Annotated in this window: 202 protein-coding genes and 1 pseudogene (2 of these 203 running past the window's edge); 76 read left to right on the forward strand and 127 right to left on the reverse strand. The window is 43.9% G+C overall.

Annotated features, from left to right (window positions below; all coding sequences use genetic code 11):
- On the forward strand, positions 1-849 hold the 3' portion of the coding sequence (locus OW495_RS05270; RefSeq protein ID WP_289885398.1) for a DMT family transporter. Its footprint begins 39 nt before the window's first position; the window shows 849 of its 888 coding nt (coding positions 40-888); its start codon lies beyond the left edge, outside the window; the stop codon is at positions 847-849.
- Positions 850-937: 88 nt separating this feature from the next.
- On the opposite strand, the gene OW495_RS05275 is transcribed toward OW495_RS05270, so the two are convergent.
- Positions 938-1852: a LysR family transcriptional regulator gene (locus tag OW495_RS05275; RefSeq protein ID WP_076671067.1), complete on the reverse strand. Its 915-nt coding sequence runs from the start codon at positions 1850-1852 to the stop codon at positions 938-940.
- 188 nt (positions 1853-2040) lie between these two features.
- On the opposite strand from OW495_RS05275, the gene OW495_RS05280 reads away from it, so the two are divergent.
- Both OW495_RS05280 and OW495_RS05285 read left to right on the forward strand, forming a co-directional pair.
- Positions 2041-4113 carry an alkyl sulfatase dimerization domain-containing protein gene (locus OW495_RS05280; protein WP_289885399.1) on the forward strand — a complete coding sequence of 691 codons (2073 nt, stop codon included), beginning with the start codon at positions 2041-2043 and terminating at the stop codon, positions 4111-4113.
- A 327-nt stretch (positions 4114-4440) separates the two neighbouring features.
- Positions 4441-5280, forward strand: a complete 840-nt coding sequence (locus OW495_RS05285; RefSeq protein ID WP_289885402.1) for an SDR family NAD(P)-dependent oxidoreductase — start codon at positions 4441-4443, stop codon at positions 5278-5280.
- A gap of 62 nt (positions 5281-5342) precedes the next feature.
- On the opposite strand, the gene OW495_RS05290 is transcribed toward OW495_RS05285, so the two are convergent.
- Positions 5343-5933, reverse strand: a complete 591-nt coding sequence (locus OW495_RS05290) for a TetR/AcrR family transcriptional regulator (protein WP_289885404.1) — start codon at positions 5931-5933, stop codon at positions 5343-5345.
- 119 nt (positions 5934-6052) lie between these two features.
- Here OW495_RS05290 and OW495_RS05295 point away from each other — a divergent pair, with 119 nt between their 5' ends.
- Together OW495_RS05295 and OW495_RS05300 are read left to right on the forward strand one after the other, a co-directional pair.
- Positions 6053-6940, forward strand: coding sequence for a DMT family transporter (locus OW495_RS05295; protein ID WP_289885407.1), 888 nt, complete (start codon positions 6053-6055; stop codon positions 6938-6940).
- A 24-nt stretch (positions 6941-6964) separates the two neighbouring features.
- Positions 6965-7366, forward strand: a complete 402-nt coding sequence (locus OW495_RS05300; RefSeq protein ID WP_289885408.1) for an SAM-dependent methyltransferase — start codon at positions 6965-6967, stop codon at positions 7364-7366.
- A gap of 57 nt (positions 7367-7423) precedes the next feature.
- On the opposite strand, the gene OW495_RS05305 is transcribed toward OW495_RS05300, so the two are convergent.
- The 4 genes from OW495_RS05305 to OW495_RS05320 form a co-directional block, all read right to left on the reverse strand.
- Complete coding sequence (locus tag OW495_RS05305) at positions 7424-8125, reverse strand: lipoate--protein ligase (RefSeq protein WP_289885410.1); 702 nt, start codon at positions 8123-8125, stop codon at positions 7424-7426.
- A gap of 142 nt (positions 8126-8267) precedes the next feature.
- Positions 8268-8657, reverse strand: coding sequence for a hypothetical protein (locus tag OW495_RS05310; RefSeq protein ID WP_289885412.1), 390 nt, complete (start codon positions 8655-8657; stop codon positions 8268-8270).
- Complete coding sequence (gene yidD, locus OW495_RS05315) at positions 8657-8881, reverse strand: membrane protein insertion efficiency factor YidD (protein ID WP_354669431.1); 225 nt, start codon at positions 8879-8881, stop codon at positions 8657-8659. Before yidD ends, OW495_RS05310 begins: the two co-directional genes overlap by 1 nt.
- A gap of 2 nt (positions 8882-8883) precedes the next feature.
- On the reverse strand, positions 8884-9099 hold the full coding sequence (locus OW495_RS05320) for a DUF4177 domain-containing protein (protein ID WP_005447484.1): 216 nt from the start codon (positions 9097-9099) through the stop codon (positions 8884-8886).
- A 157-nt stretch (positions 9100-9256) separates the two neighbouring features.
- Here OW495_RS05320 and OW495_RS05325 point away from each other — a divergent pair, with 157 nt between their 5' ends.
- Positions 9257-10282, forward strand: a complete 1026-nt coding sequence (locus OW495_RS05325) for an IS110 family transposase (protein WP_289885416.1) — start codon at positions 9257-9259, stop codon at positions 10280-10282.
- A gap of 384 nt (positions 10283-10666) precedes the next feature.
- Here the strand turns inward: OW495_RS05325 and OW495_RS05335 are convergent, their stop codons facing one another.
- The 5 genes from OW495_RS05335 to OW495_RS05355 all read right to left on the reverse strand — a co-directional run bounded on the left by OW495_RS05335 (position 10667) and on the right by OW495_RS05355 (position 13491).
- Positions 10667-11092 carry a hypothetical protein gene (locus OW495_RS05335; protein WP_289885418.1) on the reverse strand — a complete coding sequence of 142 codons (426 nt, stop codon included), beginning with the start codon at positions 11090-11092 and terminating at the stop codon, positions 10667-10669.
- A 50-nt stretch (positions 11093-11142) separates the two neighbouring features.
- Positions 11143-11589 (reverse strand): hypothetical protein, encoded by a 447-nt coding sequence (locus OW495_RS05340; RefSeq protein ID WP_289885419.1) that lies wholly within the window; start codon positions 11587-11589, stop codon positions 11143-11145.
- A 136-nt stretch (positions 11590-11725) separates the two neighbouring features.
- Entirely contained in the window at positions 11726-12316 is a 591-nt protein-coding gene (locus OW495_RS05345; protein WP_289885421.1) for a hypothetical protein, read from the reverse strand.
- Positions 12317-12466: 150 nt separating this feature from the next.
- Complete coding sequence (locus OW495_RS05350) at positions 12467-12850, reverse strand: hypothetical protein (protein WP_289885424.1); 384 nt, start codon at positions 12848-12850, stop codon at positions 12467-12469.
- Positions 12851-13002: 152 nt separating this feature from the next.
- The gene (locus tag OW495_RS05355) at positions 13003-13491 is read right to left on the reverse strand and encodes a hypothetical protein (RefSeq protein WP_289885427.1); all 489 of its coding nucleotides are present in this window, start codon (positions 13489-13491) and stop codon (positions 13003-13005) included.
- Positions 13492-13587: 96 nt separating this feature from the next.
- On the opposite strand from OW495_RS05355, the gene OW495_RS05360 reads away from it, so the two are divergent.
- Positions 13588-14613, forward strand: coding sequence for an IS110 family transposase (locus tag OW495_RS05360; protein ID WP_289885431.1), 1026 nt, complete (start codon positions 13588-13590; stop codon positions 14611-14613).
- Between the two features lie 378 nt (positions 14614-14991).
- Here the strand turns inward: OW495_RS05360 and OW495_RS05370 are convergent, their stop codons facing one another.
- From OW495_RS05370 to OW495_RS05380, 3 genes are all read right to left on the reverse strand, one after another.
- Positions 14992-15564 (reverse strand): hypothetical protein, encoded by a 573-nt coding sequence (locus tag OW495_RS05370; RefSeq protein ID WP_289885436.1) that lies wholly within the window; start codon positions 15562-15564, stop codon positions 14992-14994.
- A 119-nt stretch (positions 15565-15683) separates the two neighbouring features.
- On the reverse strand, positions 15684-16310 hold the full coding sequence (locus tag OW495_RS05375; protein ID WP_289885438.1) for a hypothetical protein: 627 nt from the start codon (positions 16308-16310) through the stop codon (positions 15684-15686).
- Between the two features lie 117 nt (positions 16311-16427).
- Entirely contained in the window at positions 16428-17171 is a 744-nt protein-coding gene (locus OW495_RS05380; protein WP_289885439.1) for a hypothetical protein, read from the reverse strand.
- A gap of 366 nt (positions 17172-17537) precedes the next feature.
- Between OW495_RS05380 and OW495_RS23875 the strand changes: the two are divergent.
- From OW495_RS23875 to OW495_RS05400, 3 genes and pseudogenes are all read left to right on the forward strand, one after another.
- Positions 17538-17941, forward strand: a pseudogene (locus OW495_RS23875) (phage integrase N-terminal SAM-like domain-containing protein).
- An 84-nt stretch (positions 17942-18025) separates the two neighbouring features.
- Entirely contained in the window at positions 18026-18931 is a 906-nt protein-coding gene (locus OW495_RS05395) for a homocysteine S-methyltransferase family protein (protein ID WP_289885441.1), read from the forward strand.
- Between the two features lie 63 nt (positions 18932-18994).
- Positions 18995-19393 (forward strand): DUF1090 domain-containing protein, encoded by a 399-nt coding sequence (locus OW495_RS05400; RefSeq protein WP_289885442.1) that lies wholly within the window; start codon positions 18995-18997, stop codon positions 19391-19393.
- Positions 19394-19538: 145 nt separating this feature from the next.
- Here OW495_RS05400 and OW495_RS05405 read toward each other — a convergent pair whose 3' ends face one another.
- From OW495_RS05405 to OW495_RS05420, 4 genes are all read right to left on the reverse strand, one after another.
- Positions 19539-20633, reverse strand: a complete 1095-nt coding sequence (locus OW495_RS05405; RefSeq protein ID WP_289885445.1) for an HDOD domain-containing protein — start codon at positions 20631-20633, stop codon at positions 19539-19541.
- Positions 20634-20881: 248 nt separating this feature from the next.
- A complete protein-coding gene (locus OW495_RS05410) occupies positions 20882-21937 on the reverse strand; it encodes an alcohol dehydrogenase family protein (protein ID WP_289885641.1) in 1056 nt (351 codons plus the stop codon).
- On the reverse strand, positions 21937-22452 hold the full coding sequence (locus OW495_RS05415; RefSeq protein ID WP_289885446.1) for a TetR/AcrR family transcriptional regulator: 516 nt from the start codon (positions 22450-22452) through the stop codon (positions 21937-21939). Before OW495_RS05415 ends, OW495_RS05410 begins: the two co-directional genes overlap by 1 nt.
- A gap of 168 nt (positions 22453-22620) precedes the next feature.
- Entirely contained in the window at positions 22621-23742 is a 1122-nt protein-coding gene (locus OW495_RS05420; protein WP_289885643.1) for a multidrug effflux MFS transporter, read from the reverse strand.
- 97 nt (positions 23743-23839) lie between these two features.
- Here OW495_RS05420 and OW495_RS05425 point away from each other — a divergent pair, with 97 nt between their 5' ends.
- Positions 23840-24613: a helix-turn-helix transcriptional regulator gene (locus OW495_RS05425; protein ID WP_289885447.1), complete on the forward strand. Its 774-nt coding sequence runs from the start codon at positions 23840-23842 to the stop codon at positions 24611-24613.
- Positions 24614-24714: 101 nt separating this feature from the next.
- Here the strand turns inward: OW495_RS05425 and uxuA are convergent, their stop codons facing one another.
- From uxuA to OW495_RS05440, 3 genes are all read right to left on the reverse strand, one after another.
- Positions 24715-25902 carry a mannonate dehydratase gene (gene uxuA / locus OW495_RS05430; protein WP_289885449.1) on the reverse strand — a complete coding sequence of 396 codons (1188 nt, stop codon included), beginning with the start codon at positions 25900-25902 and terminating at the stop codon, positions 24715-24717.
- Between the two features lie 208 nt (positions 25903-26110).
- Entirely contained in the window at positions 26111-26893 is a 783-nt protein-coding gene (locus OW495_RS05435; RefSeq protein WP_050643471.1) for an FCD domain-containing protein, read from the reverse strand.
- 107 nt (positions 26894-27000) lie between these two features.
- The gene (locus OW495_RS05440) at positions 27001-27984 is read right to left on the reverse strand and encodes a TRAP transporter substrate-binding protein (RefSeq protein ID WP_054546316.1); all 984 of its coding nucleotides are present in this window, start codon (positions 27982-27984) and stop codon (positions 27001-27003) included.
- Positions 27985-28283: 299 nt separating this feature from the next.
- Between OW495_RS05440 and OW495_RS05445 the strand changes: the two genes are divergently transcribed.
- The 7 genes from OW495_RS05445 to OW495_RS05475 all read left to right on the forward strand — a co-directional run bounded on the left by OW495_RS05445 (position 28284) and on the right by OW495_RS05475 (position 35359).
- Positions 28284-28796: a TRAP transporter small permease gene (locus OW495_RS05445; protein ID WP_048609952.1), complete on the forward strand. Its 513-nt coding sequence runs from the start codon at positions 28284-28286 to the stop codon at positions 28794-28796.
- A gap of 15 nt (positions 28797-28811) precedes the next feature.
- Complete coding sequence (locus OW495_RS05450; RefSeq protein WP_054542885.1) at positions 28812-30119, forward strand: TRAP transporter large permease subunit; 1308 nt, start codon at positions 28812-28814, stop codon at positions 30117-30119.
- A gap of 96 nt (positions 30120-30215) precedes the next feature.
- On the forward strand, positions 30216-31679 hold the full coding sequence (locus OW495_RS05455; RefSeq protein WP_289885460.1) for a fructuronate reductase: 1464 nt from the start codon (positions 30216-30218) through the stop codon (positions 31677-31679).
- 12 nt (positions 31680-31691) lie between these two features.
- Complete coding sequence (uxaC, locus tag OW495_RS05460) at positions 31692-33104, forward strand: glucuronate isomerase (protein WP_289885461.1); 1413 nt, start codon at positions 31692-31694, stop codon at positions 33102-33104.
- Positions 33105-33107: 3 nt separating this feature from the next.
- Entirely contained in the window at positions 33108-34100 is a 993-nt protein-coding gene (locus OW495_RS05465; protein ID WP_102300119.1) for a sugar kinase, read from the forward strand.
- Positions 34101-34109: 9 nt separating this feature from the next.
- Positions 34110-34736: a bifunctional 4-hydroxy-2-oxoglutarate aldolase/2-dehydro-3-deoxy-phosphogluconate aldolase gene (locus OW495_RS05470; RefSeq protein WP_102300120.1), complete on the forward strand. Its 627-nt coding sequence runs from the start codon at positions 34110-34112 to the stop codon at positions 34734-34736.
- A gap of 113 nt (positions 34737-34849) precedes the next feature.
- Positions 34850-35359, forward strand: coding sequence for a YgjV family protein (locus OW495_RS05475; protein ID WP_099166061.1), 510 nt, complete (start codon positions 34850-34852; stop codon positions 35357-35359).
- A 122-nt stretch (positions 35360-35481) separates the two neighbouring features.
- Here the strand turns inward: OW495_RS05475 and OW495_RS05480 are convergent, their stop codons facing one another.
- Both OW495_RS05480 and OW495_RS05485 read right to left on the reverse strand, forming a co-directional pair.
- Positions 35482-36933: a glutathione synthase gene (locus OW495_RS05480; protein WP_289885465.1), complete on the reverse strand. Its 1452-nt coding sequence runs from the start codon at positions 36931-36933 to the stop codon at positions 35482-35484.
- Between the two features lie 136 nt (positions 36934-37069).
- A complete protein-coding gene (locus OW495_RS05485) occupies positions 37070-38005 on the reverse strand; it encodes a LysR substrate-binding domain-containing protein (protein WP_289885466.1) in 936 nt (311 codons plus the stop codon).
- 120 nt (positions 38006-38125) lie between these two features.
- Here OW495_RS05485 and add point away from each other — a divergent pair, with 120 nt between their 5' ends.
- Complete coding sequence (add, locus tag OW495_RS05490; RefSeq protein WP_289885467.1) at positions 38126-39124, forward strand: adenosine deaminase; 999 nt, start codon at positions 38126-38128, stop codon at positions 39122-39124.
- A gap of 296 nt (positions 39125-39420) precedes the next feature.
- Positions 39421-39996: a sugar O-acetyltransferase gene (locus tag OW495_RS05495; RefSeq protein ID WP_102512892.1), complete on the forward strand. Its 576-nt coding sequence runs from the start codon at positions 39421-39423 to the stop codon at positions 39994-39996.
- Between the two features lie 64 nt (positions 39997-40060).
- Here the strand turns inward: OW495_RS05495 and OW495_RS05500 are convergent, their stop codons facing one another.
- Together OW495_RS05500 and OW495_RS05505 are read right to left on the reverse strand one after the other, a co-directional pair.
- A complete protein-coding gene (locus tag OW495_RS05500; protein WP_289885469.1) occupies positions 40061-40900 on the reverse strand; it encodes a hypothetical protein in 840 nt (279 codons plus the stop codon).
- Positions 40901-41113: 213 nt separating this feature from the next.
- On the reverse strand, positions 41114-42049 hold the full coding sequence (locus OW495_RS05505) for an AraC family transcriptional regulator (RefSeq protein ID WP_102512894.1): 936 nt from the start codon (positions 42047-42049) through the stop codon (positions 41114-41116).
- 257 nt (positions 42050-42306) lie between these two features.
- Here OW495_RS05505 and OW495_RS05510 point away from each other — a divergent pair, with 257 nt between their 5' ends.
- On the forward strand, positions 42307-43554 hold the full coding sequence (locus OW495_RS05510; RefSeq protein WP_102512895.1) for a membrane dipeptidase: 1248 nt from the start codon (positions 42307-42309) through the stop codon (positions 43552-43554).
- Between the two features lie 231 nt (positions 43555-43785).
- On the forward strand, positions 43786-44499 hold the full coding sequence (locus OW495_RS05515; protein WP_102512896.1) for a GntR family transcriptional regulator: 714 nt from the start codon (positions 43786-43788) through the stop codon (positions 44497-44499).
- 49 nt (positions 44500-44548) lie between these two features.
- Here OW495_RS05515 and OW495_RS05520 read toward each other — a convergent pair whose 3' ends face one another.
- On the reverse strand, positions 44549-45748 hold the full coding sequence (locus OW495_RS05520; protein ID WP_289885472.1) for an enolase C-terminal domain-like protein: 1200 nt from the start codon (positions 45746-45748) through the stop codon (positions 44549-44551).
- Between the two features lie 260 nt (positions 45749-46008).
- On the opposite strand from OW495_RS05520, the gene OW495_RS05525 reads away from it, so the two are divergent.
- From OW495_RS05525 to OW495_RS05535, 3 genes are all read left to right on the forward strand, one after another.
- Complete coding sequence (locus tag OW495_RS05525; RefSeq protein ID WP_289885473.1) at positions 46009-47442, forward strand: PTS transporter subunit EIIC; 1434 nt, start codon at positions 46009-46011, stop codon at positions 47440-47442.
- A 106-nt stretch (positions 47443-47548) separates the two neighbouring features.
- The gene (locus OW495_RS05530) at positions 47549-48517 is read left to right on the forward strand and encodes a sugar kinase (RefSeq protein WP_289885475.1); all 969 of its coding nucleotides are present in this window, start codon (positions 47549-47551) and stop codon (positions 48515-48517) included.
- 3 nt (positions 48518-48520) lie between these two features.
- On the forward strand, positions 48521-49150 hold the full coding sequence (locus tag OW495_RS05535) for a bifunctional 4-hydroxy-2-oxoglutarate aldolase/2-dehydro-3-deoxy-phosphogluconate aldolase (protein ID WP_289885476.1): 630 nt from the start codon (positions 48521-48523) through the stop codon (positions 49148-49150).
- A gap of 96 nt (positions 49151-49246) precedes the next feature.
- Here OW495_RS05535 and OW495_RS05540 read toward each other — a convergent pair whose 3' ends face one another.
- The 6 genes from OW495_RS05540 to OW495_RS05565 all read right to left on the reverse strand — a co-directional run bounded on the left by OW495_RS05540 (position 49247) and on the right by OW495_RS05565 (position 55483).
- A complete protein-coding gene (locus OW495_RS05540; RefSeq protein WP_102297830.1) occupies positions 49247-50398 on the reverse strand; it encodes a M20 aminoacylase family protein in 1152 nt (383 codons plus the stop codon).
- 24 nt (positions 50399-50422) lie between these two features.
- Complete coding sequence (locus OW495_RS05545; protein WP_289885482.1) at positions 50423-51385, reverse strand: EamA family transporter; 963 nt, start codon at positions 51383-51385, stop codon at positions 50423-50425.
- A gap of 3 nt (positions 51386-51388) precedes the next feature.
- Positions 51389-52384, reverse strand: a complete 996-nt coding sequence (locus tag OW495_RS05550; RefSeq protein WP_048662517.1) for a DMT family transporter — start codon at positions 52382-52384, stop codon at positions 51389-51391.
- Positions 52385-52464: 80 nt separating this feature from the next.
- Positions 52465-53427 (reverse strand): DMT family transporter, encoded by a 963-nt coding sequence (locus OW495_RS05555; RefSeq protein WP_052879296.1) that lies wholly within the window; start codon positions 53425-53427, stop codon positions 52465-52467.
- A gap of 26 nt (positions 53428-53453) precedes the next feature.
- A complete protein-coding gene (locus OW495_RS05560; protein ID WP_289885492.1) occupies positions 53454-54224 on the reverse strand; it encodes an aspartate/glutamate racemase family protein in 771 nt (256 codons plus the stop codon).
- Positions 54225-54319: 95 nt separating this feature from the next.
- Entirely contained in the window at positions 54320-55483 is a 1164-nt protein-coding gene (locus OW495_RS05565; protein WP_048662519.1) for a Xaa-Pro peptidase family protein, read from the reverse strand.
- Positions 55484-55825: 342 nt separating this feature from the next.
- Between OW495_RS05565 and OW495_RS05570 the strand changes: the two genes are divergently transcribed.
- The 3 genes from OW495_RS05570 to dpaL all read left to right on the forward strand — a co-directional run bounded on the left by OW495_RS05570 (position 55826) and on the right by dpaL (position 58212).
- Positions 55826-56503 carry a PAS domain-containing protein gene (locus OW495_RS05570; protein WP_017095787.1) on the forward strand — a complete coding sequence of 226 codons (678 nt, stop codon included), beginning with the start codon at positions 55826-55828 and terminating at the stop codon, positions 56501-56503.
- A gap of 22 nt (positions 56504-56525) precedes the next feature.
- Positions 56526-56909, forward strand: coding sequence for a RidA family protein (locus OW495_RS05575; protein ID WP_004732389.1), 384 nt, complete (start codon positions 56526-56528; stop codon positions 56907-56909).
- Positions 56910-57033: 124 nt separating this feature from the next.
- Positions 57034-58212, forward strand: a complete 1179-nt coding sequence (dpaL, locus tag OW495_RS05580) for a diaminopropionate ammonia-lyase (RefSeq protein WP_102280004.1) — start codon at positions 57034-57036, stop codon at positions 58210-58212.
- Between the two features lie 111 nt (positions 58213-58323).
- Here dpaL and OW495_RS05585 read toward each other — a convergent pair whose 3' ends face one another.
- Positions 58324-58863, reverse strand: coding sequence for a disulfide bond formation protein B (locus OW495_RS05585; RefSeq protein WP_280620432.1), 540 nt, complete (start codon positions 58861-58863; stop codon positions 58324-58326).
- A gap of 9 nt (positions 58864-58872) precedes the next feature.
- A complete protein-coding gene (locus OW495_RS05590; protein WP_029223582.1) occupies positions 58873-59028 on the reverse strand; it encodes a DUF5993 family protein in 156 nt (51 codons plus the stop codon).
- A gap of 291 nt (positions 59029-59319) precedes the next feature.
- Between OW495_RS05590 and OW495_RS05595 the strand changes: the two genes are divergently transcribed.
- The gene (locus OW495_RS05595; protein ID WP_289885514.1) at positions 59320-61569 is read left to right on the forward strand and encodes a hypothetical protein; all 2250 of its coding nucleotides are present in this window, start codon (positions 59320-59322) and stop codon (positions 61567-61569) included.
- 70 nt (positions 61570-61639) lie between these two features.
- Here OW495_RS05595 and melR read toward each other — a convergent pair whose 3' ends face one another.
- Positions 61640-62659, reverse strand: coding sequence for a transcriptional regulator MelR (melR, locus tag OW495_RS05600; protein WP_289885515.1), 1020 nt, complete (start codon positions 62657-62659; stop codon positions 61640-61642).
- A 327-nt stretch (positions 62660-62986) separates the two neighbouring features.
- On the opposite strand from melR, the gene OW495_RS05605 reads away from it, so the two are divergent.
- A complete protein-coding gene (locus tag OW495_RS05605; RefSeq protein WP_017084900.1) occupies positions 62987-64339 on the forward strand; it encodes an alpha-glucosidase/alpha-galactosidase in 1353 nt (450 codons plus the stop codon).
- Between the two features lie 71 nt (positions 64340-64410).
- The gene (melB, locus tag OW495_RS05610; RefSeq protein WP_102486916.1) at positions 64411-65838 is read left to right on the forward strand and encodes a melibiose:sodium transporter MelB; all 1428 of its coding nucleotides are present in this window, start codon (positions 64411-64413) and stop codon (positions 65836-65838) included.
- 133 nt (positions 65839-65971) lie between these two features.
- Here melB and OW495_RS05615 read toward each other — a convergent pair whose 3' ends face one another.
- Entirely contained in the window at positions 65972-66232 is a 261-nt protein-coding gene (locus OW495_RS05615) for a DUF5062 family protein (protein WP_004732406.1), read from the reverse strand.
- A 450-nt stretch (positions 66233-66682) separates the two neighbouring features.
- On the opposite strand from OW495_RS05615, the gene OW495_RS05620 reads away from it, so the two are divergent.
- Entirely contained in the window at positions 66683-66898 is a 216-nt protein-coding gene (locus OW495_RS05620; protein ID WP_102512904.1) for a hypothetical protein, read from the forward strand.
- A 160-nt stretch (positions 66899-67058) separates the two neighbouring features.
- On the opposite strand, the gene OW495_RS05625 is transcribed toward OW495_RS05620, so the two are convergent.
- A complete protein-coding gene (locus tag OW495_RS05625) occupies positions 67059-67715 on the reverse strand; it encodes a Qnr family pentapeptide repeat protein (RefSeq protein WP_054542578.1) in 657 nt (218 codons plus the stop codon).
- A 320-nt stretch (positions 67716-68035) separates the two neighbouring features.
- On the opposite strand from OW495_RS05625, the gene OW495_RS05630 reads away from it, so the two are divergent.
- Positions 68036-68614 carry a TetR/AcrR family transcriptional regulator gene (locus OW495_RS05630; RefSeq protein WP_102339140.1) on the forward strand — a complete coding sequence of 193 codons (579 nt, stop codon included), beginning with the start codon at positions 68036-68038 and terminating at the stop codon, positions 68612-68614.
- 106 nt (positions 68615-68720) lie between these two features.
- Here the strand turns inward: OW495_RS05630 and OW495_RS05635 are convergent, their stop codons facing one another.
- From OW495_RS05635 to OW495_RS05725, 19 genes are all read right to left on the reverse strand, one after another.
- Positions 68721-69968, reverse strand: a complete 1248-nt coding sequence (locus OW495_RS05635; protein WP_102512905.1) for an anaerobic sulfatase maturase — start codon at positions 69966-69968, stop codon at positions 68721-68723.
- 118 nt (positions 69969-70086) lie between these two features.
- Positions 70087-71832, reverse strand: coding sequence for an arylsulfatase (locus OW495_RS05640; protein ID WP_102512906.1), 1746 nt, complete (start codon positions 71830-71832; stop codon positions 70087-70089).
- A 61-nt stretch (positions 71833-71893) separates the two neighbouring features.
- Positions 71894-72310: a tetratricopeptide repeat protein gene (locus OW495_RS05645; RefSeq protein WP_102512907.1), complete on the reverse strand. Its 417-nt coding sequence runs from the start codon at positions 72308-72310 to the stop codon at positions 71894-71896.
- A 160-nt stretch (positions 72311-72470) separates the two neighbouring features.
- A complete protein-coding gene (locus tag OW495_RS05650; RefSeq protein WP_102512908.1) occupies positions 72471-73676 on the reverse strand; it encodes an iron-containing alcohol dehydrogenase in 1206 nt (401 codons plus the stop codon).
- Between the two features lie 176 nt (positions 73677-73852).
- Positions 73853-74296: a hypothetical protein gene (locus OW495_RS05655; protein WP_048660463.1), complete on the reverse strand. Its 444-nt coding sequence runs from the start codon at positions 74294-74296 to the stop codon at positions 73853-73855.
- 56 nt (positions 74297-74352) lie between these two features.
- Complete coding sequence (locus tag OW495_RS05660; RefSeq protein WP_102512909.1) at positions 74353-75768, reverse strand: coniferyl aldehyde dehydrogenase; 1416 nt, start codon at positions 75766-75768, stop codon at positions 74353-74355.
- A 287-nt stretch (positions 75769-76055) separates the two neighbouring features.
- The gene (locus OW495_RS05665) at positions 76056-76538 is read right to left on the reverse strand and encodes a MarR family transcriptional regulator (RefSeq protein WP_065105893.1); all 483 of its coding nucleotides are present in this window, start codon (positions 76536-76538) and stop codon (positions 76056-76058) included.
- 362 nt (positions 76539-76900) lie between these two features.
- Positions 76901-78115 carry a choline ABC transporter ATP-binding protein gene (choV, locus tag OW495_RS05670; protein WP_009845975.1) on the reverse strand — a complete coding sequence of 405 codons (1215 nt, stop codon included), beginning with the start codon at positions 78113-78115 and terminating at the stop codon, positions 76901-76903.
- Between the two features lie 2 nt (positions 78116-78117).
- Complete coding sequence (gene choW / locus OW495_RS05675) at positions 78118-78960, reverse strand: choline ABC transporter permease subunit (protein ID WP_009845976.1); 843 nt, start codon at positions 78958-78960, stop codon at positions 78118-78120.
- Positions 78961-79068: 108 nt separating this feature from the next.
- Entirely contained in the window at positions 79069-80040 is a 972-nt protein-coding gene (locus OW495_RS05680; RefSeq protein ID WP_102512910.1) for a choline ABC transporter substrate-binding protein, read from the reverse strand.
- Positions 80041-80151: 111 nt separating this feature from the next.
- Positions 80152-81864 carry a choline dehydrogenase gene (gene betA / locus OW495_RS05685; RefSeq protein WP_289885526.1) on the reverse strand — a complete coding sequence of 571 codons (1713 nt, stop codon included), beginning with the start codon at positions 81862-81864 and terminating at the stop codon, positions 80152-80154.
- A 72-nt stretch (positions 81865-81936) separates the two neighbouring features.
- The gene (betB, locus tag OW495_RS05690) at positions 81937-83397 is read right to left on the reverse strand and encodes a betaine-aldehyde dehydrogenase (protein ID WP_102512912.1); all 1461 of its coding nucleotides are present in this window, start codon (positions 83395-83397) and stop codon (positions 81937-81939) included.
- Positions 83398-83513: 116 nt separating this feature from the next.
- Positions 83514-84116 carry a transcriptional regulator BetI gene (gene betI / locus OW495_RS05695; protein WP_012600068.1) on the reverse strand — a complete coding sequence of 201 codons (603 nt, stop codon included), beginning with the start codon at positions 84114-84116 and terminating at the stop codon, positions 83514-83516.
- Between the two features lie 435 nt (positions 84117-84551).
- Entirely contained in the window at positions 84552-85733 is a 1182-nt protein-coding gene (locus tag OW495_RS05700; RefSeq protein ID WP_289885528.1) for a Xaa-Pro peptidase family protein, read from the reverse strand.
- Between the two features lie 37 nt (positions 85734-85770).
- On the reverse strand, positions 85771-87114 hold the full coding sequence (locus OW495_RS05705) for a TRAP transporter large permease (protein ID WP_289885529.1): 1344 nt from the start codon (positions 87112-87114) through the stop codon (positions 85771-85773).
- A complete protein-coding gene (locus OW495_RS05710) occupies positions 87111-87653 on the reverse strand; it encodes a TRAP transporter small permease (RefSeq protein ID WP_017111213.1) in 543 nt (180 codons plus the stop codon). The genes OW495_RS05705 and OW495_RS05710 overlap by 4 nt, the downstream gene beginning before the upstream one ends.
- A 120-nt stretch (positions 87654-87773) precedes the next feature.
- Positions 87774-88817, reverse strand: a complete 1044-nt coding sequence (gene dctP, locus OW495_RS05715) for a TRAP transporter substrate-binding protein DctP (RefSeq protein WP_017105430.1) — start codon at positions 88815-88817, stop codon at positions 87774-87776.
- Positions 88818-89035: 218 nt separating this feature from the next.
- Positions 89036-90247 (reverse strand): M20 aminoacylase family protein, encoded by a 1212-nt coding sequence (locus tag OW495_RS05720; RefSeq protein ID WP_289885530.1) that lies wholly within the window; start codon positions 90245-90247, stop codon positions 89036-89038.
- Positions 90248-90348: 101 nt separating this feature from the next.
- Positions 90349-91143: an Asp/Glu racemase gene (locus OW495_RS05725; RefSeq protein ID WP_289885531.1), complete on the reverse strand. Its 795-nt coding sequence runs from the start codon at positions 91141-91143 to the stop codon at positions 90349-90351.
- Positions 91144-91453: 310 nt separating this feature from the next.
- On the opposite strand from OW495_RS05725, the gene OW495_RS05730 reads away from it, so the two are divergent.
- Positions 91454-91945, forward strand: a complete 492-nt coding sequence (locus tag OW495_RS05730) for an Lrp/AsnC family transcriptional regulator (protein WP_004732456.1) — start codon at positions 91454-91456, stop codon at positions 91943-91945.
- 184 nt (positions 91946-92129) lie between these two features.
- Here the strand turns inward: OW495_RS05730 and OW495_RS05735 are convergent, their stop codons facing one another.
- Together OW495_RS05735 and OW495_RS05740 are read right to left on the reverse strand one after the other, a co-directional pair.
- Positions 92130-93329, reverse strand: a complete 1200-nt coding sequence (locus OW495_RS05735; protein WP_289885532.1) for a diaminopropionate ammonia-lyase — start codon at positions 93327-93329, stop codon at positions 92130-92132.
- 358 nt (positions 93330-93687) lie between these two features.
- Positions 93688-94788: an alpha/beta hydrolase gene (locus OW495_RS05740; RefSeq protein ID WP_289885533.1), complete on the reverse strand. Its 1101-nt coding sequence runs from the start codon at positions 94786-94788 to the stop codon at positions 93688-93690.
- A 279-nt stretch (positions 94789-95067) separates the two neighbouring features.
- Between OW495_RS05740 and OW495_RS05745 the strand changes: the two genes are divergently transcribed.
- From OW495_RS05745 to OW495_RS05785, 9 genes are all read left to right on the forward strand, one after another.
- Positions 95068-95772 carry a response regulator gene (locus tag OW495_RS05745; protein WP_017105425.1) on the forward strand — a complete coding sequence of 235 codons (705 nt, stop codon included), beginning with the start codon at positions 95068-95070 and terminating at the stop codon, positions 95770-95772.
- Between the two features lie 36 nt (positions 95773-95808).
- Positions 95809-97128, forward strand: a complete 1320-nt coding sequence (locus tag OW495_RS05750; protein ID WP_289885534.1) for an ATP-binding protein — start codon at positions 95809-95811, stop codon at positions 97126-97128.
- Between the two features lie 135 nt (positions 97129-97263).
- Complete coding sequence (locus OW495_RS05755; protein ID WP_017065177.1) at positions 97264-97539, forward strand: hypothetical protein; 276 nt, start codon at positions 97264-97266, stop codon at positions 97537-97539.
- A gap of 575 nt (positions 97540-98114) precedes the next feature.
- Positions 98115-100469, forward strand: coding sequence for a M4 family metallopeptidase (locus OW495_RS05760; protein WP_102512920.1), 2355 nt, complete (start codon positions 98115-98117; stop codon positions 100467-100469).
- 143 nt (positions 100470-100612) lie between these two features.
- Entirely contained in the window at positions 100613-102169 is a 1557-nt protein-coding gene (locus OW495_RS05765; protein ID WP_102512921.1) for a M28 family metallopeptidase, read from the forward strand.
- Between the two features lie 755 nt (positions 102170-102924).
- Positions 102925-103377 carry a methyl-accepting chemotaxis protein gene (locus OW495_RS05770; RefSeq protein ID WP_102512922.1) on the forward strand — a complete coding sequence of 151 codons (453 nt, stop codon included), beginning with the start codon at positions 102925-102927 and terminating at the stop codon, positions 103375-103377.
- A 200-nt stretch (positions 103378-103577) separates the two neighbouring features.
- Positions 103578-106175: a hypothetical protein gene (locus OW495_RS05775; protein ID WP_289885535.1), complete on the forward strand. Its 2598-nt coding sequence runs from the start codon at positions 103578-103580 to the stop codon at positions 106173-106175.
- A 12-nt stretch (positions 106176-106187) separates the two neighbouring features.
- Positions 106188-106937 carry an ADP-ribosyltransferase gene (locus OW495_RS05780; RefSeq protein WP_102518275.1) on the forward strand — a complete coding sequence of 250 codons (750 nt, stop codon included), beginning with the start codon at positions 106188-106190 and terminating at the stop codon, positions 106935-106937.
- Between the two features lie 15 nt (positions 106938-106952).
- Positions 106953-107726, forward strand: coding sequence for an ADP-ribosyltransferase (locus OW495_RS05785; protein WP_102327994.1), 774 nt, complete (start codon positions 106953-106955; stop codon positions 107724-107726).
- Between the two features lie 127 nt (positions 107727-107853).
- Here OW495_RS05785 and lhgO read toward each other — a convergent pair whose 3' ends face one another.
- The 4 genes from lhgO to OW495_RS05805 form a co-directional block, all read right to left on the reverse strand.
- Positions 107854-109071: an L-2-hydroxyglutarate oxidase gene (gene lhgO / locus OW495_RS05790; protein WP_102512924.1), complete on the reverse strand. Its 1218-nt coding sequence runs from the start codon at positions 109069-109071 to the stop codon at positions 107854-107856.
- Positions 109072-109097: 26 nt separating this feature from the next.
- Entirely contained in the window at positions 109098-111275 is a 2178-nt protein-coding gene (locus tag OW495_RS05795) for a TRAP transporter permease (protein WP_102512925.1), read from the reverse strand.
- A gap of 152 nt (positions 111276-111427) precedes the next feature.
- The gene (locus OW495_RS05800) at positions 111428-112441 is read right to left on the reverse strand and encodes a TAXI family TRAP transporter solute-binding subunit (protein ID WP_048610053.1); all 1014 of its coding nucleotides are present in this window, start codon (positions 112439-112441) and stop codon (positions 111428-111430) included.
- Between the two features lie 320 nt (positions 112442-112761).
- Entirely contained in the window at positions 112762-114102 is a 1341-nt protein-coding gene (locus OW495_RS05805) for a sigma-54 dependent transcriptional regulator (protein WP_102512926.1), read from the reverse strand.
- 208 nt (positions 114103-114310) lie between these two features.
- Between OW495_RS05805 and OW495_RS05810 the strand changes: the two genes are divergently transcribed.
- Positions 114311-116374, forward strand: coding sequence for an ATP-binding protein (locus OW495_RS05810; RefSeq protein WP_289885546.1), 2064 nt, complete (start codon positions 114311-114313; stop codon positions 116372-116374).
- Between the two features lie 120 nt (positions 116375-116494).
- On the opposite strand, the gene OW495_RS05815 is transcribed toward OW495_RS05810, so the two are convergent.
- From OW495_RS05815 to OW495_RS05840, 6 genes are all read right to left on the reverse strand, one after another.
- Complete coding sequence (locus OW495_RS05815; RefSeq protein ID WP_289885547.1) at positions 116495-118945, reverse strand: family 20 glycosylhydrolase; 2451 nt, start codon at positions 118943-118945, stop codon at positions 116495-116497.
- Between the two features lie 166 nt (positions 118946-119111).
- Positions 119112-119747: a bifunctional 4-hydroxy-2-oxoglutarate aldolase/2-dehydro-3-deoxy-phosphogluconate aldolase gene (locus tag OW495_RS05820; RefSeq protein WP_017084927.1), complete on the reverse strand. Its 636-nt coding sequence runs from the start codon at positions 119745-119747 to the stop codon at positions 119112-119114.
- 14 nt (positions 119748-119761) lie between these two features.
- Entirely contained in the window at positions 119762-120709 is a 948-nt protein-coding gene (locus OW495_RS05825) for a sugar kinase (protein ID WP_102364540.1), read from the reverse strand.
- Between the two features lie 130 nt (positions 120710-120839).
- Entirely contained in the window at positions 120840-122354 is a 1515-nt protein-coding gene (locus tag OW495_RS05830) for a sodium:solute symporter family protein (RefSeq protein WP_065111643.1), read from the reverse strand.
- A gap of 205 nt (positions 122355-122559) precedes the next feature.
- Positions 122560-122952, reverse strand: a complete 393-nt coding sequence (locus OW495_RS05835) for a RidA family protein (protein WP_004732497.1) — start codon at positions 122950-122952, stop codon at positions 122560-122562.
- Positions 122953-123092: 140 nt separating this feature from the next.
- Entirely contained in the window at positions 123093-124526 is a 1434-nt protein-coding gene (locus OW495_RS05840; RefSeq protein WP_102299920.1) for a D-aminoacylase, read from the reverse strand.
- Positions 124527-124702: 176 nt separating this feature from the next.
- On the opposite strand from OW495_RS05840, the gene OW495_RS05845 reads away from it, so the two are divergent.
- Together OW495_RS05845 and OW495_RS05850 are read left to right on the forward strand one after the other, a co-directional pair.
- On the forward strand, positions 124703-125977 hold the full coding sequence (locus tag OW495_RS05845; RefSeq protein ID WP_102299921.1) for an amino acid deaminase: 1275 nt from the start codon (positions 124703-124705) through the stop codon (positions 125975-125977).
- A gap of 117 nt (positions 125978-126094) precedes the next feature.
- Entirely contained in the window at positions 126095-126958 is an 864-nt protein-coding gene (locus OW495_RS05850) for a MurR/RpiR family transcriptional regulator (protein WP_012600047.1), read from the forward strand.
- A gap of 125 nt (positions 126959-127083) precedes the next feature.
- On the opposite strand, the gene OW495_RS05855 is transcribed toward OW495_RS05850, so the two are convergent.
- Positions 127084-127626 (reverse strand): AAA family ATPase, encoded by a 543-nt coding sequence (locus OW495_RS05855; RefSeq protein WP_289885548.1) that lies wholly within the window; start codon positions 127624-127626, stop codon positions 127084-127086.
- A 53-nt stretch (positions 127627-127679) separates the two neighbouring features.
- Positions 127680-128219 carry a hydrolase gene (locus OW495_RS05860; RefSeq protein ID WP_289885549.1) on the reverse strand — a complete coding sequence of 180 codons (540 nt, stop codon included), beginning with the start codon at positions 128217-128219 and terminating at the stop codon, positions 127680-127682.
- Positions 128220-128549: 330 nt separating this feature from the next.
- On the opposite strand from OW495_RS05860, the gene OW495_RS05865 reads away from it, so the two are divergent.
- The 5 genes from OW495_RS05865 to OW495_RS05885 all read left to right on the forward strand — a co-directional run bounded on the left by OW495_RS05865 (position 128550) and on the right by OW495_RS05885 (position 133498).
- The gene (locus tag OW495_RS05865; protein WP_289885550.1) at positions 128550-129146 is read left to right on the forward strand and encodes a porin family protein; all 597 of its coding nucleotides are present in this window, start codon (positions 128550-128552) and stop codon (positions 129144-129146) included.
- 228 nt (positions 129147-129374) lie between these two features.
- The gene (locus OW495_RS05870; protein WP_280533972.1) at positions 129375-129944 is read left to right on the forward strand and encodes a porin family protein; all 570 of its coding nucleotides are present in this window, start codon (positions 129375-129377) and stop codon (positions 129942-129944) included.
- Positions 129945-130178: 234 nt separating this feature from the next.
- A complete protein-coding gene (locus tag OW495_RS05875) occupies positions 130179-131801 on the forward strand; it encodes a phosphoethanolamine--lipid A transferase (protein ID WP_289885553.1) in 1623 nt (540 codons plus the stop codon).
- 403 nt (positions 131802-132204) lie between these two features.
- Positions 132205-133035 carry a winged helix-turn-helix domain-containing protein gene (locus OW495_RS05880; protein WP_102513582.1) on the forward strand — a complete coding sequence of 277 codons (831 nt, stop codon included), beginning with the start codon at positions 132205-132207 and terminating at the stop codon, positions 133033-133035.
- Positions 133022-133498 (forward strand): hypothetical protein, encoded by a 477-nt coding sequence (locus tag OW495_RS05885; protein ID WP_019824557.1) that lies wholly within the window; start codon positions 133022-133024, stop codon positions 133496-133498. The genes OW495_RS05880 and OW495_RS05885 overlap by 14 nt, the downstream gene beginning before the upstream one ends.
- 68 nt (positions 133499-133566) lie before the next feature.
- On the opposite strand, the gene OW495_RS05890 is transcribed toward OW495_RS05885, so the two are convergent.
- From OW495_RS05890 to OW495_RS06055, 34 genes are all read right to left on the reverse strand, one after another.
- Positions 133567-133944 carry a hypothetical protein gene (locus OW495_RS05890; protein WP_017107700.1) on the reverse strand — a complete coding sequence of 126 codons (378 nt, stop codon included), beginning with the start codon at positions 133942-133944 and terminating at the stop codon, positions 133567-133569.
- 45 nt (positions 133945-133989) lie between these two features.
- The gene (locus OW495_RS05895; protein ID WP_017107701.1) at positions 133990-134223 is read right to left on the reverse strand and encodes a flagellar biosynthetic protein FliQ; all 234 of its coding nucleotides are present in this window, start codon (positions 134221-134223) and stop codon (positions 133990-133992) included.
- Positions 134210-135532 (reverse strand): hypothetical protein, encoded by a 1323-nt coding sequence (locus OW495_RS05900; protein WP_289885558.1) that lies wholly within the window; start codon positions 135530-135532, stop codon positions 134210-134212. Before OW495_RS05900 ends, OW495_RS05895 begins: the two co-directional genes overlap by 14 nt.
- Before the next feature lie 16 nt (positions 135533-135548).
- Positions 135549-135953, reverse strand: coding sequence for a hypothetical protein (locus tag OW495_RS05905; protein ID WP_065105930.1), 405 nt, complete (start codon positions 135951-135953; stop codon positions 135549-135551).
- On the reverse strand, positions 135907-137169 hold the full coding sequence (gene vscN2, locus OW495_RS05910) for a type III secretion system ATPase VscN2 (RefSeq protein ID WP_102513580.1): 1263 nt from the start codon (positions 137167-137169) through the stop codon (positions 135907-135909). Before vscN2 ends, OW495_RS05905 begins: the two co-directional genes overlap by 47 nt.
- Complete coding sequence (locus OW495_RS05915; RefSeq protein WP_019824561.1) at positions 137169-138635, reverse strand: secretin N-terminal domain-containing protein; 1467 nt, start codon at positions 138633-138635, stop codon at positions 137169-137171. The genes vscN2 and OW495_RS05915 overlap by 1 nt, the downstream gene beginning before the upstream one ends.
- Positions 138625-138876: a hypothetical protein gene (locus tag OW495_RS05920; protein WP_017107706.1), complete on the reverse strand. Its 252-nt coding sequence runs from the start codon at positions 138874-138876 to the stop codon at positions 138625-138627. The genes OW495_RS05915 and OW495_RS05920 overlap by 11 nt, the downstream gene beginning before the upstream one ends.
- Positions 138869-139552 carry a type III secretion system apparatus protein VscT2 gene (locus OW495_RS05925; protein ID WP_076670915.1) on the reverse strand — a complete coding sequence of 228 codons (684 nt, stop codon included), beginning with the start codon at positions 139550-139552 and terminating at the stop codon, positions 138869-138871. The genes OW495_RS05920 and OW495_RS05925 overlap by 8 nt, the downstream gene beginning before the upstream one ends.
- Before the next feature lies 1 nt (position 139553).
- The gene (locus OW495_RS05930) at positions 139554-140240 is read right to left on the reverse strand and encodes a flagellar type III secretion system pore protein FliP (protein WP_017107708.1); all 687 of its coding nucleotides are present in this window, start codon (positions 140238-140240) and stop codon (positions 139554-139556) included.
- 52 nt (positions 140241-140292) lie between these two features.
- Entirely contained in the window at positions 140293-140568 is a 276-nt protein-coding gene (locus OW495_RS05935; RefSeq protein ID WP_019824564.1) for a hypothetical protein, read from the reverse strand.
- A 139-nt stretch (positions 140569-140707) separates the two neighbouring features.
- A complete protein-coding gene (locus tag OW495_RS05940) occupies positions 140708-144169 on the reverse strand; it encodes a hypothetical protein (RefSeq protein WP_102513579.1) in 3462 nt (1153 codons plus the stop codon).
- A 222-nt stretch (positions 144170-144391) separates the two neighbouring features.
- Positions 144392-144916, reverse strand: a complete 525-nt coding sequence (locus OW495_RS05945; protein WP_019824566.1) for a winged helix-turn-helix domain-containing protein — start codon at positions 144914-144916, stop codon at positions 144392-144394.
- Positions 144917-145243: 327 nt separating this feature from the next.
- A complete protein-coding gene (locus OW495_RS05950; RefSeq protein WP_019824567.1) occupies positions 145244-145456 on the reverse strand; it encodes a FliM/FliN family flagellar motor C-terminal domain-containing protein in 213 nt (70 codons plus the stop codon).
- Positions 145457-145459: 3 nt separating this feature from the next.
- Complete coding sequence (locus tag OW495_RS05955) at positions 145460-146125, reverse strand: hypothetical protein (protein ID WP_102513578.1); 666 nt, start codon at positions 146123-146125, stop codon at positions 145460-145462.
- A gap of 12 nt (positions 146126-146137) precedes the next feature.
- Positions 146138-147142 carry a hypothetical protein gene (locus tag OW495_RS05960; protein WP_076670909.1) on the reverse strand — a complete coding sequence of 335 codons (1005 nt, stop codon included), beginning with the start codon at positions 147140-147142 and terminating at the stop codon, positions 146138-146140.
- A complete protein-coding gene (locus tag OW495_RS05965) occupies positions 147129-147524 on the reverse strand; it encodes a hypothetical protein (RefSeq protein ID WP_017107715.1) in 396 nt (131 codons plus the stop codon). Before OW495_RS05965 ends, OW495_RS05960 begins: the two co-directional genes overlap by 14 nt.
- Positions 147514-148272 (reverse strand): OmpA family protein, encoded by a 759-nt coding sequence (locus OW495_RS05970; RefSeq protein ID WP_019824571.1) that lies wholly within the window; start codon positions 148270-148272, stop codon positions 147514-147516. The genes OW495_RS05965 and OW495_RS05970 overlap by 11 nt, the downstream gene beginning before the upstream one ends.
- The gene (locus tag OW495_RS05975; RefSeq protein WP_019824572.1) at positions 148256-149299 is read right to left on the reverse strand and encodes an EscU/YscU/HrcU family type III secretion system export apparatus switch protein; all 1044 of its coding nucleotides are present in this window, start codon (positions 149297-149299) and stop codon (positions 148256-148258) included. The genes OW495_RS05970 and OW495_RS05975 overlap by 17 nt, the downstream gene beginning before the upstream one ends.
- Before the next feature lie 10 nt (positions 149300-149309).
- Positions 149310-151199 carry an FHIPEP family type III secretion protein gene (locus OW495_RS05980; RefSeq protein ID WP_102328013.1) on the reverse strand — a complete coding sequence of 630 codons (1890 nt, stop codon included), beginning with the start codon at positions 151197-151199 and terminating at the stop codon, positions 149310-149312.
- Positions 151196-151792, reverse strand: a complete 597-nt coding sequence (locus OW495_RS05985; RefSeq protein WP_017107719.1) for a hypothetical protein — start codon at positions 151790-151792, stop codon at positions 151196-151198. Before OW495_RS05985 ends, OW495_RS05980 begins: the two co-directional genes overlap by 4 nt.
- 128 nt (positions 151793-151920) lie before the next feature.
- Positions 151921-154500 carry a hypothetical protein gene (locus tag OW495_RS05990; protein ID WP_289885575.1) on the reverse strand — a complete coding sequence of 860 codons (2580 nt, stop codon included), beginning with the start codon at positions 154498-154500 and terminating at the stop codon, positions 151921-151923.
- Between the two features lie 160 nt (positions 154501-154660).
- Positions 154661-154810 (reverse strand): hypothetical protein, encoded by a 150-nt coding sequence (locus OW495_RS05995; protein WP_237323387.1) that lies wholly within the window; start codon positions 154808-154810, stop codon positions 154661-154663.
- Between the two features lie 147 nt (positions 154811-154957).
- Positions 154958-155530, reverse strand: a complete 573-nt coding sequence (locus tag OW495_RS06000; protein ID WP_065105938.1) for a hypothetical protein — start codon at positions 155528-155530, stop codon at positions 154958-154960.
- 5 nt (positions 155531-155535) lie between these two features.
- Positions 155536-155946: a hypothetical protein gene (locus OW495_RS06005; RefSeq protein WP_019820957.1), complete on the reverse strand. Its 411-nt coding sequence runs from the start codon at positions 155944-155946 to the stop codon at positions 155536-155538.
- Entirely contained in the window at positions 155930-156502 is a 573-nt protein-coding gene (locus OW495_RS06010; protein ID WP_076667568.1) for a hypothetical protein, read from the reverse strand. Before OW495_RS06010 ends, OW495_RS06005 begins: the two co-directional genes overlap by 17 nt.
- A gap of 35 nt (positions 156503-156537) precedes the next feature.
- A complete protein-coding gene (locus OW495_RS06015) occupies positions 156538-157266 on the reverse strand; it encodes a hypothetical protein (RefSeq protein WP_019820959.1) in 729 nt (242 codons plus the stop codon).
- 14 nt (positions 157267-157280) lie between these two features.
- On the reverse strand, positions 157281-158759 hold the full coding sequence (locus OW495_RS06020) for a hypothetical protein (RefSeq protein WP_017107236.1): 1479 nt from the start codon (positions 158757-158759) through the stop codon (positions 157281-157283).
- A 131-nt stretch (positions 158760-158890) separates the two neighbouring features.
- A complete protein-coding gene (locus OW495_RS06025; protein WP_102339100.1) occupies positions 158891-160063 on the reverse strand; it encodes a hypothetical protein in 1173 nt (390 codons plus the stop codon).
- Between the two features lie 8 nt (positions 160064-160071).
- Positions 160072-161238, reverse strand: coding sequence for a hypothetical protein (locus tag OW495_RS06030; RefSeq protein ID WP_102384373.1), 1167 nt, complete (start codon positions 161236-161238; stop codon positions 160072-160074).
- A gap of 26 nt (positions 161239-161264) precedes the next feature.
- The gene (locus OW495_RS06035) at positions 161265-161753 is read right to left on the reverse strand and encodes a regulator (RefSeq protein WP_102513396.1); all 489 of its coding nucleotides are present in this window, start codon (positions 161751-161753) and stop codon (positions 161265-161267) included.
- Positions 161754-161778: 25 nt separating this feature from the next.
- On the reverse strand, positions 161779-162261 hold the full coding sequence (locus OW495_RS06040; RefSeq protein ID WP_017107241.1) for a hypothetical protein: 483 nt from the start codon (positions 162259-162261) through the stop codon (positions 161779-161781).
- The gene (locus tag OW495_RS06045) at positions 162248-162793 is read right to left on the reverse strand and encodes a hypothetical protein (RefSeq protein ID WP_019820964.1); all 546 of its coding nucleotides are present in this window, start codon (positions 162791-162793) and stop codon (positions 162248-162250) included. The genes OW495_RS06040 and OW495_RS06045 overlap by 14 nt, the downstream gene beginning before the upstream one ends.
- Positions 162793-163041 (reverse strand): hypothetical protein, encoded by a 249-nt coding sequence (locus OW495_RS06050; protein ID WP_019820965.1) that lies wholly within the window; start codon positions 163039-163041, stop codon positions 162793-162795. The genes OW495_RS06045 and OW495_RS06050 overlap by 1 nt, the downstream gene beginning before the upstream one ends.
- A 421-nt stretch (positions 163042-163462) precedes the next feature.
- Positions 163463-164434, reverse strand: coding sequence for an EAL domain-containing protein (locus OW495_RS06055; protein WP_065111669.1), 972 nt, complete (start codon positions 164432-164434; stop codon positions 163463-163465).
- A 390-nt stretch (positions 164435-164824) separates the two neighbouring features.
- Here OW495_RS06055 and OW495_RS06060 point away from each other — a divergent pair, with 390 nt between their 5' ends.
- On the forward strand, positions 164825-166420 hold the full coding sequence (locus OW495_RS06060; RefSeq protein WP_289885593.1) for a hypothetical protein: 1596 nt from the start codon (positions 164825-164827) through the stop codon (positions 166418-166420).
- A 640-nt stretch (positions 166421-167060) separates the two neighbouring features.
- Here OW495_RS06060 and OW495_RS06065 read toward each other — a convergent pair.
- Together OW495_RS06065 and OW495_RS06070 are read right to left on the reverse strand one after the other, a co-directional pair.
- Positions 167061-167780 (reverse strand): hypothetical protein, encoded by a 720-nt coding sequence (locus OW495_RS06065; protein WP_133153974.1) that lies wholly within the window; start codon positions 167778-167780, stop codon positions 167061-167063.
- Positions 167781-167953: 173 nt separating this feature from the next.
- Positions 167954-169387, reverse strand: a complete 1434-nt coding sequence (locus OW495_RS06070) for a hypothetical protein (protein ID WP_019820970.1) — start codon at positions 169385-169387, stop codon at positions 167954-167956.
- Between the two features lie 404 nt (positions 169388-169791).
- On the opposite strand from OW495_RS06070, the gene OW495_RS06075 reads away from it, so the two are divergent.
- Together OW495_RS06075 and OW495_RS06080 are read left to right on the forward strand one after the other, a co-directional pair.
- Positions 169792-171237 carry a hypothetical protein gene (locus tag OW495_RS06075; RefSeq protein WP_019820972.1) on the forward strand — a complete coding sequence of 482 codons (1446 nt, stop codon included), beginning with the start codon at positions 169792-169794 and terminating at the stop codon, positions 171235-171237.
- A 410-nt stretch (positions 171238-171647) separates the two neighbouring features.
- On the forward strand, positions 171648-173174 hold the full coding sequence (locus OW495_RS06080) for a YopT-type cysteine protease domain-containing protein (protein WP_289885598.1): 1527 nt from the start codon (positions 171648-171650) through the stop codon (positions 173172-173174).
- Positions 173175-173337: 163 nt separating this feature from the next.
- On the opposite strand, the gene OW495_RS06085 is transcribed toward OW495_RS06080, so the two are convergent.
- Together OW495_RS06085 and OW495_RS06090 are read right to left on the reverse strand one after the other, a co-directional pair.
- Positions 173338-174540, reverse strand: a complete 1203-nt coding sequence (locus OW495_RS06085) for an SGNH/GDSL hydrolase family protein (RefSeq protein WP_102513399.1) — start codon at positions 174538-174540, stop codon at positions 173338-173340.
- A 209-nt stretch (positions 174541-174749) separates the two neighbouring features.
- The gene (locus OW495_RS06090; protein ID WP_102513400.1) at positions 174750-175958 is read right to left on the reverse strand and encodes a hypothetical protein; all 1209 of its coding nucleotides are present in this window, start codon (positions 175956-175958) and stop codon (positions 174750-174752) included.
- 416 nt (positions 175959-176374) lie between these two features.
- On the opposite strand from OW495_RS06090, the gene OW495_RS06095 reads away from it, so the two are divergent.
- The 3 genes from OW495_RS06095 to OW495_RS06105 all read left to right on the forward strand — a co-directional run bounded on the left by OW495_RS06095 (position 176375) and on the right by OW495_RS06105 (position 179013).
- Positions 176375-177190 (forward strand): GNAT family N-acetyltransferase, encoded by an 816-nt coding sequence (locus OW495_RS06095; RefSeq protein ID WP_289885600.1) that lies wholly within the window; start codon positions 176375-176377, stop codon positions 177188-177190.
- Between the two features lie 198 nt (positions 177191-177388).
- Positions 177389-178228, forward strand: a complete 840-nt coding sequence (locus tag OW495_RS06100; RefSeq protein WP_289885601.1) for an AraC family transcriptional regulator — start codon at positions 177389-177391, stop codon at positions 178226-178228.
- Between the two features lie 152 nt (positions 178229-178380).
- Positions 178381-179013 carry an acetyltransferase gene (locus OW495_RS06105; protein ID WP_065105947.1) on the forward strand — a complete coding sequence of 211 codons (633 nt, stop codon included), beginning with the start codon at positions 178381-178383 and terminating at the stop codon, positions 179011-179013.
- Positions 179014-179208: 195 nt separating this feature from the next.
- On the opposite strand, the gene OW495_RS06110 is transcribed toward OW495_RS06105, so the two are convergent.
- The gene (locus tag OW495_RS06110; RefSeq protein WP_102328029.1) at positions 179209-180183 is read right to left on the reverse strand and encodes an arginine deiminase-related protein; all 975 of its coding nucleotides are present in this window, start codon (positions 180181-180183) and stop codon (positions 179209-179211) included.
- 611 nt (positions 180184-180794) lie between these two features.
- On the opposite strand from OW495_RS06110, the gene OW495_RS06115 reads away from it, so the two are divergent.
- Together OW495_RS06115 and OW495_RS06120 are read left to right on the forward strand one after the other, a co-directional pair.
- The gene (locus tag OW495_RS06115; RefSeq protein ID WP_102513401.1) at positions 180795-182645 is read left to right on the forward strand and encodes an ABC transporter ATP-binding protein; all 1851 of its coding nucleotides are present in this window, start codon (positions 180795-180797) and stop codon (positions 182643-182645) included.
- 298 nt (positions 182646-182943) lie between these two features.
- Complete coding sequence (locus tag OW495_RS06120; protein ID WP_017100472.1) at positions 182944-183648, forward strand: DUF445 family protein; 705 nt, start codon at positions 182944-182946, stop codon at positions 183646-183648.
- A 110-nt stretch (positions 183649-183758) separates the two neighbouring features.
- Here the strand turns inward: OW495_RS06120 and OW495_RS06125 are convergent, their stop codons facing one another.
- Complete coding sequence (locus OW495_RS06125) at positions 183759-184247, reverse strand: Lrp/AsnC family transcriptional regulator (RefSeq protein ID WP_017106073.1); 489 nt, start codon at positions 184245-184247, stop codon at positions 183759-183761.
- A gap of 279 nt (positions 184248-184526) precedes the next feature.
- Between OW495_RS06125 and OW495_RS06130 the strand changes: the two genes are divergently transcribed.
- The gene (locus OW495_RS06130) at positions 184527-184697 is read left to right on the forward strand and encodes a hypothetical protein (protein WP_017106072.1); all 171 of its coding nucleotides are present in this window, start codon (positions 184527-184529) and stop codon (positions 184695-184697) included.
- A gap of 62 nt (positions 184698-184759) precedes the next feature.
- On the opposite strand, the gene OW495_RS06135 is transcribed toward OW495_RS06130, so the two are convergent.
- The 3 genes from OW495_RS06135 to OW495_RS06145 form a co-directional block, all read right to left on the reverse strand.
- Positions 184760-184984, reverse strand: coding sequence for a hypothetical protein (locus OW495_RS06135; RefSeq protein WP_029225820.1), 225 nt, complete (start codon positions 184982-184984; stop codon positions 184760-184762).
- A gap of 326 nt (positions 184985-185310) precedes the next feature.
- A complete protein-coding gene (locus OW495_RS06140) occupies positions 185311-186165 on the reverse strand; it encodes a nuclear transport factor 2 family protein (RefSeq protein WP_102513402.1) in 855 nt (284 codons plus the stop codon).
- Between the two features lie 166 nt (positions 186166-186331).
- Positions 186332-187219 (reverse strand): helix-turn-helix transcriptional regulator, encoded by an 888-nt coding sequence (locus tag OW495_RS06145; protein WP_102513449.1) that lies wholly within the window; start codon positions 187217-187219, stop codon positions 186332-186334.
- Positions 187220-187435: 216 nt separating this feature from the next.
- Between OW495_RS06145 and OW495_RS06150 the strand changes: the two genes are divergently transcribed.
- Entirely contained in the window at positions 187436-187957 is a 522-nt protein-coding gene (locus OW495_RS06150) for a MerR family transcriptional regulator (RefSeq protein WP_102513403.1), read from the forward strand.
- Between the two features lie 70 nt (positions 187958-188027).
- Here the strand turns inward: OW495_RS06150 and putP are convergent, their stop codons facing one another.
- The 4 genes from putP to OW495_RS06170 all read right to left on the reverse strand — a co-directional run bounded on the left by putP (position 188028) and on the right by OW495_RS06170 (position 194580).
- On the reverse strand, positions 188028-189554 hold the full coding sequence (gene putP / locus OW495_RS06155) for a sodium/proline symporter PutP (RefSeq protein WP_017111250.1): 1527 nt from the start codon (positions 189552-189554) through the stop codon (positions 188028-188030).
- A gap of 166 nt (positions 189555-189720) precedes the next feature.
- Entirely contained in the window at positions 189721-190425 is a 705-nt protein-coding gene (locus tag OW495_RS06160) for a 1-pyrroline-5-carboxylate dehydrogenase (RefSeq protein WP_019823311.1), read from the reverse strand.
- A gap of 11 nt (positions 190426-190436) precedes the next feature.
- Positions 190437-193574, reverse strand: a complete 3138-nt coding sequence (putA, locus tag OW495_RS06165; RefSeq protein ID WP_102513404.1) for a bifunctional proline dehydrogenase/L-glutamate gamma-semialdehyde dehydrogenase PutA — start codon at positions 193572-193574, stop codon at positions 190437-190439.
- Between the two features lie 181 nt (positions 193575-193755).
- Complete coding sequence (locus tag OW495_RS06170) at positions 193756-194580, reverse strand: AraC family transcriptional regulator (protein WP_017106066.1); 825 nt, start codon at positions 194578-194580, stop codon at positions 193756-193758.
- 494 nt (positions 194581-195074) lie between these two features.
- Here OW495_RS06170 and OW495_RS06175 point away from each other — a divergent pair, with 494 nt between their 5' ends.
- From OW495_RS06175 to OW495_RS06185, 3 genes are all read left to right on the forward strand, one after another.
- On the forward strand, positions 195075-196178 hold the full coding sequence (locus tag OW495_RS06175) for a PEGA domain-containing protein (RefSeq protein ID WP_065105994.1): 1104 nt from the start codon (positions 195075-195077) through the stop codon (positions 196176-196178).
- Positions 196179-196395: 217 nt separating this feature from the next.
- A complete protein-coding gene (locus OW495_RS06180; protein WP_102513405.1) occupies positions 196396-198225 on the forward strand; it encodes a formylglycine-generating enzyme family protein in 1830 nt (609 codons plus the stop codon).
- A 439-nt stretch (positions 198226-198664) separates the two neighbouring features.
- Positions 198665-199384, forward strand: coding sequence for a helix-turn-helix transcriptional regulator (locus OW495_RS06185; protein ID WP_102513406.1), 720 nt, complete (start codon positions 198665-198667; stop codon positions 199382-199384).
- A 121-nt stretch (positions 199385-199505) separates the two neighbouring features.
- Here OW495_RS06185 and pdxH read toward each other — a convergent pair whose 3' ends face one another.
- The gene (gene pdxH, locus OW495_RS06190; RefSeq protein ID WP_004732548.1) at positions 199506-200141 is read right to left on the reverse strand and encodes a pyridoxamine 5'-phosphate oxidase; all 636 of its coding nucleotides are present in this window, start codon (positions 200139-200141) and stop codon (positions 199506-199508) included.
- 166 nt (positions 200142-200307) lie between these two features.
- Between pdxH and OW495_RS06195 the strand changes: the two genes are divergently transcribed.
- The 7 genes from OW495_RS06195 to OW495_RS06225 all read left to right on the forward strand — a co-directional run bounded on the left by OW495_RS06195 (position 200308) and on the right by OW495_RS06225 (position 211816).
- Positions 200308-202239, forward strand: a complete 1932-nt coding sequence (locus OW495_RS06195; protein ID WP_102513407.1) for an ATP-binding protein — start codon at positions 200308-200310, stop codon at positions 202237-202239.
- Between the two features lie 66 nt (positions 202240-202305).
- Positions 202306-203601, forward strand: a complete 1296-nt coding sequence (locus OW495_RS06200) for a response regulator (protein ID WP_102513408.1) — start codon at positions 202306-202308, stop codon at positions 203599-203601.
- A gap of 112 nt (positions 203602-203713) precedes the next feature.
- Positions 203714-205105, forward strand: a complete 1392-nt coding sequence (locus OW495_RS06205) for an HlyD family type I secretion periplasmic adaptor subunit (protein ID WP_017106060.1) — start codon at positions 203714-203716, stop codon at positions 205103-205105.
- A 59-nt stretch (positions 205106-205164) separates the two neighbouring features.
- Positions 205165-205833: a transglutaminase-like cysteine peptidase gene (locus tag OW495_RS06210; protein ID WP_102513450.1), complete on the forward strand. Its 669-nt coding sequence runs from the start codon at positions 205165-205167 to the stop codon at positions 205831-205833.
- Between the two features lie 5 nt (positions 205834-205838).
- A complete protein-coding gene (locus OW495_RS06215; RefSeq protein ID WP_065106000.1) occupies positions 205839-207749 on the forward strand; it encodes a LapD/MoxY N-terminal periplasmic domain-containing protein in 1911 nt (636 codons plus the stop codon).
- 17 nt (positions 207750-207766) lie between these two features.
- Complete coding sequence (locus tag OW495_RS06220; protein WP_065106001.1) at positions 207767-209881, forward strand: type I secretion system permease/ATPase; 2115 nt, start codon at positions 207767-207769, stop codon at positions 209879-209881.
- 186 nt (positions 209882-210067) lie between these two features.
- Positions 210068-211816 (forward strand): SgrR family transcriptional regulator, encoded by a 1749-nt coding sequence (locus OW495_RS06225; RefSeq protein WP_102513409.1) that lies wholly within the window; start codon positions 210068-210070, stop codon positions 211814-211816.
- Positions 211817-211966: 150 nt separating this feature from the next.
- Here the strand turns inward: OW495_RS06225 and OW495_RS06230 are convergent, their stop codons facing one another.
- The 4 genes from OW495_RS06230 to OW495_RS06245 all read right to left on the reverse strand — a co-directional run bounded on the left by OW495_RS06230 (position 211967) and on the right by OW495_RS06245 (position 218702).
- Positions 211967-213637 carry a FapA family protein gene (locus OW495_RS06230; RefSeq protein ID WP_289885622.1) on the reverse strand — a complete coding sequence of 557 codons (1671 nt, stop codon included), beginning with the start codon at positions 213635-213637 and terminating at the stop codon, positions 211967-211969.
- Between the two features lie 603 nt (positions 213638-214240).
- A complete protein-coding gene (locus OW495_RS06235) occupies positions 214241-216412 on the reverse strand; it encodes a GNAT family N-acetyltransferase (protein WP_289885623.1) in 2172 nt (723 codons plus the stop codon).
- 92 nt (positions 216413-216504) lie between these two features.
- Positions 216505-217479: a ParB/RepB/Spo0J family partition protein gene (locus OW495_RS06240; protein ID WP_102513412.1), complete on the reverse strand. Its 975-nt coding sequence runs from the start codon at positions 217477-217479 to the stop codon at positions 216505-216507.
- A 5-nt stretch (positions 217480-217484) separates the two neighbouring features.
- Positions 217485-218702 carry a ParA family protein gene (locus OW495_RS06245; RefSeq protein WP_004732566.1) on the reverse strand — a complete coding sequence of 406 codons (1218 nt, stop codon included), beginning with the start codon at positions 218700-218702 and terminating at the stop codon, positions 217485-217487.
- Positions 218703-219951: 1249 nt separating this feature from the next.
- On the opposite strand from OW495_RS06245, the gene OW495_RS06250 reads away from it, so the two are divergent.
- Positions 219952-221931: a replication initiator protein RctB domain-containing protein gene (locus OW495_RS06250; protein WP_017111265.1), complete on the forward strand. Its 1980-nt coding sequence runs from the start codon at positions 219952-219954 to the stop codon at positions 221929-221931.
- A gap of 407 nt (positions 221932-222338) precedes the next feature.
- Here the strand turns inward: OW495_RS06250 and OW495_RS06255 are convergent, their stop codons facing one another.
- The 3 genes from OW495_RS06255 to OW495_RS06265 are packed head-to-tail and all read right to left on the reverse strand — an operon-like array spanning position 222339 to position 224583.
- A complete protein-coding gene (locus OW495_RS06255; protein ID WP_289885624.1) occupies positions 222339-222821 on the reverse strand; it encodes a transcriptional regulator in 483 nt (160 codons plus the stop codon).
- On the reverse strand, positions 222818-223750 hold the full coding sequence (locus tag OW495_RS06260; protein WP_102351955.1) for an ATP-binding cassette domain-containing protein: 933 nt from the start codon (positions 223748-223750) through the stop codon (positions 222818-222820). The genes OW495_RS06255 and OW495_RS06260 overlap by 4 nt, the downstream gene beginning before the upstream one ends.
- Before the next feature lie 8 nt (positions 223751-223758).
- Positions 223759-224583 carry an ABC transporter ATP-binding protein gene (locus OW495_RS06265; RefSeq protein ID WP_017111269.1) on the reverse strand — a complete coding sequence of 275 codons (825 nt, stop codon included), beginning with the start codon at positions 224581-224583 and terminating at the stop codon, positions 223759-223761.
- A 362-nt stretch (positions 224584-224945) separates the two neighbouring features.
- On the opposite strand from OW495_RS06265, the gene OW495_RS06270 reads away from it, so the two are divergent.
- Together OW495_RS06270 and OW495_RS06275 are read left to right on the forward strand one after the other, a co-directional pair.
- On the forward strand, positions 224946-225140 hold the full coding sequence (locus OW495_RS06270; RefSeq protein ID WP_017111270.1) for a hypothetical protein: 195 nt from the start codon (positions 224946-224948) through the stop codon (positions 225138-225140).
- Between the two features lie 179 nt (positions 225141-225319).
- Positions 225320-225880 (forward strand): NADAR family protein, encoded by a 561-nt coding sequence (locus OW495_RS06275; protein ID WP_076667500.1) that lies wholly within the window; start codon positions 225320-225322, stop codon positions 225878-225880.
- Between the two features lie 171 nt (positions 225881-226051).
- Here the strand turns inward: OW495_RS06275 and OW495_RS06280 are convergent, their stop codons facing one another.
- Complete coding sequence (locus OW495_RS06280; RefSeq protein ID WP_065111694.1) at positions 226052-226810, reverse strand: transporter substrate-binding domain-containing protein; 759 nt, start codon at positions 226808-226810, stop codon at positions 226052-226054.
- Positions 226811-226898: 88 nt separating this feature from the next.
- On the opposite strand from OW495_RS06280, the gene OW495_RS06285 reads away from it, so the two are divergent.
- On the forward strand, positions 226899-229307 hold the full coding sequence (locus OW495_RS06285) for a response regulator (protein WP_102513415.1): 2409 nt from the start codon (positions 226899-226901) through the stop codon (positions 229305-229307).
- 103 nt (positions 229308-229410) lie between these two features.
- On the opposite strand, the gene OW495_RS06290 is transcribed toward OW495_RS06285, so the two are convergent.
- Entirely contained in the window at positions 229411-230139 is a 729-nt protein-coding gene (locus tag OW495_RS06290) for a UTRA domain-containing protein (RefSeq protein ID WP_076667494.1), read from the reverse strand.
- Between the two features lie 211 nt (positions 230140-230350).
- Here OW495_RS06290 and OW495_RS06295 point away from each other — a divergent pair, with 211 nt between their 5' ends.
- On the forward strand, positions 230351-230686 hold the start of the coding sequence (locus OW495_RS06295) for an ABC transporter substrate-binding protein (protein WP_102513416.1). 747 nt of this gene lie beyond the right edge of the window; only the first 336 of its 1083 coding nucleotides appear in the window; its start codon is at positions 230351-230353; the stop codon falls past the right edge of the window.

Genomic DNA, 230686 nt, shown 5'->3' on the forward strand with positions numbered 1-230686 from the left:
GGAGGCTCGTTCCTTTTCATGAGAATTGCAGCCAATCCTTTAGGCCCAGCAGTCCTAATTGAAGCGCGAGTTCTATGCGCGGCAATCACCCTACTTTTGGTTTCTTTTTATCTGAAAAGGAAGCTCTCTTTTAATTCTCATGCGAAACACTTTTTCATTCTTGGCTTATTTAACACTGCGCTTCCTTTTTTGTTTTTCGCTTATGCGGCTCAAACACTCAATGCGTCGACCCTTGCCATCTTGAACTCTACCGCGCCAATTTGGGCAGCGATCATCGGGGCGATATGGACAAAAACCGCACTTGAGAAGAAGGTGTTACTCGGGTTAGGTATTGGTGTCACGGGCGTATGTGTGTTGGTCGGTTGGGACGCGATGAACATCGGCCAAGAAGCGATTGTGCCAATTTTCGCTGCAGTGATGGCTGCGTTCAGCTACGGTATCGCCTCTAACTACACCAAAACAGCACCAAAAGTTGAGGCGTTCAATAACGCACACGGCAGTATGTGGGCGGCAGTATTGATCGTATTGCCATTTGTGTTCTTTATTCCGATGAGAGAAGCACCCGATCTCACGATCACCACGTCGGTCATCTTGCTCGGCGCGGTGTGTACTGGTTTAGCGTACTTACTTTATTTCAATCTCATCTCTGAATTGGGTGCACCTTCAGCATTGTCGGTGACCTTCCTGATTCCAGTATTTGGTATTCTTTGGGGCAACTTGTTCTTAGATGAAACCATCGGTATCAACACGATCATTGGTTCGATTCTTGTTATCACAGGCACCATGTTAGTGACAGGAATGTCGCCAATGAAAATGCTCAAAGCCGCTCGTCAAAAGCGCGCGCAATAAGCAGGTTGAACCCAAAAATCTTAATTAAAATTCTGATGTAACAGAGACAAAAACGGCTTCCAAATGGAGGCCGTTTTTCATTGAATCGTTAACAGCTTTGAGAACTCGTCATGTATTGCTGAATTTTGGTTCTTAACCATTGATGTGCCGGGTTTAAGTCTGTTCGTTTATGCCAAATCATATACTGCTTCATGGGCAAGACCTCAAACGGCTGGTCGAGCACTTGCAATTGGAATCGCTCCGCAAACTGATTAGCAAAATCACGAGACGTGCTACCAACACAGTCGGAGCCAGAGACCAACACACACATCGTCATTAATGAATCACATTCGGAGCTGACTTTTCGCTGTTGTATCGGACTTTTCGTAAAGTAATCTGCGGTATAAAGGCGAGAACGACGCATTCTGAAGGTGATGTGTTTCTCATGATAATACTGCGCTTCCGTCACCGATCCATCAATCCTTGGGTGCCCTTTCTTGGCGATCAATACGAGCTCATCTTCGATCACTTTCTGGTTCATATAACCATTCACTTGTGGATAGTGAATATCGATCGCTAAATCGGCTTGCTGCATGCTCAAACTCTGCAGCAGATCTTCTTCATTGCTTGGCACCATATTGAATTCAATTGAGATGTTACCAAGCGTATCGTCCTTTTCCACAAGGGGCTGAAGCTTGGTTAAACCGATCTCGTTGACCAAAATTCGAAACACATGATGCTGCTGATTATCGAACTGCTTTAGCGTGCTGACCGCGCTGGTTATCCCGTCCAATGCGGGTTCTACACGTAACGCCAACTGCATCGCTGCATTGGTCGGCGTTATACCTCTACCTTCTCGAATAAAAAGGTCTGTACCCAATTGTGCTTGCAGCCGTTTCAAAGCGCCACTAACTCCAGGTTGAGTCATACCAAGCGATTCTGATGCAAGCGTGATCGACTTTAATCGATACACTTCTAAGAACACGCTCAATAGATTTAAATCCAACTTTTCCACGTCGCTCACCGTTACTCTCCCTGTCAATGTGGTCTTAATCAATCATAGGTCAGGTTTTATCTTCGTTCCCTAACCATTGCACGACTCAATACATAGCCAATCGTGATGTATTAACTAAAGCTTACTTTATTTTTTGCTATATGTCTTAGGCATATAATTTCCTCAACGAAACGAAATCCCGAATTGAAGAGGCACCTATGACTCCATCACGCACTTTTAAAAATGCATCACTGTTCCTAGCAATCTCTCTTGCGTTTCCTGCTGTTGCAGCTAACCATGACCACGCACACTTTAGCGATATCGGTGATCAGGGTGGCAAAAACGCGACCGAAATGACAACGAAAGCAAACCAAGAATTCGCGAAAACGCTGAACTTCAAAGACACTCGCGCGTTCGACAATAACAACAAAGGGTTGATTGCGAGCTTCGATCAAGAAACTGGCGATATTATTCGTAACAGCTTCAACTTCATCGACCCTAGCGTGAACAATGCCGATCAAGCGCCTGATTCAGTGAACCCTTCACTTTGGCGTCAAGCCGTGCTGAACCAAGCTGCTGAAGGTTTGTACGAAGTTGTCCCAGGCAAGGTGTATCAAGTTCGTGGTGCTGATCTGGCGTCTATTTCTTTCATCCGCAGTGACAATGGTTGGATTGCTTACGACGTTCTTCTCACAAAAGAATCCGCGGCAAAGTCATTAAAGTTCTTTAAGAACAACGTGCCTGATGGTGGCGACTTACCTGTCGTAGCGATGATTTACTCACACTCACATGCCGATCACTTTGGCGGTGCACGAGCAATCAAAGAAGCTTACCCAGACGTAAAAGTGTACGGTTCAAAAAACATCACCAAAGAAATCGTCGACGAAAACGTACTAGCGGGTAATGCGATGTCTCGTCGTACCGCTTATCAATATGGCGCAACACTGAATCGTCATGAGCACGGCATTGTGGATGCGGCACTCGCGAAAGGCTTGTCGACAGGTACCATCACTTACGTATTGCCGGATTACGAACTTAACCATAGCGAAGAAATTGAAACGCTGGTTATCGATGGCCTAGAAATGCAATTCATGGATGCATCCGGCACTGAAGCGGCATCAGAAATGGTGACCTACATTCCGAGCATGAAGGCACTTTGGACTGGTGAGCTAACGTACCAAGGCATGCACAACCTCTACACATTGCGCGGTGCAAAAGTACGTGATGGCTTGAAGTGGTCTAAGAAAATCAACGAGATGTTGGTCACTTGGGGTGAAGATACCGAGGTGCTATTTGCCTCTCACTCATCGCCAATTTGGGGCGAACAAGAAATCTCTGACTACCTAAAAATGCAGCGTGATGCTTACGGTTTTACTCATAACCAAACACTTCGCCTAGCGAACAATGGTGTCGTTCTGCAAGACATTGGCGACGAGATCTACAAAGTCATGCCAGACAGCATTCAACAGTCTTGGCACACTAATGGTTACCACGGTACTTACTCGCATAACGCTCGTGCGGTGTACAACATGTACCTTGGTTACTTCGACATGAACCCAGCGAATCTGAACCCGCTACAGATTCACCCAGAGTCGGTTAAGTTTGTTGAATACATGGGTGGCAGCGACGCGGTGATTGAGAAAGCTCAGCAAGATTTCCAAGAAGGCGAATATCGCTTCGTTGCAACAGCACTGAACAAGGTTGTCCAAGCGGAACCAGAGAACAAAAAAGCGCGTGGTTTACTGGCCGATACTTATGAACAGCTAGGCTACCAATCAGAAGGTGCAGGGTGGAGAAACATCTACCTAACGGGTGCTCAAGAACTGCGTATCGGCACACAGCCGGGCGCACCAAAAACGGCTTCTCCGGATGTATTGGCGAACATGACCATCGAAAACTTGCTGGATTACTTAGCCGTAAAAGTGGATTCGCTGAAAGCGCAAGAAACCCCATTTACGTTGAATATTCAGCTGCCTGATGTGAAAGAGTTCTACTACGTAGAGATGTCGAACGGTAACCTGAACAACATTCAAGTAGCAGAACTTCAAGATGCCGATACCACACTGATCATCAACAAATCAGATGTATCAGACATCGTACTGAAGAAAACGACACTCAACCAATTATTGGAAGATGGCCAAGCGGGCGTGAAAGGAGACAAAACATCGTTGAACAAACTGCTGTCTTCATTGACTGAAGCTAATACCTCTTTTGAGATTGTTCCTCGTCCAAACAAAGGCGAAGAAGTTGATGCAGAGTTGTACCAAGATTCACACGAGCACGCTCACTAAGCCGCTCTAAGGTAAAATAATTACAACGTCAAACTGGCCTAAATAGGCTGAAACAAGGCTAATACGACCAAGCCTCAACCATTAAACTGGTTGAGGCTTTTTTGATTTGAGCTTTATTCGATATCAAGAAAATAAAATAAGAACCCCCACTCACAGCACTCAAATAGCATTGAGTAAAACTTCTTATCAAGCCCAGAAAAACAGTACTGTGTTTGTTAAACCACACCCTTGTTTCACGGTTTCTCAATCGCAATACACATCCGTACTTTCTATATCTCAGCATGTGAAGTAGTAGAAACTTTGTGCAATCAAACTTTGTTATAAAAGTTGTCCGGACTCTTTATTCAAGGAAGGAAGATGCGAAAAAAGATCATGATTACAGGTGCGACAGATGGTATCGGTTTAGAGACCGCGAAAATGTTAGCCCAACAAGGGCATCACATCCTTATCCATGGACGTAACCCAACAAAAATCAGCAAAGTAGAAACTGGCCTTTCTCGATTATCCAAGGATGCGATTATCGAAAGTTATGTTGCTGATCTCTCCTCTCTTTCTGAAGTTGAAGCCCTCGCCAACCAAATAAAGTCGAAGCATGAACAGCTCGATGTACTCATTAACAACGCTGGCGTCTACAAGGTTTCCGAGATCACCACCAAAGACAATCTCGATGTCCGATTTAGCGTCAACACCATTGCCCCTTATTTGCTGACTCAAAAGCTGCTACCACTTTTTGATGCCAACGGTCGCATCGTCAATCTATCTTCAGCCGCTCAGTCATCGGTCGATCTCGAGGCACTTGTCAGCCCAAATCCTGACGCTTTAGATGGCCCCATCTACGCACAAAGTAAGTTGGCGTTAACGATGTGGTCAATCCATCTTGCGCACCAATTAGGAGATCAAGGGCCTCTAATCATTCCCGTTAATCCGGCCTCATTTCTTGGCAGTAAATTGGTTAAAGATGCGTATGGTTTGGAAGGTAATGACTTAGGGATTGGCGCTGATATCTTATGCCGAGCGGCACTATCGGAAGAGTTTTCTAACGCTTCAGGGAAGTATTTTGATAATGACTCAGGGCTATTTAAAGACCCTCATGCTGATGCATTAAATTCGGATAAAAATCAGAAGCTGGTGACGACTCTCGACCAGTTACTTGCAGAACAGCTCTAGCTAATGCCACGCTCACGAGCCAGATACAATGAGTGCTCCGTATTTAGGAGCACTCCATAACATCAATCTGTATTCAGCGCAGCCAACAAAAACTCCGTACTTACGCGAGCATGTTGCTCAATATCTTGTAGGTTTGGTTTTGGCATTCCCATCAACGCGCCGCTTCTCAAGCTTAATAACATCCCCGTCCAAAGAGTAACCTTAGTGGCGACATCTTCGGTATCAAACCTATCCTTGAAAAACTGAGCGAGTGCAATATCGGTTTCGTTTTCACCTACCGACATAAAGCTTTCCAAGATAGTGGGAGACTTACCGTTTTCTGCAATCAATAGCTTCAACGTAGCGATATGTTCGTCCGACAGATGAAACGCCAAAAAGGCCGTCGCGAATCCATACAATGCCTGATAATTATCAGAGATTTTTAACTGCTCGACGGAATGCTCATCAAACTGAGCCCCCATTTGCTGCAATGTCGCTTTGAACAACACATCTTTTGATGAGAAATATCGATAGAGCGTTTGTTTAGTCATCTGGGCTTCACTTGCGATCACATCCATGCTCGCGAGCGTAAAACCTTCAGCCAAAAAAACAGCTTTAGCGGCTTTTAAAATAGCCTGTCGTTTCTTCTCTTTATTCTGCTCAATCTTGCTCATTACTTAATCCACCCCAAAACAGAGATCATACTTTAAAGTATGATTTGTGTTGACTCAACCAATTTTTAAAATCATACTCACAAGTATGATTTGCAGATAGCAGATAATTGGATAGAGAAATGACAGCAATGAACCTCCCTAAAACTGAAGTAAAAAACACTCGAACCCTCGGTTTTATCCTCGCGATCGCAGGTGCCGTATTAATGAGTATTGACCCAATCTTTATTCGTTATGCGGGTGTCAGCGGATTTGATACGGCCTTCTTGTTCGGCTTATTCAGCGCAATTTCGATGCCGATTTTGCTTAAATTCAACGACAAACGTGGAATACGAAAGGCAGTAGCACAAAGCGGTTGGCCATTATTGGCAGCCGGTATTCTTATGCTCGGCAGTGCATCGGGCTTGGTGTTCAGCATCAAGATGACTTCAATCGCTAATACCTTTGTGATCCTCAGTGCAGCCCCTGCGGTGGCCGCTATTTTCAGCTGGCTAATCTTGAAAGAGGCCACCAGCCGCTCGACTTTAGTTGCCATTATTGCGGTGATGATTGGTATTACGATTGTCGTTTCAGGCTCATTTTCTTCAGGTAATTGGATGGGTGATGCATTGGCCGTGTTCGCGGTGATCTGCCTATCAATGATGTTTACCTTGCTGCGTAAATATCAAGACGTCAGCCGATTGGCGAGCGTTGGCTTAGGTGGCTTGTTGCTCGCGGTTGTGATGTTTTTCTTCGCAACGCCATCAAGCTACAGCGTTGAAACGTGGTTAATCATGGGAATGATGGGCTTGTTTACCGCACCGGTTGGCCGAGTGTTATCTATGGTCGCAACACGCCACATTACCGCGCCAGAGGTATCAATGACTCTGATGTTAGAAACGGTGTTAGCGCCAGTTTGGGCGTTTATCTTCTTCACCGAGATCCCACCAACGACCAGTATTATCGGTGGTGTGGTGATCTTGATTACGATCTTCATCTACACCTTAGTGACGATGAAAAATGACGACTAATAAAGAATTAAATAGGAGCTGAATATGTCTGAAGAACTAAAATTGATTGGTCGAATTACTACGCCGTACCACTCAATTTCAGAGTGTCCGAATAACATCCAACCGAACAACGGCCCAATCTGTGAAATAATCTTAGATGACGTTTACCAACAAGGCTTACTCGGCTTAAACACCGGCGACCACATCTTGATCTTGTATTGGTTAGAAGGCGCCAAACGAGACGAAATGATCCAAAGCTGGAACGAAGAAATGCCAACCAAAGGCACCTTCGCACTGCGCTCACCGCACAGACCAAACCCAATAGGTACTGCCGTGCTACCGATTGAAAAAATAGAGAATGGCACAGTGACCGTGCGAGGCTTGGACTGCTTGAACAACACACCGCTGTTGGATATCAAGCCTGCAATCTATAAAGAAAAGGGATAGGGACGAAATTGGTCTTCCTAAACCAAGAGCGAGCTGTGCGTTAGCGAAAAGAAGACATTACGCATACTTGATGAAAGCTTGGCTTAACCGCTGAAAGAGTGAATCTACGTTGGGAAGGCTCGTCAAGTGCGCGGACAACAGTGTATGAACCTGCGCATCCACCACGGTCGGGTTATCGCAAATTTGATTATAAAAATTCACAGGCGCAACGATGTTCTCTAAGTCGGCATCTAACAAGATACAAGCTTGCGAAAGTACAATTTGGCCGCCCCCTTGTTTAAGCAATACACGCTGTGCAGTACCCACTATTTTTTGTTTATTGATATTGAGGTTGTAGTCACCATCACAATAAGAACCGGGGGTTGCGTGTACATCCACATCAATGCCCAGTTCTTTAAAAAACAGGGTTAATACATCGCATAAATGTCGATACGCTTTTTGGATGTTGTAGGCTTCATCACGAGGCCAATGATAAATGTGCGATAGGTTAATGATCCCCGGTAGTTGAGGAACGGGAGCGCCACCTGTTTTTCGTGAGGTGAGTTGCCAGCCTTGTGCCGCAAGTTGCTTTCTAGACTCTAACGTCACTGGCCACTTTTTACCCGCAGGCAATACGAGTGTCGGCGTTTTTGCTTGCCAAAGCATTAAGGCTTGCGCAATCTCACCGGCCTGTATTTGCTGCAATATCTCAGCTTCTTTTTCAAACGCACGATCAACATCAATGTGCGGGTAACGTACGAGTTTATTCGTTAACTTCAATGCACTTTTCCTCTACAGATTGTGGTGACCGACCATTTAACGCTCTGAAATGGTTGATGACATATGGGACTATGTGGGATGAAACACAGCACCAAAATTTAGTTATTGGCGCCATAGTCGTTTGTTATACAGCAGGTCCCATCTAAGTTCTTCGTACGTCATTAAAGATTTCACAAGACAGTTGATAGTTGTGCTGTCTAGCGATCTTCTGTGAAAAAAACAGCTGAGGAAGCTCATAGATCACGAGTAAAGAGATGATAACAAGTGCGCTTGGATGCCCTAAAACTAGGCCAACGATGCTAACCGATAGCAATATCAACTCCAGTGCAAACAACGCGTATTTACCTAGATAACAGTGGTGAAACCCACCTAGAAAAAACCAGTTCAACGTCGCATAGGTATCAGGATCCTTGAGCTTTTGAGACTGCAGTTCATAGAACTCTTTTTTTTGGCTTTCAGGTAAAGAGCTTACCTGCTTTCTTAGGATTTCTTCATTTTTTTCTAACTGTTCAATTGGCTCAAATAAGCGCATCACGACACCTCATCATGTATTTTTTCAACGAGGTCAGGTTGGTTACAACGTTTTATTCTTGCTAAACCTAGCTTCCAGCCTTTTATAGCCCCATACTTTGCAATGCATTGTTTTGTGTATTCAGAGCAAGTCGGCTCAAAATTACATTCAATATTCAGCAGTTGCTTTGAACCACCGCTAGCTTGATAGCGATGGATCAATTTCAAAGAAATATACTTGAGCAAACTTAACGCCCAAGAGTGATAATCACAGCTTCACGCTTCCAAAAGAGCATAAAGCGCTTTTGCTCAACTACTTGAAATACAACTTGCCAACCGTCTTGTGCATATTTGTTTAGCTCTGCTTCCATTTTTTGCACAGGCAGGCCACTTGCGCCTAACAAGATTGTTCCACAGCCACCTTCTACGATGTGAACTACTTTATATTCTGTGAATTTTGTCATTTTATAACCAACTATTTTAATAAAAACAAAATGTTACAACACACAAGAAGGTGCATCAAGGTGTATATTGTTAGATTTGCTGTATAACGAATGACATGGATTCCCCCTACCGAGGATCTGCCACACTTATGTGGTACTTAAATGCATCGGAGGCACCATGTCTGATTATTCTTATTTCTGCGGTATCGACCTAGCTAAAAACCACTTTAGTCTTCATGCCGTAGACCAAAATGGTAAGGTCATACTTCATAAGTCAGTAACCCGCTCTAAACTACTGACTACAATAGCAAATATGCCACTCATGCGTATAGGCGTTGAAGCGTGTGGTGGTGCACATTATTGGGCAAGAACACTCAATAAACTGTGTCAAGATGCCCGTATTATGGCCGTTAAATACGTGGTTCCTTATCGAACTAAAGGGAAGAACGACCTTAATGATGGAGTAGCTATCTGCGAAGCTGTTCAGCGTCCATCTACTCGCTTTGTGCCCATAAAATCCCCCGATCAACAAGCCATCCTATCGGTACATAGAATGAGAGAGCATTGGGTTCGTGAACGTACCGCGCTTATGAATCGCATGCGTGCCCTGCTTTCTGAATTCGGATTAATCATCCCTGTTGGTCGCTCTTCATTACAGAAACACGTTCCCTTAATGCTCGAAGATGCAGAAAATGAACTGCCACACCTCGCAAGAACAGTCATTGCCGATGCTTATCACCACCTTGGTGAATTGAATCAACGTATCGCCGATACAGAGCAAGTCTTTGACTCTTTTGCTAAGGTCAGCGCTAATGTTCAACGAGTGATGAAAGTTCGAGGTATTGGGCCGCAAACCGCTACTGCGATACTTGCTTCGATAGGCAATTGTTCTCAATTTGATAAAAGCCGTGATTTCTCTGCTTGGCTAGGACTCGTACCAAAGCAATATTCCACAGGAGGAAAACCTCGGTTAGGTCGGATAACCAAACACGGCGACAAATACTTACGAACATTATTAGTTCACGGCGCAAGGACCGTGATTGCCAACCTTGGCGACAAGCAAGATAAGTTAAGTCAGTGGTGCAGAGGCGTTTTAGAACGGAGAGGAATGAACCGAGCAATAGTGGCACTTGCCGCGAAGAACGCACGAATTATATGGTCGCTTTTACACAATCAAACAGAATATGAAAACTATGCTGCTTAAGTAAAACCTTGAGCAGCATAAAGAGTTAAACCCACCGGGTCATTGCAGACGCTAATGATGGAGATAGGTTAAGACCACTTGCGGAGAGCCTGTTAATGCGGCGGACACACTAGATGTCATCTAACGAATAAGGCACCGCAGTCGCGCAAGTCATCAGGGCCACGACGTATGCGAATCGTCGATAAGTAGGCCGAATGTAGAGCGGCAGTCCAAAACCCATCAACATAAGTTTAGCGGATGTTTGACAACCGGGGGAATCCATGTAGCCCTGTTAAGGTGTGAGCAACGCAATACCGAAGCTCCCGCATACCACCTTAAACACAAAACGCAACGCACAGCAAAAATGCCAAGCGTTGCGAATCACTCTTAAACAGATTGTTAGCACTATTTTATCGACGTTACGGCCTTCTGCCACAATTCATTTGCGTTTTGGACTCGAAAGAAAATATCCTCTAAACCACCACCTGAACCATGAGCTATTTCCCACTTGGATATTGAAGGACTTAACCCAAGCAATGCTCCCCCATCAGCTACTATTTTTTGCTGCTCATCACGTACTTCAAAGGAATGAGAAAGACTTGGGTGTTTAGACATCGAATTAATATCATCGGTAGCTACTACCGAAACCATCAAGGTGTGACTACCACCACACTCAGAATGACCACATGGGAAAGTAACTTTAAAATCAGGCTGCCAATTATCTATTGACACTGGATTGTACCACCATTGCCAACCAGCCAAATCGAAGAAAGATGCCCAAATAGCCTCAAGCTCTGTGTCGAATTTCAATCCGTTGTATATCGTAACCATTGTTGCCTCCAAATTTCACTATAGTGCTAAACAGTTTGTTAGGCCTGTACTCAACCCACACTCTTCTCAAGCATTGTGATAAATGCAAAAAAAGCTTTGTCCATGATTTTATCGGCTAACTTTCCTGAACCATCTTTGGCAATATCTTTAAGCGTATCCTTTAGCGTTCTTTGAGAATCAGAGGATAACGGGTCTGGAACTTGGTTTATGGCTGTCATCGCCGCCATAGTTATCTCCGTTGCACCAAAATTGAAAATACTGCCTCGAGGCCCCTCAGTTCTGATAAGCCCCTCTTTTTCAAGCCATGTAATCAAATCACTACAAACTTTCCACTCATGAGGAAATGTCTCTGAAGAAAAGGAATCAAATAACAAGTCTTCGTCGAACTCTATCCCTGTTATTTCAGAGCAATGTAGATAAGTTTTACTTGGCCAGTTAGTCAGTAAAGTACCCAGAACTTTAGTTGTATAAATTGCGCCTAAATCAGGATTGCGCATCTCGTTTTCCATAGTTATCCATTTTTATCGCAAAGGCCTAACGCCGCCATAACACGTGCTGACGACTCACTTTCCAAACCAATTATACTCTAAACCAAAAACGCCGAATGTTATAAGCATCGTGTTGATAGCTTTGTTATGTATTTGGTGACCAATTAGATGCTTTAATCAGTTGAAGTAATCGCCCAACTTCTGATGATGCCATAGTTGTATCTAAACCAGGATAAAGTTCATCTAAAATATTAGAAAACGTAAGAATCTCAACTTTAGAACCCATAGATTTAATAAATAGAGGATGCTCTTCCCAAACAGCTTTATCACCTTTTAATCTAGTTACCGCTGTAACATACGTAAACTCTGTTGACCCTGTCATATCAAAAACAGCTTTCTTAAATGCTTCATTCCATTTAGGAACAATTAATTCTCTAAACCCTTTCCATGCTTCACGGCCACTAACCGTTTTATTTTCTGTAATTTGTATGATTTTTTCTTGTGGATTAAAACCTTTCTGCCAACTTTTACAACTAACCGCTAAAATTCTGTTTGGCCCATTCAAAAGAGGATTTATTGCCAAAACATCAATATCACTATCACTATGATTAGAATCTTGATTAGTTATAAAATCAGGATGATCTTTGCGCGGTCTAAATTTGATATTATGTTGCGTAAAGTAACCTTTATGCTGCAAATACTCATCTACCAGTTGTTCCAATATATCTTCTTTCAAGTGACCATATCCTTATAAATACATAACGCCCAATTAAGGGGTGAGCCACGCGACCACGACACTCAATTTGGACGCCGTAAACACTGAACTAAACCCGAACCAAAAATGCCAAGCGTGGGGAATCCCTCTTAAATTGTTTGTTATAATTTATTACGACAACGCTGTGAAGATTAAGTCCCCATACCCCCAAATGACGGTGCCAGATATAGCCAATACTGCAGCTAAATACTTTATGATTTGAATCTTCTTTGAATTGTGAGTTTGGAGGTAATCGCTCTTACGCATATCATCATAAGTTTTACCATTTTCACTGATAGGATTAGTGAGCCCTGCTAACTTGAACAACTTAAATTCAACCCATACGGCAAAAAGAACAGTAACTGAGCCACTACGCTGAAACCAAATTGCTGAGTTATCTTCAAGTTGGAAAACACCAAACCACGCTAAAATTGGAAAAATAAAAGCAAGCAGAAGGATAGGAGCTGAGGTCAACAGCTCTCGTTTAACTTTCTTTTTTATTTCAGATAGTTCCACAGTTTCTCCCTAAAATTATAACGCCCAATTAAGTTGCAGACCAACGCAAACCTGAACTCAAAGCAACGCACCGATTACACCAAAACCATTTGGAGCTGAAAATGCCGCGCGTTGGCTGTCAGCTTAAATTGCTTGTTAGGTTTGTACTAATTTTATACATTTGTTTTATTAAGTAACGCCTTAGCTACGACAGAAACAGCTTGCACACGCGCAATCATTTGCTCACTTTGCTTCTCGTTGCGCCCCTCAATTTGTAAGAACTTTATAAGCTCGTTTGAATGCAATTTGAGCTGACCTATTGTGGAATAAAACGATAAGTAACCTTCTATTTCATTTGAATTAAGCTTGGAAAGTTCCGCAATATAAGCATCGAAGACTGTACTCGTCATAGCTTCTGAAATACGAGCTACTACCTTTGCGAAGTTAAAAAGATATAATTCCTCGGATAGATCTTTCGGAATTTTAGACACACCAATAGCCAGAATTTCAACGTTTCGGCTGACTTCATGATCTAATATTTTCCGGATTTTGTTTAAGTTACTTCGTTTTTTGACCGCTTCAATTACCCCATTTAACACGTAACCAAGAATAAACGTCGCTATTGGGAGTAACTCTTTATATTCTGAAAATGTACTACTCAATATATTTTACCTTCTGAAAACCTAACGAATGACATGGATTCCCCCCTACCGAGGATCTGCCACACTTATGTAGTACTCAATTGCACCGGAGGCACCATGTCTGATTATTCTTATTTCTGCGGTATCGACCTAGCTAAAAACCACTTTAGTCTTCATGCCGTAGACCAAAATGGTAAGGTCATACTTCATAAGTCGGTAACTCGCTCTAAACTACTGACTACAATAGCAAATATGCCACTCATGCGTATAGGCGTTGAAGCGTGTGGTGGTGCACATTATTGGGCAAGAACACTCAATAAACTCGGTCACGACGCCCGTATTATGGCCGTTAAATACGTAGTTCCTTATCGAACTAAAGGGAAGAACGACCTTAATGATGCTGTTGCTATCTGCGAAGCTGTTCAGCGTCCATCTACTCGCTTTGTGCCCATAAAATCCCCCGATCAACAAGCCATCCTATCGGTACATAGAATGAGAGAGCATTGGGTTCGTGAACGTACCGCGCTTATGAATCGCATGCGTGCCCTGCTTTCTGAATTCGGATTAATCATCCCTGTTGGTCGCTCTTCATTACAGAAACACGTTCCCTTAATGCTCGAAGATGCAGAAAATGAACTGCCACACCTCGCAAGAACAGTCATTGCCGATGCTTATCACCACCTTGGTGAATTGAATCAACGTATCGCCGATACAGAGCAAGTCTTTGACTCTTTTGCTAAGGTCAGCGCTAATGTTCAACGAGTGATGAAAGTTCGAGGTATTGGGCCGCAAACCGCTACTGCGATACTTGCTTCGATAGGCAATTGTTCTCAATTTGATAAAAGCCGTGATTTCTCTGCTTGGCTAGGACTCGTACCAAAGCAATATTCCACAGGAGGAAAACCTCGGTTAGGTCGGATAACCAAACACGGCGACAAATACTTACGAACATTATTAGTTCACGGCGCAAGGACCGTGATTGCCAACCTTGGCGACAAGCAAGATAAGTTAAGTCAGTGGTGCAGAGGCGTTTTAGAACGGAGAGGAATGAACCGAGCAATAGTGGCACTTGCCGCGAAGAACGCACGAATTATATGGTCGCTTTTACACAATCAAACAGAATATGAAAACTATGCTGCTTAAGTAAAAACTTAAGCAGCATAAAGAGTTAAACCCACCGGGTCATTGCAGACGCTAATGATGGAGATAGGTTAAGACCACTTGCGGAGAGCCTGTTAATGCGGCGGACACACTAGATGTCATCTAACGAATAAGGCACCGCAGTCGCGCAAGTCATCAGGGCCACGACGTATGCGAATCGTCGATAAGTAGGCCGAATGTAGAGCGGCAGTCCAAAACCCATCAACATAAGTTTAGCGGATGTTTGACAACCGGGGGAATCCATGTAGCCCTGTTAAGGTGTGAGCAACGCAATACCGAGGCTCCCGCATACCACCTTAAACACTAAACGCAATGCATAGTGAAAATGCCACACGTTGCGAATCACTCTTAAACAGTTTGTTAGCTCTTCAAAGCTATAAGTTGCAGAAAAAAACTCAAAAACAGTATTAAGAGCCCTAAAAACCGAGGAGACTGATCTTGGCCAATAACCGAATTCTCAAGACGAACTATTGGCCACAGAATGAGCCTCAATACAGCTCCCAAGAAACCAAATACAATAAAGAACATATAAATGAATGGCAACATCAACAACGTTGAACCGATAATTAGAATTCTGGCTAAGATTTGGCTAAAGCTTAGAGCAACATAACCGTTTAAAGCCAATAGAAAAGGAATACCAATAACCCATGCGTAACTATTTAAAATAGATTCTAATTCTGGCAATGTGACCCACATAACTCCGAAAGCTACGAATAGGCTAAAAAAACCGATAACGCTAATGCGGCTTAGGTTTTCTCTATCCTCATCTGTTAGTTCATGGTCGCGCCGAAATAGAAATCTTGGGAATATATTCTGATCTGTAAAGTTTCGGAAACTATTGCTCAAGTTGAGCAAAATACTTGGGTTTGCCACATCCAGCGCTAGCATTCCCGTACCTAACATACCAAGAAGTAGCGCAACTTCATTAATCATCGTATTTAATTGACAGCTACCAAGAGAGCTAACGCCGCCTTAAGCGGACAAAAATAGTTGGTTAAACTTGTTGAGGTACGAAACATAACCAACTGTTTTTGTTCCGTTTAAAGGCCTTGTTATAACGTTCCAATTTGACTTAAATAGCTTACAGCAGCTCTCTTCAAACTATATACCCTTTTAATATGATGATGCCCTTTTTCTTCAATTAGAAAGCCTAATTTGCATAAATGATTTAAATCATCTTCAATAAATCGAGGCTCTTTAAATGATATAGAGTTACCCCAATCATCAGATACGTACTTGGCGTCACATAATTTCGAATAATTAAGATTATTTAATAGCAAATAGATTGGATCGCCTAATCTTAGAACTTCATATAATTTAACATTTCCAGCTTCATTAAACTGTTTCAGTACATCTACTGCTTGTATTGATAATTCAGATGAAGGAGAAATAGCTTTGGCAATTTCACTGATACCGTCAATCCGAGAAGCTAGCTGAATTAAAGAACCATCAAGAGCAGATAACTTTTGAACAACTACTTCATGGTTCTGATTTAGTAACGACTTAATACTAAGACCTAGTAAATGATTAGAGTTTAGTTCTTCAATTAATGATTTATGACGCTTAGTATCAAGCCAATCAATAAATTGCTTATACTCATCATCAGATGTGGATCTTCGTTCTGATTTGAAGTTACACATTAAGCCAACAATCGTGGCTAAAGAACCAAATACTTCCATATTTACACCTGAGTTATAACGCCCACATAAGCGGACAAAAATTGTGTGTCAAACATGTTGAGGAACGAAACATGGCACACTGTTTTTGTTCCGACTTAATGTGCTTGTTAGGCCTTGCTACCAGCGGAGTTTATAATCAGCATCAGATGAAATCACTTTTAGAATAATTATAATACCACTACGTAACTTCAATAGTTCTTCGGAAAATTTAACCCAAACTGGGTCTCTACCATCACAGCGCAAAGCTCTAAGATCTGTTTCCGGGCCTATTGCTCGTAAAAATTCGTCTATAGCTAGTTGAATTTTATTTAATGCATCAAACAAACTTGTATCTGGGTTTATCTTAGCTTTTGTTTGACTTACGCGTTCTCTAATATTATTTAATGACTCAAGCACTCGAGGAGGGAATTCCATATCCAACCCTTCATGAAGAACTCTACGACTTTCGATATAAGAAACAAGCTCTCTGGCTTCATCATGATATTGCTTATGGTTCCTTAAGCTCAGCAAAGCTGCTTCTAAGTCTTTGCCTACGATACGTCGCAAAACATCTTCATGATTAGTTTTCCAGTCCCTCAGCATTCCTTCATCATAATAGCTTTCATCATTATCTACTTTCGTATGACATATACTACATAACCAAATTCCATTTTCTGCTTTCTTAAGCTCTTTTTCATCTTTTGCAACAGATCTCGGCCCTTTGCCACTAGCTGCATTTATATGAGCAGCTTCCGCTATGCTTCTTGCATTTTCCTCAGTTGTTGAGTAAATGGTAAACTTTAAACAATCTGGGTTTGAACAAAGATGCATAGCTCTTCTGGCAATTTCTTTCTTAACTGCCGGGGTAAAATTTATTCTCATATAATCCCTATATGTTGTTTATGCTGACTAATTTAAAACAGGGGCCTAACATTTTAATATCGTGCAAGCACGAATCCATCCGCTTAACATATCAAAAAGGTCGCTCATAACCAACTGAATGCTATGCATTTAATATAAAAGTGGGTCTCAACATGAAGTGTGAAAACGTGCAAGCACACCTTGTCGCCTATATAATGCTCGTTATCATCCTTAGCCACCCATAAATACCATTATCAATCAAAAATTTAGAATCAACTTCTCGTTAAATTCGTGCTCAATCAGAGTTAAAAACCACTCTTTTTTAAGTCCTTAATTATTCAACAAGCAATAAACTGTCTGTATGTACAGATTTTGTGAGAGGGATATATGGCGAGTCAATTCATGCAAGCAATTTGCGAACATATGACGATGCGGGGCTATAGTCGAAGAACAATCAAAGCCTACTGTTATTGGATCAAATACTTCATTCATTTTCATAGGCTAAAACACCCTGAACAGATGCATGCAACTGAGGTTGTCTCCTTTCTTTCCCATTTAGCTAATCAACAAAAAGTCGCCATCAATACTCAAAAGGTTGCCCTCAATGCTCTAGCCTATCTGTACAATCAATTTATAAACAACTTCTAAAGTCAGGCTCCGATATCAGAACGGTTCAAGAGCTATTGGGGCACAGTGATGTTAAGACAACTCAGATATACACTCACGTTATTGGGCAACACTTTAGTGGCACGACTAGCCCGCTAGACGGCCTCTCCCTCATCGATAGTTGAACCTTGTCTTGATGGCTTCTGTCTAGCAAAATTGTCTGATATGGTGGCGGCAGAACTTCAGCAATTGTTTAGATAGTATTGAATATGAAAACACTAACCATACTTGATGGCGGCATGGGCCGAGAACTCAAAGAAATTGGCGCGCCATTTTCTCAACCGCTTTGGAGTGCTCAAGCGCTGATTGAAGCACCCGAATTTGTTAGCCAAGCGCATCAAAACTTTGTCGATGCAGGTGCTGAAATCCTGATCACTAATAGCTACGCGTGTGTGCCTTTTCATTTGGGTGAAGAGCTCTTTGAACAACGAGGCTTTGAACTCGCAGCACTATCTGGCGAACTGGCTAAAGCAGTTGCTGACAATGCTACCCACACAGTGAAAGTGGCGGGCGCGATTCCACCACCATTTGGCAGCTACCGACCAGACTTGTTTAAGGTAGAAGAGGCCGCACCAATCATTCAAACCCTTTATGATGCGCAAGACCCAAACATCGACCTTTGGATCGCGGAAACGATATGCAGCCTGCAAGAATTCGAATCCATTCATGCGGTACTCAAGCAATCAAACAAACCGTGTTATTACGCCTTTAGCTTGGAAGACACCAAGGGCGATTGTGCCAATATTCGTTCTGGCGAAAGCGTAACAGACGCCATCAAACTAGCCTGCCAATCCAACGCGACAGGCATTATGTTTAACTGCTCGGTGCCTGAAGTGATGGATCAAGCCATCATCGATACTAAAAAAGTAATTGAAGAACTAGGCTGTGATTTGGAAATCGGTGTCTATGCGAACAACTTTGCGCCGATCAGCAACGAACATGAAGCCAATGACATGCTTCAAGAGATGCGTGAGCTGGATGGCCAAGGTTACCTAGTTTACGCAAAACGCTGGCACGCACTTGGCGCGAATATTATCGGTGGCTGTTGTGGCATCGGGCCGAAACACATTAGAGCTTTGGCGGACTGGAAATTAAGTGACGTTGAGCCAAACTAATTATTCGTGTTGTTGATAACATCGCACCACTTAAACTCAATTTATAAATCAAACGGTTAAAGCATGAAACTACTTCTAAAGAGCTCAATACTGTCTCTATGCGTTCTATCATTCCATAGCTTTGCGAGTTCGCAGTGTGAAGACTTATCTGGCTGTGAGAGAAAGAGCTGTGAAATCGAATATCAAATAGACAAAGCAAAGGAATACGGCAATCAACACAAGGTTGATGGCTTGAACAAAGCACTGAAAGAAGTGAAAGCTAACTGCACCAATGACGGCTTGAAAGACAAAATCGCTGAAAAAATAGAATCGAGTGAAGAAGATCTCGCAGAATACCGAGAAGATCTCGAAGAAGCTAAACAGTCTGGTAAGACTCAAAAAATGAAAAAGTACCAACGTAAAATCGAAGACGAAATTGAAGAACGTGACCGTTTAGTGGAAGAGCTGGCCGAGATCCAATAAACATCGCGACGCTGCATTGATACGTCTACTTTATACTTGTCGGCCTGACTTCACGCACCTGCTTCGCTTGTCTGCCTAAGTAAACTTCAAATCCATCGCCTCTCAATTCGAGAGGCGATTTTCTTTATCTCTTAGTCAGATTCACCTAACCAACAAGTGCTAGCTCGGACTCTTTCAGTAAACGATTAGCCACGAGGTTGGCGGCAGGCGTAGCTATCGTTTGTTGGCATCTGGTTTCAAAATTTTCAGCCGTAATCATTTTGACTTCCAGCAAATATTGCAGCTCACTTAAGTAGTTCGCCTCAAACACAGCTTGCCCAAGTGGTGTACATTCGTATCGGCTCGATTCTTGGTAACCAATCGCGGTTAGTACAGATTCTGGCAGCTCCCAGAACTTAGCAATGGTGTATGTCAGGCGAATAGAATAGCTGTTCATCAATCGTTTCAATGCCAATGAGTTAGGCGGCACTGAAGGGTCAACATGCTTAAATGCTTCCACCATCATCTGGAAAATGATCATCTTGCCCAAGTTACGAATCAACCCAACAAAGTATGCCGCGGCTTGATCTTCTTGGGATGAAGAGTCTTTCATCAACTCCTTAGTAAAAGAGGCCGTTTGGACACTGTGATTCCAAATTTTCTCACCGAAATGACGCCAGTAAATATTGTTGCCCGGCGTGAAGTTCTTCATGTAGCTATTCACTACCCCTTCTACAAGCCCTTGAGAACCCATATTTAGAAATGCTGTTTTTAGGTCAGTAACCTGTTTTTCACCACGCTTATAGAAAGCACTGTTAGCCAGTTTTATCACATCGGCAGCCATGCTTGGCTCGCGTTCAATCACTTTTAGCAATGCATCGACATCAAATTCGTCACTCTGTAATTCGGCCATTAACGTGGTCACAGAGGCTGGCATCACTGGCAGTTCGTTAAGCAACGCTTTTGGAGAGCGAATCAAGCGCTCGATTTGGCAGGCGACAAAATCGCTAAACGGGTCTGACTCTGTTCTCAGACGGGACTCGCCAAACAGATAATCAAGAAACTCACCATCGTGAAGGCTAAGTGTCTTATCTACAATTAATGATGATGGCTGGGCGAACGAAGGCGGAACAAAGATTGAAGACTGAACAGAATCAGTAGCAACGGTTTGTTGTTGCTCTTTTGGGACAGGCTCTGCAGAGAGTTTGTTTTTTGAATCAACAAAAGGCGAAAATAGTGCCTGCAATACCCTTTTAAACATCAATACGGCTCCTAGATGAATACAACATAGATCGGGATATAGAACGGGATATAGAACGGCGGCGATTATCGCACACACAATCCATAAACCATACAATGATAAATGAATCACTTATTTCTTCGCTGTATAGGATCTGTTACTCGGCAGACGACAAGACTAGGCTCGCCTGTATTGGCCAGAAACAAAAAGAGTGAGCAAATAACGCTTGCTCACTCTTTCGCAGATTTGAATCGTGAAGCTGACTAAAACTAGCGCTTAGCAACTTCCAGTACGATCTTACCGACGTGCTTTTTCTTCAAGAATTCATCTTGTGCTGTATGAATATCTGCCAATGGGAACGACTCCGCGACAATCGCGACAATCTGCTGTTTCTCAATTCGGTTAACCAAGTTTTGGAACACTTGAGGCTCCAACACTGTACAACCGAAGAAGCTCAAATCTTTCAAATATAAAGTACGCACATCAAGCTCAACCATCGCACCGCCAATCGCACCAGACACGGCATAACGACCGTGTGGTTTCAGCACTTCAAGGAATTCAGGCCATTTGTCACCGGCGACTAGGTCGATAACTACATTCACACTGCTTACACCAAATGCTTCCACCAAATCAGCATCACGAGCAATCACCTCATCAGCACCCAGTTCCAATAACTGCTGGTTTTTGCTTGGGCTAGTAATCGCAATTACGTAAGCACCGCGAGCTTTCGCCAGTTGAATCGCCGCCGAACCCACACCACCCGAAGCGCCAGAGATAAGCACGCGATCACCTTCAGCCACATTCGCGCGAGTCAGCATATTTTCAGCCGTCGAGTAAGAACATGGGAAAGACGCTAGCTCAACATCCGACATTGTGCTGTTCACCGCATAAGCATGTTTCGCAGCCACTTTGGTGTATTCAGCAAAACCACCATCGCACTCAGAACCGAAATACCATGGTTGTGGTAAATCTCGTCCGTACACTTCAGTCAAACAAGGTTCAATCAGAACACGTTCACCAATACGATCAGCCGAGACTTCATTACCGACTGCCACGATGAAACCGCACACGTCAGCACCTTGGATACGAGGGAACTTCAACGCTTCACCCGACCAACTTGCATCATCTGAGTCATCACTTTTAGAGTACCAACCGATTCGTGTGTTGATGTCGGTGTTGTTCACGCCTGCGGCCATCACCTTGATCAGCACTTCATTAGGTTCAATTTGAGGAACAGCGATATCTTCACGGTAGCCAAGCATGTCTGCTCCGCCGTGCCCTAGCATCTCTACGCCTTTCATTGTTTTTGGTAGTTCGAATTTCATCATGTTTCCTTGAGTAATTTTGTCACCATATTCTGTGCTGATACCACCGCTTCTTCGCCTAATACTGGCCACGCGCTTGATACACCTTCATGAAGTAGAAACAGCTCTGAAGCCAGATCATCTCGTTGACTCTGCTTACCCAGAAGTGCTTTTACTTCTCGTTTATGTTCAGTAACAGCTTGATTAATTATCTCGTTGTCAGGAAAAGCCGCCATCGCATTCATCGACATGCAACCGTGCGGTGCATACTCTTCCATCCACAGTTGTAACTTGTCGAAAATATCCAGCATGGATGCCAGGCCATCAACAGGCGCACTTTCTAACAGGAAATTTAGGTAACGGTGATGACGGTGCTCTAAAGCGCCCACTATCATCGCTTCTTTCGATGGATAATGTTTGTAGAGCGTACGTAGGCTGACATTACATGCCGTCTTTAGTTGAGCCACACTCGGCTCTGCAAAACCATGTTGGCTAAACGCAACCTCAAGGCTCTCAGCAATTTGTTCTCTTAACATGCGGATCTCTTATTACCTGACCAAAGGTAGAATGATTGTTCTACATACATGGTAGAGCGATCATTCTACCCATGTCAATATCCAAATTTACGAAAGGATAAAATGATAAATCCCGCATCAAATAGGACGCGGAATTTATCAATATGAATTAGAGACTTACCGTTAAATCTAGAGTCGGCTGCGTATCGTCACCAGCACAGATAACGCACCACAAAATACCAACACCACACCTAAGTCTTGAATCATTCCCGCTAAAGCGAGCCCTGAACCAATCAAGGTGTAATACATCAAACCAAACAGTGCACCTGCACTTCCTGCTTGAGATTGGTAACGCACCAATGCTCGGCTCAAGACACTAGGAATCGCAATGCCAAACGCCATAACCACCAGCATCATCGGAAGCAAGAACCAGATCGAATGTTGTGAAAAGTACACACCCACTGCTCCTACCGTTTGAAGCCCTGCCGCCAAGCTAATCAAAGAGATAGATGAAACTTGTCTTTTCAATAGCGTCTTATTAACCAGGCTTCCCAACAAGGTTCCGAACCCAAGTACGACACCGCTATAGCCAAACTGCTCGATACTGAATCCAAGCTGTAAGAAGGTGAATGAACCCAGTTGGTAATACGAAAATAGCGCAATATTGAACGACGCAACAAGCAGTGCTGATACCCAAATATCGCCGTCTTTGATCACGTGGATACTGAGCGATTTTAATTGCAACGGCTGCTTAGATTGTTGCGTTTCCGGCAAAGACCATAAACTGTGTACTAGCAGCGCCAACACCATGATTAACAAGGCAGTAAACACATATTGATGCCCACCCGCCGCGCTCAATTGGCCACCCAGTAACAACCCGATGATTGGGCTAATCGACAGCCCCATGCCCATGTAACCAAACACCTTGGCTAGCTCTGTTCCGCTAAAAGCATCTCGAAGCATGGTTTGAGTGACGACAGAGCCAACTGCAAGTCCGAAAGCACCCATCGCTCTTGCTATCATTAACCACGTAAAACTGTCGGTTTGCATGGCAATAAGTGCAGAACATGCGAATAACCCCATCCCCAATAACATAGTGGGACGACGTCCCCATTTATCCGCTAACACGCCCCATACCACCACACCCAACGCAAATGCAGAGAAGTAGATAGAGAGGGTTTGTGCCGCTTGTGTGTAACTCACATCAAAGGATTTCGATATAGAATCCAGAGTCGGGCTATAGATGGTTTCTGCGATTTGAGGGAACATCAACAGCAGCACCATTTGCCATAAAGAAGGTTTTGTTTTCATCATTTTTCCAAGACCAGTGAACTTGACGGGAAGTCTAGAGGAAACTAACCTTGGCTCGTTAACAACATTAAAACCAAAAACAACAAGATTGGGACAAATGGCATTTATCGATGACAGCTGTGCTTTTGATGCCGATAGCATTGAAGCAAGCGTAGTGGGAATAGCGGCAGAGCTAGGACAGCATGATTCAGGTATTCATCAGCATCGCAAAGGGCAATTACTTTACGCGCCGCAAGGGTGCATTACCTTAACACTGGATAATGCTTTGTGTATTCTGCCTCCGACTAAGGCTGTGTGGATCCCGCCACATGTTCCACACCGAGCACAAATGACCAACGTGGTCGCGTATCGTTCTCTGTATTTTGATACCGATGTATTTGAGTGCCCAGAAGAGATCACAACGATTAAAGTTAACGATTTACTGAAAGCGCTGATCAATAAGATCGCATTATGGGAATGGGATATCACGGAACACAAGACACTCAATACGTCTGCGCTTTTTTGGGAAGAGTTCCATTCCTTAACGCACCAAACCTTAATGCTTCCACTCCCAACGGACCGACGATTGGCGCGTTTCTGCACACAAGTCAACAAAGCCGATTTTATCGTTCCTCCGTTGAATGTTTTGGCGTCATCCGTTGGAGCCAGTAGCAAAACCATCACTCGTCTATTTAAAGCCGAAGCCGGCATGACCTATCAAGATTGGCGTCAACAATGGCGTTTGATTAAGGCGATCGAACGGCTTGCTCAAAACCGAACTGTTACCGACACAGCGCACTATTTAGAGTTCTCTTCGAACAGCGCTTTCATTGCCTTTTTCAAACAACAAACCGGACAAACACCACTGGCTTTTACCAAGTTAGGAACGTGATTGTTGTGCTATCAATTCATGGCTTTGCTAAGATCAGATACAAAAAAACCAGAACACGAGTTCTGGTTTTTTAAACGGTATTTTAAACCGAAGTTTAAGAGTTACTTCGTGTAAAAAGCGCGCTTGAGTGCGACTTCCAATCCGCGAACTTCAGCCAAGCCTTTCAATCGACCAATCGCCGAATAACCTGGGTTAGTGGTTTTCTTCAGGTCATCCAGCATTTGATGACCGTGATCCGGACGCATTGGAATTAAACGGTGATCGCCCACTTCCGCACGACGATTTTCTTCATCCAAAATTGCCATTACAACGTTGTACATGTCCACATCACCATCTAGGTGAGCCGCTTCGTGGAATGTCATTGGGTTGCTCTCTTCGCGCTTAGTAGAACGCAGGTGCGTAAAGTAAATTCGGTCACCGTGCTTTTTGATCATATTGACCAAATCATTGTCGCCACGTACACCGTATGAGCCCGTGCACATCGTCAAGCCATTCATTTTGCTTGGCACATGCTCGGTCAACCAATCAATGTCTTCGATCGTTGAAACGATGCGAGGCAAGCCTAAAATTGGACGCGGTGGATCGTCTGGATGAACCGCCATCTTCAAACCATTCGCATCACAGATAGGCATCAGCTCAGTAAGGAAGTGAGACATGTGCTCACGTAGTTTATCTTTGTCGATACCCGCATAGCGGTCTAGCTGCGCTTGAAACGCTTCAAGTGTGTAGCCTTCTTCAGCGCCCGGCAAACCCGCGATAATGTTGTTGGTCAGTTGCTGAATTTGCTCTGGCGTCATGTTGTTGAAGTAATCTAACGCTTGCGCTTGCTCTGACTCTGAATAGTCTGACTCAGCACCCGGACGCTTCAAAATATGCAGCTCAAATGCCGCAAACGCAATTTGATCAAAGCGAAGTGCGCGCGAGCCATCAGGCATTTCAAATTCTAAATCGGTACGTGTCCAGTCCAACACAGGCATGAAGTTATAACAAACCGTGTCAATGCCACACTCAGCAAGGTTAGACAGAGTTTGCTTATAGTTATCAATCCACTGCTGGTAGTTGCCAGTTTGAGTTTTGATCTCTTCGTGCACCGGCACGCTTTCTACGACCGACCACGTTAAACCTTTCTCTTCGATAATGGCTTTACGCTTAAGGATTTCTTCTTTTGTCCAAACTTCACCATTTGGAATATGATGCAGTGCATTCACAATACCAGTTGCGCCCGCTTGACGAATATCGTCTAGCGAAACTTGATCATTAGGGCCGTACCAACGCCACGTTTGTTCCATGAGACTTACCTTTCTTTAAGACGCACTTAGCCGGCTCGAATTAATCAAGCTAAATGCAATAACGACTTCTTAATGGCAGCAATGACAATTGCTGCCCGAGATAGCACCGGTCTACGCCGGTCTAAAGACGATTACCTATCTACAACCTAGTGAATGAATCAGCTTTCAAGAGGAGCCTTGTCGCTGAATTCAACGTTAGCTTTCAAAACTAACTTTCTGTGCTAAGCAGCACCACTGGGTTGGAACTAAATAAGTAGCCATCAAAGTTTGGGTCATCAATGTCTGACAGCGCTAACAAACGCTGTTTAACATTCTCAAGGTGTTGCCACATTGCGTTCTTAGCAGCGACAGGATCTTTGCGCTGTAAGGCGGCGAGGATACGAGCGTGATCATCTAACCATTCTTCACGGTAATCTTGACCACTGATGTGAGAGTGGAGTTTATTCCACATTGGACTCTTTTCGCGTCGATCCCAGGATTGTTTCAGCATATCTACCAGAACAGAGTTTTGAGTGGCCTCTGCAATACACATGTGAAATCTTTCATCTCCGCTGCAATCGGTGGTGCCGCTTGCAAGCTCTTCGCGCTCGAGTTCGAGTGCAGAGCGCATCTTAATGATGTCGCCCGGAGTGACCTGAGTTGCCGCAAACTCCGCGATATTACTTTCCAGTAATTGGCGGGCCTGCAGCATCTCGAATGGACCAGCATCATCGCTGACCACATTCTCGCGAGAATGAGTTGGAATGTTCAGGACATAAACACCCGACCCTTTTTTCACCTCAACTAAGTTTTCAAGCTCCAGCATGATGATCGCTTCACGCACCACTGTGCGGCTTACATCTAGACGATCAGCAATATCGCGTTCTGGAGGTAATCTATCTCCAACCTTATACAGGCCTTCAATCAGTTCTCTTCTTAGTACTAACCCTATCTCCTGATAAGGTCTTTTCGGCTCGAAAGGCATCATGATGATATTGTCACTTCTTTCCATTGTATTTCTCTCGCCATCATAATGACCAAATATAATTGGTCAACCTCTATATCCTAAAATGCAGTAACACCTTGTTTTTGTATTACTATTTTTTCTATATTTTCTCGTTATTCAACAGACTGAATACGATCAATTAATGCGCTCAATTCTGGATCCGTTTTATCTAGCGCGTCATACATAGGTTGAACTGCGAGTGCGAACGCAGCCTTGTCTGGTTCCACAAAAGTAACGCCCATTTCCTCGGCTTTAGCACGCTCTTTTGCTTCCGATTCAGCCCACAATTTTTTCATCAATTCAGATGAATCACTTGCCGCTTTCATTAGCGCATCTTGTTGTTCTGTAGTCAGTTTATCGTATGCTCTGGTTGAGATAACCAACACATCCGGAACCATCGTGTGCTCATCTAAGCTAAAGTATTTAGACACTTCACTGTGACGGCTCAAGCTGAAAGAAGGAATGTTATTTTCAGCCGCATCCACTACACCTTGCTGCAGTGCTGTGTACAACTCACCGTAAGCTAGTGGCGTTGGGTTACCGCCTAACGCTTTCACCATCGCAATTGCTGATGGGCTTGGTTGAACACGAACTTTCAAACCTTTCAGATCTTCTGGCGTGTTAATTGGCTTATTGGTATAGAAGCTACGCGCACCAGCGTCGTAGTAAGTCACACCAATAAAGCCGCTATCACGAGAAGAGTTAAGAATGTCACGGCCCACTTCACCATCAGTCACACTGTAGTAGTGCGCTTGATCGCGGAATAAGTAAGGCATGTTGAATGATGAATAAGCAGGAGAAAAAGCTTCTAGCTCAGCAGCATTACTTTTCACCATATCTAAAGCGCCGTTCTGCATCAGCTCCATAGATTCACGCTGTGTACCCAATTGAGCGTCAGGGTAAATACGAATACGCACCTCACCATCAGTCAATTCACGTACTTCTTTCGCCATAAACGTCATCGCTTCATGTACTGCATGGTCACGAGGGTGGTTATGGCTCAGTTTCAATGTTGTCGCTGCATAAGCAGAAGCTGTTGCTCCAAAAGTGAAAGCAGCACCGACAACCGCACTAATCAAAGTTTTACGCGTCATCATCATTCTTATTCTCCGTGGATTGGTTATCCAAAATGTAGGGTGTTTTTTGTTATGGGCTCATATTGGGGCTCAAAAAAGGAACCGTCAAAGCTGAAATTAAAATTGATTGACCAATATCACAATAAAAACCCATAAATTGGTCAACCAAAATCATTTGTGAAGTTGCTCACGCCAACCAAAAAATGAATAGCTTATGATTCAGCCAGATTTTTGAACATACCATCCCTACATAGAAACAGTTTCTTACATTGGTAAACCAATTGTTATGAGATACGCAATTTTGTTGAAAGGAAATAAACATGAATAAATTGGTCAGTTACATAAATAGAGGGTTGGCCGCCTTTACAGTGTCTCTATCGTCTTTCTTAGTGCTTTGTGTGATATGGCAGGTTTTATCCCGCTATGTTATTGGCAAACCAAGTACTGTTACCGACGAGCTCGCGCGTTATCTCTTTATGTGGGTAGCCTTAATTGGTGCCGCCTATACAACGGGTCTGAAACGCCATCTTGCCATCGACCTGCTTACGATGAAGCTGACTGGCAAACGTAAATTAATCAACGAAATCGTTATCCAAATAGCCATCGCTTCTTTCTCTTATATCGTTCTGGTGCACGGTGGAAGCCAACTTGCTGCTAAAACGCTTGCGATGGGACAGCTGACTCCCGCTCTAGGTTTAGAAATGGGCTACATCTACTTCTGCTTGCCTATCAGTGGCGCTTTAATGATTTTTTACTCCGTCGTGTTTACTTACGAACGCGTTAAACAATTAATGTCAGGTGACGATTTGATCACCGACTCACAACTTGATTGATAGAAGGATTTCACAATGGAATGGCAAGTAATACTGACCTTATTCGGTAGTTTCGCTGTACTGCTTACAATCGGTGTACCGGTCTCTTTTGCGATTGGTTTATCGTCACTAGCAACCATCTTAATGAGCTTACCGCTTGAGCCGGCTATCGCGGTAGTTGCTCAACGCATGGCCGCTGGCCTTGATAACTTTGCATTACTGGCGATCCCGTTCTTCATTTTGGCGGGCAACATCATGAACCAAGGCGGCATTGCGCTGCGTTTGATTAACTTCGCCAAAGTGTTGGGTGGTCGTCTGCCGGGTTCATTGGCACACGTAAACGTGATGGCAAACATGATGTTTGGCTCTATCTCAGGATCGGCGGTAGCATCGGCAGCTGCAGTTGGTGGCACCATGTCTCCTCTGCAAAAGAAAGACGGCTACGACGAAAACTTCTCTGCGGCGGTTAACATTACTTCGTGTCCTACTGGTCTATTGATTCCACCAAGTAACACGCTGATCGTTTTCTCTTTGGTTTCTGGTGGTACTTCAATCGCGGCATTGTTCTTAGCAGGTTACATCCCAGGTCTCATCATGGGGCTAAGTATCATGATTGTGGCGGGTATTATTGCAAAACGTCGTGGTTACCCTGTTGCTGCTCGTCCTTCACTATCAATGGTTTGGGATACCTTCCTAAAAGCAGCGCCTTCTTTAGCACTGATCGGCATCATCATGGGTGGCATCATTGGCGGTATCTTTACTGCAACTGAAGCTTCTGCGATTGCCGTGGTATACACGTTTGTTTTAGCCGTGCTTATCTACCGTGAAGTTAAGTGGCGTGATATTCCAAAGATCATCCTTGAGTCTGCAGTAACAACTTCTATCGTTCTATTACTTGTTGGCGCATCAATGGGGATGTCTTGGGCAATGGCGAACGCCGATGTGCCTTACATGATTGCTGATGCATTACTGGCGGTTTCTGATAACCCGCTAATGATCCTACTGATTATCAACGTGATTCTGCTGATTGTGGGTATCTTCATGGATATGACACCAGCGGTACTGATCTTCACACCAATCTTCCTACCAATCGCGCTAGACCTAGGCATCGACCCTGTGCACTTCGGCATCATGATGACCTTCAACCTTGCTATCGGTATCTGTACGCCGCCAGTAGGTAGTGCTCTATTCATCGGTTGTTCGGTTGCCAACATTGCCATAGACAAAGTCATCAAACCTTTGCTGCCATTCTATGCTGCACTGATTGCAGCCCTAATGGCCGTTACTTTTATCCCTGAGCTGAGCTTGTTCTTACCTGAATTAGTACTGGGCTACGGTTCGTAATTTGGTCACAGATACATTCTAAGACTGCTAAACACTCAAACGCTTTATCAAATAATAAAATCCCGCTGGTTCGCTGGCGGGAAAAGGAACTGAATAATGAAGACTGTTGCTAACTCTACGCTGCCAAACACTGTATTACGACCTGACTACGACCGTTCAACACTCCAAAGCCGTATTGTGCACCTTGGTTTCGGTGCATTTCACCGAGCGCACCAAGCGCTATTCACCAATGAAATGCTAAGCAAAACCAACACTGATTGGGGTATTTGCGAAATTAACCTATTCGGCGGCGAAGATTTGATTGAATCACTTCGCGCGCAAGACCACCTTTACACCGTTGCTGAAAAAGGCGCTGAATCCACAGACGTTAAAGTAATCGGCTCAGTGACTGAATCACTGCATCCAAACCTAGACGGTATCGAAGCTGTTTTAGAAAAAATGGCTGAGCCTCAAGTGGCGATCGTGTCGATGACGATCACAGAGAAAGGCTACTGCGCTGACCCTGCAACTGGCAAGCTTGATAGAAATAATGCCCTAGTCATCGCTGATTTAGCGAACCCAACGCAGCCAAAATCGGCACTTGGATATATTGTACGAGCGCTCAAAATACGCCGCGACCGTAACCTTCCTCCATTCACGGTAATGTCTTGCGATAACGTGCAAGAGAACGGTCATGTAGCAAAAGCAGCGATCATTGAGTTCGCTCAACTGCTTGACCCAGAATTACGTGATTGGATTGAAACTAATGTCACCTTCCCATGCACTATGGTTGACCGCATCGTACCAGCAGCAACCGAAGAGACACTGACAGAAATTGCAGAACTGCTTGGTTGTGAAGACCCGTGTGGCATCGCCTGTGAACCATTCCGCCAATGGGTGATTGAAGATAACTTTGTGGCAGGCCGCCCAGACTGGAATATTGCTGGCGCAGAGTTCGTAGAAGATGTGGTGCCTTACGAAGAGATGAAACTGCGTATGCTCAATGGCAGTCACTCTTTCCTTGCTTACCTTGGATACCTTGGTGGTTACGACCATATTTCCGACACCATGACAAATGCAGGCTACCGCAAAGCCGCTTTTGACATGATGATGAAATCCCAAGCACCTTCACTAACTATGCCTGAAGGGACTGATTTGGAAGGTTACGCAACCTTGCTGATCAACCGCTTCACCAACCCAAGTTTGAAACATAAGACATGGCAGATTGCGATGGATGGTAGCCAGAAGATCCCTCAGCGTATGGGTGGCAGCTTGCGATTCCATTTAGAGCAAGGCTCAGACTTCTCATGGCTTGCGACGGCCATCGCTGGCTGGATGCGCTATGTTTCGGGTGTTGATGAGCAAGGCAATGAGATCGATGTTCGCGATCCAATGGCAGACACACTTCGTCAGATCTGCGACGAGCATGGACTCAATACTTCTGTGGTTCCGACGTTACTTGCGGTTGGAGCGATTTTCCCTGCCGAGCTAGGTCAAAACCCACAGGTGATTGATGCAGTAAGTTCAGCGTACCAATCATTAATTGAACATGGTGCTGTTGCTACCGTGGCTGCATTATAAGGAGTATAAGCAATGAAGAATTTCTTATGTGAAGACTTTTTACTGTCGAATGAGACAGCGCGCCGCTTGTACCACGAACACGCAAGCCACCAACCGATTTATGACTATCACTGCCACCTAAACCCGGCAGAAGTGGCTCAAGATCGTCAGTTCGAAAACATGTCTAAGATTTGGCTTGAGGGTGACCACTACAAATGGCGTGGCATGCGTTCAGCAGGGATCGACGAACGTCTGATTACTGGAGGCGCAAGCGATTATGATAAGTTCATGGCATGGGCTAGAACCGTCCCTCAAACCTTGGGTAACCCACTTTACCACTGGACTCATTTAGAGCTGCGCCGCCCATTTGGTATTACTGGCACTCTATTTGGCCCAGAAAGCGCTGACCAAATTTGGCACCAATGCAACGAGCTATTAGCGACACCGGAATTTAGTGCTCGCGGCATCATGAAGCAAATGAATGTTGTAATGGCGGGGACGACTGATGACCCTATCGACTCTCTTGAGCACCATAAAGCGATCAATCAAGACAGTACCTTCGATGTGAAGGTTCTGCCAAGCTGGCGCCCAGATAAAGCATTCAAAATTGAACTTGATGGCTTTGCGGATTACCTGCAAAAGTTAAGCATGGTTGCTGATATCGAGATCACACACTTCCATCATCTATTGAGTGCTTTAGACAGCCGCCTAGCGCATTTCAACGATCATGGTTGCCGTGCAGCAGACCATGGTATCGAAGTGGTTCGCTACGCGCCGATTCCATCAGAATCCGATTTGGATGCTCTGTTCACTCGACGCCTCAACGGCGAAACGCTCACCGATTTAGAATGTGCACAGTTCTCAACAGCCGTTCAAGTGTGGTTAGGCAAGCGCTACGCCGCAATGGGTTGGGTAATGCAGCTTCACATTGGTGCTCAGCGCAATAACAACACGCGTATGTTCCAACTGTTAGGCGCAGATGCAGGGTTTGATTCGATCAGCGACAAGACGTTTGCCTTCGAATTGGCTCACCTATTAGACGAGATGGATCAAAGCAACGAGCTGCCTCGCACCATCCTTTACTGCTTAAACCCTCGCGATAACGAGATGATGGCCACCATGATTGGTAATTTCCAAGGTGGCGGCATCGCGGGCAAAGTTCAGTTTGGTTCTGGTTGGTGGTTCAACGATCAGAAAGACGGCATGCAACGCCAAATGGAGCAGTTATCTCAGCTTGGTCTGCTTAGCCAGTTTGTCGGAATGCTGACTGACTCTCGTAGCTTCTTGTCATACACACGCCACGAATACTTCCGCAGAATTCTGTGTGACATGATTGGTCGTTGGGCTGAAAACGGCGAGGTGCCAAACGACATGTCACTGCTTGGCCCTATGGTCGAAGACATCTGCTTTGGTAACGCAAAACGCTACTTCGAAGAGAGGGCGTAACCCATGAAACATATCGCCATTATTGGTGAGTGCATGATCGAGCTTAACGGAAAACCGTTTGGCTCAATGCATCAAACGTTTGGCGGAGACACACTCAATGCTGCGGTCTATCTAAGCCGCGGCTGTGAGGTCAACCTAAATCCAAATGACATCAAAGTGTCCTACGTCACGGCTTTAGGCGCAGACCCGATTAGCAAGGGAATGTTAGAGCGCTGGCAACATGAAGGAGTGTCGACTGACCTCGTTCTACAAGACAGCCAACGAACTCCAGGCCTATACCTGATTCAGCTTGATGACGCAGGTGAGCGTACCTTCTTATACTGGCGTAATCAGTCAGCAGCACGGTACCTGTTGCAACATCCAGATTTTAGCCAGATAAAACAAGCTTTACGCAACGTCGATATGGTCTTTCTTAGCGGTATCACATTAGCGATTCTACCCGAGCAAGATCGTATCGAGCTATTGAACATCTTGGTTGAATTGAAGACACAAGGCGTTGAAATCGCCTTCGACAGTAACTTCCGCCCTACCCTTTGGCCACAGGACGAAAACCAAACCGTCAAAAACAGCTACCAAGCCATGTATACATTGACGGATTTAGCATTGGTGACATTCGATGATGAACAGTTAATTTGGGGAGATAGCTCTCCAGAACAAACTATCGAACGTCTAACTGCGCTGGGTGTTAAGCGATGCATCGTCAAACTGGGTGCAGATGGCTGCCTCATTCAAGATGCCACAATTCAAAGTGACATAAATCTAAATTCTGGTACCGCTTCGGCTCCACGGGCGGTGCCTACCCAACCTGTTGAACATGTCGTTGATACGACCTCGGCAGGAGACTCATTCAATGGCGGATTTTTATCTGCTTACCTTGCTGGCGAAGACTTAACAACGTCGTGCCAGCGTGGCAATACCATGGCAGGCGTCGTTATCCAACATCGCGGTGCCATTATTGCAAAAGAACTTACTCAAGCGGCCATCACAGCCATTTAAGGAATACCAATGAACATCAAACAACAACTAAAAACACTGAAAGTTATCCCTGTGATCGCTATCGACAACGCTGAAGACATCATCCCTTTGGGTAAAGTGTTAGCTGAAAATGGTTTACCTGCAGCAGAAATTACGTTCCGTTCTGAGGCTGCTGTCGAAGCTATTCGTCTACTTCGTGAATCACAACCAGATATGTTGATCGGCGCTGGCACTGTACTCAATCGTGAGCAGGCGATCGCAGCCAAAGAAGCGGGCGCAACGTTTGTGGTCTCTCCTGGCTTTAATCCAAATACTGTCCGAGCTTGTCAGGAGATTGGTATTGACATCATTCCTGGGGTCAACAACCCAAGTACAGTAGAAGCCGCTCTAGAAATGGGCTTAACCACATTGAAGTTCTTCCCAGCTGAAGCATCGGGTGGCATCAACATGGTTAAGTCACTTCTTGCGCCTTACACCGATATTGAGATCATGCCGACAGGTGGCATTAACCCTAACAACATTAAAGACTATCTAGCGATACCTAGAGTACTCGCATGTGGCGGTACTTGGATGGTGGATAAGAAGCTGATTGAAGAAGGCAGTTGGGAAGAGCTGGCTCATTTAACTCGTGAAGCCGTTGCTTTAGTGAATCAATAATCACATTCATCGAACAATAATAAGCTTTACGTAGTCAATTAAAGCATTAACCAGCCCTCTAATTAGAGGGCTGAATTTTTGTTCATAAACTTAAATTGACTGATGGAACGAGTATGGAAAACGCAATAGCACAAGGTATTGGCGGAATTGCATTCCTAGTTGGCGTGATGGCCTTTTGGCAAAAAGACGACATGCGATTTCGTTATCAGATGATGATGTTCTGTCTGATCATGGGAATTCACTTCACCTTAATGGGAGCTACAGTTGCTGCCATTGGCGTGATGATTAACGCACTTCGTAGTTATGCTTCCATCAAAACTCAATCACGCAAAGTGATGTGGTTTTTCATTGGTTTAATGTGGGTAATGACATTACCTAATATCACACACTTCTTTGAATTCATAACCGTTTTAGGTTCTTCAGTTGCCACTTGGGCATTATTTACCAAACAAGGTGTAACACTGAGATCCTTTATTCTGTTCAACTCACTTTGTTGGATTAGCCACAATATTTGGCTTGGTTCTATCGGCGGTTCTTTGGTCGAAGGAGCATTTATTGCCACCAATCTATTCACAATCTACCGTTTACACCAGCGCAGCTTGTTAATTGAAAATAGGACATAATCACTGGAATAAAATCTATGATTTAAACCTAGAACTAATTAATTCATTGCACTTTAAAGACCATAAAGGCCAACGTTCACGCGCTGGCCTTTCTTTTATCTGCTATTTGTCGAAATCAAGAGTTAATCAATCAACACCAACGAATCCAAAATCCCTTTGCCGCTGTGGATCCCGCCTTCATTCTCACTCGCAGGTTTGCTACGAATAAGATATCCCGCATAACCGTCTATTTCGGTAACTGATTCACCTTGATAATACGCGGTGAACAAACCCACTTCGCTGACTAAATCTGTTACAAGTGTTTGCTGGGTATCACGGACCGCAATGGTTGGCACGTCACGTTCATGTGGATACAAGCGTTGCATCAATGCCCATGCGTCGTACTCTTCTGGCTTAAGTTGGCTCAGTTGTTCGCTAATGTCGTCACCAAATACACAATGGCCACCGCCCTCGCCTTGGTTTTTCAACACCCACTCTTGCTTATCAGCTTGTGTGTTAAACCATTCAATCGATTCACTGGTGGTTGGCTCCATATCGGCTAAAACACTCTTCACCAGTTCTGCTTCTTCTAGCGTTAAACCCCAACGTGCGTATTCAGATGCTGGCATCATGGTCAGCAGCATTTGCATGGTTTTACTGGTCGCTAATTGCTGGCTGATGGTCGCGTTCATTGCAACATGGTGTTGTTCCATAAACACGCGCGTTTGGCTTAGTGTATGGCAACAAACCGATTCGTTGAGTTCTGGTGCCCAGTAATCTGAATACTGATAGCCAGCTCTTAGGTACACCACATCGACAGCACCGACACCTTTCAATAACAAGCGTTGATTTTCGCCCGATGAAAGCTGACAGCTCAGTTGTTCAAAGGTACGACGAACCGTACGTACACCCTGCTTTTGCAGTTCAATTTCGAGTAGGTGTTGATCGTAAACATTGTCTTCATTCTTTTGCACTACCATCAAGAATGTTGGCTTATCTGAATCATTAAAGTCAGCTCGCACTTTTCTTGCTGAAGTCGCAATACCATAAGCCAACTGCGTTAAGCCTTGGTTTTCAGCAGGTGTGGCAGATTTATCTTCAAGCCAGCTCCGATAAGTCTCAGGCCATTGATTGTGCATGTAATCATGGAAATCTGTGGCCTTTTGCCCGAATGGAGCCATTCCTGCCGCAATGCCATTGAACTCGATCACTTTCGCGCCATGTTGGCGATCGTCCATGAAGTCAGTACGCATTAATAATAACGGTTGGCGAGCCGGATAATGACGATGAGACACCTCGCCATGCGCTTGTTGATGCAGTTCCATCAAGCGGCCAAAAAACGGATCTGCTTTGGCCATATCACTCAATGATGACTGCAAGAAATCATGATCTTCGGAAACATTGCTGATTAACTTGGTGATAAGCGGTGTTACCTTCAACAGGTGTTCATACACCTCACGCTCCATAGTCATAGGAGCAATGCTGAAAGGACAATGCCTAGCGGTATTATCTGACTGGCGAAACGCAACACCGTGCATGATCGCCCACTCACACGCGTCTTCAATAATTTGTTGTGGTAACCGTGGAATTGTCATCTCTCATCTTCCAAATAAAAATAGCACCCAGAATAAGACGAAGCTTAATTCCAAAAGACGAAATAAAACTGGATTATTTATCAAATAACTACGTTTATCTTATCTTTCAATAGCTTGAATAAATTATACATCTCAACTATCGAGTCTGCTCGATAATCAGATCGCGCAACCATTTGTGGCTCGGTTCTGAATCGAAGTATTTGTGCCATAGAAGGAACAAGCCTCCCGGCACCAAATCAACCGGAACGGGCTTCATCACCAACTCTCCGCTATCAATGTAATCGCGTACCGAGTTGTATGGGTAACACATAAGTAAATCGCTCTGCTTACACAGCTTAATGGCACTGGTGATGTCTGAAACATTCGCGGCTTTGTTGATTTCCAATTGCTTGGAATTTAGCACTTCCATTAGAAGCCAATCACCCGCCCCACCCGTCACCAACTGTATGTGTCGATACTTCAAGAAAGTGTCGAGGTTCCACTCTTCTTGCAAGGCAGGGTGGTCATTGCGCATCAAACATACAGAATAATCCAAGCACAGTTCCACGTAATCCAACTCGTCAGGGATACACTGGACATGGGTAGAAGCGCGCTCATCTAGCTCAAATATACCGATACCAAAATCCACCTCACGTTTGAGTAAACGCTTGAAGCTGTCGCTGCTCCACGTCGAACTGTTGATGGTAATGTGCGGCGCATCGGCAAGTGCTGTCGGCATAAAGTGCGGATAGATCGCTGTGTAGGCGGTTTCAACAAGGTCTATAGTGAAAGTACGCTCACTGTCTTTAGGATCGAAAACTTCGGGAACGGTCAGCTTTTCGATCTGCAGTAGAATTTGGTGAATCTTAGGCGCTAACGCGAGTGCTTTGGGTGTGGGAAATAGCCCTTTGGACTCTCGCTCAAACAGCGGATCATCAAACAAAGCTCTGAGTTTGGTGAACTGTTTACTTACAGCAGATTGACTCAAAAAGAGTCGCTCTGCGGTTTTGCTCACGCTTCGCTCTTCAATGAGAACGTGTAGGCAAAGCAGCAAATTCATATCGCATTTAAGTAAGCTTTTAACATCTACCATGATATTCCCTAAATTCAGGTTAATGATGATTAATTGTCACTTTAAATCATATCATTGTCTTGGTAAATTTAGCGCATGTGAGTTAACACGCTCAAATAATAATAGAATTAAGGAATACTCATGGATTTTCTAGCACTACCAAAGATTGATTTACACTGCCACCTAGACGGAAGTGTTCGCCCAGATACGATTATTGACTTAGCAAAACAGTACAATATCGAACTACCTGAAGATCGCGACGCGGTTGTTCAATCTCTAACGGTGCCAGAAGATTGCAAAAACCTAGATGAGTATCTGGCTTGTTTCAGCTTGCCACTACAAGTAATGCAGACTGAAGAAGCGATTGAACGTATCTCTTTCGAGCTATACGAAGACGCTGCACTAGAAAACGTTAAGTACCTAGAAGTTCGCTTTGCGCCAATCCTGCACGTAAACAAAGGTCTGTCTCTTGATACGATCATTGCAAGCGCAGTAAAAGGCATGAAGCGTGCTGAAGAGAAATACGACATCAAAGGCAACTACATCATGTCTGTGCTTCGTATGTTCCCTAAAGATTCTATCAAAGACGTAATCGACGCAGGCCAACCCTACCTAGGTAAAGGTGTTGTTGCGTTTGATATCGCAGGTGGCGAAAAGCCAGGCTTCTGTGCTGAATTCCCTGAATACACGCAATACGCTCTTGAAAAAGGCTACCGCATTACCGTGCACGCTGGCGAGCAATGGCACGGTCAAAACGTTTACGATGCAGTGACAATGCTTGACGCTGAACGTATCGGCCACGGTGTTCACATCCAAGGTAACGAGGACGCATACAACATCGTTAAAGAGAAGCAGGTTGCGCTTGAAACTTGCCCAACAAGTAACGTTCAAACTAAATGTATTCACAAATTCAGCGACCACCCAATTGCTGAATTCAAGAAAGACGGTATCGTTGTTACGATCAACACAGACAACCGTACTGTGTCGAACACAACCATGACCAACGAAGTGAAGCGTGTGTGTGAAACATTCGGCCTAACAAAAGAAGACTACGTAGAGATCTACAAATACTCGGTAGAGAGCGCTTTTGCTTCAGACGAAGTGAAACAGCACCTAATGAGTTTCGTTGAGCAAATCTAATTTAAGCAATCTTGATTGCTAAGTAGAAAAACAGGAAGAGAAAGGCTGAGGCTTTTCTCTTTTTTTATGCCCGAAAGTCGCTAATCTTGCAGTATTCGTCATATATATCAATCACAGTAAGTAAGTGATCATAAATAGCGCAGGAAAAAGGCTTAAGAACAAGGCAGAAATTTTCGATAAGTAGTTATTCTACAATCAAAATTTCTAACGCAGTTATTGAGCGTTTTAACCAGCTAGGATGACCAGTTATTTACTACGATTGGTATTAAACCGAGACTCTCGGAAAGTGGGCAAGCATGAGTAATACAAACGTTAAAACTGAACTAGAGAAGATGCTATCTGGGCAAGTGTATGATGGTGCAGACCAAGAAATTGATACCATGCGTTCCAATGCCAGAAAGGCGCTAATGGCTTTCAACAACCACCAAGACCCGGACCAGCAACACACATTGCAAGAGCAGCTATTTGGTAAGGTTGGTAGTAGCAGCTTAATCCAGCCCCCTTTTCATTGTGAGTTTGGCAAAACCATCGAGATTGGCGACGACACCTTCATTAATATGAACGCAGTCATGCTAGATGGTGCGAACATCAAGATTGGTAACAATGTTTTAATTGGACCAAGTGCCCAATTCTATACGCCATCACACTCCCTTGATTATCGTAGCCGCCGTAAATGGGAAACCTTCTGTTTACCAATTACAATCGAAGATGATGTGTGGGTTGGCGGTAACTCAGTGATCAACCAAGGCGTAACAATTGGGGCTCGTTCAGTGATTGCAGCGAACTCTGTAGTCAACAGCGATGTACCGCCAGACTGCTTATACGGTGGTACACCAGCGAAGTTGATTCGACATCTGAATACCGAACAATAAAGCTAATTAAAAGAACAAATAGAAAAGAGGCGATGTACATATCAAACATCACCTCTTTTTTTGATCAATTAGACGTGCCTCTTCTATCGAATGGATTTCGTTCCATGGCCTTTTCATACTCACTTTTCGGGCCACTCAAGTACATGGTTTTGACGAACTTTTCCCAATCAGAAAACAGCGATTCTAGTGGCTGGTCGGTAAACTGTGATGGATCCCCATTGCTTTTAATGAGATCAACAAACGCCGCTTCTCCCCATGAACGTTCAATAAACTCACCGACCGTATACCCAAGCTCATAAACAGCCGAGCTATTGTTCGGCTTATTGTATAAGTCCTGAGCCAGACCATCGAAACGACGACTGATGGCATGTCTGTTACTCAGGTGAAACCAATAATCTTCAGACTTATAGATAGCGATAGCTTCCCATAACCAACGCGGGTTATTCGCGAAGTTAGGGTTCACTTGCAGAGTCAGCAAGTGTACGAACTCATGCAATGCGGTTTTATGGATCTCACCACCAAAATAGAGCAGCCTAATTTCATTGCTTTTAGGGGCAATATACCCCGTAGAGAAAGCATATCGATACCCTATGCTCCGCTCCTGCTCATCCAAATAGGCTTTTTGGTTTCGCCACACCCTAACAGTCACTTTCGGGATAGAATCAAGCTCAAACGTTTTCATCAAAGGCACTTGATTGAGTAACAACGTATTATGGATGCTAGGAATGACAGAGGGTGACGTCCCATCATAGAGAACATATTTGAACTGCCCTTTATCTGATTCGTAGCAATCAACACACGTTGGTTCTCCGCGAATTTGAAATGCTGCCGCAACCAATAAAACCATTGCCGATATTGCTAAAATCGAGAACGTAACGATTGACTTAGATGAGTATCTTTTCATTTTCTATATCCTCAAACGAAGACATGATTCGAATGAGCGTCACTGTTTCAGATTGACACAAAATGCCGCACATCAAGATTCATAATTAATACTGATAAAATAATGACCTCTCGTATGAGATACAATCAATTGAGCACAAAAAAGGCCATCATTACGATGGCCTTCTCAATATTCACAAGTGGAACAATAAGTTGAAAATTAAGTGATGCCGTTTCACGAGTTCCGCTTTTTCCATTGGTACGGCGTGATGCCATTGGCTCGTTTGAAAGCTCGAATAAATTGCGACGCATCGGCATACCCTAAGTGCTGAGCAACATCCGCTATCGAGTACGCTTGATCGGCAAGTACACGTTTTGCAAAATCAAAGGCCAATGACTCTTTAACCTCTCTAAAGGTAGTATTTTCTTGTGAAAGCGCTCTTTGAATGGTGCGTTTCCCGAGCGAATTTAAGTCGCAAAATGTATCCAAGTCGAGATCCATTCGCCCAATGTATGGCGACAGCGCTTCAGCGACTTTACTGGTATCTGTCATCGACTGGGCTTGCACTTCCAAGGCACACTCCTTCGCCAGTGGAGGGTACTGAATACATGTACTCGCCTGACCTAAATACTGTGGTGTGTCCGTTTGGATTTTTAGCTCACTCAGTTGTTCTGAACTTCGCGTAACTAGGTCATAACGGATCGGTTTTCCTAAATCGGCATAATGCGATTTAAAGTAAGCGTGGGTATAAACGATAAGAAACAACTCAGACTCAACATGGCTTGCCACGCTCGTTGTCATTTTGAATGAAATCGACAAGCCTCCTGAACCCTGCTTTACAAGCAAGTTACCAACTGGAAATTGAAGTAAAAAATCTTGTATGGAAAGTTCCGAGAATTGCAGTTCTTGAGCAGCGCGGTCTGCACTCTCTAACAGCAAAGAAGTGAACGCAGAGGGGCTCAGGTGATCTTTTAAACTCCTCAAGAAAAGCGCAAATACATTAAATGGCACATACCTCGCTGATGAGGTATCCATGCTGAATGGCAAGCTAACATCTGAAGCCAATTTTGCTGGCGATGAGTTACTCAGAGCAAGCCATTTTTTTTCTTGCAAGCCTTGTTGAAAGTGAGACACCACGCGCTTATCTATCAACGGAATATCAAGACCCATTTACCCTTCCTCTTTCAATTTACCCATGTCGCCAAATGCACATTTACCATTTTGAGCTTAGCTACAACAGCCTCAAGTTAACAAGCCTTAACTAGAGTTTTCATCAATAAAGTGAAATACATATCTAACAACAACAGATTTGATTTCTAAATATGACAGGGTTATCAATTTTAAATAACTCGACGATACCGTCAGGGTCTACTATTAAATTCAGGCATAAATATAAATGGACTTAAGCCAGTAATTGAGAGGTTTTCATGTTTAAAAAGATAACGTTAGTCGCGGCGAGCATTGCAATGAGTTGTGGTGTTGCCCACGCGAGTATCGAAAGCAAAACTTGGCCAGCATCAGACAAAGCCAAAACATTCGTTCAAGATACTATCGTGATTGGTATGCTCGCGAGCCCATACGGCGCAGGTTGGGAGGATGACCAACAGCTATTGGACTACTTTCAAGGCGCACGTGACGCGGGTATTACAGGGCATGAGTACACGGTAACAGCGGCTGACCATAACTTTGATGATTTCCTATTCCACCATCACAAGCATCGTTCAGCCATGGCTAAACAGCCTGAGAATTTCATCGTAGCGCATTCAAACCACGATATTGAGAAAGCTCACACAGAAGGAAAAACCGCGGTTCTTTGGAATAGCCAAACCGCGACTATCTTGGACGAAGATGTCACCAAGATGGCGATCTTGAAGGACATGGGTCTAAAAAGCATGATCTTGGCTTATAACGACATTTTCAGAACCGGTTCAGGACAATTAGCGGCCTACAATGGTCGAGATATAGGTCTCACCCCATGGGGAAAATCCGTTATCGACTCAATGGTTCAATACGATGTGATCCTCGATCTCAGCCATACGGGTTCTAAGACAGCCAATGATGCGATGGATTACATGGAAACAAATTATCCTGGAACGCCATTTGTTTACACGCACTCAGTGCCTGCTGGCCTTTATAAGAGTGAGCCAAATGCAACGCCAAAAGGTTGTTACCGTGCAATTCCTGACGATGAAGCGATACGCGCAGCGAAATCAGGAGGCTACATTGCACCTACATTTACCGAGTGGATGATGGACGGTGTTTGGCCGGAAGATATTTCTCCCGTCCAAGCTGCAGATATGGTTGATTACTATGTGAAACTGGTAGGCGTAGACCATGTCGGTATCGCAACGGATGATATGTTCTCAACGGACATGGTGATCGATTTCGCAACCAAAAATGCAAAAATGTACGACGATGGCGGCTACATGATTGAAGCCTTTAACAAAGGGGCGACGGGCAATGGCGAATTAGCGAAGATCCTTGCCGCGATCACAGATGAGCTTTGGAAGCGTGGCTACAGCAACGACGACCTTGCCAAGATCTACGGCGGTAACAAGATGCGAGTTTTCGCTCAAGTGTCTGAAAATGTTGACCCTGACGAATTCCAAAAAGAATATGCAAAACGCCTGAAAGAGTTAACCAAGCTAAGAAATGAAAACTTAGCGAAGCAGTAGCTGTAACTCGTTAGCTTACTGAGAGTGAGCAAACACAACTTACTAAAAGCACGCCAATGATGGCGTGCTTTTTTGTTTGAACGAACTCGATAACGCGCCTAACGAACCGTTATTACCATCACCCACATAGCCTTCTATGTTACAATTTCAAGCCGTTAAGAGCGTGCTGAATCCCTGATTTAGTTCACTATTCTTTAATCACTGTGAATACACTTTAAAAGTTATTGGCCTATGAAAAAGTACGAATTAGTTGTTCAAGATATTGTGAGCAAGATCTGCCAAAACAGTATTAATCACAAACTGCCAGCTGAAAGAGAACTCTCTGAAATATATGGATTATCTCGTTTCACGATTCGTAAAGCACTAGCCAAGCTAGAGGCTATTGGCATGGTGAAATCTAAGGTGGGTTCGGGGTACTTCGTTAATACCTCTTTAATTGGTACTCCCTTAGTCTATAACTCAATCACTGAAAACAGCTTTGAAGAAATATCTTATAAAAAGATTCAATTAAATAAAACGCTACCAAACCAACATGAACAACAAATATTTTCGTTATCTGATGATGAGTATATTTGGAAGATTAGACGACTGAGGTTAATAAATAATAAAGTCGTTCAGATTGAAGAGGCAAAAATACCTGTCAGTATCTTCCCTGAAATGAATACAGAGATCATTGAAAACTCTATTCAAAAACACGCGTTAGCACATGATTTAGAGATCGATAGTTACCTCACTACCTATCAAGCGATCAACGTATCCAAAGATGACGCTGACCTTCTGGGTTGCAAAAAGAATGCGGCAGCAATGAACATCACCAACCGAGGGTTCTTAACCTCTGGCGAACTATTCATTGTCAGCGATATCATCGACATCAACTATCAATGCACCTACCACACACCTTTTAACAGTGAGAGCATGAACTTCAGAGATAAAAATAGCCGCTAGTGCGGCTATTTTATTGCGTTACTCAGTGACCGAATAGGTACTGTTTGAGTTATGGAGTGTGAATCGCGCCATCAGGAAGGCGACTTTGAGTCCACTCGTGGGGGCGATACATTACAGGGAACTCAGCGGCAACCTCTTGGTCGATTTCAACACCAATACCTGCGATTTCAGAAGCGTATAAGTAGCCATTAATTGGCTCTGCCGCATTTGGGAATACCTTGTGCGTATTCTCGTTGTATTCGACATGTTCTTGAATCGCTGCATTGTGTAAATGCACATTCAAATGCGTGTTTACCGCAGCACCAATTGGCGTCATATCTGGTGGGCAATGCCATGCAATACGAACACCGAAATTCTGACATAGATGACCTAGTTTCAGAGCCGGAGTAATGCCACCAATTTGTGAAACATGACAACGAATGAAATCAATACGGCGGTTAGCAATCAAAGACTTCCACTCTTCAGGGTTATTAAATAACTCCCCTAAACCCAATGAAACCGAACTTTGGCTACGAATATTATCCAGCCATTCCGTTTGATTTGGCGGCAGAATATCTTCAATGAAGTAAGGCTTATATTGCTCAACTTCTTTGGCAAATTGTATTGCTTGGTTCGGGAAAAGGCGCTCATGAACATCATGAAGAATATGGAATTTATTACCGTATTTCTCTCTCAACGACTTAAACATCGTTAGTGTATTGTCCATGTACTGATCTTGGTCGTAATACGAACCTTCAGTTGGGTTTTGAGTGGTATGCAAATTGGTTGGAACACCGCCATAGAAACCAAGCTGGCAACGAATATGCTTGTAACCTTTGTCTAGGAAAGATTCCACCAACTCATAAATACCTTCCATTGTGTCGCTAGTCGCATGTGTGTATACAGGAATAGCATCACGAGACTTACCACCAAATAATTGATGTAACGGCATGCCCGCTAATTTGGCTTTAATATCCCACAGTGCCATATCAACACCGGAAATTGCATTATTGATAACAGGGCCATTTCGCCAATAAGCGTTGACCATCATCATTTGCCATAAGTCTTCAATATTATTAGCGTTTTTACCAATAAGAATAGGTTTTAAATATTCATCGACCATTGTTTTTACAGCAAGCGGTCGTTGTTGGAATGTCGCACAACCAAACCCAGTTACGCCTTCATTCGTTTCAACTACTACGGTAATGAGGTTGTGTCTGTCTGGTTTAGTAATAATACAATGGATATCAGATATAATAGTTTCTTTCACAATTAAATAACCTAAACTTAAGTCAACTCCTATTATCTAACCGCTTTAAAAACCACATTTCAAGCGCTAATTTTCGGTAAAAATAATTGGTACGTTAAGTGTTTTTTTTTGATTAACAAAACATACCAATTGGCCAAAAATGGTGAAAAAATAATTTTTCGAATTTCAAGTGTGATTGAGATCTCTTTTTACTGCGTTGGAATTAAATTGGTTGTCGTTATGATTACTCGAGTTAAATATATTCCAATAACAGGTGTAGTATGCAAGTGGTAGAAAAGAGTGATGCCGTTATTAATAACTCGAAGTCATCATCGAAAAATAAAAATTTCAAAGAAAATATACAGTTATTAGTCACTGCACTTGGTGGTGAAGACAATATCGTGAGTATCACACACTGTATGACAAGGCTGCGATTCAAATTGGCAGACGAGTCTCTGGTAGACGAAGATACGATCAAGCAGATCGCTGATGTGAAAGGTGTGGTACTTCAACAAGGTCAAACTCAAGTCATCATCGGTGTTGAAGTAGAGAAGTGGTTTAACGCGCTATCAAACACTCAACAAGCTGACGCTAATCCGGCTGATGAGCTAGAGAAAGGCAAACTGTTCCAAGGCGTGATGCGCATTGTCGCGGGTATCTTCGGCCCTGTAGTTCCTGCGATTGCCGGTGCAGGTATGTTGATGGGCTTACTTTCTGGCCTTATCGCAACCAATGTTATCTCTGAAACCTCAGACACGGTTTATTTCTTCCGCTCTATCTCTGTTGCTGTGTTCTTCTTCTTACCTATGTTGGTCTCTTTCTCTGCAGCCAAAGTATTTAAGGTGAACGAATACATTGCGCTTGCTGTTTCCTCTGCAATGTTAGCACCCAAGCTAGTAGATAAAGCGGTGATGCTAAAAGATGCTGGCGCTGCACCTGAGCTGACGGTGCTAGGCGTGGTTCCTATTGAACTGCTTAACTACGGCGGCGCGATTGTTCCTGCGATTCTAGCAATCTGGTTATTGTCTAAAGTTACTCCGTTAGTTGACCGTCTAGTTCCTTCTTCTGCGAAGCCTGTATTTACACCACTGCTTGCCTTTACGGTGACTTCAACCATCACACTATCATTTGTTGGCCCTGCGGGTATCTGGCTAAGTAATGGCGCGGGTTGGGTGATGAGTTCACTACTGGAAATCTCTCCGACGTTAACAGGCTTTGTTTTCGGTCTGACTCGCCCGATTACCATCGTATTTGGTATCCACCACAGCATGACGCCGATTAGCCTGAACAACTTTGCACTGTATGGTAAGGATTTACTTATGCCAATCATGTGTTTAGGTAACATGGCAATTGCTGGTGCGACAATGGCAATCTGGCACAAGCAGCGCAAAACAGTTTCTAAAGAGCAATCTTCAATTACTATGGGCTCAAGCGTTACCGCTATCTTAGGCATCACGGAGCCAGCTCTATTTGGTGTCCTAACGAAATACACCAAAGCGATGATGACCGCGAGTTTGGCTGCAGGTGTGTTCGGTGCTATCTCGGTAACAATCGATACCCATTTAACCAGCTACATTCTTTCTTCTGTATTCAGCTTACCGGCTTACCTTGCAGGCGGTACGCAAAACTTCATTCAAGCACTAATGGGCGTGGTTGGTGTGTTCGCACTGTCTTATGTTCTAACGCTGTTGTTCGTGAAACTAGACAACAAGTAAGACCTCCTCTCAAGCTATTGGGAAAAGAATCGACGTGGCTACTTTCCTTGTAGCCACGTTCCATCATTTATACCTAGCAATACCAATTTTTCTGTAAGGGCACACTATGAGCCACATTGCGATTATCGGCGAGTGCATGATAGAACTGAACGGCGCTCCATTCGGTACCATGCAACAGACCTATGGTGGGGATACGCTCAACGCCGCTGTTTATTTGAACCGAAGTGCCACCAGCTATTCCTGTTCGTCAGATACACCTATGATTCGTACCAGTTATGTAACAGCGCTAGGCTCAGACGCTATCAGTCAGCAGATGCTTAACCGATGGCAAGATGAAGGGCTATCAACTGATTTCGTACTGATTGACGAACAGCGCTCGCCAGGCCTGTACCTGATTCAATTAGACGACGTTGGTGAACGCACATTTCTGTATTGGCGTAATGACTCGGCTGCTCGCTACATGGTACAGCACCCAGATTTCGACAAAATAACCGCCCAACTTGAAGATGTCGATATGGTGTTTTTGAGTGGAATCTCTCTGGCGATCTTGCCTCATGGCGATCAGCTAAAGTTACTCACTATCATCCAAGGTCTACGTGAACGCGGCGTGGCCATCGCCTTTGATAGTAACTACCGACCAAAGTTGTGGGGATCACAAGACGCAACCAAAGAGTGCTATCTATTGGGCTATAAAACGACGGATATCGCCTTGGTTACCTTTGATGACGAACAGCTGCTATGGGGCGATCAAACGCCACAAGACACCATAAAAAGACTGCATACACTCGGCGTCAAAACCGTTGTTGTAAAGCTTGGTGCTGAAGGCTGCTTGATCAGTGAAAACCTCGAAGATATGCCAGTAAAAGTCACAACGACACCGGTCGAAACTGTGGTTGATAGCACCTCTGCAGGCGACTCTTTTAACGGTGGTTTCTTATCTTGCTATCTCGCTGGAGGTTCTGTTTCAGAAGCCTGCCAACAAGGTAATGCACTCGCGAGACTAGTGATTCAACACCACGGTGCAATTATTCCAAAAGCCATCACCGATACTCTTTCAAACCCTATTAAGAAGTAAACCATGCCTACAATTAATGACCAATTAAAAGCACTTAAAGTTATCCCTGTTATCGCGATTGATAACGCTGAAGATATTATTCCACTAGGTAAAGTTTTAGCGGAAAACGGTCTGCCTGCAGCAGAAATTACTTTTCGTTCTGACGCCGCTGTTGAAGCTATTCGACTGCTACGAGAAGCTCAGCCAGACATGCTGATTGGTGCCGGAACAATTTTGAATGGTGAACAAGCACTGGCCGCGAAAGAAGCGGGGGCAACCTTTGTGGTATCTCCGGGATTCAATCCAAACACGGTTAAAGCATGCCAAGAGATCGGCATCGACATCATTCCAGGTGTGAACAATCCAAGCACCGTTGAAGCGGCATTAGAAATGGGATTAACGACACTCAAATTCTTCCCAGCTGAAGCCTCTGGTGGACTCAGCATGGTGAAATCACTCGTTGGCCCATACGGCGATATTCGGCTAATGCCTACAGGCGGCATTACGTCATCAAACATCGACAATTACTTGGCTGTACCTCAAGTATTAGCCTGCGGTGGCACTTGGATGGTGGATAAGAAGCTCGTTGAAAACGGAGAGTGGGATGAGATTGCCCGCCTAACGCGAGAGATTGTTGAGCAGGTAAATAGCTAAGCACATAAGTAGCTAATCTAAACTGTTCGCAGATTTGGAAATGCGTTACATACAAAAAGAGCGAGAGGCTGGCCTCTCGCTCTTTTTTTGTTCAATTTACTGTGACAATTGTTGTTCTACCAAAGTCTTCCAGAACCCAACACCGTGCTCTAGAATATTGTCGTTGAAATCGTAGTGTGGATTATGAAGCGCAGTGCCTCCACATTCACCAACACCATTCCCAACTAGCACATAGCACCCTTTTACTTCGCGTAACATGAACGAGAAATCCTCACTGATGGTGAAGCGTTCACAAGCTCCATTCACATTATCTTCACCAACAACCGCTTGTGCTGCTTTCACTGCGTGAGCCGTCTCTTCCGGCGTGTTAATCGTTGATAAGAAGCTGTTGTTGAAGTGGTATTGATAATCAACACCTGCCGACATACACTGTCCAGCGACAACACGCTCAATCGCTTTCTCAATTTTATGCAATGCTTGATCGGTAAAGCTGCGAGTGTCACCAGAAATAGTCACTTGCGAAGGAATCACATTCACGGTGCCATTGGTAACAAAATTAGTCACCGAGATAACCGCCGTCTCATCAATGGCGCTCAAATTACGCGAAACGATGGTTTGCAGTGCTGTGACCACCTGAGCTCCAACAACAATCGGATCGGTTCCCATGTGTGGCATCGCCGCGTGGCCGCCCGTCGCTTTGATCACAATCTCAAAACTGCTTTCACTTGCCATAAGCGAGCTTGGACGGGTCACAAATTTACCTTCTGGGATACCCGGTAAGTTATGCATAGCGTAAATCGCATCCATATTCCAACGAGTGAACAGGCCATCAGCGATCATCGCTTTCGCTCCTGTGCCTCGCTCTTCATCTGGTTGGAAAATGAAGTATACAGTGCCATCAAATTGCTTACTGGTTGCTAACTCTTGCGCCGCACCCAGTAGCATCGCGGTATGGCCATCATGTCCACAAGCGTGCATCGCTCCTTCATGTTTTGAAGCGTGACAAAAAGTGTTCTGTTCATGAATGCGCAGCGCATCCATATCCGCACGTAGACCAATCGAGCGATCGCTTGTGCCATTTTTCAGAATTCCAAGCACACCTGTTCCGCCAATACCGCGGTGAACTTCAATGCCGAACTCTTCGAGCTTGTTCGCTACGAATTCAGATGTTATGAACTCTTCAGTGCCGAACTCTGGGTACTGATGTAAATGGCGGCGCCATTCTGTAACGTTGGCAATGTTAGTCATGGAAACTCCAATAAATACTTAAAATTAATTTGTTAAAACTGTTTTAGATGTCATCTCGCGGGACTTGTTGGATGCAGCAAACAGCATCATTGCCACAATAATCAAGCCAACAGCCAGCGCCCTAAAAGGTGTGATGGGTTCTCCAAACACCAAAACAGCGATGAAAAATGCAGACATAGGGATGAGGTTTAAAGCCATACTGCTGCCTTCAACACCAACACGCTCTATGCCGTATATGTATGCGATGTAGCCCAGCCCTGATACAAAGCCACCTAGCACGATAATGCAGAGTAACGACCAAGAAGGGCGAATCACCAGTAACAGGCTTGGTACATCAAGGCCTGAAACCAGTAAGTAAATGAAAAATCCAACCGCCGCAAAACCAAATTGATAATGCATGGTGCAAGTTGCACCGTATTTTTCTGCAAGCTGAGCGCGTAAATGAGTCACCGACGCAAAGCTCAGCACACTCAATAGACAAATCAGGTGCCCGATGTTTACTCCTCTATCTTGAGACGTAAACGGAGGAGCTAGCACTAACATGGTGACGCCAACCAAAGCGATTCCGCTAGAGACGATTTGCATACGAGTAAATCGAGCGCCGTAAAAAAGCTGACCTATCGCCAAGATAGCAATGGGAACAAGTCCCTGAATAACGCCATTTTCTGACAGTGAAATATAGTCCAATGAGAGAAACGAAAGAAAGCTAAACAAACCTTGGCCAACGACACCGCATACCAACAACTTGAATAGATCGCTCCGATTATCCCAACTAAACGCCAACTTCGGTTTGCTTTGAGTTTTCTTGTGGATCATTGCTGAGAAAATCAGGACTAAAGATAAAACAAAGAATGCCATCATGTAGCGTAACCACACCAACAATCGCGCATCAATGGTTTGTAATGGCAAGGTAGCTAATGCGCCCTCAGAGCCCCATAACAACCCTACGCCAATCGCCGCCATCCAACCTTTAGTCACTGATTTCATCACTTAGCTCGCTTCTGGTGTTGCTTTTTTATCGCAAGCTAAATTTTCTGAAGATTGTTCTTCCTGCTTTGTCTCAAACTTCGTGAACACGTAAAGTGCGACCACAATTAATGAAACAACGATGGTTTTGCCCATTGCCATCTGTTCGCCAAGTGTTAAAACCGCCACTAAGTAGCCAACCAAAGGCATGAGATTTAATGCCATCGTTGCCTTTTCGACACCGATACGCTTGAAAGAATACAATTGAATCAAGTAGCTACCGCCAGAGATACCCGTACCTAAGAAAATAAGCAAAGCAATTAACAGCGGGCTAGAGAAGATAATGTAAATCTGAGATAGGTCTAAGCCCATGGTCAATACAACAATGATGCCCATTACTGCAACTGAGATGTATTGGTAAAGCATCGAAACAACTGAACCGTATTTGTCCGCTAAACTAGCTCGCAAGTGGGCTGTCCACGCTAACGCCAGCATTGAACACGTCACGTAAACGTAACCTAGTAGTGGCGTACCACCTTCAATGGAGTTTGTCGGACCAACACTCATTGCGTAAATACAAACCGCCGAAGCAATGAAAGCACCCCACTGAATCTTGTTCATGCGGAAGTTCATAAACATCATGCCAAAGAAAACCGTCGCGAACGGCTGCATGCCTTGAATAACACCGTTTTCAGTCGCACCAATGTGAGAAAGAGAAAGGAAGTTGAACAGTGAAAACACACCTTGTCCAACGATGCCACAAAGCGCAATGCGACCAATATCTTTGGTATCGATCTTTAATGAAGAACCCAAGTCAGCGCTTAAGCTTTTGCTACGTGATGTAAAAAAGAAAATGATGGAAAGGCCAATTACCGCAGTAACGTAGCGGAAAAATACCAATGTCATCGGGTCAACAGCCATAGAGAGCGGCTTAGATACCACCCCAGTTACGCCCCAGATACAGGCAACAGCAATGGCAGCAGTCCATCCTAAAAATGTGTCTCTGTTTGTTGTGTTCATCTGTCTATCTTCCATAATCTTTAGGTAACGGCGGTGCGCACACCGCCTTGTTACTCATAATTTTATTGAGTGTTTTTTCGCTAGTTAACGTCTGTCGCCGTTTTCAGCTGAGGCGCTTTTTTCTTCGCCTTACCAAACTTCATGAACAACATCATTGAGCCAATAACGACTGCAATCGCTAGTAGTCGCATTGGCGTTACCGCTTCACCGAGAGCAAACACAGCCAGGACAAAAGAAGACAGAGGCATCAAGTTAAGTGCCATACCCGTTCCGTCTACGCCAACTCGTTCCATTGCATAGATGTAGATTAGGTAGCTGATACCTGAAATACCCACCCCCAGAATTGCAATACAAGCCATACGAAGTGGAGAACTGAAAATACCGAGAGCTGAAGAGAAATCGGCGCCGACAACCAGTAGGTAAAGACCGAAGCCAATTGCCGCAAAAACAAACTGGTGATACATCGTCGCCACTGAACCATATTTCTCAGCAAGCTTGGCACGAGCGTAAGCCATCGTAGAGAAGCTCGCGGCACTACCCAGACAGATCAAGTGACCAATGTTAAATCCGCTGCCTTCAACAGAAGGGTCCATGACCAAAATAGCGACACCAACGAAGGCGCCAACAGCTGCCAAGATTTGTAGTGGTGTAAAACGCTCGCCGTGGCGAAGGAAACCAACACACAAAATGATGATTGGGATAAGGCCTTGGATCACGCCGTTTTCTGAAGCGGTAATGTAATCAAGAGATAGGAACGATAGAAAACTGAAAGCACCTTGACCAATAATGCCGCAACATGCCGCCCAGAAGATGTCGTGTCGGTTTGCCCAATTAAGTTTAAAATCGACTTTTTTCTGTGGTTTACCCATCGCATTGCTGACTTGGATAATCACAAACAGCGTAATGAAAGCGACGGTATAGCGAACCCATACCAAGACTTGTGCATCCATTACTTCTAAAATAGGTGTCCCTACGATCCACGGAATACCCCAAAGCATGCCAATGAAAATGGCAGCTAACCAACCTTTAGTTGTATTACTCATCTTAAAATTCCTTTATTCATTGGTTGCTATTGATTTAGCAATTGTCCGTAACCTGGACATTGAGCTTTGTTGCCGACTAAGTGCATGCAGTGCCAGAACATCGCAGAGTTGCTGCACACGACTGGGATACCAAATCGATCTTCAATCTCTTGAATGTGGTCAAGAACACGAAGGTTGGTGCAAGACATAAACACCACTTCGGCACCAGAGCCCGGCAACATTTTGCTCAACGCTTCCATCATCGATTCCTTTGAAACCGTCGTGATGTCAGTGTCTTTCTCAATGCCAAGTGAACCTAAAACAGGAACTTCAAAGCCAGCGGCAGTCAGTTGTTGATAAAGAGGGAAATTCACTTCTGTTGGGTAGGGGGAAAACACGGCAACTTTTTTTGCACCCAAGTGCTTAAATGCGGCTTGAGCAGCTGTCCATGGGTTGGTTGCGGGAATATCACCGCGATTTTGTGTAAGAAGGCTAGCGACTTTTTCTTCACCGATAATGATAGAAGCTGAAGTGCAACCAAACGCCATGACATCCATGGGTAAACCCGTCGCTATTAGATCGGATGCTTCGCTGATACCAACCGCAATTTGGTCGAGCGCTTCTGGAGTCATTTCGCTACTGTAATAAACACGGGAGCTAAACACTCCTGCTTGTGTGCCCAGTAATTTTGCCCAGTCCATCTCTAAAGAGTGGTCAGTACTTAGTTGCACTAAACCGATATGAACTCGACCAATCCTTGGAGCCTGAACGTGCTGTAATGGGATTTCAAATTGTCGAAACTGTTCTATTGTTTGCATGAGAAACTCGTATTTTTATAGTTTTTATGTGCTGACTCCAGAATCCAGAGTCAGCTTTTGTAGGGTGTTTAATTTGTACGGTGTTAAATTTTGAGCTAAATAATGATCAGTTCTGGTTCAGCTCGTTCGCTCAACCATTCAGCGCCGTCTTCAGTGATCACGATGTTCTCTTCGTGAACCATCGACTTACCCGGTGCGTAAACCATGCCCGGTTCTAGTGTCATCACCATGCCTGGCTTAAGTACTGTGTTGTCGGTAGCGGTGTTAGACGGGCGCTCTGTCAGCTCCATACCTAAACCATGACCTAGACGACCAACGTCGTTACCCAATGCACCATTGGCTTCTAATACTCCCCACATCGCGTTGTAGATGTCCGTCGTGGTTGCGCCCGGTTTCGCTGCCTCGAAGCCTTTCGTGGTCGCTTCGTAAGTAGCGCGGTATGCCGCTTTGGTTTGCTCACTTGCATGACCAAATGCCCAGTTGCGGTCGAAATCAGAGAAATAACCATCACGTACAGCACCCGTATCGATGATCAACACATCTCCCGGTTCAATGATGCGATCTGTTGGGCCCATGATGATGCTGTCATAACCATCAGGCCCTGAGCCTGCGATGATGTAAGGACATTCATCTGCACCTTCTAACAACATATCGATACGGAACTGTTTACAGATTTCACGCTCGGTCATGCCGGCTTTTGCGTAACCCGGAATCTTGCTAAACCCAACGTTAGTAATGCGGCAGATTTCACGTGTTTTCTCGATTTCAGCTTGTGATTTGATCTGACGAAGTTCATGCATTGCTAAAGACACATCAACAAAGTCTTTCTTAACCATGGTGGTTAATTTCAAGTAGTTGTTCACCGGCATACGTAGGTGAGATTCAATGCCCAGCGTTGCGCCTACTCGGCCATGACGACAAGGCAGAGAGTTCAATGCGCTAGCTACTAAGCTAATGCCATCATCTTCAGGGCGAGGAGAAGGCCAAGTAATAATGTTGTCGACCCATGTTCCCGCCATACCACTTGCTCCTATTTCAGGAACAATCGCAATCGGCTTTCCTTCTGCAGGAACGATGACAAACCATGGACGAGTTGGGCTATGCCAAAACTGAGTGTGGAAGCCAGTGAAGTAGCGAACGTTTGGCTCGGTTGTGAAAATCATCGCATCCAGATTCATCTCATGCATGACTTTTTGAGCGCGTGATGTTCTGTGTTCAAACTCAGCTTGTTCAAAGCCGCGGTTTAGGTAGTTAGTCATTGGAACCTCTAATTATTGTATTTAGGTAGGCACTTCTGCTGCTCTTCACAACCAGTAACCAACCCTATAGTTCAATTTTGTTTACGTTACGCTGAGCATCTTACTGACATTTCAGTTAAATAATGTGACCAAGATCTTAGGGTTAACTATAGTGACCAGAAACCATCTAAAACTGGAAATATTGTTGATTACGATCAATTTTGGGTACTTATTTGTAACTTTAGGCTTGTGTAGGGAGCGGATATATAGTCTTATAGTTACATAAAGTTAATTGGCAACTTGAAATGCATCGATTAACCAAAGATAATGAAAGGCAATTAAAGTTAACAACAGTGGTCTAAAATGAACGCATCAGCATATAAATCGTTTAACGTTGAATTCACCGACAATGATAGAGAGCATCTCGCACTGAACTTTCGCTTAGCCGAAACCATTGCCGACTTTATTGGTCCGCACTGTGAGGTTGTGATTCATTCATTTGAGAGCTTTGAAAAGTCGGTAGTGAAGATAGTGAACGGCCACCACACGGGTCGAGAAGTAGGGTCACCTATCACCGATCTAGGGCTGAAAATGCTGAGTGTGTTTGAGAGCACTGGTGAGGTCACGCCAAAGAGTTACTTCACCACCAGCAAAGATGGGTCACTGCTTAAATCTACGACCTGTGTGCTAGCTGGAGAAAATGGCAAACCGATTGGGCTGTTCTGTATCAATATGAACTTGTCTCACCCGTTTCCTGAGATCATAAAAACTTTAATGCCAGACATGGCTCATGCCCCTGTGGGTGTGCATGAGAACTTTGGAGCTTCAACAACAGAAGTGATTGAGCAAGCGCTTGAGCACGCTATTTTTGAAGTCGACAACGATGAGTCAGTCAACTTAAAAGGTCGAAACAAAGCCATTACCAAGCTATTGCTTGAGAACGGTATTTTCGAATTAAAAGAGGCGACAGCATTCGTATCTGAGCGTCTTGGTATTACTCGCCACGCTATTTACAAATACATCCGCGAGTTTAGAGCATAGAAATCCTATAAAGAGAAACGAAATGAAAACAAAAATCCATACAGATCTAGCACCAGCAGCAATCGGCCCTTACTCTCAAGGTATGGCATTCAAAGACCTAATCTTCACTTCAGGTCAATTACCGCTTGATGCAAAAACAATGGCGTTTGTTGAAGGTGGCATCAAAGAGCAAGCTCGTATGTCACTAGAAAATCTAAAAGCAGTTTTGGAACAAAGTGGTGGTTCACTGGATACCGTTATTAAAACCACATGTTTCTTATCTGATATGGAAAACTTCGTTGCATTTAACGAGGTGTACACGGAAGTATTTGGTACAGAGAACGCACCTGCACGCTCTTGTGTAGAAGCGGCTCGTCTACCAAAAGACGCATTAGTTGAAGTTGAAGCGATCGCTTACATCAAGTAATCACGAACCGCTTTAATTAAAGACGTATAGCTTAATCCAATAACGTGAAGCTATAACGAAAAAACAAGGTCATTAAGCATCGTTGATGGCCTTTAATTCCTCTGCCTGTATCTAAGTGTGCCCTATGTTAAAACTATCAAAAAATTCATTCTACACTGGTCAAGTCTGCGAACTGTTTACCGCTTCTCAAGCGCAACAAGCGCGTGAGTTTCACCGCCAGATCGAAGGCTACCAACCTACTCCTCTCGTGTCTCTTCCACATCTTGCTAAACAGCTTGGTGTTAAGGCGATCCTCGTTAAAGACGAATCAAAACGCTTCGGTTTGAATGCATTCAAGGTACTCGGCGGTTCTTACGCTCTGGGTCGCCAATTGGCAAAACACCTTGGCATTGATATCTCTGAGATCAACCTTAAAACGGTCGCTTCAAAACTAGAAAAACCACTTGTTTTTACTACAGCAACCGCAGGCAACCATGGTACAGGTGTCGCTTGGGCAGCTCGTGAGATGGGCCAAAAAGCCGTGGTTTACATGCCAAAAGGTTCATCTCAAGCAAGCGTTAACCGTATTCAAGGCCTAGGCGCTGAATGTATCGTGACAGAAGTGAACTACGACGACACGGTACGCATGGCGAACCAAACCGCTCAAGACAACGGTTGGATGCTAGTTCAAGACACGGCATGGGATGGTTATGAAGAGATCCCAACGTGGATTTCTCAAGGCTACATGACAATGGCAGATGAAGCGATTGAGCAAGCTCAAGCATTGGAGTTCGGCGCTCCAACTCACGTTCTTCTGCAAGCCGGTGTAGGCGCAATGGCAGGTGGTGTGTTGGGTTACCTTGCAGATAAACTGGGAGCTGACACCTTTGAAACCATCATTGCTGAACCAGCAGCGGCAGATTGTATTTTCCGCTCTGGCGAGAAAGGCGAAATGGTTAATGTAACGGGCGAGATGAACTCCATCATGGCAGGCCTTGCTTGCGGTGAACCAAACCCAGTAACGTGGCCTGTACTGCGTGATTGCAGCAATCATTTTGTTTCGGTTGACGACAATGTTTCAGCAACGGGTATGCGTATCCTTGGCAACCCACTTAGTGGTGATGAGCAAGTGATCAGTGGCGAATCTGGTGCTATCACACTTGGTTTACTTTACACGTTATGTCGTGAAGGTGCAGACCAAGCAGTACGTGATGAGCTAGGTTTAAACCAAGACGCAACCATCATGTTATTTAGCACTGAAGGTGATACCAACCAACCGCGATACCGCGACATTGTTTGGAACGGCTTACACCACTCTAGCTAACTAAAAGACTCCACAACTCTAATCACAAAGCCACAGCGTATGCTGTGGCTTTTCTTTTGGGGCATCAGATTTAATACTTTCCCCACCTCCTCTTAGCGAGCCACCAGCCCCTTAATTAAGTAACCAATAGCTCACCGGATTATCAGGGCACTGATATGGCCCACATTCGACAAATGTAGCAATAGCATTCAATGCCACCACCACGATTGCTAGTAAACACACAATCCGTCCAAAGTTACTCATTTTGTAGGGTTCGTGAGACTCAGCCTTATTGGTTAGTATCAAGATCACAGCAACACCCAAAATGGTTGCAGCGAACAACACGAAGGCCCAAGTGTAATAATGCATCCCAAAAATAGGGCTACCGTAACCAGGAGTGCCCGGAATCACGTGTAGGGAAACTTGTCTTAACGAGGTGGCCACTCCATACAAAGCGCCAATTAACACAACCCCATAGTGACGCTGTTGGGGCCCATAAACCACATTCAGCATGAAGCCGAACGCGACCATCACAAAGCCAATTCGTTGCAGTAAACACAATGGGCAAGGAAGCTCATTGAGGACAAACTGAAGAATAAAGCCGATCAACAAAACGGCTGTCATACCCAGTAAGCCAAGCGTATTCAGAAGAGTTAATTGATTTCGATTCATGCTAGCTCCTTACAATAAGATCGACAGAGGGTCAGTCGCATGGTGATTAAACCAATACAAACCAAGGATCACTGAGCCAGCGAAAAAGCCATACGCGGCGGTCTTATTGCCGAAAAACCCGCACACCATCGCCACAAGTAACAACAAAAATAATAAAGACATCATAAGAGGCATCCTCTCCTTATTTATCGAGTTCACTCAAGGTGAACGTCATAAAAATATCCACACCTACGCCCTTAATCATGCAACTTCGGTAAATCTATGGATTACGGATTTAAAATCATCAACTTAATAGTTGTTAGTAACCTCTAAGCTGTCAAGTTAGAGACGATAAGTTCATTGACAGGGTTTGCTACGCTTATATTGCTCAGAGAACATTTTGTTATTTTTGCTTTAGCGAGTCTCCGGTATTTATTGACCACTACAAGGTGACTCCCATCGTAGCTAGGAAGCTTCATGAAAAAACACTGTACCTCGTTATTGTCACTCCTCTCTTTTATCAGCCTCGCACTTCCAAATGCCAGTTTAGCCAACTACGCCATTGTGCTGCCCGGCCAGCATGAGCAGGGGAACAACCTGCAAGGCTCTGTTGTATCAGCAGACAACGTGATTGATTGGGAGATAAATAATAGTGATTTAGTATTTGGGCCTTACGGCAATAAAAGTGACAACGAAAAAGCCAATAGCATCGGTTATATGTACAACCAAAAGTTAGAACCAAATTCGGGAGCGTTGGAAGACGAAATTAGAAACACGGCAGAGAAAAACAACATTGATTACGAAGACTTCTTCTTACACTTTTCAGAAGATACTATTCTTGCGGAGCTGGATACAACGCACGGTGAAAATACGCTTTTAAGTCGTAAGCCTATGATCGTTGGCTATACCGCAGACGAAAAACATGCGGGCTATGCACTTTATCAGCAGCCGCCGTGGGATGCCGATGTGTTTAAACATTTCGAACGTGGCGGAGCACTTTACGTTTACCATTCGGAGAAGTTCGATAGCTTAACATTCGAATTTTCACGCTTTGCACAAGGCGGAGAATTCCATATGGAATATCCAACATCGACGAATGATCTGGGCCAAGCCACGACATGGGATCGCTTAGACATAATTAACGATCACACACAGAATATGACTCAAAGCCAAGCGTTAAGCTGGCGAGTGCCCTCAAATTGGGTCAGAGCAACGACTCACGATGGCAGCGGCGAGAGCTACGGTGGCGGGCAGTATTTTGGTTCTACATTTGTGCGAGATGGCGGCCGTTTATACGTTGTCAGGATCCGTTGGCAAGGCAGTTCAAGCGATATTCGACCTCGCTTAAATCAAGTTCAATTAAAAGACAGTTTCCCTAAGTTCGATATCAAGAACCTACCCTTTCCCATTCCAAGTACAGATTCGAAATCATCCGGCAAAGCCAAACATTGGCGGAAAATTCACGGCTTTAACCAAGCCGCGGATCTAAATAGAGATAACTACTTATCACCTTCTGAGTATCAGAATCGAACCAACAAATCGGCCACGGCGCGCTTTCGTTGGGAATCTCGCGTCATCCCTTTTGGACGAATGTGGAATCAAAATTCATCATGGGCGCTGACCAATCTAACTAATCCACAGTTATTAAGTGCAGTGCAAGCTTACTATTCCAAACATTGGGCTCAGCAAGGCCTACGCGGGGCGTATAACGACGACACCAATAAGCTCATGGGCAACAATCAGTTTGAGGTGTATATGGGTGGAAAAATCAGTGAAATGGAACTTATTGTAGGCTCAGATGACGCCGACCAAGTTTACCAAACTCAATTCACCTCCTTCCTACAGAACCTAACAGCGCACGACAGCAATCCGATAGTTGGGCTCAATATTGGAACGGCCAATCTTTATGGTCGGCATGGCCAATCACACCTAATCAAAGCGGGAAATGTCTATCTGAGAGAGCATTATTTATTCCCGTCGACAGGATTCAGTGGTTATGCGGGGCTGTCTAAATTTTGGGATAATTCTGCGTTGGCACACGGCAAACAAAATGTGATATTTCAAGCAACCACGCGCTTTGGCCGAGTTGAATATTTTGGAAACAACGAAGAAAACTGGAAACAAGACCAGTACTCAACACTCGCTATTTTTTACCTCAACTACCACCCCAAACACAGTTACTTCAACCAGTGGAACAGCGGCTACGTATATGGGAGCAACAATACAACCAAAGACAACTTCTGGAAAAGTGGTATACCAAAGAACATAGCTTATAGACCAACCGCATTACTCGCCGTTGATTTAGGCTCCCCCACTCATTCGATACCTCAAGGTTTTGAAGCCATCCCTTTGATGCTTTCAACGAGTAGCCCACAACCTGCGGATTACACGATTGTGGGAAACGCTTCCCAAGACCACATTGAGCATGCTGATCTGCCGAACGGTAAGGTTCAATTACTGCCAACTCATAGTTACTTTGTTTATCAATCGGATCACTACGCAGTAGAAGGTGGCCCACAAGACATGGTGCTTGCCAGGGAATTTGAGCATGGCCGAGTCCTTTATCGAACAGACTTTCATGGACAGAACTCAGACTTTTACTCGGCACCGAAACTCAGTATTCCGTTAAAAAAACCAATGAGGCCAGTCGATGCAAATGGCGATATTGGCGACTATGTAAACGAAGTTAAGCTTGGGGGATATCAAGGGCTATTTCTGCTTTATTAGCTCCTTAACTCCTTAGCCCCTTAGCCCCTAGTTCAGGGTATTAGCCATCTTTACGTAACGGAATAAACACTTACCGCTTGTCCTTTAAATTATCGGTGACCGTTAGTGGCCTTTTACCATCACACGCGCCTTTCTCAAGGTCGTAGACGGGGCTGGCTCCATGGCTGCTCCACCGATGATCTTCCCTCGCTATTTTTCGATATTGCGTCGGCGTGACGCCAATGTACGTTTGGAAGGTTTCATAGAATCGGCTACTCGAATTGAAGCCCACGGTCAGTGAGATATCGAGAATGGTTCTGTCGGTATCACTCAGTAAAGCACGAGCATGATTAATGCGCATCGCAGTAATGTACTGCTTGATGGTCATCTGCATCGTTCGTTGAAATACGTTCATTGCATAGTTGGCATGTAATCCAATATGTCCTGCGATATCTTTCACGGTTAATGGCTGGTTGTGATGCGTGGCGATGTATTCCAACATTTGGCTTACATAGAATTGAGAGTGTTTCGACACCCCTTTTGAGGTCGATTTGTCCTGTCGGTTTACGAGCAGTTGTTGCCAACCATCAAGGCAGATTCGCTTAAGCATCAAGCCAATTTCATCAATGGCCAACTGCTGGCGACTTTCTGACGAATGCTTGATCTCTTGTACCCATCGGGCTATTTCAAATTCACTCACTAACGAACAAGAATTCGATTGCAACACACTGCCGTGAGTTATCTGATTGATTAAATCTCGACTGAGAGTCCACGACATAAAATGATGAATCGGTATGTTGATGATCCCCATATTATGGCTTTGGCCGGGATTGGTGAGTCGATGAGGCACCGATGCCCAAAACAAGCCAATCGATCCGCTCTTAACCGCGATTGGGCTGCCATTAATGATGTATTCCACATCATCCCCAAAAGGAATATTCACCTCAATTTGACCATGCCAATGATAGCCGGGCATGGAGTGAGGAGCTCTAAGTTCGATATCGATTTGCTCATAGGAAGAATAAAGAGAAAGCGGGCTTACCGACACGGTCTCGGACGAGTACTTATCTAAAGTGATAATTCTCAGCGTATCTGGGGTTGATTGCGGCATATCTCGTTCCTTAGGAAATCGTATAAATGACTTTTAGCAGTTCCTCGATAATAAAACTCTGAAGGCGATCATAGTGCCGAAATACCCCATTTCATAAGATCAATACAATGTAATTAGAGTCAGTCTCTTAAGTGCAAAACTCGCTTCATTGCACCACCACTCTCCTCAAAAGCCAGCAAGTTATCCCATTTCCTAAGATTTCCATTCAATGATTTTAAAATATTAGAAAACGGGAGAGCTATTTGATTATCTGAGACGAATCGACGTGGGTTCTAGGTGTAATTTGTCTGTATCAACAAAGAACTCAAAGAGATAAAGGATTCCACTATGCAAAGCCCTAAGATCACATTCATCGGTGCAGGATCAACCATTTTTGTTAAGAACATTCTTGGTGACGTTTTCCATCGTTCTGCACTACAAAACGCTCATGTCGCCCTGATGGATATTGATGAGACCCGATTAGAAGAGTCTCACCTTGTCGTCAGTAAGTTGATGGAATCATCAGGCGCTACTGGCTCTATTTCATGTCACTTAAATCAAAAAGAGGCACTACAAGATGCAGATTTCGTTGTCATCGCTTTTCAAATCGGCGGTTATGAACCTTGTACGGTCACGGATTTCGAGGTGTGTAAACGCCATGGCCTAGAACAAACCATCGCAGACACACTAGGCCCAGGCGGTATTATGCGTTCGCTACGCACGGTCCCGCACCTTTGGAGCGTGTGTGAAGATATGACCGAGGTTTGTCCGAACGCCACTATGCTCAACTACGTCAACCCTATGGCGATGAACACGTGGGCGATGTACGAGAAATACCCGCACATCAAACAAGTCGGTTTATGCCACTCAGTACAAGGCACAGCAGAAGAATTAGCGCGTGACTTGGACTTAGATTATTCAGACCTTCGCTATACGTGCGCTGGCATCAACCACATGGCTTACTACCTTACTCTTGAGAAGAAAACAGAAAGTGGTGAGTACATCGATATTTATCCAGATCTACTTGAAGCTTTTGAGAGTGGCCAAGCGCCTAAACCGGGTATTTATCACAATGGTCGCTGCACAAATTTGGTTCGCTACGAGATGTTCAAAAAATTGGGCTACTTTGTGACTGAGTCTTCTGAACATTTTTCGGAATACACCCCCTACTTTATCAAGCCGAATCGCCCAGATTTAATTGAACGCTATAAAGTACCACTTGATGAGTACCCAAAGCGCTGTGTCGAGCAAATTGCCGATTGGAAACGCGACCTTCAAGAATTTAAAACAGCTGACAAAATTACCGTTGATGAGTCTCATGAATACGCCAGCACCATCATGAATTCTATTTGGACAGGCACTCCGAGCGTTATTTACGGCAATGTAAAAAATGAAGCCTTGATCGACAACTTACCGCAAGGCTGCTGTGTTGAGGTCGCTTGTTTAGTTGATGCGAATGGTGTGCAACCGATCAAAGCTGGTCGCCTACCTAACCACTTAGCCGCATTAATGCAGACCAACATCAATGTTCAAACTCTATTAACGGAAGCCATTCTCACTGAAAACCGCGACCGTATTTATCATGCTGCGATGCTTGACCCTCATACTGCCGCTGTACTTGGAATAGAAGAGATATACGCGCTGGTTGACGACTTGATTGAGGCTCATGAGGGTTGGTTACCAGAGTGGGTTAACAAGTAATTTCATACTAATAAAAAATACAATAACGTGAATATTAGCGTCTTCTCACTGAGGAGGCGTAAGGAGTGGCAATGAGTATCTCTATGAATACCAAGCTAAGTTATGGCTTTGGGGCGTTTGGTAAAGACTTCGCAATCACCATCGTCTATATGTACCTAATGTTTTACTACACGGATGTAGTCGGTATTTCTGCCGCTACCGTCGGTACCATCTTTCTCGTCGCCCGTATTTGGGATGCGGTCAACGACCCAATCATGGGCTGGTTGGTCAACAATACGCGCACCCGTTGGGGCAAATTCAAACCTTGGATTTTAATTGGCACGCTCGCCAACTCTGTCGTGCTACTCATGGTGTTTAGTGCACACTACATCGAAGGTCCTTGGCTCATCGCCTACGCCGCTGTCACTTATATTTTGTGGGGCATGACTTACACACTAATGGATATTCCTTTTTGGTCGTTAGTCCCAACACTCACCTTAGATAAACGCGAACGCGAAGAGTTAGTCCCATATCCTCGCTTCTTTGCCAGCCTCGCGTGGATAGTAACCGCTGCCATTGCAATGCCGTTCGTCAACTATGTAGGTGGTGACGACAAAGGGTTTGGGTTTCAAATATTTACGCTACTGTTGATTGCCTGTTTCTTAGTCTCGACGTTTATCACACTGCGTAATGTCAAAGAACGCTATTCAACCGCGAACCTCGACACCACACAGCCGGAAGAAAAAGTATCACTGAAAAAGCTACTGTCACTTATCTACAAAAATGACCAATTGACCAGCGTTCTGTGCATGGCACTGTCTTACAACTTAGCGACCAATATCATCACAGCCTTCGCGGTTTACTATTTCACCTATGTTGTAGGCAACGAAGAGTTGTTCCCTTACTACATGGCTTATGCGGGCATCGCAAACCTCATCACACTGGTGCTGTTCCCTAAACTCGCAAAAATGTTCTCACGCCGCACTCTATGGGCTTGTGCTTCCACTTTCCCTATTTTAGGCAGTGCTGTTCTGATCTATGTTGGCATGTACGACAAACAAAGCATTCTGTTGATTTCAACGGCGGGTGTATTCCTACAAATCGGTACTGCCCTGTTTTGGGTACTCAACGTGATCATGGTTGCCGACACGGTCGATTACGGTGAATTTAAACTGGGTGCTCGTTGTGAAAGCATTGCTTACTCTGTGCAAACTTTGGTCGTAAAAGCAGGCTCTGCATTTGCCGCTTTCTTCATCGGCATCTCGCTCACTGCCGTCGACTATGTACCTAATGTAGTGCAAAGCCCTGAAACCGTATTTGGCATGCAATGCATCATGGTCGGCCTACCTGCTTTCTTCTTTGCCATTGCGTTGATCATCTACTTCCGCTTCTACAAGCTGAACGGTGCTTATCACCAAAAAATTCAAGATCACCTCACTGAAAAGTATGACCACATCACCAACGACGGCTCAAATAAGAACGACAATCACAAGCCAGCAGAACCGGTACAAGCTGTGTAAACGAGAAGAAACAGCAATTTATCATTGATAAAAAAGAATACAAAAACAACAAAGCCTAGCGAGGGATCGCTAGGCTTTTTCAATTAGAAACACATAGGAATTTTTATTGAAGACGATAAAGGCGAAGGCGCCCTTACTTCAATGGGTCATTGTCAGGCAGTGCTTTGTGAATCCATAGCGCCAAACGTTTTTTAATGTTGGCACCATCAAGCTTATCATCAGGTAACGGTGTGATCTGATTTACCTCTACAAGGAACAAATACACCGCTTTAACCTTTATCGGTTGGGATGAATGTGGCAAATCAAAACCTTGTAGTTTTGCCATCTTAAAACCGACCTCAACTGCTTTTTTTACCAGCTTATCTTCATTAATGATCTTCGCGGTTTTCGACATATCATCTCCGTCATCTTTTTCGAACGAATGATGAGTATATCAAACAGAATTGCGAACGAGATTGCCGCGATCTCAAATCAAAAAATCTCTTTGATAAATAACATAAAGCGCATCACAGACTAAAAACTGATTCTAATCATGTAGACATTGACGAGACAAATAATGATAAGCAAACGGTCTCTTAATAGAACACTCAATAAATGAGACCTTCAGTCAAGAAACCAAAAATCGAACAATTTTTGACTTATCATTACAAAGAATACGGAATATTATGATTTATTATATAGATGATAATCATTCTATCAATAGGCAATAACTTTATGTTATTTAACTGGTTTTATAACACAGAGGCCTAGATCATGTTTACAGTCACCTGTAGTGAAAAAGATATTTACAAAACACTCACTAGGGAAATAGAATAAACCCACTAATATTATACTGGTGTTAAAAATGCGTTACCTATGGGCTTCATTCTGTCATAAAAATCCAATCCCCGGTCGGATCGTTCATATCTTTGTTATGTTGGTCGCGTTGGCTTCTATCGTCGTTCCACTGATTTCCAAAGATGCCACAACCATCATAGCCTCGCTGTGTGTCGCGCTAGTATGCTTTATCCTATTCGTGTTCTTTGCACTCTGTGACAAAATGCGTTCAGGCATGCATTAATTAGCCCTATATTCGCCAAGCATTCTCTTTTCTAAACTTCATTATAAAATGCTGGCTACCAGATACGGAAAAGCCCAAAGTTATTAGCTTTGGGCTTTTCTTCTATAACGAAAGCTTACATATTCCAATCCAAATAGCCTGCAGTTAGAAATTACAGCTATCAATCAGGCATCACCACAATACCCATAGTTTCAAGCAGTTGCTCTTGTTGCCAAGCCACAATTTTGATTCCTGTTGTATCTACTTTACGAGGGTCTAACCCTTCAAGTTCTGCATGACACAAATTCGCCCCTTGCATACTGAATTGCCCCCATACATCTTCCGAGAACACGCCTCGGCTAAGATCGGACTCTTTTAGTGACGCTCCGCCAAGATAAGTACCTATCCAGCGGTTTTCAAATAACTCACACTTCTCTAAGCAAGCTTGTTCAAAATTAGCGTAAGACAGGTTGCAACCTGTGATGTATGCCGAGCAAAAATACATGCGATTACTCACCTGATTGGCAAAATTCGCACGAGTAAAGTTCGCCCCTTTCAAGTCACATTCACGTAGCTCAATCCCATAGCAATTGGCGTTACTAAAATTGGCCATCGCCAACTGGCAGTTCTGGAAACTTGCGTCTCGTAAATCTGCAATATCAAAGTGGCAGCCCTCAATATCGCCTTGTTCGATGAACTTACAATTAATAAACGTCGCATCACGCAAGTTCGAACGCCTGAAGTCACATCGGATAAACGTACAGGCTGTAAATGTAAGCTCTGATAAATCTTGCTGAGCAAAACTGTGCTGATGATAAGTGCTGTTATTGGTGTCCATTTAGCCCCCTAAAGAAATCAAGCTAAGACTACCATTGTGATCTTAAGAATACATCAAATTAAAAACCAACAAAAACAACCACTTAAAACACCCCAGTTTGGCCATTTTAAGGCGCCAAATAAGCCCTTTAAGGTTGTTATTTTCGTTTTATGGCATGCGCTTATCGTGAAAAAAGTTTTGTTGCTTACAAGCGCAAACAGAAGATAAAGCCACTTTAACGAAACAAGTTAATTATCGACAACATCCTAACGCTCTAGACTGGACGGTTGGTATGCATATCGCTACACTAATCATCATTCTCGGCATAAAGAGTAAGATCAATGAAAGACATGCGACAAGCTATGCTCGATGCAGGGTTTAGCCTTATTAATGAACACGGATTTGCTGGTGTTGGCCTGATGAAAATCATCAACCAAGCCGAAGGAACTAAAGGTTCTTTTTACCATTACTTCAAATCCAAAGAGCACTTTGGCGAGATCCTTCTAGCCGACTATTTTGATGAGCACCTAGTTAAGCTTGATGACTTTCTAAGTGATGAGACTCTATCTCGCCGAGACCGCGTGAAAGCGTACTTCGAGTTTTGGTGTGCGTCGAAACTGACTGAAGACTTCAATATTCAGTGCCTTGTGGTCAAGCTAGCAGGTGAAGTGTCTGGCTCTGCGAACCCGTTGCAATCAACCATGGCAGAAGGCGCAGAAAAGATCATACTGCGTATGTCGAAGCTCTTTGAAGAAGGAAATGAAGCGGGTGATTTCAATATCGAAGATCCTGAATCACTATCTCGCACGCTTTATGGCTTATGGCTAGGCTCTACGCTAATGGCAGCGATGCAGCGCAACCGTTCGATTCTGAACAATGCCATGGAAGAGACATTGCTTGCGGTGAGCTCAAAAGATTAACCAGTTCCTACACACTAAGAGGCTCGCTTTATATAGCGAGCTTTTTTTGTTTTTCAGGCGTGTTCGTTTTCTACCTAGGCTTTTACTTATCAAGTGATCGATTCGATTACCCCATCCGTGGCGCTAGGTTATTGGCTTTTAGCAAAGCATTGAGCACCGGATCGATATGTTGAAAGAATTTTAGCCACCCTTCACACAGGTAATTTAGTCCGGCTTCACCATCACGACTTTTGATAATTCGGTTTTTGGGGCACTCACCATGACAAGCAAATTTGAACTCACAAGTTTGGCACTGCTTTGGCAATGACTTTTGCTTTGCGAACCCAAAAGTTTGCTGAGCGGGTGAAAATGCCAGCGTCGATAACGGCTTCTCATGAATATTGCCTAACTGAAACTCAGGAAAGACGTAGTGATCGCACGAATACACATCACCATTGGGTTCAACCGCTAGCCCTTTTCCACAGATTTCACTCAAGGTGCACATGGTACTGTCTCTTCCCATCCATACACCGACGAAATTTTCAAAGTAAGGCACAAGCACTCGACCAAAATCGTGTTCAAACCATTCATCAAAAACGGTAGTGAGGAATTGTCCCCATTGCGCAGAGCCGACACTCCAAGCCTCAACCTCGCCAGACATAGGAATGATCGCTTGTTGATGGGTGAGCCATTGATTGTTGGTATGAGCCTCACGCTTATCCACCACAGGGATGAACTGCAGCTGCTTTGAACCCACTTCGTCGCGTAGAAAACGATAAACTTCTAACGGATATTTTCCTGTCACATCGTTCACACAGGTTAAGGTTGCAAACTCAACGTTATGTTGCTTCAAGTAGCGAATACCACGCATTGTTTGAGAAAAAGTACCTTTGCCTGCACGGTTGGTTCGGTAGTGATTATGTAAGTGCTCTGGGCCATCAATACTCACGCCAATGATAAAGTCATTGTTCTTGAAGAACTCACACCAACCATCATTCAACAAGGTGCCATTGGTTTGAAGGTCGTTGCTGATCTTGCTGTAGCTAGGGCAATATTTTTTCTGCAGTGCAACCACCTTTCGAAAATATTCAATCCCCAACAAAGTAGGTTCTCCACCATGCCAAGAAAAGATAATCTCCGGCGTATTCTGCCCCTCAATGTACTGCTTGATATAGAGCTCTAATAACGCTTCATCCATCACATATTGAGACCCTTTTGGGTATTCAAGCAACTGCTGTTTCTCTAAGTAATAACAGTAAGTACAACTGATGTTACAGACCGCCCCAATCGGCTTTGCCAATGCTTGAAGCTTGCTGTGCGCCTTGCCGTTAAACTGCGGAACCGAACTCAGGTTTGATAGTGATAATGTCGTCATGAAGAATTCCTCGATGTAAACGTTATTGTATTAGCCAAAACAATTCGTAATTCCTTTACACGGTGTTCATCGGCCAACCAAGCTTGTGTCATTAGGTTGGCCGAGTGGTTCATTTCCTCTATTTCACGTTCTCAAACGGGTTCCATGCTTCATCCACTGGGACGATGTTTTGCGCTTTTTCGTACTCTTGATACTCAGCAACCATCTCTAGGAACAAGTCTGGCATTTGGTTTCTTAAGTCATGCTGCTCAGCCGGATCCTGTTTAGTGTTATACAAGTGCCACTCACTGTCACCGCCCATGCCCGTAGATATTCGGATGATCTTGTAATCCCCTTTGAGCAAAATTCCGCTGCCAAACAATTCAAATGGAATCGCATTATCTGCACTATGCACCTCTGCCGTTTCCCCTTTGAAGTAAGGCAACAAGCTCACACCACTCATTGGTGCGACTTCTCGACCTTGATACTCTGTTCCTGGGTGCTCAACATCGGCGATTTCAAGAATGGTGGCTGCGATGTCTTTTACTTGTGATAAGTCATCAGTTTGAGTGCCGGGTTGCAGCGCTTGATCGCCCTCCAAAAGCGCTTTCGCAGGCTTAACAATGAAGGGGACTCGAATACCACCTTCTGCCGTGTACGCTTTATACCAAGACAAGCCACCTGTTGATGCGCTTGCCCATTCTGGGCCTAATGAAACGCTGGAGTTAGCTTTCCCTAGGTTTTCCGTCGAGTTGTCAAAGTGATGCGCCGTCCATGTGCGAATCAAATCACTGATATTTTCACCGGTAATATCTGCGGCTTCAGGACCGTTGTCTGCCAGATACATAATGTAGGTATTGTCGTACTCACCGATCTCTTTTAGGTAATCGACAACCTGACCGACTTGTTGATCTTGCATCTCCATCATGCCCATCGCCACCGCCATCTTCTTGCCATACCACTCTTGTTGTTTCTCAGACAAAGAGTCCCAAGGGCGACTTAATGCATTACGACTTGAGATGTCGGCGTCTTTAGGAATGACGCCCATCTCCTTCATTCGTTCAAATCGGTCTTTACGAATCGAATCCCAACCATGCTCGACGTAATAATCGACTTTATCTTGATACGCTGATTCTGGTGCTTGTAGCGGAAGGTGTATGGCAGTGAATGGAAGATAAGCGAAGAAAGGCTTACCGTCGTCTTTCTTGCCATCGATCATCTTGATGAGTTCGTTGGTGTAAACTTGGTCGGAGTACTCGCCTTTGTATTTATCCTCAACCACTTCACCGTTTCTGTATGTAGGCTCAACTTCAACGCCGGGAATGTCGCCTTTTTGAAGCGCTTCAGCGGTAGCCGCGTTTTTGGCAGGGAACATCATGTCGCGGTTAAAGTGATTCGAACCGCCCGCTAAAATGCCGTAACTTTCCGAAAAACCTCGGTCATCGGGCAGGAACCCATCATCATGCCCTAAATGCCATTTACCCGATAAATACGTGTTATAGCCATTTTCTTTGAGCAGCGTAGCCACTGTTACGCCCTTCTTGGTCAGGTAGCCTTCATAGCCCGGTTTGCCAATCGCACCCGGATAGACAGCATAATCGAAAGTGCCTAGCCCAACTTCGTGGCTGTTCGCTCCAGTTAACATCATTGAGCGAGTCACTGATGAGGTTGGTGAGGCATGGAAGTTAGTGAATTTAACCCCCTCTTCAGCCAACGCCATCAAGTTGGGGGTTTCGGCTTCTGAGCCATAAGGCTGGGTATCAGCAAAGCCAACATCATCACCGACAATAACAACGATGTTCGGCTTGTCTGATTCGGCGGCGAAGGCGGCGCTACTTGCAGCGGCCATAGCTGTGAATAGTAGGGATTTCTTGAATGTCTGCATAAGACGTTCTCCAATTTCTGTGATTAACTTTTTCTGTGATTAACCTGGGTTAGAATCTAAATTAGTGCGCGGCTTGGGACATCCAATGTAATAAGTCGAGCGCAGGGTCATACTCTTGAGCTGCTGCCAGACCGATCCAGGTGACAGCGTCCGCTTGGCTAACCTGAACGCCACTTCCAGAGAAGTACATTAGGCCAAGCTGTGTTTGAGCTTCAGGGCTACCGGCACTGGCTGCGGTTTCAAACCATTCCGCCGCTTTCTCGTCATTCTGCTCAACACCATCACCGCTCAAATACCGATGAGCGAGAGCAAGTTGTGCTTCAGACTGTCCTTCATAAGCTTCATCCAACAGCTGAACAGCATCTTGATGCTGTTCAGATAAAGCCGTGGAGCTTTCGCTTCCCACACTTGCCTTAGCAAAAAGCAGAACAGCCAAAGCACCAGTCAGAATCACGGTAGTTAAACGTTTATTGAACATTTATTTCCTCCTCGGGAATAAAGGTCACAACGTCCCTGTCGAGTGAATTAAGCGAAAAGTAGGAATGGCGCGATGATGCACAAGCTCGATAGCAATACGTTTTCAATCTTCATAATTTGTCCTCGATTTACAGTGAGTTTTTGAATGCTTAATGAGACGACTAAATCGCTTTTTCTATAATCTGTTCAATCGTTTGCTTTGAGATAGGATAGAACTGGAAGCAGATGTCTTTCTCAATCGCTTCTGCAATGTTGCTCTTCTCTTGCTCATCAAAGTCCCAGCGGCTGAAACGTTTCATCGCACCGACACTGGTTTGGAAGTTGTTTAAGAAATCCAACACTCTCAGGTAAACCATCTCATCGGTTCCGGTAGTATCGACCGAGAAAGCTTGAGCTAACTTCGCCGCGTTCGGCATATAGAACTCGGGCAACGCTTCAATCACAACCGGCATCAGTACCGTGTTGGCATCGCCATGTGGAATGTGGCTAATCGCACCAAAAGCGTGAGCACAGTTATGAATCGGAATGCCGCCCAAAGACGAATAGAAAGCAGAGATCGCCATCGTGCTTGCCTGAAGAAGATTGCCACGTGCCGTCAGGTTTTCTGGTTCTCTAAGTGCCACGGGTAAGTTTTCAACAATCAGTTTTGCAGCCTGAATGCCATAAGCATCGGTGAACCCATTACTCATTGGAGAAACAATCGCTTCAACGGCGTGCGTGAGTGCATCCATCGCGGTAGAACGAGTCAGGTGAGCAGGTAGCTTCGTCGTAACCGTTGGATCAAGGATCGCGATATCGGCTTCCAATCCAGACGCCACTAAACTTGCCTTGATGTTTTCATGCTCGTTATAAAAAACCGCGATCGGAGAAGCTTCAGCACCCGTGCCAGCCGTTGTTGGTACGGCGATATGGGGCACTCGAATGTCTTCATTATTTGGCCACACTTCCATAAAGCCACCGCCTGCAATCACGGTACGGATATCATCAATCTGCTTATGAAGTGCGTATTTCACGCCCTTAGAAGCATCAATCACACTGCCTCCACCGACAGACAAAATAGCGTCGGCATTTAGGCTATTAGCAAACTCAATCGCTGCGTTGATGTTGTTGCAAGTCGCGTCTGGCGCAATATCGGTGTACACACCAACCAGCTGAGTCGTTTGTTGGTTTGCTTCTTGATTCGCCGTCTGATTTACAAACAACGCAGAGAATTGCTCAACAAAGCCCAAAGACTCCAAACCTTTGTCAGAAAAAAGCACAACTCGTTTTGCACCTAGGCGAGCAAACAAAGAAGGGATGTTTTTGATGCCGTTCTCTTGAGCATGAACAATGGTTTTCAGTTGAAAGTTAAAGTTATTGGTAGTCATGGTGTTTACCTCGTTTATGTTTGATGACTAAACAATAACCAATACAAACCGGTCGGTCTATAGTGTTAATGTCAAAGATATGTCAATTAAGATCGTTGAGGATCATTTGCCTAAAACGAAAAAAGCCCGCAAATGGGGCTTAGGAATATTAGATTTAACGAGCTGAACGACAGAGGTTAACGCAAGTGAGCGGGTACCTTTGTTTTGTCTCGATTGAGGTAGTAATACAGATAAACCAAAGAGTAGACGGTCACAAACCCATCGAGCGCAAACACGCCACTCCAACCATAAAACCACTCATAATCGTTGATACAGACGTTGTATAAGAAGATGCCAACAAACATCGACTTCTCAAATGCACTGTAAATCATGGTCGAAGTACGCAGCGATTTGTACTTGGCTGAGAACATCAGCAACACACCAATACAGCCAACCATCACACCCCAGTGCTGATAAGTACCCAACAGATACTCTTTATTTTCCATCATCGTATCGTTGTAAGAAAACAGGGTCTGCATACTCCAATCCGGTGCCAAGAAGGTGGAAAAAGCAGTGGCGGTTAAGAATCCAGTAATCATCAAATACGATTTCATGGTTCGTTCAAAAAAGCGTTCCAACATAAAATAACCTCTAAAAATAACTTCTTAATAATGAATAGCGTAATGACAGAAATGATTTACTTACCAAGCATGCTCATCACTGCTGTTTTTAATTCGTTGTCTTCTTTTGAAAACAGATGCTTAACTCGATGATCTAAGCCCGTTTCCAAAACTGTTTTAGCATGGGAGAAAGTGAGAAAACCTTCTTTACCGTGATAATTGCCCTGCCCTGATTCACCAATGCCACCAAACGGCGCATCATCAACCGCTAAATGGAAAACACAGTCATTGATACATATTCCACCGGAATGAACTTGGTGCTTAACCTGAGACTGTAAACTCAAATCAAAGCTCATCAGATACAGCGCTAAAGGCCTTGGTTTGCTATTGATGACTTGGAACGCCTCTTCGATATTACGATACGTAATCAAGGGTAACAGTGGGCCGAAAATCTCTTCATTCATCACCTTGGATGACAAGTTTGGTTCTACAATCAGATGCGTCACCAGTCGTTGGCAATCTAAGTCCATCGCGTCGTCATGGCAGGCCACGGTTCGAGTCCCCGCTTGTTGTTCTTCATTCAACAAACCCACTATGCGGTCGCATTGGCGAGGGTTGATTAGGGACGTCAAATTCTCGGAATAGACCCCTTCGTCAAACAGCAGTTGGTATTGTTTTTTATATTCCTCAATAAATGCTTCGAGTTTATCTTCGGGCAACAATACGTAATCAGGCGCGACACACACTTGGCCGTTATTGAGGCTCTTGCCGTAAATGATTCGCTCGACAGCAATATCAATCGGCATGTCTTCTGCCACGATAACTGGAGACTTGCCACCAAGTTCAAGAGTGACGGGAGTTAGCGTGTCAGCCGCTGACTTCATCACTTGACGACCCACTTGGGTTGACCCTGTAAACAGAAGATGATCAAACGGCAATGCAGAAAACGCAGCGGCGATTTCGACCTCGCCCTCAACAAGACATACCTCGTTGGCATTGAAGACTTCATCCAATAGTTGTCTTAAAACGTCATTGGTTGCTGGCGTAAATTCACTCATCTTGATCATTGCGCGATTGCCTGCGGCCAAGGCTGAAATGAGCGGGCCAACTGACAACATGATAGGGAAGTTCCACGGGGCAATGATCCCCACTACGCCTTTAGGCTGATAAACCACTTCAACACGCGAAGTTGAAAGCAAAGGCCCTGAGTGGCGAATTGAAGATGTCGACCAGTGCGGCAAACACTCGATTGTGTGATCGATGTTTCCTAAACAAGGAAGTATGTCGGCCATCAAAGTATCTTGTCGGCTGCGGTGACCATAGTCCTCACTTACCGCGGCACACAAACGGTCTGTGTAATCGATTAGAGCAGATTTCAGCGCAAGCAACTGTTCTATTCTCACCGGCACAGTGGGCATCGGATCATCTGCAAAAGCTTCCTGCATGGTCTTCAACGTCGCTGTCATTTGTGTCGCCGTCAATTCATGTTTCATACATCACCTCATGGTTAGGAGAGGCACACAATAATACAAAACAAACCGGTCGGTCTAGTGTTATTTTGTCAGAGAATCGTCAACGCTTTTGTGAAACAAGTGAATAAACGTTAAACAAATTAAAAATCAGAAAGCTTGGGAATTTAAAATCGAAAGGGATAATTGGAAGACAGTTTGGACTGAAATAGTCAAAGGGATAGAGGCTACAAGATCAAAAATGGCCGCTCAAAGCGACCATTAAATAATATTCTAATACATTGTTTTTAAACAATTAATCAGCTAGCTAATTAGCTCTTGGCAACGTTGGCAATGCCTTCAAGCTGTAGCACTGGGGCAGCGTCGATGTCTTCTGCGTTCATCATTGAAGACACACGTTGCATCGAAGAAAGCAGTAGGCTTTGCTCCCACGCTTCTAGGTTTTGGAATTTTTTAACGAAGTTATCTTGTAGCGGTGGTGGCGCATTGTTCAGTAGCTCTTGGCCTTTCTCCGTCAAATTCGCATGAACTTTACGTCGATCAGCAACACTACGGATACGCTGCACATAACCATTAAGCTCTAGACGATCGATGATCGTCGTTGTCGTCGCTTGACTCACATTAGTTTGATTAGACAATTCTTTGATCGTCACATTACCCATCTCTTGGATTGCGCGCATTAAAATCAATTGAGGGCCCGTCAAACCATACTCTTTACTCAGCTTTTTCGAGTGTAAATCGATAGCGCGAATAATTTGGCGAATAGCGACCAAGATTTCGTCATGTTTATCCAAGATGCAGACCTTTGTACTAATATACTGTGAGTGACTTTACAGTGCCGTGGCGATGAGATTTCCAAACTGAACAGCTTAGGATCGCTCGAATTACACTGTAAATTGATAATTTACTTCATTGATTTTTCCGCATTGTACTGATGTTAATACTATTCTCAATCTTTTCTATACCACTAAACTTGCGTGGTACGGCACTTTTGCTTAATGAAGGGGGAATCAAAGCTTCAATGAAGGCAAAAATAATGAGTCAGAGAATACAAACTCAAAGAATAATATATTTTAATAATCATAGAGGTAGAGAGATTTAACCCTCTCCACCCAATAAAAAACCAGCCTAAATTGCTAAGCTTAAAAACGAAATTTTACGCAGCGGTATTCATCTGAAAGTTACCAGTAAGCGCATTATAAAATTCACTGTTATCCAAAATGCCGACCAGTTTATTGTCTTCCACCAGCAAAATCGGGTGATTACTTAGCTGTTTCAGTTTAATCGCATCGCGCATGCCAATCTCTGGGCTTGCCACTACAACACTCGACGCACTGATTGCCGTTAAATCGTCAGATTCGTTCCACTCAACAAGCGCTAAAGTCGACTCACCTTTTACAGATAAAGTACCTTCACTCTGTTCAATCCATAAGTCTTTAGAGTCACAGATCTTCCAACTTTCATCTTCTTGTTTCAAAGAATCCAAAGGCTGCATCAACGAACGACCTTTCAATACGTTCAACGGGTTAGTATGTGCGACAAAATCTTTCACATATTCCGTTTTTGGCGTGAGTACGATCTCTTCAGGCTTACCATGTTGAATCAACTTGCCTGACTCCATGATCGCAATGTTATTACCAATCTTCAGCGCTTCGTCTAAATCATGACTCACGAACAGAATCGTTTTGTTAAGCTTGTTTTGTAATAGGATTAACTCATCTTGCAACTGCGCTCGAATCAGCGGATCAAGCGCTGAAAACGGTTCATCCATAAGAAGAATGTCGGTATCCATCGCAAAGGCACGCGCTAGGCCAACACGTTGCTGCATACCGCCAGAAAGCTCATGCGGATACTTGGTTTCCCACTCTGCCAAACCCACCATTTCAAGCTGTTCACGCGCTTTAGCACGACGAACATCTTTGGCTACGCCTTGCATTTCTAGACCAAACGCCACGTTATCTAACACGTTTAACCAAGGCATTAGGGCAAACTTTTGGAACACCATAGAAACGCGGTGAGTACGAAGGTGACGCAAGGTCGCTTCGTCGCACTGTTCACCTAAATCAACCAGCTTGTCTCCATCTTTGATCGCCAATGAGCCACGGCTGATCTCATTCAAGCCGTTAACTGCGCGAAGCAAAGATGATTTACCAGAACCAGACAAACCCATCAGCACACAAATCTCGCCTTCTTCAACGGTCAGCGACACATTATCTACACCAACAACTTGGCCAGTCTCATCAATGATCTCTTGGCGAGTTTTACCTTGATCAAGCAGCTCAAGCGCTTGCTTCGGCTTATCACCAAACACAACATCGAGGTTCTTAATAGTAATCGCGTCCATTGTCTTTTTTTCCTGAGAGTTAGACATGATTAAGCTTCCTTCTGGTTTGGTGTTTTGCACAAGCGATCAAGAATGATAGCGACTAATACAATCGCCAACCCGGCTTCAAAACCTTGTGAGATGTTCACTGTGTTCAATGCGCGAACAACAGGTTTACCAAGCCCGTCAGCACCGACAAGAGCGGCGATAACCACCATCGAAAGCGACAACATAATACATTGAGTTACACCCGCCATAATGCTTGGTAAAGCAGCCGGTAATTCGACCTTCATCAGCAATTTCATGCGGCTTGCACCAAACGCTTTACCCGCTTCAATCAACTCTTCAGGTACTTTGGTGACGCCTAAGTAAGTCAAACGAATTGGTGCGGCAATGGCGAAGATGATGGTCGAGATTAAGCCAGGAACGATGCCCAAGCCGAATAAAACCAAAGTCGGAATCAGATACACAAACGTTGGAACCGTCTGCATTAAATCAAGAATGGGTCTAAGCACCGTATATAACCAAGGGCGATGCGCGGCCATAATGCCAACTGGAACGCCAATTAATACGGAAATCGTTGTCGCTGCAAACACGAGGACAAAGGTTTCCAGCATTTCTTGCCAGTAGCCAAGGTTTAAAATAGTCAGCAAAGCTGCAACCACGAAAATCACAAGCGAGGGTTTACGGTGTAAATACCATGCAATCGCTGCGGTCATCACGATTGGTAAAGCCGGTGGCATCCACTTAAATACATCGACTAAAAACATAATGACGGTTTCTAGAAAAATCGAAATAGCGTCAAAGAATCCTGCTGCATTGATTGTTAGCCAATCAACACCCGCTTCCATCCATTGACCAACAGGGATTTTGTTTTCCGTAATAAAATTCACAATATTGCCTTTTATTATGGGTGGGCTACTTCAAACCAATCGAACAATTGGTCAGCCCACCTTTTTTATTTATAGAGCTTTGATAAATAGATCGATAGGTAGGTAAAACTAAGCTTTAACTTGTTTTAGGTATTCAGTAACCGCTTGAGTCGCTGATTCACCTTTATGCGTTTTTACGTTGTCTAACCAAGCTTCAACTTGTTGAGGGTTATTGTTCAACCATTGTTGAGCCGCTTTCTCTGGCTTCACTTTTTGGTTAAGAATCTCTTCCATCAACTGGTTTTCCATCTCTAGAGTGAACTCTAGGTTTTGCAGAAGTTGACCGACGTTTGCACACTCAGACACGTAGTTTGAACGAACATTGGTGTAAACATTTGCTCCGCCGTAGTTCGGGCCGAAGAAGTCGTCACCACCTGATAGATATTCCATTTCAACATTGCTGTTCATTGGGTGCGGTGCCCAACCTAGATAAACGATCCACTGGCTACGACGAGCAGCGCGAGATACTTGCGATACCATGCCCGCTTCACTTGATTCCACTAGGCTGAAATCTTTCAAGCCAAACGCGTCAGAATCAATCATTGATTGGATTAAGCGGTTGCCATCGTTACCCGGCTCAATACCGTAGATGCGGTCTTTAAATTTGTCGGCATGTTTTGCTAGGTCGGAGAAGCTTTTCACGCCAGAGTCGTAAACGTATTTTGGTACGGCTAGTGTGTATTTTGCACCTTCAAGGTTGGCACGTACTGTCTCAACCGTTCCCGCTTCGCGGTACTTAGCGATGTCGCCTTCCATAGTTGGCATCCAGTTACCTAGGAATACGTCAATATCGCCGTTCGCCATTGAAGAGTAAGTAACCGGTACTGAAAGTAGGTCAGTTTTGGTTTTGTAGCCTAGGCCTTTCAGTAGCTCAGAAGTGACAGCCGTTGTTGCGGTAATGTCTGTCCAACCCACATCAGCGAAGCGTACGTTTTCACATTGTTGTGGTTCAACTGAAGCGTTAGCACCAAATGCAAATGAGCTGATCGCTAATGCTGTTAACGTTTTTGTTGTCACGTTCTGAATATTTAGAGTCGTCATAATGGTTCCTTTTTATCTTTCCTTTTGCTGCTCGATATCAACACCGATAGAGAGCTGTTCTTCTGACTTTTGACTAATTAGTTTTGTTATTTTTTAACCAATAACAGAGGCTTACGCTTCTCGTATTGGCTTATTGATTCTTTGTGTTTCTTCCCACTCCGGAGCTATCCATACTGGAACGTTTTGCTCTTTTAGAACGGGCTTGCCCAAAATCAGGTCCGAGGCACGCTCAGCAACCATGATGGTCGGTGCGTTCAAGTTACCGTTTGGAATAACAGGGAAAACAGACGAGTCGACAACGCGCAAATTATCAATGCCGCGAACACGACACTCTTCATCAAGTACCGCCATTGGGTCATCATCAGCGCCCATTTTGCAGCCACAAGAAGGGTGATAAGCACTTTCAACGTTCTGCTTAACCCATTCGTCGATCGCTTCATCAGAAGTTACGCTCAGACCTGGCTGAATCTCTTCGCCACGGTAAACATCCATCGCAGGTTGCGACAAAATTTCACGGGTTAAGCGAATACAATCACGCCAATCTTGGCGGTCTTGCTCAGTCGAGATGTAATTGAAAATGATCTCTGGCTTGGCATGCGGGTCAGCCGAAGTGATCGCTACCGTACCGCGACTTTCTGGTTTGTTAGGCCCAACGTGAACTTGGAAGCCGTGACCATCAAAGGCCGCTTGTCCGTCGTAACGCATCGCTGCTGGCAGGAAGTGGTATTGAATATTTGGCCACTTCAATCCTTTGCGAGAACGAATGAATGCGCACGATTCAAAGTGGTTAGTGGCACCCAAACCTTTGCGAGTCAGAATCCACTCTGCGCCAATCATGCCTTTGCTGACTAAGCCAAGCTTGCTGTTAAGCGTGATGGGTTCGTTACAGTGGTATTGGAAGTACACTTCTAAGTGGTCTTGTAGGTTTTCACCGACACCACTGAGTTCGTGTTTAAGCTCAACACCCGCCTTTTCAAGCACCGCTTTCGGGCCGATACCAGAAAGTTGCAGCAGTTGAACAGAACCAATAGAACCCGCAGAAGAGATCACTTCCTTGTTCGCCACGGCAACTTGAGTATTGCCTGACTTATCAAACTCAACACCAACCGCTTTCAAGCCTGATTGACCTTCTGAGTCTTGTGCTTCAAGTAAGAAACGACGCGCCACTATGCCTTTTTTCAAGGTAAGGTTTGAACGCTTCAATGCACGACGTAGATAAGCGTTAGAGGTTGAGGCTCTAACACCCTTATCTACCGTCATATGCATGGTGCCGAAGCCTTCTTGCTGGTAGCCGTTGTAATCTTGTGTTTCTGGGTAACCGGCGTCTTTACCTGCATCGATGAATGCTTGGTAAAGGGGGTTGAGCTCCATATCGTTACCGTTACAAGTGCCGACTGGGCCGTTGTCGCCACGATATTCGTCACCACCTTTATTCCATGATTCAGCACGGCGAAAGTACGGCAAGCAAGCTTGGTAATTCCAACCCGCAGCACCCTCTTCTTCCCATTGGTCAAAGTCACAAGCGTGGCCACGAACGTAAACCATGCCGTTGATCGATGAGCTGCCACCCAACACCTTGCCGCGTGGACAATGCAGTTCACGTCCATCAAGGCCCGGTTCTTGTTGGGTCTCAAATTGCCAAGCGTACTTTTCAGTATTCATCGGGTAAGAAAGCGCAGTCGGCATTTGGATAAAAATACTCTTATCCGTACCACCCGCTTCCAATAGTAAAACGCTATGTTCACCGCTTTCCGTTAGCCTATCCGCTAACACACAGCCGGCCGAACCCGCGCCGACGATAATATAATCGTAGCGTTGTTCCATGTTTTGATTTCCCTGAGATAAGTCAGTAGGGCTAGCTCTGTTAAGCTAACCCATAAAATTGAGTGTTACGCGTTAGGCATAAGGGCTGGCGTAGTCGCCAAGTTCAATAAGAATGCTCTTAGTCTGCGTATAGTGGAGTAGAGTCTCTGGCCCGTTTTCGCGGCCAACCCCTGAAAGTTTGTAGCCACCAACAGGCATTTCTGCAGGTGAGTCACCCCATGTATTAACCCAACAAATACCCGCCTGCATTTGATGAATAACACGGTGAGCGCGAGAAAGGTTTTGCGTGAACACACCAGCAGCAAGGCCGTATTTGGTATCGTTAGCACGACGAATCACATCGTCTTCATCAGTGAACTTCAACACTGACATAACAGGGCCGAAAATTTCTTGCTGAACGTGAGGCATGTCGTCATGGCAATCTGTGAATACCGTAGGAATGACAAAGTTGCCGTTTGCTAAGCCGTTGTCCGTCACTTGATAACCGCCAGTCAGCAATGTAGCGCCAGACTGTTTAGCCAGCTCAATTGCTTCAAGGACTTTTGAAAGGTGTTCTTTAGAAATCAACGCGCCGATCTGAGTCTCCATGTCCATTGGGTTACCAATGATCAGCTTCTCAGTGCGTGTTTTAAGTTGGTCGATAAATGCGTCATAGATGTTTTCGTGTACATAAACACGAGTACCGTTAGTACACACTTCGCCTTGGGTGTAGAAATTAGCGACCATTGAAGCCGACACCGCATCGTCCAATTTCGCATCATCAAAGATGATCATGGGTGATTTACCACCGAGCTCCATCGTTACAGACTTGAGTGTTTTAGCACTGTCTGACATTACCGCTTTGCCCGTACCGGTTTCGCCTGTGAACGACACTTTAGCGATGTCTGGGTGCGCCGTTAGCATTTGGCCGACACGGTAATCGCCCTGAACTACGTTAAACACGCCATCAGGAAGGCCAGCTTCTGTGAAGATTTCAGCAAGCTTAAGTGCCGTTAACGGCGTTTCTTCTGAAGGCTTGAAAATCATCGCGTTACCCGCAGCGAGTGCTGGAGCCGATTTCCACATTGCGATTTGGATAGGGTAATTCCACGCGCCAATGCCCGCACAGATACCTAGCGGTTCACGGCGTGTGTAGAAAAATTGAGATTCACTAAGAGGTTGTTGATCGCCTTGCAGCGTAGGTGCTAGCCCTGCGAAATACTCAATAACGTCGGCGCCAGAAGCCACATCGACTTCGATCGCTTCTTGTAACGGCTTGCCCGTATCGACAACCTCAAGGTTAGCAAGGTCATTATTTCGAGCTCTAAGTATCTCTACCGCCTTTAAAAGAATACGACTGCGTTCTACGGCTGTCATTGCTGACCATACCGCAAATCCGCGCTTCGCCGATTCAATCGCATTTTCAACGTCAGCTGAAGAAGCTTGGCCAAGCGTTGCGATAGGTTCGCCGTTTGCAGGGTTAATGCTGACGAAAGTTTCGCCTGAGGTAGCGTCAACCGCTTTACCATCGATGTATAACGAGTTCATTTCCATTTGATCTTCTGACTTAAATATTGTTGTTAGACTCTATCGGTCTATGTATTTGTGAATGCATATCGTTGTTGAGAGCGAGCCTTTTGAGCTCACTCACTAGAATTTTTGATGAATCATTAATCGCGCTGACACGAGTAAAACGTAAGCTGCTTGTCTAAGTAGTCATTGATGATTGCACGAGCTTTATCAGCGTTAATGCCTTCAGGATTGAGCGTCCCTCTCAGCCAGATCCCATCAATTAATGATGCGATGCCGTGTGCGATCAATTCTGCTTGATCAGGTTGAAAAATCGATTTTAATTCAATAAGTAAGTGAGAAATCAAACGCTTTTCATTCACGCGCTGAAGACGCTTGAGTTGAGCGTCATGCATCGAATAAGACCAGAATGCGAGCCATGTTTTCGACACTTTATTTTCCGCTTGATAACCTTCGAAATTACCGTTGATGATAGCGTTGATCCTTTGCTGGTGAGCATCAGCAGGGAGCGCTTTTAATTCTGTTGTTACGGTATTCGAAAGTTGACGCAGTATTTCTCGCATAGTCTCTTCGAGCAGCCCATGCTTTCCACCAAAATAGTGATTAATAATGCCAGTGGAGACTCCCGCTTCTTTGCTGATCAACGCAATACTCGCGGCATGCAAACCGACTCGATCAATCACCGTCATGGTCGCTTGAACAAGCTGTGGTTTACGTATGTCAGGCATCCCAACCTTGGGCATTTCTTAGTCCTTCTATTTTATATTGAACGTTCAATTAATTATAAAATGCCAGAAAAGTAGTTAGGGTTCAAATGATTATTTAAAACAAACTCGTAACAATACAGCATTCAAAGCACAATAAGTTATTTTAAAACAATCAGTTAAATATCATTTAGGGTACTAATGAAATCAATTAAAGATTTGAGGTGTGATAGTTATTGGTCAAATGTTTTTGCTCAATAAGCACAAGATTTAAACAAAGGAAGAGAATCGCATAAGAAGAGTTAAACGTCGTTTGAGACAACTTAAACGTAATAATCGGAGTAGCAGAATGGGGAACATAGAATGAAAAGCAGAGCACCATGTAACGAATGGATGCTCTACTTGATGACGGCTCAATTTCAGAGCCAGATAATGAAGCTAAGACTAGATCTAGAAACTAGGTTCAATGATTGACTAGCCAATAATCGGCATCGATTGCCATGCTCTTTGGTGCAGCATCTCGCAGCCAGACTCTGTGATAACGATATTTTCCTCGTGCACCATCATGCGGTTCTTCGCAAATGCCATACCCGGCTCAAGCGTTAACACCATACCGGGTTTTAAGATCACATCACCGTTAGGGACATGTGATGGCCACTCGGTTAGCTGCATACCCAGACCATGCCCCATGCGACCCACATCGTTGCCGAGTGCACCGTTCTTTTCGAGCACCGACCACATGGCTTGCCACACGTCTCCGGTTGTTCGTCCCGGCTCTGCAATCGCGAGTCCCGCTTCTGTCGACTGATATACCGCGTCATAAGCCGCTATTGTATCTGGCTGCGCATGCCCAAACGCATAGTTACGGTCAAAATCACTGAAATAGCCATCAAAGTTAGCCCCCGAGTCTATGATCAAAACATCCCCTTCAGAGAGCACACGATCGGTTGGCCCCATGATGATGTTGTCATAGCCACCTTGGCCGGATGCCGAAATCAGATAAGGGCAAGCATCGGCACCTAAACGCAGCATCTCCAAATGCATGGCTTTACACGCCTGTCGTTCTGTCATCCCTATCGCGAGATGATGACGAAGATACTCAAAGCCCGCAGCCGTGACTTGGCAAGCGAAGCGTACTTTATCGATCTCCGCTTGAGATTTAACACTGCGAAGATCGCGAACCATCAGCGATACATCAACCACACTGTGTTGACTCAGCTTCTGCTGTAACAACGCATAGTTAGTGGCAGGCATACGCAGATGTGTTTCCGGGCCAATCATCGAACCGATTCTGCGAAAACCCTTGGAGACTTCAGATAACGTAGAAGCTAATAAAGAGATACCGTCATCTTCTGGCCTTGGTGACGGCCAACTGCGCACATCTTCAATCCATGTATCGTCAAAGCCAGCCACACCGATCTCTGGTACAACAGCGATTGGCTTACCAACCGCTGGCACCACCAAAAACCAAGGTCGAGTTGGGCTTTCCCAAAACTGCGATTTAAAACCACTGAAATAACGGAATTCAGGCTCGGTCGTGAAAAACGCAGCATCGATGTTTTGTGCGCGAAGACGTTGTTGCAACTCGACAGTACGTTGCTCTAGTTCTGCTGATTCAAACCCTCTCTTCGGAGGTGTTAACGGCAATATACTCATATCTCTATCCTTGATTGAATAAGGGTAACTCGACGGATTAATTGAATAAAATGTCTCTTGGTAACAGAGCGATACTTGGGAAGAAAATCAGCAACGCAGACATCAATATCAAGATAAGGAAAAACGGTAATGTTCCGCGGATCACTTCCATATAAGGACGCTCGAAAATCGCTATCGCGGTAAAGATGTCACAACCAAATGGCGGCGTGGCCGACCCAATCGCCATTTGTAGCGTCACCATCACGCCGACCAAGATTGGGTCGATGCCCGCTGCATCCACAATCGGCATGAAAATCGGCGTCAAGATAAGCAGAACCACCAATGAATCCACAAACATACAACCGACAAAGAAAGTCAGTGCGATAACAAACAGAATGAATTCAGGCGAAGCATCTTCTAGATTGAGGGGAGCCAACAACTCTTGAGGAATTTGTTCAAACGAGATGTACCAAGAGAACGCCTGACCAACACCCACCAGCACAAAGACAACCGCGGTAATCAAGCCGGTATTTAACGCCGCATCACAGATGTCTTTCACGCCAAGTTTTCGATAAAAAATGCACTCAACGATGATCGCATACAGCACAGCGAATGAAGCCGCCTCGGTTGGCGTGACAATGCCCGAATAAATTCCACCGATAATCAAAGCAGGGAAACCAAGAGGAAGAATCGCTTTCTTGATCGCTTCAATGCGTTCTGCGGTGTTGGCTTTTTCAACCAAAGTGATGGTGTCGCTGTGTTTTACGCTATAGGCATAGCTGTATAACGAGAACAGGCTCGCGAGCACTAAACCTGGGCCAATACCGGCAATGAATAATTCACCCACACTGGCGTTAGCTAAGGTGCCGTAAAGAATCAGACCAATACTCGGTGGAATGAGGAACGCGATGTCACTGGCATTGATGATCAGCGCCATCACAAAGCTGTCTTTGTAGCCGGATTGCAGCAACTTCGGACGCATGATTTGGCCAACCGACACCACGGTCGCTTGGGTCGAACCGGAAACAGAACCAAATAAAGTACAGCTGATACACGTCGTAATCGGCAAGCCACCACGCAGATGTCCGACAAACGCTTGAATCAGGCCAAGTAAGTTATAGGCTGTGTGGCCGCGCGTCATGATATCGGCTGCTAAGATAAACATGGGTACCGCAATCAATGCGTTCGGCGAAATGCCCGTGACCATCTGCTGAATCAGCACTCCCGGCTCAACCTGAGAGAAATGAATCAAGCCAATTAAGGCCCCAACCGCTAACGGTACAATCATCGGGAAGCTTAAAAACAGCAAAATCACCATCACAGAAACAAGAGTAAATGTGATGACATAAATATCTAATTCGCCGGCAATAATGTCCGAGAAAAACTGTGCAACATCGCTCATTCGAACTCACCTACTTTTGTGTTTCTGTTTTCAATCACGTCAAATGACACGTAGATCTCTTTGTGCAGTAAGTTCATCAAGAAACTCATGCTGTATTGCAATCCTGCGATGAAAAATCCAATCGGAATGATCGCGTATACCCAATAAACCGGGAACTGTAGAGCTGGACTTAATCGATTGATATCTTTGAGCTCTTTGACGTAGAAGAACGCATGGTAGGTGAGGTAAAACATCAACATGGCGGTGAGTAGCGCAATGATGGTTGTGAGAACTTTCTGAGCTTTAGTGCTCAATGAATCGTAGACCGCGGTCATACGAATATTTCGACCTTGGCGCACCGCGTAAGCAAAGCCAATAAAGGTGACAGAGACAATCAAAAACTGATTGAGTTCTTCTGAGAAAAACAGGCTTTTGTTAAAGGCATAGCGACCAATCGCATTGGCCGTGGAATTGATCATCATCGCGAGAATGGCGGTCATGATTAAAAAGCGTTCTAGCTTTTCTGTCGCGACGCTTATTTTATGTAGCAGTTCTTTCATAACAGGCAGTGCTCCATACTTCGTTCAGTGACAGGGGTCCATTGCCACAATTTGGAGAAGGTGGGGATAAGCTACCCGCTGCAAATACACAGCGGATAGCATTCATCCTAACAACGCTTTCTATTGCGTCGCTGAAGCAGCCTTCACTTCATCTAGGATTTCTTCGAGAATGGTTTTCGCACCCTCACGCGCTTCACTTTGCTCACCAGAAGGATACGCATTTGCTACCACGTCATAGTAAGTCGTGTGCAGCTTTTGGCTGAGTACCTTGAAGCGCTCACGCTCTTCCTCGGTTAACACAACCACCTGCATGTTTGGACGCTCTTTCAAGATCTTGTCCATGTTTTCTTTGTTGATACGGATTTGGTAGTCGTAAGCCGCTTGGTCTGCCGCGGTGATCGCTTTGTCGACCATCGCTTGCTTCTCTTCCGACAGGCCGTTGTACCACTTGCTGTTGGTCGAAACCGTGCTCACATAAGGTTGCTGACCTGGGAACATTAGGTAATCTTGAACCTCATGCCACTTCGCGTTGTAGATGAAGTAGATCGGGTTAACCATGCTATCGATGGTCTTAAGTTGCAGTGAACCGTACACTTCACCCCAAGAAAGAGGAGTAGGTGTTGCACCAAACGCTTTGTAGGTTTCAACAGGAATGGTTGAAGTGAAAGTACGGATTTTCTGGTTAGCAAAATCTTCAGGTGTACGGATAGGTTTATTGCCGCCCCAAACCATTTCGCCTTCAGACATCATCGACAACAGCTTTAAGTTTACGCTCTCAAATTTAGGTGCCAGCTTGTTGTAGATAGTTGGGCTTTCCGTTAAGACCTTATGCGTGATCGCTTCGTTAGTACCCAGAACATACGGTAAGCTCACCGCTTGTACTTCAGGAACGTAAGACCCTAAGTGACCCGCGCCTACCGACACAAATTGAATCGTGCCTTTAGCAGCCAGTTCTACGATGTCGTTTTCTGTACCCAGTTGACCGTAGTAATAGATGCGAACACGAATGTCGCCATCAGACTCCTTCTTAATCACTTCCGCAAATTTTTGCGCATAGATGTCTTGAACGTCTGTTTTGTCCTCTTCTGAAGCAAACTTCCATGTTTCGGCATGAACGCCAAAAACCATGCTCAAACTTAGCAGTGCTACGCCTAATCGTTTCATCCTGTCTTTCCTTTTTATTATCCTAATTACACGCTGATGACCTTGGTCACTTCACGCGCTTCAGTTTTGGCTGTGTCGACAATAAACTCCGTTTAAAGTCAGCCATCTTGCAGTGCCAAATCCGTCACTGCTGAATCTGTTTCTTTACTTATTGCTTCTCATTGAATTGTTACTTCTCATTGAGTTGCTTCTAATTCATTGTTTCTAAATAAGTGTGTCTAAATTGATCTTGTTAAACGATCGTTCACCAACTGAATCCAGTAACTCGCACCGAGCTTTAAGATGCCGTCATTAAAGTCGTATTTCGGGTTATGCAATGCGCAACCACCGACCGATTCCGTACCATTACCCAACAGCACATAACAGCCCGGTTTAACACGCAACATGCTTGAGAAATCTTCCGAAATTGTTAGTGGGTCGCAGGCGTCATTAACGTTCTCAACACCAAGTACCTTTTGCGCGGCGGTAACCGAATACTGGGTTTGTTGCTCGCTGTTGATGGTTGGGTAGAAGGTATTGATAAACTCGAAGTCGTAAGTCGCGCCAGCTGCCTGACAAATGCCCGCCACGATTCGCTCCATACTTTGTTTGATTCGATCGAGAGAGGCTTCAGTAAAGCAGCGACAATCGCCTTTAATGACCACTTGAGTCGGGATGACGTTAACCGTGCCATCGGTAATAAATTCAGTCGCAGAGACCACAGCGGTGTCGTGGATCGCACTTAGATTGCGAGACACGATGGTTTGCAAACCAAGAATCACTTGCGAACCAACGACGAGAGGATCGACCCCTTGATGCGGCAGAGCAGCATGTCCACCCACACCATTGATGGTGATTTCAAAACTGCTTTCACTGGCCATTAGCGAGCCGGGGCGAACCATCAATTCACCTTCCGCTAAGCCGGGGAAGTTGTGAACGCCATACACTTCATCAATCGAGAATCGCTCAAACAAGCCATCATCAATCATCGCTTGCGCGCCGCAACCATGCTCTTCATCAGGTTGAAAAATGAAATACACCGTGCCATCGAAGGTTGAGTTCCCTGACAATAAGTTTTCGGCTAAATAGCTTGCTGCGCCAAGCAACATTGCAGAGTGTCCATCGTGACCACAAGCGTGCATCTTTCCATCGTGTTGTGAGCAATGCGCAAAGCTGTTTTGTTCATGAATGTGCAAAGCATCCATGTCAGCTCTTAAGCCAATACTCGCCTCACTTGATCCAGAACGAAGTATCCCTACTAATCCTGTTTTACCGATGTTACGCACCACTTCGATACCAAAGCTGTGTAACTTGTCGGCGATAAAATCGGAGGTCAGATTCACATCAAAACCACATTCAGGAAATCGGTGTAAATGTTGACGCCATTCCGTCATGTTCTGGATAAGCTGTGAAGACAGTTGGTCTGGTTTTATCGAAAAAGTACACGGCATAGTAGTGTTCCCAAAGTGTCATTCTTTGTATTAACGTTAAATATGGAGTTAGCTTGGCTACTGAATGTAAACGCAAAGCGAGCAGCCTTAATCAAAGGTCGTTACAACGACTGCGACCTTCGGAAATTATCTGAGGATGGCTGAAGATGGTGCGCTAGCAGTGCACCAAAGCCTTTAATGGGTATGGGGTAATTCATCAACTGAAGCGAGTGCCAAGCCAATACCTGATTGCTGCTGACAACGGGTTTATCTAATTCCACTTCAATGGATTCAATCACCGATGCTGCGCGCAATGCCGTGCAAGAGATAAACAGAAGATCAGCGTCAGGGTCACAGACTTGTAGTGCGGCGTGTTTGATGTCCATTGGAGAAATGAACGTCATCGCGGTGTCATCTTCAAAACCAAAGCCTGCGATGCTCAACACCTCAATGCCTTGCGACTCAAAAAATGCCGCCACGTCTTGATTTACGGCTTCGGTATAAGGCGTTAATACCGAGATACGCTTCGCTTTAAAGCTGTCGAAAGCCGCTAAGGCAGCGATCACCGGATTCGTTACCGCAGCGTTTGGGCGAGACTGATGAATAAGCTGCGTAATGCGTTCGCTGCCAATCGCCACAGTGCCAGAGGTACAAGCGTAGATCACCACATCCAATTCAGTACCCGGTAGGATGGTATCGGCACAAGCAGCGATTCCCGGTTCCATCTTACGCAGGTTCTCTATCGTCAACGGGTTGTAGTTTCTTAGGCGGCTGGTGAACGATTGCACATCGTTTGGATACAGCGCGTTTAAATCACGCTCAATATTGAAATCTGTCGCTAACGCAATCACACCGACGCGTCCTGCTGGTGCCAATTTTTCTAATTCAAACTGTAAAGTAGCGGTTGCAGATTTCATACTTTCCAACTCCTTGAGCGAGAGTTAACACCGCCCAAAGGATGTTAACAACATGTTTCATATAATTTTCAAACTCTGTCGATTTGATCTTTACATTTTGTTCACAAGATTAATAATGCACCGATAACTTTAAGGATTATCATTAAATGGTGACCTTGTTGTGCAGAAATTCCGCATTTTTTCTGCGTTATAGTGGTTTTTTGTTCTCGCTCATCGAGGTCTAAATGTTAAGGCTAAATACCTTTAACTCGATCACACACTGGTTCAAAAGAAACAATTAATTTACAAACAGATATTGGGAAGTATGGGTATGACACAGCAACCTGCATTGGTGGTCGACAGTTTCGACAAGAAGATCCTCAACATCGTACAAGACTCAAACAGAGCTACTTCAGACAAGATTGCAGAAAAGGTCGGGCTCTCTCCTGCTGCTGTTCAGCGCCGTTTAAAACGCATGAGAGCGCAAGGTGTCATTCAAGCTGATGTCTCTGTTATCAACCCAAAAGCAGTCGGACACGGAATGACGTTTATCGTTCAGGTAACGCTAGAGCGTGAACGTGTGGATTTAATGCACAACTTCAAAAAAGAGATGAGTTCGAACCGCTCAGTACAGCAATGCTATTACGTCACCGGCAGTTCAGATTTCATCATGATTGTTACGGCAGCGGATATGGAGGGTTACGACAATTTTACTCGTGAAGCCTTCTTTGATAATGCCAATATCAAGAGCTTTCAAACCAATGTGGTGATGGATAACGTTAAGGTAGGGCTGACAATTCCAATTGATGAGCAGCGAGATTGATGACCAGATCGATTGATGACTAGCGAAATTAGAAAGCAAGGCGTGTCGTGAGATAAAGTCAAAAATAGAGGAAAAAAGACGGTATGAAGAAACCTTACATACCGCCAACTTTGGGGCTTACTTTATTATTCGTTGTTCGCGATTAGCTCTTAACAGCTAACTGCTAACTATGTACTTCTAGTTATTAGATTTTATTGTCGATGATCTGTTGATAGAGATCCGGGTCAGTTGCCCCTTCAGTACCAATCACTAGCACTCGGCTATCTTGAGTCAAATTCAGTTTTTCAGCGTATTGGGAATCTTGCTTAGCGATGATCGCCGCAGCAAATCCAGGAACGGCAGATTCCCCGCCTTCAATCGCCACTTCCGTTTGCTCGCCACTCGCCAACATACGCATCGCTTGCGGAATAGCTTCTTCACTCAACGTCATGAAATCATCCGCGCCGTTTTGTAGAATCGTCCACGCCAAGCTTGAAACTTCACCACATGCGAGCCCTGCCATCAACGTTTCTAAGTCGCCCGTAACCACGATAGGTTTTCCAGCTTGAGCACTCTTCTGTAAGCAGTTAGCCTGCTCAGGTTCGACAATTACAAAGCGTGGACGATCGGCGCCCCACAGATCCCAGAAGTAGCCGCAAACTGCTGAAGCTAGACCACCTACTCCCCCTTGTACAAAGACATGGGTTGGGATGTCACCATCAAGTTGCTCGACAATTTCAGCCAACATCACGGTGTAGCCCAAAGCAACGTCTTTAGGGATTTCCATGTAGCCTTCGTAAGAGGTGTCCGAAACAATCACGCGATTTTGCGCTTTAGCTTCTGAGTCGGCCAAACGAACAGATTCATCGTAGTTACCGGTAATGCGTACCACTTCTGCACCGAACGCTTCCATCGCTTGCTTGCGGCCTTCCGATACGTCACGGTGAATGTAGATAACACAACCACAACCAAACATTTGTGCGCCCCATGCGACGGAGCGACCATGGTTTCCGTCTGTCGCACAGCTGACAACGATTTCAGCAACTTCCGATTTCCACTGCCCGTTGAGCAGCTCACTGATGGTCGGGTTCTTCCCATAGCGATTAGCGATCTCAATCTGAAGCTGACGAGCAACGGCATACGCGCCGCCCAGTGCTTTAAAACTCTTTAGGCCAAAACGCTGCGATTCATCTTTGTACCAAAACTTGTTTACGCCGATCTCAGCAGAGATTGCATTCAGCTCATGCAAAGGAGTAACAGAGTAGCCAGGCCATTGAGAAATATCTTTAATCGCTTGTTGAGAGTTCGCAACACTTAAAATGTCACGCTGCTCACTCGAGTATTCCAATTCAGGGCGTGCTTGAGGGTTAGCGTAGTGTGTCAGAGTGCCTGCCAGTAACTGCATAAATGATCGTCCTTATTAGTCATTCACATGCTCCTTACATCGTTAGATTATAGAAACCTATCAGCGAGTAAGGCTGCGGATAATAAATTCTATCGACAAAAAAGTGCCGTGATTACACATTCTTATCACGCGATCTGCGGGAATTAATTGTTACATGAGTGTTAAATGAAGAATTTATTCACCATTCCGATGTGACAACCTCATCAATGAATTCTACCGATAGAAAAATTCCAATTCGAGCGATGGAACCATTAGCCTAACAATCCGGAACCAATGTAGAAACAACAGGTACAAAAAAGGCCGGTAATGACAGAGCCATCACCAACCTTTGCGGAGTCGTTATTGCTACTTTCTTTAACTACTCAATACGCGTAATAAAACCGTACTTATCAGAGTCTGCTTTGGTCATCCAGTGCTCACCAGCAGCAGGTGCAGAATCTAAAGTGAAGATATAGAAATCGATCCCTTTCTCTCCCATCACCTTTTGAAAATAGGTCGCTTGCTGACGATGACTCTCATTGGTGTATGGGAATTCTTTGGCCGTTTTATCACCCTCAGCCCAACTATGCACACCCACCTGTTTATTCAGCTCAATGGCTTTGGTGGTATCCGCGCGTTGCAATATGCGTGGGTTGCCAGCAGCGAATAAATCCGTACCTCCCGAGAAAACCGAACCCGTTGGAGTCACAACCGTCGTCATCTTGTTGTTATTGATCATACGCCCGGTGTACATGTTGATTTCGTCATCAGCACTGCCACCGATATGGTTAGTGAACTTCAACATCATCTCACTGCCTCGGTATAACTTCACGATATCAAAAAGCTGAGAATAGGTTGATGCGCCTAGAGTTGAGGTTATACGCTCAACGGCACCAGTCATGTTAAATGCATCTCGGTAAAAACCATTGAAGGCAAACGATGTAGTGATGGTGACTTTATTACCATTTTTGGATTTACTTAGAATCGTCGAACCTAGGCTCGTTACGTATTGCGACAACTCATTTTGGTACTCAAGCTTAACGGCAAGCTTTCTACCATTCGTTTTTGTTTGGATTAACGTCGTATCATTGCCAATTGAACGTTGAGCCGTACCACAATCAAACGAATCATAGTAATTGCCTTCGCTGTAAATACCGCAGTCATCGACACCTGCATCAGGGAGATACAGATCAACACTCTGACCTAAGCGACTTGCTAGCCTAACCACCTTTTGGTCATCACTGATCTCTTCAGCAAACTGAATTGTTTCATACTGCACACCATCGTAATCAAGCTTCATTGACTCTTGAAGTTCTTCTCGCTCTTGATACAACTTGCCTAATTTCACTGATGAGAATACATAATCCGCCTTAGGTTTCACTTGCGCTTTAGTCGCCGCTTTACCCGAATTAGAGCTTGAGTTACAGCCAGCTAAAAGAATCAAAGGTAATGCCAATAACGTTTTTCTATAGCTATTCATATGGTAATTCCCAAAAATGCTTGATGGGAAAATTCTATTATTTAAAGAAGAAAACATCTGTCGTGCGAATGTATGAGAGTGTATGTCTTTTTGAACATTGTTTTTTATTTTCGCACAAATTCAAAATCATCATTGAACTGGCGTGGAAAGTGTTTAATCATTCACCTCAGGTATTTTACGTAAAGCATGCAAATTGGAGATGCCACAATAGCTAACCACTAGGTAAGGCTCCCTCACGTAATCTCAATAAATGAAACGCACGACAAGGCTGATAATGGAATGACAAAACCTAAAATGATCATCGTGGAAGACGATTTGAAACTTCAGAAAATGCTGCAAGACTACTTTGTCGCGCAAGATTTTGATGTCACCGTATTGGACGATGGCAGCGATGCCGCACAGACCATCCTCGCGGAGCAACCTGACATCGTGCTATTGGATTTGATGCTTCCTGTAACTGATGGGCTTACAATCTGCCGACAGACGCGTACGCACTATAAAGGTAAAATCTTGATGCTCACCGCTAGCGATGACGACTTTGATCACGTCGCTGGTTTAGAGACAGGGGCTGATGACTATGTCACCAAGCCAATCAAACCAAGAGTTCTGCTGGCCAGAGTTCGTTCGCTATTACGCCGCCAAGACGCCAACACTGCTTCAGTCGATGACTCAGAAAACCTTCAGTTTGATCAACTCGTTCTGAAAAACACCTATAAGAAGTGTGAACTTTCAGGTGCAGTTTTGTCACTCACCGACAGTGAATTTGACCTACTTTGGTTGTTAGCGAGCAACCCTGATACGCCGTTATCACGTGACTATTTGACGCAAACACTACGTGGCATTGAGTACGACGGGATCGATCGGACGATAGACAACAAAGTCGTGCGTCTAAGAAAAATACTGGGCGACGACCACACACCAGCAGAAAAAATTCAGACCATTCGCGGTAAAGGCTATTTATTTGTTTCAACCGCCTGGCATTAACTTCGCTCTAAACGAGCGTAATGAAAGAGATCGATTATGCGACGTATCTATTTGGAGTCCTTGTTAGGGCTGTTAGTTTGCTTTATGACCGGCCTTGTCGCCTACGAGATCTGTGTCTATCAGCTCAATACCGACTACGAATATGTACTACAAGATTACGAAGCGACAGCCCACCAGCAACTGATAGAGAACATCGCTAAGAATCAAGGCCTTGAAGCGGCTCAACAAGCAATGAACCAGTTTGTCGAAACCACTCGCAATAAACTGGTGACGTTCAACCCAAAAGATGAAATACCAAGCCCAGTTTCAGAGTTCTTCTCTACCAACCCAAATACCTTTATCTTTCACGATGATGAACGTGACCTTTGGTTTCGCTTAGCAAGCAGCGACAATACCTATCATTATCTACCCAACAGTGAAGCGTTCGTTAGGCAAAAGATAGAATTGGAGGATGACCTCATTTGGTTGTTCTTTTTAGCAAGCTTTATCTTGTACGGTTTATGTCACCTATTTATTATCTTCCGCCGAGTTAAGAAACTTGAAGCTGCGACTCTCGCCTTTGCAGAAGGCGACCTTTCTGCGCGAGCCGAGACCTCTAGTGGCATCGCAATTGGCTCACTCAACAAATCCTTTAACCTAATGGCAGACCGCATTCACCGCTTAATTGAGAGCAATCGCTCACTCACCAATGCGGTCGCTCATGAACTGCGCACGCCAATATTTCGTATTCAGTGGCAAGCTGAAATGCTCAAAGACACGCCACTCAACGAATCTCAGCAAGACACCGTAGAAAGCATTGTCGAAGATACGGAAGAGATGGAGAAAATGGTTGATGAGCTATTGTGTTACGCCAAACTGGATAGCTGTGACCTCGAAAATCTACAACAACCATTGGACATAAGAGACCTTCTCGACCACGCAATGACGCGTTGGAACAAGGATACGCAACTTAACATCGGCCTATCACTGCCAGAGCAGCCTAGCTCAATACTGGCGGATGAAATACTGCTGAACCGCGCCCTAGATAACCTTGTACGTAACGCCATGAAATTCGCACGCTCTCAAGTGTTGATTGAAGCCAGCGTGCATCAAGAACAACTGCAGATTGCGGTACATGATGACGGTGATGGTGTGGCTCAAGAACATCAGGCTCGCCTGTTTGAACCGTTTTACGTTGGCGACAAAGCGCGTAACAAAGCCAAGAGCGGCCATGGTTTAGGGCTGTCTATCGTCGAGAAGATCTGCGCTCAACACAACGCAACCGTGGAAATTGGTCAGAGCCAAGCCTTAAAGGGTGCGGTATTCACCATAACCATTCAGCTATGTAATGGTTCAGCTGACAAACCCTTACAGTAACTACAAAACACCTCTGGAATAATGTTCAACATCGGTCGGGAGATGCTGTCTCCCATGAACTTATTGAATCTAGATAATCACGACACTGCCTTTGTGGCTTGCCATCTCGATTCCAATCATTCTTAGGGTATTTTTATGAAAAAGTTATTAGTTGTTTTAGGCATTGTTTCTCTAGCAGGTTGTTCAGGTATCAGCCACAACGAAGAAGTTTACACAGCGCACGCTGAGAGCTTCAACATTGTTGGTTTCCAAGTTCCTGGTAACACACAAGATCGTGCAATGGAATTAGTACCTGAAGGTGCAACGGTTGATACTATTCGTTCAACAAACTCTGATACAAGCTCTGTGCTAGGTATCATCAACCGTATTATCGGTATCGACTACGTTCAAGTTGGCGGTAAGAAGCAATAATTCGTAAAAAACAATAGCTCGTTAAAAAGCAGTAATTTGCTAAAGCTTGTATGCCTTTACACGCTAGCTAGTACAAACGAAGTTCATCTAAGCCAGTGACCTCGTCACTGGCTTTTTTCATCCAGCCGTTTTTGTGCTCTGTGCCAAATAAAGCCCCATTTAGCTAACTATCTTGTAACTAACAATTCAGAAAATAAGCTCAAAAACCTTCAATTTCTTATCAAAATGGCCCTTAAATTCGCTTAATTACCTTCCGCTTAAACTGAACTCCCCAAATCGTTGATCCTTCTATCAACCCATCGCACGTAAATTGCGGCACAGTTCAATTTACGCAAAAAACTTAATTCTCTTGAAAAATTAATACTTAATAAAAGTGTCACCATTTTATAAATGAAAAAGGTAAATTGGTTCAAAAATAAACAGAAATGATTACTAGCTGTAAATGTGCAAGATATAAGTTTCATGAATAAAAGAGATCATTGCCATGCTACTAATTAATCAGATCGAATGATGTAAATTCGTTGTGAAAATTTTGTTACGTTTTCATGGATTTTACATGGAAAGAGAAAATAACAATGAAAATGAAAAAGCGTTTAGTTGCCGTTGCTATAGCCAGTGCTATGTCTTTATCAGTACATGCAAGTGAATCAGTTAGCATCGATCAACCGATCAACTTTACTAGCTTTTCTGGGTTGAACACTCAGTTAGGTGTCAGTAACGCCTCTAGCTTTAAGATGGTAAAGGAAGTTAACCTCAAAAAGCGTGGCATCTACAAAGTTAAGATCCAACAAAACATCTGGGGAACGCCAGTATGGGGACATTACCTAAATGCCACCCAAAGTGTACAAGGTGGCGCACTTAAGTCTGTTCAAGGCAACTACCTTAAAACGACGACCCTAGAGCGATCTTTTGTTAAGCCATCGATCAACAGCTCTCAAGCGGTTGAGCTTGCGAGTAAAGATCTCAAGGTTCAGGGCTTAACCAGCAAATCTTTAGACAACGTCCAGCATGAACTGTTTATTTATCAAGGTTCAGGAAAACAAGGACATGACAAAACACGCCTTGTCTACGTTGTCTCTTATCTTGTCGAAGGTAGCGAACAGCCGACTCGACCATTCACCATGCTAGACGCACACACCGGCGAAGTTATCGACCGTTGGGAAGGTATTGCTCACGCACAGATAGGTACAGGCCCTGGTGGTAACGAAAAAACGGGCATGTACGAGTACGGTACCGACTACCACTACCTTGATGTGGTAGAAAATGGCACAGAATGTGTGATGGAATCGGAAAATGTTGTCACCGTTGACCTAAATGGTGCGACAGACGGCGACACCACTTACAGTTATGAATGTCCTCGTAACGAGCATAAAGAAGTGAATGGAGCCTTCTCTCCACTCAACGATGCGCACTACTTCGGTAACATCGTGTTCGACATGTATAAGAACTGGTTCGACACAGCGCCGCTCTCTTTCAAACTCATGATGCGTGTTCACTACGGTAACAACTACGAGAACGCATTCTGGGACGGCAAAGCAATGACATTCGGCGATGGTGAAAGCTTCTTCTACCCACTTGTAAGTCTAGATGTGTCAGCGCACGAAGTGAGCCACGGTTTCACTGAGCAAAACTCAGGTTTGGTTTACGCAAACCAATCCGGTGGTATGAACGAAGCTTTCTCTGATATGGCAGGTGAAGCGGCAGAATATTACATGAAAGGCACCAACGACTGGATGGTCGGCCGTAATATCTTTAAAGGCGACGGGGCTCTGCGTTACATGGACGATCCATCACGAGATGGTTCTTCAATCAACAACGCATCTGAATACTACGATGGCTTGAATGTGCACTACAGCTCTGGTGTGTTTAACAAGGCCTTCTACCATCTTGCAACCACGCAAGGTTGGGATACCAAAAAAGCGTTCGAGCTTTTCGTGTTATCCAACCAAATCTACTGGTCGGAAAACAGTGACTTCTGGCAAGGTGCTTGTGGCGTGAAAAACTCAGCAACCGACCTTGGCTACAATGCCGATGATGTTGTTTCTGCGTTCGGTCTGGTGGGTGTTGCCCCCTGTGCAGAGCCACCACTGCCGCCAGAACCGGAATATCAACGCCTTGAAAACGGTGTTGAAGCTGCGGTTGCTGGTGAAACCGGCTCAAAAACTTACTTCGATATCGAAGTACCAGAAGGCCAAGACAAGCTAACGATTGATCTTGCTGTGTCTACTGGTGATCCGGATATGTATGTCGGTCTAGATTATGCGCCAAGCTCTCAAGAGAATATCTGTAAGAGTGAAAGCGTAACCGATGAAGTATGTGTAATTGAAAACCCAACAGCTGGTCGCTACACGGTGAACATTCTGGGTTACTCAGATTACGCAGGTGCAAACCTAAAAGCATCATACGAATCAGGCAACGCTAACGTACCGCCAGTCTCTTCTTTCGAACACACCATTGTCGGCAAAGAAGTAGAACTGCGCAGCACAAGTTCGGACAGCGATGGTCAGATCGTCTCTTACCAATGGAACCTTGGCGATGGCAACACACAAGCCGGTGAAGTGACTCGTTATACCTACGCTGAAGCTGGCGACTACGTGGTGACTCTAACCGTGACTGACGATGCAGGCGTTGCAACATCAACAAGCAAGTCGATTACGATTGAAGGTGACTCAGCGGAAGGCTTCCCATTAAAACTGAAGTTTGGTAACAAAAATCCGAATGGCAAAGCTCGCGTTAAGCTGGCATGGGATTACGACACCAACGACTACTTCGTGATTAAGCGTAATGGCAAGAATGTTGGTGCTACAGACTTCAACTCATACGTCGACAAGTTCCGTCATAACGGCACAGTAGATGTTGAGTACCAAGTGTGTACCTCAAGCGATATCTGTTCAGAAACCAAGCACTACCGTTTCATTAAAACACAATAATCGATAGTAAATTCAGGGCTCCGAAAGGGGCCCTTTTCGCGGTTATCTGTTTAGAAAATGAAACATCTACACAAAAACATCCACGCACTAAACAAAATTCACACCAATCACCACAACAATACTCACCATAAAAAGGACGACAAATGGCTATTCAAAAAAGCATGCTAGCTTTGGCTGTACTCGGAGGTTCTTTAGCCTTAACCACCAGTACTTCGGCTTACGCATCCCTAGGTATTACACCACCAGCGAACGAAGAAGTTTGGATCACCACCGATGCTGACGCACAGCATATAATGACTCAACATGGCGCAACAGTTTACCCAAGCGTGACTGGAAACAAGCATTCCATCGTCGCGAAAATCAACCAGAAAGAGCTGGCGAAACTATCCAGCCACATGCACGAAGAAACCCACCGTTGTGGTGGCTACATGGTGCACGAAGACAAAGCAAGCGCACTCAAAGCCGCAGCGATGCCACTGACAATGAGCACCTTCGAAAAACCGGTGATCAGCCATCAAGACACAGTGAACGACCTACTCGCTCAGGTCGAGCCGAACAACATGGTCACGACCATTGAAAATCTAACCAACTTCACCAACCGTTTTTATACTACTTCTACTGGTGTCGCTGCTTCAGATTGGCTTTTAGAGCGTTGGGAAACAGAAATTAAGGATGTGCCGTATGCGTCTGCACGCCAGATCACGCATGCCGAATATCCACAAAAATCCGTTGAAGTGACACTGCTTGGCGCTAAATATCCTGAAGAGATCGTCGTTGTTGGTGGACACCTTGATTCGACCGTTGGATCTTGGACAAGCGAAGGCACCATCTCACCGGGAGCCGATGATGATGCGTCTGGCATTGCAACGGTAACAGAGTCGCTTCGCCTGATGATCGCCAGTGGCATTCAACCAGACAAAACCATTAAGTTCTATGGCTATGCAGCAGAAGAAGTAGGGCTGCGCGGTTCACAAGATGTCGCTAACGCTTTAAGAGACGAGCAAGCAAACGTTGTATCAGTATTGCAATTAGACATGACCAACTACAACGGTTCGGCGCACGATATCACCTTCATCACAGACTATACCGACAGTAACCTCACCGCCTACCTGAGCGAGCTGATCGACACTTATGCTAGTGACATCAGTTACGGTTTCGATGATTGTGGCTATGCCTGTTCTGACCACGCCTCTTGGCACAATGTTGGCTACCCAGCCGCCATGCCATTCGAGAGCATGTTCAATGATTACAACCCAAATATTCATACTCAGCACGACACGCTTGAGAACTCCGATCCAACAGCGACACACGCGACCAAGTTCGCCAAACTGGCCATTGCTTACCTTGTCGAAACCAGCCTTGATTCGCCAGTTTCAGGCCCTAAAGAGCTGCAAAATAACGTGCCTGTTGAAGGACTTACTGCAGGGTATGGTGAAGAGCAGTTCTTCACATTTACAACTGAAAGTGCAGGTCAGTTAACGGTGACATTAGCAGGCCCTCGTAGTGGCGATGCCGACCTTTACGTGAAACATAATGGTACCGTATCGAAAGCAAGCTACGATTGTCGTCCATACCAGAACAGCAGCAACGAACAGTGTGTACTGAACAAACCAGCGGGTGAATTCAACATCATGGTGCGCGGCTACCGTAACTTTAACGATGTCACCATTGTCGCTAACTTCGTGCCGGGTTTGCAGTAACTAATCATTAGCAACTGGCAGCCCAACGAGCCTTGGTGGTAGGTTTCAATTGAGCATCCACTAGATTTACTCGGCCAACCAATTGGCAAACCACTTAGGAAAAAAACATAACGCAGCTGAACTGGCTGCGTTTTTTTCAGTGGTAACGTAAGTGTAGATGTAGATGAAAATAGTTACTTCACCAAAATCTAATTAAGCATCTCTAAATATAAATAAAAAGTTATATTTTAATTAAGGAATTTTAATCCCTTAATCCCAAAACGCCTACCTTATATTCAATTCTATAAATAACCAACACGAATAATAAAGCGATCACTTAATTAGTTAATGCTTATTCTATTGCTCTCTAACCCGTTAAACAAATACCTATCGCACAAATCCAAACGTCTATTTAAATATAATTTCACAAACACTCATTTAATTACTTATTTAACGAAGCTCAACATCATACCCATATAATAAAAGAGGGTAAATACTAGAAAAGGAGTAAGCGATAGCAAAAACATAGCCAACAAAAACAACAAGTAAGACCAGATCAACAACATAAAGAAGAACTGGTTCAATTAAATCCAGCACTCCACACAATCATAAAAACAGACAACCAATACATATAATAAATATTGCATATATCAAACGGATGTATATTATCTATAAATTATTCGAGTTTATACGTGCATTTTATAAGTTTTGTTTTCAGTTCAACAGGGACAATCCTGAATTATACAAATCAAACACTACTTATATTGGGATTAGTTATGAGTAATAAACTAAAAAACATTATTTCTTTTACGGGATTAACTGTCATTTTAATCATGACGACGAGCTTATTAAATTGGAAGGATTTCAAAAAATCGTCAACCGTAAGTAACAGAAAACCATTGGGGTACAAATTTAATGCCCCCATCGAAGCTGCACTCGCTGGTGTTCAAGGACTTGGCTTTGCCATCTTAGCCGATGAGGTTCGCCACCTCGCTAACCGTACTCAACAAATTACCACCAAAGTTAAAGACGTTATCACCTCACTTCAACACGAGGCCAGCAACTCAATCACCACTATTGAAGATACGAAGGCTCAAATAACCACCGCGACGGTAGAGCAAACGCTTGTCGCGGGAGAAATTAATCAGAGTGTTGCGGACATCCATCACAAGGCTCCCGTAAGCGGTAAGCACGTTCAAGATAAACGGTTAAAACCTGTGTTCATTTAACGCTAAGTAGGAGAAGCAGTTCCCCCTACTGACAACATCGAAGTTAAACAATCAAGCCACCTCTAAGGAGGCTTGATTCAACGATTTATCGCATCAACCAACACACTAAATCCCTAGCGTTCTCTTTGCCATCTCGGCAAGGAGAGGCTTTTTGCTTTCTAAATTAAGCATATAACTTCGCTAACAATAAGGATAAACCTATGAAGTTAAAAAGATTAGCACTCATTACTGCTATGATTTCATCAAACGTCAATGCCTTTCAGGTCTGTAACATCGGAGACGAATATAACGTCTTGGACAGCGAAAGCTTTCATCAGATCCGACAGAAAAACTATGATGCCTTCGGTGAAGGCATTACTCCTGAAAACCTGTTTCCATCATCGCCAGAGCACATTGTCGACTTAAAACCCTCTCTCTCTGAAGCCAGTGATGTTTTCCCAGAAACCGCCACATTACTGGATACAGGACCAGCCTCGGCGATTGCAATTGAACCGGTAGAAGCGACACGATTAATGGAAACCTTGGGGCGTTCAACCAGTAGCCTGGCAAAAGGCGCGTTAGAAGCTTTGGGCCCAATTGGTGATGCGGTTGCGGTCGGCCTTTGGGCAAATGACGTGGCCAATAGCTTTCAGGACGAATCGCGCACCTCTTATGATAGGTTCGCCACCGTTATGGAGTTGGTCGATTGGTTTGGCGTCTTAAAGCTTCCAGCCAGAGAGATCGATCGTCAAATATTGAGTAGCCGTTGGGATAGGATTGCGGCGGGTGACCATTATAGTTATCGCGTTCATGATGACCTGATTACTCAGCAAGATCTGAGAGACAAAAACCATTGGGCTGAACTCGCATCCAAACAGCAGGCTATGTTAAACGCAGTAGCACAAGGCTTCGCGACCGATCTTGCACTCAAATACCAACAGCATTATCAAGAAGTCGTTCAAGCTCAAACCATCATGGCAGAAGAGTTGATTACAGGTGTCGAGCATGAACTGCGCAAAACCCTCTTTAGCGAGCTTGCAGTCGATCATCAAGGTTCTCGCCTTTTCGCATCAGACATTGCCTTAAGCTGTAACGAAGAAGCCCAAGCATTGGCAGAGCTGTACCCTCAACAAGATGTTGAAGAAAACAATAACCGTCCACCAGCGGTGCCGTCAAAGCGCCAAGCCAATCGAGCTCTTGCCAAACTCCAACACTGCCAGCAGCAGCTATTGGATGAAGCTATTGCCAAACTTGATGCCTTACGAGCGGGACAAATTCCTGGCCTTGACCAAGCCGCTGTGGAACAACTTTATACCCGAACGCTAGCAGCAAAGACGCAGATCATTGAAACCGCGGACAACCATGTCAATTTGCTCAAGAGTAAGCTGCAAAAAGAGATGTTTACACAAGGTGAAATCGCCGTTGAACAACTATTCAGTTCAGGCTCTGTAGACACCATGCATAACTTCTTCAAGGCGCAAGCGGAACGAAACGCTATCGACGAAATGACACGCAGCATTCTTGGCCGCCCTGCGACCACACAAGAAATACGCAACAAAGAGATTGTTCTCCAAAGCGGTTACAGAAAGTGCGTCCGTATTGGTATTCTCGGAGGAGACCCGAATTTTCGCGGCTGTGTCGAATATGCTTGGATACCAGCGGAAACTCGCCCGTTTAATCCATCTGAAGATACGGTTATTGCGCAAATCTATCCGCCGAATAAAGAAGCGGTGAAGCGAGTTCTTTTCGATACGCTAAGCACCTTGATTGCCAATGGCTGGAACTCAGAAGACGAGGAGCATTGGTTAGAGCAACAGATCTTGAATTTTTCTGCGCAGCAGCGCCTAAAACAACAAGCCGAATTCGATAAACAGCAGGTCTATCATTGGCTGTTAGATTCAACCGCGCAACTAGGAGGTAAATGTACAGGTGGCAGTTCATGCGCAGGCTGGAGCCCTTCTTACCTACAAACAGTGAACCTATCACGTCAATCGTCGCTGCATTACATCAACAATTGGCATACTAACTATTCGGGCAAATACGCAAATGTACACTCAAAGCGTTATCAAAAGCTCGAAAGCCTCATCGCTGTGGCGCTGGCAAGTGAATGGCAGGCCAAGCAAGCAGTAGAATTTTTTAGTTTTACTTATCCAGGTAGTGCCGATCTCGAAACTAACGCGCCATTAATTTACTCAGCACTCAAGTCTTCATCACTAGACATTACGGACCTGCAAGGTAATACGCTACAACTGGCTAAAGGAATAGTGAAAACTCGACTTGCGGAGGCGATAAGCGTCTCAGACAGCAACGGTATTGAATGGCTACATTCACAAGTGGGCCAATTCCAACGTTACACGTCAATCATCCACTCACAGCACATTTCTACAGGGCATTACGCTTCTGGATCAGAGGATGTTCCCGCTCTATTCTCTGAAATGCTACCCGCGCACCTAATGCGATACCTAATTTCAGACATTATCCCTGATAGCTATGATGCCCGTTTGGAGCGCTCAATTGAGGCACTGTTTAATCCAGCCTCAGAACTCAACCAAAAACTAGACAGCTTAAGCCGCACCAATGAAAGCTTTACCAACAAACCGGGTCGCAGCTGCTTGATCTACTATCCGCACCTTAAGAGCGCTCTTCTCAGTGTGGCTGAAGAAGAAGATCTGTACTGGCTTTCACCTATCTCAGAATGGTACGACGCAGTCACTCGACAACAACTTAATACGTTTCGCGCACTTCAGTCTGCCGTAATCAACCAGAATACTTTTGGCGTTCCTTGCGACCTAAGCCCAAACAGCTACCAATACCAATAAAGGACGACCACTATGAATATTCGTTTTTTATTACTTCTCTGTTGTTTGAGTTTTGCTAGCTTCTCTCAGCCATTTGATACGCTCAAACAGCCAAACCGTTCTGAGGAAGAAATCATCCAACTAGCAGAAGACTTCAAAGACTGGTCAAAGGCTTCCAATGGTTGGCGCTACTCCTTCATAACTGCCAATGAAAAGGAAGCTGTGGAAGATTTTTCAATTTCCGGCTATCAGACCGCTAATGACTACCTAAGAGCAACTGACACCTCAACATGGGGTGTCGCGGGGGCGGATGCGAGGCAATACATTCGCACGGTTAAATCGGCTCTCAACAAGCTGCCAAAATACAAAGGGACCGCCTATCGAGGGACTTGGGTAAAACTATCTCTGCTTAACAAGCTCGAAGAGGGAGACGTGTTGGTCGAGCCAGCATTTACTTCAACCTCTACTCTCCCAGAAGTCGCTAAGCGCTTTTCGGTAGTGCATCCCAACTCCCCACAAAGGCTCAAGCGAGTGCTGTTTGAAGTAAAGATCAATCAAGGGGGTCACACCATTGCAGGGCTTTCGGAATACAGCAAAGAAGCAGAGGTTCTATTTGCGCCAAATGCACACTTTCGAATCACCCAGATAGAGCGAACTTCTAACCATACCTACATCGGCGTTGAGACGGTGAAGGCGTCTGCCGTCAAAAATACTCAGAAATATAATCTCTATTCAGGCAAAGAAGTAGAAGCGTCATTTTGGCACTCTCTCGTTTGTACATAAGCTAAGGAGCTAACAATGAAAAAAATACTTTGGATGTTTTGTCTCTCTTTACTGGCAAGCTACTCCACGTACGGAGAAGAGTTTGCCGAATTTAAAGGACGTTCACTCTCCCATGAAGCTCAGCAACAAATCGCTGACAACTTGATGGACTGGGCTACCACTCATCATGTCAACGCAGAAAAAAAGATGGTGCCAGAAGAGTATTCCGCAATCAAAAACTATGGCCGAGTGGATCACGACGTGGTCAATGAATACATGCGGGCGGGAGAACCTGAAGGGTATCTGTCGGAAATGTTTGGTCGTACATTGAAGTCACGAGTCTTTCATATGCGAAATGTCATGAATAAACTCCCTAACTACAAGGGCACAGTCTACCGTGGCTCATCGATAAAAAATACGCTACTGGATAAGCTAAATGTTGGTGATATTCTGCACGAGAAAGCCTTTTTATCGACTTCGACATTACCGAGTGTTGCCAAGAATTTTTCGTCTGCTGGCGTTTACGAAGGCGCCTCTGCCGCTCAATTCAAAATTGAGTTAAAGTCAGCAGGTCGAGCGATCAATGCTTACACGTTCAAACCGGATGAAGCTGAAATACTCGCTAAACCCAACACTTACTATCGAGTAGAAGCGATTGAAAAGATATCGCCACACAGAAACTACATCAAGATGAGAGAGGTAAAGAATCCTAGTCGTTATCTTAAGGCTGAACCCGATATCCATATATACGACAGCTTTAATGGTGAAGAAGTCTCCCTTCGAAATCGCAGTTCCCTCTACTGCCTGTAGCATGATGCACCTGTCGATGGCGTAATGCACCGTTTTCTTAGATTATGTTCTTAATGAACGATTGAACACAAAAAGACCATCATAATGATGGTCTTTTTTATTACTGACATTCGCTAATCTAGCGCTATTAGCTTGCGGTTTTACGCATCACCTTGCCACAAATATACTCCCCAATCGGCATTGCCGAAGTCGCTGCCGGCGATGGCGCGTTACATACATGCAAGCTTCTTGGGCTTTCGGCAAACAGAAAATCATGAACCAAGGTGCCATCTTTGAGTACCGCTTGGGCACGAATGCCTGCTGGGTAAGGTTTGAAATCTGACACCGTAATACTCGGGCAATATTTATTCACTAGCTTTAGATATCCCGGCTTCCACCACGAGTTTTTAAACTCTACCAAACCGGTTTTTAGATTATTCGCAGTCACCTTCCAAAAGCCCGCAAAGCTCAGCATCTGCCAAGTGTCTTTGAAACTAAAATTAAGCTTGCCATAGCCTTCTCGCTTCCAACCTTGAACTGCATTTGGCCCTACTGTTACGGAGCCATCAATCATGCGTGTTAAATGCACGCCCAAGAAAGGCAGTTCTGGGTCAGGGATCGGATAAATAAGATGATTCACCACTTGGTTGTGTTTGGCGTCCAACTGATAATATTCACCGCGATAAGGGACGATTTGGAAGTCGGTTTCAATGCCAAGCATGCTGGTCATTCTATCGGCCATCAAACCAGAACAAGTGATCAAGAATCGGCTGTTCAGTTGAAGAGTCTGACCATCGACTTTGCACGTTAACTGCACCTCATCTTCTTGCTCATCCGCCATAATCACTTCAGTACCAAGGCTAAGTTTTCCACCCGCTTCAACAAACTCTTGAGCCATCACTTCGGTGACTTTTTTGTAGTCCACGATACTGGTGGTTTTGACATAAATCGCGCCCAAGCCCGTGATGTTTGGCTCGGCTAGTTTCAGCTGCGCTTGATCTAAGAGGTCGACATCAATGTCGTTATCATGACAACGTTGATAGAGCGCGTTCATGCGCTTTACTTCCTGCTCATTGGTCGCGACCAACAGCTTGCCACAGTTTTCGACAGGGATATCGTGTTGACTGCAAAAGGCGATGGTGCGCTCTACGCCACGCTTACAAAAATCCGCCTTTAAACTGCCCGGGGCGTAGTAAACGCCAGCGTGAATCACACCACTGTTATGACCTGTTTGGTGCTGCGCAAAGCCACGCTCCTTTTCGACTAAAAGGATGCTTTTATCAGGGTGAGCTTGCTGTAATTGCCATGCCGTCGACACGCCAACAATGCCACCACCAACGATAATATAGTCGTATGTTGAGTTCATAATATTCCTACATTCAATCCTTTTAATTATAGGGAAGACGCGACAGTGTCAGGTTCGGTTTGAGGTAAAGATTCTTGCTCATCTTCCGATTCCTTTTTCACTTGATTAGCATCGTATTGACGAGCCGTGTGAATAAAGAGACCAATGAAAAGTGCTACGCACACTAGACGAATCACGACGGAAATATCAGGCCAAACCAATGCCACACCCAGCGCGATTAATACAACACGAGTCAGCAGATTAATTTTACTTTCTAGATAACCTTCAATCGCAGCAACAAACGCGTAAGTACCAATAATAGCAAAGCCTCCTGTGACCAAAACCGAGGTCACATCCCAACTTACTAAGTTGGTGTAAGCAATCAACAATGGCACTAAGTACAGGCCTTTGGCGATCTTCCATGCCATTAAACCGGTTCTCATTGGTGGTGTTTTAGCAATGGTCGCGGCGGCAAACGCAGTTAAGCAAACTGGCGGGGTTACGTTACTGTCTTGCGACAACCAGAAAATGATCAAGTGTGCAGAAAGCAGTGCAAGGCTGATCGCTTCTAAGCCCAAGCTTTGCTCAAGTAGGGTTTCGACAAAGTCAGCAGGGACTAACGCAATCATCTCTTTGGCTGTTTCGAGAGCCATTGGCGCATTCAGTAAATCTAACTTGTCTGGTGCCGCTAACATGAAGATAGCTTTCGCCTGTTCAGGTAACTGACCCGAAACCAGCAAGTCGAGCAACTGGCTTTCAGCAATCAGTTTGTACAAAGCTGGAGCCGACAGAGTGCCCAACACGATATAAGCCGCCGTCACTGGTAAGCCCATACCCAGAATCAAAGATGCCAATGCGATCAAGGCAATCATCACCAACAAGTCGCCGTTCGCCCAGCTGTTGATCATCAACGAGAAGGTGTTACCAATACCCGTCGTGCTGATCACGTTGATAACGAGGCCAATGCCCACCAACAACACCGCCGTTGTCGCCATGTTTTTTGCGCCTTGAGAAAGCGCTTCGATGATCGCCTTTGGACCCATTTTGTGATTTTTAGAGAACCATGAAGCCACCACGACAGACAGAATCGAGATACCCGCTGCGTAAGTCGGGGTGAAGCCCTTCACCAACAGAGTCACCAACACCGCTAATGGGATCAGGTTGTGCCAGCCCGACAGTAATACCTTCAATAGAGGTTCACAGCCAGAAGTGACTTTTTGCACGCCACTGCGTTTTGCTTCAATACGTACGAAAAATGCCACAGACAAAAAGTAGATAAGCGCAGGTAAGAAGGAAACCGCAATGATGTCGACATAAGGGATCTGCGTGTAAGAGGCCATGATAAACGCCCCCGCACCCATCACTGGTGGCATCAACTGCCCGCCCGTCGATGCGGCCGCTTCAACACCGGCCGCGAAACGCGAAGGGAAGCCGGCCTTTTGCATCAAAGGAATACTGATCACACCCGTCGATACGGTGTTTGCTACGCTCGAACCAGACACCGATCCCATCAAGCCAGAACCAATCACCGCGATAAAGCCCGGGCCACCAATCACTTTGCCAGCTGCTGCGCGAGACACATCAATGATGTAATCACCGACACCCGAACGCACTAAGAATGCGCCAAATAGGATGAACATAAACACGAAGGTCCAGCTGATTCTTGAGATAGAACCGAACATCCCTTCTGATGAGTAAAAGCTTCGATAAAGCAGTGTTTCAAGGCTTAGACCCGGGAAGTGGAAGATGCCGCTGGTCCATTGTCCCCACAGTACCACATAGCTCAAACACACTAAGATAAGCACCGGAATAAACCAGCCCATGGTTCGACGAATCAGCTCAATAACGATGGCAATCGCCAAGATAGAGAAGAACCAATCACTGGCGATAAACTTCACGCCTCGCTCATAAAGGGCATCTTCTGCAAAGGGAATGTAGATAAGACAAGCTAGAGCCGCCAAGGCAATTCCGATGTCTACCGCCAGAGCAATTTTGCTTTTTTTCAGTGAGATATGGGCGGGATACCAAAGCGCACAAATGATCGCAAAACCGGCGAAGTGGGTCGCCGAGATCCAAAGCTCAGGCAAAGTAGATAAGGTGTTAAACCAAATGTGTAATAGGGAGAGGATTACTCCCATTGTCGTTATCGCTTTGCCCACCCACGGAAAATCCGTTCGGGTCGGCAGTTCAAATTTTTTCAGTTCCTGCTGCAGCGAATCGCTCATAGAAAACTCCTGCTCTCCGCAGCAAACACGAAGAGACAATCCATAAAGTGAGGAGGTGCACGAACACATTCTTGAGCGAACGTGCACCAAGCAATTAAGTCACGAAGGGTGTCTTTGTTTAACTAACGTAAACCGTCATTCGGCGAAAGCCGTTAGTTAACGATCAACTCAGAAGGGACATCGATGCCCACTTCTTGGTAGTAACGTGCAGCGCCCGGGTGAAGTGGAACAGGCAGACCTGCGATCCCTTTCTCGAGAGCCATTGCTTTGGTTGCTTTGTGGATACCTTGTAGGAAAGGTAGGTTTTCATAGATAGCTTTAGTCAGCTGATAAACATCTTCTTCAGAAATGTCTTCACGAACCGCTAGGAAGTTGGGTTGAGCGATAGTGGTGATCGGCTTATCAACACCTGGATAAGTATTTGCAGGGATCTCATATTTAGTCCAGATATTGTAATCGCCGTTCGCTTGTTTGATTTGCGCATCAGTAAACGACAGGATTTGAATGTCTTCACCCAAGGCTGCAAACGCTTGAGTTACCGCGCCAACAGGCACGCCAGCGGGCGTATTCATACCATCGATGGTGCCATTTTGTAGTGCGCTGGCACTGCCGCCGTAACCCATAAAGGCAAGTTTAAATTGTTCTGGGTTAACCGACAGGCCTTGCATGATCTGGCGTCCTGAATTCTCTGTACCTGAGTTCTTCTTACCGATAGAGAATTTCTTGCCATTTAGATTTTCTAAATCACTCATGGTGCCCGTTTCTGTCAGATCAGAACGCACAATAAAGTGTTCAACGTTTTGCCATAGCATAGAGACTGAACGCAGTTGTTTTTGACTGCCTGACTTCTCATATGGACCAAGCCCTTGCCACGCCCACGCGCCATACAAACCTTGCAGAATGGCAAACTGTGCTTCGTTCTCATTGAGAAGTTTCACATTCTCGCCCGATCCCGCAGAGCTGATAGCCGCCAAAGAAAAGTGCTGCTTTGGCGCAAGCTTAACTTTACTCAATGTCGCTAAAGCCACACCCACTGGATAGTAAGTACCACCCGTTGAGGCCGTCGCTAAAATGTAGCTGCGATCTTCTTGAGCTGAGGCGTTACTGATAAGGCCGATAGAGGCCATTGCGATTGCTAAAGTTTTAACTAGCTTGTTGTATTTCATTGTTACTCTCCATGTAGAGTTATTCACGTTATAGTTTTGTTAACAACAATTGCTAGATAGCAAGCACAATGCCAATTTTCAAGTTACTGTTTTAATTGATATTTATTTCAAAGGGCACCTAAAATAAGCCATTTCTTGCTTATTTGACTACGAATCAATGAGCTATTTTTTGCTTATCCCAAACCACGAATAACATCGGTTTAAAGGTGGCCAAGTCACACTGTGTTACATTTGCGTGATCAATGTTTATAAAATGATAAATATATGATGAGCCATTTTTTGCTCATTGATTCAGACAGCCTCTCTAATCTCATCATCACTTACGAATCGACATAATCGCTTCGGTTCAACGCATAACGCACCATCTTTTGGTTCAATGTTCGACGGGGTAAATCCAAATCTTGCATCACATCATTAATGCGCCCTTGATAACGCACTAACGCATCGTGAATCACCTTACGTTCGAAACTCTGCACTTGAACCGCCAACGGAATCCCTGCCGTTGTGGACTCTGTGACAGAATTGGGACGGCACGCCAAGATGTCTCCTACCGTTAAGCTTTCATCCAGTGCGAAACGAATCGCGACATTACGCAGTTCACGCACATTGCCCGGCCACGCATACGACAACAAGGCATAGCGATCGGCCTCACTGGCAACTCGGGTTTCACTGTTCGCTTCTTGAGTGAAGTGTTCGAAAAGGATCAAAGCATCGTCTTCTCGTTCACTAAGGGGAGGTAAATGCAGTTGGGCAACGTTCAAACGATAGAAAAGGTCTTGGCGAAAATCGGGATGATTCAGTAGATCGCTTTTCGAAGCAGAGACCACTCGTAGATCAACATGTTGTTGCTGATTCCCCCCCACGCGTTCGACGACATTATCTTGCAAGGTGCGCAGCACTTTTACCTGCATCGACAGCGGCATACTCTCTATTTCATCGAGGAACACCGTGCCTTTGTCGGCAAATTCAAGCTTACCAATGCGTCGTTTGGCCGCACCAGTAAATGCTCCAGCTTCGTGTCCAAACAGCTCGCTTTCAAAGAGATTTTCTGGGATTGCGCCACAGTTAAGCGGTACAAACGGATGGGTTTTACGCAGGCTAAACTCATGCAAACAAGAAGCGACTAGCTCTTTACCGCAGCCGGTTTCGCCATAAATGATCACATTGGTATCAATCGAGGCGATTTTTTGTATTTGCTCTCGCAATTCACACATCACTTTACTGCGACCAATCAGCACCTCTTCAATGCCCTTCAGGTTATCCAGATAGTTCTGACGACTGTTTCTGTCTTGGCCACTTTGATGTTTGTCGACCGCTTCCGAAACCGTTTGAGACAGACGCTCAGGGTCGAATGGCTTTTCAATGAAATCATACGCGCCTTGCTGTAACGCTTTCACGGCCATATCGACATCACCGTGACCAGTGATCAAGATGACAGGCACCTCAGGTACTAACTGCTTAAATCGCGCAAGCAACTCAACGCCGTCTATATCAGGTAAACGAACGTCGGTGATGATGGTTTGGAAATCACCCTGCTCTACCGCGTTTAACGCATCTTGCCCAACCTCAAATGCGGTGACATCGAAGCCCGCTAATTGTAACCATTGGCTGGTTGCTTGACGCACAATTGCATCATCTTCAATCAAAGCTATACGCTGCATGGTTTGGTTCCGCCACTTACCTCTGAATAATGTCGCCCACGGTATGTAAAAAATCCGCAGACGAAAAGGAGCTAGCTCCCACTTTGAATAACACTCCTTTAACAGTTTTATAATGTTTGTTAGCTTCAACTTGTCTCACTCTCCATTCGCTTAAAAAGCAAACAGAAAACCTTCTCAAGTCACTAGTTTTAAAAGGATTTGATCAGCAATGATGAATAACAATCGATATTGGTTATTCCTATGTGCCTGTTTATTAATTGGTTTGGTTCAGGTAACCACCAAAAGTGGTATAAGCCAATGGAAGCTCGAACAAGCCCAACGCTATGCAGAACAGCGCTTCCTCGGATACATTGCCGAAGCCAGACGCACCCTGAAACGCTTCTATTATCTGCCCTACCTAGTGACGAACGATGAAACCAGTGTGCGTTTCATTGAGGGTGAAGCCCGCCTCGAAAAGCGCATTAAGAAGCAGCTGATTCAACTGGATAAAGCGGCCAACACCAAGGGCTGGTATCTGCTTTCTGGCAAAGGTGATTTATTGGTATCGAGTGTCGAAAGAAGCAAACTGAGTAAAAAGAACGCCAGCACGATTGTCTCTAAGATCCACCAGCAAGGTGGTGCGATTTCGGTGGTGACTAAAAATAAAGGCGTGACACCCGATTACTTTATTGCCGCGCCCGTTTATCGAGCCTCCGATGTGGTCGGTATTGTCGCGGTGCAAATCGATTTGTCATTATTAACCGATCAATGGTTTGCTGATGGTGAAGCGATCCTGTTCCAGAACCCTCGCGATCAGTTCTTTCTCTCGAGTGATAAACGACTGAGCGCTGACTGGTTCAACGACACGTTCAACTCACAACCAAGCACGACAAAACGCGAGCTGTACGACCAAACCCATATTCGCGTGTGGCGACTGCAAGATAAAGATTACTTGATTCAGTCAATCAAGTTAGATGACCTTAATTGGCGTTTAACCTACCTCACGCCATTAACCAGCCTCAACCAGACCACTAACTGGATCAGCTGGAGTGTGGCGGTTGGCTGTCTTTTCATTCTGCTGTTGCTGGTTATTCTTTATCAAAGACGTCAGAAAAAACTCAGTAATCTGCGAATCCAAAAGCTCATCGAAGAGTCAGAAAAACGACTGTCTGGAATGATCAATAAAACCCACGTAGGGCTGGTTCTGATCGATAAGCATGGCCATATCCACGATATTAACCTGATGGCCAAGAACTACTTTTGCCTTTCTGATTCGATGATCAGCAACATCAAGGCGTGGCAGTTATTTGAAGCAGGCAACCCAAATTCAACCACGTTACAGCTACTCAAGAACTTGGAACAACACCAAGAACTGGCCGAGATCACCAGCGTCGAAACCATGGCAAGACGCAGTGATGGCAGCTACTTCCCTGTGCTGTTCTCTATTAGCTCATTCCCTTGGTATTCAACGCCTTATTACCTGTGTACCGTAATCGACATCAGCAAGCGTAAGAAAGCAGAAATTGCGGTTCAAAACGCCAATAAGACGCTGCAACTTCGGGTAGAAGAGCGAACCCAAGACCTCAAAGATGCGCAGCAAGAATTGGTGGAATCAAGCAAACTTGCCGCATTAGGGCGGATGTCGAGTGCGATCACTCATGAGCTGAATCAACCGCTTACTGGTCTAAAAACCCTGCTTTCAAGTAATCAATTGCTGATGGAAAGAGGCGAGACCAAGATGTTAAAAGCGAACATGGACTTAGTCATGAGCCTCATCGACAGAATGGCTAATATGACCAGTCAATTAAAGTCGTTCGCCTTTAAAAGGCTTGAGAAGCCCTATCCAGTTTCACTCACCGACGCACTGCAAGAAACCCTACGAATTCACCAAGCCGAATTAGACAACGTCGATATTCGCGTGCGTGTCGCTTCCAATATTTCGATGGTGATGGGAGAAGAAGCACGACTTCGCCAAGTGCTTGGCAACTTACTTAGAAACGCTGTGGACGCTACGCAGAATCAAACACCCGCAACCATTGTTATCAGCGCACATACCGATCAACAACGTGTGATCATCAAGGTGCAAGATAATGGCTGTGGCGTGTCAGAAGACCAACTCGAAACGATTTTCGAACCCTTCCATACCAACAAAAAGATGGGCGAAGGCTTAGGACTCGGGCTGGCTATCACAGCAAACAATGTACGGGATATGCAAGGTACCTTGATAGCCAAGAACAACCCAGATCAAGGCATGACATTCACGTTAACCCTACAGAATAGTGATAGTAAGTAATCGCTTACGTAAAGCTTAGAATTCACACTCTATTGAGAAGCTAAAACTAAAAAACCGCCCACAGAGGGCGGTTTTGATTCACTTATTGGCGTGTGACTTGTTCGCTAATCCGTTAACGGCTTACTCAGCTAACTGCTTCAACAAGAGCTCTGTCGGGCGAACAATCGCGATGATAGATTCGTCGTAGATCTTCGCTGACTCAGACAGTATCGCTTGATAGGCGTTCGCATCTGATGCTCGAATTTTCTCACCCGCTTGTGCTTTAGCAATCAAGGTTAACGCCAAGTCTGCGACTTCCGCGGTTTTCTCTGCGACAACCACAGTATCTACCGAAGACACATTACCTGCGAAGACAGTTTTAGCAGCGAGTGCAGCCGCTTTGGCTTGTTGATAATGCTCTGCAAGTTGCTCAAGCGCTTGTTGATTGCCCGTCGCGACTTCGTTGACCAAATCTTGCATCTCATACACAGCGTAGCTTTCTACTGGCAGCGCATCAACAAAGCGATTTAGGCGCTCGTATTGGCTGTATAAAGTGCCCTTAGGTTCAGTAGAATTCCACTTTTCCCAGTTACGTGCATAGTACTGTGCTGGCTCGGTGTACTTGGCAAGCACGCGCAAGTCGTGAATATCTTGGCCTCTGGCAATGCGTTTTAACAACATGTCAGCATCCGCATGATGACGAAGTCCAACCGACACTTCAGACCATGTATCCATCGCTTTCATGCGCTTGTACATGCTGCGTTCGTCCGTCAATTCTGCATCAGACCAGAAGCGCTCTGCAATCGCATAGCTGCGTGGCCATAGGTAGTTTTCGACCGTGAGGCTGTCTTTGTTCTCTAGCCACATGGTGATCTCGCCGCCCAAGATAAGCTCTTTTTCTTTATCCGTTAATTCTGCTGGGTAACCACCATTTGGTTCAGGAATCACGCTGCCTTCAACATCACTGCTCGCAATCACTTCACCTGTGGTTGGCCAACGCACGTTACCGACCAATTGGTAACTGCCTTCGGCAAAACCCTTTTGATTCAAGTTTAGGTTGAATTCGGTGTACGACATGAAGTTATCGAAGTGGCCAACGAAGGTTTTACCCGGCACATAATTAAGGATGTAAATCTCTTCACGAGACTTGCCGTTGTAATCACTGAATGCGCGGAAAGTGCCGTCTTTCGCTTCAATGATGGTCAGTGTTCCCTTACGTGGGCCGCCTTTTGAACGTGGCTTCTCCCATTGATACGTCACGAACTTTTCGCCGCTGTGCAGCTTATCGTCAACTGTGATGCCAGTTGGCATTGGGTCATTGCGATAGTGGTAGCTCGTCGGCTGAGGTTGATCTAGGTAATAACCCGTAGAAAGGATACCTGGGTAACCCTCTTTCGCCGCACGACCAATGCTATCGTGCCCTTGCCAGCTTTGAATCACGATGGAAGTCGGCAGGTCTTTATGCCAAATCTCATCCCAACCGGTCATCTTCTTACCGCGCTCTTCGAGCATCTTCTCAACTTTTACATTGAGGTAAGACTGCAGACCACGCTCGCCATCGATATTGTTCTCTTCAATGAACTGTTGGTGCTTTTCACTGTTTTTCCACTGTGCATAATTCGGCTCATCGCCACCAATGTGGAAGTACTCATCAGGGAACAGCTCGGTCACTTCATCAAACACATCACCAAGCATCTCATAGACTTCAGGGTTAAGTGGATCCATGAGCGGTTCAAACACGCCCCACCCTCTTTCTTGCTCGTAGTTTTGCCCTTCACCGCCCGACATCAAACGCGGGTAAGCGTGAGCCACGGCAGAAGAGTGACCCGGAAGAGAGACCTCAGGGATAACACGAATACCAAGATTACGCGCGTATTCAACTAAGTAGCGAACTTGGTCTTTGGTGTAGTAATTACCATCAGCGGTTTCTGACCACAGACGCGGCCAAGATTCCGTTTGAATGCGGATGCCTTGGTCGTCCCAGAAGTGCCAATGGAATACGTTCATCTTCGCCGACGCCATCGCATCTAACTGACGAATCAGCACATCGAATTCAATGAAGTGACGTGAAGTATCGTAAGAAACACCACGCCAGCGGAAACGAGGCTCATCGACAATCGTGACGGCAGGAATATGGTAGCCAGTCGCTGTGGTTTCAACGAGCTGTAAAAGGGTTTCGATGCCGTGAATAGTGCCGTATGGGCTTGGAGAGCTCAGCGTGATTTGTTCACCCTGAGTGGTAATTTTGTAGGACTCTACAGAGTCGATGTTCTGTACTTCAGACTTTGGTGCCGCGTCGATATCAATGATCAGGTTCGCTTCGTCTTCATTATCAACCTGCCAATTTAGAATCGGCACACCCGTCTGACGCTCAAGGCGATCAATAAAGCGTTTCGCCGTGTACTCAACGCGATCAGAATTAAAGCCTTTGATGTAAACCTTGAAGTTACCGTCGACCTTAACTTGCCCAGCTTGCAGCTCGACCGTTTGTGGGTACGGCATTAAATTTAGATCGGTATTTGGAGCCATTGCTAACGCCATTGGGGACACTACTGAACCTGAAATCAATAGGGATAATATAGTTTTTTTCATTATTAGTTTTCCTATATAAATATGGTTCTGTTTTGTTTATCGGAGGCGATTCACAAAACAGAACCATCAGCCACTGCTGTTGCTCGTTATCTCTGATTCGAAAGCTTGTTCTCACTAGTTAAAAAAAAATTGTTGCGAGCTTCAAGCTTATCGCTAGTTCAAAAGCTTATTGCTCGTTAACAAGAGCGACCGCTTCACGAACCAATACTGCAATCTCATCCCATTGCTCGTTCTCGATCATTTTTGGCGACACCATCCAAGTACCACCACAGCACACCACACGATCCACTGCTAGGTAGTCATTGACGTTGTGTTTACCGATACCGCCTGTTGGCATTAAAGACACATCAACGTATGGCGCTAGCAGAGACTTCACCATGTTGATGCCACCAGACGCTTCTGCAGGGAAGAACTTCAAGAAGTTAAGACCAAGCTCTAGCGCTTGCTCTACTTGGCTTGGGTTGTTTACGCCAGGAACGATTGGCATGCCGATTTCTTGGCAACGTTTTACGGTGTTTGGATTCAGGCCCGGAGCCACAATGAATTCGCTGCCCGACTCTTTCGCAAGGTCGATCTGCGCTGGCGTTAATACTGTGCCGGCACCGATACACATTTCTGGATACGCATCGCGCATCGCACGAATCGCGTCTGCTGCCGCTTCAGTACGGAATGTGACTTCAGCAACTGGTAGGCCGTTTTCTACCAGCACTTTTGCCAGTGGAATCGCGTGTTCAACCTTGTTGATTTGGATAACAGGGATAACTTTGAATTGCTTAAGTTTGTTGATCATTTCTTGAGACATAATAATTCCGCTTTTTATTTTTTAATCAGTTGGCTCATAGCGCTCACGGGGATGATTGCGCCAGAGTATTGAATAACGATTGAAGCCAGTTGGTGGCCAAGTTCAGCTGCGTCGGTGGCGCTCTCGCCAGTAAGACGCGCAGCTAAATAACCCGCGGCGAATGAATCGCCCGCCGCGCAGGTGTCGACCACGTTAGAAACACGAGTCGCTGAAACATAATTCTCAACAATATCGTCCTGTTCAATTTGAACAATCTTGCATGGCTCGCAGCCACGTTTGATGACGATCTCTTGGCACCCCAAACGGAGGCAGCGTTGTTGAACGCTCTCTGAGTTCCCCCAGACAAGTAGATCGTCATCTTCGGTAATCAAGGCGATGTCCACCAGCGGCAGTAACTTGGCGTACCAATGTCGAGCTTGCTCGGTGCTCCAAAGTTGCGGGCGATAGTTGTTATCAAAAATCACCTTGCCGCCTTGGTTTGAGAACACACTAATGACTTTGAATAGGCGCTCACGAGAGGCGTCATCCAATATCGCGATACTGATACCGCTGATGTAAACCGCGTCGACTTGCTTCTCTGTCAGAGCGATTTCAAGCTTATTCAAGTCATTAGCATGGAAGTAAGATTTTACTGCCGCATCGTTGCGCCAGTAATGAAAGTGTCGCTCACCCGCTTCATCGGTTTCGACCATGTAGAGTCCAGGCAGCTTGTTCGCAATGCGTTCAACGAAATTGGTTTGAATACCTTCGAGCTGCCAACTATCAATCATATTTTGAGACAGTTCATCACTGCCAAGGCCTGTCGCGTAATGAACAGAGAGGTTTTGATGTTGGGTTAAGCGAGAAAGGTAAAGTGCGGTATTGAGTGTGTCACCGCCGAATTTTTTGGTTAATGGAGAGCCGCTGATTTCGACCATGCACTCGCCAAAGAACGCAATATTGAAGTTAGAAGATGCAGGCATAGCAGATCCTAAAATAGAGAGATAAATGGGGAAGAAGGCCCTACCGAGAAGCAGAGCCTGAGCTAGCTAAACCACTCCACAACTTGTTGTACTGAATTTGTGGTACTAACTCGCTGTGGAGCGTTTTAGATTAGCTTGTTTGATTTGCAGGACGTTGAGAAGACGCGTCTTCTTCAAGTACACCTGAGTCTGACAATTCCATTTCCATCAGAGCGCGCTCGTCATCAAGAATTGCTTTCGCCATTTCTGGTGTTACTTGATTAGCCGGAGTACATAGGCTTACCAGCACACCAGCCGTTAGAGCCACTAGACAAGAAGGAATCACAGGGTTGCCCCAGAAAGCCGTGTAGTCTGCGTTTAGCATGACGACAAATGAAGCCACAGATGCACCCGCTAGCGTAGCAAGAGCACCCTGCCAGTTGTAACGTTTCCAGAATCGACCCAACATACCGCACACAAACATGCCCGACATTACGGTTGAAATCATTTTCGTGATGTAGCCAATGATGTCGTTTGACGTTAGTGCGAACAACAGTGCAAAACCAATCACCACAATCAGTGCCAAGCGAGAGTAGTTCACCATTGACTCTTTGTTTGGTACGCGGCCAGTGAACATCACGTAAACATCACGAAGTAGGATAGAAACACCTGCTATCGCATCTGAACTTGCGCTCGACATGGTTGCAGAAAGACCCGCGATAAGAACAATCATGCCAACGCCAACCGGAAGAACCGTTGCAGCAACATAAGGGAACGAGTAGTTCGCGTTATCCAATGATGGGTCAATCGCATGTGCTGCCATACCAATGATTGCAGGGATGATTGAGAAGAAAAGGTACAACACACCCGATGCAACAAATGAGCGACGAACCGTTGATACGTCTTTACCTGAGTAGATACGTTGGCGGAATGAAGGCGTCGCAAGAACACCCACACCAATAACCACAGCCAGAGACACAGCAGGCAGAAGGCCCAGTTTATCGATTGCTAAAAAGCTTGTAGCAGCAGGGTCCATCGCTGCGTAAAGGTTATCCATGCCACCGATGTAATCAACTGACATTACTGCCATCAAGATGAAACCAGCAAAAAGAATGATCGCTTGAATGGTATCGGTCCACACAACCGCTGTGTAACCACCGATCACCACGTAAATAGTGAATGCTGCAGCAATAATGATTTTCGCTAGGTTGAGATCGATGTCTGCAATCCACGCTAGGTACATGCCGCCACCTAGAATGTGTGCGCCCAACCAACCAATTGAAGCGACAAAGATCAGTACACCTACAACGTTTTTCACGATGCGGTTAGCGCCAACATAGTAAGCCAGTTCTTCACTCATGGTCATGAAGTTCAGTTTACGAACCGGAGCAAACCAAAGTGCAAGTAATAGGATGCCTATCGCACCACCAATGCCGTACAGAGCACCTGCCCAGCCATTTGCGTAGCCGAAGCCAACCGCACCCATACTTGAACCCGTACCGACCATCGTCGCTACTGTTGTACCAAGTACTAAGAACATAGGTAGGCCACGGCCACCTAATAAGAAATCTTCGCCAGATTTTTGATTACGCGAGACAAACCAGCCTAACCAAATTAAAAAACATACGTACACGCCGAAGCCTGTAAGAAAAAGTGTGCTGTTCATTTGACACCTCTCAGTGAAATATTGAGTTCATTCTTGAACTTTATTTATGATTCATTCATTTTATATTTCATATAATTACTTTATTGATTTTATCTTTTTTAATTAAAGTAATTTTTATAAATGTAGGATGAGAGTATTAAAGGATAATAACAGGGATGACTAACCCCTAATACTCTCTAAGTAGGTAATTGTGATTAGGTTATTACTATCCGCGATCAGCGCGGTAGCAAGTCACATCTACTTCAACTTTCACGTCTACTACTAGGTCACAGACCATGCAGATACGTGCCGGTGGGTTAGCACCGAAGAACTCTTTGAATACCTTATTAAAAGATTGGAAGTAACGAGAATCCGTTAGCACAACCTTTACGTGCATTACGTCTTCTAGGCCGTAGCCCGCTTCAGTCATGATATCGACACAGTTTTGGATCGCTAGGCGAGACTGGTCAACAATGCCACCCTCAACCACTTCACCATCTGTCATCGGTGTCTGGCCAGAAACGTATAGGAAACCACCTGCTTCAGTTGCACGTGCAAATGGTAAATGTTGTCCGCCTGTACCTGTACCGCCTTCAACACCGTAACGTTTAATAGTCATTTTTTAACTCCACTTATTTATAGATAATATTGGGTTTATAGATAACATTGGCTTTATAGATAAAACAGTTTCTATTCCAATATATTTAAATTAATTCGCCGTTTTTTATAATTATCTGAATTTAATAAATAATTTAAATTCTAGTTTCGGTAAATAAAAACGCCTGAACGATTATTTCTTACTTTTCCTTGCTGGTAAGTTAACTCACCATTTACAAATACACTTTCTATTCCTTCAGCAACTGAAATAGGATTTTCAAATGTTGCTGTGTCTTTAATATTCTTTGGATCAAATAAAACTAAATCGGCAAAGGCACCACAGCGAACTTCGCCTCGGCCCGCTAAGTTGTAACGCTGAGCCGACATTCCGGTCATCTTGTGAATCGCTTCTGGCAACGAGAATAGGTTTTCGTCTCGGCAATAGTGACCTAGCACTTTCGGGAAGGTGCCCCACAATCTTGGGTGTGGATGCGGGTCATTAGGTAAACCGTCGGAACCGACCATGGTCAGTTTGTATTTCAAAACACGCTTTACGTCGTTCTCATCCATGCAATGATAAACCGCGCCCGCTGGTTGAAGCGCTTTTGCTGCGTCCATCAGGGGGAGATTCATTTCATCAGCAATCTGCTTAAGCGTTTTGCCTGCATGTTCTGGTTTTGCTTCAGACCAAGTGATGAATATGTCGAAATCGTCAGTCACTTGTTTCAAATCTAATGTTGAAGAGCTCGCTGAGTATGGGTAGCAGTCGCAAGACACATCTTGGTGCTCAGAAACCTTGTCCATTAAGTCGAGTACTTCAACGGTTCTACCCCAGTTCCCCGCACCTGCACATTTAAGGTGGGAGATAACAACAGGCACTTTCGCGTATTGTCCTGTCTCAAACGCCTCTTCCATCGCGCTTAAGATCTCTTCAAATTCGGTACGCATATGCGTGGTATAGATGCCGCCGTGACCAGAAAGCACTTTCGCTAACTGCATCACTTCGTTGGCATTCGCTTGTTTAGCGCTCGCGTAAGCCAAACCCGAGCTCAAACCTAATGCGCCTTGTTCCATCGCCAAATCAAGGTTGGTTTGCATCGCTGCGATTTCATCTTCGCTTGCAGTTCGTTGCAGGTCATCCATCACTTGGTTACGCAATGTGGTATGGCCAACTAACGCTGCGACATTTACTGCCGGTTGAGCTTGCTCTACTGCTTGTGCATACGCGGTGAAAGTTGGGTATTTAAAGTCAGCTTGTGCGCCTAAAAGATTCATTGGGTCAGGTGGATCACCAGCCAAAACGGTTGGTGATGCGCTGATACCACAGTTACCAACAATCACGGTTGTGACACCTTGGCTGATCTTAGGCAGGCAGTCTGGGTAACGAATTACATTGGTATCGTCATGTGTATGTACATCGATAAAACCAGGAGCCAATGCTAAGCCTGCTCCTTCAACCAATTGGCCACAATCTTCATGATCGATTTGACCAATTTCGGCGATTTTTCCATCTCGGATTGCTACATCGGCACAAAACGATTGTTCGCCGGTGCCATCAAACACCTCTACATTTTTAATTATCGTATCGAACAACATTTTTCACTCTCTCAATCCACTGTGTTGATGAAGCTATCTTAAAAATTTGGCCGATTGTTTTCAGTGACAAAACACACATTATATTTTAAATTGTGTGATAGTTTCTATCACAAACAACAAGAATGATAGATTTACACATAACAAAACAACGACTTACATCATGTTAGGAATCAGCAATGAAAAATAACCCTGCACTCGAAAATGTTAGAAAGTATCAAAAAGAAGGTTTTATCTTGACTGAAAAAGGCCAAAAAGGGAGAGCGGTATCACAATCTGAGAACGGTGTTTATCGACTGATTGATGAAGATGTTTCGCTTCCGGTTGCGGTTATCAAGCAATCAGCCTTAACCAATAACCTAAATTGGATGCAATCATTCGCCGATCATCATCAGGTTAAATTATCGCCACACGGCAAAACCTCCATGACACCTGATTTTTTCCGCCAACAGCTAGAAAATGGCGCTTGGGGTATTACCGTCGCGACGCCTGCACAGGCCGAAATTGCAGCTATGGCAGGTGCAAAACGCATCATCATGGCTAACCAATTGGTGGGCAAAACCAACATGGCGATCGTTGAACAGCTGATCAGTGAGTTTGATGTCGACTTTTACTGTTGTGTGGATTCTTCAGTCAACGTACAGCAACTTAACCAATATTTCGCCAATACAAAGCAGACGCTAAAGGTACTGATCGAATTTGGTGTACCGGGCGGTCGTTGTGGATGTCGTTCACCACAAGAAGTTCTAGAACTGGCTCAAACCATCCAAGATACGCCTGCGCTTTCGCTAGCGGGTATTGAGGTATATGAGGGTGTTATTCACGGTGACAACGCAGAACAAGACATTCGCACCTTCTTGAAACAGGCACTGACTTCGGTCGAAAGCCTCGCATCAGATGGCCTAATTGCAGGGCAACCTATCATCACGGGTGCCGGCTCTGCTTGGTATGACGTGGTTGCAGAATGTTTAGCGAACCTAACCGATTACTTGGCGATCATCCGCCCGGGCTGTTATGCGATTCACGACACAGGTATCTACCTAGACGCTCAAAGCAAAGTGCTACAACGTGCCCAAGCAAACCAAGGTTACGCGTGCGAATTGGGTGGAGATCTGGAATCGGCACTTGAGGTATGGGCGTATGTAATCTCTCGTCCGGAACCAACAAAGTTAGTGGTTGGACTAGGCAAGCGTGATGTGGCCTTTGATGCAGGTTTACCGATTGCCGAGCGCGGCTATCGCAACGGCGAAGCAATCTCAGTGAAAGGCTTAACCTCTACTGCGGTGATGGATCAACATACCTTTGTTGAAACCGATGGCTCTTCTGAGATTGAAGTGGGCGACATGATTGCGTTCTCTACCTCACACCCATGTTTAACCTTCGACAAATGGCGCTACATTGCCATCCGCGATGACGAACATCAGGTGACTAATTGGGTGGAAACCTGTTTCTAGGTCGATTTTTCAATAAGCTAGAATCAACGAAACAATAAGATATACTAACGGGGCTAAGCTTTAGCGACCAATGACTAGGTATTAGCAAATAGCCCCATCAACAAAGGATCAGGATTCTTGAGTTTAGAAGTAGATATCATTTCACAGATAACAGAGCGTTTTCCTGCTCTTCGTGATGCAGAAAAGAAAGTCGCCAAGCTGATCATGGATGACATTGATTTTGCTGCCAATGCCAGCATCACAGAGCTAGCCGAAGGTGCGCAAGTGAGTGAAGCCACCATCACACGTTTTGCTAAAGCGATCGGCTGCAGCAACGTGCGTGATATGAAGATTAAGTTGGCTCAAACACTAACCGTTGGCCAGCGCTTTATCCTCGAACCTGTTGACCAAACGGGCTATCAAGGTATCTACGAATCGATCAAGCAGAGCCTAGATATCAACCGAACTCTGTTCAAAGAGCAAGACGTTGAAACTGCAGTGAGCTGGCTGCATAACGCCAGACAGATCATTGCTATCGGCATGGGTGGCGGCTCGACTATCGCCTCACAAGAACTGCAACACCGACTGTTCCGATTGGGCTACCCAGTGGTGTCGTACAACGATGGCCTAATGTCACGTATGGTTGCTGCCACGGCAGATGCCAATGACGTGATGGTGATGATTTCAGCGACAGGCTTTACGCCCGTGATCACTGAAACTGCCGAGCTAGCCAAGCAGTACGGACTTAAGATTATCGCTATTACCCCACAAGACACACCGCTAGCAAAAATTGCGGATATCTTGTTGCCAATCAAACACATGGAAACCGACTTCATCTACAAACCATCGGCTTCTCGTTACGCAATGTTGGCACTAGTAGATGTGCTTTCGATGGGCATGGCGGTCAATCACAAGAACCGCTCGCGCGACAAGCTACGTCGCTTGAAGGTTGCGCTTGATTCCTACCGAGGCGGTGGCGACCGACAACCTCTCGGCGATTAAACGTTACCGAAACCAAGCTTCTCGCCGCTAGTACACCACAAACTAAGTCTGAATAAAAAGCCCCGCAGTATCCACTCCATCGAGTCGATACTGCGGGGCTTTCTTAGTTGTGGTTTTTCTGGGAGTTACTCTCCTGAGTCAATTGAAGCTAAGATAAACTCAACTCGTTCCTCAACAGATAATTTGGGTACTTCCACCAGCTGATAACCAAACTGAGTATAGGCGGCCACCATCTTATGGTAAGTGGCGATCGCTTCATCGAAATCTTGTTTGCGCTCTTGGTCATTGATGAAAATAGAGTCCCATGGCGGGAAGATAAATACCATGCTGTTGTATGCGAGCTCATTACAGTTATTCAGCAAGGACTCTGGAATAGGCAGCGTTTCTAACAAGCTGTAACCGTATGAATCTACGATGCTTCTATCAAAGAAAACAGGCTGTTCACTCGATTCGAACGCTTGATAATTGGCTAACTCTTCTCGCACCATCTCATCACGAAAAGCCACTTTATCTAACCACGGCAAAGCGCTACCTTGTTGCTCAACTTGGTGTTGAATCACTTTACGTCCTACTTCTGGTGCGCAGCGATAGCCCTGACTTTTCAAAGCATCGATGACCGAGGTTTTGCCAGATCCCGGCCCACCGGTAAATACGATTAGATTGTTCAAATAGACCTCTTCAAAGGGGGAAAATAACGAATCGGACCTTAACGAAACCCAAGTTAACGAATCAAGGACAGAATGGACTTTAATTCTGGTGCGCGGCAATCTTTCACTAGCTCGTATAAGCTCATTTCTAATCCCGTTATCTGGACACCAGCGTCCCGCAATCGGCTGATGGCCAGTTTCTTATTCAATGCTGTTCGTGAACTAATGCAGTCGCCAACTACCTGAACCTTGTACCCAAGATCTAACAATCCCATTGTGGTTTGATAGACACAAATATGAGCCTCAATGCCACACACCAACCACGTATCGACATCCTTGGCTTGCACTGCTTCAAAAAATTTAGGTTCGCCACACGCGTTAAACGTAAATTTCGGTATCGGCTTAGCATCACTCAATAGGTCATTCAGTTCGTCGACCGTAGCACCTAACTTCTCTGGGTTCTGCTCCAGGCTAACAATTGGCAGCCCCAAAATCTGCGCGCCCTTAATCAGCTTTCCACAGTTAGAAATCAGTGTATCGCTGTCATCAACAAGGCGTGCGAGCTTGCCTTGTACGTCCACAACCACCAACCCTGTGTTTGATCTGTTTAACATCTAACTCTCCTTGTTATCACTGCAATCAACACTCCGCCGCAAACCAATAAATACTATAATACGACATAAAACAAATTAACTAGTCTATATTTTTCAACAAGTTAAAAACCAGAACCCCTATCGACACCTTAAAAAACATCGTTTTATTTATCAAATTTAACCGTTTGTCAATATATGGATTTTATTTATAAGCAATATAATCAACAAAAATTCCGTTAACACTTGAAAACTCTAGGTATACAGACAATCGCACAATGAATGAAAAGATAGGTTTCATTTGTGAAGGTTTTATAAATCATTAATCAGCGATACCGTAATTTACATCACAGGATGAGTAAACAAGGTATTATCATGAAAAAATCAGCATTAGCACTTGGCTTAATCGGCTTAGTTTCACTACCAACTTTAGCAGCAGGCACCGACGGCGGCGCATACGTGGGTGGCGGGCTTAGTGTCTATCAAGATTCAGATACTGACGGAGCTCCAAGTCTAGATTCTAGCGGCATGGGCTACAACCTATACGGCGGTTATCAATTCAACCGTATCGTTGGTGTGGAACTTGGCTACAACGATTATGCAGACTACAAGAACAGCACAGACAAGCTTTCACCTACGTCTATTTCTGTATCTGCAAACCTAGGTTATACGTTCGACAACACCATTCGCCCATTTGTACTAGCAGGCTTAAGCTCTGTTGACCTCAATGCGAATAGCGCTGCAGGCTACGATGATGATAGCGGCACAGGCTTCCACTTTGGTGTTGGTGTTGAATACACGCCGGTTGAACACCTAACACTTCGCCTGATTTCTCAAGCAGATGCTGTAAGCGTAGAAGACTCTTATAAATTTAATGGATCGACGTTCTCAACCGACGACCACACATTAGCGTTTAACAGTGTTAGCTTCGGTGGTTCATACGACTTCTAATGTTTTTCCAGTGACGACATAGTAAGTAAATAACTCAAATTCACTTTGCTACTCTGCCCTGTGATAAGGCAGCACAGTAAAGTGAGTTTTTGTATCTATGTAACGATTCAACTTACAAAGCCATACAGTAATAGGTACAAGACTACGGAATAATGCTCACCAACGGTCGAAAGGTCGCAAAACAAAAATTATTGATACTGGCATGACATTAAAGAGTGAGTAACGAAGATGAACAAGTTAACAAAATCAGCATTAGCACTAGGTTTAATCAGCGCAGTTTCTCTTCCTGCTTTAGCAGCAGGTACTGACGGCGGTGCGTACATTGGTGGCGGCCTTGGCGTATACCAAGATTCTGATACCGATGGTCAAGGTAATTTAGATTCAGATGGCATGGGCTACAACCTATACGGTGGCTACCAATTCAACCGTATCGTAGGTGTTGAACTTGGCTACAACGATTACGCGGACTACAAAAAAGGCACTGCAAAGCTGTCTCCGACGTCTGTTTCTTTGTCAGCAAATCTTGGTTACACATTCGACAACACAATCCGCCCATTCGTATTGGCTGGTTTAAGCTCTGTTGACCTGAACGCAAACAAGAGCGCTGGTTACGATGATGATAGCGGTACTGGTTTCCACTTTGGTGTTGGTGTTGAATACACGCCAATCGAACATCTAACACTACGTCTAATTTCACAAGCAGACGCAGTGAGTGTTGAAAACGACTACGGCTTTAAGAAAGAAGACAAAACACTAGCATTCAGCAGCATTAGCTTCGGTGGTTCATACAACTTCTAATGTGATTGAACCACATAGAATAAGCTGAACATACTAATTCACTTTGCTGTTCCACCTTGTCATGAAGGTCACTCAGTAAAGTGAATTTTTTGTATCTACACAACCCATCGCGTTATGTCACTTTAGCCGGTTTATCGCTCACCATTACTTATTTGGGCTTTATGCGTTGATATTAGAGCTTTCTTGGTAGCGAGACTAAAATAAAGGAATAAGAGACGCAGGAAAACAAAACCTATGAACCTTCCAAGCTTAAACATGTCGATAAACAAGCTGCCCTTTGTGTTGGCTGTGTATTATCTGCTTGTCATCAACATCCCTCTCTCCCTAGAACTGTTTAGTATTGTTCAGGCATCAAAGTCTGAAAGTGTAGCGTTTCTTATATCCATCCCGATTTTCTTCCTTGCTGCCTTCAATTTTATCTTCCAAGTCTTTAATTGGCCGATATTCTCCAAGCCGTTTTTTATTTTATTGCTGATCACCTCGACACTCGTCAGCTACAGCATGTTCAATTACGGCATCTATGTAGACTACGGGATGATAGAAAACGTATTCGAGACCAATAGTGGTGAAGCAGCAAGCTATGTAAGTACCCACTCCATCTTATGGTTACTCGTGATGGGCGGTATTCCGTCACTCATCCTCTTGTTAACCAAACTTAAGAGAGAGCCTTGGAAAGATTTCTTTGTCTGGAAGTCGATTGGGCTGCTCTCTTCTTTGATCGTCATCGCCATTATTGCAGGGCTGTTTTACAAAGATTACGTTTCGATTGGCCGCAATAACTCGCACATCAAAAAGATGATCATCCCAACCGAATACGTGGCATCAACGGTCAAATACATCAATAACACCTACATAAAAGAGCCTATCCCTTATCAAGAGTTAGGGTTAGATGCGCAGCTAAAACCAGAAGCGAAACAAGCAGAAAAACCAACATTGTTAGTGTTTGTTCTTGGTGAAACCGCACGTGTATACAACTACCAATATTATGGCTATGAGAAAGAAACCAATGCTCATACCAAGCCTTACAACCCGATATTTTTCTCTGATGTTCAATCATGCGGAACCGCCACCGCCGTTTCAGTACCGTGCATGTTCTCAAACATGAATCGCAGTAACTACGATCGCGACAAAGCTTACAACCAAGATAACGTGGTCGACATTATGAACCGTGCGGGGATCCACTCCATCTGGCGAGAACATGATGGGGGAGACAAAGCCGTCGCACATCGAATCAAAGAAATGACTCTCGTCGCCAAAGACAGTGACCCTCTGTGTAATAACGATGTATGCTACGACACGGCAATGTTAGAGAACTTTGAGCAAGATACTCAAGATCTTGAGCAAGATAGCATCATTTTCTACCACATTTCGGGGTCTCATGGCCCAACGTATTTTGAGCGTTACCCTGACGAACATAAGAAATTTGCGCCAGACTGCGCTCGCGCCGACATTGAAAACTGCACCAAAGAGGAAGTAGTTAACACCTACGACAACACCATCTTGTACACGGATTTCTTTCTCTCACAGGCGATTCAGAAACTGGAGAAACTGACCGACAAATACAATGTCGCGCTGATGTATATCTCGGATCACGGAGAGTCTTTAGGGGAGAATGGTGTGTATCTTCATGGCATGCCCTACTCTCTGGCACCAAAAGAGCAGACTCACGTACCTATGATCCTATGGATGTCTGATGGTTTTGCTGCGCAGAAAGGGATAAGCGAGACCTGCTTAAGAAAGGCGGGAAAAGAGCAGAGCTTTTCTCACGATAACCTGTTCGACTCCTTGCTTGGCCTGATGGACGTTCAAACCAAAGAATACCGAGAGAACCAAGACATCTTCGCACCGTGTCGGTAGTTCTTTTCAAATACTGATTTTAAAGGGGCTCATTGTATGGGCCCCTTTTTGCTTTCTATCTAATCTAAAACTGTCGTTTTACTCACACCAGTCTTGCAGGGAGCGGTGGGGAAATTTAAATAGTATGCAGTAAAGTCACGATTGAAATGACATAGAAAGCGACTCAAAACCTTTGACTCAATTTATAAAGGGCAAGGTGATCAATTATACTTATTAGGTTAACAACAGCTCAATTTGAGGTATAGTTGCCGATTGAAGAACATTTGATATCTAGTTTAATGTTTATTAATACTTGCATGTTTAACGAATCAGCTAAAAACGCTCCGTATTCGTCACTTGACCTCCTTACAGAATATCACCAAGAAGCAAGTTTCTTTCACTATATCACTGAAGGAAACACAAAATGACGAGAGCCTTTAAAGTCAAGCAATTCGTTTTAATCGAGGACTCTCTGTTTATTCTCGACTCAAAAACCAATCAACAGTTGCGAATAGGTACACATGATTTATTAACTCTCAAAGAGTTGTGCTTTCATGCAGGAAAGATCGTTTCTAAAGAATCGCTATTGGAAAAAGGATGGCCTGGAAAAATCGTTTCTGATAGTTCACTAACCCAATCGATTCGTAACATACGAACGTTGTTAGGCGACAACGGCAAAGAACAAAAATGGTTAAAAACCGTCCCAAAAATCGGCTACGTACTAGACGAATCTATCGTTCACAAGATCAGTAATGAAAGCCTTTCTGTTGATAGCTACATAGAACCATTTCAAAAAGAGGCTAAATTAATAAAAGAAATACAAAAAAACAACATACCTCGACTTAAGCGGTGGCTAAACTGTACAAATAACCTCAGTTGTGGGTTTAAACTAACAATACTGAGCTTACTTTTAGTATCGACTGCTAATTTGTCATATAAGGTTTACAAGCTGATATTAATCAAACAAAAAACAACTAAATATCCAAAAATAAGCTTTGCACAAGGGACAACAACAATCTATTCGGACAATACAAAGTTTGCTTTAGAAGCAGGTAAAGAAATTGATTGTTGGCTAGATAAAAATAAAATTAAGCCACAAAGAATTGATGTCTTACTATTAAAAGAGAACCTCTCTTTTGCTATCGTAGATCAGCAGGGTAAAATCACCAATAAATTAATTTTATTAGAAAAAGGATTTGAAAATAAGCAAGTCGTAAAACTATTAGTCGATGAGGTAAGTCATGCTTTCAATTAGTTTATTCCTTGTCGCTTTCCTCAATATTTTACTCTTTATTATCTACGGTTTCAGTGACACTCCTGGCGTTGCTTATGATATAGATTACCGAGTCGAAGATGTTGCAAGCGACTACTGCGGCCGTAGTAAGTCACAAATATACTTCGATGATAACAAATTCGAAATGAAGTCAGTCGTTGAAGAAATTACTCCAAATAACGAAAAGTTGTATTTCGAAACACAAAAAAAAGGAACGTATTTATCGCTCAGTGAAAACGTTTATAGTATGAGTTTCACTGAACATACCTCTAATTTTATTGGAAACAAACGCCTACCTGAGACTCCTATCATAAACAGTTTTTATAGCGCAGAACGGTATCTACCCAACCGAAACTTGATTGAAATAAAACACCGAAGTGAAAACTACCTTATTTTAATAAGTTTTATTAATGGTGGCCAGATTCTTGCTCTGGAGCGACACTAAGATACTTCACAATAATGACATCCATGTACAGGCTAAACAATTTCCCCACAATAACGTTTAATGAACGTTTATATCTTTATGCAATGCACCGCTTTGTTAAATAGCGTCAGTTTGTCGGCCAACTGCCTTTCTACACTCGCGGCATTGACCTCCCACTCTGATACCATAATAAGTTTATCTTTAGTGGTGTTCATAAATACCTGCTCATCAGACATCAATAATTCAACCAGTTTTGATGCTTTGAGAGCCAAGACACGTCGATCACGTAAAGGTATTTCTACGAACGCTTGAATACTCTTTTCATTCAGTGAAATAAAAATCTCCTCTCCATCGACCAACTCAATAGCAATAGGTTGATTACCCTCGATTCTTGACAACATGTTCGCGGGTACTCCTAGGTTTTCGACCAAGGTTTTGAATACTATTTCTCGCAACTTTTTCAACATTAACTCCTGTGAACTTACAATATTTAAACTTGATGTAAATAATGGTTATAGCTGCCGGAACAACAAATGAAACTGGTCATAAATGTTGCCTCCAACCTGAGTGAGCAAGATGATGAAAACAACCAACTTTGCCGCCATAGGTAAACCAGGGTCCTGGACGCTAAACACCGTTTGAAGCAGACCAACAACCACACCAGTTATCACAAAACTCAACGAAAATATAATGATCGCATCTTTCACTATGTCCAAACAGGCTGCGGTCACATCAAGTACGGTCATAAACATCCTCTAGAAAACTAGTCACTTGGTGCTCCTCAAATTCAAATAGATAATATTTATTACGAAACAGAACTCGATAACTATTGACCAGAGGGTATTGCCAGAACATTTCTGGTGCGAGCTCGAAGTGCGTTCTCGTTGTTCTCTCTACTGGTACTAGTGTTTGTAATGCAAGCGATGACGGGACAGTCAATCCTCCTCGGTCTGTATTGGTTTTTACCACCTCCCTATGGAAAATATCGTGGCTTGCTTTCCCTTCCTCAGAGATCACGGTAGTGAGTGCGACTTGATTGACCAATTCAGACGAGACAGCACCCCGTTGAACCAGAGTTGATCTCTGCGAAGTGACTCGACCACTCAATGTATGTCGCCCTGACGGAGTAAAGGGAAGCGATAGCGTCCCTGTTCGATTTGGCACATCAGACATTGTAGGCACTGCTTTACCCGAAAAACTATTATTCAGACCTTGCTCCTTGGAATACCTAGGCTCGGGGGGAGCCATGACCGCTCTAGTTCGCCAGATCTCATCTAGAACAATAGGACCTGTCTTCGCAATGCTACTTCGGTCTCGGTCATCGAGAGACCTAAACTCGGGCAGAGTAGTTCTTTCCTTTGAATGACTGGTCACGCCTGGCTCGGTAATACCAATCTTAGCGACAGAGCTATTACTCATTTCACGCTGGTCGATAGATCTAGTTACTTGGGGCATTCCGAATCGACTAGTCACATTAGGCTCGGCATTACCAGCCGTAGCAACAACACCATGACTCCGTTCTCGTTGATGAAGAGGAGGAGCTAGGGTCACCTCTGCTGAAACCTGAGTAACAGGATGATGTTCTCGCCCTCTTAAATTTGATAGTTGTCCCATGAAGGCTTTATCTAAATCAGCAACCATTGGCATTGTATTTAACAATGCATGCACGACCTTGGCATCCAGCGATAAACTCACTTTTTGTAACGTTACCCTGTTCAACATTGGCTGACCATATCGCAGCGTTCCTGCTAGACCTAATCCAGATTGACCATCAGAATCTCGCTTGACGATAACCAAAGGATCAATTGCGGCTTTGCTTTCAACGACAGGTTGATCCCTCTTATTCTCACAGCTCTGCTTGGGTTCCTTAATACAAAGGTCACCAAAAACATTCGTTTGGGGGATTCCTTTTGCTATCAGAAGCTCAACTTTAATCTCAGTTTCTAACTCTTTATCGTCGAAAAGCAGAAGTGTATCTAAATCAGGTTCGCGTAAATCAGTGAGGTGTTGATCCAACTCGAATCCTTCACCAGTATTGAGTGTCGTACGAGTCACCTCACTGATAAATAAGTTAATCATGCTTTTCATACCTCATCTTCTCGCGAAGTTCGGCGAGCGCGTCCTTTCGCTTTTCTAATCTTCGCTTTTCCGCTTCAACATCTGTTATTTGATGCGCCAGTTCTTGTGCATTCTGACGCTTTATCGAGGCATCAAAGAACAAAGACTCTATCGCTGATTTGGTACTTTCTCGGCGCATAAACAACCGACTAAGGGCGTTAGATTCACCAACGACATTAAGACACTTCAAATAACGCTGTTGCTCCTCAATTTCTTGCCACTTCTCTTCAATGAAATTGACCAATTCCTGATACTGCTTCCTCAGGTTAACGAGCTTTCTTTGCTGTTTACCAATACGAATATCAACAATATCAATAAGCTGTCCAAATTCCTTCCATCGCTTCGAGGGTTTGCTCATATTCCACTCCATCGAACCCTTGCTTTAAGAAAGACATAATGTGCGGATAACGATCTATCGCCTCATCGGTTTCTAAGTCATTTCCTTTTTCGTACTCTCCAACTCGAATCAACAACTCAACATTGAAGTAGCGATAAACCATGTCTTTTACCCGTTCCGATAACCTTACGAACTCATGGCTCTGAACTTTATTCTGCAAACGACTTTTACTTTTTAAAACATCGATAGCAGGGTAACGGCCAGTTGATGCTATTGTCGTCGAATAAACCAAATGACCATCAATCAGAGACTTCACTTCATGCGCGATTGGGTCATCATCAATTTCCTTTTCAATCAATACCGTGAAGATTCCGGTTACAGAGCCAAACTTAGAGTTGCCACAGCTTTCCACCAAGCGAGACAAAGCGAGGGAAACGCCTATCGGGATTCCCCCTTTGATCGGCGTGTTATCCAGCATCGCTTGAGCGCGAGCAAAACGAGTCAGTGAGTCAAAATACAACACTACCTTCTTGCCCTGCTCCATATAATGACGAGCAATAGAGACGGCGACTAACCCTGAACGTACCTTCTCCAAAGGATTAGCTTCCGAGGTCGATACTATAGTGATCGATTTCTGAATGACTTCAGGGCCAATTTCACCTTCAAGGAACTCAACGACTTCACGAGCTCGTTCGCCAATCATGGCGAAGATCACGACATCAGCATCCATATTGTTCGCCATAATAGATACCGTAGTCGTCTTTCCGGCTCCTGCTGGTGCAAACAAACCAACACGTTGCCCCTCTCCAATGGTAAAAAGTCCATCAATAATTTTGAGTTTGGTTGGAAAAACGGTTTCAATCGGTGCGCGAACATTTAGAGGTATCGGCTCTACAGCAATTGGTAGATCATGAAACTGACCTTCTTGATTGAGATAGTTATCGCCATAAATCGATTCGCCATAGCAGTTGATCACTTTCCCAACCAAGGCATTTTCATTTAATGGGAAGCAGAAACGACGCGGCGTAATTTCAACTCGACCGCCACGCTGGACAGCTCCGGGCTGAAGAAGCTTTATCTCAACTCGCGATCCGGCAACTTTCATCACTTCCCCCCGAATACGCTCCATCGTAACCGTATCGATAAAACACTCCTGACCAACAAAGGTATCGACAGAAACATGACAAATAACCGTATCTTGATAGGACTCCTTGACCTTAAAACAGTGCGTCAACATTAGTTAATCACCTTAAAAGAGATCGATACGTAGCGTTTATATTTTCTCTTAGTTTCGTTAGTATTTTTAAACAACTCACCTAAAAGCGGAATACTAGAAAGAACGGGGACTCCGGTGACAGTTTGTTGGGTTACTGTATTGTCAAAGCCTCCCAAAATAACGGTTTGCTGAGGTTGGATATACACTTCTGACTGCAATGACTGAGAGCTAACTCTCGGCGGTTTTGACGTCCCGCCTCCCTCATCCTCGTCATCATCCAAAGATTCTTCAATATATTCGACTTTAGCTTGGACATCGCCAGAGGGAAGCAAACGACCAGTGACATAGAGGCTATTGTCAGCCTCAATCTCTTGAGTCTGGACTTGTTTCTCTGATATCAAAGTAATCGTTGCCGTATCTTTTTTACCAAAATGACCCTGCTGATTTTCCAGAATCAATAAATTGGTCTCATAAATACCGCGCGCAACCCCATTCGACGACAAAGCCTGAAAATTTTGTAGAAAATCCTTAGTTTGCGTAAACGGGGGCACCACTATGTCGTATATACCACGACTGCCATTTAACCAAGAGCTGTCTATTCCTAGGTTTTCACTTCTAGATACTGCGATGTCGTACACTTTGAGTGAAAATAATAATTGCTGACGCTTAATATCGATCAGAGCTGCAATTCGTTTCGCTAGCTTAACTTCAGCAGGTGTCCCACGGATAAGTAGTGCATTAGAGCCTGGTAAAGGCTGTACTTTGGAAGTTTTCTCTTCTTCATCTAGCTGTTGTTTATCCCCATCACTCAGCTTTACTTTGTAGGCTCTTTGAATAATTTCATCGTCGTTAACATTTTGGAATTGCCCAATGTTTATGATCGCGGCTGAAATCAAAGAAGTAGCACCGGGGAAGACAATGTTGCCGTCAAAAGTATCAATTTGTCGGTCAACCACAGAGAGGTAATGGAAATTGATTCTTGCCAGTTCAAGGTCATTACCATTCTCAAGAAACTGGTTCTTATCCACCATAGTCGCGTAACCGACCGCATCATTGACAAACTTTCGAGTACCAGAGAACAAGATAGAATTACCGCGTTCAACTAACTTCACCTTAGTTGTCGTGCTTATTTTGAAGGTTTGTTGGAGCTCTTTTAACAAGGTTTTCGGTGCGATGTTACGCGGTTTATAAGCATAATTGATATAAGCTTGACCCGACTGAACCGTGAGAGTACCGCCGTAAACATACCAGTCAAAGTCATATACTTCTGATAACTGGCTTAACAGATCCGCTCCATTCCCTGATAATGTCTGAGTAATCAACTGACGTTCAGTTTTGTTGTCTACATCTTCAACCAGCTTAACTTGCATCTCTTTAGCTATTGCTTTGAGCGCACCTTGCAAATTAATATCCTGCTGTTTAATCAACACTTCAGCTCGAACCAGTGTCGACAAAAAGATTAGGCACAGTAGTCGTTTATACTTCATCAATAATCTCTTCTAGACGTTGTTGATCTGCTTTCATACGGCGAATAGTTTCGTTAATCACAGTTTGTTCAATCACCATATCGACAACATCCTGCTCAGTAACAACATTATCCTCACCAGAAGAAGCTTCACCTAGAGCTTGCTTATTTTTATCTACCTGCTGAGCCACTAATTCGAAATCAGATTGAGTTTCTGATAGCCCAGTATTATAAGTGGTATTTATCATTTCAACTCTAGCCATAGCCTACCTTTTGCATCATTTGCTTGAAAACATAAAACTGGTCGTTCAGCAACCAGAGGTTAAGTAAAATAATCACCACGATCGCTTTAATGTTTGGTGTAACAAAAAGTGATAAGGATGCTTTTTTGAAAAACAGATCGACGTAACCGCAACAGACTGTAATCGCGAGCATAATAATGATGTACTTGCCTGCTACAATTACCATCATCTTCAAACTATCCGTGATGAGGAAGAACAAGGACTCAAAATCTAGATTGAGATTTGTCTCATTACTGTGCGCTATCACGTCAATGATCGGGCGAAACAAAGTACCGCTTTGCAATGCATAAACTAAGAAAGTTAAGCTACTTATTTTTGCCAACGCCTCCGATTCATCCGTAAAGCGTTTGTCCTGAACCGACTGCTCGTTAAGTAGTAATAACTGTTGAATAACGCTGCCTACGGTTCCACTAAGCCAGTAAGGAACAGAGGAGAACATCGCAAAAATCACCGCCGTTATCACCCAACCAAATGTTGGGATCTGGTCGAGTTGACTAGAATCAACAAAAATCGCTATTGCTGCGGCGATCGCAAGACAGGTAATGTTGTCTAAATAAAGCCTGGTCGGGTTATAAATTTTTAAAAAAAGGAAAAAACCAGCAAACAGCATCCAATTGGGAAATAATAATTCCCCCATATTAGCCAAGAGCTCTGAACAATAAAGTCCAGCTATCCGAGAAGTAGAAAACCGCCAGTTTCACGGGTGTTGAAATTACGGTAGGTGACAACATCGTCATACCAACACCACTCAAAATCACCGCAATCAAAAAGTCGATGCTGACAAACACCATGTACAATTTAAGTCCCAGTTCAAAACCCTGATATAGGTCAAGAATCAGATTGCCTAGAAAAAACTTAAACGTATCGTTATCCTCATCAAAATGAAGTGGAATATCGATCATACTTGTCAATTGATTAGTCTTAGTCTCAGCTCGATCCAACAATTCGGGGAAAAAATCAAAGATGTTACTGGCTAAATAATACATCGTAATATCTTTGGGCTGCTCTTCTTCCAATGTCAGATCCAATGGCAAACCAAGAGTCTCTTTCTTCTGTTCAGAGAAATAGGGCTTTACGCGCTCAATACCGGGCTTAATAACTGGCCATAAACTATTCAGCGCCATTAGCGCTGCAAGCAAGTTGACAACGATCGTAGGTGGTATCTGCTGAGTCCCAACCGCATTTTTAATAATGTTGAGCACAATGTTGTATTTAACAAAACCAGAAAAGCAGATAAAAAATACCGTTGACAACAACGCCAGCGTCAACAAAACGATCAGGTTTGCACCAGAAAATGCATTATCTGGACTAAGCAACTGAATCATAAACTGGGCTCACTTACAGCTAAAAGTAGCAGGGTCAAATGACCCCGACGTATTAAATATTTCGTGCAGAAGCTGAAATTGAATCTTTGACGGATTTTAGTGTTGACGTCGATGTTTGAGCGGCGATGCTCTGATCGGCCATCAACTGCTGAAGCTCAAGTGACTCGGACGCACTTAAGACTAGTGTTCCAGTAGGATCTTTCGTAAAAGTACCGTCGCTAGCTGTAGTACCTGTATGGTCTGTAATAAAAGTCGACACTTTGTCGTCTGCATTATCGATAAGGCCACCGAAAACGCCTGAAATATAACCTGTGCTTAAATTGGACATTGCTTGTTTCCATTATGTGATGTGTTGAGCGCATTATCACTAAACAACCTGTCACCACACAGTGAAAATTCCTGATAATTACCCTTATCATGCACACTCAAAAAAGGTCAGCTTTTACCACCCAAGACTCTTCTGGATATTAACTTGGTACACTATATAAAGAGCCATCAAGACGATTGATGACTTCAGGTTCACCCTCCTCTGAATACAAGAAGTTAATGTCACCTAAAGACTCATTAAGCATTACCTGGCTGAGTTTTTTAACTTTAACCATGGGTAAAACTCCAGCGGGATGACGACTCAACGAAGACGCTCGCATACACTCAATTTTACTCAACTTATAAAGACTCCGCCCAGTCTCACCTTTTCTATTCAACTGTTGATTCAAGGATTTAAAAATCGCCCTGACGCTTTTACTGTCTTGCACATCGTCAAGCTGCTCAAGGGTTTGTTTAAACTGATCAATTAACACACTTATGGGCATCTGATATTTTGCTACAGCTGTTACCGAAGATGCTTTGTCCACATTTAGCATTTGGCTCTGACTTTGGCTTGATGCACGTAAAGCTCTCAGCATCTTCCCCCCGGATGGATAAGCCTCCATTAACTGACCAAGAGACGCAGAATGTTTGGGCGTGATATGAAAAGCTCGGCGCATGTTATCCGCCCAACGAGAACTCCAGCTGATCTTTTGCTCATACGATACTTTTAAATGTTGTATATTCTCTGCAGCAATAGTTTTGATAACTTGATGAGAACCACTTTGCCTTGCATTAAACAAAGTCATAAGTTGTGATTTAGCGAGGTTTTGCGTTGCGATATCCCATTCAGGATGCTTTTCAATACATCGTTTGAAATTTTCTAGCACAGTACATAGCAGCTCAAGCTGTTGAGAAGTGATATCTGAACTGGCTGGCTTTGACTGTTGGCTGAGCTTACTAATCGTTTCCGTTGTTTGATGTTTTGTGGGGTAATGCGCAGTTAATCCATCACCAAATGGCTTAACTGACACAAACGTCTTTTCATCAATGGCTATTGGAAATGCATGGGTAGACGATAGCGGAAATAGCATCACGCTCGCACCACTGTTAGCTTCTGCATCCACACTGACAAAATAATCCACGCTTTGTGTGGCACTAGTTTGTTCCCCTAGCTTAAACTCCCTGGCTTGTTGTCTACTCAATTCGATGTCAATACCGGCTTTAACATACGTTCGAGGCATCACCATTGAAAGACTAGGAGAGGCATCAATGCCCAGTTGAAATCTGAATTGGCTATTTGCGGAACCACTCACCTTTGCTATTGATGAATCACTACTGGAAAACTGAGCCTTATTAAACTCAGTTTCAAGGCCCTGCTGCCAATCCTCTGTTCTAAATAGATACCCAAGAGTTTTCTGCAAATCATCATTACTCACATCAAAAGCAAAGCTCTGCTGACTGTCTTTCATTGCCGTTAACGCTAAAGTCGCTTCAAATGGCATAAGGGTGACTAAAGAGCCATTACGATATCTGACTAATTTAGTTAGATCTTCTAAGCCTCCACCAGTCCCAACGATAGCACTTGCGCCTTTTTCACCCTTGCGCACGAATTGAATTTGAGTTGTATTCCCCTCCAAAGAGAGCAGCTTACAGTCGTAATGCTTCTCATAGTTGGCGACCACCCCGGCGAAATATCCCCCAGAAAACGGTAACCCGAAATGAGCTACCCCCGCAAAACCACTCACCCCATAATGGGCACTTAGAGTCAAAGCATCGCCTTGAGGTAAAGTACTCACTCGATCGCTGATCTGCTCAGTGATCTGATGTGCTGGAGTTTGCCGCCCCATCCAATCATTCCAAATTTTTCCCAAACCACTATGGGTATTGCCCATAGACTCAGCTAATCTAACACCCGATTTATGGGCACTCCGCAGTGCCTTCATCGATGCAAGACCTCGTAAAACAGCCTGATTACATTCACCATGATTTTCAGTGAATAACTTATTAGCCAATGTTTGATTTGATTGTGCTTTACCCTGTTTAAACTGTTCGCTCACCTGAGTCGCTAAATAAAGGCGTGCATTGGTCAATGTGCGCTCAATATAAGGTAGATACAGGTCAAGATCTTGCAGGGTAAAAGGCGTTGATTTAGCTTCAGATAAAGCAGTCAATGACATTTGTATTGATGCAAACTGAGTGAAGTCAAACAACACATCAGATGAAGGGTGGCCGAGTAAATCATCCATTCGTTGCTGCAATGAAATGATTCGTTGTTTTAGGTGTTTATCATAAGAGCCATGCTCGCGTTTAAAACCTAACACTAACTGATCTAAGATGGTGGTACTGTTGGATAATTGCTTAGCTACCCCCTGCTTAGCCGGTTCAACACCTACTGTCGATGACCTATCAGAACCAGCTTGTACCGCCATGGCAATCCGCATTTCCTGATCCGTTTTCTTATACACCCTAGCTGAACTACTGATAATCTGGTTGAGTGATATCCCTTGCTCCCATTTTGACTGCAGGTACTCTTGCTGACTTAGTTCATGGGAAATTCGTTTCTCAACGGACATGATTACAGGAGAAACTTTCTGGCGTTCTATCTTATCCTTTACCCAATGAACTGAAGTTTGTAGGCCAGGATCAACGACTTTAGCGAACGACTTTACCGCATCAATTTTTCTTCCGCGATTCCACTTTTCATGACCACGAGACAACCGATGCTTTATACTGTCAATCCAACCCGATAAAGGCACATATTGATTTCCAATATGCTTAATTTTGTGATCTATAAAAGGGTTGGCATTTGCAAAATGGTTACTGTTATTGACGTTAAAATGCGCAAAAGCGATAGGAGGGCTGTCGGACACTATGGGAGATAAACTATTGTCCCCTTTTTGTAAAGTCAGATGCTGCGCATCAACATATCTTACCTTGGACACTTTAGTAGCACTTTCGATCACCACTTGAAGCGTTGAACCGCAAGGCTTTATGCTGGTAATATATTCATTGGAAGACAGGCGTAAATCAAGCTTCACGCTTTCCTCTTCACCTATCACAAGTTCTCTTGGGCTAGCTAGGATTACTTTCGTAGGTGTTTCACCCTTTAACATTATTACCGAGCAAGATTCAGTAGGCGTGTCTTTGACGTCAGCCTGAGCAGGTGTTTTATCGACTCGTACATTGAAGCCAGCTCCCTCTGCCCGCAGGTTCTCGGTAAATTCACCGATGAGCTTTAAAATGCAGTGACGTTCATTACCTGTTTTTGTGTCTCTGTAACAAGCATGAAGCTTATTATCGTGGCCAACCCACAAACGACTAAAGTGAGCATCGGGCGTCCTGACCTCTGCTTGGTAGTAGTTAGGCTTAGAAAAGCTTCGTTGATGCAAGAACTCACGTAATAAGCCTTTGTTCTTACCCGTAATTAAGACGAGTTTACCTTTTCTGAGCGACAGCATCATTTTTAAACCATGGTGGTCATCGACACTCGTCAAATCAATAAAATGTTTTGCTTCAATCTCTCGACGCTTTACGGGAGTAAACAAGAGACCTTGCTGGACTGAATCTACTTCCGTTCCACTGGATCGAGAATAAACAGACATTAATGATGTAGAGTACATAAACTTACCTGTTAGTTTTAACCGAACAAGTTTATCTATGCACGAAACAGGACATTATTGTAATTAATAAAAATGATAATATCGGAATAAATACGTCCATTGGATATTACATGAACTGTTTTTATTCAAATCACCTTAATTCGTAAAAACACTGAACTATCTAGCGTGTAGGTAGGAGAACAGCAACGACAAACGCCATTGCTATCCCAAGATGCAGAGAGTTCATCTCATAAAAAGCAGAATTCCAGTCGTCAGAACCGAGGCCAATAAAGAAGCAGAAAAAACCATTGTAAACCAAAATGTCCCCTTAACAGGGGAACTGATAGGTTCAGAAACAGAGTTAAGATAAGAAGAATTGATAACCGGTTTAGTGCTACTAACGATACTTTTAATCGCCAAGGTCGGTATATCTTCGGACGATAATTGGGCTACGGCCTCATCATCAAGAATCAACATATAACCCTCTTTCGGTACGGTTTTTATCTCGCAAGCCAGATCACTAAATAAGGCTAGCGATTTACGTAAATTGGAAATTGCTTTGGTCAGAGACGTTTCACTCACCAAAACCCTTCCCCAAACCTGCTCATGAATCTCATCTTTGCTTAATACTTGATTACTTCGTTCACACAGTAATTTGAGAATTGCAGCTTCCCGCCCCCCCAAATTCACAACGTGATCACAGGCAACAACCTCACGTTTTAAAATGTCAAAAATCACCTGATTTCCCAATACGTAATTTCTTTCCATCATTCACCCCTATATACACTGATTATTCTTGCTCTATTTTATTAACCCAAACAAGGCGATAAAACACCAACTCATCTGGATCGCTGACGTCACTCCACCCTAATATGCTGATTCAGTGTCTAATGTTAGAACCGCGTACTATTTTATGAGTAAATTAACGATAGAGATAATGTATTAATTTGGAAAAAAAATGATAAAAATGCCGTGAAAAACCCATGAATTTATAAAACACAAAAACCAGTAAAAATAAAAATATCAAAAAACCTCAAAAACTCATAAAAAGGACGGTTCAAATTTTTATCTTTGGTTATTAATGATTTAGCTTAGTTATGCTGTTACGTTAATTTCGTCAATTGCTACACAAAACTGCTCGTCAACTTTGACGAGTGTTCCTGTTGCAATCAGCTCATTGCCACTTTTAAGCATGACTTCAGACTGGATAAAGTCCGCTACGGGTTTAATCTGACCTTTATGTAACTGATTAAGTTCATCCAGAGTCATCGTGGTGTGTCCAACCACAACATCAATTGCAACTTTCATTATTTACCCCTGTGTAATCGCCACAATGGCACGGCGCACATCACGTATCTCTTCTTGAGCCGATGATATTTCCGTCATAATATTTTTAAACTCCTGCTGCTGTGTATCTAGGTCAACCTGAATCGTGTCACAGTACGCTGTCATCGTAGCATTGTATTCTTGTAAGGTTCCATAAGAGACCTTCATATCTTTTGTCGCACTGAGCTCCTTACCTGTAATTGCTGCGATTCCTTGCCCGTCATTTAAATCCTTCTTGATAATCCTATCAATTTCATCCAGAGCATAAACATCTGGATTTGATGATATTTTTACATTTTTCAGACCCGTCTCATCATTATTTGAAGGATCGGTATTAGGGAGTGTTTCTGCCATGATTAATCCCCATAACCGGTTAATTTCAGCAATAGCACTCGATTGTGTCTCTATTGTTTGAGCTGTCTCATCCGCTTTAGCGGTTTGATCCTCAATGTACTTGGATAACAGTTGATCAATAAGGTCTAGTGGATCGGAAAACCCAGGAGTAAAGAGATATTGTGACGAACTTGTATCCCGGCTTGCGTTGACTACTCGCTGAACCAGTGGGCTGTTTTCAACGATGGCTTTTGCTTGTTCCGAGCCCTGGTCTTGCACGCTCGGAACTCGCGTCATTCCAATATGAATTTCTGACATACTATTTTCCTACTATGGTTGAATTAGGTACACACGAGTTTTATGAGTATTTTTGAATACGACTTTGTCTCGAGTTATCGATTGAATGACCCCGAGGCTTGGGACAGTGCTACCTTCCCAATAGCGCCCTTGTTGGTCGTAAATATAGCCACCAGAAGTGGTTGAATAAAAAATTGAGTACGGGAATTCTCTACTAGAAATGACCTCGGTTTGGTCAAGTTTCGTTTTTAGGTTCGCCGTCAATGAGCCGAGCCCTGCACTCTTCAATAACTGCTCCGCTTTAACCCGATCTGACACAAACCAATTATCCCCCACCTTAGAAAACGTTAATCCATACTCCCCAAACAGAAGCATTATCTGATTCTCTTCTTCATAGGTATTAACCTGAACTTCATCTCTGCTAGCTTTAGATACCAACTGACTCTCAAGCGATTTTCCTGTCAGAGAAGAAACTAGCTCAATATCGAGTTGCGTTAATCGAAGGTATTGGTTTGATTCTACTAATCTAAGGTTGTCCTGCCAGTAATCAGGAAGAGCCTGCAGCGCTGCTTCATCAAAAACGTTTAACTTGCCGTCTTTAATAAAACCAGAACCCAACATATTTAAATATCCTGCAATCAACGTCTGCTGCTGATTATAAAAAAAAGCCAATGCTGTAGCCGCCAGTGCAACATTAAGGAGCAAAGTAAAAGCCACCACGGGCTGATACTGCCTAAAACCAAAACGACGTAACTTCGGGCTCCTCTCTCCTTCTTGATATAAGAAAAAACTCAACCCTTTAAAGCTGTAGACTCTATTAGCCACCAGTTTTTTAAGCTTATCGCCGCGACGAAAACCTTTCACGAACCATGCTTGATCTTCTATTTTAAAAACTAATTCCGTATCACTAGGAAGATATTCCGGCACAGAAAGTTGATTATCTCGCCTGACCTCTTTGTTGCCCATGAGAGAGAATGTTGTTTGCAATGGCAGCGATACACCGTGGAGGTGGCCGTCTACAAATTCAATCAACCACATGTAGTTTTATCTCTTCATCCAATATAGTGGTTTGAACAACAAACTCATTTAACAGACGGAGTAGTTCCTGAGGATGTTCCGGCAACGTAATATGGCGCATAAAATCAAAGTCTTGCTCTGTGATACAGGCGATGTAGCCGTCCGCCGTAAGGCGAAAATCGGCATTGAGCTTGAGCGACAGGTTAGCGGACAATGACTGCTGATTGATTTTTGTCACCAGCACAATTTGCCCATGTAAACCAAGCCTAGCGCCATTCTCAACTCTTATCTGCCGCTCTTTATATTGACAAATTAAAGCATCGCCTCCTTCAAGGTGAAGGCTGCCTCCGTGATTCAAGTGAACAAATTCATTGATCAATAAAAAAAACTTTCTATTTTTCATGTTTTTTTAACTTTACCTCTATCATGAAACGTCTTTGACCGACTCGCTGCTGCGCCGTATCTAGACCATTTTCAACACTACCTCTGATATGCACAGGGACATACCTCAATCCTTCTTCTATTAAAAATTCACGAGTCACTTTCGCTCGTTGGTCCGCCAGCGTTCGATTAGTAGAATAAGTGCCAGATGAATCAGCCACTCCATAAATAGTCACGCTTTGTACTGGCCACTTTTGTAATTCCGTTAACACAGCAATCAAAGAATTACGCGCTTTTCTGGTCAGACTAAACTCATTGACGGGAAACAAGTTTTCAAACTTAAGTAACAAACTTGAATGATTGAGTTCACTTTTGGAAATACCATAGACTGTTCGCCATTGCTCACCATCAAAGGCCTGGCTTCTTTCTGGTTCAACTAGGTTATTGACCGCCAGATAATTTTCACTACAGCTTTTCACTTCCGTCAGACCATAAGTATTTAGGTTAGCAATATAGAATCGATTTGCCTCTGTCGGTTGCGCAACCTCAACACAGGCTCTTTGGTGCGGCGATCCTTCTGCGTATTCCGGGGCCCGCCGAACCCAAAATCGCAAATTATCGGCATCGGCAACATTAGCGATCACCAAATTGTACACATCGGGTTTCCAATCATAATCGAGTATTAAATTGTCGTCTCGAACCTGGTTACTGCACGCGCTTAGCATGATCACCCCGACCAACGGGAGGCTGATTTTATTTAGATTGTTCATTCTTTTGATGCTTTTTAAGGGCAGATAGGATCATGGCCACGTCACGATAGAATTCTTTAGGAATAAAATCTTCACCGTGCTTCATCTTGCGATAGAAGGCTCGTGCCAAAGGTTTGTGTTCAATAATCGGCACGTTCATCATCTTTAAACGCTTTTTTTCTTCCTGAGCGAATAAGTCCGTACTGATTTTTAAGACAACCGGAGCTTTATCAATATGTGGTTCAAAACAGACAGGAACCAAAATATGAGTTGGGTTTGCCAAGGCAAATGTCGGTGTTCTACCTTTGGTAATAGGAGCCTCCATAACCTCGCGCATCTTTCTTTTGCGTTCTGATTTTATTTCGGGTGATCCTTCCGTTTCTTTCATTTCATTCTTCATCTCAGTGAACGTCATACGGTTTTTTCGTTCAAAGTGGTAACGCTCGACTAAGAAATCGACACAACCAACACTCACCCCATAAACAAAAAATAACAGTGACACCATCAATAGACAGAACACCAAGTTGTAGAGAAAGAAGCTGCGATTGTTGATCTCTTTGAGTGTATTAAGTTCGTCACCTGCAATATCAAAAACATACTTGAGCAAAAACAGAAGAAAAAGCAGCTCTAAGACCTTACGCAATGAGCGTGACATTGCCTCAATACCAAAAATATTCTTGAACCCAGTAACAGGGTGAAGCTTTTCAATTTTTAACCCCAAGGATTCGGTGTTGATAACATTTTTATTAATAACAACCCAATCAATAACCGCCATAATCATTTTGACCAGTACCAACCCCCCAATCACTGCACTAATCAATGAAAGCATCAACTTAAAACCAACTTGAACGTCGGAGTAAAGCATTTCTTCCATCCAACGGTCTGCGTTTTCGAAGAGTAGAAAAATGACACCAATTAGCACCACAGCAAACACAATCAACTCTAAAGTCGGCTCCGCCAGTTCAGTTTTGGGAAACTGCCCTTTCTTTTTCAGATCGCGTAATTTCTTTTCCGTAGGCGGATATTTTTTAGGTTCAGTGGATTCCATTTAAGTCCCCTTAACTTGCAATCTGAAGTGGCTCAGATGTCGCAACATAAGAAGAGTCGGCAATATCGCCATGGCTACACACCACAACTGTTGACATTACCTGCTGGAAAAAGGATTTCACCGGATTGACCTCGCTATCATTAACCACTAAAACAGGCTTACATCCGTACTGTGTCGTTAAACGCACCACTTCTTTACGCAAGCTTTGTTGAATATCAATCAATCGATCTACATCTTCCGTCTCACCCATAACAAATGATTCAATCAATTCCGTTAATGGGGGATCAAGTAGAGCAACATGCAGCTTATCTTGGTTATGAAGTAAGCGTGATGTAATCTCATAACGCGCTTGGCTACGAATGCGGATCAACCAGTTTTTAGGCTCGCTTTCAATACGAGACCAGTAGATCAGCGCCTCAAAAAAGCTAATCCTATCCAAATAGAATTCAGATGAACGGATCATCTCTTTCAAAACATCATGAACACGATTCAAACCAATCGCTGAGTCGATTTCGTTTTTCATCACTTCACTCTGCGTCGCCAACCCATCTACAATATTGCTGGTATATTGGAGGTTATATTTTTCCACTAAGCGTTTTCGTAGAAAGTAATCAACGATTGTCGAAACATTTGATACAACATCTTGATGGCGGATAAAAACATCATCCTCCATCACTTCAATTACAGACTGCGAAGCGTCATGACTAAAACGGAAAATACATATACCGGAGACATAGACTTCAATATCATTATCGAGCTGGGCATTAACAGTTACTGCAGGCACCCCCAAAGACTGCCCCCACAAAACTTGCTCAATATCTTCGACTCTACGCTGAATAACAAGCTGATGGTTACCTTCGCGAATAACAAATTTAAGCGACTGAAATACACCAGAACCTAACGGCTCAAATACCGCTATGGCTGTTGGCTGGGCTTGCTTACGCCATAATAAAAAAGCCAATAACGCGCACATCAGCGCGAGAGGTGCACAAACGTACAACAAGTTGCTATTAGATAGGCCAAGCGCAAAGATGACGAATCCGATGACCAATAGGCTTTTCCAGAACACACCAATTTGCGTCATTAACTGTTCAATAAAAGGACTTGATTCTTCTCCAGCACCTTTAATTCGGGTTAAGTAAACCCCACATGCCATCGAGAGCAACAAACTCGGGATCTGAGAGACAAGGCCATCACCAATTGTTAGAACCGAAAACCGACTCACACTCTCTGAAAGCGATAAGTCAAATTGATTGATGCCGACATAAATACCGCCAAACAGGTTAACTAGACTGATTAGAATCCCAGCGATAGAGTCCCCTTTAACAAACTTCATAGCCCCATCAAGCGAACCAAATAGTTTATTTTCAGTACTAAGATCTGAACGTAATTTTTGCGCCTGCTCACCAGTAATGAGGCCACTTTTCAAGTCACCATCAATCGTCATCTGTCTACCGGGTAGTGCGTCAAGAGAAAATCGGGCACCGACTTCGGCAACCCGCTCTCCGCCTTTAGTAACCACTAAAAACTGAACAATGGTGATAATGACAAAAATAAGTAGGCCAGAAATCAAATTACCGCCCATTACAAACTCGCCGACAGTTTCAATTACATCGCCAACATCCTCGTTTGCAATAATATTTCGGGTAGTTGCAATAGAAAGCAATAAGCGAAAGGTAGTCAGTAGTAGCACCACTGTAGGCAAAAAAGTGACGTTCAGAGGGTCATCATTTTCTAACATGATCACCAATAGCAAAGCGGAACTGATAAAGCTGACTAGAATAAATGCATCGATAATACCGCCAGGTAAAGTCACCAAAATAATGGTAGGCAATAGCAAAGCAATAATGACACTGCTCGGGTTGAACAGTAACGACCGACCTTTGAACCGAGTTATCATAATTGGTCCAAACCCGCTCTCAACTCATTAATGAGGCTAACAGTGTTAATACTGATAATACTGTCTTCATTCTCGATAGTTAAAACCACGCCATCTTCTTGGGTGATTTTTTTTACCGACAAGTTTCTCGCTTCATCATCAATTTCAGCGTGCAGCAACTCAACCAGGTGACCAATCAGATGGTCACTTTGATTCAATTTGGTTAGACGTGAATTGACCGAGGTAGCAATCGATCTTTTGAGTTCTTGCTTGACTTGATTGAAGTTGTTTTGTTGATCATTGAGCAATTCCGCCAGTTGATGTTGGGCATGTTCAAACCACTCACTCTGCTGACGCAGCCAACTTTCTATGACCTTATCGTAAGCTTTCTCCACGTATTCATTGAGTGCCTGCTCTTTGTCTTCAATCATCCGCAATACTTGTTTCTCAAGAATCTTTTGATGCTCTTGCGTTTGCTCTTCTATCGCCATCAACAACGCCTGAGCTTCGTGAAAAAGGCGTACCTCAGACTTTTTAATTACATTAGAGCTACGCCTGCGCTTAAGTGTGATTTGTGGAATCACTCGCTGTTCTGGTTCAATTTCAATGTACAAGGGAACACCTCTGTTCAATACTTCGGCGTACCTTAACCAATCAAGCTCACTGAGCTCAAAAGAAAAAAAAAGACTAAACCTGAACTTAGTCTTTTAATACAAACCTCTGCTTTTGACAGATTTATTCACTACGCGACATAAGCGATATTCTGTTTATCCAAAGGCCGTTCAGCTTTCCCGTTTATAATATTAAACTCTGAGAGCTGCTTTACTGATACCCCCTCTTGAAGCTTATGAAAAGACTCTCGTCGACTTTCATCAAGGTCCTTCACATTAGCAAAAATACCTTGCGTATAGTTTTGCGCAACACCACTAATGGCTGACCCAGCACTAAGGATCACTGGTCTTTGTTGAGTATTTGAATTGCTCGCTTGAACATTAACCCAACGAGCTTTACCACCTTGAACCTCAAACTTCCAACCACCCGATAAAATATGTTCTGATAGAAAAGCTGTCTCTTTCTTTTCAGGGATATCTTCTTTCGAGCTCACTTTAGATGAAATCAAAGAACCTTTAGAATCGCTACGAGATATCAACTCAGCCACCTTGACCTCATTAGTGGTCTGCTGTAATTCGATAAAACCGTCGTCGCTCAAAGGCTCCGAGGTATCGTTTCGAGATATCAACTCAGCTACCTTGAATTCATTAGTGGTCGGCTGTAATTCGATAGAATCATCATCGCTCAAAGGCTCCGAGGTATCGTTTCGAGATATCAACTCAGCCACCTTGACTTCATTAGTGGTCGACTGTAATTCGATAAAGTCGTCATCACTCAAAGGCTCCGAGGTATCGTTGCGAGATATCAACTCAGCCATCTTGACTTCATTAGTAGTCGACTGCAATTCGATAAAGTCGTCATCACTCAAAGGCTCCGAGGTATCGTTGCGAGATATCAACTCAGCCATCTTGACTTCATTAGTAGTCGACTGCAATTCGATAAAGTCGTCATCACTCAAAGGCTCCGAGGTATCGTTGCGAGATATCAACTCAGCCATCTTGACTTCATTAGTAGTCGACTGCAATTCGATAAAGTCGTCATCACTCAAAGGCTCCGAGGTATCGTTGCGAGATATCAACTCAGCCACCTTGACTTCATTAGTAGTCGACTGTAATTCAATAGAATCGTCATCGCTCAAAGGCTCCGCAGAGCCTTGATTTGACGAAAGTGACACAGAAGGAGCGTTATGTAATCGCTCACCACTGTTGATACTCGAACCCGCATCGGCTTCGTAGTTCTTACCTCTAATGGGGCCTTCAGTGGTTTGCACAGGAGTAAACTGATTCGTTTGTTTCCAACCGCTATTATCTTCACCTTTAACCCAGCCTAAAGAACCGGTTGTCGCAGAACTATCTAAGCCAGTTAAGATCCTATCCGATGTAACAAGATTTTCTTCTTTATATAAATGATGCTTTTCTGTTTCTGGCAGCTTGCCAAGCTCTGGTTCATTTTCAGGTTTTTCTGAACTATGTTGCTCACTCAAACCTGAATTTCCAGAACCTACCGAATGTGTCTCTTCCACCGGTCGAGATGAAATTGTAGAAAGCTGAGCGTCGTTACGATATTTCAGCTCAGCCGTCCTAACCTTTTCAGTTGTAAACTTTAATGCTGTAGAGTCGTCATCATCCAAAGGATCCTGATTACCTTGATTTGACGAAAGTGACACAGGAGGAGCATTATGCGAGCGCTCACCACTGCTGAGGTTCAGGCCTGCATCGGCTTCGTAATTCTTGCCTCTAATCGGGCCTTCAGTGGTTTGTACAGGGGTAAACTGATTCGTCTGTATCCAACTATCATTTTTTCCGTTTTTAACCCAACCTAGAAAACCGGTCGGAGGTGAAGAAGGTGTCCCAACCTGCTGTTGGTGAATATGCTGTTGATGAGTCGCTACCTTAGTAGGAGTAATAAGGTGCGGGTCTGCACGTAAATAAGCGTTCATCCCATCACTGAATGTACAATGAAACAGTTGACTGTTAGCGGAAGGGTCAACCAAAATTTGTTTCACGGTTTCATCTAGGGGCCCGGTCTGTTCAATGCTCGGTGATGGTACTTGGGTTATGTTAGTAACGAAAACAGACCGGTCTTGCTCTTGAACTAAAGTTTCTGAAGCTTGTTCCGAGGTTTGCGTCGCTGCATTTTTCGACGTGTGATCTGCGTTGGGCGTGGGTTGATAATCCGCACCAGGGTAGAGATAGATGTTACCATTGATGGTGATGTTATCTCCGGAGGAGATCACTGGAGCAAAGGTGAAATTATCACTATTAACTTTATTATAGTAGCTACGGTCGGCCTCTCCCTCACCTTTACCATCATCTTGCTCTGGTTGTGATGCGGGTTCTGGCCTTAAAGGATCGCTGTTAGCTGTCGGATGAGGCGATGTGCTCTCCTGCGGCAACTCTTCTTCAGGCTTTTTATTCTCCTTTTTATCTCCAGTGACAAATTGGCTGCCACCATACATGGTCACACACATAGCATTAATGTAAACCGCAGCAAACACCAAACCAATAGGCCCAGCTAACACCCCCATTGCAATGCCTCCTGTCACACAGGCACCAAGGTGAGCTTTCGCTTTCGTCTTGTCATGATATCGATTGGATTTCCTCTCGACCTTTTTTTTATTGTTGCTACTTTTTTTACAGGATATTTTTTTCTCAGCTTCGCTTTCCTCAGCTGCTGAACTATCAGAAGCAAACGCTGACGTTGCGACCATTAGTCGGTCTGGACTTTCATCACTAGGCACAGTCGTCTGTCGAGGGCTAACTGACGCTATCAGAGACCTATCTCCTCTTAAACTATCAGGCCGACTTTCATCGGTATTGGAGGAGGGCTCGACAACAAGACGGCCAACAGAGGAAGTGGGGGATAACATATTAGAACCTCATTATTTCTAACAATTGAAGAGTCAAACGACGAAGATCATCTTCGCGGACACTAAACTCAGGACAAGTAAACGCTAAGTAACCGTCAACCCGTATCAAGTAACCACCTAGTACCGATTCAAACTGGTTCAGCAGTTCCATCACCTGTTCCGTATTGCAAACATGAACGAGCTGAAAAAACGGCAGAATGGGATAAATAAGATAGTCGGGATACTCACTAAATACCGTCCGTTCACTTTGCTCGAGATTGAGCAAAAATTGCTCGATTGGATTTAACGTGAATTGCATTTATTTGGGGTACACCAGAACCACATCTTCAGAAGACAACGTGGTTAATTCATCACAGCTTAAGTATGTTTCAAATGGAGCCCAGCTAACCGATAACTTAAGATCTGCGGGTAAACGTTGTGGCTTAGGCTGTAAATATTCAGTGTCAAGATCGAGCAATTCGGCAACCAAATACATGGTTGTTCTGATACGACTACACTTAAAGATACAGGTCATAAGAGAGGGGAGAGCAACCTGATTTTCTTTATCAATGAAGCGTACATATTGCACTCCCTCTTTGGCAAGATTCATTGATATAAGATATTCAAGATATTCTTTTTCAAGGTGTTTTACTTCTAGCCCAAGCAAACGCTCAATGTCTTTGACTCTCACATACCCTGTGCCTTCGATACCTAAATGAGTTAGGGTTATTTCGACTAACTCATCAACAAATTTCGGGGTTAATACCAGTTGACCAAAATCAAGATGAATGGCTTGGTTGTCAAAACAATGCCCTGCGACCGCATTAATCTGCGCCGCCACAGTACTGCTAAGTTGGCGGTAAGGCTTTAAAGATATGATGTCATGATTCATAGGTTTTACCGATTTCGAGAAAGTAGGGCTAATACATCGCGGCTCATCAAATAATCCTTTTCATCCACCCAATCTCTAATTCCTTGAGGTGTTTGGCACACAAAATCATACAATAATTGATAAGTATCTTTAGATGTCATAGTGCTAAAGTCGTGCTCCTGTACTAGTCGTAAAATAAAAGTGATATTGTGGAATTCATTTTCCAGTACTCCGTCAACAACAATGGCTTTGACCGTCGGCTCTGAGTAGTGACGTAAACGTTCAAACCACTCAATCACCGCCTTTTTATCAAGATAGATATCGGTATCAGACAGCCGATTCCAACTCAGTCGTTGTGACTTGTTTTTGATCATTTCATAAGGATCCAGTCCGCTATTTTGGATGTCGCAATGGGCAATTCTAGAAGGACTGGTCATCGTTAAGATCTCCGTTAGAATCATTCAAATTTTGTGGCTTTTGTTGGTACCGACGCTCACGATCGTCATACTTTCGACAGAGTACTAACATTGAAAGTAACCCTTCCAGATAATGCTCATAAGCTACCAACTGTTGCAGTACTTCACTGTCTGCGTCCATTCCCTCGGCCAACGCACCTAATGACTCCAGATACTGAGTCATTTTTTTGCGAATAGAGGAAGGATAAAGATGCTGACATTGATTGGCAGCCTGTAAAATAAATAGCTGCGCCTCGTTAAGCGATTTTTTTTCGGGTAAGCCTTGCGTGAACCCATGCCAATCTCTTAAGGCTTTAAGTTGATAGCTGTTCAGCATTTTTGAAAATTGCCGCTGCTGCTGAGGTGTCATCGGCTTACGTCTAATACGGAAAAGGCGATGCTGTTTTTTTGCCCGTTTATCAGCTTGCTTAACATCTCGGACACGCTTTGTCTGACTCTCTTCCCGAGTTTGTTTTGTCGGAGTGATGTCAGAAACACGCTCAGCTTTTTGTGGCATCGAAAACGAGACACTTCGCATAGGCTAAAAAGAGCGGGCGAGCCCGCTCTTGCTCCTTATCGGTTTGTTACCAGACTCGCTCTGGCCACGGAATCAAGTATTTCATTCAATTTGACCGCCTCTTGAGTTAAGTCTTGAATGTATTGATCCAGTTGACCATCGAACTTCTCTTTCAGATCTTTAGTGGCTTGGCTCTCTTCTTGAGTTCTCACTTGTGCAGCATTCTGCATCTCATTGACATTGCCTACCATGCTACCGCCCATCTCACTCATTTGAGATACCGCACGATACTTACCAGTACGCCCCTCTTGTAAACGAGCACTAAAATCATTAACGGTATTCGAATCTAATGATTTCACTGAAGTCGACTTGCCATTGGTCATATCAACAACATGTTTATCTTGAAGGGTTTTAGTTTGCCCCATTCGCACAGTTGCTGCCGTGGATAGTGCCATCGTTGCAACTGAGGCAACCAGTGTAATACCAAACTTACGCTGTGCATCACCACACTTATCTCCGGCAATTTTCACAGCTAGATCACTAGTCGCGACAGCTTCAGTAATACGGTTTTGCATCACCTGAGCACGTAAGCGCTGAGACGATTCAATAATCTCGGCTAACAAAGCCAAAAGGTCGCTCATCGAAACAGTGCCTGAATTGGCTTTATCTAATGAACTAGAGAAGCTATTCCACTCTTTCTCATTGATCTCTGGGCTGTTTGTTGTGTTCTTACCTTCCTTCAATGTGAAATCCGAAGGCATTGTATTCATCATTACAGTTGTCATATTATTTCTCCGGATTACATAGTGATCGAAATCATCTTGTCATTAAATTCACGATGATCACTGTTGGTTTTGTAAAGAGACTCAAACGCATGAGTCACGGTGCGCATCGCCTGAGAAAGCATGGTTAATATTTGCTGAATGCGAGTTTCTAGCTCTTCTTGTTTAGCTTGAGCAACCTCTAAATCTTTCGAGATATCAGCAGATTTCACACCATAACCGGTACTAACGACAGAAGTCGCATTCGAACTTACTTCCACCACTTGGTTGACCCGCGTAGCTCGAAGTGAAGCTTTCTCACTATTGGTCATCAAGTCTTTAAGTGATTCGACCACATCATCCAACATCTGTTTGGCTTTATTGAGAAGTTGACTTGGTCGCATGGCCTTTATGGTGTTGAGCATGTCAGACATTTTGTCAGTAATTTCGGACAACTTATTTAACATATTGGCTGGGTTAAGGTTTTTCACACTAGCAGCAAAGTCGTCCATTACAGACGAAACTTTATCGACCGCTTTGGTTAGACTAGCTAACTGCTCTTTCAGCGCCGTACCCACCGATTTAACAGCATCAGATGCCGTGTCTAGTGCTTTAATAAAACTCGCTTTCAATTGGTTAAGAGCTTCAAGTGCTTGATTCATGACTTTTGTCACCGTATCAGCCGCTTTTTGCAGAGCTTGTTTGGTCGTATTAACCAATGTCGTTTTAAATGCTTTGAGTGCATCAACTGCGGTATCTAATAACTTAGTCGCTTTAGTCGCACCGTTTGCGGCAGATTTCCCCAGTAGAGCAGCCAATTTAGCTGGGTTCATATTGGCTAAAATACTACGTAAGCTCATCATTGCATCAACAGCACGGTCAACCACACTGGCAGCTTTTGCTGCCGCAGTTGCCGCTGTTTTGGCTATGTTTTTCACCAACTGAGCAGGGTTAAAGCTAAGCAGCATACCGACAAGACCAATGCCGATCTCCAACCCCATTTTAACTTTTTCCCGAGTTTCCTCAGGAACACCTGCCGCTTTCATTATTTCATCTGCGATCTTAGGAATAACAATCGCCGCAACCATGGTTCCAATCATAATTGCCGACATCACTGGGTTAAACGGTGCAATCACAATCGCAGCGATAAAACCAAGCGCCATACCCAACTTGCCCCAAAAGCTTTGTTTCTTGTCTGCTTTTTTCTGTTCTTCGATTTGGCTTTCACGATCTTTCAGTTGGCTAATCTGAGACTCTTTCTGCACTTCAATCAGTGATTTCTTTGCTTCTGAGTTTTCTTTGCCCGTACCTGAAACGGCATTCGCGACTTCTTTCATCTGTGCTTCAACCAAACGCCACAAAGCGCTAAGTGAAACAGAACTACCAGGAAGTGGCTGGTTCGGCGAGGCCGACTCCACAGCAGAGCTTTGAGCAGACGTGCTCTGCTCACTCTTGCTTTGATCCTCTACAGCACTGACATAGGCCGGAGCTGAGATGGTATTCATGAATGTACTCATGTATTTTCCCTTCATGTATTAGGCCGGGAATAAGCATCCCTCAGGCTTGCTCTACTCTCGATGGACGAGCGACATGTCCCCAGCAATATCATGTCCTTTTATGCTGTTCTTTAGCTGGCGTTGTAAGACAATCAAATATTGCGTGCAATCGCCATTTGTTCATCACGGCATATTGAAAGCCAGTATTTGAGAGTTTGCTGAAGCATTTTGACCTGGTCGCCGATACGATTGATTTCCTCGATTTCTTCGTCGGTTAATTCTCGAGGTGGAAACTGAGTATAAAGCGCAACTAAGTCGCTGTTATCAATGCCATTTCCCATCCAATCAATTTGGTCGCCATAGGTGTACCCATCCTGGACCTGCCAGGTCGAATTAGCACATAAATATGTGAGCGCTGTATAAGGCTGCCCAAGTTGATCAAGACCAAACGTCCTTGCGATATAAGCATCAATATCATCGAGAGAGCCTGTTAAAATGAGTTCCACTTCTTCTTGCGTCATTTGCGGATTATTTTGCAGCACTTCACTGAGAACAAATAAACGTAACATCGGGCTCAGGTCGTCGGATGTACCATTAGCCCACCAACCATAATCATCGTAGTAGTTATCATTGATTTGTTTATAAAGGGCATCTGAACCTCCAGCCCCCTCCAAATCAGTCATTACCTGGTCCAGCAGTGAGCCTTCGGGCATCGTCGCGTTATCCATGATCCCTTTATAAAGTTTCTTGGTCACTGCTGCTAATTTCTCAGGAGTATCGTAATTGGACTCATGCAGACCATGGCTACCACTGCCAGTGCTCTCCAAAATATGGCTAATATCAGTCTTGTTTGCGGCATACCAACTTTCTAACCCATACTGTTCTGGGTGAATCATGATATCCATAAGGGCAATCTGAAAAAGGTCTTCCATCTCTTCAGGTTGAATTCCACCTTCTTCTAAGTCTGCTAGCATCAACCAAAGCGCCGACTCAAACATGTCAACGCCACCATTAGTCCAACCTTGAATCAATTCCAGTTGCTTACCATACGCCTCTATACTCTGTGCAAGCGCAATAGCAATCGCCTGTTCGGGATTACCACTGACCATGGTAACAACCACTTGCTTTTGTTGAGCAGCGATCATCGCTAATGTTTCAGCGCTGGCTGGCTGCATATCGGACTCCAAGATAGCGGTGTCGGTTTGGTTCAACTTCGCTTGCGCGTTATCAATCGCCGCAAGTCGAGCTTCAATATCTTGCGTAACTATCGTCTTGTCTGGAGAAGAATTTGGTATCGAAATACCACTTAGGTTACTAACATTCATCGTATTACCTATATATTGCGCGCAATCGCCATTTGTTCATCACGGCATATTGAAAGCCAGTATTTGAGGGTCTGCTGGAGCATTTTGACCTGATCACCGATTCTGTTGATCTCTTCAACGTCTTCATCGGTTAATTCTCTTGGAGGAAAGTCGTTGTACATATGCTCAAAATATTCTGAACCTAGACCTCGCCCTTCCCAGTCGATAACCTGGTGTCCATTTTGTGTCACTTCTCTCCAGCCATCATGGGCAGGGTCATTCTGGTAACCGTCATTCTCGAAAATATAATCAATCGCCGACGCATAACTAGTATTGGTTTGAATAAAGACATCCAATGTACCGATAGGAGCCGTAAGAAACATTTCAATCGTCGATTGTTCAACCTTTGGATTGGTCGTGAGATAGCCAGCCATAAGAGCCATTCGTAACATCGGAGAGAGCCCTGCACTGCTTGGATATCCAGAATCACAGACAAACCCACCAGTATTGCTGAAGTTGTTTCTGTACTGGCTTTGTAAAGCAGAGACCCCACCACAGTTGTCATTCATGTAAATCAAAATATCGTGACAGAGGCTGTCTTGTGGCGCGTTGTTCATCATATAGTTAAAAACATTCTGACAATTATTGGCAAACGCGGCGCCATCCCAGCTTTCATGATAGCCATGAGAACCTGATCCAGTACTTTCTAAGAAATGCCTCATCTGCTCGTCCATTGCTGGGCCATAACCGTGGGACATGAAGTCCATGATCGCGAGCTGGAATAAATCTTCTAAGGCATAACCAGATGTTTCACCGCTTGTTTTTATACCGTCAAACATCACTGCCATCGCACTCTCAAACATAGCCAGTCCTCCATTGGTCCAGCCTTGTATAACCGACAATTGCTTGCCGTATTTCTCAATACTCTGTGCCAATGCCATTGCAATTGCCTGTTCAGGGTTACCACCAACCATAGCCATGACCACTTGCTTTTGTTGAGCAGCGATCATGGCTAATGTTTCAGCGCTGGCAGGCTGTTTTACCAAGGTCGCGATACTGACATCGGCTTTATTAAGCTCAGCCTCCGCTTTATTGATTAATTCTATCTGAGCGACGGATTGTGCCAATGTCTCTGGAGAGAGTTCATCGTCAATGTGGTCTAAATTAGAGAGACTATTGGTGGTACTTGTAATCACTGTCCATTCCTCGGCATAATTAGCAATTAAGACAAATAGGGTTTTAACTGTTTCTGTAAATACTCGAAACGCTGTGAATAAAATTCGTTAAGGTGATCTGATTTAACGACAATCAGAGTTGCAGCCGACTGAATATATTCTTTCAACTTGTAATGACAGAGAGAAATATTAAGGATAGTTTCATCCAAATCATTAGTCGGGTATGTCTTCAAGACACTTAATACATCCAAAGCTTTTTTGAACTGCCCCTTTTCCAAATAAATAGCAGCTAAACAACCGGGCCCACGATGGTCATAAGGATTTAATGCGCAGTAGGCAGAAAATATTATTTCCGCTTCTTTAAACTGGAACTTATTATAAAACTCAACACCCAATTCAAAGACAGACTTTAATTGAGTTGTTGTGATTTTCTTTGATTTTCGCAATTTGGCCAACTCATGCTCAACCATTTTCCCGTCGAGCAATGAAAAGAATTCATCTCCCGCTTTTCCAAATTCAATCTTTTTATTTTTCACTTTTTTTCAATCCTGCTTGAATACATCAATCTACTTCCGGTTTATCAAATAATGGGGCCAAGACTTGATTAACAACATCACATAGCCGATAGGTGCTCGTGATAGTTAAGGGTTGTGATGGGAGATCGACTCTTAAACGTATCGACCACACCACAGCCAGGCGGTTATCGTATTGGGCGAGCATCATTAAGCCGAGTTGCTGGTTGCTTAATTCTTGTGGGATATGCTGAATGCCAACGGCATCAGACCAAAGGTACAAATTCTGTCCTAGTAATTTTCGAACTTGTACCAACGACCAACCTTCCCTATTCTGGCGATGCTTTTGGTATTCAATTAGTAACCCAAGAGTCGCCACGACTTTTCTAACCTCGCCAAGATTACTTGATAGACATCGCTGACTATCCTTGTCCGTTAAGTTAGTCAAAACAGAAAAAGAGGCTGGACAAAGTAAACGTTGAGTTAGGCAATAATGCAGCAGCTTCTGATGACGCTTTTTATACGTTTTCATTACCCGCCATTTGTACAAAGTAACTTATAGTCAATGTATCTTGCTCAGCCACTAATCCTTTAAGAAATCGTTCGATATTACTTTTCTTATTAGAATCCATTTCTTGTAAACTCATGATTAGCACCGATACTCGTTTGTTTTTCTCTCCGCTCACTACTACACTCGCTCGTAAAACATTAGGAATCACGCTCAGCTTGTTATAGATTTCACGGCTTTCAAGTAAATTGCTTTTTACTACCTCTAATTTACTCAAGCTAGCAAACTTTGATTCGAGCAAATCGTTGAGATCTTCACGCTGAAAATAGAAATTAAACTGACTCAGTAATTCTCGCGCCTTAGGTTCGTTAGGCTTGTCCACGTAAACTAGATAACTTTCCTTGTTTCTCTCTAATGTTGCTGGTAATTGTTGTTGGCCTAATAAGACAACAACCTTATTGGCAATATCAGCGGATTCAAAACTAGCAATTTGGGCTGAGCCCTGTTCATTACACCCGGTCAGTATGATCAATAACAAACACCACAGTTTTTTCATTACTGTGCCTTCATCACTTCATTAATTGCATTTGCTGACTTAGAAGCAATTTTTGTTACAGTTTCTTGATACATACTGTAGTGAAATACAGACTGTTGCAGAGCGAGCGTATCTTGAACAGTGATAGTTTGACCTCCTGCATTAATACGGTCGAGATTGTCAAGAATCTCCTGAAAACCCTCTCCGATATTATTAAAAGTATCTTCCATAACGGAAGGCTGAATGTTTTCGATCGTTAAGCCGGGCATATCAACTCCTACGAGCAATAGGTTTAAAAGATAAGATAAATTTAATTTCGATATTAATAACTCTTTAAAAAAAACGCTAATGGGTTATTTTGAATCATTATGAAAAACAAATTCATTTAAAACTTACAATCATAAATTTAAGACTAACTAGATAAATCACACCACTCACCGCTGAATATTTGTGAATTTATCTAAAGGCCAATAGCGCTCACCTAGTGACGTCTTCTCTACCCCTAGGCTAAAAATACTTTACATGTAGGTATTAGGGATGAATTTGAACCTATATTGCTTAATATATACTCGAAAAATAAGCCTGAATTTAGATGGTAAAAGGTGAAATTCCACATGTAAGCAAATTAAAACGGTTAAGGCTATCGTTTGGACCAAAGGTCAATCGCAACCTATGATCTTTGTTAGTTTTCTATCTATCGATAAGATCTGAGGTTAGAAGTGAGTTAAGGGCTGGTGGTTTCAATCCGAGTCTACTTGTTTTCGAAGGCGACTGGGAATAAAAATTAGATGACGAAATCATTTCAATTTCATTTAAAGGCAAAGGCTTAGAGAAGTAATAACCTTGTAGTTTATTTACACCACTCCTGATTAAATAGTCGGCTTGCTCTTTTGTTTCGACCCCTTCAGCTACAGTAATTACACCTAAACGATCGCCTAACTCAATGATCATATTTAACACGGCAGGATTGGTAGTTTTCAAACCTACTTTATCAATGAAGCATTTATCTATTTTTAAATAGTCAAATTCTATATTCTGAATCATTGATAAAGATGTATGTCCAGTACCAAAATCGTCAACAGCAAACTTAAGACCATAATCTCTAAGTAGATCGATAGACGCTACTCCTTCAGGCTCAAGAGCTTGACGCTCTGTAATTTCAGCAATAAGACCAATACCAAGCTTTCTAAACTGTTCTGTGTAATGCTTGAGTTTTTTTACTCTCTCAACACTACCTAAATATGATGGCGGGATATTCACACCAAGAGATAAGATCGACAGTGTATTAGACCGCTGCAATTCTTCCAAGGTTAATTCTAAAACATAGTCAGTAAGGTCATTAATGATTCCTCTTTCTTCAGCCAAAGGGATAAATTCATCTGGTGAGATTATACCTAGTGTTGGGTGCTTCCAACGAATCAAAGCTTCTAGGCTTTCAATATTTCGGCCATATCCATTGACAATGGGTTGATAGACAATAAAAAATTCTTTCTTGTTCAACCCTTCTTTCATATCTAAAACGAAACTCTCTCTTCGATCACTAATTTTCGATATAAATCGAACATATGGCAACATCACCACCAATAAAACAACCGTATATACTAAGCCAACAAATACAATTTCATATACAAAGAACTGTCTCATCTCTAGAAGTAAAGTCATATAGTCTCAATTTAGTGTTATTACAATTATGGTTAAAAATTAACTTATAATTATTAATGATTAGGTTTTTATGTCTTCAGAATGTAACCACTCGGACCATGAAGTAACGTTACGTTTTTAAACGCTCTACTCGCTCTTAATCTTCATCGCTGCGTTCATCACTTTTATCACTAAGTGCAAGACTCTCAAAGAGATAAGACTAGATTATTTTTGAAAAAAAATGACCACTTCAACTCTATTAATCAGACAGGAAACTAAAAATAGATCCATCTTATATTTCGTACTTTATGGGATGGATTCTTGTGATGAATATTTCACAAATAATCTCTCGATTTGACCGCTAGTAGAGAAGATATTGAGCGATGTGACTATCAACTATGGTACTAAAACATGCGTTCTAATGTTCTGAATCTAACACCACAACCCAATACCCTCGAAAGCTCTAAACAACCGAATAGACAAAGCAATGACTCTCTTAGCGTTAAACAAATAAGCTCCGTGCCTGAGCGAGACGTAATGAAACTCATCAATACAATTACGAGCCTGTACAGCCAAGCTCAGGTCAAAAAGGAGGACATATCAAGATTAACGCTCCAACTGGATAGGCTACTAAATCAACAAGAAGCTTCCTTCGTAAGACAAACAACTGATTCCAATTCATCAGCACAACAACTCACATCTAAAAGCCCAGAATCAACTTCACAATTAAAGATGGACAGCCACAAGGCTCAAGGGACTATTGAGATGCCGAGAACGAATCTACTTAAAGAAATTCAGGCTTTTCGTGGTCGAAATGGATTACAAAAAAAACAAAGCAGCGGTAAGACGGAAATGGCGGTACCGGCTCAAACAGCATCAACATCACAGCATTTAGCAAATACAGTTCCACTAAAAACGGGAAAGAGTTTACCTAGTATTGACAGCTTACAAGACAAACAGCAAACCACCCAAGCTGCACCCCCCCCCCCCCCCCCACCCCCCCCAGCTTCGTTTTCCGGTAAAGCGATACCCACTTCTACATCTCCCACAGATTCAAGCAAAATGTTCGAGCAGATTCGACAGTTTGGCGGAACCAAAGGCTTAAAAGCACTTAATCAGGGGGCCAATACAAACCAGCCAGTAAAGAGTAACCCAGAATTATCTCAAGGCCAGAAACTCATCTTCGAAGAGCCAGAGAACGTATTAAGCCAGTATCAAACCTTAACCAATGACGATAAAGACCTAGTAGCAAGATTCATTAGCCAGGCTATCATCCATTCAGTAGATCTAGATGTTCTAGGGCAGCTGAATAATAACATTGGTGATCTGCAAGCAGATCAAGTGACGCAGGCTCACATCGATAAAATGCCAGACTACTGCCAGTCATTTTTCAATGTAATTAAACCTTATACCAAAGATACCGAATCAGCCCCGCTATTCAGCCATTCGATGTTTAAGAAATCGGATGTCATCGCCGGAAACTACCAACCAGTAAACATAGATGAAGAGATGACGAAAGGTGATGAGATGAGCAACGCAAATTCATCCCCTTCGCAATGGTTAACGGTAAGAGAGGGCCTAAGTAAAATGCAGAAACAGCTATCGATTACATCAAGAAAGCGTTATGACAATGGATCTGTTGCATCAACGACCGAAAAAACAAGTGAGGTATTCGCTAAAGCTCAACAAGCTAGTTTAGCTCTGATCAACGATTCAACTCGTACCGACTTATTGAGCAAAGATTATCAGAGCCAAGTCACTGGCTCTTTCAAGAACATCGATACTTTTAGTGGATTTCTAGCTAATCTAGATAAATCAGCGGCCCATAAACTCGAATCAGAGTTTCGCCAAGCAATTCAAAACCCAGAAAAGCTAGAAGAGAGCATTACTGACTTTCTTAAACAAAGATTACCTACGGGCTTTAAAGAATTTACCTATCAATCCATCAACGAAGAGAACCAGCGTTTAAAAGCCGAGCTTGCACTGTTAAAAAAGGGGAATCTATAATCACCGTAAATAGCACGATTTAGACTTAAACGGTGCTAAAACTGCTTACTCGAAACCTATTTAAGTGAGCAGTTTTTCTAAAAATAGAACCTTACAATAAAGTAGGCCCCCTATTTCTTAGGGATATAGCGAGTTTCAGATGAAAGTGCTATACCTCATCTCGAAGTACCCTACTTATTGACATCTCCATTCCGCACATCTAATTCGCTTAATTTTTTATCATTTGAATATCCGTATATGTAGACGCAAGCTACAAGGCACCATTAGGTTTGTCATTATCAGTTAACCTCGAAAACGATTCTAGTATCATTATTATATTTGGGGGTTACGATCTTGGAATAAAGGATTAAGCCAAGATAAATGAATCTTGGGAAAGGCTTTTAGTGAGAATATTAAGTAGAGTTTGAGAACCGGAACCAGCGCTATTTTTAAAGAGGCATTGAAATATCCATATTGAGTAATTTGAGTGCAATGAGCCAACTACCATGAGAAAAACAGGAAGTTGGCCCATCGATTGAAGGACACTTATATTTAGGATATCAACTCGACATGCCCTTCATTTACAAGCATTCCCATTGCTTGAAAAATCTGCTTTATACGTATTCAATGCCATATTTGATTAGATAAGTACACACGCACTTTACTTAGTCATCTCTAAGTCTGCCGAAAACCTCAGTCCACTTCGCTTTCCGATAAACCCGTGGCGTTCATACAACTTATCTATTTCTCGTTCCATAAATTGAGTTAATGTCTTATCTCGTAGTTTTATCTTAGGCGTCTCATCCAAAGTCACTTTTGTTTGATTTTCAAATACATCCTTTACTATTATACCTACAAGTTCTTTTATGTAAGAAATAGTCGGTGTTTTGAGGTTGTTAGTTGAGATAACTTGATCGATCTGCTTGTCAAACTGCTCATAGGCGGACTCTATCAGTTCATTTCGGTCAGATTTACTCAGTACTCTAACCTTTTCATCTCTATCAATTATACGAGCCAAATAAGTACGAAGCGCCCCGGAGTTCATTAAACAAGTTATATTTGTTGCCCTCTTAAAAATATCTGTGATTTCCTCTTTTTTTGCTTTTATTAAGTCAGCATCTTGAGTTTCGATAGCTTTATTTTGTAAATGAATATTAATCTCTGAAGCTCCGCAAAAAGAGACATGATTATAAAGAGTCTCATAATGTGTAGTGCCTTTCATTGAAAGGGGAGCCTTTGATTTATCTAGTCCTTTTTTTATAGCGGTATCTATCACTTTTTGATAAACCCTTTTAACTTTAAAATTAGAATCGGAATCCACTTTATTATCTGATTGGTGGCAGATAAAAGGTGTTGATTTTAAAACTTTTGTAGAATACATAAAAAAACCCATTAAATAACGAATCATTAATTATTAATATATTTAAATATAAATCATGGGGTTATTTAAGAAAAATACGGCAGGTATAATCATAGCGCCGACTCCAGCCATTTTAATAACAAGCGATATAAATATGAAAAAATCACAACTCTGCCAGGGAATTTCACCCCCTATCACTCGTTCGTAAATAATCGCTTGTAAACTTTGTCACCAAATTCGTCTGCTTTCAAATCACTGTAACCTCCTATATCGTTAAACTGTAGCTTTGTCTCACCGTCAGAGATCCCCTCTGACGCAGCCATGATCTCGAAATATGAGTGGTGACTTTTAGGAGGTAATAGATTCGCCATACAGATAATTCTTGCTTCATTAAGTGTAGGTAGTTTTTCTAGTTTTCTAGTTGCTGCTATCAGCTGCTTCTCAGTCGCTGATTGGTTGTTTCTTATCGATATGTAATAATGACGTAAATTAGCAAAGGCATTCAAGAACTTAACTGTATGACCACTCATGCCTGATATCAAAGGTCGGTTATTATCTATTGCCAATGTCACCATATGTTCTACCTCAGGGACTCCTTTCTGAGAACGTCTCAAAATATTTGAATTTTCCCCCGCATCATGACGCCTAATCCCATCGACAGTTTCATCTAACATAAGGTCATGGGTAAACTCACTTGTGCTTTTATAAAACCCTATCCCTTGAAGAAAGTCACTTTTCAGTTCCGGAGAAGTCTCAAACTTTGCTTTCACCTTCTCTTCAGACTCACCCGATAATTTAATCACTCTAGCTTGCCACTTCTTAGGTAGCTTTTCCCATTTATCAATTCTGTTGGGGTTAACGTCATACCACTGATGATATGATGTTCCACCAAATGCACGATTATCAGCAGTTACAGTATTAAAATAGTTTGAACGTCGCTGTTTCATCGCTTCACTAAATTCCTCTTGGGCTACTGTTTTTCGCCCAAGATAATCGTAAGGACCAAATGGCTCAGCACCAACAGTTTTGTGAAGTTCGCAGCTCACCTCACTTAAATATTCACGCTTTGAAAGTCCGTGATCTGCCGCTTGCTGAGCCAATGTTTTAATATCGTAAACACCACTATCTAAATAGTAATCCTCTAAAGCCAAAAACACTGAGTCCAGTGACAGAATACCTTTCAAAAGCTCGTTAGCCCCACCTATTTTATAAGCTTTTTTTACTATGCTTTCTTTATTTTCTCGCACAATATGTTCGAAATTCACACCAAAACCATCTTTTCCTATATCGATAGCTTTCTGTGTTAGTTGTTTACCTAAGTCACTATCAATAAGTATTTTACCGAGCTTCTGCTCAATTTTTTTATTCTGATTTAGCAGGCTTAGATCTGGATAGTTAAGAGACGATAAGTCCGAATCTTGAGCTTCTCTCAGAACCGGATTGGACTGGAACTCCGATATACTGAGTTTTCTTTCTGTGCTAATGGGATTAGAGAAAGATTTGGCTAATGGAAAGTCTTCCTTCATCGTATTACTGACTTGTCTTACTTTAACTTTTGGCTCTGATTCATCTTTTTTATTACTCATCACTGATGTAGAACTTAAAAGTGAAATATTTCTTTTAAACATAAATTACTCCTCTTATATTCGCTCTATCATTACCAATCAAAAAACAAACAATTACAACAAACAAGTAGATTAATTCAAATAAAATTAAACAATTTCATTCAGAAAAAGATGACACTAAGGGGTCACTCTAAAATTGCATTTAAATATCATAATTTTTCGCTGATAACCTCTCTGTTGTTCCCCCCCCTCCTCTCTACAGCTAAGCATCCAAAACCCTGAACGCACTGGCAAAAACATGAAAACAAAAAAACTCATGATTTATTAACGATATAAAAAACATCATAAAAAATTCAATTCATACTTTAATATTAATTTTCACGTAATTAGTAACCTATTATCACTGGAGAACTGGGAATACTTGCCTTAACGTAGTTATACTTAAATTTCTACTTGAAGGTCTAACCATGCTAAACGTTCAACGAACCAATACAAACGTATCTGAATTTAAAAATACAGATACCAATCGAGTACTAAGCTCTGCTAAAGGGATTTCCCTTTCAGATGCAAAGAAGCAAGTTCTAACAAGTGCAAAAATGTTTGAGGCGGGAGTTAGTATGAATATACTGAATCAACCTTCTTCTGCCGGAACTCAAATTGATAACCATGCGAAGAGTTTGTCCGATGTTTTAAAAAAAATATCTAGCGACGGAACGAACCATACCGTTGTGTTCAACAACAAAGAAATGCCCCTTACCGAGTTGTTTGAAAAGCAATTTTCTCCTATGAGCAGTAACTCCGACCAAATTGGTCGCCAACCAAAAGAGTCTAAAGAGCCGCTGAAAAATTGGCTAATCCGCGAATTGAATATCCCTACAGGTGAAAAAAATCACGCCAGCATGCTTACCAAGATAAAAGCCATAAGTACATTTGGCACCACTGTTTGGCAGTTACTAAATCCACCGGAAGGCAATGATCATAAAGACTTTAGCAAAAATCAGAGAAAAAATTCCGACGCTCTCAGTTCAATCCTAGGTAAAGATGTATTCCCTTTATTCAAAGAGTTTTCTCAAAAAACGAGAACAAAAGTATTTGATGACTCGTTAACTCGAGCCAGATCGGAACGTATGCCAATGATAAGAGATGAAAACGGCGTATTAAAAGCTGTGGATGGAAAGTACGAAGATGCCGCAAAGTATGGCTTGGGGTTCGGCCAAGTCGTTCAAAAAGTAAACGATGAAAACTCTTTAGAGCAACATAAGCTGTTAGACGCACTCAACGGCAACAAGAATATAAATGGTATCCCGCGTGAGAACGCTCCTATACAAGACTTAACCAGACCATACATGATGTCTGAAAGCGAGATGGCATCAATGCCACAAAGCTATAAAAATCTGGGACTTAGTGATGGTATGACGCGTCATAAACTCCATCATGGTACGGGAATCAACCGCTGGCAGCCATATGGTATGCATGCACTTGAAAGCTCTTATAAAGGTAAACCATATGCAGGTGCACAATCAGGTGGGACCTGTGACATACTATTAGCAGCTACCATATTGTCCGGCGAATCCATGTACGGAAAAACAGACAAAGTAATGCCACTTACTCTTGGAGCTGCGGCATTCATGAATTATGGTGGATACCATACATTCAATGAAGTAGTACCAATTGGTGAGGCAATGAGTCACGGAAAACCCTTTGTACCTTCGAACAAAAGCGCTCTCCAAAAGTCAGATTTATACGACCGCGTCCAAGCCCATACAAAGAAACACCTTAAGCCGATGACCTTCAACGTGATCTCATCTTACAAAAACGTTCATAACGACATCGTCGACCAACTTAAGCAAGAACATAAATCACTATCTTTAGATATCAATGACTTAAGCGATACTATTTATTACACTAAATAGAACAACACTCAATAACAATAACATGTCTTAATCATGGTCATGTTATTGTTTTCAAACTTACTAACTACATTAGAGCATAGCTGTAATTAAACACTTGAAAACCTTCCCATATAAGTTCATTCCCCGTTACTACAATTTGACACAACCTTGTTCAACCATACCTCCCAATGACCACGCTTATTCTCCCAAAAAATCAAATAATCATTTAACTCCTCAAAAGAACAATTACTCAAATTTTATCAAAGAAAGTCACATACATAAGTGGTATTTATATTTCAAGCATATTAAGCCACATAGCGATTCACGCAGGAACTTAATGAGACATCCTGTTACTAGAGTCGAAAGCCTTTCGACTCTAAGCATTAATGAATTCGAAGACTATCACTTACTCACTCTATAACGAGGTAACAATGAGGCCGCAAAGAAATTACAGTTCAATCGAACATATTAAAAGATCCCTAGGTCAAGTCAAAGATGAAAATAAAGAGGTAAGAGTTAAAAACGGAACCGCATATGTTAAGGAAAAAAAAGCTTTCTTTTCATTTCCAATATCTCGCGTAAGGCACACTAAGAATTGTAAGAAACTACTGATATGCACTCTAAAGCAACGTCATAACATAAAAGAGGAAAGTGCCAAAATCTTGCTAGAAACTATTCTAGCTGGCCGAGATACAATCACGGTAAAAGATATAAACAATCTAGACGAATATATTAAGACATCAAGTATGACAGGCTTATTTGAAAGCCAGAAAAACCAACTGAAGAACGAGCGAATCGAATTAAACTCTTGGGGCACTGTTGATTTAGTAACAAGTGAATTCGAAAAAAAGAGCTTCATGGCATTAATGTTAGCTAAGTATCCATTAACACAATCCAACTTTAGTGTTCAGGTTAGTGAATCTATTGGCGACAAGAAGCTATGGACAAAAGAAGACAAAACCAGAATAGAGCATTCGATCAGCCGTTTCGTAAACATGTCAAAACTTGATAGCGATCGTAATAATCAGCTTAAGACAGAGCTAAAGGGGTTATCCTATGCTCGTGACTCTTCATTAAACAAAGCAAACGAGAGACAAAAAAGTGCTCTTGTTAACTTCTTCACTAAAATTGGACTCACAGACTCAAGTCAAGTACCTACACTGAAGTCATTACAAGAAGCTAAACAAAGAAGAAAGGAAAAACACCCCCCAAATAGCGCTCAGTCGAAGAGTACTAAGAAACATGCACCAAAGGTTCACAGTAATGATGCTGCAACCCCTAAGAAAACTAACTTTACTAAGGCTCTAAACAAACTAGTAGGTTTGGCTGAGCAAGAGAAAAGAGAAACTCAACCAGCCAAATTAGAAGAACTGCAAGCACTGTTCATCACCGGAGTACATTCTGCTTCAGGAGCATCAATGTTGAAAAAAAGTCATGGTGCCACAAGTGTAACGGCATGGACTCAAGATGGACTTCTCAAGAACAAGACACTCAACAAAGACGGGCTCTGCTATGGATTAGCCGCTAAATGGGGAAAGGATACGGCAAACAATACGCACTTCTTTGAAAGCATGAGATCGATAGAAGGCTTTGAAGAAGCATCAGCTTTGTTTGACGGCCAGTTTGGCGGTGAAAAGGAGATCATTGAGCGATTCAACCTCGTTGGTATTGAAACTGATGGTATTGAAAAGCAACGATTGGGTTTTGGTCAAGGAAATCTACAGTTACATATTCTAAGACAAAATTTAGCCGAAAGTGGCCAAAGAAGTGGTCATGCGGTAGCAACCTATTCGAGTGTCGAACTAGGTAAGGAACAGTATGCCTTCTATGACCCAAATATTGGAGAGGTAACCTTTAGTAGCCAAGAACAACTGGAAGGTTTCACTAGAGACGCTATTAATATTCTTTATGATGACCTTCCAGCGCAATTCACTATAAACTGCAACGTTCCAACATAACTTGATGTTCAGTTAAGCTTTATTTTCTAATTCATATTCAAATATAAAAGACTCTAATAAAGGTATGCCTAAAAGCAGTCGCAATTTGTTTAGGCGTACCTTGTCCGGTGAGCTTCGATGATTATTATCCACTAAATCTCATACTTCGACTTGAAAAAATTATCTATTCACTAGGGTTCATTTTGCTCGTTCGGCCAAACTGCGAAACAATAAAGTCACACATCCGTGATGCCAACATCTGATGTACTTCCTGACTAGGATGCACCTCATCATGAAAGACATGACGATGTGCCGAGTCAAATGGCTGACTATTACCTTTAAGACCAAACACACGAGGTAAATCAATGTAACCAGCTTGCTCCTCAGTAGTTGTATCGTATCCAACTTGATTAGCCATATCGACTAATTCATAAAGCTGCCCACTAAAATCAAAAAAGCCTATTTTAACACCATCACCGGAAAACCGTTCTTGCAGCTCTTTCAACTTACTTTTTAAAAACTGGTTATGTTGATTAGAAAGACCTGACATCTTAGCCCTATCCCTGTCGCACTCTTTATGTGCATGTGCTGTTATTGATAAATCTGGAATGCCAGTGACTAGAATATATTTGACTCCTTTGGATACCACCATTTTAATAATTTCTTTTTCATAGCAGTTAACAACCTTCTCTACATCCGTTTTATCAAATGTCATATAATCATTGGCACTTAGTGCTAGTACCACCATATCTCCTTTCTGAAAACCTTCTTTTTTTTCATGTTTATGGATTTGTCGTTTCATGTTGGAAATTAACCAAAACGTTGGGTTCAATTTTGAGTACTTAGCAGTAACAGCCCCACCTTCCGCATAGTTAAGCAATTTAAAGTTGTCACGTGCTTCCTCACTTTTCATGTACTTCTTCAAATAGGCTCCTGAAGAAATAAAATCAGCCCAAACAAAACCGTTGGTAAATCGACCTTTGTAATACTGTCTAGATGACAACATAACTCCGAGAGTCTTAGACTTCATTCGCCCCTCTGAATCCGACAAGCTGTCACCAATCACGACCAATCGTTTAATATGATCGAGCGCCTGGCTCGAATGACTAGTCAGCTGTGCGTTAGTCACTTCTTTATTTCGAATGGCCAGTTCGAAGAGCAGATCTTTATGTTCAGCTCCATCGGTTGAATCAAACCCTAATTCAGTACCATCAATAACATGTTCAACTTTTTCATTAAGCACCAAGACCGGAGTTTTTAGATTATCATAACTTGATAGCTGCGAGACTTTAGCAACTCTTATCTTTTCCTCCTTTACCTTCCTCTCAGACAATTTTTTATTATATTCTATAGACACTAACTGTCGGCCTAAAATTAAACTCTTCATATTTCATGTATTAGTAAAGAATGGATTGAGCTGCCATTTTTCAACCTAAGACTAAAAATATCATGAGGTATTTCCTGAAATATTCTGGTCTCAGTTTTTTTAATTTAACTTCAGATAGAATCACTTTGTACGAAAGCGTTCAAGAAAAAGGAAATATCAATAACATGAAGCCCCAGTCGAAAAACTGAGGCTCTGGAGTGGTCGTTTAATCAGCGGTATACCGTGTGATTCACGTCTTTTACAGGTATAGGTCTAGCTTCCTTCAATTTAAAGTAAGTAGTCTCACCTCTCTTTACCACACTTCGAACTACGAATTGGCTACCAGGTTTATAGTTTCTCTCATTCTCTCCGGTATCACCGGCTCCAATGTTAAATGGAGTTCCCTCGATAATATATACAGCCGGTTGTTGACCTCTATTAGCAGTGTCGGAGTCTGAATGGTATTTTCTTGATGCGTATTTATTAGCCATTTTTTCGTTTGTATCGCATGACATGATGAAACCAATTTGAAAACGGTCCCCTTGTTTTAATGCTCCAACTCCCTCTTGAGGTTTAAACATCGAGCCTCGATACTGTATCCCAAAAGTGTCTTTTTTCTGGCCATCAAACATAAACTCAACAGCTTCTTTTGCGCCATGATGCAGAGCTTTAACGGCGTTATCCAGGTCCTCTTTTGAAGACATAATAAACGGCGAGTCTTTGTGTGCACGGTTCCATTCAATACTCGCACCTTGGCGAATTGAAGCTGAAGATTCTGTCTTTAGTACACAGCCGTAGTCATGCCTAACTCTATTGTTTATTCCTTTCGCACCATGATTAGTACTGTAAATAGCAACTAGCCCATCGCGGGTGCTCTTTATTTTATCCTGGGTCGCTTTTTGTTTTCTCTCTAACTTGGATATTTGATTATCAACTTCATTAATGAGTCGTTTTATTTTTTCACGCTCCACCCTAGAATCATTTACACTAGAATTAAGTGCAGAAATAGTATTCTCACGTAGTTGTATATAATCATTAAGTTTAGACGAGTCTATCGCTTTAGGTTCCTTTGGATTCGCGCCAGAAAACACGGGGTTGATCACAGCTCTTGCCGCCGCAACTTCTTTCTTATGCCGCCCTACGTGAAGGTTTCCAAAGCACTTTAGTTTACTATGACTTTCTCCCCTAAACTCCCACTGACCTTTTTTAACCTCTTTAAGTCGTACAGTCCCCTCGAAGTTTTTTATGTCGGAAGCTACCGCATAAGGCCTTGAAACATAATTTTTCTTTAGGTGGATAGCACTCTTTAAGTCTTGCTCAACTGATCGAATATTTTGATTGAGCGAAGTAAGAGGTTGTTTTGCGCTGTTTAGGTCTTGTATTGTCTTTGCCAAATCAGCTTTTAGTGTCGTTAATTGATGACTTGTCTTGGTGAGCATAGTTTAAAACTCCTGCTTCTCATAACTGATAAATAATGCGTATTTAAACCATGTTAGACAGAATCAAACCTAAGTCGGTAATGAAAACTTTTGAATAATTTGGGGATATTTTTCCATTATAAATCGGAGTCAACGTGCTGAGTTTTCTTGATTACCCTGATTATTATGCAATTTTTGTTTAGCGCAAAATAAAGGCCAGCATAAAGTCATTCAGAAGTTGAGCGAGTTCTACTCAACAAAGAGTGAAGAGAATACAGAAGTATTTTAGCTCCACGCACCCAGATTCAAAAACTCGTTGCAAATTAATGTATAAAAAGGACTCTTTTCTATCTAATCTAAAACTGTCGTTTTTGTTCAATACCTATCTCAGTTACTCGCCTACACTTGCTGTCATTGAAACAACAGGAATGAACGCGATGTTAGACATCAAAAAAATCTCATCACTTAGCGACTTAAGTGAACTAAAAACGGCTTATTTTTCTGATTCAACCGCCCCACTCGATGGCATGTGGCACTTCGGCTTTGTACCAATGTCTGACCATTTTGGTTTTTACGAAAACAGCAAGCTTGTCGGTTACTGCGTGTTGAATGGTGAAGGCTACTTGCTTCAGTTTTTCCTAACAGCAACAGCCAACGCGAACATTGCCGACTTGTTCACCTTGATCATCGAAAACAACAGCTCTGTGATTGGTGAGGTGAAAGGCGCATTCGTGAGCACAGCAGAGCCGCAGTATCTGTCACTATGCTTGGACAATACCGAGTCCTTCAAGGTCAACGCTCTGATGTTCCGCCAGCGTCCAACAGCCGTCGCAAAGAACATTGAAAATGTCGAGATGACTCTCGCGACGGAAGAGCAACTCGATCAGCTAGTCGAATTTGCTTCATCAGCGATCGGCGCGCCTAAAGAGTGGCTCACAGGTTACTACGGTAATTTGATTGCCCGCCAAGAACTATGGGGCTACTGGAAAAGCAACAGTATTCTTGCTACGGGAGAGTGTCGTAAATTCGATGAACACCAAACGCAGTTTGCTGACTTGGGTATGATTGTCGCTCAAGCAGAACGTGGAAAAGGCTTAGCAACACGCGTGCTGAACTTTCTAACACAACACGCCACCAGCCAAGGTTTGGAAGCGATGTGTTCTACAGAAAGCAGCAACATCGGTGCGCAGAAAGCGATAATCCGTGCTGGGTTATCATCTAAGAACCGAATCCTACAGTTCGATTTTAGTTAGGATTCTACTTTAACGACTTACTCGCTGCCCGAGTGAAGCCAGCATAAATAAAGCCTATAACTGTGACTCTATACATCCAACGGTTATGGGCTTTATTGTTTGTGGTTAGTCATTACGCGCTCAGCAAAGAGAAAACTATCTTCCCCAACGATAGACACATATAGTTATATGTAACGTTAACCCCAAATAGAATACCGAATGATCAATTGGTTACAGTCTCCAAAATCCCCTGAAGTTGCTCAGTTCATTGACTGCTACTGGCTGATTGAAAAAACGCCCGACGCTCAAACTCATCAATTTCCGATACTCAATCCCGATCCATCGGCACACTTGATTTTATCACCAGATGAACAAGCGTATCACTACACGATCGAGCAACAAGTCGACCAAGGCGCTGGCTGTCATCTGCTGCTACCACACCATAAAGCGATTGAACTGGATCACTCGAAACCGTTTATTCATTTGGGTATCAAGTTCCATGTTGGTGCCTTGTACTCGTTAAATATCCCAGACTGCCCACACCCCAGCCTAGACTCTGTTAACCCTATCGATCTCGCCAATTTGTTAGGCAATCCAAAAGCCGAAGCAATGTCGTTGATCCAGCTTGCCCAAACCGACTTTGAAGCTTGTTGTCAGCGGTTGGATAATTTGCTGCTGCCTTGGCTATCGACAGGTAAAACAGACAGACACAGCGAACTCACCCGCAAGGTGTTAGAAGTGCTTGGTACAACACCAATTGCAGAGCTCGGCGACAAACTGTTTTGCTCGCAACGCACATTAGAAAGAAGCTTCAACAAGGTGACAGGACTAACGTTGAAACAGTGCCAGTCGATGAACAAACTCGAGGCGATGCTCGAATACCTTTATAAACGAAATTTTGATGACATTGATTGGATAGACGTTGCCTACCAGTTTGGATTTAGCGACCAGCCACACCTAATTCGCTACCTTAAGAAAACCATAGGGCTAACACCGAATACCTATGCCAAACAAGGTGGGCTAACCATTGATGTGTATGGAGGAGTGAGATCGGAGTAACCCACTATTTATCCAGCAAGCACATTCTTTCTATAACGAGCGCTCTGTCTATAACATACGCCTCTGTTTATTGTGTCCCATTAGCCGCAAGTTTTATTGAGTTTAGATTTATGACTAAATATACTGGGGACACCATCAGACGGAGGACAAAAATGAACAATAAAAACAAACATATAGTTTTAATTCATGGTCTATATATGCCTTCGTTGATCATGCAATATCTGGATAGAAATTTCAAAAAACGCGGCTTTACAACGCACAAGTTTGCTTACAACTCGCTGCGTTTCCCTTCGGCCGCTAAACGCCTCAATCGCTTTATTAATGCACGCTTTGATGAATACGATGAAGTCTACTTCTTTGGTCACTCACTGGGTGGTTTGCTCATTCGTCACTACTTTAAGTTTTACCAACCCGACTTTGCAGACACCTGCATTATTACCGCTGGCACGCCGCACAATGGCGCGACTATCGCTAAAACACTGTCGAATCACGGTCTTGGCTTTATATTTGGTTCGAGCAAAATGATCTTAAGTGATGGATTAGGTGACTACGATATTGATGTGCCAATTGGCGTGATTACGGGCACCTACGACGCTGGTGTCGGGCGTATTGTTCTGGGAAGAAACCCAGGGGATGGTACTGTCACACTCGAAGACGCCAACCTGCGAGGCGCGACAGATACCTGCGCCCTCAAGCTCAATCACACCGCGCTTGTATACTCTAAGGAAGTAGTCGCACTCTCAACTCAGTTCATCGAACACAGGGCTTTCAAGAGCGCTTCATAGCTTTTTTCAGTAGCTGTTTTTCGTTAACTTTTGTACGTTAACTCCTTTATCTAGCTCTGGCTCACTTATTGCTGTCTTCTTACTTCTGCTAAACCGATACAAAGACAGGCCAATACAAAAATACCACTCTGCGATGAGAGTGGTATTCATAGATTCATGACTGAAGTCAGTCGCTTGTTATACTTTCTATACTTGCTACAGGAGATTAACTCGCGTTGGCAAGAACACCTCACCCAACATGCATCGCACCGAACCACCGCCGATGTCTTCGATCGTTTTCACGTTAAACGGTAGTAGCTTTCCATGCGTCGAAAGCTGAGCTAATTGCGCTGGAGAAAAAGCATCGTAAGCCGATTGAGACATCGCGATTACCTTATCGCCATTCACTGTTTCCAGTTGCAGAATATTGCCACAGAATCGGTTCATCTGATCGATTGAGATCGAGATAACCTGCTTGTCTTTAGCAAGCGACTTCACCACAAAGCGGCGCTCAAACTCTGGGATCACTTCATCACAGATCACGCAGAAGTTATCACCAATCGCCATCATCACATTGGTGTGGTAAATCGGCTGACCCGACGGTAATGCTGTTTGGAACGAAACCACGCGTGAATAACCAATACGCTTCGCATAGTCTTCTAACACTTCACGATCACAACGCTGAGAAAGCGCCGCATAAATCGTCTTATTAATATGATCGATAACCATCACGCCCGTGCTCTCTAAATAAGAACCTTGAGCAACGTACGACTCCATAGACTCACTATGGTTAACAATACGACCTGACGCCTCTAGCGCTTCAATAAGGGCATGTGGCTTAACTTCATGCTGACGGTTTTCACAGGCCATAGGGAAAGTGAATAAACTGCCATCACCACAAGTACTGAACCAGTTGTTTGGGAATACGGCATCGGGCGTTTCTACGCCTAATTCGGGATAATCAAACTCTACAACTTGCACACCTTCTTTACGTAACGAAGCGACCATAGTCTTAAACTCAGTCATCGTTTCTAACTTAACCTCAGCTTCGGTCAGATTGACTCTGTTTTGAAACTCGTTATCACGTGCAGTTTCTTCGTTAAATTTAAATTCTTTTGGCGGCACCATAACAACGCAATTGGCGTTTTGAACATTAGTAATGTGAAGTGATTTTTTGTGTAGGTTTAACATCTCAACCGTCCCTATCTTTTATTTACCTCAGAATTGTAAACAAGTTGTTACGACAATATTCACTGAAAATAATAATGATTTGAATATTTATCCCAAACAATTACTGCAAAACTCAGTTTATTCGGTAATTTTTACTGCAAGATAACAGCACATCAGAAAGAACCAACGGTTTGCATATCAGTTTAAGAACTTGCTGAATAAATATCCGAAACTCATTCTCTAGCTTGCCGCGAGTTTAGGTTACAATTTAATCCATTTAACGTTAGGATTATCATCGTTGCATAACCATCAATTACGTTTGAAATAAGCTTAACTTTTCCTGTCTACTTCAATCTAAAATAAGCGTCATGAAAGACACTCTTTAGACCTTTCCTTCGTCGCTTAAACAAAGCATTTAACGTTAGAACCAAGTGATTAAAGCTAAGTGCTTAAATCAAGTACTTAGATAAGAGCTAGAAAAAATCCATCGAATGACTTGATGCTTATAAGAACGCATTGGCACTTATATAATTTCAAATTAAGACTGAAAAATTCAAATCAAGACTATAAAAACAAAGCTGCACATCAAGAGGCTCTAGCTCAAAGATGCAGTAGCTTATAAAGGGAAAACTATGTACAAGAAATTTGAAGGCTTTACTGAAGCCTTTCCAAAAGGAGAGCCGATACAACCTCCTACTGGAATACTGGCATTCTGCCGCCATTACACACGAGGTTTTGAAAAGCCGTTGATCTTGCTCGGCTTGATGAGCATGACCATCGCGATCATCGAAGTCGCACTATTCGGTTACATGGGACAACTGGTTGACTGGCTATCAACAAGCAACCCAGACACCTTTTTGGCAGACAACCAATCCACCCTGATGGGGCTTGGTATCCTGTTACTGGTCGTGATGCCAATCTTGATCAGCGTTTATTCGCTATTGCTTCACCAAACTTTGCTGGGCAACTATCCAATGTCGATTCGTTGGTTAGCGCACCGCTACCTTTTGAAGCAAAGCTTATCGTTTTATCAAGATGACTTTGCCGGGCGTGTTGCCACCAAAGTCATGCAAACATCGCTCGCGGTACGTGAAACCGTGACCAAAATGGTCGATGTATTTGTTTATGTGACGGTTTACTTTACAGCAATGCTGTTCATGCTCGCTGAATCGGATTGGCGCTTAATGGCTCCAATGTTGATTTGGTTGTTCATTTACGTCGGCATTCAACTGCACTTCGTACCAAAGCTGAAAGACGTGTCTTCAGAACAAGCAGATGCACGCTCACTGATGACAGGACGCATCGTTGATAGCTACACCAACATCGCGACGGTCAAACTATTCTCACACAGTAAAAGAGAAACCGAATACGCAGAAGAAGGCATGGAAGGCTTCCTTGATACTGTGCACCGCCAAATGCGATTGGTAACTGGCTTCAACATCTGCGTTGAATTTGCGAACTACTTGTTGGTATTCAGCATTGCCGGTATCTCTATCTACCTATGGTTAGATAACGCAATCACGGTCGGTGCGATTGCCATTGCAGTCAGCTTGGCTCTGCGTATTAACGGCATGTCGAAATGGATCATGTGGGAAATCGGCGGTTTGTTTGAAAACCTAGGTACTGTAATTGATGGCATTAAAACACTGTCTAAGCCCATCGCTATCGAAGACAAAAAAGATGCGAAACCTTTAGATGTTCCACAAGGCGGCATCAACTTCGATAACGTGAGTTTCAACTACGGTGAGAATAAGGGTGTGATTAACAACCTTAACCTCAACATTAAACCGGGTGAAAAGGTGGGCTTGGTTGGCCGTTCAGGGGCAGGTAAATCGACATTAGTTAACTTGCTCTTGCGCTTCCACGATGTAGAAAATGGTCGAATTTTGATTGATGGCCAAGAAATCTCATCGGTTACACAGGACTCACTGCGCAGCAATATCGGCATGGTGACTCAAGATACCTCACTGCTGCACCGTTCGATCAAAGACAACATTCTTTACGGTCGTCCTGACGCATCAGATGAAGAAGTGTATGCCGCAACCAAACAGGCACATGCTCATGAGTTTATCGAAACGCTAACCGACCCGTTTGGCAACATTGGTTACGATGCTCAAGTGGGTGAGCGAGGCGTTAAGCTTTCGGGTGGTCAACGTCAACGTGTGGCTATCTCGCGCGTACTTCTGAAGAATGCGCCGCTGTTGGTGCTAGACGAAGCCACATCAGCGCTCGATTCAGAGGTTGAAGCTGCGATTCAAGAGAGTTTGATCGAGTTGATGGAAGGCAAGACAGTGATTGCGATTGCACACCGTCTATCGACCATTGCCGCAATGGACCGTTTGATCGTACTCGACCAAGGCAATATCGTTGAAGAAGGCACGCACCAAGAGCTTATTAGTCAATACGGTATCTACGCTCAACTGTGGAATCACCAAACCGGCGGTTTCATCGCTGACGACCTTGAACACAAAACGAGTGCTTAATTTATGTGCTATTTTAAAAGTGCGGCGTAATTCACACCAAAATGTTAAATACTGGTAAATTACACGTGGCAGAATGTTATGTCGTAATTATATAATAGCGATAACAGATCAAGACGCTTCGCTTGCGCGTTCTGGAATAAGGCTAGACTTCGGGGGGAGGCTAGCCTTTTTTATACCTGTTGATCTTCGCCCCTTTCTCATCTGTTTTCCTCTGTCCCATAAACTTCATCGATCCTTTTGTTTTTTTCTTGGCGTTTTTTTCTTAAAATGCGCGCAGTATTCTTTCTAGAGATCAACCATGAACAAAAGTGTCTTAACTAACGTTATTGCGTTAGCACTGCTTGCTGGCGGCTATGCGACAGCAAACCAATACTTGCTTTATGCAGGCCTATTCGCCTTTTCTGGTGCCATCACCAACTGGCTTGCGATTCACATGTTGTTCGAAAAAGTACCCGGCTTATACGGTTCTGGTGTTATTCCAGCTCGTTTTGAAGAGTTCAAGGCCGCTATTAAGCAACTGATGATGGAACAGTTCTTTACTGAAAGTAACATCGACCGCTTCCTCAGCAGTGAGATGACTGGAAAATCGCTCAATCTAGAGCCCGTGATTAAGAAGATCGACTTTAACCCGGCATTCGATTCACTGGTTCATGTTATCGAAAACTCACAGTTTGGCGGCATGTTGGCGATGGTTGGTGGCACAGAAGCCCTACAGCCGATGAAAGCGCCATTTGTAGAGAAGATGCAAGAGTCTGTGATTGAAATCAGCAAGAGTGATTCGGTAAAAAATGCCATCAAGGATGAACTTGAATCACCTGCAATGATGGATGAAATCAAAGAGAACATTGAAGCGATCATCGATCAGCGTTTGAATGAACTAACACCAAAACTCGTGAAAGAGATGGTTCAGACCATGATCAAGAAGCACCTTGGTTGGTTAGTGGTTTGGGGCGGTGTATTCGGTGGTGTGATTGGCTTAATCTCTGCGGCAATTACGCTGTAAACCGGAAAAGTTTATCGGATTGCTCTTTATCTGATATTCAACAAAAAATGGAAGCTTATTGGCTTCCATTTTTTATATCTAAATAACCTTGGTAAAACAAAAGCAGGCCGCTATTTTAGGGTTGCTAAAAGCTCAGGATTCACACCAAAGCCCTTTTTGTGCTCTTCGATCACCACTTCGCTGCGAGTCTGGATCACACCCGGCAGTGTACCCAGCTTGGTTGCCATAAACGCTTGGTATGCCTTCATGTCTTTCACTCGAACCTTGATCATGGTGTCAAAGTCACCCGAGAGGGAATAACACTCCTCCACTTCAGGCATCAACTCAACCGCTTGTGCAAACTTATCAAAAATAGAGAAGCTCGTTTGGTCGAGTCGAATATGAATAAAGACTTGAACATCGAGCCCCAACTTCTCTGAACACAACTCAGCATGATAGCCCGTGATATAGCCATCTTTTTCCAATCGTTTGAGCCTATCGGAACATGGGGAAGTGGTTAAGTTGACTTGTTTTGCCAACTCCACAACCGGCAAACGCCCTTTCATATGCAGAATTCTTAGTATCTCTTTATCGATACGATCGAGTTGATGCTGAGACATAACATTCCTTAAACATTCTAAATTCGGCTCAGTATATTCCATAGTGATCAAAATGGAGCAAAACCCCGCTCACACATTTAAAAAACTAAATACACCCTCAGCATTCATGGAGAATATAAATCAACACAAACTGATAACAACCCTTATAAATCATCTTCTGGTCATTAACAAATTATTATAAAAATGACCTCAATAACAAATAAGTTGAGCCAGAAACGAAAGAAAGGATATAGGCCAAAGTGAATAATATAATTATCAAAGAGAAAGGATAACTCTATTATGAAAACGCAGGAACTGGCATATAAGCCTTATGGCATTGGCTCATGGACACACGTAACCGTATCAAAAGACGTCGCTCAAGCACTCGCAAGTGAGTACTCCAACTACGGATGGGACGTGAAAATTGATGGCAACTCCATTGAAGCAGAGCTAGCGTTACAAGCCGCATAAAAATCAAAAAAACCTCCAAAGCGGAGGTTTTTTATTCTAAATGAGTAAGTACTTACTATTGGCTAAGCTAAGCCAACTTGTGGGACGATACTTCCAGATTCGCAACGGCAATTACACGTTCGGCAAAAATGTTGTGTTTCCATATCGTAGTACTGGTTGCCACTAAAAAGCTTAGATGTCCATTGCAACATGCGGCCAGAAGTCGTCTCAGGCTCTGATTCACAACGTTTCATTATAGACTTATGTAGTGTTGTTTTTTTACATCCTTTGCAATAGAGATCAGGCATACCTTTGTCCTATAGGTCTTTAGTGGTTACTGACAATTGACACATCATGTCCAATTCGGTTCCACAATTCACCGAGCTAATAACAAAAGTGGGCGCTAAGTTCAAAAAATAGCCATTTTTCTCTTCCATTTTTTGACATCAAACGTCATCAATCTCGCACGATTTTTCTTTATTTCCCTCCATCAATCGGTTTCGATTTACATTGTAAAACCCCTTAAGGGCAGTACCTAGCCCGAATCTGCTGTCAAATTCACACATGAAAAATCAGCACTTCCATTGTGAAAGCACCGCTTATTGAGATAATTTTGAGTTCAATTTACTGCTAACTAAAAACCAAATTTACCGTTATCATTTTTCCACTCAGAGCGTTCTGGAATGGCTTCGATGGTGTCCCAGTGCTCAACGATCTTGCCATTATCAATACGGAATAGATCATAAAAAGCGACGTGTTGATTCATAAACTGCCCTTCATTAATCGCAAGCACAAAGTTACCTTGGCCTAAGATTTTGTGGTTAGCGGTATAAACCATTGGCATTCCTGCTTCTGCTAGCGCGCCCAATGCCTCACCCAACCCGCTCAAACCGTCGGCTACACCTGGGTTGTGCTGTAAGTAAGCACTGTCTTCGTTATCGATATACTGATTAATCTTCGACATATCACCAGCAATCAGAATATCTTTTACAAAACCACTGACCAGCTGCTTATTTTCTTCCGTCTTATCTAGATCTACAACTTTAGTCGAACCATCAAATTGAGTTCGTCCACTGGCATTTGGCTTAGCCAATTCTTGTAGGTTGTCCCAGTGTTCAACAATCAAACCATCTTCAAACCGAAAGACATCAAAACCCGCTTTCGGCCCAAAGAAGTTGTACTCGGTATGAATGACGACGTAGTCACCATCTTGAAATGAGCGCTTAACTTGCGCTTTCGCTGTGCCTTCTGGAAGCATTTTCAGCACTTCACAAAATCCCGCTAAGCCATCGCCGACCGCAAGATTATGCTGCATGTATTTGTCTGGATTGATGTAGCTCGCGGCTTTAGGGTCGCCAGTTTCAATGCTTGAAATCACAGCAACACCTTTCTCTTGAATAGAAAGCTCTTGAGCAGCCGCAGTGGTTGCGAAGGTAGAAGCGCTAAGTACGCTTGCCGCTAGTAATGTCGATTTAGTTATTGTTTTCATTTTTAAGTCCTCTCGTTGGCTTGGAAGTTATAGTAATCAACGAGGGGGACTCTCGGCAGAGTGTATTTAGGCGTAAAAATGGTAGATATCGAACCTTACGCCATTAACTATTCACCATTAGCCATTAGCCATTAGCCATTAGCCATTAGCCATTAGCCATTAGCCATTATGACAGGGATGGCTTGGCGTACTTCTTTTGGAATTCACTCGGCGTCATTGAGGTGTGATTTTTAAAGTACTTTACGAAGTTACTCGCATCATCAAAACCAAAGTCACTCGCCATCTTTTGTGAAGTGATGCTAGTGACCACCAGCTGGCGTTTCATCTCTAACACGGTAAATGAATCGATGATCTGTTTTGCGGTTAAACCCGTCGCGACCTTGCAGATTTGGTTTAAGGTTTTGTAAGTGGTATTGATTTGATTAGCGTACCAATTGGCATCGCGTACACGCAGGTAATGACTTTCAAGCAGCTCAAAATAACGAGCGAACTTAATACTCTGTTGAGGGTTCAGTTGGTCTTGCTTAACTTCGGGGCGCAAACGGTGCAGCACTAAAGCCAATGCCGAAAACAGGTACATCACTATTAAGGGATCCGTATTTTGATCGCTAAGCTCTACTCGTATTTGACTGAGCAAGTTGAGAGTACGATCACAATGCGTTTCATCGAGCGCGAGGAGTGCTGAATGCGCTTTATTTAAGTGGGTTGGCGTATAATTTGGAAGCCGCATATTAGCATGGACATTGTCCAAAAATGCCTGCGTAAATAGAACAGCAGTGCCTTGTGGCTGGTTGCTGAAATCAAACGCGTGTACTTGTTCTCGTTGTACAAACAACACGCTTCCTCGGCGAAAAAGATAGTCCTCAAAGTCGACCATATGAGTCCCTGAGCCTTGTTCAATAAAGATAATCATGAAAAAGCTAACACGATGAGGCTGTTGCGGATCATGGTTGATTGTGTGATCAGAATAAAGCCTAGAGAGCGGGATCAGCTCTAGCTCAGCTTGCGCCGTTTTTTCATGATTAAAGCCGATATTGGGGATCACTTGAGGCACTTCCATCTTCCTTCCATTGACTGCGTCACCATAAGTCGCTGTAATGTATCCGAACGAAAACTGAAATATCACAGACCTAGAAGTATGATTTAAGCATTGCGAGTTCACGGCTTTGGTAAGGTTGCTAACGATACACTTCAATAAGGCGTAATTAGAATATGCGACTCTCTGATGTTTTTACTTCTCAACTTCTTCTGGATCATAAAGAGGCAGCCAATGCTCACTGTTACTCAACTAGCCAAAGCCTATAACATCTCACGCACCACCATTCTTTATTACGAACGTGCAGGGTTGTTACTACCTAGCTGTCGTTCAGACAATGGCTACCGTTGGTATGGTGAAAAGGAACAGACTCGCTTAGAAAGCATTATCTCTTACCGCTCCTTTGGATTATCCATCCAAGAAATTACCGCGCTACTTGATCGCAAAGACGACGTGAAACAAGAGCAAACCTTAGTGAACCAGTTCAATGCTCTAGAGAAAGAGATTCAGAATCTTCGCCAACAGCAAAAGGCCATTGTCATGTTATTAGAACAACCTGAATTGCTTGAGCAGAAATCGCTGACTAAGGATCGCTGGGTTAAAGTGATGGAGAATGCTGGATTCAGCGAAGAGGACATGAAGAACTGGCACAAACAGTTTGAGAAGATGGAACCGAGTGCTCACCAAGAGTTCTTGGAGTCATTAAATATCGATCAAAAAGAAGTCAAAAGCATTAGGGACTGGTCAAAAAAATAGAGCCACCGAAGTGACTCTATTATTTGTTGCAATTGCTTTTGCTAATTCATCTGTATTTTTACAATGTAAATTAGTCTAGCTCAACGAGGTTCTTCTCGAACTCAGCATGTTGCTTCTTAACTTCATCTTCTGGCTCGCCAGTAATCAAGCTAACTACAACGATAGAGATAGTCGATAGGATGATTCCCGGTACAATTTCGTAAACATCGAACCAACCGCCCGTGAACTGCTTCCAAAGTACAATCGTAACACCACCAACCACGATACCCGCTAGAGCACCGTTACGGTTCATACGAGACCAATACAGGCTCAATACGATAGCTGGACCAAACGCAGCACCAAAACCAGCCCATGCGTAAGATACAAGGCCTAGTACTGAACTGTCTGGCGTCATCGCTAGAACAAGTGCAATTAGAGAGATTAGGATAACCGCGAAACGGCCTACACGAACAATCTCTTCTGACGTTGCGTCTTTCTTCAGAACTTGCTTGTACAGATCTTCTGCCATTGCAGATGAAGAAACAAGAAGTTGTGAATCCGCAGTACTCATGATTGCCGCTAGGATTGCAGCAAGTAGGATACCTGCGATTACTGGGTGGAACATCGCGTTAACAAGAAGCATGAAGATCTTCTCGCCATCGTCTAGCTTAGGTGCGCCAGAGTTAGTCACGTAAATTAGACCAACAAGACCCACTAGCATTGCACCAACCATAGACAGTGCAGTCCAGATAACCGCAATGCGGCGTGCTGTCACAAGATCTTTGTTTGAACGAGTTGCTTTGAAACGAGCCAAGATGTGTGGTTGACCGAAGTAACCCAAACCCCATGCCGCTAGCGAGATGATCGCAATAGCAGAAAGCGGCTCACCCTTCGCATCATTCCATAGCGTAAGTAGCTCTGGGTTGATGTTGTGCAGATCGCTAGACAACTGACCTAGGCCACCGTTCATTGCTGCGATTGGTACAATCAATAGCGCAGCAGACATTAGCAAGCCTTGAACTAAGTCAGTCCAAGATACCGCAAGGAAGCCACCAAATAGGGTGTACGAAACCACACATACCGTACCGATAATTACCGCAGTTGTGTAATCTAGGCCGAATACCGTTTCAAACAATTTACCACCTGCTACCAAGCCTGAACTTGTGTAGAAAAGGAAGAATAAAAGGATAAAGAAAGCAGAAATTGTTTGGATCAGCTTAGAATTATCATTGAAACGACGAGATAGGAACTCAGGCAGCGTCAGTGATTCAGTCGTAATGCTGTAAGTACGTAGACGTTTTGCACTGATTAACCAGTTTGCCCAAGTACCAACAAGTAGACCACCAGCAAGCCAAAATGCTTCAAAGCCAGCAGCGTAAGCGTAACCAGGCAGGCCAAGTAGCAACCAACCACTCATGTCTGATGCACCAGCAGAAAGTGCAGCAGGCCATGGGCCTAACGAACGACCACCTAGGAAGTAGTCAGTTGAGTTAGATGTACGTTTGTAAGCAATAACACCGATCGCTAGCATCATAATTAGATACGCAATGAACGTCGTCGTTATTGCAAAACTGTTTTCTATCATTTGATAGTCCTCATTTTGTAGAAAGCCTTCCATGCCTAATTCAATGCAAGGCACTCACCGTAAAGGCAAGCAAGTGCATTGAGTTAGGTATTCAGGCTCCAAAGCACTATCAGTTAAATCCAAAGATGGAGAAAACCCAACAATGGAAAAAACCAACATTGGAAAAACCAAAAGTGCTTAGAGCCAATTTTACTGAAGGTTAGTGAGCTTCGCTTCCAAGTTCGAGCAAGGTCGCGTTACCGCCCACGGCTGTTATATTTATAGTTCGCGTACGCTCGGTAATGAAGCGCAGCGATAGGTGTGGATCATTGGCAACATTCATTGTCGCCAGATCCGTTTCAGCTACTAAACCGACGATTGCACCGTCACGCTTAGCAAGCTGTAAATTGATAGCTTGTGCCGTTTGCGAGTTACCTACGTAACCCACGCTACGTACATCGCAAGACAACAACTGTTGAGCAGCGTCATACGAGGCAACTTGCACCAAGTTGGTTGGCAAGTTCGCCGACTTAGCTGCGTCTGCAACTAAGGTATTGAACTGCACATCATCACTGCACAATTGAACGCTGTTACCTGCCAATAGCGCAGCAGTAATCAAAGCCATTGCAGTTTGTAGCGCTGGCACTTTCTCTTCGCAATCATCAACAATCACCAAAGCCACACCGCGACCAGCGGCATACAACTCATTGGTTTCGCCCGTAGGACCTGCCATTAGGTGATGTTCAGAAAGCAGCGCAGACGCTTGCTCTAGATGATAAGTCGCTACCGTCGCCAAAGGCGCAGATTGGCTTTCGATCTCTGATTTAAGCGCAAGTACCTGAGCACTCTTGTAATCAAAGTCGGTAAGATTCCATTGTTCCCACGCTAGCAAAGCATCAGAAAAACCTGTCACTTGATGAACCATGATAATGCTCCTTATGCCTTGTCTTGTGATTGAGAGAAATGAACATCAGTAAAGCGGTATAGGTAGTGAGGACCACCCGCTTTAGGGCCAGTACCTGACAAGCCTTGACCACCAAATGGTTGAACGCCAACAACGGCGCCCACTTGGTCACGGTTGATGTAGCAGTTACCCACACGAACGTGTTTTTCGATCCAACGGTAAGTTGTCTCGTTACGGCTGTGGATACCCATGGTTAGGCCAAAACCGGTTTGGTTGATTTGGTCTACCACTTGCGCTAGCTCACTCGCTTTAAAGCGAACAATGTGTAGCACTGGGCCAAACTGTTCTTCTTTCAAGCAGCTGATGTCATCAATTTCAAAAGCACTTGGTGGAACAAAATCACCATGTTCACAATCCGTACCTAGAGAAAGTTGAGCCACCTTCTTCTGGGTATTGGTCATATTTTCTAAGTGCGCCATTAGCTTCTGTTTCGCGTTTTGGTCGATAACAGGGCCAACATCGGTTTTATGAAGGTGTGGAATGCCAACACTCAGCTCGTCCATTGCACCGTGAATCAATCCAACCACGCGGTCTGCAATGTCTTCTTGGATGTAAAGCACACGTAGTGCAGAACAACGCTGACCTGCTGAAGCGAATGCTGAACGAATCACATCACGAACTACCTGTTCAGGCAGTGCAGTACTGTCGACGATCATCGCGTTTTGGCCACCTGTTTCCGCAATAAACGGAACTGGCTTAGCGTTACGAGTAGCTAATGACACATTGATACGCTGTGCCGTTGGCGTAGAACCAGTAAAGGCAACGCCCGCAATCGCATCATGGCTTGTTAGTGCACTGCCGATCTCAGCACCGCGACCCGGTAGTAACTGAATGGTGCCAGCAGGGAAGCCCGCTTCATTCATCAGTTCAACCGCGCGAGCTGCAATCAAGCTTGTTTGCTCGGCAGGCTTCGCCACAACCGTGTTACCCGCCACTAGTGCTGCAGTAATTTGGCCAAGGAAGATCGCTAGAGGGAAGTTCCAAGGGCTGATACAAACGAACACACCACGACCTTGTCGTGAAGCGATTCGTGTTTGGCCATCAAAACCTTTTAGTTCGAAACCTTGTAGGTTGTCAGCTTGTTTAGCGTAGTAACGACAGAAGTCGACCGCTTCACGCACTTCATCAACGCTGTCGTGAATTGTCTTACCCGCTTCTTGGTGACAAATTGCCACCAGCTCAGCGAGGTTGTCTTCCATCAGGTCAGCCAACTTATCAAGCGCAGCCGCTTTGGTTTCAACCGAAGTTGCGTTCCAATCAGCGAATACTGCGTCTGCGCCAGTGATCGCTGCGGAAACATGATCAAGGTTAGCGAAAGCCACCTGACCTACATTAATACGACGATCATAAGGTGCCGTCACTTGCTCAACGTTCTGATCAGCCTTGATCATGCTTTCGGCAAGAGATTCACCGTTGATCACAGGGCCCGCAGTCCATTGATTGTTTAAGAAGCCTTTTACTTGCTCTTCAAACTGATGCGCTTCACTTTCGATATCGATGTTCACACCGTACGAGTTTTTACGCTCTGGGAATACCGCTGGTGGCAATGGAATCTTAGTGTTGTGCAATGTATCGAACGCCAGAAGCATATCGACAGGATGTTGAGTCAGCTCAGCCACAGGGCAACGCGCATCAACTAGACGGTGGACAAACGAGCTGTTTGCACCGTTTTCTAGCAAGCGACGTACTAGGTATGGCAGTAGATCTTTATGGCTGCCAACCGGTGCGTAGATACGTACCGACTGTTGGTAAGCTTCCATCGCATGGTTGTACAGAGAATCACCCATGCCGTGTAAGCGTTGGAATTCAAAGTCTTTATGGTCGGTCATTACTGCAATTGCAGAAACCGTGTGAGCATTGTGGCTCGCAAACTGCGGGAAGATATTGCCACGAACGCTTGGGCTCAATAGGTAACGCGCACATGCAAGGTAAGCTACGTCTGTCGCTTCTTTGCGTGTGTAAACTGGGTAATCAGTAAAGCCCGCTTGTTGTGACCATTTGATTTCGCTGTCCCAGTAAGCGCCTTTCACTAAGCGAAGCGGGATCAAATCACCCTGCTCTTTCGCTAAGCGGTTTAGCCATACTAGAACCGGTAGTGCACGCTTTGAGTAAGCTTGAATAACCAGACCAAATTTACCCCAACCTTTTACAAGATCAGTACGGTACAGTTTTTCGAATAATTTAAGAGAAAGCTCTAGGCGATCCGCTTCTTCAGCATCAATCGTAATCGCAACATCGAGCTCTACTGCTCGGCGCAATAACTGCTCTAGCGTGTCGCAAAGTTCAGTCAGAACGCGGTCTTCGTTCGCTACTTCGTAACGTGGATGAAGCGCAGAAAGCTTGATAGAAACAGACGGTGCTGGGCTAGATTTTGAAGAGACGTATGTGTCTCGACCTACGGCTTCAATCGCCATTAGGTAATCTTTGAAGTATTTGTTTGCGTCTGCAGTGGTCAGTGCCGCTTCACCTAACATGTCGTATGAGTAGGTAAAACCTTTGTCACGCATAGACTTACCGTTCTTCTGCGCTTCAGCAATGCTGCGACCAAGAACGAATTGGTGACCCATCACCTTCATCGCTTGGTGCATCGCTTTACGAATTACCGGCTCAGAAAGCTTGTTCACTAAACGGTTAACCGCTTGACCTGCACTCTGCTCTTTAGATGAAAGCCCAACCACCTTGCCTGTTAGCATTAGGCCCCAAGTTGATGCGTTAACAAAAACCGAGTCAGAATTCTTCAGGTGAGATTTCCAATCCGCAACGCTAAGTTTGTCGCGAATCAGCGCATCAGCGGTTGCCGAATCAGGAATACGCATCAAGGCTTCCGCCAGACACATTAGCAAGATGCCTTCTTGAGTATCTAAGCTGTATTCAAGCAACAAGGCGTCGATCATCTGAATAGATGTTTTATCCGCACGGATAGACTCAATCAACGACGTCGTTTTGTCTGTAATTTGCTGCTTTTCAGACTCAGAAGGGGTAGCTAGCGGCAGAAGTTGCTCTAGCCATTGGGTTTCATCCACCATATATAATGGTGAGATAAGCGTCCAAAGATCAGCAAGCGACTGCTCATTGAATTCTGGCTTTAACACATCAGTAGCTGTAAACATGCGTTTTCCTTAATCTCACACCCGAAAAGAGTTCGGGATCTCTACAATGGCTGCAGTGTATTTAGAGTATATAAGGATTACTTGTCAAAAACTCCGAGTTTTTTGCTAAAAACTCGCTTTATTAACAAAACAAACACAAGGTCACATATGAAACTTTAAAATAATATGCCGTTTTGTTTCACTATTTAACAGAAATTTTCTTTTTGTATTGGGATGGTGACATGCCTTGAAGGCGTGAAAAGGTGTGAGTAAAGGAAGATTGACCGGAGAAACCAGCCAGTTCAGCGACCTGACCAAGGCTTAGATTACCTTGTTCAATTAAACGACGAGAACGGTCGATACGCTTGCCAAGAACGTACTGATGAGGGGTAATGCCCATTTGCTCTTTGAATAACATATGGAACTGGCTTTCACCCAAGAACACACTGCCCGCAAGCTGCGCGACGGAGATCTTATTTGCTAAATGCTGTTCTATATAGCGATCTAACGCTTCAAGATCAAAGCGTGAATCTTTGATTGAGGTTTCAAATGCCGAGATGTGTCTTTGCATCAACGCAATCACCGTATCATTGCACGCACGGCTTAATAACAGATCATCAGGACTGGCCTGCATCTCTTGCACCAACATATGGATAAGCTTTTGAATTTGCGCATCTAATTGGAAGTAGACGTTCGATGATTCTAACTGGTTAATCTTCTCTAGCATCAGAGGGTCATCATCGGTTGGCATAGGCATGTTGAGCACGAGAATATCCGACTGACCAACCACTCCACCGAAAGCATGATCAGAGCGAGCCGTGACTACGCAACCTTGCCCTGGACCGACAAGATTACCTTTACCGCTCACTTCAAATTCCGCCTGACCTTTTAGCCCAATGACCACCTGAGAATAATGATGCTCGTGGCAATCCATATGCGATGGCAAAGTAATGATCTCCGCAGGACGAGGGCCAGTAAGGCCTAGCGGGGACAGGTCTAGGTTTGGAAAAGGTAACGGTTTTGGCATAACAGCAAAATATTCAGGTCGACATAGTAAGAATAATACTCTGAAATCTGCATAAGATGAATTTGTAAATGATCATGAGAGTCATTTCCTCACCTTTAGCAAAAGATCATTATCGCGATCGTCTTGATCATGCCTCCGGAAAGATGATCAAGAGTGTATAAACTACGGCCATTGTAAAACCAATCGTTCCGGTGAGTTTAGGGGCTTCACAAGCACTCATACAAGCAAGCACACCAACACGAAAAACCATGTCATCAATAAATACTTCAGCGCCCTAACATAATGAATAAATTTTCTTATATAGCTCAAATAATTGGCGATAAACCTGTAAAAAGTGTATCCGAAGTACCGAAACTTGGCTTTTGAGTAGATTGGATAGCAATAAAACGGTATAAAGACGGGTACTGTGTTAATTGCTAATAACTAGTGACTCACAACTAGGAAGTAGACACTTTATTAACGAGCCAATTTCAATCTACAAGTTGCAGGGACCTATGACTAACTTTCGAATTTCAGCGCTTTTACTTGCGCTATCCCCACTTTGGGTATCTGCATCGGTATCAGCTGAAGAACTGAATCAAGTCGATCCCGTTTCAGCTATCGATGCAAAGCTAACAGAGAAAAACTCAGATATTGAGCGTATTTCAGCAACCAAAGTATCGGCGACTGAAAACCTAAAACAACTACAAAACAAAAATAGTAAGTTGTTGCGCGAAGGTGAAGAACTTAAGGCAAAACGTAACAGAGCTAAGTCTGTACTCGACAAACAGTACAGTCGCTTACTTGAAGATCCAGAAACTGATTTGGTCTCTTTCCAGAAAAGCTACCAAGATGCTTGGGCGGCCGTTAAAGAGAATCAATCGTCTCAGTTAGATAACCAACAAGCGATGAACGAGGGTGAAATTCACCTTTCTCAAATCAAGCAAAAGCAAGCGCGTCTTAATAATGAGCTGGCTAACTTGAGAGAGTCAAAAGTTGAAGCTCGTGTTAAACGTATTGCAACAGAACTTCGTGAAAGTGCCGTTCTTGAAACCAGCTACACCACCACATGTGCATCAACAATGACACTCGGTGAATGTACATCTCAAGGTAAACACCTAACGAACCAAAAAGCCGTTCAAACGTTCAAGACCCAATTACTTGAGCAGCTCACAGAAAGCACACTAGCGAAGCAAAACTTGCAAGGTGTTCAACTGAACATCCATGTTCAAGACAGCCAAGCAATCAAGAGTGGTTTCTCTGGCAACAACGCATACTTCATGCAGATACAAGCTCAGCTTCAAGCGAAACCTGAAGCCATTGCCGCTTGTAACTTGTTGAACGTGTCTACTCGCTACTGTCTAACAGGCAGTCAAGCCGCTGTCGTTAAGAAAAATGACAAGCAGTGGGCAAATGTGACCGTTCGTTCTGATCAGTACAATGATTCAGTCACCATTAACGGCATCAAGTATGGCAGCACACCAATTGAGGTTGCACTACCAAGCGGACGTCACCAGGTGACCATTTCAAAGCAGGGTTACGAATCTTACAACCGCTCTGTAACCATCAATGGCAGCGATACCATCTGGGTTAAGCTTCTTCCTAGCAAAGAAAGCTAAGTCGGGTATAGAAATTAAATCCGATATAAACCGTTAAGCCCGATTGAAATAGCCGTGCCTGTTTCACAAAGCTGAATGAATACTCGCCATTTTGTTGATAGTTATAAACTGTATGATCGTTATAAACTGATGGTCGTTATAAACAATAGCTGCAGACGAAATGGCGTTTTCGTTTAGAATATTTGATTAACCTAAATTACGATTGAAGTAGCCCATCATGCGCCAAGGTTTTCCAGCTCTACTATTTGCACTTGCTCCCTGCTTAATGACACCGGCTGTTTTCGCTGAAGCAACACCACCAGCAATCACGTCATCTGTCACCGACATTGAAAGCTCGCTTTTCGAAAAGCATGCCGACTTAACGGCTGTCGAGAAAAAGCTCGCAGACAAACAAAATCAAGTCGATAACCATGCACAGCAATCTGCGCGTGTAGCAAAGCAGACCGCTAAAGCAGAACAAGACCTAGCAAAAGCGAAAGCGAGCCTAGAGCAAGATTACGCTCGTATGATTGATGAGCCTGACTTTGATATTTCACTCGCTCAAAACGCTTTCCAAGGGGCTTGGAAAACCGTAAAAGAGAACAAGCTTGCGATGTCTGACTCTGAACAGAAACAGCAAGGCTTGGAGATGGAACTCGAGGCTGTTCAAGCAGAGAAAGCGGCAGCAGAAGCTTCAATCGCAAACCTCAATCAAGACAAGCTAAGAGCAAGAGCCGAGCGACTAAGAAACGAGATCACTCAAACGCAAGAGCAAACGGTCAGCTTTACCAATCGTTGTAGCAGCGACATGACACTGGCACAGTGCTCAGACCAAACCGTGACCTTGGCACTTCAAAAAGCCGTAAAGCAATTCCAACATAGCCTCGTAGACAACGCGACTGAATCGAAAGCTGTAAAAGAGCACCTAGCGTCGGCTTCATTGAATATTCACGTCCTGCAACACAAAGTGAAATCCTCTGGCTTCTCTGAAGATAACCGTTACCGAGCAGTAATTGCAGCGAATCTAGAGACTCGCCCAGACAAGAACACACCTTGCCGCCTGCTGGGTATTCAATCATCAAGCTGTTTCACCCAAAGCGAGCAACAAGCCAACGATCAGCAAAAAGAAGTCGCTTGGGTTAACTTAGTGGTTCGTTCAAACCAGTACAACGACAAAGTTTCCATCAACGGCGTGAAATATGGCAGCACACCCGTTGAGGTGATGTTACCTACTGGTCAGCACATGATCACCATCGAGAAGGAAGGCTACCTTTCTTTCCATCAAGAATTGAAAATCGCTCGTGATCACAATCTCAGAGCGGTGCTACAAGCTAAGCAAAATTCATTGAATGTGGGTACCAAGTTCGCAGACCCAATGAAAGCCAACGCTCAAAGCCCAGAAATGATTGTGGTAGGTTCAGGTCGTTACTTGTTAGGTGAAAACAACGCACAGCAAGTCACCATTAAGAAGCCTTTCGCCCTTGCAGCGACACCAACACGAGTCCGCGACTTTAAAGCGTTTGCAGAAAGCACAGGCTACGAGACAGACGCAGAGTTAATGAATACCTGCGACACCTTTACAAACGCAGAAATAACCTCAGTATCAGACAAGCATTGGCAAAACCCAGGCTTTAAACAACAGGACGACTCTCCCGTTGTTTGTGTTAGCCAGAATGATGCCAAAGCTTATACACGTTGGTTATCTAAAAACACTGGCTTCACTTATCGTCTACCAACACCACAAGAGTGGGAAGCGGCAGCAAGAGCTGGCCAAGATACCAACTTCTGGTGGGGCAACGAATTCAAGTCTGGCAAAGCGAATACAGGCTGGGCTGGCACACCTTGGTCAAACGTCAGCACTTCACCAGTTAAGTCGTTCTTACCAACGCCAACGGGCTTCTACGATATGGTTGGCAACGTGTGGGAATGGACAGCCACTCAGAAAGGTTTAGCAAAAGGCGGAGCGTGGAGCTTCTCACCTGAAGAAGCTAAGGTCTTTAATGAACTGTATGTCGCGCCTTCAACCGCAGCCAATTATCTAGGATTCCGAGTAGTGCGAGAGCTATAAGCGCTCGATTACTTGTTCAATATTTTGAAATATTTACTCTAGGTTCTCAATTCTCACATTGAGTGGCGTTTATAGGGGAATTCCCCCCTTATGCATAAGCACTCCTAGGAGTAGATTCATCGATAGAGTAGTAAGTCACTCTGGGTCTCTAACTGATGCCTCAGGTTAATTTGCACGACCCTCGCGAATTAACCTGGAAATCTTCTACATGTCGACAAGGCATATCTTGTCTTTAGCCAGCCCATCTTCAGGCTGGCTTTTTTTTGCCTGTTTATCCACCCTTCCGTTCAGCTATTCCCCTCAAGGTAGACACTTAATCAACGATCCGTTTAATGGCTGTTCAACGTCTCCGGTGTGCTCGTCGTTGAGCCCCGAATTGCCATTGCAGCTCAATAAGAAACTGATATTATCAATGTGTCGCACCTAACGAGATAAAACCTTGTCAGAACCTTTAAACTCCATACATCACTCTTTATTTGAACAACTACCAGGCTGCTGGGGCTGTAAAGATACTGACTCTGTCTTCGTCTACGCCAATCTCGCTTACAACCAATTGATAGGGTTGAAGCCGGGGGAAAGCTGTACCGGCTTAACCGATTTTGATATGCCGAGCCAAACAACCGAATGTGCGCAAGACTTTAGGGCTCAAGACAAGCATGTGATGGACACGCGCTGTACGCTCAAGATCCTCGATATTCATCCTTATCCAGACGGGCGTTGGCACGCACATATCTTTACCAAAACCCCTTGGCTTGATGACAATGACAACGTCCAAGGCACGATATTCTATGGTCAAGAGCTCACTGATACGGCCATCTTAGAGGTTGGTCATTGGGTGTGTCAGGCGACGTGTGAGAAAGGAAATCAGGCATCAATAGCGGGATCAAAACCTCGAGTATCTAAACTACAAAAGAAGCTGACGGCACGAGAATCAGAAGTGCTGTTCTTATTGCTGTTCGGTAAGAAACCCCAATACATCGCACTGACGTTGAATATCTCAATCAAGACCGTCGAAGGCCATGTCGCTAGGTTGAAGCAGAAGTTCGATGCTCGCAGTAAAAGCCAGTTAATAGAGTTTGCGTTGGATTCAGGGCTAGGTTCAGTGATTCCAGAAACTCTGCTCAAAAAACAGATCTCGGTTGTTCTGCACAGCGACTGATTGATGGTTTTGTACGCTCGTACCCAGATGAAAGTACAGACAAAAAAATACCGTTGATGTGAGTAAACACAAAATCAACGGTATCTTTTGATTGGTACAACAGATTCAAATTAAGGCCAAACTAAGGCGCTAAGCGATCAATATCCCAGCTGTTGTCTTGGCGTGAGAACAAGAAGCGGTCATGCAAGCGGTGTTCGCCACCTTGCCAGAACTCAATGCTATCAACACGTACTCGAAAGCCGCCCCAGAAAGAAGGCACCGGAATCTCTCCTTTAGCAAACTTCTGTTTAAGCTCCAAATACTTACCTTCCAAGATACCACGAGCAGAAATACGACTGCTTTGCTTACTCGCGATGGCAGCTAACTGACTCTCTTTTGGACGTGATGAAAAGTACTTCATGTTTTCCATTGCTGTCAGCTTTTCAGCGGTGCCAGTAATGTGAACTTGTCGCTCTAGAGGATGCCAAGGGAAATGCAGGCTTATCTTACTGTTGTGCTCAAGTTGATGCGCTTTACGGCTACCTAAGTTGGTGTAAAAAACGAAACCGTCTTTATCAACATTCTTTAGCAGAACAATTCGTTGGAATGGCTGACCATTTTCATCAACCGTGGCAACTGTCATGGCAGTAGGGTCAGTCATCTTAGCTTCGATGGCTTGCTCTAACCATAGATTGAATTGCTCAATAGGGTCTGCGGCCAAGTCTTTACGTCTCAGTCCACCCTTAGCGTATTCACGACGAATATCTGTCAGTTCCATTTCGTTGCTCCTTTTAATTTTTTGTGATTTTGCGCTGTAATCCTTTGAAACACAAGTCTAAGCCGTGGTTTTGTCTTACAGAAAGCGTTCGGTGTTAACAAGATCTCGGTACTCAAACCATCATATTGATAGTCTATATATAAACGGATCATAAGCTGAGATACCAGTGACTAAAAAACGGCCTAACCTTCTAACACCCTTTGTTTTATTCTCATTGTTGTTAGGCATTGCAGGACTGAGTGCGACTCACTTTATGGCCGTACAGTATCAAGAAAAAATCGTCGCACAACAGCTTCATGAAGCCGCCAACAAAGCCAATCTGCAAATCGATTCCGAGCTCGAAAAATTCAAACAAATTCCTGATTTGCTTAGCCACGATCCACGCTTGATCTCTTATTTTTCTCACGACGCTCAAGCAAACAAAATGACTGCCACAGATCTCAATAAGTTGCTGTTTGAATGGTCGAATCAAAGCCAAGCAGACACCATCTACATTCATGACCAAAGTGGCACCGTCGTCGCGTCGAGCAATTACCAAAAGCCGCGTACCTTTGTTGGTGAAAACTTCTCTTTTCGTCCCTACTTTGCTTCCGCCATTAAAGGCGATAAAACCCATTATGTCGCCCTTGGTGCACGCTCAAATGTTAGGGGCTACTTTTTATCGTCACCTTTGTATATTGCTGGCAACATCGTTGGGGTCATTACCGTTAAAGTCAGTTTAGAGAACCTTGAAAATATCCTCACCAGCGATGACTTTGAGATCGTTGTACTCGATTCGAATCAAGTGGTGTTTCTTTCTAGCCAACCCAATTGGCTTTACCAATCATTGTTGCCTTTAACTCAAGGGCAACAACAAGAAATTGCGCGCAACCGCCAATACGGTCAAAGCAAAATATCGATCATTGACGCCTTTCAAGCTTCATCAGTGACCAGCAGCAACAACAGTAGCCCGTCGACAAACAATCAAACACAACTGACAACGAATCAATTAAACAAGCTAGGTAACTTTAAGCTTTATCCTGCCTCCACCAGTAATAATCAGTACCAAGTGGTTGCCTTAAAAGAAACCAAAGCCGAATTACGTAAAGTCTTGCAGATAGATGCCATCTTTCTGGTTATCTACAGCTTAGTCGTGCTCATTGCTTGGTCTTGGCGTCAAACTTACTTAGCTAAGATCGCGTTAACTCAATTGAATCAAAATTTAGAGCACACCGTTGATAAGCGAACCCACTATTTAAAGCAATCTAACGACCAACTTCAGCAGACGATTTACCAATATCAAGAATCTCAGTTAAAGCTTAAGCAAACGGAGCAAGAGCTGACACAAACCGCTAAGTTAGCCGTGCTTGGAGAGTTGTCAGCCAGCATCAATCACGAAATCAACCAACCACTTGCTGCGCTAAGAACCTACAGTGAAAACAGCCTAAAACTGCTTGAGATGGATCGCTCAGACCTGGTTAAAAGTAACCTTGAAAAAATGATTGGCCTCAACAGCACCATTACCGACATCATCGCTCGGCTCAAAGTCTTTACTCGCAAGGTCACCAAACAAGAACATCACGTGGCGAACCTACATCAAGCCGTCAATAACTCGACCAGTATTCTGAGCGCAGTGATGATCAAGCAAGGCATCACGCTCCGATTAAGTACCATACCGAATGACCTCAATATCGCCATTCACCCAACCGAGCTAGAGCAAGTGCTGGTGAACCTGATCCACAACGCCACTCAAGCGCTTCAGCAGCAGGCATTCCAACAGCAGGCACTTCAGCAACAAGACCTGTTACAACAAACGACAGAGCAGCAGTCTTTAGACCACCAAGACTTAACCCAACAAGCGAGCCCGCAGATTGGAATCGAATGGCAATTGCAGGGCGACATCTGCAAGCTTATGGTTTGGGATAACGGGATAGGTATGGCTAACGACAAGCTGAATCAACTGTTCGACCCATTTTTCACCACCAAGCCAGAAGGCTTAGGATTGGGACTTTCGATATCGAAACGCATCATTGAAGCGTATAACGGCACCATTAACGCAAACCCGCGCGAACCATCGGGGATGGTATTTTCACTCGATATTCCGCTTTATCGAAATTAGGGCTAATCCCCTGTTATAAATCACTTTATTTAACTGTAAATGCTAAGGACACCGCTTTTGCAATCTATGCCCAAACTCTATTTTGTTGACGATGAGCCAGCAATTCGAGACTCAGTAGAACAAGCCATGCTTATAGAAGGCATCGATGTTGTCTGCTTTCCCAATGCCATTGAGGCACTGAAGAAGATCAACGTTACTCAAGCCGGAATCGTGATCACCGATATTCACATGCCAGTGATGGATGGTATTCAATTGACACAGCAATTGCTCAGTCATAACCCCCATTTCCAAGTGATTGTACTCACCGGACATGGTGACGTGCAGACCGCTGTATCAGCGATGAAAGCTGGCGCTTACGACTTTCTAGAGAAACCGTTTGTGGTCGATGCTTTACTCACCGCGGTAAAAAAAGCGGCTGACAAGCTGGCATTAGTAGAAGAGAACAATCTGCTAAGAAAAGAACTGGCGATGCAAAATCAGGTCGGGCCGAAACTGATCGGGCAATCTCCTTCGATGCAAACCCTGCGTAGGGAATTAATCACCTTAGATACCAAAGCCAATCCGCTATTGTTGTTTGTTGGGGATTTAGGAACAGGAAAAAGAATCACAGCACAGTACACGCACGATTTACACAGCCATCATACCGCTGAGCTTTGCCCGATCGCGGCGTTCAATTTACCGCGTAGTGACCAGGCTACGTTTGATCAGTTTGTTCTGCAATTATTCCAAAAACATCAGGGTGGAACACTTTATATCCATGAAACAGAAGCATTAACTTCAGATCAATGGCTATGGTTATTGGCTCTAAAACCCACTCTACTTCGTGAAAACTCATGCAAGACCAATGCAACTTGTATCATTATCGCAACTACAGTAGTTCCTACTACAATTACAGGTGAACTGCGCCGATTTAATTTACTACCCTTGGCGCAAAGAACGGAAGATATCGGCTCATTGTTTAAACATTTTGCTCGTGGTGCAGCAAGTCGATATCAGTTACCACCGCCCGTTATCACAGAAAAAGAGATTCTACGGTTAATCGCTACTCATTGGAGCGAAAACATACGCCAGCTTCGCCAACATGCCGAGCTCAGAGTTTTGACACAAGTAAAGCAACCGTCTCTCGACAGTGATGAAAATGAGCAAAACGAAGAAAACCAGTTTGATGTAAAAATTGAAGAGCAACAACAGTCATTAAGCCAACGTACTGATAGCTTTGAACAAATAATTTTAATCGAGGCACTACATCGCCATCAAGGACGACTGAAAGAGGTACAACAAGAGCTCCAAGTCTCTCGAAAAACGCTGTATGACAAGCTTAGGAAACACCAACTCGACAAAACGGATTTCAAAAATCGATAACTCTTAAAAAATATATAAATTCAAAGATTTAAGCGAACAAATTCTTAACATTTCTTAGAACTAAGAATACACTCAATAGGCTTGCACCTTTATTCAGCACACAAGGACTGTTATGAGTCAGAAAAATTTCAGCAAATTGAACGATACCGAACTTGAGTACGTCGATGATAAAACAGCGGCACTGCTACTCAATACGCCAACCAGCGCGCGTATAATGTTGTGGGTAATCATTCTGTTTTTTGTTGCTGCTATTGCGTGGGCGAATTGGGCTGAAATAGACAAAGTCACCGTTGGCCAAGGCAAGGTCATCCCTTCCTCTCAAATCCAAGTGGTTCAAAACCTTGAGGGTGGTTTAGTCAAAGAGATATTGGTTAGAGAAGGCCAACGAGTTCAAAAAGGTCAACAACTGCTGTTGATCGATGACACTCGCTTTCGCTCAGACTTCCGTGAACGCGAGCAGCAAGTTGCCAACTTAACCGCCAACGTATTGATGCTTTCAGCCTCATTAACCAGTGTTGTTATCGACGAAGATTTCTCTGTAGCAGAGTGGAAAAAAAGTGTCTTACTCGACTACGGTAAATTGGCCTTCCCACCAAAATTTTACGAGGTTCAACCAAAACTGGTGAATCGTCAGAAAGCAGAATACCGTCAAGACCTGAATAACTTAAAAAACCAACTTTCTGTTTTTGATCAACAAGTTGAACAGAAACAACAAGACCTAATTGAGATTAAAGCGCGTGTTCGTAACCTAAAACAGAGTTACCAATTTGCGCGCCAAGAACTGGATATCACCAAACCGCTTGCCGATGAAGGCGTAGTACCAAGAATTGAATTGCTTAAGCTGCAAAGACAAGTGAACGACACTCGACGAGAAATGACCTCAAGCGAACTCAAAGTCCCTCTCCTACGTTCTGCCATTAAAGAAGCGATGCTCAGTCGTATCGATGCCGCACTGAATTTCCGTTCAGAGCAGCAAGAAAAGCTTAACCAAGCACAAGACAAACTCTCTGCATTAACAGAGTCCGCTGTTGGCCTTGAAGACAGAGTAAACCGTACTGTCGTAGTATCTCCGGTAACGGGCACAGTCAAAACCCTTGGCATTAATACCGTCGGTGGTGTTATCCAACCGGGTATGGACATTGTTGAGATTGTACCGACTGAAGATTCTCTATTGGTTGAAGCGAAAATCGCCCCGCAAGACATCGCTTTCCTACGTCCAGAATTGACTGCCATCGTTAAATTCAGTGCCTATGACTTCACTAAATACGGTGGTCTAGAAGGCGTGTTAGAGCACATCAGTGCCGATACTACGCAAGATGAAGAGGGTAACAGCTTCTACATCGTGCGTGTCCGCACCGAAAAGCACAATTTTGGACAAAACGAAGAGCTGCCGATCATTCCAGGTATGACAGCTTCAGTAGATATCATCACAGGTAAGAGAACCGTTCTTGAGTACATGTTGAAACCAATACTTAGCGCTCAGAACAATGCACTAAAAGAGTAAGGACGCTTGATGCTTAACACTGCTATTCAATGCGCAACCCAACCCCAAGAGCGAAGGCTATGAAGTCTCGGCTCTCGCTTTTGCTGTTGTTCCTCACCTCTTTTACCTCTGCGGCACTCAATAAGAGTGACCAACGTTGGATTGATGCTGTTTCCGAAACCTATGGAGAGAGAGCCGCTAAGCGAGTCACCACATGGCGCTCAAATATTGCGGCCTATGGTGGATTAAGCGAAAGAGAAAAGCTCGAATCCATTAATCAATTTTTCAACCAAATGTACTTTGTCGATGACAGCATACTTTGGGGAAAGAACGATTACTGGGCAACGCCACTGGAGTTTCTAGGCAGTAACGCGGGTGACTGTGAAGATTTCACCATCGCGAAATACTTCTCTTTGCTCGAACTGGGCGTGCCAGATAAAAAATTAAGATTGGTGTACGTAAAAGCACTCGAGCTAAACCAATTCCATATGGTGTTGGCTTACTACTCAAAACCAAGTGCAGAGCCACTAATTTTGGACAACTTAAACCCTGAGATAAAACGCGGTTCTAAGCGCGGTGACCTACGACCAATTTACAGTTTCAATGGTAAAAACCTTTGGTTAATTAAGTCGGCAGCAGGCAGCGGTAAGCTAGCAGGGAAATCTTCAAGATTGAGCTTATGGAACGACTTACGTTCTCGTGAGCGCTCTCTAAAATTAAACAAACCCATTATCAATTACGATGAGTAGGTACAATGACTTTATATAAACAGCTTGTGGTCGGGATGGTTGCGGTGTTCATACTGCTGATGACGTCAGTTTTTATGATCGAATTCAATACCACCCGTGGATACTTAGAGGAGCAGCAACGCTCTGAGGTAAGTAATACCATTAATACTGTTGGACTGGCTCTCGCCCCTTACCTAGAAGAAAAGGACAAGGTGGCAGTGGAGTCTGTTATCAACGCCCTGTTTGATGGCAGTTCTTACTCTGTTGTTCGATTGATTTTTCTAGACACCGGAGACGATATTCTTCGCTCTTACCCGGTGAAATCAACGGGAGTACCGGAATGGTTTACGAGTTTAAATCTATTTGAACCCGTTCATGACCGCCGCGTGATCACCAGTGGCTGGATGCAACTGGCAGAAGTCGAGATCGTGAGTCACCCAGGTCCTGCTTATGATCAACTCTGGCAGGCATTTACCCGCTTACTGACTATTTTTGGTGCGATCTTTTTACTGGGTTTGATCTCTATCTCATGGATCCTCAAGCGAGCACTGCGCCCTCTCTCATTGATCATTACCAAAATGGATCAGATCGCCAAAAACCAGTTTGGTGAACCACTGGTTCGTCCGAAAACCAAAGATTTGATCTTGGTGGTTGATGGTATTAACCACATGTCTACTCAAGTTGAACAAGCCTTTAAAAACCAAGCGAAAGAAGCTCAGAAGCTACGTGAACGCGCTTATATCGACCCTGTATCTCAACTAGGTAACCGCGCTTACTACATGTCTCAATTAACTCAGTGGTTAGAAGAGTCAAGTTTAGGCGGTTTAGCGGTACTAAAAGCCGAGTTTATTAGTGAAGAGTACGATGAAAAAGGCTACCAAGAAGGTGATGCCTTAGTTCACCAACTAGCTGAACAGTTACAGGCGTCAATTTCATCGCCAGATATCACCATCGCTCGTATTTCGAGTGACGAGTTTGGCTTCATTATGCCAAACATCGACGAGAGCGAACTTAAACTCGTCGCGAGCAGCATCGTAAACTGCATTCAAAACCTAGGTTCAGATCCAACCGGTATGGCAAACCCACACATTGCGCTTGGTGTGACATACAGTAACAAACGTAAAACCAGTACCGAAATCATGTCGCTGGTGGATAACGCGCTCTCAAGTGCGAAAGCGAACCGTGAACTTAATTATGGCTACGTCACAGCAGACGATCATGGCGCTGTGATGGGTAAACAGCAATGGCGTATGTTGGTTGAAGAAGCGATCATCAACGACCTCATCACCTTCCGTCTTCAAGCTGCAAACAATGCCTTTGGCAAAACCTATCACCAAGAGGTGTTCTCTGCGATTGAGAAAGACGGTGTTCGTTACGGTGCAAACCAATACTTGTACGCACTAGAGCAACTTGAAATGAGCCATATTCTCGACCAATACGTTATCGAGAAAATGATTGAAAAGCTTAATGCGAAAGAAGTCACGAGCCCTGTTGCCATCAATATCTCACCAAGCAGTATTTCTCAGCCAAGTTTCATCCGTTGGATTGGCAAAACTCTTGAGCAAAATGCCTCAATCGCTCACCTACTCCACTTTGAGATTCCAGAAAACTGTTTCATCAACGTTCCGCACTACACCGCGCTACTGTGTAACACCATTCGCAACGCTGACGCGGTGTTTGGTGTCGATAACTACGGACGTAACTTCCAATCATTGGATTACATCAACGAGTACCGCCCGAGCTATGTGAAGCTCGATTACTTGTTCACGCATAACCTTGATGATGAAAAACAGAAATTCACATTAACGTCGATCTCAAGAACGGCTCATAACCTTGGCGTGACGACCATTGCGTCACGAATTGAAACTCAGACTCAGCTTGATATTTTGTCTGATAACTACGTAGAAGTGTTCCAAGGCTTCATTGTTGATAAATAGTAGTAAGGTTATATCGCATGCAAGATCCACTATTGAACTCATTGATCTACGTTAGCCGATATTACGGGTTAGCTAACTCACCCGAAGCGTTGATCAATGGACTGCCACTATCCGATGGAAAGCTCACCCCTTTCCTATTCCCTCGCTCTGCCGAGCGTGCGGGATTAGTGGCGAAAGAAAACCGTTCCGACTTAGAAAGCATCCCTCATCTTATTTTACCTGCTGTTTTACTTCTCAAGCAGGGTGAGGCATGTGTTCTTAATAGTATCGATTTAGAAAAACAAGAAGCCGAGATCATCACTGCAGAAAGCGGAATGGTACCGATCGTCATTCCAGTTGAGGAATTGAAAGAACAGTTTATTGGCCGCTATTTCTTAGTCAAAAAGCAGTTTCGTTACGATGAGCGCTCACCAGAGATTCTAAAAACACGTCAAGGTCACTGGTTCTGGAGTACCATTTGGGAATCGAAAAACATCTACCGAGACGTGCTGATCGCATCTATCTTGATTAATGTCTTCGCCATTGCGGCCCCGATGTTTACTCGATTGGTGTACGACAAAGTGGTGCCCAACCTCGCCTTTGAAACCTTATGGGTACTGGCAAGCGGGATCTTCGTCGTCTTCCTTTTCGATCTGCTTTTGAAATTGATGAGAAGTTACTTTATTGATGTCGCGGGTAAGAAGTCAGACATTCTGATTTCATCCAAGCTATTCAGTAAAGTACTCGGGATTCGTATGGAAGCAAAACCGGCTTCAGTCGGTGCTTTTGCGAAAAACCTCCAAGAGTTCGAATCGATTCGTGAGTTCTTTACCTCTGCAACGATTGGCTCGTTAATCGATTTACCATTCGCTCTAATGTTCCTGGCTTTAATTTGGTTAATGGCAGGGAATCTGGTGTTTGTTCCTGTGGTAGGTGTTGTCGTTCTGATCATCTATGCATTGTTAATCCAAGGCCCGTTGCGTCGAACCATTGAAGAAGGTTCACGCCTTGCTTCTCAAAAATACGCGAACTTAATCGAGAGTCTGGCTGGGTTAGAAACCGTTAAGCTTTTCAGCGCTCAAAGCCAATTCCAATTCCGTTGGGAAGAAGCTGTCGCGCACATGGCGAACTGGAACATCAAAAGTCGCCGCATTACTGACAGCATCCAAAACACTGCAGGCTTTGTTCAGCAAAGTACCAACGTCGGTATGATCATTTTTGGCGTGTATCTAATTGCAGAAGGCGAACTTACGATGGGTGGCTTGATTGCTGCGACCATGTTGAGCGGCCGTGCCATTGGGCCTCTTGTTCAACTTTCATTGCTTTCGACGCGTTACAATCAGGCGAAATCTTCAATGACCTTAATCGAACAAGTGATGTCGATGCCTGATGAGCAAGAAGAAGGAAAGCGTTATATCCACCGCCCTATCATTCAAGGTCGTATTGCACTGGATAAAGTAACCTTCCACTACCCTGATTCTCCAGTCGCCTCAGTGAGAGATTTGAGCCTAACCATTACACCCGGTGAGAAAGTGGCGATAATCGGCCGTATCGGTTCAGGTAAAACGACATTAGAACGCTTGATTATGGGCCTCTACAAGCCCACAGAGGGCCATGTTCGTATAGACGACACTGACATGGAACAACTTCACCATGTCGACGTACGACGCAATATAGGCTGTGTACCGCAAGACAGTAACTTGTTCTATGGTTCAGTGAGAGACAACATCACATTAGGTCGTCCATTGGTTGATGACCGCGATGTTATGGATGCTGCTAACCGCGCAGGCGTTACTGCTTTCACTCAGCAAGATCCTGCAGGCTTAGAGCGCCAAGTCGGTGAAGGTGGCGGATTGCTATCGGGTGGTCAACGTCAGGCTATCGCGATTGCTAGAGCCTTTCTAGGTCGTCCGCCAGTGCTATTGATGGATGAACCAACCAGTGCCATGGATAACCGTTCAGAAATGCACATCAAGCATCAGCTTAGCCAACTGTTACCTAGCGAAACTTTGATTCTAATCACGCACAAGACTTCGATGTTAGACATTGTTGATCGAGTGATTGTGATGGAGAAAGGCAGCATTATTGCCGACGGTCCAAAAGCGCAAGTTCTGTCAGACTTGAAGCAAGGTAAGGTAAGAGCTGCAAGTTAAAGCGATCATGTGACTTAAAGAATCTAACTAAATCAATATCACTAAAAAGCAAAGGGGGAGCATCAGCTCCCCCTTTTTTTTATCTGAAATAACAACAAAAGAGGAACAAAGTAGCCGAACATTTTCTTATTTTTTCAAAGCTAAGTTGAGTAAAATGCAAAGCTATTCATTAACTAAGGGCTTTTAGTGTCTAATCTCAACCTGCTTCGATACTACCAGCGAATCATAACAATTGGTGTCGGTAGCGAAATAAAAACCACAGTACAGGAAGTTGCTGATTTACTGTGTACTTCTCCTCGGCATGCTCGCAACTTATTGTCTCAAATGCAGGAGTTGGACTGGTTAATCTGGCAGCCCAAAGCGGGTCGAAATCAACGATCAACGCTACTTTTAAACATTGAGCTAAGCGCCCTAAAAGAGAGCCTTGCGCTAGAACGAATCCAACAAGGCAAGTATGAGAGAGCACTAGCGATTCTCGATGAAGATGAGGCGATGTTTGGCCGCCTCCTAAAAACAACCTCTGGGACTTCTGTTCAAGAAGGCCGAGTGAACATCCAGCTGACATATAAGCGAATGTTTGAACGCATTGTCCCCCACCAATTACACCGTTGTAGTGAGCGTTTCTTTTTGCGTCAGGTTTATTGCTGCTTGGTATCCAGTCATGACAATGGCGTTGTGAGGTCTGAACTTGCTCATCACTGGCGTTATGATGAGGATAATTATCAATGGACGTTTTATCTTCGCCCTGGGCTAACGTTCCATAACGAGACACCAATCGATGCGGATACTATTGTGAGCCTGTTTGCCAAGCTTAGCTCTCTTCCGTATTACCAAAAAGAGCTAGCACACGTCACCGATATCACTGCACCGCATCCTCTGAAAGTTGTATTTACATTAAGTAAACCGGATCGTGGGTTCGCAGGGCTTATTTCAGGCGTCAAATACGGCATTCAGCCAGCGAGCCAAGTGAATGTTGCAAACAACAATTCGGTGATTGGAAGTGGCCCATTCTCTGTGGTCGAGCACGATAAAAATAAACTAAAGCTGCAAGCGTTCGATGACTACTATGCGTGTCGTGTGTTAGTCGATTTAGTCACGATTTGGATTGTTAATGATGAGAAAATGGAGAACCCATCGCTATCAAGTAATGCTCCTATCCAAGTATCTGAAACCACGAGCGGTATTGAAGTTTCAATACAAACACCGAATGCCTCTCACTCGAGTCAACACAGTCGAACTGAAGACGGCTGCTTATTCGCTCTATTCAATCAGCATACGAAACATCCATTAACACGTGCCCAACGTCGTTACATAACGGAGCTAATTCACCCCCAGCGACTGCTCGAACTGTTTCGTAAAGAGAAAACGCATTATGGCAGCGTACTAGCCAACAACTTATTACCCATTTGGAGCCCCGTATTACGCCCGTTTGGTGAAGTCAGCGCGTTACCAAAAACCATCACCATCGCAGGTTACAACTACACAGCATTGCGTCGATGCGCTCGCGCTATTTCTTCTGTACTGACCGAGCACGGCTGTAAGGTTGAAATAGTAATGTATTCCTATCGAGAGTTGAGTGAAAAAGCAGAGAACGGCACGCTCAATGAAACACTGATCTTAACGAATACCAATTTGGATGATAACCGTCATGCTTCAGCGTTTTCTAATTTCTACAGCAATAACGTTTTGCACCACACACTGGGAGAGGCAAATGCAAGGTGGCTTGATGAACAATTGGAAAACGTACGAGCGTTCACTCCACTTGAAGATTATCTAACAGCACTAGAACCCATCGCTTCAACACTCATCAGTGAATATTGGATTGCTCCTATGTTCCATCACACTCAAACATTACGTTTTCACGGCATCTTAGAAGATGTATCGCTCACTAATTGGGGGTGGCCAGATATTCGCTCGGTGTGGTCTTCTGATTAATGGAGAATATTGAATAGCAGTTGATCTTTGTTTTATCTAATGAACATCAGGGGCAATGTCATTCACAGGTATCTTTCTTCTAACATGATGCCGTATTACGATGAAGATATTCTTGATAACCGCTGAATCGGTGCCGTAAATGGGCACCAATTACAACGAGATATCTTCTTGTTCCATCTTGAACGAACATTGAATCTCATATTGGTTGAACGAGAAAACACTGCCGCCATGAGTTCGTTTGGTTGTGACTGTTTCATCGCCAAACTGAATAGTGACTCGGGTATACACCTTTTCGTGTGCCTCTACGGTACACTCGGCAAGGTTGGTTTCAAACTCCGCTTCGAGTGTATCCAACTGCGACTTAGTATTTTCAATCGCGAGATTGTTCTTTTCTCGTTGATGCTCAATCTCCTGCGCTTGCTCTTCGCTTCTTTCCGCTTTTGGCCGCTTCTTAAATTCGAGCTCTTGGCGAATTACGCCCATGGTTTGTTCTTGCGCGTGTTTATACACTTCTTTCAGTTCTGCAATCTTCTGTCGGTAACCGTCGTAGCGCGCAAAACCATGAACCTTTGTAGCGGTATCCCCTTCTACGCCCAAGAAGACACATTCCACTTTGCCACCCACCTTAGCTTCTCCGCCACTGAGCGTGCCATGCTTCTTCATCGTGTCCATCACGATAAGGTCATGCCCACATCGAATCTCGTTCCCCATGCTGTGTACACCAAGACGAAGATCGGTACCCGTTTGTAACTCTGCATTTTGAGCGTAGCTGGCAGTAATGGAACCTTTGGTAAATACTTTGCAAGACTTGGGCTCACCTTCTTTCGTAGTGTGACCAATAATCCCCTTCGCGACTTTGATGTCCCCTTGCGCTTGAACCTCGGCCGATTCAATAAAACCACCAACCGTAATGCAGCCTGTCGCCTTAACAATCATTCCAGGTTCAATGTTTCCAGAGACAAAAACGTTACCTTTAAATTTAACGTGACCGGTAGACACATCAACATTGCTGACACATAGCGCATCATCAACTTCAATACTGCGTTCTTTTATGATTGGTAAACCGGGGCATGAGGCGAGAAGTAAATTAGGGTCGTCGGGAGAAATGTAGGTGCCCTTGCCAGGTTTGATTAAACTGTCTTGTCCAGGAAGCGGTGGGATGATTCGACCTTGAACGGTAAAGCCAGCAATACCTTTAGTCGCAGGGGTGCGCTTCATCAAGTGATCATTTTGACCAACGGTAATGGTCTCACCTAAATCTCGCATATCAATCTTGCCAGCGTCTTTGCTGCGCGGCTTTAATACTTGGCGAGTAATGTCTTCAACCAAGGCGGCAAACTTCGCGTCCTTACCCTTTACGGGTTGTGTGCCTTGAGCGACTGGCTGAGTAAATTTTTCTCCAGGCTTTAGCTTGCTACTCATCATCAACACTTTTCTAAGCGCTAATTTATTAATGCCTTTGGTTATGTGGGCCTGAGCCAAACAGTGAATGATGTCGCTACCACGCAGCGGATGTCCATTATAGGGTCCCGTCACGACAAGGCTCGCGAGCATCTCATCATCTGACAATTCGACCGCAACACTGGCATGACGAACTTCGGCAATCAAGATTCCCTCATAAGCTTCACCCTTACCTTCTTTAGAAAGAGTGACAAAGCGCAGTACCTCTTCTTCGAAAAGAAAATAGTTAGATGCGTTCAAAGCTTCCAAGGCTGGTGGCAATGTCTTGTTATCAAAGCTTGCGTCGACCACAAATCCAGATGGCAAACGAGCAACCACCTGCAGCTTATCTTCTGACAAAGTAACAATGTTGTCCCACATTCGAATCGAGTATCCCTAATGACTCAGTTGTTATTCAGTCTATATAATTCGTTCTGAGCTTAGAATCACCACATCAGAATAATCAGCGTCACATCACTTACTTTCGATTGTGCAAACATGACTCAGAAATAAGACACACGCATTTTATGAGCGGGCTCACCTTTACAATCATAATCCGCGATTTTTAAAAGCAATTTTGGAATAGAGCTCTAGAACCTGACAATGGAAAATAGAGCATGAATACGATTAGAATTATTCGATGGCGGGAAAGCTTCAGATGAAGACACCAAGTAAACACTCGATAAAAGCGATGATGAAAGTCTTTATTGAAACGCACATCAGTAAACAGGTATTCGATTGAGTAAACGAGATCCGGTTTGCCTGAGTTGATGAGCTCAACGTTCAAATTAAAATGCTGAGACGGCACTTTCCAACTCTAGGGTTACTAGGTCAATAAGAGGGTTTAGGAAAAGAGAGTAAGATTAAGGGACGCGTATAAGCCAGTAATCGAAGAAGAAGAAGAAGCAAAAGATAGATTTCAGTTTACAGTGTAAATCGCCATTTAGGATTTACACTGTAAATTAATCTGGAAAGTCTTCCCGCCTATTTACACTGTAAATTGGACAACAATATAGAGATGTCTTGTCGAAGCTGAACTTCTGCTTGCTTACGCCCGGTAAGGTTGAACTGTTCAACACAAGCCCCCCACCCTTTTTGTTGCACTACTTTAGCAATCAACAAATCAGAGATAGCCGAATAATCAGCATCACGATGTTGTCCTTCAGAATTAGTAGGCTGCTCTGTTGATGACGGTGAAGGCTCGCTCGACTGTTGAGAGTTTCTCGCTAGAATTAATTTCAACGTGATAAAGCCAATACTGTCGTAACTGTTTCCGCCTTCTACATAGTTGCGAAGCAACTTCTTTTCTAACTCACTAACTGACAGTGACTGACTTGGCAATAGAGCACGAACCATATCAACTTCAAGAGAAATTAGAGAACCAGATACGAGAAAGAAAAAGCTTTCCTCAAACTGAGACTGCACCTGCGCGACCCAATTGTTAGCATCAATGACAAGTGGCTTCACCATCAACAGCGAGTGACAACCACTCGCTTGATCTCTTTGATGCCCAATATGCACGGGAGCAAATTGGTTACGTCGCCAGAAAGAAACCAATTCGCTGGTCGCCCCAAAACTCGTTGCCAGATAATCCATATCGGAGACTTGCTTCGATAACTGCTCAAGCATCCAACTCCCTAAGCCTAAACCTTGATGGTCAATTGAAACCGCAATTCTCATCACACGCAGACAACGGTTTGTTGCCGCTTCAATAGAGCCAAGCTGATTCGCTAACAATACTGGCGCGAGATGCCCTTGAGGTCTGCGCTTTCCTATTTGAATCTGACCAATCAGATCTTTATCTAAACCGCCCTCTTCCGTCACCAACATACAACCCAAGCAGATATCTTGCTGCCAAGCTGCGTATAAGTGGATAGCCGGATTACTGAGGAACTGCATTAAGTCATTGGGTGATGTCTGATAATGAGCGTCGACTAAAAGAGAGAAACACTGCTGAAGCTTTTCAGGGTTCGCCAGACACTCAGTTTTAGATAGCTCGACCAAATTCAGTTGGCTGAGCACCTCGTCAGAAAAATCATCAGCCTCATGAACAGCAGAGCTACTCAATAAAACCGCACCACTCAGCAGGAAGCAATCAAACAGCCAACGTTCTAGAGGGTCGTTGTTATTCCAACGGATTGGTTGCTCAAGCTTATAGCCCTTCCAGCCAGGACGATGCTCAGAAAGCCAAGACTCAAACTTAATGCCAAATCCTCGTCCACTTCCCTCGTATCCGTGAACCGTGGTTGAAAAAACCATACGGTGATAACTGCCGACCATAGATTTAAGCATCGGGATTGGAATGGCAGCCGCTTCATCAACCAATAACAAATCGCAATCAGGCTTAGATTGAAGTATTTCATCTGGTGCGACGAATCTTAGACTGCCACCTTGATGGCTAATGTGAGTAGCATTGATAACGTCACAAGGGTCTAGTCGTTGGCTTGCGTGAGCAAATACTGGCTCAACCGCTTTAACCGAAGGTGCGGTGACAATGATATTGAGCCCGTGACGCTCAACCAAAAGCTCCGCTGCCGCGATACCTAATGTCGAACTCTTGCCACGGCCTCTGTCTGCAGTGAGAATCAAAGGGCGCTTTCGATGTCCAGAGACGACTTTCTTAACTAACTCTACTGCCGTCTGTTGTTGCTCAAATCTATCGAACAAATTCGGTTGGGTTAATTCTTCAGGCAAAGAATTACGAGTATAGAGTTGCGTAAGCTGTTCATCGTTTTGTGAAACAGGAAACAGTTTGGCGAAGTTGGACGCTAACCAACGTTTACCAAAAGTAGCATTCAAACCGTCTTCAGATTCATCGGGGTTGGGCGGGATAACCAACAACAAGCCGCCGCCGACTAACGCACCCAGTGCCGCACTAAAACTATTGGCATCAAACTGCTCTCTAAAATCACAAACAAGAAGTTGGCATTCTCGACCTAGGAGTTGTTGCCCCTTTTTAACGGGAACATGTGTTACCGATTGAAAAGGCGAACCACCCATCTGGAAAATTGTTTGTGCTAAAGAGGTATCAAGAAAGCTCTGAATCGTAGCGTCTTGCCAATCACTATCACCAGAAAAGACAACACCGTAACGATGCTGATTATGCGCGGCGGTTTGGGAAAGAGTATGTAGAAAGGTGTTTGTTGGGTTCGTCATAATTAGCGTCCAGATTCATCTAAACACAGTTTATCACAGCCAAATAAAAAGCCGCATAAAGCGGCTTTAGAGTCATTCGATAGTTTGAAAACTTAATCGAGTTTTGATTGAACGAAGTTTAAGATTTCTTGCATCGTCGCATCATCCACTTTTTTAAGATTCAAAGCTAGGTTTGAACCTTTGCGGCTGTATGAAGCACGACCTTTGATAAGCTCAACTTTTGGAGATGCTTTCTTCGCTGGCGCAGGTGCCAGTTCAAGAATCCAACCTTCCAAAGTTTCGGTCACGTCTTTCGTTAAACGCGTAACACCTTGCGCTTCACTACGCTGCCATACAAAACCTTCAGAAGCATCACACTTAGTCAGCAATATTTGTTGCTGTTCACCCGTTAAACCGCCAAATTGTTTGTGCAGTTTAACAATCGTCGGACGACCAAGGTCGCTCACATTAGGGTAAGCTTGTAGCAATTCAAGTGGTAAAGCCGCCGCTTTTAATGCGCCACTCACCAAAGCTTCGCTGCACTGGAACATTTTAGCTAGTGCTTTTTGATCTTCAGCTTCGCCTTTATCCAGTTTCGCTTGCATCTCTTTACCCTTCTCGTAAAGAGAAAGTGGCTTATGAGCGTTAGCAACGTCTGATAAGAACTTAGCGTGTTCACCGTTAATGTTTTCCGCTACGTAAATTAGGAACTCTTTGTCCGCTAAAATACATGACATACGACGACGGCTACCATCAAGAACTTCAATCTTGCCATCTTTATTCTTACGACCAACCGCTGGATATTGCTGACCGCGTTCTTTTAGCGTAGTCAGAACATCAGAAAGAGCGTGTTCATTTAAGAAAGATTGCTCACGAGCATTGTCTTCAAAAACAACCGTTCGAGTCGCAACGTCAGCTGCAGGAATTCGAACCAATTCAAATGAAACCAGCTCTTCACCCGCAACCGAAAGTTCAATCACTTGAGCTTGCTCTTTTGCGGCTGTTTGCGCTTCTTGAGGTGTTGCTACGCGGCGTTTGTTTGCTTTACCAAATAGCTTTGCATTTAAGTCAGATGTTTTAATTGCCATTTTTGTTATCCCTGATTAAGTGAAGGCCAGTTGCTATGTAATACTCGCTCTAATTCTAGAGCACTTTTTTGTACCGCGTCTTGAGCAACGGCTAGAGTTTTCTTACCGCCCTCAAAGTCGCTAACCGTCAGATCGAAAACCGTGCTGTAAGTATCAGCACAAGTTTCAAAGGCACGGCTTCTTGGAATGGTTGCCATCATGACTTGGTCATTCAACAAGTAGTTCATCTCAGTTAATACTGATACCTGCTTCTTGTTATCGTCTTCAAACATCGTTGGCATAAGGCGAACAAATTCAAGCCCTTTCCAATCATCTGGGAACATCTCATACACAGTTGGCAAGTGTTGGAAGAAGTTAACCGTTGAAGCCCAGTCCAAACGCTTCGCAGCACATGGGATAAGAAGTGCATTCGATGCGTACATCGCGTTCCACACTAGCGGGTCAACGTGAGGACCGGTATCGATCATAATCACATCAAAATCATCGGCGATTTTGTCGATAAGCTTCTCTTTAAGAAGACGAACGATATCAAGTGACTGATCTTGAGACAGGCTTTGCCACGCTTCAGCGTTAAACATCGCATCTTCTGGGAACGCCGAAATCGTCTTTAGATTCGGATACTGTGTTGGCAATAATACGTTCTTACGCAAGAATTCAAGGTCAACATCTTGGCCTTCAGGCACATTGTCCAACATGATATCAACGGCAGAATAGATACTGTCGTGCTCTGCCCCACTAATTTGTGGGTTTAAGAACAGACGCAAAGAACCTTGTGGATCCAAGTCAATCAGACAGATACGGTAGCGCTTGTCTAAATTCAGAGACAAACAAGCCGCTAGGTGAACCGCTGTCATTGATTTACCCGTACCACCCTTCTGGTTCTGTACGTTAATAACCCATGGCTTATTGTCTACATGCTGCTTACGTTGGTGGAACTTCGGCACTTCAGCCGCATCCATCAGCATGTGAGCTTCGGTCAATGAAATCGAGTAATGATTGGCGTTGTTCTTTGTAAACTGATGACCATCTGCTTCAAGCTTATTGATAGCCTCATCCAATTTACGACGAGTTAAGCCTGAACGCGTCTCCATCATAGCTTTAGACATTGGAGGGAAATGCTCATCACTTCGCTCTTCCAGAATAATCTCAATTCGGTCAGCCTGAACTTGTTGAGTTTGTTCGGCCAGCTGATAGAGCTTATCAATCGTTTGTTCTCTTTTCATTGCCAGTTTCCGTAATGATTAACTAAGTACAAATTGTACAGCGATTAACAACAAACACAACAAAAACATGAACATACATTTATGAGTAAAATCACATAAAATAGACTGTATTTTTACAGTTTGATGAAACAACGGCTAAGACAAACACAAAAGTGACCTTTTTTGTCATGTATAACAGTGCTATATCTACCTTACATTTGAAATGTTACAGCATCACTTATTTACAATGTAAATGGAATTTCAGTCAAAAAACTTCGGAACGATTGAAACACAAGCATAGATTACGGTTCGTGTGATTTGCATTCGAAATTGACAGGTTTTCAACCAACAAAGAGTAAAACCTAGAAAATCGTTTGGTAAATAAATAAACAAAGCGAAGATGAGACGTCACTAAAAAAAAAGAATTAAGCCTCAACCGGAAGAATGATCATGGGATACAGAACTCGTAAGAAAATTAATAAGGCTATATTATGAAGCATGATCAAGGTGTAAACTCGTCAATATTGATCCGCATGAGTGCCCGTTCGAAATGATCAACTTCCGGAAAAATGATCAAGTAAATATCGTTCCGGAAGCATGTAAATTGACAGCTAACTTACGGACAAATGCTTTTGCAATGGGGATTCAAGCTCTATAAGGCCTCATTGATGGGAAATTCAATCGACACAGATTGGAAATGCAGAAACATGACAATTTCATGATCATGCTTCCTGATTTATTGAGTATCGAGCCAAAAGTCCCAAACCATCGATTATGTAATCAATACCGAGTAAGTTTTAAACAGAAAAGGGGAGGAACGATGTAAAAGTCGTATTGCTTGATCATTGTTCCGATAAAATAGCCAACGAAAATATCCACATTGATGATTTAAAACTCGTCGATCAATTATGGACTGTGGATAAGCTGTATAAGTATAATGATCATGCTTTCGAACCAACAATGATCATGCTTACAATGACTTAATGATCATCGTTCTGATGTTTAGTGATCATGCTTTCTTAACTTTTATGATCATCGTTTCGTTATCTTTATGATCATGCTTTCCAAGTGATATTTTTTTTACACTTTAAATTCAGTGACTTAAAAGCAAATGATCGCCCTGATCATTAGATCACTTAATCATTTAAGATCATATTAATCAAAAAGATCAGTTATTTAAAAGCCAATAAATTCTCTTTATTTATGATCATTCTTTCTTTATCATTCAGGAACTATAGTGAAATTACGGTTAGTGTGATACGGATCAAAAATGAAACCAGAAGAGAAATTGTTAATTAAGGCACGAAGCCACAAAGATGGTCATTTATTTGAGGTATCTGAAACAGCCGTTGAATGGATAGAACAATATCAACACTTCAAAGGGGTCACGAAAAGCATCGTTGAGCTTCTCAACCTAATTTCACTTCGCGGGTTTAGCAGCAAAGATGGATACGTTTCAACCACTGAAATAATCGAATCAACCGATGGGCAAGTCACTCGTGCTGCCTTACAGCAAAGGCTCAGAGCGGCTGTAAATATCGGACTTTTCAAACAAATCCCAGTTCGCTTTGAAGAAGGCCTTGCGGGCAAAACGATGCTACATCGCTTTGTTAATCCCAACCAGTTGATATCAGTGCTAGGTGCCACCAGCTTAGTGACTGAAAGTGTGAAACAAAACGAAAAGCAAAAGCGTTCTAAAGCCCTCGCACAAACCAAAGTAAACAAACGTTTGTTGAATGAACACGGTCTTAATACCCCGCCAACGATGAAAGATGAAGCGGATCAATTTATTGTCTCGCCAACTAATTGGGCTGGGATTATCGATCAAGCGTTAGCGCCACCTAGAACCCGTAAGAGCTACCAGAAATCGATGGTTTCGATCTCGGGAACTCGAGCGGTGATCGAAACACGATCTTCAAAAAACATTATGACCGTTGATGATCTGATGACGTTATTCGCGCTATTCACGTTAACGGTTCAATACCATGATCATCATCAAGACGATTACCACCTAGATGCTAAGCACACACCGAACAAAACGCCGCTCTACATCACGGATATTCTTTCATTGCGTGGCAAGAAAGACAGCGGCCCGGCTCGTGACTCTATTCGAGACAGCATTGACCGCATTGAGTTTACCGATTTTCAGTTACATGAGCTTACTGGCCGTTGGCTAAGTGAGAACATGCCAGAAGGCTTTAAGAGCGACCGTTTCCGATTCTTAGCCAGAACCATCACCGCATCGGAAGAAGCGCCTACAGAGGGCTCTGACGGCGAAATTCGCATTAAACCGAACCTATACATCTTGGTATGGGAGCCATCGTTCTATGAAGAGCTCCTAACGCGCGATTATTTCTTCCTGTTCCCACCAGAGATCCTGAAACAGCATACCTTGGTCTTCCAAATGTATTCGTACTTCAGAAGCCGTATGGCGCGTCGTCATTCTGATTGCATGCTATTGAGCGAACTGAATCAAAAACTGGCGCGTAACATTGATTGGCGTCGTTTTTCGATGGATCTGATCCGCGAGCTGAGAAAGCTGGGTGAAGTAGGGGAGCAAGAAGATACCTTCCTCGTCAATCTGTGGGGTTACCATCTGACGATCACGGCGTTGATCGAAAAAGGCAAGACCACAGATTATCAGGTCGATATCAAATGTAACGTTGAAGAAGTGCTGCGTTACTCAAGAGCGCGCACCACCAACGCAGGTAAGCGAAACATGGCGCCAACATTGCCGAACCCACTGCGCAATGAAATGGTGTCTAAGCAAAAGCTGGAAGAGTTATCTGAAATCATTGATGGCGAATTTGAGCCTATTCAGCGTAAAGCTCCTTCACCAAGAGGCAAGCTAGGGCGAAGAGTTAAACAACGTAAGCACTCTGTTGAGATCAATGCTGACGAGATCATGATAACCCTATCTAAATATACCTCTTCAGAGGCTCTAGAACGCAGTATAACGGCTTTATCAGCAATGACCGGGCACTCACATGCCTCAATCAAAGAAGAGTGCTCTGAGCTCATTGAGAAGCTTGATTGGTTGAGAGTCGGTGAGGATGTGATTCCTTACGAAACATTGAGTAAGCTGATTGAACTCTACAATGACCGCGATAGTACCAGTAATCGACACCTTTCAATTGAGCGTCTTATTTCTGGCCTGGCTGTACGCCGCAAGGTATGCAAGCAAGTTCACGAAGGTCACTTAGACGAAAATGTGTTCTTAGCGCTCGATGAAATGGCGATTGGCCACTAACAGTGACTCCTATAATCGCCGCTGAATGGATGATCTGGACATCATTAGGTGTTGATAATAACCGCACCTAATGCTGACAATGTGATGACAATATAGAGCACCTAGTTGATTATTATTTATCCCGAATAGACAACCTTTGTCCTTTCTTATGATTAATAGATTGGCTCATATTTTGTTACATCATACTGAATAGATTTTCGCGAGTTCCCAAGGGACTCGCTTTTTTTTGTCTGAAATTCATCGAATCATTAAAATTCAATAGTTTACATGGTTTAACTCCGAAGCATGATCAAGGTGAGATCATACTTTCTACGGATCTAACTTTGATGAGACTCTGATTTGATGTTTGATGTTTGATGTTTGATGTTTGATGTTTGATGTTTGATGTTTGATCGAGATAGGGTTGATCAATGTAGCTGATGCTTAACGCTACCTTGATCATCGTTCTGGGGTTGATTCGCCATAAAGCGCACATGTGATTCGATCAACTTTTCCGATTCTTGTTGCCAGCGTGGTTCTTGTTGTTGGTTAGCAAACTCCAAAGCCAGCACACACAAGTTTTGTACCCGCTTGGTACACCACTCTTGTAAGCCGGGTTCCGCTTTTGGGTCACAAGACACCACCTGAAGCTTACCGTAAGCAAACATCAGGTATTGATAGGCCTTTTCTTGGTGGTGCGGGTTTTCGATTGAGTTTCGATAGAAAGTAAATATTCTCAGGCACCCATCCAACCAACACGCGATGCCTTTGCTCTGTTCATCCGTGATCAAAGGCCCCCAGAGTGCATCTGGAGGCGTTAAGATCAAAGGTTCTAACCGTTCCACTTGATCATGCTTTCGGTCTTTGTACCAATCTCCGATCCGCTCTAACCAAGTGTCTAGTTCATTCATGCAACGTTATCCCACTGTTTTACAAAGTGATTATCAGCAACTTGCTTAATCTCATGCTGAATTTCACTGCTCTGTTCTCGAATACGATCTGCGTTTACTGAATAGTTTGGTTCATTTTTGACAAGTTCGCCAAATGGCAGATCAGGATCCGGTACCGCTGAGATCAACAGTTTCGTATATGGGTGCTGCGGATTGGTTAAGATCGACTGGGTTGATCCCCATTCGACGATCTGGCCTTTGTACATCACAGCCGTTTCTTCGGCGATGTAATGGGCAGTCGCAAGATCATGAGTAATGTACAAAAATCCGATGCCAAGTTCTTTCTTCATTCTCTGCATGAGATTAAGCACCCCAAGCCTTATCGATACATCCAACATTGAGGTCGGTTCATCGGCAAGAATGACTTCAGCCCCAACCGCAAGCGCTCTGGCTAGGTTAACCCGTTGTCTTTGGCCACCACTGAGCTCGTGAGGGTATTTCGCGAGAGTTTCGACGGGTAACTCCACCAGCGTGAGTAACTCTTTAAGGCGCTCTTCTAGAGCCGCTTTATTGGCGACCTGCTTATGAATCTTAAGTGGGCGCGTTAAGTGGTGCTCTATGGTGTGAGTTGGATTAAGCGAACCGAATGGGTCTTGAAACACCATCTGTACACGACTGCGGTAATCCAAGATATCTTTTCGGCTGTTGAGCGTTGAGATGTCTTTACCGTTGAATAGGATTTCCCCTTCGGTAGCAGGGTAGACCTTGGTCATCAATCGAGCACAAGTGCTTTTGCCGCAGCCAGATTCACCAACGAGAGCCAGTGTTTTTCCGGCATAGATATCGAAACTCACGCCATGCAGTGCTCTAAATATTTCTTCTTTACCAAAGCCACCGCCCACGGTGAACTCTTTGACTAAGTTTTTTACTTGGATAATGGGTTGTGTCATGGAGCCTCCTAGCATGCCGTCGCGTGAGCGTGTTGGTGAATATTAGGGAACGAACTCCAAAGTTTTTTGGTGTAGGAGTGCTGTGGGTTGTTACGGATCTCATACGCTTGATTAACTTCAACTATTTGACCGTGACGCATGATGGCAATGCGATCACATAATTGGCTCATTAGTGCGAGGTCGTGGGTGATGAAGAGTATCGAGAAACCAAACTCTTCTCTGAGTTGGTGTATTTGCTGCAGAATCTCGCGTTGTACAACCACATCCAGTGCTGTTGTCGGCTCGTCCATGATGATCAACTTGGGGTTGAGGGCGAGCGCAATGGCTATCACTAAGCGTTGACGCATCCCTCCGCTAAACTGATGTGGATATTCGGTGAGACGGTTGCGAGGAATGTTTACAAGGTCGAGGAGCTTCTCTGCGCGGTCTTTGGCTTGTTCGTCTGTCATCCCTTTGTGGTGACGCAAAACATCAGCGAATTGCTCTTGAATAGGAAGAACGGGATTGAGTGAGTTCATCGCACTTTGGAAAACCATGGCGATTTCGCTCCAACGCAAGGTGTTCAAGTGGTCATCGGATAAACTGAGCAGATCTTGCCCGTTGAATATGATCTTCCCACCCGAGATGAAAGCGGGCGGCTTGTGTAAACGGTTAATGGCAAACGCGATGGTACTCTTTCCGCACCCTGATTCGCCGGCCAAACCGAAAATCTCTCCTTGATTGATGTTAAAGCTTACCGATTTGACGGCATTAAAATCTCCGTTATCGGTAATGTAATCGACACATAAATTCTTCACTTGGAGAAGCGGTGTCTCTGAATGTTCACTAGACATACTAAATACTCAGTTATGATATTGATAACTATTATCATTAACATGAAGTGAATTTAGTGAAAGCAGTGAGCACAAAAAGAATGAAGTGCCTCGAAATTAATCTAGGGTTATTTCATGAGATTTCAGTGGAAAAGCAAGATTGAGAAAGGAGAAAATGAGAGTTAGATCAAACCACATTTCTAGTGGGGAATCTTGTAAATGTAATTGCAGAAATTGGCTTTGGCAAAGTTTAAATGAGGCATTTATTAATTAGCTTTGTGAAGCGTCGGAATCATCACATTTCAGTACAGAATTTCTTAACAAGTGATTTAGCTTTTGCTACAGATTAGCTGTCCATTACATGGTGCTTTTCGGAGGAAAACATGTCCATTAATTCTATCAACCATGACGAAATGACAAATATTGCAAACAAGTGGGATGCTGAAGAAGAAGTATCTTTCAAACCAGAAAAGAAAATGAAGTCTGCTGAAGCTCGTCGTCGTATCGAGACTCTAAGAGAAATTAGAGAAAGCGGTTTTAGTCTGGAAGAAGCGAGAGATCTTGGCTTGATTCACTAAAATTTCCAACTGTATTTCAAGGGTGGTCACATACCACCCTTTGATTTATATAGATTTTATTTCTTTAACTGTATTTTTAAACAACCACATCTCATTCACTTCTTAATTTATAAAAACTCGCTTCATACCTCTCTTTCCTGCTAAAAACACGCTGATGGCTTACTCTTGAACTTAGTTGTTTGACAGCAATATGCAACGCCACTAATTTTAAAGTTAAAGCAAAAATATGCGATGTCGTTGGTAAGGAGAAGGCTATGTCTAATTCTGTGGCTCAAGCCAAAGAAGTGCTGTTTTATGAACCTGAAGATCCAAACGGATACCTTTCAAATTTTGCGGCTTGCCCCATTAAGGTCGATGACCAAGTATGGGCTACCAGCGAACACTATTATCAAGCGATGAAGTTCGCCTCTCAAGAACTGCGCAATACTATTTTGGAAGCCTGTTCGCCTGCTGAAGCATTTTCGTTGAGTCGTGATTATGAAGATCAAGTACGTGAAGATTGGTATGACATTCGTGTTGAAGTGATGCAGTTCATTGTGACGGAGAAGTTTAGACAGAATCCACAGTTTGCGTTGTTTCTTACCAATACCGGAGATTCGGTGATCAAAGAACATTCGCATAAAGACCACTTCTGGGGCGATGGCGGCGATGGAACCGGCGAGAACCATTTGGGTAAGATTCTGATGGCAGTGCGTCACCAGCTTCGCACTCAGCAACGGCATTTGATTGCTTCGCACTAGTTTGTTCGAGTTCAGTTATTAGAACGGGTCTATCAGCGTTAGGTTATTCGCATTAAAAAGGCCTCCCTGCTATTTAGTATTAAACTAAGCAGGGTGGCCTTTTCGGTTTAGAGGTAGCTTGGTTATCGAAGAGAGCCAAACTACGGTATCAAGCTATAACTGACTCTGTCGTTATAAGTAGCTCTGTACGATGTCGTTGAGCTGTCCATCGTCTTTCATTTGGTCGAGACGTTGGTTAATGAAGGTTTGCAGTTTAGGATCCATCTCAGGGTCAAACGCCAAATGGATAGGGTAGTTATTGATTACAGAACCAAACTCTTGCATCTGGTAGTCATCAATACTCAGCTTTTGCTCATTTAGGTTATATTTGATTCGTGATTCCATCTCAACAAACACAGTATCACCAGGTGCTCGGTTCAGGACACGAAACGCAGCCGTGTAATCTTTCACTCGAATTTCGTTGAGCTTACCTTGTTTGATGTAAGGCTCTAGGTTCGGATACTCAAATCCCACCAGCAACACCACCGCTTTTCCGTCTAAATCGTCGATAGTATTAAACTCAAACGGCTTTTTACCGCTGCTGAGTAACACGTGTTTTACATTGTAAATCGGATCTTTAGACAGGTTAACCGACTGGATATTTCCCCAGCTCGGGCTGCCGTAGGTTACCCAGTTTGGATTCTCCCTTGCATCAAGCTTGTCGATCATTCGATTAAAAGGGTAGGTGTGGTAATTGATCTCATATTGGCTGTCATCGAATACCGCTTCCACAATATCTGAAACCATTCCTCTGTGAGATGACCCGTCAGTTTCGATCTGAAAAGGTTGCGCTTGGCTCTCAATAATGTAGTAGTGAAGAGGTTCGCTTGCAGAAGCATAACTGCTTGAAAACAAACTGACTATGGATGCAACGATAAGATGTTTTTTCATAACCTTCCCTAGTTATTTGATGAATGACTACTATTATACTAGTTGAGTAATTGTAGTTTGCTAGGATAACAATAATGGTAATTTGTGTATGGTGAAAAAAGGAAAACGCTATATTGGACTCTCTCGACAGTTGATCGGGACAATAATCGCAATCAGCACCTTATTCACAGTTATAGTGACAGGTCTGGGATTATATGTGGAGTACCAAAGTCGAGTTTCTTTTATCAGTTCTCAGATCGAACAGGTTAAAGCGGGATACCTCTCCGGTTTAACGGCGAGCTTGTGGGTGGAAGACCGAACTCAACTGTTCGTGCAAGCTGAAGGCATCTCCCGTTTACCCTCTGTGAGTTATCTACTCATAGAAAGCCCCGATGAAAAAATTCTAGAACTGGGTCAAGCAACCTCCGGTCAGTCATACTCCCAATCTTGGGAAATGGTGCACCAAATGGGAGGTAAAGATTACCCCCTTGCCACATTAACGGTGCAAGCTGATTTAAGTATTATCCTCGATGATTTCGAAGAGCGAGTTCTGTTGTTACTCGCTTTTGAAGCCGTGAAAATCTTCTTGCTCTCTCTGGTGTGTCTAACGATCGTCTATCGTTTAGTCGTTAAACGCTTGATGATCATGTCTTCTCAAATTAACCAGCAACAAGTGGAAGACAACAAGCCACGTTTTCTTACTCCAACTGAATGTACCTATCAAGATGAGATTTCGACGCTAGAGTCGAGCTATAACCAGTCTATTGAACGCATTCGCCAACAATACCAAGAATTGGAAAAAGCCAAAAACACCGCAGAGGTAGCCAACCGCAACAAGAGTGAATTCCTTGCCAATATGAGTCACGAGATCCGTACTCCAATGAACGGCATCATCGGGTTATCGTCTCTGCTTTCTGAAATGGACATGCCGAAAGAGCAAAAAGAGTATGTCGACATGCTCAATACCTCTTCGTTGACGCTGCTTGATCTGATTAATGACATTCTCGATTACTCGAAGATTGAAGCGGGCAGGCTTGAACTTCAGCAAGAGCCGATGAAAATGATGGGCATTGCTGCTGATGTTGAGTCGACCTTCAGAGTGAAAGCCGAACAAAAAGGGCTCAGATTCCAACTGGCCATTGATCCTAAGATTCCAACCATGGTGATCGGCGATGGCACCCAATTAAGACAGGTTCTGAATAATCTAGTCGGCAACGCCATCAAGTTTACTGAGCATGGCCATGTCACGCTTTCACTTCGCTTGGAAGAAATCACAGAACCTGAGCAGAAGCTGAGAGTCAGATTCGAGGTGAAAGATAGCGGCATTGGTATTGCGGAAGACAAACAACAATCGGTGTTTGATAAGTTCCAACAAGCCGACGGCAGCACAACTCGTATCTATGGCGGTACTGGGCTTGGTTTAACGATATGCGACAAAATCGTTACCTTAATGGGCAGCAAGCTTGAGCTCACTAGTGTGCAAGGGCAGGGCAGTACATTCTATTTCACCGCTGATTTTGATCCGTGTTTGGAAGTGGAAGAGAGCCGTATCGACTTCAATAAGATCTCAGTGCTATTAGTGGATGATAGCCAACTCAACATGCGGATTACTTCGACGCAACTGCAGTCCTTTGGAGTGACATCGGAATGCTGTGAGACCGGTTCTAGAGCATTAGAGCTGGTGGCTGACTCCATTGCTCAATCGATGCCTTATGATTTAGTACTGATAGATAAGGTGATGCCATCGATTGATGGTTTCCAGTTAGCCAGAAGTTTGCTTGAACGCTTTGAGAAAGATTGTCCTAAGCTAGTGATGATCTCTGCTGACCCAAGAAAGCAGGATGAAGTCCGAGCCAAGCAAGTCGGCTTTGTCGCCTACATTGCTCGTCCATATCAAGATAATCAGCTTAAATGGACCATCAGTGAGGTGTTAGCGAGAGCGGCGGATACTTCGACCTTCACCTACCCAAATCGAGGCGAGGTGGCGTTCAAAGACAATGAGCCTGTGCCAACAACCCAATCTGCGGCTGTTGCTAAACCAGCAGAGCCTGAGAAAACAGCTTTAAAAGAAGATCCAAAACCTGCGGCGGTCACCGCCTCTTTTAGCGGCAAAGTGTTGGTGGTTGAAGATTCAAGAGTGAATCAACAAGTGGCTAAGATGATGCTTAAGAAGCTTGGGCTTGAGGTTGATATCGCGGACAACGGGGAAATTGGTGTCGAGAAGTTTAAGGCCAATGACTATGTGATGATCTTTATGGATTGCCAGATGCCCGTTCTTGATGGCTTCGAAGCGACGAAACAGATCAGAGCAATCGAAGAGGGCTCTTCAAAGCATATTCCAATTGTCGCGTTGACGGCTAACGTTGTGCAGAGAGACAAGCATTTGTGTTTTGATGTGGGTATGGATGAATTTTTACCAAAGCCGGTTAATCAAGGGAAGTTGCGAGAGATTGTTGCCAGTTTTTTATCTAAGGAAACCGATTCGACCAAAGAAGAAGATGAGCAAAAGATTGTTTAGTTAGTTCTTCATCAAACGTAACCGTTAAAAACGAAACTCCGACCTAATCAGTCGGAGTTTTTGTTTGTGCTGGTTTCCTAGTTTCTAACCCATTTCTTACGTGCTACCCAATGCTATCAATATGGATCACCACAGAATCAGGTCGCCAGTATTCCAGTTCGCAGTCCATTAACTCGCCGTCTTGCTTGTAATTCACTCGACAGATCTTAAGAACAGGCTGACCCTCAGCCAAATTCAGAGCCTTGGCGACATGTGCAGGGGCAGAGGTAGGAACCACGTCAAAGCGCGAGCGTTGGGTCTCGTAGCCGTATTTTTCTCGGTAGATGCCTGTCAACGACATGGTGAGGTTTTCTGATAATACCTTTTCAAACAGAGGTGCTTTCAAGACGTTTTCAACGAAGAGTACCGCTCTGCCATCAATAAAGCGTAATCGCTCAATGACGTGTATCGGCGTGATCTGTTCTATCTCTAATGCTTTGGCGTAATCGCCTGCGGCCATCTCTGTGCGGGTGCTCAGCAGCCTTGTTTCTGCAATACGATGTTGTTCGCGAATCATTTGATGAAAGTGAGAACGTGACAATGGGTTGTAGCGAATCCGTTCGGGCGACACATACCAACCTCGGCGTTCCTCTCGGTATATCAAGCCTTCAGTTTCTAGAGACACCAGCGCATCTTTGAGCGTGATTCGTGTGGTGGAAAACAGCTCGCTGAGCTCTCTTTCGGATGGCAGTTTTTGCCCCTCGGTGAAGATGCCTGATTGAAGCTGTTCTCTAATGCTCGCCTTAATTCTGCCTAGCTGTGTCCCTGATTGCCCTGTACCCAATGTTCTCATTGCTGATCTAGTCCATAAGTTCGTGTACTTAATAAGGTAAACCATGGAGTTAACAGGAATGTGACAGTAAACAAAGGCTTACTGTCATATGAGTGAAATATAACTGCCACGAAAATGCATCCTAACTGTCAAATAAGTTGCGCGAAAGCGTCACACTCTGGCGATAGCATACAAAACGAACTTACTGACCTAGTCCAGAGGGATAGAGACAATGAAAACTTTGCTTAGCCGTTCAACTGTATCGCCAGCTAAACTGATTGGCGCAACGCTAATAACGGCAACACTTTCAATGCCAGCGATGGCAAAGGATGCTGATCTTGAGTCACTGATTGAAGCCGCTCAAAAAGAGGGTGCGGTTTACAGTGTGGGTATGCCAGACAGTTGGGCAAACTGGAAAGGCACATGGACTGACCTGAAAGCAAACTACGGTTTGAAGCATCAGGATACGGACATGAGCTCGGCACAAGAGATCTCGAAATTTGAAGCAGAGAAAAGAAACGCAACCGCAGATATCGGTGACGTTGGTTTTGCATTTGCACGTGTCGCT

The sequence above is a fragment of the Vibrio sp. 14N.309.X.WAT.E.F5 genome, assembly GCF_030397615.1.
Taxonomy (GTDB): Bacteria; Pseudomonadota; Gammaproteobacteria; order Enterobacterales; family Vibrionaceae; genus Vibrio; species Vibrio lentus.

Excerpts from the sequence above, each read along its gene's own strand:
- OW495_RS06110 (WP_102328029.1), bottom strand. The coding sequence starts at position 180,183 with ATGTTAAACCTACACAAAAAATCACTTCACATTACTAATGTTCAAAAC.
- OW495_RS05510 (WP_102512895.1), top strand. The coding sequence starts at position 42,307 with ATGTTTAAAAAGATAACGTTAGTCGCGGCGAGCATTGCAATGAGTTGT.
- OW495_RS05555 (WP_052879296.1), bottom strand. The coding sequence starts at position 53,427 with ATGAGTAATACAACTAAAGGTTGGTTAGCTGCCATTTTCATTGGCATG.
- OW495_RS06245 (WP_004732566.1), bottom strand. The coding sequence starts at position 218,702 with ATGAAAAGAGAACAAACGATTGATAAGCTCTATCAGCTGGCCGAACAA.
- OW495_RS06270 (WP_017111270.1), top strand. The coding sequence starts at position 224,946 with ATGTCCATTAATTCTATCAACCATGACGAAATGACAAATATTGCAAAC.
- dpaL (WP_102280004.1), top strand. The coding sequence starts at position 57,034 with ATGTTAAAACTATCAAAAAATTCATTCTACACTGGTCAAGTCTGCGAA.
- OW495_RS05575 (WP_004732389.1), top strand. The coding sequence starts at position 56,526 with ATGAAAACAAAAATCCATACAGATCTAGCACCAGCAGCAATCGGCCCT.
- OW495_RS05560 (WP_289885492.1), bottom strand. The coding sequence starts at position 54,224 with ATGCAAACAATAGAACAGTTTCGACAATTTGAAATCCCATTACAGCAC.
- OW495_RS05750 (WP_289885534.1), top strand. The coding sequence starts at position 95,809 with ATGCGACGTATCTATTTGGAGTCCTTGTTAGGGCTGTTAGTTTGCTTT.
- OW495_RS05990 (WP_289885575.1), bottom strand. The coding sequence starts at position 154,500 with ATGGTCGCAACGTCAGCGTTTGCTTCTGATAGTTCAGCAGCTGAGGAA.
- OW495_RS05380 (WP_289885439.1), bottom strand. The coding sequence starts at position 17,171 with ATGAGAATAAATTTTACCCCGGCAGTTAAGAAAGAAATTGCCAGAAGA.
- OW495_RS05295 (WP_289885407.1), top strand. The coding sequence starts at position 6,053 with ATGACAGCAATGAACCTCCCTAAAACTGAAGTAAAAAACACTCGAACC.
- OW495_RS05915 (WP_019824561.1), bottom strand. The coding sequence starts at position 138,635 with ATGAAGTATAAACGACTACTGTGCCTAATCTTTTTGTCGACACTGGTT.
- OW495_RS05370 (WP_289885436.1), bottom strand. The coding sequence starts at position 15,564 with ATGATTAATGAAGTTGCGCTACTTCTTGGTATGTTAGGTACGGGAATG.
- OW495_RS05980 (WP_102328013.1), bottom strand. The coding sequence starts at position 151,199 with ATGATAACTCGGTTCAAAGGTCGGTCGTTACTGTTCAACCCGAGCAGT.
- OW495_RS05515 (WP_102512896.1), top strand. The coding sequence starts at position 43,786 with ATGAAAAAGTACGAATTAGTTGTTCAAGATATTGTGAGCAAGATCTGC.
- OW495_RS05320 (WP_005447484.1), bottom strand. The coding sequence starts at position 9,099 with ATGACAAAATTCACAGAATATAAAGTAGTTCACATCGTAGAAGGTGGC.
- OW495_RS06080 (WP_289885598.1), top strand. The coding sequence starts at position 171,648 with ATGAGGCCGCAAAGAAATTACAGTTCAATCGAACATATTAAAAGATCC.
- OW495_RS05835 (WP_004732497.1), bottom strand. The coding sequence starts at position 122,952 with ATGACTATTAAACGTTACGGTGTTGAAGGCGGTACAGGTACAGGCGGA.
- OW495_RS05875 (WP_289885553.1), top strand. The coding sequence starts at position 130,179 with ATGAACCTTCCAAGCTTAAACATGTCGATAAACAAGCTGCCCTTTGTG.
- OW495_RS06180 (WP_102513405.1), top strand. The coding sequence starts at position 196,396 with ATGCGCCAAGGTTTTCCAGCTCTACTATTTGCACTTGCTCCCTGCTTA.
- betI (WP_012600068.1), bottom strand. The coding sequence starts at position 84,116 with ATGCCCAAGGTTGGGATGCCTGACATACGTAAACCACAGCTTGTTCAA.
- OW495_RS05570 (WP_017095787.1), top strand. The coding sequence starts at position 55,826 with ATGAACGCATCAGCATATAAATCGTTTAACGTTGAATTCACCGACAAT.
- OW495_RS05540 (WP_102297830.1), bottom strand. The coding sequence starts at position 50,398 with ATGACTAACATTGCCAACGTTACAGAATGGCGCCGCCATTTACATCAG.
- uxaC (WP_289885461.1), top strand. The coding sequence starts at position 31,692 with ATGAAGAATTTCTTATGTGAAGACTTTTTACTGTCGAATGAGACAGCG.
- OW495_RS06230 (WP_289885622.1), bottom strand. The coding sequence starts at position 213,637 with ATGTGGGACAACATTGTTACTTTGTCAGAAGATAAGCTGCAGGTGGTT.
- OW495_RS05310 (WP_289885412.1), bottom strand. The coding sequence starts at position 8,657 with ATGCGCTTATTTGAGCCAATTGAACAGTTAGAAAAAAATGAAGAAATC.
- OW495_RS06020 (WP_017107236.1), bottom strand. The coding sequence starts at position 158,759 with ATGAGTACATTCATGAATACCATCTCAGCTCCGGCCTATGTCAGTGCT.
- OW495_RS05815 (WP_289885547.1), bottom strand. The coding sequence starts at position 118,945 with ATGAAAAAAACTATATTATCCCTATTGATTTCAGGTTCAGTAGTGTCC.
- OW495_RS06220 (WP_065106001.1), top strand. The coding sequence starts at position 207,767 with ATGCAAGATCCACTATTGAACTCATTGATCTACGTTAGCCGATATTAC.
- OW495_RS05860 (WP_289885549.1), bottom strand. The coding sequence starts at position 128,219 with ATGTTAAACAGATCAAACACAGGGTTGGTGGTTGTGGACGTACAAGGC.
- OW495_RS06210 (WP_102513450.1), top strand. The coding sequence starts at position 205,165 with ATGAAGTCTCGGCTCTCGCTTTTGCTGTTGTTCCTCACCTCTTTTACC.
- OW495_RS05935 (WP_019824564.1), bottom strand. The coding sequence starts at position 140,568 with ATGTCCAATTTAAGCACAGGTTATATTTCAGGCGTTTTCGGTGGCCTT.
- OW495_RS05450 (WP_054542885.1), top strand. The coding sequence starts at position 28,812 with ATGGAATGGCAAGTAATACTGACCTTATTCGGTAGTTTCGCTGTACTG.
- dctP (WP_017105430.1), bottom strand. The coding sequence starts at position 88,817 with ATGAAACGATTAGGCGTAGCACTGCTAAGTTTGAGCATGGTTTTTGGC.
- OW495_RS05710 (WP_017111213.1), bottom strand. The coding sequence starts at position 87,653 with ATGAAAGAACTGCTACATAAAATAAGCGTCGCGACAGAAAAGCTAGAA.
- OW495_RS05590 (WP_029223582.1), bottom strand. The coding sequence starts at position 59,028 with ATGATGTCTTTATTATTTTTGTTGTTACTTGTGGCGATGGTGTGCGGG.
- OW495_RS05635 (WP_102512905.1), bottom strand. The coding sequence starts at position 69,968 with ATGACGACATTATCACTATCAAACCTGAGTTCGGTTCCGCAGTTTAAC.
- OW495_RS05335 (WP_289885418.1), bottom strand. The coding sequence starts at position 11,092 with ATGGTTACGATATACAACGGATTGAAATTCGACACAGAGCTTGAGGCT.
- OW495_RS06075 (WP_019820972.1), top strand. The coding sequence starts at position 169,792 with ATGCTAAACGTTCAACGAACCAATACAAACGTATCTGAATTTAAAAAT.
- OW495_RS05705 (WP_289885529.1), bottom strand. The coding sequence starts at position 87,114 with ATGAGCGATGTTGCACAGTTTTTCTCGGACATTATTGCCGGCGAATTA.
- melR (WP_289885515.1), bottom strand. The coding sequence starts at position 62,659 with ATGCCGCAATCAACCCCAGATACGCTGAGAATTATCACTTTAGATAAG.
- OW495_RS05800 (WP_048610053.1), bottom strand. The coding sequence starts at position 112,441 with ATGAAATACAACAAGCTAGTTAAAACTTTAGCAATCGCAATGGCCTCT.
- OW495_RS06100 (WP_289885601.1), top strand. The coding sequence starts at position 177,389 with ATGATCAATTGGTTACAGTCTCCAAAATCCCCTGAAGTTGCTCAGTTC.
- OW495_RS05830 (WP_065111643.1), bottom strand. The coding sequence starts at position 122,354 with ATGAACAGCACACTTTTTCTTACAGGCTTCGGCGTGTACGTATGTTTT.
- OW495_RS05470 (WP_102300120.1), top strand. The coding sequence starts at position 34,110 with ATGAACATCAAACAACAACTAAAAACACTGAAAGTTATCCCTGTGATC.
- OW495_RS05525 (WP_289885473.1), top strand. The coding sequence starts at position 46,009 with ATGCAAGTGGTAGAAAAGAGTGATGCCGTTATTAATAACTCGAAGTCA.
- OW495_RS06150 (WP_102513403.1), top strand. The coding sequence starts at position 187,436 with ATGCTCACTGTTACTCAACTAGCCAAAGCCTATAACATCTCACGCACC.
- OW495_RS05360 (WP_289885431.1), top strand. The coding sequence starts at position 13,588 with ATGTCTGATTATTCTTATTTCTGCGGTATCGACCTAGCTAAAAACCAC.
- OW495_RS05890 (WP_017107700.1), bottom strand. The coding sequence starts at position 133,944 with ATGTTGAAAAAGTTGCGAGAAATAGTATTCAAAACCTTGGTCGAAAAC.
- OW495_RS06250 (WP_017111265.1), top strand. The coding sequence starts at position 219,952 with ATGAAACCAGAAGAGAAATTGTTAATTAAGGCACGAAGCCACAAAGAT.
- OW495_RS06045 (WP_019820964.1), bottom strand. The coding sequence starts at position 162,793 with ATGAAAAAACTGTGGTGTTTGTTATTGATCATACTGACCGGGTGTAAT.
- OW495_RS05565 (WP_048662519.1), bottom strand. The coding sequence starts at position 55,483 with ATGACTAACTACCTAAACCGCGGCTTTGAACAAGCTGAGTTTGAACAC.
- OW495_RS06125 (WP_017106073.1), bottom strand. The coding sequence starts at position 184,247 with ATGTCTCAGCATCAACTCGATCGTATCGATAAAGAGATACTAAGAATT.
- putA (WP_102513404.1), bottom strand. The coding sequence starts at position 193,574 with ATGTTTACAGCTACTGATGTGTTAAAGCCAGAATTCAATGAGCAGTCG.
- OW495_RS05595 (WP_289885514.1), top strand. The coding sequence starts at position 59,320 with ATGAAAAAACACTGTACCTCGTTATTGTCACTCCTCTCTTTTATCAGC.
- OW495_RS06005 (WP_019820957.1), bottom strand. The coding sequence starts at position 155,946 with ATGACCAGTCCTTCTAGAATTGCCCATTGCGACATCCAAAATAGCGGA.
- OW495_RS05895 (WP_017107701.1), bottom strand. The coding sequence starts at position 134,223 with ATGACCGTACTTGATGTGACCGCAGCCTGTTTGGACATAGTGAAAGAT.
- OW495_RS06160 (WP_019823311.1), bottom strand. The coding sequence starts at position 190,425 with ATGGTTCATCAAGTGACAGGTTTTTCTGATGCTTTGCTAGCGTGGGAA.
- OW495_RS06135 (WP_029225820.1), bottom strand. The coding sequence starts at position 184,984 with ATGCCTGATCTCTATTGCAAAGGATGTAAAAAAACAACACTACATAAG.
- OW495_RS06130 (WP_017106072.1), top strand. The coding sequence starts at position 184,527 with ATGAAAACGCAGGAACTGGCATATAAGCCTTATGGCATTGGCTCATGG.
- OW495_RS05630 (WP_102339140.1), top strand. The coding sequence starts at position 68,036 with ATGAAAGACATGCGACAAGCTATGCTCGATGCAGGGTTTAGCCTTATT.
- OW495_RS05505 (WP_102512894.1), bottom strand. The coding sequence starts at position 42,049 with ATGGGTCTTGATATTCCGTTGATAGATAAGCGCGTGGTGTCTCACTTT.
- OW495_RS05410 (WP_289885641.1), bottom strand. The coding sequence starts at position 21,937 with ATGAAATTCGAACTACCAAAAACAATGAAAGGCGTAGAGATGCTAGGG.
- OW495_RS05425 (WP_289885447.1), top strand. The coding sequence starts at position 23,840 with ATGGCATTTATCGATGACAGCTGTGCTTTTGATGCCGATAGCATTGAA.
- OW495_RS05495 (WP_102512892.1), top strand. The coding sequence starts at position 39,421 with ATGAGTAATACAAACGTTAAAACTGAACTAGAGAAGATGCTATCTGGG.
- OW495_RS05825 (WP_102364540.1), bottom strand. The coding sequence starts at position 120,709 with ATGCCTGCATCTTCTAACTTCAATATTGCGTTCTTTGGCGAGTGCATG.
- OW495_RS06240 (WP_102513412.1), bottom strand. The coding sequence starts at position 217,479 with ATGGCAATTAAAACATCTGACTTAAATGCAAAGCTATTTGGTAAAGCA.
- OW495_RS05585 (WP_280620432.1), bottom strand. The coding sequence starts at position 58,863 with ATGAATCGAAATCAATTAACTCTTCTGAATACGCTTGGCTTACTGGGT.
- OW495_RS05545 (WP_289885482.1), bottom strand. The coding sequence starts at position 51,385 with ATGAAATCAGTGACTAAAGGTTGGATGGCGGCGATTGGCGTAGGGTTG.
- OW495_RS06255 (WP_289885624.1), bottom strand. The coding sequence starts at position 222,821 with ATGAATGAACTAGACACTTGGTTAGAGCGGATCGGAGATTGGTACAAA.
- OW495_RS05865 (WP_289885550.1), top strand. The coding sequence starts at position 128,550 with ATGAGTAAACAAGGTATTATCATGAAAAAATCAGCATTAGCACTTGGC.
- OW495_RS05660 (WP_102512909.1), bottom strand. The coding sequence starts at position 75,768 with ATGAAACATGAATTGACGGCGACACAAATGACAGCGACGTTGAAGACC.
- OW495_RS05530 (WP_289885475.1), top strand. The coding sequence starts at position 47,549 with ATGAGCCACATTGCGATTATCGGCGAGTGCATGATAGAACTGAACGGC.
- OW495_RS05325 (WP_289885416.1), top strand. The coding sequence starts at position 9,257 with ATGTCTGATTATTCTTATTTCTGCGGTATCGACCTAGCTAAAAACCAC.
- OW495_RS06260 (WP_102351955.1), bottom strand. The coding sequence starts at position 223,750 with ATGACACAACCCATTATCCAAGTAAAAAACTTAGTCAAAGAGTTCACC.
- OW495_RS05415 (WP_289885446.1), bottom strand. The coding sequence starts at position 22,452 with ATGTTAAGAGAACAAATTGCTGAGAGCCTTGAGGTTGCGTTTAGCCAA.
- OW495_RS05650 (WP_102512908.1), bottom strand. The coding sequence starts at position 73,676 with ATGACTACCAATAACTTTAACTTTCAACTGAAAACCATTGTTCATGCT.
- OW495_RS05840 (WP_102299920.1), bottom strand. The coding sequence starts at position 124,526 with ATGTTGTTCGATACGATAATTAAAAATGTAGAGGTGTTTGATGGCACC.
- OW495_RS05500 (WP_289885469.1), bottom strand. The coding sequence starts at position 40,900 with ATGAAAAGATACTCATCTAAGTCAATCGTTACGTTCTCGATTTTAGCA.
- OW495_RS06085 (WP_102513399.1), bottom strand. The coding sequence starts at position 174,540 with ATGAAGAGTTTAATTTTAGGCCGACAGTTAGTGTCTATAGAATATAAT.
- OW495_RS06000 (WP_065105938.1), bottom strand. The coding sequence starts at position 155,530 with ATGAATCATGACATCATATCTTTAAAGCCTTACCGCCAACTTAGCAGT.
- OW495_RS05725 (WP_289885531.1), bottom strand. The coding sequence starts at position 91,143 with ATGAAATCTGCAACCGCTACTTTACAGTTTGAATTAGAAAAATTGGCA.
- OW495_RS05740 (WP_289885533.1), bottom strand. The coding sequence starts at position 94,788 with ATGAATAGCTATAGAAAAACGTTATTGGCATTACCTTTGATTCTTTTA.
- OW495_RS06105 (WP_065105947.1), top strand. The coding sequence starts at position 178,381 with ATGAACAATAAAAACAAACATATAGTTTTAATTCATGGTCTATATATG.
- OW495_RS05945 (WP_019824566.1), bottom strand. The coding sequence starts at position 144,916 with ATGGAAAGAAATTACGTATTGGGAAATCAGGTGATTTTTGACATTTTA.
- OW495_RS05440 (WP_054546316.1), bottom strand. The coding sequence starts at position 27,984 with ATGATGACGCGTAAAACTTTGATTAGTGCGGTTGTCGGTGCTGCTTTC.
- OW495_RS05680 (WP_102512910.1), bottom strand. The coding sequence starts at position 80,040 with ATGACGACTCTAAATATTCAGAACGTGACAACAAAAACGTTAACAGCA.
- OW495_RS05970 (WP_019824571.1), bottom strand. The coding sequence starts at position 148,272 with ATGAACAATCTAAATAAAATCAGCCTCCCGTTGGTCGGGGTGATCATG.
- OW495_RS05745 (WP_017105425.1), top strand. The coding sequence starts at position 95,068 with ATGACAAAACCTAAAATGATCATCGTGGAAGACGATTTGAAACTTCAG.
- OW495_RS06280 (WP_065111694.1), bottom strand. The coding sequence starts at position 226,810 with ATGAAAAAACATCTTATCGTTGCATCCATAGTCAGTTTGTTTTCAAGC.
- OW495_RS05640 (WP_102512906.1), bottom strand. The coding sequence starts at position 71,832 with ATGCAGACATTCAAGAAATCCCTACTATTCACAGCTATGGCCGCTGCA.
- add (WP_289885467.1), top strand. The coding sequence starts at position 38,126 with ATGGATTTTCTAGCACTACCAAAGATTGATTTACACTGCCACCTAGAC.
- OW495_RS05870 (WP_280533972.1), top strand. The coding sequence starts at position 129,375 with ATGAACAAGTTAACAAAATCAGCATTAGCACTAGGTTTAATCAGCGCA.
- OW495_RS05950 (WP_019824567.1), bottom strand. The coding sequence starts at position 145,456 with ATGAAAGTTGCAATTGATGTTGTGGTTGGACACACCACGATGACTCTG.
- OW495_RS06115 (WP_102513401.1), top strand. The coding sequence starts at position 180,795 with ATGTACAAGAAATTTGAAGGCTTTACTGAAGCCTTTCCAAAAGGAGAG.
- OW495_RS05645 (WP_102512907.1), bottom strand. The coding sequence starts at position 72,310 with ATGTTCAATAAACGTTTAACTACCGTGATTCTGACTGGTGCTTTGGCT.
- choV (WP_009845975.1), bottom strand. The coding sequence starts at position 78,115 with ATGTCTAACTCTCAGGAAAAAAAGACAATGGACGCGATTACTATTAAG.
- OW495_RS05290 (WP_289885404.1), bottom strand. The coding sequence starts at position 5,933 with ATGAGCAAGATTGAGCAGAATAAAGAGAAGAAACGACAGGCTATTTTA.
- pdxH (WP_004732548.1), bottom strand. The coding sequence starts at position 200,141 with ATGGAACTGACAGATATTCGTCGTGAATACGCTAAGGGTGGACTGAGA.
- OW495_RS05775 (WP_289885535.1), top strand. The coding sequence starts at position 103,578 with ATGAAGTTAAAAAGATTAGCACTCATTACTGCTATGATTTCATCAAAC.
- OW495_RS05975 (WP_019824572.1), bottom strand. The coding sequence starts at position 149,299 with ATGGAATCCACTGAACCTAAAAAATATCCGCCTACGGAAAAGAAATTA.
- OW495_RS05965 (WP_017107715.1), bottom strand. The coding sequence starts at position 147,524 with ATGAAAAATAGAAAGTTTTTTTTATTGATCAATGAATTTGTTCACTTG.
- OW495_RS06070 (WP_019820970.1), bottom strand. The coding sequence starts at position 169,387 with ATGTTTAAAAGAAATATTTCACTTTTAAGTTCTACATCAGTGATGAGT.
- OW495_RS05955 (WP_102513578.1), bottom strand. The coding sequence starts at position 146,125 with ATGTCAGAAATTCATATTGGAATGACGCGAGTTCCGAGCGTGCAAGAC.
- OW495_RS05760 (WP_102512920.1), top strand. The coding sequence starts at position 98,115 with ATGAAAATGAAAAAGCGTTTAGTTGCCGTTGCTATAGCCAGTGCTATG.
- OW495_RS06290 (WP_076667494.1), bottom strand. The coding sequence starts at position 230,139 with ATGAGAACATTGGGTACAGGGCAATCAGGGACACAGCTAGGCAGAATT.
- OW495_RS05795 (WP_102512925.1), bottom strand. The coding sequence starts at position 111,275 with ATGAGCGATTCGCTGCAGCAGGAACTGAAAAAATTTGAACTGCCGACC.
- vscN2 (WP_102513580.1), bottom strand. The coding sequence starts at position 137,169 with ATGTTGACGCACTGTTTTAAGGTCAAGGAGTCCTATCAAGATACGGTT.
- OW495_RS06050 (WP_019820965.1), bottom strand. The coding sequence starts at position 163,041 with ATGCCCGGCTTAACGATCGAAAACATTCAGCCTTCCGTTATGGAAGAT.
- OW495_RS05620 (WP_102512904.1), top strand. The coding sequence starts at position 66,683 with ATGCGTTACCTATGGGCTTCATTCTGTCATAAAAATCCAATCCCCGGT.
- OW495_RS05475 (WP_099166061.1), top strand. The coding sequence starts at position 34,850 with ATGGAAAACGCAATAGCACAAGGTATTGGCGGAATTGCATTCCTAGTT.
- OW495_RS06055 (WP_065111669.1), bottom strand. The coding sequence starts at position 164,434 with ATGACTTTACTTCTAGAGATGAGACAGTTCTTTGTATATGAAATTGTA.
- OW495_RS05280 (WP_289885399.1), top strand. The coding sequence starts at position 2,041 with ATGACTCCATCACGCACTTTTAAAAATGCATCACTGTTCCTAGCAATC.
- OW495_RS05930 (WP_017107708.1), bottom strand. The coding sequence starts at position 140,240 with ATGATTCAGTTGCTTAGTCCAGATAATGCATTTTCTGGTGCAAACCTG.
- OW495_RS05485 (WP_289885466.1), bottom strand. The coding sequence starts at position 38,005 with ATGGTAGATGTTAAAAGCTTACTTAAATGCGATATGAATTTGCTGCTT.
- lhgO (WP_102512924.1), bottom strand. The coding sequence starts at position 109,071 with ATGAACTCAACATACGACTATATTATCGTTGGTGGTGGCATTGTTGGC.
- putP (WP_017111250.1), bottom strand. The coding sequence starts at position 189,554 with ATGGAAGGCTTTCTACAAAATGAGGACTATCAAATGATAGAAAACAGT.
- OW495_RS05550 (WP_048662517.1), bottom strand. The coding sequence starts at position 52,384 with ATGAACACAACAAACAGAGACACATTTTTAGGATGGACTGCTGCCATT.
- OW495_RS05960 (WP_076670909.1), bottom strand. The coding sequence starts at position 147,142 with ATGTGGTTGATTGAATTTGTAGACGGCCACCTCCACGGTGTATCGCTG.
- OW495_RS05465 (WP_102300119.1), top strand. The coding sequence starts at position 33,108 with ATGAAACATATCGCCATTATTGGTGAGTGCATGATCGAGCTTAACGGA.
- OW495_RS05615 (WP_004732406.1), bottom strand. The coding sequence starts at position 66,232 with ATGTCGAAAACCGCGAAGATCATTAATGAAGATAAGCTGGTAAAAAAA.
- OW495_RS06235 (WP_289885623.1), bottom strand. The coding sequence starts at position 216,412 with ATGACGAACCCAACAAACACCTTTCTACATACTCTTTCCCAAACCGCC.
- OW495_RS06010 (WP_076667568.1), bottom strand. The coding sequence starts at position 156,502 with ATGCGAAGTGTCTCGTTTTCGATGCCACAAAAAGCTGAGCGTGTTTCT.
- OW495_RS05420 (WP_289885643.1), bottom strand. The coding sequence starts at position 23,742 with ATGAAAACAAAACCTTCTTTATGGCAAATGGTGCTGCTGTTGATGTTC.
- OW495_RS05405 (WP_289885445.1), bottom strand. The coding sequence starts at position 20,633 with ATGTTTAAAAGGGTATTGCAGGCACTATTTTCGCCTTTTGTTGATTCA.
- OW495_RS05765 (WP_102512921.1), top strand. The coding sequence starts at position 100,613 with ATGGCTATTCAAAAAAGCATGCTAGCTTTGGCTGTACTCGGAGGTTCT.
- OW495_RS06015 (WP_019820959.1), bottom strand. The coding sequence starts at position 157,266 with ATGACAACTGTAATGATGAATACAATGCCTTCGGATTTCACATTGAAG.
- OW495_RS05625 (WP_054542578.1), bottom strand. The coding sequence starts at position 67,715 with ATGGACACCAATAACAGCACTTATCATCAGCACAGTTTTGCTCAGCAA.
- OW495_RS05810 (WP_289885546.1), top strand. The coding sequence starts at position 114,311 with ATGATGAATAACAATCGATATTGGTTATTCCTATGTGCCTGTTTATTA.
- melB (WP_102486916.1), top strand. The coding sequence starts at position 64,411 with ATGAGTATCTCTATGAATACCAAGCTAAGTTATGGCTTTGGGGCGTTT.
- OW495_RS05395 (WP_289885441.1), top strand. The coding sequence starts at position 18,026 with ATGAAAACACTAACCATACTTGATGGCGGCATGGGCCGAGAACTCAAA.
- OW495_RS06140 (WP_102513402.1), bottom strand. The coding sequence starts at position 186,165 with ATGAAAACAATAACTAAATCGACATTACTAGCGGCAAGCGTACTTAGC.
- uxuA (WP_289885449.1), bottom strand. The coding sequence starts at position 25,902 with ATGGAACAAACGTGGCGTTGGTACGGCCCTAATGATCAAGTTTCGCTA.
- OW495_RS06265 (WP_017111269.1), bottom strand. The coding sequence starts at position 224,583 with ATGTCTAGTGAACATTCAGAGACACCGCTTCTCCAAGTGAAGAATTTA.
- OW495_RS05735 (WP_289885532.1), bottom strand. The coding sequence starts at position 93,329 with ATGCAGTTACTGGCAGGCACTCTGACACACTACGCTAACCCTCAAGCA.
- OW495_RS06285 (WP_102513415.1), top strand. The coding sequence starts at position 226,899 with ATGGTGAAAAAAGGAAAACGCTATATTGGACTCTCTCGACAGTTGATC.
- OW495_RS06065 (WP_133153974.1), bottom strand. The coding sequence starts at position 167,780 with ATGTATTCTACAAAAGTTTTAAAATCAACACCTTTTATCTGCCACCAA.
- OW495_RS05885 (WP_019824557.1), top strand. The coding sequence starts at position 133,022 with ATGCTTTCAATTAGTTTATTCCTTGTCGCTTTCCTCAATATTTTACTC.
- OW495_RS05375 (WP_289885438.1), bottom strand. The coding sequence starts at position 16,310 with ATGGAAGTATTTGGTTCTTTAGCCACGATTGTTGGCTTAATGTGTAAC.
- OW495_RS05300 (WP_289885408.1), top strand. The coding sequence starts at position 6,965 with ATGTCTGAAGAACTAAAATTGATTGGTCGAATTACTACGCCGTACCAC.
- OW495_RS05925 (WP_076670915.1), bottom strand. The coding sequence starts at position 139,552 with ATGGGGGAATTATTATTTCCCAATTGGATGCTGTTTGCTGGTTTTTTC.
- OW495_RS06090 (WP_102513400.1), bottom strand. The coding sequence starts at position 175,958 with ATGCTCACCAAGACAAGTCATCAATTAACGACACTAAAAGCTGATTTG.
- OW495_RS05755 (WP_017065177.1), top strand. The coding sequence starts at position 97,264 with ATGAAAAAGTTATTAGTTGTTTTAGGCATTGTTTCTCTAGCAGGTTGT.
- OW495_RS05820 (WP_017084927.1), bottom strand. The coding sequence starts at position 119,747 with ATGTCTCAAGAAATGATCAACAAACTTAAGCAATTCAAAGTTATCCCT.
- OW495_RS06095 (WP_289885600.1), top strand. The coding sequence starts at position 176,375 with ATGTTAGACATCAAAAAAATCTCATCACTTAGCGACTTAAGTGAACTA.
- OW495_RS05400 (WP_289885442.1), top strand. The coding sequence starts at position 18,995 with ATGAAACTACTTCTAAAGAGCTCAATACTGTCTCTATGCGTTCTATCA.
- OW495_RS05995 (WP_237323387.1), bottom strand. The coding sequence starts at position 154,810 with ATGGAACTGCTGAACCAGTTTGAATCGGTACTAGGTGGTTACTTGATA.
- OW495_RS05785 (WP_102327994.1), top strand. The coding sequence starts at position 106,953 with ATGAAAAAAATACTTTGGATGTTTTGTCTCTCTTTACTGGCAAGCTAC.
- OW495_RS05905 (WP_065105930.1), bottom strand. The coding sequence starts at position 135,953 with ATGAGCAAACCCTCGAAGCGATGGAAGGAATTTGGACAGCTTATTGAT.
- OW495_RS06170 (WP_017106066.1), bottom strand. The coding sequence starts at position 194,580 with ATGCCAAAACCGTTACCTTTTCCAAACCTAGACCTGTCCCCGCTAGGC.
- OW495_RS06205 (WP_017106060.1), top strand. The coding sequence starts at position 203,714 with ATGAGTCAGAAAAATTTCAGCAAATTGAACGATACCGAACTTGAGTAC.
- OW495_RS05805 (WP_102512926.1), bottom strand. The coding sequence starts at position 114,102 with ATGCAGCGTATAGCTTTGATTGAAGATGATGCAATTGTGCGTCAAGCA.
- OW495_RS05920 (WP_017107706.1), bottom strand. The coding sequence starts at position 138,876 with ATGGCTAGAGTTGAAATGATAAATACCACTTATAATACTGGGCTATCA.
- betB (WP_102512912.1), bottom strand. The coding sequence starts at position 83,397 with ATGGAAATGAACTCGTTATACATCGATGGTAAAGCGGTTGACGCTACC.
- OW495_RS05940 (WP_102513579.1), bottom strand. The coding sequence starts at position 144,169 with ATGTACTCTACATCATTAATGTCTGTTTATTCTCGATCCAGTGGAACG.
- OW495_RS06215 (WP_065106000.1), top strand. The coding sequence starts at position 205,839 with ATGACTTTATATAAACAGCTTGTGGTCGGGATGGTTGCGGTGTTCATA.
- OW495_RS05605 (WP_017084900.1), top strand. The coding sequence starts at position 62,987 with ATGCAAAGCCCTAAGATCACATTCATCGGTGCAGGATCAACCATTTTT.
- OW495_RS05435 (WP_050643471.1), bottom strand. The coding sequence starts at position 26,893 with ATGGAAAGAAGTGACAATATCATCATGATGCCTTTCGAGCCGAAAAGA.
- OW495_RS05655 (WP_048660463.1), bottom strand. The coding sequence starts at position 74,296 with ATGTTGGAACGCTTTTTTGAACGAACCATGAAATCGTATTTGATGATT.
- OW495_RS05880 (WP_102513582.1), top strand. The coding sequence starts at position 132,205 with ATGACGAGAGCCTTTAAAGTCAAGCAATTCGTTTTAATCGAGGACTCT.
- OW495_RS05340 (WP_289885419.1), bottom strand. The coding sequence starts at position 11,589 with ATGCGCAATCCTGATTTAGGCGCAATTTATACAACTAAAGTTCTGGGT.
- OW495_RS06040 (WP_017107241.1), bottom strand. The coding sequence starts at position 162,261 with ATGAAAACGTATAAAAAGCGTCATCAGAAGCTGCTGCATTATTGCCTA.
- OW495_RS05780 (WP_102518275.1), top strand. The coding sequence starts at position 106,188 with ATGAATATTCGTTTTTTATTACTTCTCTGTTGTTTGAGTTTTGCTAGC.
- OW495_RS06175 (WP_065105994.1), top strand. The coding sequence starts at position 195,075 with ATGACTAACTTTCGAATTTCAGCGCTTTTACTTGCGCTATCCCCACTT.
- OW495_RS05720 (WP_289885530.1), bottom strand. The coding sequence starts at position 90,247 with ATGCCGTGTACTTTTTCGATAAAACCAGACCAACTGTCTTCACAGCTT.
- OW495_RS05845 (WP_102299921.1), top strand. The coding sequence starts at position 124,703 with ATGAAAAATAACCCTGCACTCGAAAATGTTAGAAAGTATCAAAAAGAA.
- OW495_RS06025 (WP_102339100.1), bottom strand. The coding sequence starts at position 160,063 with ATGAATGTTAGTAACCTAAGTGGTATTTCGATACCAAATTCTTCTCCA.
- OW495_RS05770 (WP_102512922.1), top strand. The coding sequence starts at position 102,925 with ATGAGTAATAAACTAAAAAACATTATTTCTTTTACGGGATTAACTGTC.
- OW495_RS06060 (WP_289885593.1), top strand. The coding sequence starts at position 164,825 with ATGCGTTCTAATGTTCTGAATCTAACACCACAACCCAATACCCTCGAA.
- OW495_RS05730 (WP_004732456.1), top strand. The coding sequence starts at position 91,454 with ATGACACAGCAACCTGCATTGGTGGTCGACAGTTTCGACAAGAAGATC.
- OW495_RS05455 (WP_289885460.1), top strand. The coding sequence starts at position 30,216 with ATGAAGACTGTTGCTAACTCTACGCTGCCAAACACTGTATTACGACCT.
- OW495_RS05700 (WP_289885528.1), bottom strand. The coding sequence starts at position 85,733 with ATGAGTATATTGCCGTTAACACCTCCGAAGAGAGGGTTTGAATCAGCA.
- OW495_RS05445 (WP_048609952.1), top strand. The coding sequence starts at position 28,284 with ATGAATAAATTGGTCAGTTACATAAATAGAGGGTTGGCCGCCTTTACA.
- OW495_RS06120 (WP_017100472.1), top strand. The coding sequence starts at position 182,944 with ATGAACAAAAGTGTCTTAACTAACGTTATTGCGTTAGCACTGCTTGCT.
- OW495_RS05535 (WP_289885476.1), top strand. The coding sequence starts at position 48,521 with ATGCCTACAATTAATGACCAATTAAAAGCACTTAAAGTTATCCCTGTT.
- betA (WP_289885526.1), bottom strand. The coding sequence starts at position 81,864 with ATGGAACAACGCTACGATTATATTATCGTCGGCGCGGGTTCGGCCGGC.
- OW495_RS06200 (WP_102513408.1), top strand. The coding sequence starts at position 202,306 with ATGCCCAAACTCTATTTTGTTGACGATGAGCCAGCAATTCGAGACTCA.
- OW495_RS05480 (WP_289885465.1), bottom strand. The coding sequence starts at position 36,933 with ATGACAATTCCACGGTTACCACAACAAATTATTGAAGACGCGTGTGAG.